General features: G+C 60.3%; 174 protein-coding genes (1 of these 174 running past the window's edge). 84 read left to right on the top strand and 90 right to left on the bottom strand.

Annotated elements, in window-relative coordinates:
• Window positions 1-177 precede the first annotated feature (177 nt).
• Both rhtA and ACTJK9_RS08725 read left to right on the top strand, forming a co-directional pair.
• The gene (gene rhtA / locus ACTJK9_RS08730) at window positions 178-1,065 is read left to right on the top strand and encodes a threonine/homoserine exporter RhtA (protein WP_064598184.1); all 888 of its coding nucleotides are present in this window, start codon (window positions 178-180) and stop codon (window positions 1,063-1,065) included.
• A 168-nt stretch (window positions 1,066-1,233) separates the two neighbouring features.
• Window positions 1,234-1,515: a hypothetical protein gene (locus tag ACTJK9_RS08725; protein ID WP_064598185.1), complete on the top strand. Its 282-nt coding sequence runs from the start codon at window positions 1,234-1,236 to the stop codon at window positions 1,513-1,515.
• Window positions 1,516-1,525: 10 nt separating this feature from the next.
• Here ACTJK9_RS08725 and ACTJK9_RS08720 read toward each other — a convergent pair whose 3' ends face one another.
• The gene (locus ACTJK9_RS08720; RefSeq protein WP_064598187.1) at window positions 1,526-2,095 is read right to left on the bottom strand and encodes a TetR/AcrR family transcriptional regulator; all 570 of its coding nucleotides are present in this window, start codon (window positions 2,093-2,095) and stop codon (window positions 1,526-1,528) included.
• Between the two features lie 90 nt (window positions 2,096-2,185).
• On the opposite strand from ACTJK9_RS08720, the gene ACTJK9_RS08715 reads away from it, so the two are divergent.
• Complete coding sequence (locus ACTJK9_RS08715) at window positions 2,186-2,914, top strand: SDR family oxidoreductase (RefSeq protein WP_064598189.1); 729 nt, start codon at window positions 2,186-2,188, stop codon at window positions 2,912-2,914.
• Window positions 2,915-2,947: 33 nt separating this feature from the next.
• Window positions 2,948-3,538: a 2-hydroxychromene-2-carboxylate isomerase gene (locus ACTJK9_RS08710; RefSeq protein WP_440813352.1), complete on the top strand. Its 591-nt coding sequence runs from the start codon at window positions 2,948-2,950 to the stop codon at window positions 3,536-3,538.
• An 89-nt stretch (window positions 3,539-3,627) separates the two neighbouring features.
• On the opposite strand, the gene ACTJK9_RS08705 is transcribed toward ACTJK9_RS08710, so the two are convergent.
• The 4 genes from ACTJK9_RS08705 to ACTJK9_RS08690 form a co-directional block, all read right to left on the bottom strand.
• The gene (locus ACTJK9_RS08705) at window positions 3,628-5,436 is read right to left on the bottom strand and encodes an aminopeptidase P family protein (RefSeq protein ID WP_440813349.1); all 1,809 of its coding nucleotides are present in this window, start codon (window positions 5,434-5,436) and stop codon (window positions 3,628-3,630) included.
• Between the two features lie 55 nt (window positions 5,437-5,491).
• Window positions 5,492-6,658 carry an aminotransferase class V-fold PLP-dependent enzyme gene (locus ACTJK9_RS08700; protein WP_440813347.1) on the bottom strand — a complete coding sequence of 389 codons (1,167 nt, stop codon included), beginning with the start codon at window positions 6,656-6,658 and terminating at the stop codon, window positions 5,492-5,494.
• Between the two features lie 206 nt (window positions 6,659-6,864).
• On the bottom strand, window positions 6,865-7,479 hold the full coding sequence (locus ACTJK9_RS08695; protein ID WP_039770336.1) for a LysE family translocator: 615 nt from the start codon (window positions 7,477-7,479) through the stop codon (window positions 6,865-6,867).
• Window positions 7,480-7,580: 101 nt separating this feature from the next.
• On the bottom strand, window positions 7,581-7,850 hold the full coding sequence (locus ACTJK9_RS08690; protein ID WP_064598197.1) for a hypothetical protein: 270 nt from the start codon (window positions 7,848-7,850) through the stop codon (window positions 7,581-7,583).
• Window positions 7,851-8,239: 389 nt separating this feature from the next.
• On the opposite strand from ACTJK9_RS08690, the gene msuE reads away from it, so the two are divergent.
• The 4 genes from msuE to ACTJK9_RS08670 are packed head-to-tail and all read left to right on the top strand — an operon-like array spanning window position 8,240 to window position 12,285.
• Entirely contained in the window at window positions 8,240-8,803 is a 564-nt protein-coding gene (gene msuE, locus ACTJK9_RS08685) for an FMN reductase (RefSeq protein WP_007955830.1), read from the top strand.
• A 10-nt stretch (window positions 8,804-8,813) separates the two neighbouring features.
• Window positions 8,814-9,959 carry an FMNH2-dependent alkanesulfonate monooxygenase gene (gene ssuD / locus ACTJK9_RS08680; RefSeq protein WP_007955828.1) on the top strand — a complete coding sequence of 382 codons (1,146 nt, stop codon included), beginning with the start codon at window positions 8,814-8,816 and terminating at the stop codon, window positions 9,957-9,959.
• A 10-nt stretch (window positions 9,960-9,969) separates the two neighbouring features.
• Entirely contained in the window at window positions 9,970-11,157 is a 1,188-nt protein-coding gene (locus ACTJK9_RS08675) for an acyl-CoA dehydrogenase family protein (RefSeq protein ID WP_007955826.1), read from the top strand.
• 24 nt (window positions 11,158-11,181) lie between these two features.
• Window positions 11,182-12,285, top strand: coding sequence for a sigma-54 interaction domain-containing protein (locus tag ACTJK9_RS08670; protein ID WP_007955824.1), 1,104 nt, complete (start codon window positions 11,182-11,184; stop codon window positions 12,283-12,285).
• Here ACTJK9_RS08670 and ACTJK9_RS08665 read toward each other — a convergent pair.
• Window positions 12,282-12,647, bottom strand: a complete 366-nt coding sequence (locus ACTJK9_RS08665; protein ID WP_440813344.1) for an antibiotic biosynthesis monooxygenase — start codon at window positions 12,645-12,647, stop codon at window positions 12,282-12,284. The genes ACTJK9_RS08670 and ACTJK9_RS08665 overlap by 4 nt on opposite strands.
• A gap of 90 nt (window positions 12,648-12,737) precedes the next feature.
• Between ACTJK9_RS08665 and soxR the strand changes: the two genes are divergently transcribed.
• Entirely contained in the window at window positions 12,738-13,196 is a 459-nt protein-coding gene (gene soxR / locus ACTJK9_RS08660; protein WP_236191421.1) for a redox-sensitive transcriptional activator SoxR, read from the top strand.
• A gap of 36 nt (window positions 13,197-13,232) precedes the next feature.
• Here soxR and ACTJK9_RS08655 read toward each other — a convergent pair whose 3' ends face one another.
• The 3 genes from ACTJK9_RS08655 to ACTJK9_RS08645 all read right to left on the bottom strand — a co-directional run bounded on the left by ACTJK9_RS08655 (window position 13,233) and on the right by ACTJK9_RS08645 (window position 15,959).
• Window positions 13,233-14,003: a MetQ/NlpA family ABC transporter substrate-binding protein gene (locus ACTJK9_RS08655; RefSeq protein WP_039770347.1), complete on the bottom strand. Its 771-nt coding sequence runs from the start codon at window positions 14,001-14,003 to the stop codon at window positions 13,233-13,235.
• 73 nt (window positions 14,004-14,076) lie between these two features.
• Window positions 14,077-14,742, bottom strand: a complete 666-nt coding sequence (locus tag ACTJK9_RS08650) for a methionine ABC transporter permease (RefSeq protein ID WP_064598205.1) — start codon at window positions 14,740-14,742, stop codon at window positions 14,077-14,079.
• 2 nt (window positions 14,743-14,744) lie between these two features.
• Window positions 14,745-15,959: an SfnB family sulfur acquisition oxidoreductase gene (locus tag ACTJK9_RS08645; protein ID WP_440813340.1), complete on the bottom strand. Its 1,215-nt coding sequence runs from the start codon at window positions 15,957-15,959 to the stop codon at window positions 14,745-14,747.
• 282 nt (window positions 15,960-16,241) lie between these two features.
• Between ACTJK9_RS08645 and ACTJK9_RS08640 the strand changes: the two genes are divergently transcribed.
• The 10 genes from ACTJK9_RS08640 to ACTJK9_RS08595 all read left to right on the top strand — a co-directional run bounded on the left by ACTJK9_RS08640 (window position 16,242) and on the right by ACTJK9_RS08595 (window position 24,112).
• A complete protein-coding gene (locus ACTJK9_RS08640) occupies window positions 16,242-16,700 on the top strand; it encodes a VOC family protein (RefSeq protein ID WP_440813338.1) in 459 nt (152 codons plus the stop codon).
• Window positions 16,701-16,841: 141 nt separating this feature from the next.
• Window positions 16,842-17,717 (top strand): alpha/beta fold hydrolase, encoded by an 876-nt coding sequence (locus tag ACTJK9_RS08635; RefSeq protein ID WP_440813335.1) that lies wholly within the window; start codon window positions 16,842-16,844, stop codon window positions 17,715-17,717.
• Between the two features lie 251 nt (window positions 17,718-17,968).
• The gene (locus ACTJK9_RS08630; protein WP_440813332.1) at window positions 17,969-19,168 is read left to right on the top strand and encodes a PepSY-associated TM helix domain-containing protein; all 1,200 of its coding nucleotides are present in this window, start codon (window positions 17,969-17,971) and stop codon (window positions 19,166-19,168) included.
• Complete coding sequence (locus ACTJK9_RS08625) at window positions 19,165-19,707, top strand: hypothetical protein (protein ID WP_064598215.1); 543 nt, start codon at window positions 19,165-19,167, stop codon at window positions 19,705-19,707. The genes ACTJK9_RS08630 and ACTJK9_RS08625 overlap by 4 nt, the downstream gene beginning before the upstream one ends.
• Window positions 19,704-20,045 carry a hypothetical protein gene (locus ACTJK9_RS08620; protein WP_064598217.1) on the top strand — a complete coding sequence of 114 codons (342 nt, stop codon included), beginning with the start codon at window positions 19,704-19,706 and terminating at the stop codon, window positions 20,043-20,045. The genes ACTJK9_RS08625 and ACTJK9_RS08620 overlap by 4 nt, the downstream gene beginning before the upstream one ends.
• Window positions 20,042-20,608 carry a DUF6162 family protein gene (locus ACTJK9_RS08615; RefSeq protein WP_064598218.1) on the top strand — a complete coding sequence of 189 codons (567 nt, stop codon included), beginning with the start codon at window positions 20,042-20,044 and terminating at the stop codon, window positions 20,606-20,608. Before ACTJK9_RS08620 ends, ACTJK9_RS08615 begins: the two co-directional genes overlap by 4 nt.
• 35 nt (window positions 20,609-20,643) lie before the next feature.
• On the top strand, window positions 20,644-21,573 hold the full coding sequence (locus ACTJK9_RS08610) for a metal ABC transporter substrate-binding protein (RefSeq protein ID WP_085612246.1): 930 nt from the start codon (window positions 20,644-20,646) through the stop codon (window positions 21,571-21,573).
• Window positions 21,570-22,313: a metal ABC transporter ATP-binding protein gene (locus ACTJK9_RS08605; RefSeq protein WP_064598222.1), complete on the top strand. Its 744-nt coding sequence runs from the start codon at window positions 21,570-21,572 to the stop codon at window positions 22,311-22,313. Before ACTJK9_RS08610 ends, ACTJK9_RS08605 begins: the two co-directional genes overlap by 4 nt.
• Window positions 22,313-23,212 carry a metal ABC transporter permease gene (locus tag ACTJK9_RS08600; RefSeq protein WP_064598224.1) on the top strand — a complete coding sequence of 300 codons (900 nt, stop codon included), beginning with the start codon at window positions 22,313-22,315 and terminating at the stop codon, window positions 23,210-23,212. The genes ACTJK9_RS08605 and ACTJK9_RS08600 overlap by 1 nt, the downstream gene beginning before the upstream one ends.
• A complete protein-coding gene (locus tag ACTJK9_RS08595) occupies window positions 23,213-24,112 on the top strand; it encodes a metal ABC transporter substrate-binding protein (protein WP_440813326.1) in 900 nt (299 codons plus the stop codon).
• Window positions 24,113-24,242: 130 nt separating this feature from the next.
• Here ACTJK9_RS08595 and ACTJK9_RS08590 read toward each other — a convergent pair whose 3' ends face one another.
• From ACTJK9_RS08590 to ACTJK9_RS08570, 5 genes are all read right to left on the bottom strand, one after another.
• Window positions 24,243-24,467, bottom strand: coding sequence for an MbtH family protein (locus ACTJK9_RS08590; RefSeq protein WP_007917715.1), 225 nt, complete (start codon window positions 24,465-24,467; stop codon window positions 24,243-24,245).
• Window positions 24,468-24,549: 82 nt separating this feature from the next.
• A complete protein-coding gene (locus ACTJK9_RS08585) occupies window positions 24,550-25,962 on the bottom strand; it encodes an aspartate aminotransferase family protein (protein WP_085612243.1) in 1,413 nt (470 codons plus the stop codon).
• Between the two features lie 142 nt (window positions 25,963-26,104).
• A complete protein-coding gene (locus ACTJK9_RS08580) occupies window positions 26,105-26,590 on the bottom strand; it encodes a GNAT family N-acetyltransferase (RefSeq protein WP_041475378.1) in 486 nt (161 codons plus the stop codon).
• Between the two features lie 106 nt (window positions 26,591-26,696).
• Entirely contained in the window at window positions 26,697-28,019 is a 1,323-nt protein-coding gene (locus ACTJK9_RS08575; RefSeq protein ID WP_440813322.1) for an ATP-binding protein, read from the bottom strand.
• Window positions 28,019-28,699 carry a response regulator gene (locus ACTJK9_RS08570; RefSeq protein ID WP_011335250.1) on the bottom strand — a complete coding sequence of 227 codons (681 nt, stop codon included), beginning with the start codon at window positions 28,697-28,699 and terminating at the stop codon, window positions 28,019-28,021. The genes ACTJK9_RS08575 and ACTJK9_RS08570 overlap by 1 nt, the downstream gene beginning before the upstream one ends.
• 153 nt (window positions 28,700-28,852) lie before the next feature.
• On the opposite strand from ACTJK9_RS08570, the gene dsbD reads away from it, so the two are divergent.
• From dsbD to dsbG, 3 genes are read left to right on the top strand one after another with little or no spacing between them, the layout of a single operon-like run.
• On the top strand, window positions 28,853-30,586 hold the full coding sequence (gene dsbD / locus ACTJK9_RS08565; protein ID WP_440813319.1) for a protein-disulfide reductase DsbD: 1,734 nt from the start codon (window positions 28,853-28,855) through the stop codon (window positions 30,584-30,586).
• A complete protein-coding gene (locus ACTJK9_RS08560) occupies window positions 30,586-31,458 on the top strand; it encodes a prolipoprotein diacylglyceryl transferase family protein (protein WP_440813316.1) in 873 nt (290 codons plus the stop codon). The genes dsbD and ACTJK9_RS08560 overlap by 1 nt, the downstream gene beginning before the upstream one ends.
• Window positions 31,434-32,204, top strand: a complete 771-nt coding sequence (gene dsbG / locus ACTJK9_RS08555; RefSeq protein ID WP_041475380.1) for a thiol:disulfide interchange protein DsbG — start codon at window positions 31,434-31,436, stop codon at window positions 32,202-32,204. The genes ACTJK9_RS08560 and dsbG overlap by 25 nt, the downstream gene beginning before the upstream one ends.
• Window positions 32,205-32,235: 31 nt before the next feature.
• Here dsbG and ACTJK9_RS08550 read toward each other — a convergent pair whose 3' ends face one another.
• Together ACTJK9_RS08550 and ACTJK9_RS08545 are read right to left on the bottom strand one after the other, a co-directional pair.
• Window positions 32,236-33,048, bottom strand: a complete 813-nt coding sequence (locus tag ACTJK9_RS08550; RefSeq protein WP_085612239.1) for an alpha/beta fold hydrolase — start codon at window positions 33,046-33,048, stop codon at window positions 32,236-32,238.
• Window positions 33,049-33,196: 148 nt separating this feature from the next.
• Entirely contained in the window at window positions 33,197-46,198 is a 13,002-nt protein-coding gene (locus ACTJK9_RS08545; RefSeq protein WP_440813312.1) for a non-ribosomal peptide synthetase, read from the bottom strand.
• Window positions 46,199-46,545: 347 nt separating this feature from the next.
• Between ACTJK9_RS08545 and ACTJK9_RS08540 the strand changes: the two genes are divergently transcribed.
• Entirely contained in the window at window positions 46,546-47,100 is a 555-nt protein-coding gene (locus ACTJK9_RS08540) for an RNA polymerase factor sigma-70 (RefSeq protein ID WP_011335256.1), read from the top strand.
• A 73-nt stretch (window positions 47,101-47,173) separates the two neighbouring features.
• Here ACTJK9_RS08540 and ACTJK9_RS08535 read toward each other — a convergent pair whose 3' ends face one another.
• From ACTJK9_RS08535 to ACTJK9_RS08525, 3 genes are all read right to left on the bottom strand, one after another.
• Entirely contained in the window at window positions 47,174-48,187 is a 1,014-nt protein-coding gene (locus ACTJK9_RS08535; RefSeq protein ID WP_440813310.1) for a GNAT family N-acetyltransferase, read from the bottom strand.
• A gap of 87 nt (window positions 48,188-48,274) precedes the next feature.
• A complete protein-coding gene (locus ACTJK9_RS08530) occupies window positions 48,275-49,072 on the bottom strand; it encodes a substrate-binding periplasmic protein (protein ID WP_064598245.1) in 798 nt (265 codons plus the stop codon).
• A 91-nt stretch (window positions 49,073-49,163) separates the two neighbouring features.
• Window positions 49,164-49,787 carry a TetR/AcrR family transcriptional regulator gene (locus tag ACTJK9_RS08525; RefSeq protein WP_007955773.1) on the bottom strand — a complete coding sequence of 208 codons (624 nt, stop codon included), beginning with the start codon at window positions 49,785-49,787 and terminating at the stop codon, window positions 49,164-49,166.
• A 194-nt stretch (window positions 49,788-49,981) separates the two neighbouring features.
• Between ACTJK9_RS08525 and ACTJK9_RS08520 the strand changes: the two genes are divergently transcribed.
• The 8 genes from ACTJK9_RS08520 (at window position 49,982) to ACTJK9_RS08485 (ending at window position 59,312) form a co-directional block, all read left to right on the top strand.
• Window positions 49,982-51,772 (top strand): acyclic terpene utilization AtuA family protein, encoded by a 1,791-nt coding sequence (locus ACTJK9_RS08520; RefSeq protein ID WP_440813307.1) that lies wholly within the window; start codon window positions 49,982-49,984, stop codon window positions 51,770-51,772.
• Between the two features lie 12 nt (window positions 51,773-51,784).
• Complete coding sequence (locus tag ACTJK9_RS08515) at window positions 51,785-52,654, top strand: SDR family oxidoreductase (RefSeq protein ID WP_440813304.1); 870 nt, start codon at window positions 51,785-51,787, stop codon at window positions 52,652-52,654.
• A 3-nt stretch (window positions 52,655-52,657) separates the two neighbouring features.
• Window positions 52,658-54,274 (top strand): geranyl-CoA carboxylase subunit beta, encoded by a 1,617-nt coding sequence (gene atuC, locus ACTJK9_RS08510; protein ID WP_085612234.1) that lies wholly within the window; start codon window positions 52,658-52,660, stop codon window positions 54,272-54,274.
• A 29-nt stretch (window positions 54,275-54,303) separates the two neighbouring features.
• Window positions 54,304-55,461: a citronellyl-CoA dehydrogenase gene (atuD, locus tag ACTJK9_RS08505; RefSeq protein ID WP_007908685.1), complete on the top strand. Its 1,158-nt coding sequence runs from the start codon at window positions 54,304-54,306 to the stop codon at window positions 55,459-55,461.
• Window positions 55,458-56,255: an enoyl-CoA hydratase/isomerase family protein gene (locus ACTJK9_RS08500; RefSeq protein ID WP_440813300.1), complete on the top strand. Its 798-nt coding sequence runs from the start codon at window positions 55,458-55,460 to the stop codon at window positions 56,253-56,255. The genes atuD and ACTJK9_RS08500 overlap by 4 nt, the downstream gene beginning before the upstream one ends.
• Before the next feature lie 116 nt (window positions 56,256-56,371).
• The gene (locus ACTJK9_RS08495) at window positions 56,372-58,333 is read left to right on the top strand and encodes an acetyl/propionyl/methylcrotonyl-CoA carboxylase subunit alpha (RefSeq protein ID WP_440813297.1); all 1,962 of its coding nucleotides are present in this window, start codon (window positions 56,372-56,374) and stop codon (window positions 58,331-58,333) included.
• 69 nt (window positions 58,334-58,402) lie between these two features.
• Complete coding sequence (locus tag ACTJK9_RS08490; protein WP_039770400.1) at window positions 58,403-58,945, top strand: exonuclease domain-containing protein; 543 nt, start codon at window positions 58,403-58,405, stop codon at window positions 58,943-58,945.
• 82 nt (window positions 58,946-59,027) lie between these two features.
• Window positions 59,028-59,312 carry a pyrimidine/purine nucleoside phosphorylase gene (locus tag ACTJK9_RS08485; protein WP_007940055.1) on the top strand — a complete coding sequence of 95 codons (285 nt, stop codon included), beginning with the start codon at window positions 59,028-59,030 and terminating at the stop codon, window positions 59,310-59,312.
• A 70-nt stretch (window positions 59,313-59,382) separates the two neighbouring features.
• On the opposite strand, the gene ACTJK9_RS08480 is transcribed toward ACTJK9_RS08485, so the two are convergent.
• Both ACTJK9_RS08480 and ACTJK9_RS08475 read right to left on the bottom strand, forming a co-directional pair.
• Window positions 59,383-60,189: an MOSC domain-containing protein gene (locus ACTJK9_RS08480; protein ID WP_221397847.1), complete on the bottom strand. Its 807-nt coding sequence runs from the start codon at window positions 60,187-60,189 to the stop codon at window positions 59,383-59,385.
• 90 nt (window positions 60,190-60,279) lie between these two features.
• Window positions 60,280-61,215, bottom strand: a complete 936-nt coding sequence (locus ACTJK9_RS08475) for a chemotaxis protein CheV (RefSeq protein WP_003226705.1) — start codon at window positions 61,213-61,215, stop codon at window positions 60,280-60,282.
• A 453-nt stretch (window positions 61,216-61,668) separates the two neighbouring features.
• Between ACTJK9_RS08475 and ACTJK9_RS08470 the strand changes: the two genes are divergently transcribed.
• The 3 genes from ACTJK9_RS08470 (at window position 61,669) to ACTJK9_RS08460 (ending at window position 64,168) form a co-directional block, all read left to right on the top strand.
• Window positions 61,669-62,139: a hypothetical protein gene (locus tag ACTJK9_RS08470; RefSeq protein ID WP_085612230.1), complete on the top strand. Its 471-nt coding sequence runs from the start codon at window positions 61,669-61,671 to the stop codon at window positions 62,137-62,139.
• 479 nt (window positions 62,140-62,618) lie between these two features.
• The gene (locus ACTJK9_RS08465) at window positions 62,619-63,512 is read left to right on the top strand and encodes a sensor histidine kinase (protein WP_440813361.1); all 894 of its coding nucleotides are present in this window, start codon (window positions 62,619-62,621) and stop codon (window positions 63,510-63,512) included.
• Window positions 63,509-64,168: a response regulator gene (locus ACTJK9_RS08460; protein ID WP_064598266.1), complete on the top strand. Its 660-nt coding sequence runs from the start codon at window positions 63,509-63,511 to the stop codon at window positions 64,166-64,168. The genes ACTJK9_RS08465 and ACTJK9_RS08460 overlap by 4 nt, the downstream gene beginning before the upstream one ends.
• Here ACTJK9_RS08460 and yegS read toward each other — a convergent pair.
• Window positions 64,152-65,069 (bottom strand): lipid kinase YegS, encoded by a 918-nt coding sequence (gene yegS, locus ACTJK9_RS08455; protein ID WP_440813291.1) that lies wholly within the window; start codon window positions 65,067-65,069, stop codon window positions 64,152-64,154. The genes ACTJK9_RS08460 and yegS overlap by 17 nt on opposite strands.
• Window positions 65,070-65,383: 314 nt before the next feature.
• Here yegS and ACTJK9_RS08450 point away from each other — a divergent pair, with 314 nt between their 5' ends.
• Window positions 65,384-65,692 (top strand): hypothetical protein, encoded by a 309-nt coding sequence (locus ACTJK9_RS08450; RefSeq protein WP_172829499.1) that lies wholly within the window; start codon window positions 65,384-65,386, stop codon window positions 65,690-65,692.
• A 56-nt stretch (window positions 65,693-65,748) separates the two neighbouring features.
• Here the strand turns inward: ACTJK9_RS08450 and ACTJK9_RS08445 are convergent, their stop codons facing one another.
• Window positions 65,749-66,975, bottom strand: coding sequence for a molybdopterin molybdotransferase MoeA (locus ACTJK9_RS08445; protein ID WP_221397849.1), 1,227 nt, complete (start codon window positions 66,973-66,975; stop codon window positions 65,749-65,751).
• Window positions 66,959-67,498: a molybdenum cofactor biosynthesis protein B gene (gene moaB / locus ACTJK9_RS08440; protein WP_085612227.1), complete on the bottom strand. Its 540-nt coding sequence runs from the start codon at window positions 67,496-67,498 to the stop codon at window positions 66,959-66,961. The genes ACTJK9_RS08445 and moaB overlap by 17 nt, the downstream gene beginning before the upstream one ends.
• 81 nt (window positions 67,499-67,579) lie before the next feature.
• Here moaB and mobA point away from each other — a divergent pair, with 81 nt between their 5' ends.
• Both mobA and ACTJK9_RS08430 read left to right on the top strand, forming a co-directional pair.
• A complete protein-coding gene (mobA, locus tag ACTJK9_RS08435) occupies window positions 67,580-68,182 on the top strand; it encodes a molybdenum cofactor guanylyltransferase MobA (RefSeq protein WP_440813286.1) in 603 nt (200 codons plus the stop codon).
• 78 nt (window positions 68,183-68,260) lie between these two features.
• Window positions 68,261-68,482: a YgdI/YgdR family lipoprotein gene (locus tag ACTJK9_RS08430; RefSeq protein WP_039770418.1), complete on the top strand. Its 222-nt coding sequence runs from the start codon at window positions 68,261-68,263 to the stop codon at window positions 68,480-68,482.
• Between the two features lie 82 nt (window positions 68,483-68,564).
• On the opposite strand, the gene ACTJK9_RS08425 is transcribed toward ACTJK9_RS08430, so the two are convergent.
• The 3 genes from ACTJK9_RS08425 to ACTJK9_RS08415 form a co-directional block, all read right to left on the bottom strand.
• Window positions 68,565-69,458, bottom strand: a complete 894-nt coding sequence (locus tag ACTJK9_RS08425) for a pseudouridine synthase (RefSeq protein ID WP_085612225.1) — start codon at window positions 69,456-69,458, stop codon at window positions 68,565-68,567.
• Window positions 69,459-69,527: 69 nt separating this feature from the next.
• A complete protein-coding gene (locus ACTJK9_RS08420) occupies window positions 69,528-69,845 on the bottom strand; it encodes a hypothetical protein (protein ID WP_064598282.1) in 318 nt (105 codons plus the stop codon).
• Window positions 69,846-70,010: 165 nt separating this feature from the next.
• Complete coding sequence (locus ACTJK9_RS08415; protein ID WP_064598283.1) at window positions 70,011-70,247, bottom strand: glutaredoxin family protein; 237 nt, start codon at window positions 70,245-70,247, stop codon at window positions 70,011-70,013.
• Window positions 70,248-70,437: 190 nt separating this feature from the next.
• On the opposite strand from ACTJK9_RS08415, the gene ACTJK9_RS08410 reads away from it, so the two are divergent.
• Window positions 70,438-72,150 carry a cation:proton antiporter gene (locus ACTJK9_RS08410; RefSeq protein ID WP_440813283.1) on the top strand — a complete coding sequence of 571 codons (1,713 nt, stop codon included), beginning with the start codon at window positions 70,438-70,440 and terminating at the stop codon, window positions 72,148-72,150.
• Here ACTJK9_RS08410 and ACTJK9_RS08405 read toward each other — a convergent pair.
• Window positions 72,147-73,355, bottom strand: coding sequence for an ammonium transporter (locus ACTJK9_RS08405; RefSeq protein ID WP_440813281.1), 1,209 nt, complete (start codon window positions 73,353-73,355; stop codon window positions 72,147-72,149). The two genes, ACTJK9_RS08410 and ACTJK9_RS08405, sit on opposite strands and share 4 nt — an antisense overlap.
• A gap of 318 nt (window positions 73,356-73,673) precedes the next feature.
• On the opposite strand from ACTJK9_RS08405, the gene ACTJK9_RS08400 reads away from it, so the two are divergent.
• The 8 genes from ACTJK9_RS08400 (at window position 73,674) to ACTJK9_RS08365 (ending at window position 85,016) form a co-directional block, all read left to right on the top strand.
• Window positions 73,674-73,988, top strand: coding sequence for a DUF883 family protein (locus ACTJK9_RS08400; protein ID WP_007955729.1), 315 nt, complete (start codon window positions 73,674-73,676; stop codon window positions 73,986-73,988).
• A gap of 2 nt (window positions 73,989-73,990) precedes the next feature.
• A complete protein-coding gene (locus ACTJK9_RS08395) occupies window positions 73,991-74,377 on the top strand; it encodes a phage holin family protein (protein WP_011335280.1) in 387 nt (128 codons plus the stop codon).
• The gene (locus ACTJK9_RS08390; protein WP_064598290.1) at window positions 74,374-74,712 is read left to right on the top strand and encodes a hypothetical protein; all 339 of its coding nucleotides are present in this window, start codon (window positions 74,374-74,376) and stop codon (window positions 74,710-74,712) included. Before ACTJK9_RS08395 ends, ACTJK9_RS08390 begins: the two co-directional genes overlap by 4 nt.
• Before the next feature lie 124 nt (window positions 74,713-74,836).
• On the top strand, window positions 74,837-76,000 hold the full coding sequence (locus tag ACTJK9_RS08385; RefSeq protein WP_039770425.1) for an EAL domain-containing protein: 1,164 nt from the start codon (window positions 74,837-74,839) through the stop codon (window positions 75,998-76,000).
• 68 nt (window positions 76,001-76,068) lie between these two features.
• Window positions 76,069-77,397 (top strand): deoxyguanosinetriphosphate triphosphohydrolase, encoded by a 1,329-nt coding sequence (locus tag ACTJK9_RS08380; RefSeq protein ID WP_085612222.1) that lies wholly within the window; start codon window positions 76,069-76,071, stop codon window positions 77,395-77,397.
• 347 nt (window positions 77,398-77,744) lie between these two features.
• On the top strand, window positions 77,745-78,371 hold the full coding sequence (locus tag ACTJK9_RS08375) for a response regulator transcription factor (RefSeq protein WP_039770429.1): 627 nt from the start codon (window positions 77,745-77,747) through the stop codon (window positions 78,369-78,371).
• Window positions 78,372-78,379: 8 nt separating this feature from the next.
• Window positions 78,380-82,024, top strand: a complete 3,645-nt coding sequence (locus tag ACTJK9_RS08370; RefSeq protein ID WP_440813278.1) for a transporter substrate-binding domain-containing protein — start codon at window positions 78,380-78,382, stop codon at window positions 82,022-82,024.
• A gap of 49 nt (window positions 82,025-82,073) precedes the next feature.
• Window positions 82,074-85,016 (top strand): HD domain-containing phosphohydrolase, encoded by a 2,943-nt coding sequence (locus tag ACTJK9_RS08365; RefSeq protein ID WP_440813275.1) that lies wholly within the window; start codon window positions 82,074-82,076, stop codon window positions 85,014-85,016.
• On the opposite strand, the gene ACTJK9_RS08360 is transcribed toward ACTJK9_RS08365, so the two are convergent.
• The gene (locus ACTJK9_RS08360) at window positions 85,017-85,499 is read right to left on the bottom strand and encodes a GAF domain-containing protein (protein WP_039770434.1); all 483 of its coding nucleotides are present in this window, start codon (window positions 85,497-85,499) and stop codon (window positions 85,017-85,019) included. It lies immediately after the preceding gene.
• Window positions 85,496-86,386, bottom strand: coding sequence for an ATP-binding protein (locus ACTJK9_RS08355; RefSeq protein ID WP_007955716.1), 891 nt, complete (start codon window positions 86,384-86,386; stop codon window positions 85,496-85,498). The genes ACTJK9_RS08360 and ACTJK9_RS08355 overlap by 4 nt, the downstream gene beginning before the upstream one ends.
• 124 nt (window positions 86,387-86,510) lie before the next feature.
• Between ACTJK9_RS08355 and ACTJK9_RS08350 the strand changes: the two genes are divergently transcribed.
• Window positions 86,511-88,874 carry a hybrid sensor histidine kinase/response regulator gene (locus ACTJK9_RS08350; RefSeq protein WP_371857727.1) on the top strand — a complete coding sequence of 788 codons (2,364 nt, stop codon included), beginning with the start codon at window positions 86,511-86,513 and terminating at the stop codon, window positions 88,872-88,874.
• Here ACTJK9_RS08350 and ACTJK9_RS08345 read toward each other — a convergent pair.
• The 3 genes from ACTJK9_RS08345 to msrB all read right to left on the bottom strand — a co-directional run bounded on the left by ACTJK9_RS08345 (window position 88,858) and on the right by msrB (window position 90,297).
• Complete coding sequence (locus tag ACTJK9_RS08345; RefSeq protein ID WP_085612218.1) at window positions 88,858-89,319, bottom strand: MarR family winged helix-turn-helix transcriptional regulator; 462 nt, start codon at window positions 89,317-89,319, stop codon at window positions 88,858-88,860. The two genes, ACTJK9_RS08350 and ACTJK9_RS08345, sit on opposite strands and share 17 nt — an antisense overlap.
• Entirely contained in the window at window positions 89,316-89,801 is a 486-nt protein-coding gene (locus ACTJK9_RS08340) for a glutathione peroxidase (RefSeq protein ID WP_011335290.1), read from the bottom strand. The genes ACTJK9_RS08345 and ACTJK9_RS08340 overlap by 4 nt, the downstream gene beginning before the upstream one ends.
• Window positions 89,802-89,901: 100 nt before the next feature.
• The gene (msrB, locus tag ACTJK9_RS08335; protein ID WP_064598308.1) at window positions 89,902-90,297 is read right to left on the bottom strand and encodes a peptide-methionine (R)-S-oxide reductase MsrB; all 396 of its coding nucleotides are present in this window, start codon (window positions 90,295-90,297) and stop codon (window positions 89,902-89,904) included.
• A 225-nt stretch (window positions 90,298-90,522) separates the two neighbouring features.
• Between msrB and ACTJK9_RS08330 the strand changes: the two genes are divergently transcribed.
• Window positions 90,523-91,734, top strand: coding sequence for a pyridoxal phosphate-dependent aminotransferase (locus ACTJK9_RS08330; protein WP_007955711.1), 1,212 nt, complete (start codon window positions 90,523-90,525; stop codon window positions 91,732-91,734).
• A 304-nt stretch (window positions 91,735-92,038) separates the two neighbouring features.
• Complete coding sequence (gene htpX / locus ACTJK9_RS08325) at window positions 92,039-92,926, top strand: protease HtpX (RefSeq protein WP_064598312.1); 888 nt, start codon at window positions 92,039-92,041, stop codon at window positions 92,924-92,926.
• Between the two features lie 59 nt (window positions 92,927-92,985).
• Here the strand turns inward: htpX and ACTJK9_RS08320 are convergent, their stop codons facing one another.
• On the bottom strand, window positions 92,986-93,639 hold the full coding sequence (locus ACTJK9_RS08320; protein ID WP_440813270.1) for a thiopurine S-methyltransferase: 654 nt from the start codon (window positions 93,637-93,639) through the stop codon (window positions 92,986-92,988).
• Between the two features lie 102 nt (window positions 93,640-93,741).
• Between ACTJK9_RS08320 and ACTJK9_RS08315 the strand changes: the two genes are divergently transcribed.
• Complete coding sequence (locus ACTJK9_RS08315) at window positions 93,742-94,509, top strand: DODA-type extradiol aromatic ring-opening family dioxygenase (RefSeq protein WP_085612216.1); 768 nt, start codon at window positions 93,742-93,744, stop codon at window positions 94,507-94,509.
• A 77-nt stretch (window positions 94,510-94,586) separates the two neighbouring features.
• Here ACTJK9_RS08315 and ACTJK9_RS08310 read toward each other — a convergent pair whose 3' ends face one another.
• Complete coding sequence (locus ACTJK9_RS08310; protein ID WP_007955707.1) at window positions 94,587-96,260, bottom strand: DEAD/DEAH box helicase; 1,674 nt, start codon at window positions 96,258-96,260, stop codon at window positions 94,587-94,589.
• Between the two features lie 422 nt (window positions 96,261-96,682).
• On the opposite strand from ACTJK9_RS08310, the gene ACTJK9_RS08305 reads away from it, so the two are divergent.
• Entirely contained in the window at window positions 96,683-97,474 is a 792-nt protein-coding gene (locus tag ACTJK9_RS08305; RefSeq protein WP_440813267.1) for a crotonase/enoyl-CoA hydratase family protein, read from the top strand.
• 3 nt (window positions 97,475-97,477) lie between these two features.
• Here ACTJK9_RS08305 and ACTJK9_RS08300 read toward each other — a convergent pair whose 3' ends face one another.
• Entirely contained in the window at window positions 97,478-98,233 is a 756-nt protein-coding gene (locus ACTJK9_RS08300; RefSeq protein WP_085612214.1) for a spermidine synthase, read from the bottom strand.
• A gap of 150 nt (window positions 98,234-98,383) precedes the next feature.
• Between ACTJK9_RS08300 and ACTJK9_RS08295 the strand changes: the two genes are divergently transcribed.
• Window positions 98,384-99,730 carry a class II 3-deoxy-7-phosphoheptulonate synthase gene (locus ACTJK9_RS08295; RefSeq protein ID WP_039770450.1) on the top strand — a complete coding sequence of 449 codons (1,347 nt, stop codon included), beginning with the start codon at window positions 98,384-98,386 and terminating at the stop codon, window positions 99,728-99,730.
• Window positions 99,731-99,861: 131 nt separating this feature from the next.
• Here ACTJK9_RS08295 and ACTJK9_RS08290 read toward each other — a convergent pair whose 3' ends face one another.
• Window positions 99,862-101,088, bottom strand: a complete 1,227-nt coding sequence (locus tag ACTJK9_RS08290) for a winged helix-turn-helix domain-containing protein (RefSeq protein ID WP_221397857.1) — start codon at window positions 101,086-101,088, stop codon at window positions 99,862-99,864.
• Window positions 101,089-101,152: 64 nt separating this feature from the next.
• A complete protein-coding gene (locus ACTJK9_RS08285; RefSeq protein WP_039770454.1) occupies window positions 101,153-101,368 on the bottom strand; it encodes a DUF1127 domain-containing protein in 216 nt (71 codons plus the stop codon).
• Window positions 101,369-101,465: 97 nt separating this feature from the next.
• Here ACTJK9_RS08285 and ACTJK9_RS08280 point away from each other — a divergent pair, with 97 nt between their 5' ends.
• Complete coding sequence (locus ACTJK9_RS08280; protein WP_007908606.1) at window positions 101,466-102,320, top strand: LysR substrate-binding domain-containing protein; 855 nt, start codon at window positions 101,466-101,468, stop codon at window positions 102,318-102,320.
• Here ACTJK9_RS08280 and ACTJK9_RS08275 read toward each other — a convergent pair.
• Window positions 102,310-103,044, bottom strand: coding sequence for a sulfite exporter TauE/SafE family protein (locus ACTJK9_RS08275; RefSeq protein WP_085612261.1), 735 nt, complete (start codon window positions 103,042-103,044; stop codon window positions 102,310-102,312). The two genes, ACTJK9_RS08280 and ACTJK9_RS08275, sit on opposite strands and share 11 nt — an antisense overlap.
• Window positions 103,045-103,171: 127 nt before the next feature.
• Here ACTJK9_RS08275 and ACTJK9_RS08270 point away from each other — a divergent pair, with 127 nt between their 5' ends.
• The 4 genes from ACTJK9_RS08270 to ACTJK9_RS08255 all read left to right on the top strand — a co-directional run bounded on the left by ACTJK9_RS08270 (window position 103,172) and on the right by ACTJK9_RS08255 (window position 106,417).
• A complete protein-coding gene (locus ACTJK9_RS08270) occupies window positions 103,172-104,128 on the top strand; it encodes a LysR family transcriptional regulator (protein ID WP_085612211.1) in 957 nt (318 codons plus the stop codon).
• Between the two features lie 83 nt (window positions 104,129-104,211).
• Window positions 104,212-104,676 (top strand): MarR family winged helix-turn-helix transcriptional regulator, encoded by a 465-nt coding sequence (locus ACTJK9_RS08265; RefSeq protein ID WP_440813262.1) that lies wholly within the window; start codon window positions 104,212-104,214, stop codon window positions 104,674-104,676.
• Between the two features lie 274 nt (window positions 104,677-104,950).
• The gene (locus ACTJK9_RS08260; protein ID WP_034155242.1) at window positions 104,951-105,370 is read left to right on the top strand and encodes an organic hydroperoxide resistance protein; all 420 of its coding nucleotides are present in this window, start codon (window positions 104,951-104,953) and stop codon (window positions 105,368-105,370) included.
• Between the two features lie 33 nt (window positions 105,371-105,403).
• A complete protein-coding gene (locus ACTJK9_RS08255) occupies window positions 105,404-106,417 on the top strand; it encodes an alpha/beta hydrolase (RefSeq protein ID WP_085612209.1) in 1,014 nt (337 codons plus the stop codon).
• 65 nt (window positions 106,418-106,482) lie between these two features.
• Here ACTJK9_RS08255 and ACTJK9_RS08250 read toward each other — a convergent pair whose 3' ends face one another.
• Both ACTJK9_RS08250 and earP read right to left on the bottom strand, forming a co-directional pair.
• Window positions 106,483-107,052, bottom strand: coding sequence for an elongation factor P (locus ACTJK9_RS08250; protein WP_007955690.1), 570 nt, complete (start codon window positions 107,050-107,052; stop codon window positions 106,483-106,485).
• Between the two features lie 48 nt (window positions 107,053-107,100).
• Window positions 107,101-108,243, bottom strand: a complete 1,143-nt coding sequence (gene earP, locus ACTJK9_RS08245; protein WP_085612208.1) for an elongation factor P maturation arginine rhamnosyltransferase EarP — start codon at window positions 108,241-108,243, stop codon at window positions 107,101-107,103.
• A gap of 124 nt (window positions 108,244-108,367) precedes the next feature.
• Between earP and ACTJK9_RS08240 the strand changes: the two genes are divergently transcribed.
• Both ACTJK9_RS08240 and ACTJK9_RS08235 read left to right on the top strand, forming a co-directional pair.
• Window positions 108,368-108,775, top strand: a complete 408-nt coding sequence (locus ACTJK9_RS08240) for a hypothetical protein (protein WP_039770468.1) — start codon at window positions 108,368-108,370, stop codon at window positions 108,773-108,775.
• Window positions 108,776-108,777: 2 nt separating this feature from the next.
• Window positions 108,778-109,260, top strand: coding sequence for a GreA/GreB family elongation factor (locus ACTJK9_RS08235; RefSeq protein WP_085612206.1), 483 nt, complete (start codon window positions 108,778-108,780; stop codon window positions 109,258-109,260).
• 22 nt (window positions 109,261-109,282) lie between these two features.
• Here the strand turns inward: ACTJK9_RS08235 and cysB are convergent, their stop codons facing one another.
• The 5 genes from cysB to ACTJK9_RS08210 form a co-directional block, all read right to left on the bottom strand.
• Window positions 109,283-110,257: an HTH-type transcriptional regulator CysB gene (cysB, locus tag ACTJK9_RS08230; RefSeq protein WP_003183769.1), complete on the bottom strand. Its 975-nt coding sequence runs from the start codon at window positions 110,255-110,257 to the stop codon at window positions 109,283-109,285.
• A 113-nt stretch (window positions 110,258-110,370) separates the two neighbouring features.
• Window positions 110,371-110,874 (bottom strand): universal stress protein, encoded by a 504-nt coding sequence (locus ACTJK9_RS08225; RefSeq protein ID WP_007955683.1) that lies wholly within the window; start codon window positions 110,872-110,874, stop codon window positions 110,371-110,373.
• Between the two features lie 98 nt (window positions 110,875-110,972).
• Complete coding sequence (locus ACTJK9_RS08220; protein ID WP_085612205.1) at window positions 110,973-111,878, bottom strand: 5'-nucleotidase; 906 nt, start codon at window positions 111,876-111,878, stop codon at window positions 110,973-110,975.
• A 23-nt stretch (window positions 111,879-111,901) separates the two neighbouring features.
• Window positions 111,902-112,858, bottom strand: coding sequence for a putative 2-dehydropantoate 2-reductase (locus ACTJK9_RS08215; protein ID WP_440813256.1), 957 nt, complete (start codon window positions 112,856-112,858; stop codon window positions 111,902-111,904).
• Complete coding sequence (locus ACTJK9_RS08210) at window positions 112,855-113,241, bottom strand: thioredoxin family protein (RefSeq protein WP_163976067.1); 387 nt, start codon at window positions 113,239-113,241, stop codon at window positions 112,855-112,857. The genes ACTJK9_RS08215 and ACTJK9_RS08210 overlap by 4 nt, the downstream gene beginning before the upstream one ends.
• On the opposite strand from ACTJK9_RS08210, the gene ACTJK9_RS08205 reads away from it, so the two are divergent.
• Window positions 113,240-113,683 carry a PilZ domain-containing protein gene (locus ACTJK9_RS08205; RefSeq protein WP_011335308.1) on the top strand — a complete coding sequence of 148 codons (444 nt, stop codon included), beginning with the start codon at window positions 113,240-113,242 and terminating at the stop codon, window positions 113,681-113,683. The genes ACTJK9_RS08210 and ACTJK9_RS08205 overlap by 2 nt on opposite strands.
• Window positions 113,684-113,813: 130 nt before the next feature.
• Window positions 113,814-114,890: a 3-deoxy-7-phosphoheptulonate synthase gene (locus ACTJK9_RS08200; RefSeq protein ID WP_007908583.1), complete on the top strand. Its 1,077-nt coding sequence runs from the start codon at window positions 113,814-113,816 to the stop codon at window positions 114,888-114,890.
• Between the two features lie 68 nt (window positions 114,891-114,958).
• Here the strand turns inward: ACTJK9_RS08200 and ACTJK9_RS08195 are convergent, their stop codons facing one another.
• Window positions 114,959-115,240 (bottom strand): GNAT family N-acetyltransferase, encoded by a 282-nt coding sequence (locus ACTJK9_RS08195; protein ID WP_007955658.1) that lies wholly within the window; start codon window positions 115,238-115,240, stop codon window positions 114,959-114,961.
• 637 nt (window positions 115,241-115,877) lie between these two features.
• Between ACTJK9_RS08195 and oprI the strand changes: the two genes are divergently transcribed.
• Window positions 115,878-116,129 carry an outer membrane lipoprotei OprI gene (gene oprI, locus ACTJK9_RS08190; RefSeq protein ID WP_025113130.1) on the top strand — a complete coding sequence of 84 codons (252 nt, stop codon included), beginning with the start codon at window positions 115,878-115,880 and terminating at the stop codon, window positions 116,127-116,129.
• A gap of 123 nt (window positions 116,130-116,252) precedes the next feature.
• Here oprI and ACTJK9_RS08185 read toward each other — a convergent pair whose 3' ends face one another.
• The 3 genes from ACTJK9_RS08185 to ACTJK9_RS08175 form a co-directional block, all read right to left on the bottom strand.
• Window positions 116,253-117,224, bottom strand: a complete 972-nt coding sequence (locus ACTJK9_RS08185) for a L,D-transpeptidase family protein (protein ID WP_039770479.1) — start codon at window positions 117,222-117,224, stop codon at window positions 116,253-116,255.
• 109 nt (window positions 117,225-117,333) lie between these two features.
• Window positions 117,334-117,627 (bottom strand): hypothetical protein, encoded by a 294-nt coding sequence (locus ACTJK9_RS08180; RefSeq protein ID WP_003226812.1) that lies wholly within the window; start codon window positions 117,625-117,627, stop codon window positions 117,334-117,336.
• 57 nt (window positions 117,628-117,684) lie between these two features.
• Window positions 117,685-118,290 carry an arylesterase gene (locus tag ACTJK9_RS08175; RefSeq protein ID WP_440813253.1) on the bottom strand — a complete coding sequence of 202 codons (606 nt, stop codon included), beginning with the start codon at window positions 118,288-118,290 and terminating at the stop codon, window positions 117,685-117,687.
• Between the two features lie 10 nt (window positions 118,291-118,300).
• Between ACTJK9_RS08175 and ACTJK9_RS08170 the strand changes: the two genes are divergently transcribed.
• Genes ACTJK9_RS08170 through greB form a run of 3 tightly spaced genes read left to right on the top strand, consistent with a single transcriptional unit; the run spans window position 118,301 to window position 122,020 of the window.
• Window positions 118,301-118,984 carry an ABC transporter ATP-binding protein gene (locus tag ACTJK9_RS08170; protein ID WP_007955651.1) on the top strand — a complete coding sequence of 228 codons (684 nt, stop codon included), beginning with the start codon at window positions 118,301-118,303 and terminating at the stop codon, window positions 118,982-118,984.
• The gene (locus ACTJK9_RS08165) at window positions 118,984-121,488 is read left to right on the top strand and encodes an ABC transporter permease (protein ID WP_440813250.1); all 2,505 of its coding nucleotides are present in this window, start codon (window positions 118,984-118,986) and stop codon (window positions 121,486-121,488) included. The genes ACTJK9_RS08170 and ACTJK9_RS08165 overlap by 1 nt, the downstream gene beginning before the upstream one ends.
• A 34-nt stretch (window positions 121,489-121,522) precedes the next feature.
• Window positions 121,523-122,020, top strand: coding sequence for a transcription elongation factor GreB (greB, locus tag ACTJK9_RS08160; RefSeq protein ID WP_039770483.1), 498 nt, complete (start codon window positions 121,523-121,525; stop codon window positions 122,018-122,020).
• A gap of 3 nt (window positions 122,021-122,023) precedes the next feature.
• Here greB and ACTJK9_RS08155 read toward each other — a convergent pair whose 3' ends face one another.
• From ACTJK9_RS08155 to ACTJK9_RS08145, 3 genes are all read right to left on the bottom strand, one after another.
• Complete coding sequence (locus ACTJK9_RS08155) at window positions 122,024-122,332, bottom strand: hypothetical protein (protein WP_085607170.1); 309 nt, start codon at window positions 122,330-122,332, stop codon at window positions 122,024-122,026.
• A gap of 250 nt (window positions 122,333-122,582) precedes the next feature.
• A complete protein-coding gene (locus ACTJK9_RS08150; protein WP_007950955.1) occupies window positions 122,583-123,017 on the bottom strand; it encodes a DoxX family protein in 435 nt (144 codons plus the stop codon).
• A gap of 107 nt (window positions 123,018-123,124) precedes the next feature.
• Window positions 123,125-124,546 carry a transglycosylase SLT domain-containing protein gene (locus tag ACTJK9_RS08145; RefSeq protein ID WP_440813246.1) on the bottom strand — a complete coding sequence of 474 codons (1,422 nt, stop codon included), beginning with the start codon at window positions 124,544-124,546 and terminating at the stop codon, window positions 123,125-123,127.
• Between the two features lie 236 nt (window positions 124,547-124,782).
• On the opposite strand from ACTJK9_RS08145, the gene ACTJK9_RS08140 reads away from it, so the two are divergent.
• The 3 genes from ACTJK9_RS08140 (at window position 124,783) to ACTJK9_RS08130 (ending at window position 127,747) form a co-directional block, all read left to right on the top strand.
• Complete coding sequence (locus tag ACTJK9_RS08140) at window positions 124,783-125,589, top strand: TatD family hydrolase (protein ID WP_064598360.1); 807 nt, start codon at window positions 124,783-124,785, stop codon at window positions 125,587-125,589.
• A 108-nt stretch (window positions 125,590-125,697) separates the two neighbouring features.
• On the top strand, window positions 125,698-127,179 hold the full coding sequence (locus ACTJK9_RS08135; RefSeq protein WP_197869115.1) for a methyl-accepting chemotaxis protein: 1,482 nt from the start codon (window positions 125,698-125,700) through the stop codon (window positions 127,177-127,179).
• 202 nt (window positions 127,180-127,381) lie between these two features.
• Window positions 127,382-127,747, top strand: a complete 366-nt coding sequence (locus ACTJK9_RS08130; RefSeq protein WP_085612198.1) for an Mpo1-like protein — start codon at window positions 127,382-127,384, stop codon at window positions 127,745-127,747.
• 1 nt (window position 127,748) lies between these two features.
• On the opposite strand, the gene ACTJK9_RS08125 is transcribed toward ACTJK9_RS08130, so the two are convergent.
• From ACTJK9_RS08125 to ACTJK9_RS08115, 3 genes are all read right to left on the bottom strand, one after another.
• Window positions 127,749-128,543, bottom strand: a complete 795-nt coding sequence (locus ACTJK9_RS08125; protein WP_440813241.1) for an acyl-CoA thioesterase — start codon at window positions 128,541-128,543, stop codon at window positions 127,749-127,751.
• A 121-nt stretch (window positions 128,544-128,664) separates the two neighbouring features.
• The gene (locus ACTJK9_RS08120) at window positions 128,665-129,432 is read right to left on the bottom strand and encodes a CHAD domain-containing protein (RefSeq protein ID WP_085612196.1); all 768 of its coding nucleotides are present in this window, start codon (window positions 129,430-129,432) and stop codon (window positions 128,665-128,667) included.
• Between the two features lie 77 nt (window positions 129,433-129,509).
• Window positions 129,510-129,788, bottom strand: coding sequence for a hypothetical protein (locus ACTJK9_RS08115; RefSeq protein ID WP_007950948.1), 279 nt, complete (start codon window positions 129,786-129,788; stop codon window positions 129,510-129,512).
• Window positions 129,789-130,004: 216 nt separating this feature from the next.
• On the opposite strand from ACTJK9_RS08115, the gene ACTJK9_RS08110 reads away from it, so the two are divergent.
• Window positions 130,005-131,042, top strand: a complete 1,038-nt coding sequence (locus tag ACTJK9_RS08110; protein ID WP_085612195.1) for a patatin-like phospholipase family protein — start codon at window positions 130,005-130,007, stop codon at window positions 131,040-131,042.
• Here ACTJK9_RS08110 and ACTJK9_RS08105 read toward each other — a convergent pair.
• Genes ACTJK9_RS08105 through kdpF form a run of 6 tightly spaced genes read right to left on the bottom strand, consistent with a single transcriptional unit; the run spans window position 131,039 to window position 138,935 of the window.
• On the bottom strand, window positions 131,039-131,737 hold the full coding sequence (locus ACTJK9_RS08105; RefSeq protein ID WP_039770498.1) for a response regulator: 699 nt from the start codon (window positions 131,735-131,737) through the stop codon (window positions 131,039-131,041). The genes ACTJK9_RS08110 and ACTJK9_RS08105 overlap by 4 nt on opposite strands.
• A gap of 48 nt (window positions 131,738-131,785) precedes the next feature.
• Window positions 131,786-134,437 (bottom strand): DUF4118 domain-containing protein, encoded by a 2,652-nt coding sequence (locus tag ACTJK9_RS08100; protein WP_440813238.1) that lies wholly within the window; start codon window positions 134,435-134,437, stop codon window positions 131,786-131,788.
• A gap of 34 nt (window positions 134,438-134,471) precedes the next feature.
• The gene (gene kdpC / locus ACTJK9_RS08095; protein ID WP_440813236.1) at window positions 134,472-135,017 is read right to left on the bottom strand and encodes a potassium-transporting ATPase subunit KdpC; all 546 of its coding nucleotides are present in this window, start codon (window positions 135,015-135,017) and stop codon (window positions 134,472-134,474) included.
• 57 nt (window positions 135,018-135,074) lie between these two features.
• Window positions 135,075-137,132 (bottom strand): potassium-transporting ATPase subunit KdpB, encoded by a 2,058-nt coding sequence (gene kdpB / locus ACTJK9_RS08090; protein WP_221397868.1) that lies wholly within the window; start codon window positions 137,130-137,132, stop codon window positions 135,075-135,077.
• Window positions 137,133-137,142: 10 nt separating this feature from the next.
• On the bottom strand, window positions 137,143-138,837 hold the full coding sequence (kdpA, locus tag ACTJK9_RS08085; RefSeq protein ID WP_039770510.1) for a potassium-transporting ATPase subunit KdpA: 1,695 nt from the start codon (window positions 138,835-138,837) through the stop codon (window positions 137,143-137,145).
• 8 nt (window positions 138,838-138,845) lie between these two features.
• Entirely contained in the window at window positions 138,846-138,935 is a 90-nt protein-coding gene (kdpF, locus tag ACTJK9_RS08080; protein ID WP_007950940.1) for a K(+)-transporting ATPase subunit F, read from the bottom strand.
• 432 nt (window positions 138,936-139,367) lie between these two features.
• On the opposite strand from kdpF, the gene eat reads away from it, so the two are divergent.
• Together eat and ACTJK9_RS08070 are read left to right on the top strand one after the other, a co-directional pair.
• Window positions 139,368-140,732 (top strand): ethanolamine permease, encoded by a 1,365-nt coding sequence (eat, locus tag ACTJK9_RS08075; protein ID WP_064598376.1) that lies wholly within the window; start codon window positions 139,368-139,370, stop codon window positions 140,730-140,732.
• A gap of 118 nt (window positions 140,733-140,850) precedes the next feature.
• Window positions 140,851-141,018 (top strand): DUF2897 family protein, encoded by a 168-nt coding sequence (locus ACTJK9_RS08070; RefSeq protein ID WP_007950938.1) that lies wholly within the window; start codon window positions 140,851-140,853, stop codon window positions 141,016-141,018.
• A 45-nt stretch (window positions 141,019-141,063) separates the two neighbouring features.
• Here ACTJK9_RS08070 and ACTJK9_RS08065 read toward each other — a convergent pair whose 3' ends face one another.
• Complete coding sequence (locus ACTJK9_RS08065; protein ID WP_064598380.1) at window positions 141,064-141,915, bottom strand: urea carboxylase-associated family protein; 852 nt, start codon at window positions 141,913-141,915, stop codon at window positions 141,064-141,066.
• 175 nt (window positions 141,916-142,090) lie between these two features.
• Between ACTJK9_RS08065 and ACTJK9_RS08060 the strand changes: the two genes are divergently transcribed.
• On the top strand, window positions 142,091-142,648 hold the full coding sequence (locus ACTJK9_RS08060; protein ID WP_440813232.1) for a TetR/AcrR family transcriptional regulator: 558 nt from the start codon (window positions 142,091-142,093) through the stop codon (window positions 142,646-142,648).
• Here the strand turns inward: ACTJK9_RS08060 and fabF are convergent.
• The 5 genes from fabF to ACTJK9_RS08035 all read right to left on the bottom strand — a co-directional run bounded on the left by fabF (window position 142,645) and on the right by ACTJK9_RS08035 (window position 148,513).
• Window positions 142,645-143,919, bottom strand: coding sequence for a beta-ketoacyl-ACP synthase II (gene fabF / locus ACTJK9_RS08055; RefSeq protein ID WP_085612189.1), 1,275 nt, complete (start codon window positions 143,917-143,919; stop codon window positions 142,645-142,647). The genes ACTJK9_RS08060 and fabF overlap by 4 nt on opposite strands.
• 26 nt (window positions 143,920-143,945) lie before the next feature.
• A complete protein-coding gene (locus ACTJK9_RS08050) occupies window positions 143,946-144,740 on the bottom strand; it encodes an SDR family NAD(P)-dependent oxidoreductase (protein WP_221397870.1) in 795 nt (264 codons plus the stop codon).
• Between the two features lie 214 nt (window positions 144,741-144,954).
• Entirely contained in the window at window positions 144,955-145,290 is a 336-nt protein-coding gene (locus tag ACTJK9_RS08045) for a ComEA family DNA-binding protein (protein ID WP_085612187.1), read from the bottom strand.
• A gap of 110 nt (window positions 145,291-145,400) precedes the next feature.
• Window positions 145,401-147,395, bottom strand: coding sequence for a polysaccharide biosynthesis protein (locus tag ACTJK9_RS08040; RefSeq protein WP_085612186.1), 1,995 nt, complete (start codon window positions 147,393-147,395; stop codon window positions 145,401-145,403).
• 80 nt (window positions 147,396-147,475) lie between these two features.
• A complete protein-coding gene (locus tag ACTJK9_RS08035; protein ID WP_440813229.1) occupies window positions 147,476-148,513 on the bottom strand; it encodes an MraY family glycosyltransferase in 1,038 nt (345 codons plus the stop codon).
• A 321-nt stretch (window positions 148,514-148,834) separates the two neighbouring features.
• Between ACTJK9_RS08035 and ACTJK9_RS08030 the strand changes: the two genes are divergently transcribed.
• Genes ACTJK9_RS08030 through ACTJK9_RS08000 form a run of 7 tightly spaced genes read left to right on the top strand, consistent with a single transcriptional unit; the run spans window position 148,835 to window position 154,847 of the window.
• The gene (locus ACTJK9_RS08030; protein WP_085612185.1) at window positions 148,835-149,854 is read left to right on the top strand and encodes a glycosyltransferase; all 1,020 of its coding nucleotides are present in this window, start codon (window positions 148,835-148,837) and stop codon (window positions 149,852-149,854) included.
• A complete protein-coding gene (locus ACTJK9_RS08025) occupies window positions 149,854-151,011 on the top strand; it encodes an NAD(P)/FAD-dependent oxidoreductase (protein WP_085612184.1) in 1,158 nt (385 codons plus the stop codon). Before ACTJK9_RS08030 ends, ACTJK9_RS08025 begins: the two co-directional genes overlap by 1 nt.
• Window positions 151,008-151,745: a glycosyltransferase gene (locus tag ACTJK9_RS08020; RefSeq protein ID WP_085612183.1), complete on the top strand. Its 738-nt coding sequence runs from the start codon at window positions 151,008-151,010 to the stop codon at window positions 151,743-151,745. The genes ACTJK9_RS08025 and ACTJK9_RS08020 overlap by 4 nt, the downstream gene beginning before the upstream one ends.
• Window positions 151,742-152,689, top strand: a complete 948-nt coding sequence (locus tag ACTJK9_RS08015; RefSeq protein ID WP_221397872.1) for an aldo/keto reductase — start codon at window positions 151,742-151,744, stop codon at window positions 152,687-152,689. The genes ACTJK9_RS08020 and ACTJK9_RS08015 overlap by 4 nt, the downstream gene beginning before the upstream one ends.
• A gap of 15 nt (window positions 152,690-152,704) precedes the next feature.
• On the top strand, window positions 152,705-153,085 hold the full coding sequence (locus tag ACTJK9_RS08010) for a GtrA family protein (RefSeq protein WP_085612181.1): 381 nt from the start codon (window positions 152,705-152,707) through the stop codon (window positions 153,083-153,085).
• A 27-nt stretch (window positions 153,086-153,112) separates the two neighbouring features.
• On the top strand, window positions 153,113-153,607 hold the full coding sequence (locus ACTJK9_RS08005) for a hypothetical protein (RefSeq protein WP_143492943.1): 495 nt from the start codon (window positions 153,113-153,115) through the stop codon (window positions 153,605-153,607).
• The gene (locus tag ACTJK9_RS08000; protein ID WP_085612180.1) at window positions 153,588-154,847 is read left to right on the top strand and encodes a hypothetical protein; all 1,260 of its coding nucleotides are present in this window, start codon (window positions 153,588-153,590) and stop codon (window positions 154,845-154,847) included. The genes ACTJK9_RS08005 and ACTJK9_RS08000 overlap by 20 nt, the downstream gene beginning before the upstream one ends.
• Window positions 154,848-154,965: 118 nt before the next feature.
• Here the strand turns inward: ACTJK9_RS08000 and ACTJK9_RS07995 are convergent, their stop codons facing one another.
• From ACTJK9_RS07995 to mtnA, 22 genes are all read right to left on the bottom strand, one after another.
• Window positions 154,966-156,351: an FAD/NAD(P)-binding protein gene (locus ACTJK9_RS07995; RefSeq protein ID WP_440813225.1), complete on the bottom strand. Its 1,386-nt coding sequence runs from the start codon at window positions 156,349-156,351 to the stop codon at window positions 154,966-154,968.
• The gene (gene cysC / locus ACTJK9_RS07990; protein ID WP_221397874.1) at window positions 156,348-156,941 is read right to left on the bottom strand and encodes an adenylyl-sulfate kinase; all 594 of its coding nucleotides are present in this window, start codon (window positions 156,939-156,941) and stop codon (window positions 156,348-156,350) included. Before cysC ends, ACTJK9_RS07995 begins: the two co-directional genes overlap by 4 nt.
• A gap of 60 nt (window positions 156,942-157,001) precedes the next feature.
• Window positions 157,002-161,879 (bottom strand): glycoside hydrolase family 99-like domain-containing protein, encoded by a 4,878-nt coding sequence (locus ACTJK9_RS07985; RefSeq protein WP_221397875.1) that lies wholly within the window; start codon window positions 161,877-161,879, stop codon window positions 157,002-157,004.
• A 4-nt stretch (window positions 161,880-161,883) separates the two neighbouring features.
• On the bottom strand, window positions 161,884-163,251 hold the full coding sequence (locus ACTJK9_RS07980) for an ABC transporter ATP-binding protein (protein WP_221397876.1): 1,368 nt from the start codon (window positions 163,249-163,251) through the stop codon (window positions 161,884-161,886).
• Window positions 163,241-164,059, bottom strand: a complete 819-nt coding sequence (locus ACTJK9_RS07975; RefSeq protein ID WP_085612176.1) for an ABC transporter permease — start codon at window positions 164,057-164,059, stop codon at window positions 163,241-163,243. Before ACTJK9_RS07975 ends, ACTJK9_RS07980 begins: the two co-directional genes overlap by 11 nt.
• A gap of 117 nt (window positions 164,060-164,176) precedes the next feature.
• Window positions 164,177-165,184, bottom strand: a complete 1,008-nt coding sequence (locus ACTJK9_RS07970; protein ID WP_085612175.1) for a glycosyltransferase family 2 protein — start codon at window positions 165,182-165,184, stop codon at window positions 164,177-164,179.
• 356 nt (window positions 165,185-165,540) lie between these two features.
• Window positions 165,541-166,503 (bottom strand): UDP-glucose 4-epimerase family protein, encoded by a 963-nt coding sequence (locus ACTJK9_RS07965; RefSeq protein WP_440813220.1) that lies wholly within the window; start codon window positions 166,501-166,503, stop codon window positions 165,541-165,543.
• The gene (locus tag ACTJK9_RS07960) at window positions 166,500-167,423 is read right to left on the bottom strand and encodes a glycosyltransferase (RefSeq protein WP_085612173.1); all 924 of its coding nucleotides are present in this window, start codon (window positions 167,421-167,423) and stop codon (window positions 166,500-166,502) included. The genes ACTJK9_RS07965 and ACTJK9_RS07960 overlap by 4 nt, the downstream gene beginning before the upstream one ends.
• Window positions 167,424-167,481: 58 nt before the next feature.
• Entirely contained in the window at window positions 167,482-168,372 is an 891-nt protein-coding gene (gene rfbA / locus ACTJK9_RS07955; protein WP_085612172.1) for a glucose-1-phosphate thymidylyltransferase RfbA, read from the bottom strand.
• On the bottom strand, window positions 168,369-169,262 hold the full coding sequence (gene rfbD / locus ACTJK9_RS07950; RefSeq protein ID WP_085612171.1) for a dTDP-4-dehydrorhamnose reductase: 894 nt from the start codon (window positions 169,260-169,262) through the stop codon (window positions 168,369-168,371). The genes rfbA and rfbD overlap by 4 nt, the downstream gene beginning before the upstream one ends.
• Window positions 169,259-170,335, bottom strand: coding sequence for a dTDP-glucose 4,6-dehydratase (rfbB, locus tag ACTJK9_RS07945; protein WP_007950922.1), 1,077 nt, complete (start codon window positions 170,333-170,335; stop codon window positions 169,259-169,261). Before rfbB ends, rfbD begins: the two co-directional genes overlap by 4 nt.
• A 231-nt stretch (window positions 170,336-170,566) precedes the next feature.
• Entirely contained in the window at window positions 170,567-170,806 is a 240-nt protein-coding gene (locus tag ACTJK9_RS07940) for a LapA family protein (RefSeq protein WP_085612170.1), read from the bottom strand.
• 27 nt (window positions 170,807-170,833) lie between these two features.
• Window positions 170,834-171,130 carry an integration host factor subunit beta gene (gene ihfB / locus ACTJK9_RS07935; RefSeq protein ID WP_007950920.1) on the bottom strand — a complete coding sequence of 99 codons (297 nt, stop codon included), beginning with the start codon at window positions 171,128-171,130 and terminating at the stop codon, window positions 170,834-170,836.
• A 147-nt stretch (window positions 171,131-171,277) separates the two neighbouring features.
• Complete coding sequence (locus ACTJK9_RS07930) at window positions 171,278-171,556, bottom strand: hypothetical protein (protein ID WP_085612169.1); 279 nt, start codon at window positions 171,554-171,556, stop codon at window positions 171,278-171,280.
• Window positions 171,557-171,759: 203 nt separating this feature from the next.
• Window positions 171,760-173,445, bottom strand: a complete 1,686-nt coding sequence (rpsA, locus tag ACTJK9_RS07925) for a 30S ribosomal protein S1 (RefSeq protein WP_039770554.1) — start codon at window positions 173,443-173,445, stop codon at window positions 171,760-171,762.
• A 119-nt stretch (window positions 173,446-173,564) separates the two neighbouring features.
• Window positions 173,565-174,254: a (d)CMP kinase gene (cmk, locus tag ACTJK9_RS07920; RefSeq protein WP_064598429.1), complete on the bottom strand. Its 690-nt coding sequence runs from the start codon at window positions 174,252-174,254 to the stop codon at window positions 173,565-173,567.
• Window positions 174,251-176,458, bottom strand: coding sequence for a bifunctional prephenate dehydrogenase/3-phosphoshikimate 1-carboxyvinyltransferase (locus ACTJK9_RS07915; RefSeq protein ID WP_440813357.1), 2,208 nt, complete (start codon window positions 176,456-176,458; stop codon window positions 174,251-174,253). The genes cmk and ACTJK9_RS07915 overlap by 4 nt, the downstream gene beginning before the upstream one ends.
• Before the next feature lie 28 nt (window positions 176,459-176,486).
• Window positions 176,487-177,599: a histidinol-phosphate transaminase gene (gene hisC, locus ACTJK9_RS07910; RefSeq protein ID WP_007950914.1), complete on the bottom strand. Its 1,113-nt coding sequence runs from the start codon at window positions 177,597-177,599 to the stop codon at window positions 176,487-176,489.
• 12 nt (window positions 177,600-177,611) lie between these two features.
• The gene (gene pheA / locus ACTJK9_RS07905) at window positions 177,612-178,706 is read right to left on the bottom strand and encodes a prephenate dehydratase (RefSeq protein ID WP_007950913.1); all 1,095 of its coding nucleotides are present in this window, start codon (window positions 178,704-178,706) and stop codon (window positions 177,612-177,614) included.
• Entirely contained in the window at window positions 178,706-179,791 is a 1,086-nt protein-coding gene (gene serC / locus ACTJK9_RS07900; RefSeq protein ID WP_221397881.1) for a 3-phosphoserine/phosphohydroxythreonine transaminase, read from the bottom strand. Before serC ends, pheA begins: the two co-directional genes overlap by 1 nt.
• Window positions 179,792-179,855: 64 nt before the next feature.
• A complete protein-coding gene (gene gyrA, locus ACTJK9_RS07895; protein ID WP_074688032.1) occupies window positions 179,856-182,519 on the bottom strand; it encodes a DNA gyrase subunit A in 2,664 nt (887 codons plus the stop codon).
• A gap of 424 nt (window positions 182,520-182,943) precedes the next feature.
• Window positions 182,944-184,020 carry an S-methyl-5-thioribose-1-phosphate isomerase gene (gene mtnA, locus ACTJK9_RS07890; protein ID WP_039770560.1) on the bottom strand — a complete coding sequence of 359 codons (1,077 nt, stop codon included), beginning with the start codon at window positions 184,018-184,020 and terminating at the stop codon, window positions 182,944-182,946.
• A 108-nt stretch (window positions 184,021-184,128) separates the two neighbouring features.
• Between mtnA and ACTJK9_RS07885 the strand changes: the two genes are divergently transcribed.
• From ACTJK9_RS07885 to ACTJK9_RS07865, 5 genes are all read left to right on the top strand, one after another.
• On the top strand, window positions 184,129-185,463 hold the full coding sequence (locus ACTJK9_RS07885; protein ID WP_440813211.1) for a TRZ/ATZ family hydrolase: 1,335 nt from the start codon (window positions 184,129-184,131) through the stop codon (window positions 185,461-185,463).
• A gap of 57 nt (window positions 185,464-185,520) precedes the next feature.
• Window positions 185,521-186,219 carry a bifunctional 2-polyprenyl-6-hydroxyphenol methylase/3-demethylubiquinol 3-O-methyltransferase UbiG gene (gene ubiG, locus ACTJK9_RS07880; protein ID WP_039770564.1) on the top strand — a complete coding sequence of 233 codons (699 nt, stop codon included), beginning with the start codon at window positions 185,521-185,523 and terminating at the stop codon, window positions 186,217-186,219.
• A 4-nt stretch (window positions 186,220-186,223) separates the two neighbouring features.
• Window positions 186,224-186,883, top strand: a complete 660-nt coding sequence (gene mupP / locus ACTJK9_RS07875; protein WP_440813207.1) for an N-acetylmuramic acid 6-phosphate phosphatase MupP — start codon at window positions 186,224-186,226, stop codon at window positions 186,881-186,883.
• A gap of 75 nt (window positions 186,884-186,958) precedes the next feature.
• Window positions 186,959-187,699, top strand: coding sequence for a YciK family oxidoreductase (locus ACTJK9_RS07870; RefSeq protein ID WP_039770568.1), 741 nt, complete (start codon window positions 186,959-186,961; stop codon window positions 187,697-187,699).
• Window positions 187,700-188,061: 362 nt separating this feature from the next.
• Window positions 188,062-188,602, top strand: partial view of a GGDEF domain-containing protein gene (locus ACTJK9_RS07865; protein WP_221397883.1) — the 5' portion only. The gene runs 386 nt beyond the window's last position; the window shows 541 of its 927 coding nt (coding positions 1-541); the start codon lies at window positions 188,062-188,064; its stop codon lies beyond the right edge, outside the window.

Below are 188,602 nucleotides of genomic sequence, written 5' to 3'. Positions count from 1 at the left end.
TCCGTTTCGACTGCGCCGGAAGTGGGGCGAATTATAGAGACTCAGAATCTGCCGTCAACCATTAATTTGAGTTTTCTATCAAGAGAAGGAAAAAGACCGCTTCTTTATAGACGGGGGCTTGGCGAGTGCGCAATATATTGCCCAATACAACAGCTACTCTTCGGATGATGCCACGCAATGAACGATCAACCTCGCAGCCTTGCCTCAACTCTGTTCCCGGTTGGCCTGCTATTAATAGCCATGGCATCAATCCAGTCCGGCGCTTCGCTGGCCAAAAGCATGTTCCCTATCGTTGGAGCCCAAGGTACTACTACCCTTCGCCTGATCTTCGCCAGCGTGATCATGCTGTTATTGCTCAAACCCTGGAGAGCGAAGCTGACAGCCAAATCACTGCGCACAGTGATTATCTACGGGATGGCACTAGGCGGCATGAACTTCCTTTTCTATATGTCGTTGCGCACCGTTCCGCTCGGCATCGCAGTCGCGCTGGAGTTCACGGGTCCGCTGGCAGTCGCTATCTATGCCTCGCGTCGCGCGATCGACTTTCTCTGGATTGCCCTGGCTGCCATCGGCTTGTTGCTGTTGATACCGACCGGCGCCACGGCAACGGGTATCGATCTGGTCGGTGCAGGTTATGCGCTGGGAGCCGGCGCGTGCTGGGCGTTGTATATCCTGTTTGGCCAGAAGGCCGGCGCAGATAACGGCGTGACCACTGCGGCACTTGGTGTGATGATCGCAGCCCTGTTCGTCGCCCCCATAGGCATCGTCCACGCCGGCAGCGCACTGCTGACACCCGCATTGATCCCCATCGCTATCGGGGTCGCGATCCTTTCCACAGCTCTCCCCTACACACTGGAAATGGTCGCCCTCACCCGCATGCCCGCCCGCACCTTTGGCACGCTTATGAGCATCGAACCGGCCTTCGGCGCACTCTCGGGTCTGCTTTTCCTTCAGGAATACCTCTCTTTGTCACAATGGATGGCGATCCTGTGCATTATTCTGGCCTCCGTAGGAGCAACCATGACGATGGGCAGCACCTCTAAACCCGCCATCGCGGCAGATTGAAAGAGGATTTTACGAAGGTCTGGCAATTGGCGTTCATTTAGGCCATGTTTAGCCTCGCAACCCAATGCCAGACATGGATTTTTTCGGATAGGGATATCGGAACGCTTCAAGCGAGAGCGCATACAGGCAGACCCGAGCGTCAGACTCGAGGCGGCCATAAGGACGGTAATGAAACGAATTTTGATACTGATCGCCATACTCGCCGTTGCGGGCTGCGCGGCGACGTCGAAGACCCACGTAAAACACGGCAAGAAAGGGCTGCACATCAACTGTTCGGGGTTGTCCTCCTCTTGGGACAAGTGCTACGCCAGCGCCGCGAACTCTTGCGCGCCGAAGGGCTACAAGGTCATTGCAAAATCTGGCGACACCGTGGAAGAGCCAGGTGATTATCCCTTTGGCCTCAACCCCGCCGGCTATACCAGCCGCAGCATGATCGTCATCTGCAAATAAATCATCGCCCCTACTGCGTTCGCGAAGCGGCGAGCTGGATCCCGATCTCTTCACGACAGGAATCCAGCACCCGCTGCTGAATTCTGGGCGACGCCAGCATACGCGCCACCACCAGTGCCCCGACGCATTGCGACAGAATTGCCCAGGCCAGGCTGTCACTTTCCAAAATTTGCGCCCAACTCTCCTGAAGCTTGCAAATCCATAGCTCAGCCTGTTCCCGCACAACGACGTCCGACCGCGCAATCTCGGCGCCCAGGGCCGGTAATGCACAGCCCAGTTCAGGCTGCTCGACATGAGCCATTTTCAGATACAGCTTCAGGCACCGCTCCAGCCGTTCGCGATCCTGCGCACCCTGCCCGCCCAACCGCTCCAGACTCTGGCATAACTCGCGCTCGACGATAGCCGCGAACAGAGCATCCTTGGACGAGAAGTGGCTGTAAAACGCCGCCCCACTCAGGCCGATCGCCTTCATCAGACCATCGACGCCCATTGATGAAAACCCATTTTTTTTCGCAGACAACGAGCTGCTTTGCAGGAGCTTTTCCTTGGTTTCCAGCTTGTGACCGGCGGAATACCGCATGTTCTGTCCTCACATTGAGTGCCTTGACGCTGAGCAAATCCTAGCATAACGTTCGTTCACTTAACGATCGTTTACTAAAGGGATCCACCCATGAATAACAAGAAGGTCGTGTTGGTTGTCGGCGCAGGTGACGCCACGGGCGGCGCCATTGCTAGGAGGTTTGCCAAAGAAGGTTTCATCGCTTGCGTCACGCGGCGCAGCGCCGACAAATTGCAGCCCTTGGTGGAAGCCATTCAGATGGACGGCGGTGAAGCCCACGGTTTTGCCTGCGATGCGCGCAAGGAAGAAGACGTAATTGCGCTGATTGAAGATATCGAAACCCGCCTCGGACCGATTGAAGCATTCGTTTTCAACATCGGTGCCAACGTGCCCTGCAGCATTCTTGAAGAAACCGCTCGCAAGTATTTCAAGATCTGGGAGATGGCCTGTTTCTCCGGGTTTCTCAATGCCCGGGAAGTCGCCAAACGGATGGTGACCCGCCGTCGCGGCACGATCCTGTTTACGGGTGCCACCGCTGGTCTGCGGGGCGCCTCGGGTTTTGCCGCATTCGCGGGAGCCAAGCACGGTATCCGGGCTCTGGCACAAAGCATGGCCAGAGAGCTTGGCCCGATGAACATTCATGTCGCCCACGTTGTGGTCGACGGTGCCATCGATACCGATTTCATCCGCGACAACTTCCCTGACAAATATGCCACCAAAGATCAGGACGGTATCCTCGACCCCGAACACATTGCCGAGAACTACTGGTATCTGCATAGCCAGCCACGGGACGCCTGGACGTTCGAGCTGGATCTGCGCCCGTGGAACGAACGCTGGTAATCCCACCAAGAACAAAAACAGAGTGCAGCGAACATGAGCAAAACCGTGGAGTTCTATTTTGATCTCGGCAGCCCCGCCACCTACCTGGCGTATACTCAACTGCCGAAAATCTGCGCTGAAACCGGCAGCCAGTTGATCTACATTCCGATATTGCTGGGCGGCGTCTTCAAAGCCACCGGCAACGCGTCGCCGGCAATGATCCCGGCCAAGGGTCGTTACATGTTTCAGGACCTGGACCGCTACGCCAAACGCTACGGCGTGCCCCTGAAATTCAACCCGCATTTCCCGATCAATACCCTGATGTTGATGCGCGCGGTCACCGGCATTCAACTGCGTTATCCGGATCGCTTCCCGGCATTCATCGATTGCCTGTTCAAAGCGCTGTGGGTTGAAGGCCGCCCCCTCGATGAGCCGGCAACAGTTACCGCCGTGCTGACCGAACATGGCTTCAATCCTGAAGAAGTACTGGCGTTGACCAACGATGAAGCGGTCAAGGCTGCGCTCAAGGACAACACCGAAACCGCCGTGAAGCGTGGCGTCTTCGGTGCGCCGAGCATGTTCATCGACAACCAGTTGTTCTTCGGTCAGGACCGGCTCGACTTCGTTGTGGAAGCCCTGCGTTAAATCTCCACAACCACACCAGTCCGCCTGGGTCAACGCGTTTGTCGACTTCATGACCCAGGCGCTGGCCGCAGCGCCCGAGCTTCAACCTGTTAAATAGCGGCAGTACGGGTGTTCAACCAATCCAGCGCCGCGCCATCAAGCAACGGGCTCAGGCGCTCGCGCACTTCGGCGTGATAGGCGTTGAACCACTGCTTCTCTTCCTGCGTCAGCAACGAGGGCTCCAGGCAGCGAGTGTCGATCGGGCACAGGGTCAGGGTTTCGAACTTGAGGAATTCGCCGAACTCACTGCGTCCCGCTTCAACGTTCATCGCCAGGTTCTCGATCCGCACACCCCAGCGGCCCGGACGATAAGTGCCCGGCTCGATGGAGGTGATCATTCCAGGCTGCATAGCGGTTTGTGGCGCCGACGCCGCCTGATAGGCGATCACCTGCGGACCTTCATGCACATTGAGGAAGTAGCCCACGCCGTGACCGGTGCCGTGACCGTAGTCCACGTTTTCGGCCCAGATCGGCGCACGGGCAATCGCATCCAGTAACGGCGACAGAATGCCTTTCGGGAAATGCGCGCGGGACAAGGCGATCACGCCCTTCAACACCCGAGTGCAGTCACGTTTCTGCTCTTCACTCGGCGTACCGACCGCCACCATCCGCGTAATGTCGGTGGTACCGCCCAGGTATTGGCCACCGGAATCAATCAGCAGCAAGCCGTCACCCTCGATCACCGCGTGTTCTTCCGGAGTGGCATGGTAGTGTGGCATCGCTCCATTGGCGTTGAACGCAGCGATGGTGTTGAAACTCAGCGACACATAATCCGGGCGACGCTCCCGGGCGGCGGTGAGTTTTTCGTCGATGGTCAGTTCGGTAATGCGCTCACGACCCCAGGCCGAATCCAGCCAGGTGAAAAACTCGCACAGCGCCGCGCCGTCCTGCTCCATCGCCTGACGGATGTGTGCGGCGTCCGCCAGGCTCTTCTGCGACTTGGCCAGTGTGGTCGGGTTCAGGCCTTCGACCAGTTTCACGCCAGTGTCGAGGTTATCCAGCAGACCGCTGGTGACCCGCGCCGGATCCACCAGCAGGCTCGCGCCACTCGGGATCGCACGCAAGGCGGCAGCGACTTCGCTGTAATCGCGCAGGGCCACGCCGTCTTTTTCCAGCACTGCGCGCAGCTCAGCATCGACCTTGCTCAGTGCCACAAAAAGCGTGGCTTGTTGCTGGCTGATCAGCGCGAATGAAACGAATACCGGGTTGAACGACACATCGCCGCCGCGCAGGTTGAACAGCCAGGCGATATCGTCGAGGGTGGCAATGAAGTGCCAGTCGGCATCGCGTTCCTGCAAAGTCTCGCGCAGTTTGCCGAGTTTCTCGCCACGGCTGACAGTCGCCTGCGGTGGCAGGTGCTGGTAGATTGGCGCGTTCGGCAGCGCCGGGCGATCACTCCAGACTTCCTTCAACAAGTCGATGTCGGTACGCAGACTGGCGCCCCGTGCTTCTAGTTTGCTGCCCAGCGTACGCGCCGACGCGACGGCCATCACCGCGCCGTCGACCGCAACCACGCCACCTTCCGGCGTCTGCTCAGCCAGCCAGTCCAGCGGGCTCGGCTGACCCGGTTGCAGTTTCACCAGTTCGATACCGCTGCCCTTGAGTTCCTTTGTCGCCTGTTCCCAGTAACGGCTGTCAGCCCAGACCCCGGCGAAATCGTTGGTGACAATCAACGTGCCGACCGAGCCATGGAAACCCGACAGCCATTGCCGGCCCTGCCAGTAACCCGGCAAGTATTCCGACAGGTGCGGGTCGGCGGACGGCACCAGCAACGCATGGATACCTTCGCGACGCATCAATTCACGGGTGTGCGCGAGGCGCTGGGGAACCGTTCCTTCGGTCAAAGTCTGGGTACTCATCATGTCTCCTGCCAATCACTGCATCGTTATTGTTCGTAGCCGTCAGGTCGGCTGGTTAAAGTCCTGTCGCCCAGAATGCCGGAGCACTGGCGCAGGCGGTCTTGATCAGATCTACAGCCTTGTCGATGTCTTCGGCGGTAGTGAAACGGCCGAGGCTCAGGCGAATCGTGCGTCCTGCCAGGTGCGCGTCGAGCCCCAATGCCAGCAAAACGTGGGACGGTGTGTTGCTCGCGGAATTGCAGGCCGAAGTCGCGGAAAACGCGATCGAATGGCTCAGCGCCACCGGGTTGAACTCGCTTTCGCTGAAGGTCAGGCTCAAGGTGTGCGGGATACGTTGGGTGCTGCTGCCGTTAAGGCGCACGCCGGGCAGGCTCAAGAGTTGTTCGAGCAGTCGCTCGCGCAGCGCGACGATGGTCTTTTTCTCGTCATCGAAAGCCTCGGCGGCCAGGGCAAACGCCGAGCCCATGGCAGCAATCTGGTGAGTCGCCAGCGTACCGGAACGCAAGCCGCCCTCGTGCCCGCCACCGTGAATCTGCGCCTGCAAACGCTGTTGCGCACGCGGGCCGACGTACAGCGCACCGATGCCTTTGGGCCCGTAGAGTTTGTGCGCCGAAAACGACATCAGATCGACCGGCCATTGCGCCAGATCGATCACGACCTTGCCGGCGCCCTGGGCCGCATCGACGTGGAACAACGCCCCGCGCCCACGCACCACTTCGCCGATGGCCGGGATGTCGTTGACGGTACCGAGTTCGTTGTTGACCAGCATCAGCGACACCAGAAAGGTGTCTTCACGCATCGCTTCGCTGACCGCTTGCGCGGTGATCAGGCCTTCGGCGTCGGGCACCAGATAGGTCACGGCGACACCGGCATCCTGCAATTGCCGGGCGGTATCGAGGATGGCCTTGTGTTCGATCTGACTGGTGATGATGTGCCCGCCGGACACACCACGGGCCTGGGCCACGCCTTTCAGTGCAAGGTTGTTGGATTCGGTGGCGCCGGAGGTCCAGACGATCTGCTGCGCCTGGGCGCCGACCAGTTCGGCGACTTGCCGGCGAGCGTTCTCGACCGTTTGCCGGGCCTGCTGGCCGAAGGCGTGGGAACTGGAAGCCGGGTTGCCGAAATTACCGTTGAAACCCAGACACTCGATCATCACCTGGATGACCCGCTCGTCCACCGGGGTGGTGGCGGCGTAATCGAAATACAGCGGACGTGTGTTCATAAAAAGACTCGCAGAGCGTGTTCCGGGATCAGGAGGCTCGTGTCTGCAAACGGCACGACGCAGCCTTGTGAGCTGCGTCCGGGTTCGAGAGCGTCATCAATACCTGATCGGATGCCGTTAAAGAAGAACAACTTCATTTAAAAGTGCGTAGGAACGCTCCTGAACGCGACTTTAACAGGCATCGGGCCGGCGGTTGTAGCACTGCGTCAGCTAAAGCTTTCAAGGAGTAACGGATACAGCGAAATCACCAGCAGCGCTGCCATGCCCCAGTTGAACAGCCGCAACCAGCGGCGATCCTTGAGCACGTTGCGCAGCAAGGTCCCGCACGCCGCCCAGACGCCGACGCTCGGCAGGTTGATGATGGCGAACACCGCCGCAATCACGATCACGTTGGTGAAATAGCCCTGCATCGGCGTGTAGGTGCTGATGGCACCAATGGCCATGATCCACGCCTTGGGGTTGACCCACTGGAAGGCTGCCGCGCCGAGATAGCTGATCGGCTTCGCCTCGCCCTGTTCGCTGTCGCCGACCGGGCCGGAGTGAGCGATTTTCCATGCCAGGTACAGCAAGTACGCCGCGCCGACATAACGCAGGATCGTATAAAGCAGCGGATAGGTCTGGAATACCGCGCCCAGGCCAAAACCCACCGCCACCACCAGCACGAAGAAGCCGCAGGTAATGCCAAGCATATGAGGGATGGTGCGGTTGAAACCGAAGTTCACGCCCGATGCCAGCAACATGGTGTTGTTCGGCCCCGGTGTGATCGAGGTGACAAGGGCAAACAGGGCGAAGCCCAGCAACAGGTCGAGCGAGAGGGTCATGGCAGGCAGTCCGTCAGGGTCATTCAGGTGTTGACCCTATCCCACGGCGCCGCGCAAACCCACGGACAGTTGGATAAAACTTCGAGCAGTACAGTTGCGGATCAGCTAGGACGACCGTGCAGCTGTACGGCCCGCTCGGCGCTCATCTCACCCTTGTTATCAAACCCGAAAGTCTTCTGTGGCTGGCCAAGCAGTTGGGCTTTCTTCGCGTGGTATTCCTCGAACGACAAGCCGCTGCGGTTCAAGTTTTCCAGCGCCAGTTCGCGGGTTTCTTCCGCCGTGTAAGGGCGCAGTTCCGGAGAAACGTGGCTCGCGCAACCAGCGAGAACGGAGACAGCGAGCATCAGGGAAACAGTCAGTAAACGATTCATGGGAGCGTCCTGGCGAGCAGTGTGGGTCGATGGAGAAAGGCTACGCCCGGGCACGCTTTGGCAGAAATCAACGCTCTCAATAGTGGCTATCAGAATTCAGTCAGGATTCGCCCTGCATATTCCCATAGGACCTATAAATATCAATTAACAGTCTTTTACGGAATAACAGTCAGCCTTTATAAATCCTTCATCGCGTTCGGCACTGTTGCTCCAGCAACTGTTTCCCAGGCAACAGCGGTTCAACAAACCGGCCTGAAAGTCACACGAGCACAGCCGCCGACAACGCTCAAAGCCCCGGAATACGGGCCTTACAGGAATTGGTACAGCGCTTGCTCTGCTCCAGTGACTACTCACTGCTCGTCGAGCAACTGTTGAAAAAGGAACTGACCATGTCGCGTCCACTGAAAGTCGTCGCCCTGTCCGGCGGAACCTGGCGTCCGTCCCGCACCCTGGTGCTGACCCAGGCCCTGCTGGCCGAATTGTCCGGGCACTTGCCGGTCGAGAGTCATCTGATCGAACTCGGCGACATCGCCCGCCCACTTGGCGCCGCGCTGTCGCGTCAGGAGTTGCCGGCCGAGATCGAAGCCGAGCTGCAAGCCATCGAACAGGCTGACCTGCTGATCGTCGCCGCGCCGGTCTATCGCGGTTCCTATCCTGGATTGCTCAAGCATCTGTTCGACCTGATCGACCTGAATGCGCTGATCGACACACCAGTGCTGCTCGCCGCCACCGGTGGCAGCGAACGCCATGCGCTGGTCCTCGATCACCAGTTGCGCCCACTGTTCAGTTTCTTCCAGGCCGTGACCCTGCCGATTGGCGTGTACGCCACCGAAGCCGATTTCGCCGACTACCAGATCACCAGCGAACCGCTCAAGGCACGTATCCGCCTGGCGGCTGAACGCGCCGCGCCGCTGTTTGGCACTCACATCAAACCGTTGCTGAAAATCGCCTGAGGAGCTGTTCATGGATGTTTTCTGGTTCCTGCCGACCCACGGCGACGGTCACTATCTGGGCACCACCCAAGGCGCGCGCCCGGTCACCCTCAATTACCTGAAACAAGTAGCGCAGGCCGCCGACAGCCTCGGCTACCACGGCGTGCTGATTCCCACCGGTCGTTCCTGCGAGGATTCGTGGGTGATCGCCTCGGCGCTGGTGCCGCTCACCGAACGCCTGCGTTATCTGGTGGCGATCCGTCCGGGAATCATCTCGCCGACCGTCTCGGCGCGCATGGCCGCGACCCTGGATCGACTGTCCAACGGCCGCTTGCTGATCAACGTCGTGACCGGCGGTGACCCGGACGAAAACCGTGGCGACGGCAGCTTCCTCAGCCACAGCGAACGCTACGAAGTCACCGATGAATTCCTCAAGATCTGGCGCCGGGTGCTGCAAGGCGAAGCGGTAGATTTCGAAGGTAAACACCTGAAGGTACAGAACGCCAAGGCGCTGTATCCGCCGGTGCAGAAACCCTATCCGCCGCTGTACTTCGGCGGGTCCTCCGACGCGGCCCACGATCTAGCCGCCGAGCAGGTCGACGTGTACCTGACCTGGGGTGAACCACCGGCCGCCGTCGCCGAGAAACTCGCCGATGTGCGCGAACGCGCCGCTCGCCACGGACGCAAAGTGAAGTTCGGCATTCGTCTGCACGTGATCGTACGCGAGACCGCCGAAGAGGCGTGGAAAGCCGCCGACAAACTGATCGAGCACATCAGCGACGAAACCATCGAGGCCGCGCAGAAATCCTTTTCGCGCTTCGACTCCGAAGGCCAGCGGCGCATGGCCGCCCTGCACGACGGGCGCCGCGACAACCTGGAAATCGCCCCCAACCTGTGGGCCGGCGTCGGACTGGTGCGCGGCGGTGCCGGTACCGCATTGGTCGGCGATCCGCAGCAAGTGGCAGCGCGAATCAAGGAGTACGCAGACCTCGGCATCGAGAGTTTCATCTTCTCCGGCTATCCGCATCTCGAAGAGGCCTACCGCTTTGCCGAGCTGGTCTTCCCGCTGTTGCCCGAGCCGTATGCAAGCCTGGCCGGACGCGGCGTGACCAATCTCACCGGGCCGTTCGGCGAAATGATCGCCAACGATGTACTGCCCGCCAAAGCCAACGCCTGAGGAAGACCGAGTGACTGCCAAACCGCAAAGCACCCTGCTCTCCCCGTTGCAGACCGCCCGCCAACTGGCCGCCGAATTTGCTCTCACCGCCGTCGAGCGCGACGAGCGTGGCGGCACACCGAAAGCCGAACGTGACGCCCTGCGCGACAGCGGTCTGCTGGCCCTGAGCATTCCCACCCGTTACGGCGGCCTCGGCGCGCGCTGGAGCGAAACGCTGGAAGTCGTGCGCGAGTTCGCCAAGGTCGACAGCTCGATCGCCCACGTCTTCGGCTTTCATCATTTGATGCTTGCCACCGTGCGCCTGTTTTCCCGCCCCGAACAATGGCAACCGTGGTTCGAACAGACCGCGCGACAGAACTGGTTCTGGGGCAACGCGCTCAACCCGCTGGACACCCGTACCGTGGTCAAGGATCTGGGTGGCTGGCGCGAGTTTTCCGGCAAGAAGAGCTTCTGCTCCGGCGCCAGCGATTCGCAGATGCTGATCGCCTCGGCGGTGGACGAAAGCAACGGCGGCAAACTGTTGATCGCGGCGATCCCGAGCGGGCGCAGCGGCATCACCCTGCACAACGACTGGAACAACATTGGCCAGCGCCAGACCGACAGCGGCAGCGCCACGTTCGAACGGGTGCGGGTCGAAGAGTCGGAACTGCTGCTGGATCCGGGCCCGCTGAGTACACCGTTCGCCTGTCTGCGCCCGTTGATCGCGCAACTGACGTTCACCCACATGTTTCTCGGCATTGCCGAAGGGGCCTTTGAAGAGGCGCGGCAATACACCCTCAGCGAAACCCGTGTCTGGCACAAATCCTCGGTGCGCGAGGTGCGTGAAGATCCTTATGTGCTGGCCCATTACGGCGAGTTCTGGGTCGCCCTCGAAGGCATCCGTCTGTTGGTGGAACGCGCCGCTGCATTGCTCGACGAGGCCTGGGCCAAAGGCCCGAACCTCAGTGCCGAAGAACGCGGTCACCTGGCCACGGCAATTGCCACGGCCAAGGTCGCCGCCAGCCGACAAGGCCTGGAGATTTGCAGCCGATTATTCGAAGTCACCGGCGCCCGCTCGACCCACGCATCGCTGCGCCTCGACCGACACTGGCGCAACCTGCGCACGCAAACCCTGCACGACCCGCTGGATTACAAGCTCCACGAGCTGGGCGACTGGGCGCTGAACCAGTCCCTTCCGGTGCCGACGTTCTATTCCTGATTTTCTTTCGTGGAGCGAGACCCCATGCAACTGCTGACCCTGCCGCCTTCACCCGCCCTGGCCACCTCAATCCGCGCCACCGCTCAGGTCTTCGAAGACCCGAAATCCCAGGCCCTGCTCGCGCATCTGCAACAGGTCGCACCGAGCGAAGCCAGCGTGCTGATCATCGGCGAAACCGGTACCGGCAAAGAGTTGGTAGCGCGGCACATCCACAACCTGAGCAACCGGCGCAACCGGCCGTTCATTGCGGTCAACTGCGGGGCGTTTTCCGAATCGCTGGTGGAAGCCGAACTGTTCGGCCACGAAAAAGGCGCCTTCACCGGCGCCCTCAGCGCCAAGGCCGGGTGGTTTGAAGAGGCGGATGGCGGCACCCTGTTCCTCGATGAAATCGGCGATCTGCCGATGGCGATCCAGGTCAAATTGCTGCGGGTGTTGCAGGAGCGTGAAGTGGTGCGCCTGGGTTCGCGCAAGAGCATTCCCATCGATGTGCGAGTGTTGGCAGCGACCAACGTGCAACTGGAGAAAGCCATCAACGCCGGGCATTTCCGCGAGGATCTGTATTACCGGCTGAACGTGGTCAATCTGGAGCTGAGCCCATTGCGCGACCGCCCCGGCGACATCCTGCCGCTGACCCGGCATTTCATCGAGGCCTACAGTCAGCGCCTGGGCTACGGACGCATCACCATCAGCCCCGGCGCCGAACACAAACTGCGCGGCTACAGTTGGCCGGGCAATATCCGCGAACTGGAAAACGTCATCCACCACACACTGCTGATCTGCCGTAACGGCGTGATCGAGCGCGACGATCTACGTCTATCCAACCTGCGCATCGACCGTCCGGACGATCAGCACGCGACCGCCGACGACTCACCGGAAGCGCTGCTGGAACGCGCCTTCCAGAAACTGTTCGAGCAACAGGCCGGCGCCCTGCATGAGAAGGTCGAGGACGCATTGCTGCGCGCGGCCTATCGCTTCTGCCATTACAACCAGGTGCACACCGCGTCCCTGTTAGGCCTGAGCCGTAATGTCACCCGCACGCGACTGATCAAAATCGGCGAACTGGCGGTGAACAAGCGGCGGCCCACGGAAAACCTGCAAGGCGAGCGCTTGATCCAGCTGTCGATCTAACCAACCAGTTGACAGTGCAAGCCGTCGTCATAGCTGCGGGCTATGCTGCTCAGCATCTGGAATGAACCGAAGGTCACGGTGCGCGCCTGATGGGTGCGGATCAGTTGCCAGAAATCCTGCTCGCCGGTCTCGAAACTCTGAAACGCCGCCTCCCCCGCCTCGCGGGACTGCCATTGCAGAAAGCTCAACACTCGCCGGCCATCGTCGCTGGCCTGGACGCTGGCGCTGACGAAGCCGGCGTAACGCTGGGCCAGACGTTCGGTCTGCACCGCCAGCGCCGAGACCAGCGCCGGTTGCTGGCCGGGTTCGATTTCAAATTCGATCAATTGCGTAAAGCTGCGGTTTTTCGCTGGTGCTTGCATGAGATCCCCACTCTGTCAGACGAATCTTGCGATTCGAAGGCCTGCAGGGTAAAACCTCGAGTTAACTAGAGGTCAAGGGGCAATTTGCAAATGATCACTGCGGAAAATCTGCACAAGCAACTGACCGTCGGCGAAGTCGCAGCTCGCAGCGGCGTGGCGGTCACCGCCCTGCACTTTTATGAATCCAAGGGTTTGATCAAAAGCCAGCGCAATGCCGGCAACCAGCGGCGCTATCCACGGGAAGTACTGCGGCGGGTGGCGTTGATCAAAGTGGCGCAACGCCTGGGCATTCCACTGGCGGAAATCGGCGAGGCGTTGAAGCAGTTGCCGGACAATCGTGCGCCAACGGCAGCGGACTGGAAAGTGCTGTCGGAGCAGTGGCGGCGGGAGCTGGACGAGCGGATCAATCAGTTGATGTTGCTGCGTGACCGGCTGACCGGTTGCATCGGTTGCGGATGCCTGTCGATGGAAGCCTGCCCGCTGCGCAATCAGGGCGATGTGCTGGGCGAGCAAGGGCCGGGGGCGCACTTTCTTGACGTACCCAAGTGAGGGTTCCCATGCCATGGGAACCCCCAATTCGATCCATCAGAAGCCCGGCGCAATCTGCCCTTTGTAGCGAGTCAGAATGAACTGGCGCACTTCATCGGAATTCAACGCCTTGGCCAGTTTCTGCAGGCCCGGGTCGTTGATGTTGTCGGGCCGTGCGACCAGAAACTCGATGTACAGGCTCTTGCCCTTCTCGACGATCAGTGCGCTGTTGGTGTCGATCCCGGCTTCCAGCGCGTAGTTGGCGAACACGAATGCCAGATCCACCTGACTCACTGAACGGGCCAGCAACGCGCCCTCCAGTTCACGGATTTTCAGGTGCTTGGGGTTTTCGACGATGTCGCGCTGGGTGGCCAGGGTGTTGCTCGGATCCTTGAGCTTGATCAGCCCCGCCTCGTGCAACAGCACCAGCGCGCGACCGGTGTTCACCGGGTCATTGGGGATCGACACACTGGCGCCGTCCTTCAGCTCCGAAATGTTCTTGATCTTGGTCGAGTAAGCCCCGAACGGTTCGATGTGCACGCCGACCACCGGCACCAGATCGGTGTGGCGAGTCTTGTTGAAATCATCGAGAAACGGCCGGTACTGGTAGTAGTTGGCGTCGAGGTTTTTCAGCGCCAGTTGCTGGTTGGGCTGGATGAAGTCGGTGAAGACCTTGATGTCCAGATCCACGCCTTCCTTGGCCAGGGTCGGCTTGACGAACTCGAGGATTTCCGCGTGTGGCACCGGGGTGGCGCCGACGATCAGTTTTTCGTTGGCATGGGCGCCGAACGACAGAACGGCAGCCAGTACGGCCAAGGTCTTTTTCATGCTGTGCTCCAAGGCAAATTTGAATGGCCGTCGTGAGGTGAACGTGGGGCCTTTATGGGTTGAAATGGTTTTGTCAGCGTCGGCTGTAGTGCGCCACCAGGCGGTCGCCGGTCATTTGCAGGGCCTGCACCAGAATCAGCAGCAACACCACGGTGACCACCATCACGTCGGTCTGAAAGCGCTGATAGCCGTAGCGGATCGCCAGATCGCCGAGCCCGCCGCCACCGATCACGCCGGCCATCGCCGTGTAATCCACCAGCACGATGGCGGTGACCGTCACCGCCGCCAGCAACCCGCCGCGGGCTTCCGGCAACAGGGTGTGGCGGATGATCTGCCAGGTGTTGGCACCCATGGCCTGGGTCGCCTCGACCACGCCGCGATCGACTTCGCGCAGAGCGGTTTCCACCAGCCGCGCGAAGAACGGTGTGCAACCGACGACCAGCGGCGGAATGGTTCCGGGCACGCCCAGTGACGTGCCCACCAGCAACGTGGTCAGCGGAATCAGCACGATCAGCAAAATGATGAATGGCAGCGAACGCAGCATGTTCACGATCACTGACAGCACCCGATACACGCCGACCGTTTCATGCAACTGGCGCTTGCCGGTGAGAAACAGCAGCAGCCCCAGCGGCAATCCCAGCAGCACCGTAAACAGCAGCGCCGCGCCGAGCATGCTGAGGGTGTCGAGACAGGCCTGGGCGATGTCGGCCCAGTAAATGTGTTTGAACCACTCGGCCATGGTCAGGACCAGTCGTGGCGCGGTGGTTTGACGCCGTTGAGCAGCCAGTTGCCGACCACGTGGTATTTCCAGCGCACCGGGTCATGCAGGGTGTGGACCCGGGCGTTGCGCCAGTGGCGGTCGAAGTTGTGCTTTTTCAGGGTCGAGCGGGTACCGCCGAGTTCGAACAGCTTGTTGCTGGCCTCGATGGCGATTTCGGTGGTCAGCACTTTAGCCTTGGCCACGGCCAGCGAGGCCAGCGCGACGTTGTCTTCATCAGGCGCCGGACGTGCGGCGTCGAGCGCCCAGCCGGCGCGTTCAAGCAAGGCTTCGGCGGCTTCCAGACGGATTTCCAGTGCGCCGATCTGAATGATTGTCAGCGGATCTTCGCTGGCCTTGTCCACACCCGCATCGATCCATGGCCGGGCGAACTGGCGGACGAACTCAACCGTGTCACGCAGCGCAGCTCGGGCAATGCCGGCGTCGATGGCAGCGGTGGTCAACTGGGCGAAAGGCCCGGCCAGGGTCGGGCTCTCGTAGGAACGGTACGTCGGAAACAGATTGAAGGGCGCCACTTGCAGATTTTCCGCCAGCACCGTGCCGCTGGAAGTAGTGCGCTGACCGATGCTGTCCCAGTCGTCGACGATCACCAGCCCTTTCGTACCGCGCTCGACGAAGGCCAACTGGCCCTTCTGCTCTTCATCCAGCGCCAGCACCGCCAGCCAGTGGGCGTAGAGCGAACCGGTGCAGTAGCCCTTGCGGCCGTTGATCACGAAGCCGTCGCCATAACGGCGCAGGGTCGCCTGAATGTCCTGCACGTTCTTGCCACCGGTTTCCGACAGCGCATTGGCGAAGCGATGACCTTGCAGCGCCAGCTCAAAGAAATGCGCTTGCTGGGCCGGGGTGCCTTGCAGGCGGATGTCTTCGAGCAGGCAGTAATGGTTTTGCGGGATCTGACCGAGGGACGGATCGGCGGCGGAAATGATCGCGATCACCTGCGCCAGCACCGCAAGGGACACCTGCGCGCCACCGTACTCCTTCGGCACGGTGATGCCCCACAGGCCACTGTTGGAAAACAGGTCGACGACCTCGGCGGGCACTTCGCGGTTGCGGTCACGCTCGGCGGCGTGTTCCTGCAAGACGGCGGCGACCTGCACAGCCACGCGCAAGGCTTCGGCGTCGTCGGCGATCCGGTGGGCGGCCGGCGGGTTGATCGGATAAACGGCAGATTCAGACATGGATGACTCTCGGTATCGGTGTTGTACCGGGTCATTGCAGCTTCTGTGCCTGACGCAAAGGCCTTGTTTTACGGGGGCTACAGCGGAACTTCAGGGCGTCTGGCGATGAAAACCCGCGCACTCTGTTGCTTCGCTGTCGATGGCTGAACAGTGGGAGGCCTGCTCGTCGGCTACTCGGTCACGACGGCGGCACGGATCTATAGTTGAGCGACCGGCAATCCCGGCGAAGGCACACCTCAATCTCTAATAAAAACCAGGCAACAAATAACAGGGAGTACCGCCATGAGCGTCAAACCCATTCCCGAGGGGTATCACAGCATTACCCCGTACCTCGGCATTCACAAAGCTGCCGAAGCCATCGACTTCTATAAAAAGGCGTTCGGTGCCACCGAAGTCATGCGCCTGAGCATGCCCGACGGCGGCATCGGCCACGCCGAACTGCGCATCGGCGACAGCGCGATCATGCTCGGCTCGCCGTGCGATCAAGGGCCGTTGAGCAATCCGGGCAACGCAGTGTCGGTCGGCCTGCATCTGTACGTGACCGATGTCGACAAATCCTTCCAACGCGCACTGGAGGCCGGCGCCACCTCGGTGTCCGAGGTCAAGGATCAGTTCTACGGCGACCGCAGCGGCACGTTGAAAGATCCGTACGGGCATCTGTGGTTCCTGGCTTCGCGCAAGGAGGACCTGACCCAGGCGCAGATCGAGCAGCGGGCGAAGGAAATGTTCCAGCAGAGCTAACTACGCCGAGTGCCCATTCCCGCGCGGCGCGCGGGGATGGGCGAACACGATTCATGAACCGTCGAATCACGCATCACGTCTTGTCATGAACGCCCGGCGATTTCAGGATGCAGGCCACTCGCCTGAATAAAGGATCACCCGATGTTTGCCGGATTCGTCAAAGACCAGCGCCACGTCAACGGTGTGGAGATCAGCTACCGCCTCAAAGGCAGCGGCCCCGGCCTGCTGCTGTTGCACGGGCACCCGCAGACCCACGTCATCTGGCACAAGATCGCCGAGCAACTGGCGGAGCACTTCACGGTGATCGCCGCCGACCTGCGCGGTTATGGCGACACCAGTCGCCCGCCGGCCGATGAGGCTCACCTCAATTACTCCAAGCGCGAGATGGCCCGCGATGGCGTGGAATTAATGAAGGCGTTGGGTTTCGAGCACTTCTCGATCCTTGCCCACGACCGTGGCGCGCGGGTTGCCCATCGCCTGGCGCTCGATCATCCCGAGGTTGTGCAGCGCATGGTCCTGCTCGACATCGCGCCAACGCTGGCGATGTACAGCCAGACAAATGAAGCCTTCGCCCGGGCCTACTGGCACTGGTTCTTCCTGATCCGCCCGGCACCGTTGCCGGAAACCCTGATCGAAACCGATCCCGAAGGTTATCTGCGCAGCGTCATGGGCAGTCGCAGCGCCGGGCTTGCACCCTTTACCGACGAGGCGTTCAGTGAGTACCGGCGTTGCCTGGAACGTCCCGGAAGTGCTCGGGGGATCTGCGAGGATTACCGCGCCAGTGCCGGCATCGACCTGGAACATGACCGCGCCGACATCACGGCTGGTCGTCACCTGACCCTGCCGTTGCTGGTGCTGTGGGGCGCCGAGGGCACCGTCGGTCGCTGCTTCGATCCGCTGAGGGAATGGCAACAGGTTGCTACCGACGTACGGGGCAAGGCCCTGCCGGCCGGGCATTACCTTGCCGAAGAAGTCCCTGAGCTGTTGCTGACCGAAGCGCTCGACTTTCTACGCTGATCCTTTCCTTCAATCCGGCGGCATGCGCCGTCGGACTGCTTCGCCTCCCCCGCAGAAATCCGCCCACGCGGCATCAAGATGTAATCGCGAAACATTTACTTTCATATCGTTCATCGGGAATTGCTTCGGTCATCCGTCTTATAGAGATGCGGGCCGGTCGCGTAGGCAAAAGCCACGACCGGCCTTTCAGGGACTCCCGTGCTGCGAAGCCCGTAGTACCGCTCCCTCTCACTGAATCAAGACCCGTCATCATGTCGAAGAAATCCCGCTCGAAACTGTGGTTCCTGGTACACAGCTGGCTGGCATTGCCGATCTGGTTTTTCGTTCTGATCGTCTGCGTCACCGGCACCCTGGCAGTGGTCAGCCAGGAAATCGTCTGGCTGGCCAACCCGCAAATGCGCGCCAGCGCGCCGTCCGACGACGCACCATTGCTCAGCTACGACCAGATCCTCGCCGAAATCAAAAAAGCCGAACCGCAGACAGTGGTGCAAAGCATCAACCGTCCGGACGAGTCGCACTTTGCTCTCGACGTCGACGTCAGCTATCCCGACGGCCGCTCGCTGACCGTCTACGTCAACCCGTACACCGGCGTGATTCAGGGCACGGCACCGAGCTTCAACTTCAAGGCGTTCACCCGCGCACTGCATGGCTGGTGGCTGGTGCCGTTCACCAACGGCTTCAGCTGGGGCTGGTATCTGGTGTCGTTCCTCGGCCTGCCGATGCTGGCTTCGCTGGTGACCGGGTTGGTGGTGTACAAGCGCTTCTGGAAGGGTTTTTTCCGCCCGACCCTGCGCTTCAATCACGGCGCACGGATCTTCTGGGGCGACTTCCACCGCTTGAGCGGCATCTGGTCGATCTGGTTCATCGCGGTGATTTCGATCACCGGCACCTGGTTCCTGATTCAGGCGCTGCTGTTTGACAACCAGATTTCCATTTCCAGCGAGCCGATCGTCCCGGCCATGTCCCGCGAAGCCGTGCCACAGTCCAACGATGGTTCGCCACCGCCGCGTATCAGCCTCGACCGCGCCATCGAAATCGCCCAGACGAAAATCCCCGGCTTCGAAGCCAGCTTCATCAGCCTGCCGGGCAATGCCTACGCGCACCTGGATATCGGCGGTCGCGGCTGGTACCCGCTGATGTACCGAACCGCCACGCTCAACCCATACAGCGGTGAAGTGGCGGCTTCGCGGCTGTTGTCCGATCGCACGTCGCTGGAGTTCGTCACCGAATCCATGCGCCCGCTGCACACCGGTGACTTCGGCGGTCTGTGGATCAAGCTGATCTGGTTCTTCTTCGGCCTGCTGCTGAGCATGATGGTCCTCAGTGGCCTGCTGATCTGGACCAAGCGCACCGCGCTGGCCACCGCCAACGCCCTCAAGCGCGAGCACAAGAAACAGCGCGTGCAGGCACAACCGGCCCTGCGCCGTGAAACCTCGGAGGCCAATCTGTGAGCAAATCCACTACCGTGGCTCAGCCTTCACGGCTGAGCGTGATCTGGCACAAATGGCGCTTCCACATCAACGTGCTGTTGCTGCTGATCCCCTTGGGCTTCATGCCCAAATACTTCGCCGATGCCTCGCTGTTTCGCGGTGACAGCGGACTGGGTGAACGGGAGATCGGCGAAATCCAGGTCGGTCCCTGGAGCCTGCGACTGGCCGAACTGCGTAATCAGGCACCGATCCTGACCGGCCCCGCCGGCTACATGAAAGATTTCAGCGCCGCCCTCTGCGACGCCTGCGTCGACCACGTCAAGGCGACGTATCTGCGCATCGGCAAACCTCGCAGCCTGCGCGCGGCCGGGGTGATTTTCTTCGGCACGCCGTACCGCATGGGCACCCAGTTGCCGGTTCCGGAAAAGACCGCTGCCGACGCCGAACTGTGGATCACCATGGAAGGCTGGGACGGCAGCATGCACCAAGCCTCGATTCCGCTGAGCCAGGCCTCGCCTGCCACCCTCGCCTGGCTGAACAAACAAGGAGCCAAACCATGAGCCACGCCCAACGCCCCTTCCGCTTGCTCCTGAGCAATGCCTTGCTGGTGCTGACTGCCGGTTTCAGCGCCGGCGTCCTGGCCCATAACCCGATGTGCGAGTGCAAGGCCATCGATGCCGAGCAGATCAAATGCACCGGCGGTTTCTCGGACGGCAGCGGCGCGCCGGGGGTGACCCTCGATGTGATCGGCTACGACGAAACCATCCTCGTGCCGGGCAAGCTCGGCGCCGACTCGACCCTGACCTTCAAGAAACCCGGCGCCGAGTTCTACGTGCTGTTCGACGCCGGCCCCGGCCACGTGGTCGAAATTGACCAAGCGGATATCGAAGCCCCATGACCACGCCGACTACCCAGGTTGTCCGCCCGGCTGGTGCCGGGCACGAAACCCTCAATGTGCTGCTGATGTGCCTGCTGATCCTCGCGATTGCCGGCTCGGTAGTGACATGGCGCGGCGTTTCCCACGAACCGGAGCCGGTCTCCAGCCATCAACTGGATGCCCGTCGCGACCTTGGCGCCAGCGAGCAGGGCATCTATGCCGATCTGCGCGTGACCCTCGACGAGATCCGCCTGCTGCGTGAAGAACAGCAAACGCTGCCAAGCCCGCAGAACCTGGCCGATGAAGGTTTTGCACCGTTCGCCCAGGACGCCAGCTCGGTCAGTCGTGGCGGCCATGCCTGGCAGTTGCTGGCCGACCGCGCCTACTTCGGCCACAGTCAGGCACCGGCCGTGGCCGGTTCGTTTCTGATGCGCCTGAACGACGCCGCGCCGGACATCTGGCTCAACCGCGCCACCGACCTGCAAGCGCCGAAAGACCTGTCAGACGCAGCGCTGACCGCTGCCGGATGGAAACAGATCGTCGCGCAATTCGATGCCGGGGTGACCCGCGAACATCGTCATTGAACCCTCGCCTTCATTCGAGAGAAGACCGCTTGCCCATGCCTAGTTCATCTCAACGCCGTCCTTTCCTGCGCCTGCTGCTGATCGGTCTGTGCGCCTGCCTGCTGAGTCCGCTGGCCAGCGCCGATCAGGCCAAGCGCCTGCGCATCGGCATCACCCTGCATCCGTATTACAGCTATGTGGCGAACATCGTAGGCGACAAGGCCGAGGTCGTGCCGCTGATTCCCGCCGGCTTCAACCCGCATGCCTACGAGCCGCGCGCCGAAGACATCAAGCGCATCAGCGGGCTGGATGTGATCGTGCTCAACGGCGTTGGCCATGACGACTTCGCCGACCGCATGATCGCCGCCAGCGAAACGCCGAACATCAAGACCATCGAAGCCAACGAAAACGTGCCGTTGCTGGCCGCCACCGGGGTTGCCGCGCGCGGTGCCGGCAAAGTGGTGAACCCGCACACCTTCCTGTCGATCAGCGCCTCGATTGCCCAGGTCAACAACATCGCCCGTGAGCTGGGCAAGCTCGACCCGGACAATGCCAAGACCTACACCCAGAACGCCCGCGCCTACGGCAAACGCCTGCGGCAGATGCGCGCCGACGCCCTGGCCAGGCTGACCCAGGCGCCGAACGCCGAACTGCGAGTAGCCACGGTGCACGCCGCTTATGACTACCTGCTGCGTGAATTCGGCCTGGAAGTGACGGCGGTGGTCGAGCCGGCCCACGGTATCGAGCCGAGCCCGAGCCAGTTGAAGAAAACCATCGACCAATTGCGTGAACTGGACGTGAAAGTGATCTTCTCCGAGATGGATTTCCCCTCCACCTACGTCGAAACCATCCAGCGTGAATCCGGCGTGAAACTTTACCCGCTGTCGCACATTTCCTACGGCGAATACACCGCCGACAAATACGAAAAGGAAATGACCGGCAACCTCAACACCGTGGTTCGAGCGATTCAGGAGTCCGGCGCATGACAGCTCAGGAAAACCTGTCGATAGCCAGCAGCGGCCCGACCCTGGATTTCGCTGACGTCAGCCTGACCCTCGGCCGCACGACGATTCTGGACAAGGTCACCTTCCAGGTGCAGCCCGGCAGCGTGCATGCGCTGGTCGGCCCCAACGGCGGCGGCAAGAGTTCGCTGATCAAGACCCTGCTCGGGCAGATGCCCCATCAGGGCCGGCTCAGCCTGCAATGGCCCGGCGAACCCGGCACCATTGGTTACGTGCCGCAGGCGCTGGAGTTTGATCGCGGCCTGCCCATGACCGTCGACGACTTCATGGCCGCCATGTGTCAGCGTCGCCCGGCCTTTCTCGGCTTGAGCAAACGCTACGCCGGCGCCATCGGTGATGCGCTGGAGCGGGTCGGCATGCAGGACAAACGCAAACGCCGAATGGGTGCGCTGTCCGGTGGCGAACGCCAGCGGGTATTGCTTGCCCAGGGCCTGATTCCGGCGCCGCAATTGCTGGTGCTGGATGAGCCGATGTCGGCCCTCGATGAAGCCGGGATCCAGGTGTTCGAGCGTTTGCTGGGCGACTGGCGCGCGGCGGGCATCACCGTGCTGTGGATCGAGCACGACCTGGAAGCGGTCGGGCGTCTGGCCAATCGCGTCACCGGCCTTAACCGCCGGGTGCTGTTCGACGCCACGCCGCAACAGGCCCTGACCCCGGAACGTCTGCTGACCCTGTTTTCGACCCATCCACGGAGCGCTGCCTGATGAGTTACGAAGCCTTTCGTTTGACGGTGCAAGGCTGGGCCTCTTCCGGTTACCTGCCGGAAGCCCTGGCCTATGGGTTTGTGGTCAATGCCTTGCTTGCCGGTCTGTTGATCGGCCCGGTACTGGGTGGCCTCGGCACGCTGGTGGTGGTCAAGCGCTTCGCGTTTTTCTCCGAAGCGGTGGGCCACGCGGCGTTGACCGGCGTGGCCATCGGCATCCTGCTCGGCGAGCCCTACACCGGGCCTTACGGCAGCCTGTTCGGTTACTGCCTGCTGTTTGGCATTCTGCTCAATTACCTGCGCAACCGTACCGGGCTGGCCCCGGACACATTGATCGGCGTGTTCCTGTCGGTGTCCCTCGCTTTGGGCGCCAGCCTGCTGCTGATTCTGGCGGGCAAGATCAACGTGCACATTCTGGAAAACGTGCTGTTCGGCTCGGTGCTGACGGTCAATGGCAACGACCTGCTGGTGCTGGCGATTGTCGGCTCGCTGGTCATGGCGCTGGCCCTGCCGCTGTACAACCGGATCATGCTCGCCAGCTTCAACCCGCAACTGGCGGCGGTGCGTGGCGTCGCGGTGAAGACCCTGGATTATCTGTTCGTGATTCTGGTGACACTGATTACGGTTGCCGCGGTGAAAGTCATCGGCGCGATTCTGGTCGGTGCACTGCTGGTGATTCCGGCGGCGGCTGCGCGCCTGCTCAGCCAGTCGCTCAAGGGCTTTTTCTGGTGTTCGGTGCTGATTGCCACGGTCAGTACGCTGTGCGGGATTCTCGCGCCGATCGTGTTCGACCTGCCGATTCCGTCCGGTGCCGCGATCATTCTGGTCGCCGGTATCGCCTTCGCCCTCGCCGCGATTGCCCGGGGCGTCGTCCCCAGTCTGAAAGGGAACCTTGGATAAATGGCTTTTTCATTGCGACAACTGACCCTGGCCATCGCCCTCAGCGGCGCGGTTTCGAGCCCTCTGCTGGCGGCCGAGAAACCGTTGCGGGTGCTGGCCTCGTTGCCGATCACTTATGGTCTGGGCGAAGTCCTGCTCAAGGGCACCGACATCAGCCTCGAACGCGCAGCACCGGCCAACCTGCCAGGCAGCCGCCAGACCGCCTACTTCACCGGTCGCGGCGCGCCCGTGCTGAGCAAACTGGCCACGGGCGCCGATGCAGTGATCGGCGTGCGCTCGCTGTGGGCCGATGATCCGCTGTACCCGATCGCCCGCCGCAGCAACATCCGCATCGTCGAAGTCGATGCTGCCCGCCCGGTGGACGGCGCCCTGCCCGGCATTGCCGTGCAACCGGGGCTCAAGGTCGACGGCCTGAACAGTCAGCCGTGGCTGGCCAGCAACAACATGGGGCGCATGGCCGATGTGATGGCGGCGGATCTGGTGCGCCTGGCACCGAAGGACAAATCGAAGATCGAGGCCAATCTGGCCGCACTGAAACAGCGTCTGCTGAAACTCAGTGCCGACAGCGAAGCGCGTCTGGCCAGTGCCGACAACCTGAGCTTGATGAGCCTGAGCGATCACTTCGGTTACCTGATCGGCAGCCTGAATCTGGAGTTGATCGGACAGGATGCGCGACCGGATGCCGAATGGACGCCGGAGGAGCTGAAAAAACTGACCGCGACTTTGAAAGACAACGACGTAGCAGTGGTGCTGCACCATCGCCAGCCTTCGGATGCGGTGAAAGCGGCGATTGCCGAATCGGGCAGTCAACTGCTGGTGCTGAGCACCGATGCAGTGGATCCGGTGGCAGAGCTGGAAGGGAATGTGGATGTGCTGCTCAAGGGCCTGGCCGGCGCGTAACGCCATTATGACCGCGTCATCGTCCATCGCTGGCTTGCCAGCGATGAGGCCTTCACAGGCAACAAAAATCCCGGACATGAAAAAACCCGCTGACTGATTCCAGTCCAGCGGGTTTCTTTTGGCTGATAACTTACTGGGCAGCCGCTTGCGCTTCCATCTTCTGGCGCAGGCTTAGCGGACGCATGTCGGTCCAGACTTCTTCGATGTAGGCCAGGCATTCCTTTTTCAGGCCACTCTTGCCCACAGTGCGCCAACCTTCCGGCACGGCCTTGTAGTCCGGCCAGATCGAGTACTGCTCTTCGTGGTTGACCACGACTTGAAAGAGGATGTCCTCGCGGTCGAATACTGACGTCATGCTGTGTCTCCATCGCTGTAAGGGTGGGCTGCACGACGGTGCAGCCGGGTATGTAGAAAGAACGTTCGACGCGGCGAAAAATTTACAGGCCGGCAGTCGCAGCGCTCAACGCACGGCCGAAGATCTCGGCGACGCGGTCGATTTCCGCAGCGGTGATCACCAGCGGCGGCAGGAACCGCACCACCGCACCGTGACGCCCGCCCAGCTCCAGAATCAGCCCGCGCTTGAGGCATTCGCGCTGAACCAGCGGCGCCAGACGTGCGAAGGCCGGTGGATGCCCCAGCGCATCCGGTGCACCGTTCGGATCGACCAGCTCGACACCGAGCATCAGGCCACGACCACGAATATCGCCCAGTTGCGGGAAATCGCGCTGCAGAATGCGCAGGTGTTCGCTCAGGCGATCGCCCATGGCGGCAGCGTGTTCGCAGACCTTGTGCTCGACCAGGTACCGCATCACGGCAGAACCGGCGGCCATCGCCATCTGGTTGCCACGGAACGTACCGGCGTGAGCGCCCGGCTGCCAGGTGTCGAGCCAGTCGCGATAGACCACCACCGCCAGCGGCAGGCTGCCGCCGATGGCTTTGGACAGCACCACCACATCCGGGGTGATGCCTGCGTGCTCAAAGGCAAACATCTTGCCGGTGCGGGCGAAACCGCTCTGGATTTCGTCGACGATCAGTGCAACACCGGCCTTTTCGGTGATGCGGCGCAGACCGCGCAGCCACTCGATGTCCGCCGGGATCACACCGCCCTCGCCCTGCACCGCTTCGACGATGACGGCGGCCGGCAATTGCACGCCAGCCTCGGGATCATTGAGCAGGTTTTCCAGGTAGCTCAGATTGGCCTTCACACCCGCCGCGCCACCGAGGCCGAACGGGCAACGGTAGTCGTAAGGGAACGGCATGAATTGCACGCCGTTGCTGAGCAACGCGCCCAGTGGTTTTTTCGGCCCCAGGCTGCCCATCAGGCTCAAGGCGCCTTGGCTCATGCCGTGGTAACCGCCGGAGAACGACAGCACGGTGCTGCGCCCGGTGGCGGTGCGCACCAGTTTCAGCGCGGCTTCCACGGCGTCGGTGCCGGTCGGGCCGCAGAACTGGATTTTCGCTTCCTTGGCCAATGCCGGAGGCAGCAGGCCGAACAGGTCCTGAACAAATTGATCCTTTACCGGCGTGGTCAGGTCCAGGGTGTGCAGTGGCAACTCATCGGCCAGCACCTGCTGAATGGCCTCGATCACTACCGGATGGTTATGCCCCAGCGCGAGGGTGCCAGCGCCGGCCAGGCAATCGATGAAGCTGCGGCCTTCGACGTCCTCGACGTACAGGCCCTTGGCGCGTTTAAGCGCCAGGGGAATGCGCCGCGGGTAGCTGCGGGCATTGGACTCCTGCTGGCTCTGACGGGCCAGCAACGGCGACTCATTGAACTGATACAGCGTTTCCGCCGGCGCGGAGGCGATCCGGGCCGACGACTCTTCGATAAGGCTGGTGGCGACTGACATCTCTCGACCCCTCAATACGCTATGGATAGTGACCAAAACTGCACACCGGGCAGGTGCGCGTTCCGGTCGCGGGGCGCACATGCAGGTTTTCCTGTTCTGGAAACGCACCAGCGTGTCGAGGATTTACACCCTTGATCGAATGTCAGGCCGACAATGCCAGCGGCTTGTGCATCGGCAGAGTCAAAACGCCGTGTTGCATGAAGGGAGACGCCGTTTCGCGATACCCCAGGCGCCGGTAGAACGCCGCGCCGGTTCGCGTGCTTGCAAGCGTGATGCATGGCCTGCCACGAATCCTCAGCCAACCCTCGAGATCGCCCATCAGCGCACGGCCCGCACCTCGGCGAAACCACTCCGGCTGCACGTGACAGAACATGACCTCGCCATGGGCTGCGGCCATGCCGACGCCGACGGGTTTGTCCTGCAGCAGCGCGATGTTCAGATAGTGATGGGGATCGGCGAGCCAGGCGCTGACGTGCTCCGCCGATTGTCGGCGGACCCAGCGGTCGACCAGTTGTGGGTCGTTGCGATGATCGAGCGCGCAACCGACGCGGATCGAACGCTCAAGGATCCTGCTGATGATGCCGGCGTCGGCGGGGGTGGCGGGACAGATATAGACGGGTGCTTCCATGGCGCTGTTTCCCTCAATCCATTGAGTCAAAGGCTGGGGCGACAATAACGTCGCGGCCGGCGGATGACTAATGGAGAGAGGTTACATTTGATGTGCCTGCAAACTGTCAGACCGGTTGCAGCGGCATGGTCAGCTCGACCCGCAAACCATCCGGACGGCTGTCGAAATGCAGGGTGCAGGCGCAGCGCTGAACGATCGCCTGGACAATCGCCAGCCCCAGTCCGCAGCCGGTGCTCTGGCCGTTGCGCCAGAAGCGCTGGGTCAGGTGTTGCAGATCGTCAGGGGCGATTCCCGGCCCATGGTCGCGCACCACAAAACGCACGCGATTGGCGCTAGTTTCCAGGCTCAGGTCCACCGCGCCGTCCGTCGGCGTGTGACGCAGAGCGTTGTCCAACAGATTGCGCAGGGCCGCGATCGACAGCACCGCCGGCATTTGCAGCGGCGCAGCGGACAAGTGTTCAGGCAGATGCAGCCTGATGCGCTGACGCTGGTCGCTGGCCGAGTCTTGGATCGCCAGTTTCGCTACCTGCTCGGCGCTGCACTGCACACCGTCGTCGAACGACAGACTGCCCTCGACCCGGGCCAGCAACAGCAACTGCTCAAGGGTCCGGTGCAAGCGGTCGGCGCCCTCTTCGGCCCGGGCCAGGGACTGATCGCGCGCACTGCCTTCGGTCATGCGTGCCACTTGCAGGTGAGTCTTGATCGCCGTCAGCGGGCTGCGCAGTTCGTGGGCGGCATCGCCGGTCAGGCGACGCTCGCGCTCGATGGTCTTGCCGATGCGCTGGAACAGCTGATTCTGGGTTTCGAGCAGCGGTTTCAGTTCGCTGGGGAATGACTGCAACTGCAGCGGCTCAAGCGAATCCGCGTTGCGGCGCATCAAGGCTTCACGCAAGCGGTTGAGCGGCGCCAACCCCTGGCCGATCCCCAGCCACAACAGACACAGGCAGCCAAGCAACGCCACGCCGACCGGCACCGAGGCCGCCAGCAGGATCGACATGTTCAGGGCTTCGCGCTCGATCACCCGGTCGGCGGTGGTAATACGCACATCGCCCCGGGCCAGGGTGAAGCTGCGCCATGGCGCACCGTCGATCATTTGATCGTGGAAGCCCATCTTCTGGGCTTCCAGCGCCTGTTCCGGATTGTTGTGGCTGCGAGCGAGGATTTCCCCGCGCAGCGAGCTGACCTGACAGGCCATGCCGCCGGGAATGTTCAACTGCTCGGCGCTGAAATGAGTGCCCTCGCCTTTGCTCGGGACAGCCGGCAATTGTTCCAGCAACCCGGCGACCATCCGCGCCGACGCCACCAGGCGCTGGTCGAGGGAAAACATCATCTGGTTGCGCAGGTCGCTGAGCATCCAGGCGGCCGCCAATGCCCAGATCAGCGCGAATGCGGCGCCGAGGGTCAGGCTCAGGCGCAGGCGCAGGCTCATCACTTGTCGGGTTCTCCGCCATCGGCCGGGCCCAGGCGATAACCCAGACCGCGCACGGTTTCGACGATGCCTTTGCCGAGTTTGCTGCGCAGGTGATGGATGTGCACATTGAGCGCGTTGCTTTCCAGTTCATCGTTGAAACCGTAGACGCTGTCCTTCAACTGCTCGGTGGACAGCACCCGGCCACGGTTGTGCAGCAAGGCTTGCAACAACGACTGCTCGCGCCGCGACAGATCCACCGGACGCCCCGCCAGGGTGGTTTCGCGACTGCTCGGATCGTAAGTCAGCGCGCCGTGTTCGATCAGATTGACGCTGCGTCCGGCCACCCGGCGCAGCAGGGTTTGCAGGCGGGCGAACAACTCGCGCAGGTCGAACGGCTTGAGCAGGTAGTCGTCGGCACCGGACTGCAGGCCGTCGACACGGTCGGTGACCGAATCCCGCGCAGTCAGGATCAGGACCGGAATCTCCAGGCCTTGCTGACGCAGTTGTTGCAGCAACTTGAGGCCATCTTCGTCCGGCAGGCCGAGATCGAGCACCATCACGTCGAATTCGGCAACCTTGAGAATCGCCCGCGCCTTGGAGGCGGTGTTGACGTGCTCGACGGTCAGGCCCTGCGCCGTCAGCCCGGCGACGATCCCGCTGGCGATCAACTCATCGTCTTCGCAAACCAGTACGTGCATGGTGAGTCCCGTGGAAAAGTGCTGATTAGGCCGCTGGCCGATTAAGCCGACATTATGCCCCGAACGCCACCGCGACAAGGGCGTCGCGGTTAATCATCGGTTAATCGCCGCCGCCCATTGTGCCCCTCAATTGCACAGGGACAAGGCTCCTCCATGCGTCATTTTTTTCTGTTTTTTGCACTGCTGATTTCGAGTCTGGCCCAGGCGGGGAATGATCCATTTGCGTCAAAACCGGAGTTCTTGCCGGTCGACAAGGCATTCGTGCTGACCTCGCAACGTCTGGATTCCGGTGAGACCCAGCTGTTCTGGCAAATCGCCGATGGCTATTACCTGTATCAGAAGCGTCTGAAGTTCGACGGGCTGACGACACAAAACATCCCGGCCCTGCCCGAAGGCGAGTCCCACAGCGACGAGTACTTCGGCGAACAACCGGTTTATCGCCAGGGTCTGGAACTGAAGATTCCGGCGGCCGCCACGGGCCAGATCAAGGTCAGTTATCAGGGCTGTGCCGACGCCGGTCTTTGCTATCCCCCACAGACCCGAGTGATCGACCTCGGCGGCAAAGCTGCCGCTGCGGCGGCAGATGAAGCGCCGGATCAGGCACTGGCCAGCGGCCTGCAACAGCACTCGCTGGGCTGGAGTCTGCTGGTGTTCTTCGGCCTGGGTCTGCTGCTGGCGTTTGCGCCGTGTTCGCTGCCGATGCTGCCGATTCTGGCGGGCATGGTGGTGGGCAGCGGTGCTACGCCGCGTCGCGGTTTCGCGCTGGCCGGCAGTTATGTGGTTTGCATGGCCCTGGTGTATGCGGCGATGGGCGTTATTGCCGCGCTGCTGGGGGCCAACCTGCAGGCGTGGTTGCAGAACCCGTGGCTGCTCGGGACGTTCGCGGCCGTATTTGTGGTTCTGGCGTTGCCGATGTTCGGCTTCTTCGAACTGCAATTGCCTGTGGCCCTGCGGGATCGACTGGAACACGCCTCGCGCAGCCAACGCGGCGGCAGCCTGATCGGCGCCGGCGTATTGGGCGCGCTGTCCGGTCTGCTGGTCGGCCCGTGCATGACCGCGCCGCTGGCCGGCGCTCTGCTCTACATCGCGCAAAGCGGCAACGCGCTGCACGGCGGCCTGATCCTGTTTGCTTTGGGCATCGGCATCGGCGTCCCGCTGCTGTTGCTGGTAACGGTCGGCAATCGCTTCCTGCCCAAGCCCGGCGCGTGGATGAATCTGCTCAAAGGCGTGTTCGGCTTCCTGTTCCTCGCCACCGCGCTGCTGATGCTGCGCCCGGTGCTGGAGCCGTCGCTGTGGTTGGGCCTGTGCGGCGCGCTGCTGTTGATCGCCGCTTACAGCGCCTGGAAACAGTCCGATGGCTTTGGTCGCGTGGCGCAGCTGTTCGGTGCCGGTTCGCTGTTGCTGGGCCTGTGGGGCAGTCTGCTGGTGGTCGGGGCGGCGGGTGGCAGTGACGATCCATATCAGCCGTTGCAGGTGTACAGCGCCGGACGCGTCGGATCTGCGGCGCCCAGCGGCCACGAAGCCTTCACGACGATCAAGGATCCCGCCGCCCTGCAACGCGAGTTAGACGCCGCCAAAGCCCAGGGCCAGTGGGTGCTGCTCGATTACTACGCCGATTGGTGCGTGTCGTGCAAAGTCATGGAGAAACAGGTGTTCGGCCAGGCGCGGGTGATGCAGGCCCTGAGTGATGTGCGCTTGCTCCAAATCGACGTCACCGCCGACAATGCCGCCAGCCGCGAACTGCTCGGTCGTTATAAAGTGCCTGGGCCACCGAGTTTCGTGTGGATCGGCGCCGACGGTGAAGAGCGCCGCAGCCAGCGCATCACCGGCGAGGTCGATGCCGATACTTTCCTGCAACGCTGGACCACCATCCGAGACGCCCGTTAATGCTGACCTTCACCCTCGGCACCTTTGCCATCGCACTCAATCACTTGTTGCTGATCAGCGCGCTGGCACTGGCGACCTTCGTCGGCTGGCGGGTGGCCAAGCGCGGCGGTGACAATCCCGAGTCGGCGCTGTTCAGCCTGTTTCTGCTCGGCATGCTGACGGCGCGCATTGCGTTCGTCGCCGTGTATTGGGGGCACTATCGCAACGACCTGTGGCAGATCATCGACCTGCGCGACGGCGGTTTTCTCGCCTGGCCGGGGGTGATCGTGCTGTTGCTCGCGGCGCTGTATCGCGGCTGGCGCCGGCCGGGTCTGCGTCGACCGCTGGGTTTCGGTGTGGTCAGCGGTGTGGTGTTCTGGGTGATGGCGACCCTGTCGCTGAACATCTACGAGCAAGGCACGCGCCTGCCGGACATCACTCTGCGCAACGCCGCCGGGGAAACCGTGAAACTCACCGACTATCAGGGCGGGCCGCTGGTGATCAACCTGTGGGCCACCTGGTGTCCGCCGTGCCGCCGGGAAATGCCGGTGCTGGAAAACGCCCAGCAACAACGCCCGGACCTGACGTTCCTGTTCGTCAACCAGGCCGAAAGCATGCAAAGCGTCGCCACGTTTCTCGAAACCCAGGGTTTGAGCCTGAACAACGTGCTGTTCGACCGCAGCGGACGCCTCGGCCAGGCCGTGGGCTCCATGGCCCTGCCGACTACCCTGTTCTATAGCCCGGACGGTCGCCTGCTGAGCAGCCATTTGGGCGAATTGTCCAACGCCAGCCTGGCCCGTGCCCTGGAAAGCTTCGACACCCCGGCCTCCAGCCCGAATCCGGCCACCTCTTCTTCAAGGAAACTGCCATGCCCCGCCTCCGCCACCTGCTGACGCTGACCCTGGGCGCCGCCCTGCTGCACTTGCCGTCGGTCCAGGCCGCTGAAGAACTGCCTGAAGCGATCAAGAAAATTGAAGCCAAGGGCGCCAAGATCGTCGGTCAGTTCGACGCGCCGGACGGCTTGCGCGGTTACGCCGCGCAATACCAGAACCGCGGCATGGCGCTGTACCTGACGCCGGACGGCAAGCACGTGCTGCTGGGCAACCTGTACGACGCCGACGGCAACGACCTGAGCAGCGCACCGCTGCAAAAACTGGTCTACGCGCCGATGGCCAAGGAAGTCTGGGCCAAGTTCGAGGCCAGCAACTGGATTCAGGACGGCAACAAGGATGCACCACGCACTGTGTACCTGTTCAGCGACCCGAACTGCCCGTATTGCAACATGTTCTGGGAACAAGCCCGTCCATGGGTCAAGGCCGGCAAGGTGCAGCTGCGACACATCATGGTCGGCATCATCCGCGAAGACAGCCCGGCCAAAGCCGCTGCCCTGCTCGCCGCCAAGGACCCGAGCAAAGCCCTGGAAGATCACGAGAAGGCCGGCAAGGCCAGCACCCTCAAGGCCTTGAAGGACATTCCGGTCGCCGTGCAGACCAAACTCGCGGCGAACATGCAGTTGATGGAAGACCTGGAGTTACAGGCCACCCCGGCGATCTTCTACATGGACGACAAGGGCGAACTGCAACAACAGCAAGGTGCACCGACGCCGGACAAGCTGGCGAAGATTCTCGGGCCGAAATAAAAAACGCCCACGCAATGCGTGGGCGTTTTCGTTACTTCAGCTCAGTCAGAAACTTCAGCAGCGTGTCGGTCACGAACGACGGATTCTCCAGATTGGAGATATGCCCCGCTTCCGGCACCAGCACACACGGGCAACCAATCAACTCGGCCATTTCCCGTGCTTCCGACGGCGGGCGTGGTTTGTCCTGATCGCCGCAGACCACCAGCGTGGTCGCCGCGTTCAGCTCGCCCAGACGCGGCAACAGGTCGTCACGGCCAAAGGTGATGCGTCCCATCGGCACGATGCTGTCGCGCAGGCGTTCGGCCGAATAGCCGGCGAGTTTTGCGCGGAAATCCTGATACAGCGCCGACGCCCGATCGATGCCCGGCCGGAAGAAGATCGGCACCACGATATCCAGCAGTTGCTCGGAGATCCCGCCGTTTTCCTCGATCTGTTTGAACAGCGAGAAATAGTACTGGCGGGTCGGCTCCGGCTCGACGCCGACGTAAGTGTCCATCAGCACCAGACCGTTGAGCCGCTGCGGCGCCGACAGTGCCAGGCGCACGCCCCACATGCCGCCGACCGACAACCCGACCAGGGTCACCCGGTCGATGTCCAGATGATCGAGCAACGCCTGTGCCTGACGGGCGATGTCGTCCAGCGAAGCGGTGCCTTGCGGCAAGCGCCCGGATTCGCCATGGCCCCACAGATCCAGGGCAATCACCCGGTAGTTCGCCGACAGCGCTGCGATTTGCGGGGCCCACATGGCCTGGTCCCACAGGTAGCTGCCGGCCAACAACACCGCCGGGCCCGTGCCTTGATCAATGTAGTGAAGCGCCTGTCCGTCAACCGTGAAAAAAGGCATGGATAACCCCCGTGGCAAAGAAACTGGAGCACGAAGACTGAGCGGGCGCGCCTCGGCCGTCAATGATATGAAAGGATTACAAAGCCCGATTTGCGACAACGGCCACAGCAAAACTCATGTTTCGGTAGCCATTGCCGCAGGCTGTGCTTTACAGCCCCTCCAGTTCCGCCATCAGGTCATTCAACCGATCAACCTTCTCCTCGGTAATGTCGCTGGCCGCCAGTCCTTCGATGTACCCGGCCAGTTCCTCCACCGTGCTGCATTCGAACATCGCTCGCAGCGGCACGTCCCGTTGCAGGGCTTTCTGCACCCGCGAGGCAATCTGCGTGGCGAGCAGCGAGTGGCCGCCCAGTTCGAAGAAGTTGTCGCGTACCCCGACCTTCTCGACCTTCAGCACCTCGGCCCAGATATCGGCCAGGGTCTGTTCCAGATGGCTGCGTGGCGCCAGGTAATCCTGGCTTTGCAACTGGCCGATCTCCAGCGCCGGCAAGGCCTTGCGATCGAGTTTGCCGTTGGCGTTCAGCGGCAACCGGTCGAGCCACAACCAGTGCAGCGGCACCATGTATTCCGGCAGTTCCGCGCGCAGGCGCTGCTTGATTCGCTCCAGCCGTTCGCTTTGGTTCAGTGCAGAATCGGAGGCGACCAGATAGCCGACCAGATGCTTGCCATTGACGCCTTCCTGCACGCCGACCGCGCCGTCACGGACTTCCGGTTGCTCGTGCAGACGCGCCTCGATTTCACCCAGTTCGATCCGGTAACCGCGGATCTTCACCTGATGGTCGACCCGGCCGACGTACTCCAGCACCCCGTCACTGCGGCGGCGCGCCAGGTCGCCGGTGCGGTACAGACGCTCGCCCGGCGCACCGAACGGATTCGGCACAAACACCGGCGCGGTGCGCAGCGGATCGCTGACATAACCGCGACCGACCCCGGTGCCCGCCACACACAACTCACCCACCGCACCCAGCGGCACCAGCTCCAGCGCGCCATCGAGCAGGTACAGCAAATTGTTGTCGGTCGGCGTACCGATCGGCAGGTAACTGCCGCGAGTCGAGGCCATATCGACACGGAAGAACGCCACGTCGTCCGAGCACTCCGCCGGGCCATAGGCGTTGACCAGACCGATGTCCGGGTAGCGCAGCAGCCATTGGTGCGCCAGCTCCGGCGGCATTGCTTCACCGGTCGGCAACATCCAGCGCAGACCGTCGAGGCTCAGGCGATCGGAAGCGAGCATGCCCTGGATCAGCGACGGCACACTTTCCAGCACGGTGATGCCCTGCTGTTGCACATGCACCAGCAAGCCTTGCGGATCGTGGGCGATGGTGTTCGGCACGATGTCCACCCGCGCCCCGAACAGCGGCGCGGCGAGGAATTGCCAGACCGAAATGTCGAAACTTTGCGAAGCGGTCTGGGCGATCACATCGGCGTCGCTCAGGTTCAGGTACGGCACCTTGCTCAACTGGTTGTTGAGCATGCCGCGCTGCTCGACCATCACGCCTTTCGGCAACCCGGTGGAGCCCGAGGTGTAGATCACGTAGGCCAGATTGTCCGGGCCGCTGAAGATGCCCGGATTCGCCGACGATACCGCGCCGGCCTGAACCTCCTCCCACACCAGCAAGCGTGGGCGGTTGGCGCAGCTGAACTCATCCAGCAAGGTCGTCGCCTGTTCACGGCAAGCCTCGGTGCACACCAGCACCGGCGTGCGGCTGAGCTCGATGATCCGTTGCAGACGCTGGCTCGGCAGGCCCGGATCCAGCGGCAGGTAACCGGCACCGGCCTTGAAGCTGCCGATGATCATGCCCAGCAGATCCAGATTCCGTTCACCCAGCAACGCCACCGGTTGATCCATCTGCACTTCGGCCGCGACCAGTGCATGACCGAGACGGTTGGCGTTCCGGTTCAGCTCGGCATAGCTCAGTTGCTGATCGAGGCAACTGGCGGCGATGCGTTGCGGATGTTGCGCGACCTGCGCTTCGAACAGTTCGACGTAGCTCTGCTCCAGCGGATAGTCGTGCTCACTCTGGTTGCAGCCGTGGAGCAGGAATTCCTGCTCATCAAAGCCCAGCAGCGGCAGGTCGGCCATGTCGCCATGGAAGCCCTCGACCAGTGCCAGCAGCAGACGCTTGAACTCGCCAAGCATGCGCTCGATGGTCGACTCGTCGAAGTAACGCTGGTCGTAGGACAGATGCAGACCGAGGTCATCACCCGGGTAGCACACCGCCGTCAACGGGAAGTTGGTGTGGGTACGGCCCGAGTCCGAGGTCGCATTGAGGCTCTGCGCACGGTCCAGTACCGACACTTCCACCGGGGCGTTTTCGAACACGAACAGGCTGTCGAACAGTGGTTGGCCTTTCGGCAGTTCGCTCTGCTCCTGAATGTTCACCAGCGGCAGGTATTCGTACTCGCGCAGTTGCATGTTGCTGTCGAGCAGACCGCTCAACCACTGGCGCACGCTGACACGCTGATCGTCCGCCGGGATCTGCACCCGCAGCGCGATGCTGTTGATGAACAGGCCGACGGTGCGTTGCATCTCTGGCATTTCCACCGGGCGCCCGGCCACGGTCACGCCGAACAGCACGTCGCGATCACCGCTCATGCGGCGCAGCACCAGCGCCCACGCCGCCTGGGCGAAGGTGTTGATGGTCAGTTGATGGGCCTGGGCCAGCTCACGCAGACGGGCGCCGTCCTCGACACTCAGTCGCGTGTAGCGGTCGCCGACGATCATGCCGCCGCTTTCGCCGGCGTGTTCACGCAGGAACGGACGGTCACTCGGGATCGGCGTGGTGCGCTCGAACCCTTGCAGGTTCTGCTGCCACCACTGACGCGCTTCGGCCAGGCTCTGGCGTTGCAGCCAGCCGATGTAATCGCGGTAGCGCGGCGGCACCGCCAGTTGCGCTTCGCGACCTTCGCCGAGGGCGGTGTAGATCTCGAAGAAATCGTTCATCAGCAGCGAGCGGCACCAGGCATCGATGAGGATGTGGTGGTTGCTCATCATGAACCAGTAACGCGCCGCGCCGACCTTGATCAGGCGCAGGTGAAACGGTGCCTGATTGAGCAGATCGAACCCGGCCTCGCGTTCGGTCTTGAGCAGCGCTTGCAGTTTCGGCTCCTGCTCGGCATCGGCGATGGCGCTCCAGTCCAGGTACTCGATCGGCGTGCGCCCCGGCGTATGAATCACTTGCAGCATGTCTTCGCCGACGTTCCAGCAGAACGAGGCACGCAGCGCTTCGTGACGGGCGACCACCGCTTGCCACGCCTGGGCGAAACGCTCGGGGTCGAGTTCGCTGTTGATGCGGTAGCGATCCTGCATGTAGTACAGACCGGTGCCCGGTTCGAGCAAGGTGTGCAGCAGCATGCCTTCCTGCATCGGCGTCAGCGGGTACACGTCCTCAATGTGCGCCGCCGGCACCGGCAGTGCGTCGAGCTGCGCCTGGGTCAGTTTTGCCAGCGGGAAGTCCGACGGCGTCAGGCCACCGGCCTCGTCCTGCAGGCAATGTTCGATCAGGCTCTGCAACTCGCCGACGTAGGCATCGGCCAAGTCGTTGATGGTATGCGCGTCGTAGCGTTCGGCGCTGAAGGTCCAGCGCAGCAGCAGTTCCCCGCCATACACCTGACTGTCGACACTCAACTCGTTCGGCAACGGTGCGTGCGGATCGTGGGCGGCGCCGACCGATTCATCCAGCGGTCGGAACAGCGCGTCGCTGCCGAAGCTCTGGTCGAACTGGCCGAGGTAGTTAAACGTGATCGGCGCACTCGGCAACGTCGCCATGCTCTGACGGCTGGCGTCATCGGCCAGATAACGCAGCACGCCATAGCCCAGCCCCTTGTGCGGCACGGCGCGCAGTTGCTCCTTGATCGCCTTGATCGAAGCGCCCTGCCCCGCAGCCTCTTCGATATTGTGCGGGGTCAGGCGCAGCGGATAAGCGCTGGTGAACCAGCCGACGGTGCGGGTCAGGTCGATCTCGTCGAACAGGGTTTCGCGGCCGTGGCCTTCCAGTTGAATCAGCGCTGACGGCTGACCGCTCCAGCGGCACAGCACGCGGGCCAGCGCGGTCAGCAACAGGTCGTTGACCTGAGTGCGATAGGCGCTCGGTGCCTGTTGCAGCAGTTGCCTGGTGCGCTCGGCATCCAGTCGCACGCTGACGGTTTGCGCGTAACGATTCTCGCGACCGCCCTCAGGACGTTCGCACGGCAAGTCGGCATTCGGACCGGCGAGTTGCGCTTGCCACCAGCTCAGTTCTTCACGCAGGGATTCGCTGCCGGCGTAAGCCTGCAAGCGCGCCGCCCAGTCCTTGAAGGCGCTGGTTTTCGCCGGCAGTTTCAGCGACTGATCGGTATCGAGCTGGCGGTACACGGTTTGCAGATCATCGAGCAGAACACGCCACGACACACCGTCGACCACCAGGTGATGAATCGCGATGAACAGCCGTTGCTGGCCGTCCGGACCATCGACCAGCACCGCACGCAGCAGAGGCCCCTGTGCAAGGTCGAGACTGCGCTGGGCGTCGGCGAACAGCGCCGCGCACTTGTCCATTGACGGCACGCGAACCTGCCACAGCACGGCAGCATCGGACACCGGTTGATGCGCTGCTTGCCATGCGCCGTTGACCTCGGTGAAGCGCAGACGCAGGGCGTCATGCCGCTCGATCACCGCCAACAGCGCTTGCTCAAGACGATGCGGTTCCAGCGCCACAGTCGGCTCCAGCAGCAACGCCTGGTTCCAGTGCTGACGCTCGGGAATCTCGGTGTCGAAGAACCAGTGCTGGATCGGTGTCAGACGCGATTCACCCGTTACCAGACCTTGCTCAGCGGTCACGGTCTCACTGCGACTGGCGACAGCCGCCAGGGTCTGCACGGTCTGATGCTGGAACAGATCACGCGGGCTGAAATGAATGCCCTGCTGACGCGCCCGGCTGACCACTTGAATCGACAGGATCGAGTCGCCGCCCAGTTCGAAGAAGTTGTCGTTCAGACCGACCTGCTCGACGTTGAGCACTTCGCACCAGATCTGTGCCAGGGTTTGCTCAAGCTCGTTGCTTGGCGCCACGTAATCCTGACGATTGAGCTCCGGATCCGGCGCCGGCAAGGCGCGGCGGTCGAGCTTGCCGTTGGCGGTCAGCGGCATGCTCGCCAGCAGAATCAGATGGGTCGGCACCATGTAATCCGGCAATTGCGTCTTCAGGTGCGCCTTCAGCGCGTCGCGCAGTTCGGCCTGCTCGGCTTCGCTTCGCGAAGCGACCTCGGTCACGAGATAGCCGACCAGTTGCTTGCCGCTCGGCGCATCCAGCGCCAGCACCACGGCTTCGCGGATCGAGTCGTGATCAAGCAGGCGGGTTTCGATCTCGCCCAGTTCGATCCGGAAACCACGGATCTTCACCTGATGGTCGATCCGCCCCAAGTATTCCACCAGACCGTCGGCGCGCTGGCGCACCAGGTCGCCGGTGCGGTACATGCGCCCGCCAGCGGCGGCAAACGGGTCGGCGACGAAACGTTCGGCCGTGATGCCCGCACGCTCGTGATAGCCCACCGCCAGACCGGCGCCGCCGACGAACAATTCACCGGTCGCGCCTTGCGGCACCAGCGCCAGATCGGCGTCGAGAATGTAGGCCACGCGATCACCGATCACGCTGCCGATCGGCACACTGCCGGCGCCCTCTTCCAGCACTTCTGGCGCGAGGCTGGCCAGCGGCATGACCACGGTTTCGGTCGGGCCGTAAGCGTTGAAGAACAGGCTCGGCTTGAATGTCGCGCGAATCCGCTGCAGGTGTTCGCCGGTCAGCGCCTCGCCGCCGGTGATGATCATCCGCACCGGCAAAACCTCGTTTTGCGTCGCCAGGAACTGCGCCAACTGGCTGCCGTAGCTCGGGGTGAAGCCGAGAATATTGATCCGGTGTTCACGGATCAGGCCGCAGATTTGTTCCGCGTCCCACTGACCTTGCGCACGCAGCACCACCTGCGCACCGCTGAGCAGCGGCACCAACAGGCGCTCGGTGGCGGCGTCGAAGTTGATCGAATAGAAATGCAGTTCGCAGTCGTCCGGACGCATGCCGAAGCGTTCGATCACCGCCTGGCAATGCATGGCGATTTCACCGTGGGACACCACCACGCCTTTCGGCTTGCCGGTGGAACCCGAGGTGTAAATCAGGTACGCCTGATGCTGCGGCAGGCTGATGAATGGCAGCTCAGTGGCCGGGTAATCGGCCAGCGCGACGCTGTCGTCTTCCAGGCACCAGCGCGCCACGTTCGGCGGCAGTTCGCCGAGGGCCTTGAACATCGCGCGGTCGCTGAGCAGCAGGCCGACGCCGCTGTCTTCGATCATGTAATGCAGGCGGTCGAGCGGGTATTCCGGGTCCAGCGGCACGTAGGCGCCGCCGGCCTTGAGGATCGCCAGCAGGCCGACGACCATTTCCAGCGAACGCTCCAGCGCCAGACCGACCCGCACTTGCGGACCGACACCGCGCTCACGCAGGGCCCAGGCCAGACGATTGGCGCGGGCATCGAGTTCGGCGTAGCTCAGGGTCTGCCCGGCAAAGGTCAGGGCCGGCGCATCTTTACGCGCCAGCGCCTGCTCGGCGAACAGGTGATGAATGCACTGATCGAGACGACGCTCGCCCGGCTCGACGCCAAGGCTGTCGAGCAATTGCTGTTGCTCAGGCGCATCGAGCAGTGGCAATTCGCTGAGGCGTTGCTGCGGGTCGGCGATCAGCGCTTCCAGCAGGTTGCGCCAGTGCCTGGCCATGCGCGCAATCGTCGGCTCGTCGAACAGATCGGTGCTGTAGGTCAGGCAGCAACCGAGGCGATGGTCGAGGTCGGTGACTTCCAGGTTGAGGTCGAACTTTGTCGCCCGCGCATCGTTGGCCAGGTACTCAACGGTCATCCCGGCGAGCATGCGACTCTGCTGGAATTCCCAGCGCTGCACGTTGCACATCACTTGGAACAACGGGTTGTAGGCGGCACTGCGCGGTGGCTGCAACGCTTCAACCAGATGATCGAACGGCAGGTCCTGATGGGACTGACCTTCGATCACGGTGTGGCGCACCTGCTCGAACAATTCGCCGACCGACATCTGGCCGTCGAGCTGGCAACGCAGCACCTGGGTGTTGAGGAACGCACCGATCAGGCCTTCGCTTTCCGGGCGGATCCGGTTGGCCACCGGCGCGCCGATCCGCAGATCGGTCTGGCCGCTGTAGCGGTAAAGCAAGGTCGCGAGTGCAGCAGTCATGGTCATGAACAGGGTCAGACCGTTCTGCGCATTGAACGCCCGAACGCGCGCGGCGAGATCGTCGCTGAGGTCGAAACGGAACAGTTCACCCTGATGACTTTGCACCGGTGGGCGCGGACGGTCGCCCGGCAGTTCCAGCAGTGGATGTTCGCGGCCGAGTTGCGCGGTCCAGTAGTCGAGCTGACGCTGACGCTCGCCGGACTCCAGCCAGTTGCGCTGCCAGACGCTGTAGTCGAGGTACTGCACCGGCAACGGTTCCAGCGGCGATTCGCGATCATCGACGAACGCTTCGTACAGCGCGCTCAGTTCCCGGGCGAAGATGTCCATCGCCCAGCCTTCGGTGACGATGTGGTGCAGGGTCAGGACGAAGTAATGCTCGTGCTCGGCGGTCTTGACCAGGCAGGCGCGCAGCAGCGGGCCGGTCTCGAGATCGAACGGCAGGTGCGCTTCATCGTCGGCCAGTTGCTGGACCTTCTGCTCGCGCACATCGGCGGCGAGTTTCGAGAAATCCTTCCAGTCCATACGCACGGCGGTCTCGGCATGCACCTGCTGACGGGCCACGCCGTCGATGCTCGGGAACGTGGTACGCAGGGTTTCGTGACGCAGGATCAGCGCTTGCAGCGCAGCCTCGAAACGCCCGACATCCAGCACGCCACGCAGGCGCGCCATACCGCCGACGTTGTACGCCGGGCTGTCCGGCTCCATCTGCCAGAGGAACCACATGCGCTGCTGCGAATAGGACAGCGGCACCGGTTTGCTGCGATCAACCTTGTCGATCGGCGGCTGCTTGTTGGTGCGGCCGCTGGCCTGGATCTGAAGGATCTGCTCGGCGAAATCACCCAGTTCGCTGTGTTCGAACAAGGCACGCAACGGCAGCTCGACGTCACAGGCCTGACGGGTGCGGGAAATGATTTGCGTGGCCAGCAGCGAGTGACCGCCGAGGGCGAAGAAGTCGTCGCGCAGGCCGACCTGTTTCAGGCCCAGCACTTCGCGCCAGATCGCGGCGATCTGTTGTTCCAGCTCGGTGACCGGCTCGACGTGTTCGCGCACCTGCCATTGCGGTTCGGGCAAGGCGCGGCGGTCGAGTTTGCCGCTCGGGCTCAGGGGCATTGCGTCCAGGCGCATCAGTTGCGCGGGGACCATGTATTCGGGCAGCTCGGCGGCCAGTGCGGTCTTCAGGCGAACGATTTGCTGGTCCTGATCTTCATTGGCGTCGGTGGCGGTGAAGTAGCCGATCAGTTGCGGGCCGGCGACGGTGTCGCGCACCAGCACGGCGGCCTGAGCGACGCCATCCTGAGTGAGCAAACGGGCTTCGATTTCTTCCGGTTCGACGCGGAAACCACGCAGTTTGACCTGCTGATCGAGGCGGCCGAGGTATTCGATCACGCCATCGTGGGTCCAGCGTGCGCGGTCACCGGTGCGGTACAGACGCGCGCCCTGCTCGCCCAGCGGATCGACCACGAAACGCTCCGCCGTCAGCGCCGGACGGCCGAGGTAACCCCGGGCCAGGCCGATGCCGCTGATGCACAGTTCACCCGGCACACCGGCCGGCACAGGATTGAGATCGCTATCGAGCACCCGGCAGACCACGTTGCCCAGCGGACGACCAATCGGCGAACGCTCGCCATCCGCCACGCTGCAATGCCAGTGGGTGACATTGATCGCGGTTTCGGTCGGGCCGTAACGGTTGTGCAGTTGCACCGCCGGCAGTTGCGCCAACACGCGGTTGCGCAGTTCCGCCGGCAGCGCTTCACCGCCGGAGAAAACCCAGCGCAGGCTGGTGCATTCGCCGCTCAGTGGTTCATCGATAAACAGCGAAAGCAGCGGCGGCACGAAGTGCAGCGTGGTCACGCCGTATTGCTGAACCAACTGCGCGATGCGATGCGGATCGCGGTGTTCACCGGGGCCGGCGATCAGCAGGCGCGCGCCGGTGATCAGCGGCCAAAAGCACTCCCACACCGACACGTCGAAACTGATCGGCGCCTTTTGCATCAGCACATCGGTTTCATTCAGGCGATAAGTGTTCTGCATCCATTGCAGACGCTCGGCCAACGCCGCATGCGTGTTGCCCACACCTTTCGGCTGGCCGGTGGAGCCGGAGGTGTAAATCACGTAGGCGAGATTGTCGCCGTGCAGGTGCAGACCCGGTGCCTGGCTCGGCCAGTTTTCCAGGTGCAGGGTGTCCATGGCGATCACGCTGACGCCTTCGCTGGCCGGCAAGCGGTCGAGCAATGCCGTCTGGGTCAGCAGCAGTTCGACGCCGCTGTCGCTGAGCATGTAGGCCAGACGCTCGGCCGGGTAATCCGGGTCCAGCGGCACGTAGGCGCCACCGGCCTTGATGATCGCCAGCAGGCCGATCAGCAGTTGCGGCGAACGCTCGGCGGCGATAGCCACGCACACGTCCGGGCCGACGCCTTTGTCGCGCAGGTAATGGGCCAGACGGTTGGCCTGCGCGTGCAGTTCGGCGAAGTCGAGGCTGCCGCCGTCCCACACCAGTGCGGTGCGATCCGGGATCTGACGGGCCTGTTCGTTGAGCAATTCCGGCAGCCATTGTTGCGCCGGGGTGCACGGAGCGATGCTCCATTCGCTTTGCTGAGTATTTTCGGCGGCGGTCAGCAGTTGCAGATCGCCGATGGATTGTTGCGGACGTTCGCAGACAGCACGCAGCAGGTTGCTGAAATGCTCGGCGAGGCGCTCGATGGTTGCGGCGTCGAACAGCTCATCGGCATAGTCGAAGGACAGCGTCAGGCGACCGTTACGGTCTTCTTCACTGTGCAGTTGCAGATCGAACTTGGCCTCGCGGCTGTGCCACGGCAGTTCTTCGGCGAGCAGGCCCGGCAGGCGTTTGAGCGCACTCAGGTCGCGCTGCTGGTGGTTGAACATGACCTGGAACAGGCCTTGTTCGCGGGCCTGCGGGAAGGCTTCGAGCAGTTGTTCGAACGGCAGGTCCTGATTCGCCTGAGCACCGAGTGCCGCCTGACGGGTTTGCGCCAGCAGTTCGGTGAATGGCAGACGCGAATCGACGTCGGCGCGCAGCACCTGGGTGTTGATGAAGAAGCCGATCAGGCCCTGGGTTTCCAGGCGCGGACGGTTGGCGTTGGGCACACCGATGCGGATGTCGCGCTGGCCGCTGTAGCGATGCAACAGGCTCTGTAAGGCCGAGAGCAGCAGCATGAACGGGGTGGACTGATAAGCCTGGGCCGTCTGGCGAATGGCGTCGCTGAGGCTGATCCCCAGGCGAACGCTGTGGCGTGCGGCGCTGTGAATTTGTTTGGCAGAACGCGGATGGTCGGTCGCCAGTTCCAGAGTCGGATGCTCATCGCCCAACTGCGCTTTCCAGTACGCCAGTTGCCGCTCGCCCTCGCCCTGCGCCAACCATTGGCGCTGCCAGCTGCCGTAGTCGGCGTATTGGGTTGGCAGCGGCGCCAGTTCCGCGCGCTGGCCTTGGGACGCGGCGGCGTACAGGCGCGAGAACTCGTCGATCAACACGTTCAGCGACCAGCCGTCGGCGATGATGTGGTGCATTGTCACCAGCAGTTGGTGATCTTCGTCTTCGAGGCGCACCAGCGTCACCCACAGCAGCGGGCCTTTCTCCAGATCGAACCGGGTGCGGGCTTCGTCCTCGCGGATCTGTAGTGCGCGGGCTTCACGTTCGCTGGCCGGCAGGTCACTGATGTCGATCAGTTGCAGGTTGAACTCACCCGCCGCTTCGACCTGTTGCAGCGCTACGCCGTCGCACTCGAAGAAGCGCGTGCGCAGGGATTCGTGGCGCTCGATCAGTTGCTGGAAACTGGCGCGCAGGGCGTCTTCGTCCAGTTCGCCGCGCAGGCGCAGGGCACCGGGGATGTTGTAGGCGCTGCTTTGTGGGTCGAGCTGCCAGGTGATCCACAGTCGGTTTTGCGCCAGGGATTGCGGCAAGGCTTCGTTGCGCGACAGTGCGGTGATTTCGCCTTGGGCGCTGCCGCCGTCCTGTTGCTGTTGCGCCACGGCAGCGGCGAATGCGGACAGGGTCGGTGCTTCGAACAGCAGGCGCAGGTTCAGCTCCAGGCTCAGTTCTTCGCGGATCTTGGCGATCACCTGGGCGGCGGCGATCGAGTTGCCGCCGAGCAGGAAGAAATGATCGTCGGCCTTGACCTGTTTGACGTTGAGTTGCTCGGCCCAGACTTTGCCGATCAGCGCTTCCAGTTCAGAGGCGGATGGCGTCGAGTCCAGAGCGATTTCCGCAGTGGCCGACGGGAACACCGCGTAGCTGTCGAGGCTGCGGTCGGCCAGGCGATTGCGGCAGGCCGAACGTTGCAGCTTGCCGCTGGAAGTCTTCGGCAATGCGCCCGGATTGAGCAGCACCACCACGCTCGGTGCTTCCTGATACGCCTCGGCCACCGCTTGGCGAATGGCTTTGATCAGCGCTTCGGGCGGCAGGATTTTCTGCACGCTGCGGCTGATTTCCGCCGCGATGCCGATGCCCTCCTCGCCATTCTGATTGACCGCAAACGCCGCAACGCGGCCCTTTCGCACCACTTCCACTTCGTTCTCGACGGTCTTTTCGAGATCCTGCGGATAGAGGTTGTGACCGCGCACGATCAGCATGTCTTTCAGGCGACCGGTGATGAACAGTTCACCTTCGCGGATGAAACCCAGGTCACCGGTGCGCAGCCAGGTCTGGCCGGCGTGCTGGACGAAAGTCTTGGCGCTGGCCTCGGGGTTGCGCCAGTAGCCGAGGGCGATGCTCGGGCCGGCGGCCCAGACTTCACCCACGGCGTTGTCGGCCAGTTCTTCGAGGGTGTTAGGTTCGACGATCAGCACCGCATGTTCCGGCTGACTGATGCCGCAGCTCATGATCGGGCTGCCCTCGCCCGCTTCGGCGCGGTTCTGTGCGAGGGCTTGATCGTCGACGCGCAGTGCTGGAATCCCTGTGCCGCGCGGTGTGCCGGCGACGAACAGGGTCGCTTCGGCCAGACCGTAGGACGCCATGAAGCTGCTTTCGCTGAAACCGCATGCGGTGAATTTCTCGGCGAAGCGTTCGAGGGTGTCGAGACGGATCGGCTCGGAGCCGGAATAGGCCACGCGCCAACGGCTCAGGTCGAGACGCTCCAGCGCCGATTCACTGACTCGTTCGCTGCACAAACGGTAGGCGAAGTCAGGCCCGCCGCTGATGGTGCCGCCGTACTGGCTGATCGCTTCAAGCCAGCGCAACGGCCGGCCGAGGAAATACGCCGGCGACATCAGGATGCACGGCACGCCACTGAAGATCGGTTGCAGCAGACCGCCGATCAGGCCCATGTCGTGGTACAGCGGCAGCCAGCTGACGATCACGTCATCGGGGTTTACGTCGATACCGAAACCGTGGCGGATCAGCAGTTCGTTGGCCACCAGATTGCCGTGGCTGACCTGCACACCTTTGGGCAGCGCGGTGGAGCCGGACGTGTATTGCAGGAAGGCGATATGGTCTGTCGGCAGGGCCGGCTCGACCCAGCGTTCGGCCAGCGAAGCATCGAGGGTGTCAACGCACAACAGCGGCGGCGCGCCTTCGATTTGCTGCAGGGCGTCGCGCAGGTCGGCGCTGGTCAGCAGCAGGCGCGGCTCGGCGTCGGCGATGATCGACAGCAGGCGTTCCTGATGGTGACGCTTGGCCGATTCCGGCGGATAGGCTGGCACCGCGATCACCCCCGCATACAGGCAACCGAAGAACGCCGCGACGTAATCCGGGCCGCTGGGAAACAGCAACACCGCGCGATCACCGAATCCGGCCTCGGCCTGCAACGCGGCGGCGATGGTGCGCGCACGCTGATCGAGTTCGCGATAACTGAGCACCACAGCCTGCTCCTCGGTTTCGGCGAGAAAGCGCAAGGCCAGCCGATCCGGCGTCAGGGCCGAACGGCGCTGAAGGGCTTGGACCAGGGTGCTGGGGAGTTCGAACGCGTCGGTCATGAGGTTTCCTGCCTGAATTCGGCTTGCTGGTGGAATCGGGTTGGCTGCGGCATGCCCATGCAAGGCATGCGGGACACGGTCTTCGCCGACCGTGCAAGGCACTGGAATGCGGTAGGTCCGGGGCTGCGCACCCGGATCCATTCACCAATGAGAACGGATGACGTCTTGAAATAATTAGTCGGCAGGCTGGATCGCCAACGCGGCTGGGCGCTTGGGCGAGTGCGATGGATCATTAGTTCTCTTTCTCAATTGACAATCATTATCATTCAACATAATTTGTCGCTCGATGTGTAGGACGGCCCCGCCCCCAGGCGTCCCACTAACCTATTGGCAGCAAGGTGATTTCCATGACGGAACAAGTATCCACAAGCAGGTGCGATTCACCGCTACTTCAGGCATTCGTCGACAATCGACTGATTCTGGTCAAGATTGCAGCCCGCATTACCGGCTGCCGGTCACGCGCCGAAGATGTGGTGCAGGATGCGTTCTTCCGACTGCAATCGGCACCGCCGATCACGTCGTCGATCAAGGCCCAGCTGAGTTATCTGTTCCAGATCGTGCGCAACCTGGCGATCGATCACTACCGCAAACAGGCGCTGGAGCAGAAGTACGCCGGCCCCGAGGAGGAAGGGTTGAACGTGGTCATTCAGGGCGCTTCGCCGGAAACCTCACACATCAACTTTTCGACCCTGGAACACATTGCCGACGCGCTGACCGAGCTGCCAGTTCGCACCCGCTACGCCTTCGAGATGTACCGCCTGCACGGCGTGCCGCAGAAGGACATTGCCAAGGAACTCGGCGTTTCGCCGACCCTGGTCAACTTCATGATTCGCGATGCGCTGGTGCATTGCCGCAAGGTGTCGAGCAGTCGCGCTGATGCAGTGACCGCAAACCGTCGCTGATAAAAATCGGCCGCAAAAAAAAGATCGCAGCCTTCGTTGAAGGGCTGCGATCTTTTTTGTTTTCAGCGCAATGTCACGCCAGTGTGCAGCGGTCGAAGAACCGTTCGCGCCCGAGAATCATCAGCGCCGCGCGTTTGTGCGGGAAGTCGAATTCCTTCTCGCAGTGGAAGCACTGGTTGTGCATGTGGCCAATCATTTTCGCGTTGTCGGCACGGGGTTCGGCGACCACCCGCTGCGTGCGCGGATCATCCAGAAACAGGTAGTGCACCAGCGCCGACAGCCAACTCGCCACCTTGTGCGGGCCGCGATGATCTTCTTCCCCGACCAGCATGTGAATGCCGCGATCGTAATTGTCGGCATCGTAGAACGGCGCAATGCGATCTTCCTTGGCCCAGTAGGCTTCGAAATAGGCAAACGGCTGATCATCGAAACAACCGATCAGGGTCAGCGTGTGCGGATCGGCGTCGAGTTTGCTCAGGTATTCGCGATGCTGTTCGAGGCTACCCTCCTCCTGCCAGAAGCTGGCGACGCGCGGGCTGTTCTGCCAACGATTGAAGCGCGCCAGATCCTGTTCGATCTCTACCGTTCGCAGGGAAATCCAGGCACCGAGACGCGCATCGAAACGCCGATAGACTTCCCCACGCGGTTTGACCGGTCGCAGCGGATGACGCTTGCCGTTGCTGATGACCATTTGCTGCGGATAACTGCCCGTCAGCGAATTGCCCAGCCACGGTTGCGGCAGTTGCCAGAACAGCGTGCGCTCGCAGCGATATTCGCCTGCCACTTCAGTGCTCACCAGCAAGCCGCTGAGCAAGGCTTCGGTCGGCGCCTGGTCCAGTTGCCAGATCAGTTGCTGACGCGCCGGCTCCCGGGCAAACAGCCAATAACAGGCTGCCCACAGCGCCTGGCCGGGTGGCAGCGCGTAGCGTTCATCGATCTGGATCGGCCCCTGACCTTCACGATCGAGGCGCAGGCGAATCAGCGGTTGCCCGTCCAGGCTCAGGCTCAGACGGCTTTCGGTGGCATCGGCTACCAGTTGGCTGCCCGAAGGCAAGGCCAAGGCAGTCAGGTCATTCAGATTGGACATGGGTCGGGCTCACGATAATCGTCGACAGTTCAACGATGGGACGTGAGCCGGGGCGGGAAATTTAGGCCGGACGCGAAAAACCGCAGCTCATTGATGCGGCACCGGCACCACCGCAATCTTGTACGGATCGAAGATCTTCAGCATCTGCCCGTTGTCGCGCAGGCCTTGCAGCAGCTTGCCGAAGGCTTCACCGGTGATCGGAGCCTTCGGACTGAGAATCGCGTAATGGTGGTAGATCTGGTCGATGCGCTGGGACACCAGCAACTCGTCGCGCACTTTTTCGTTGCGCAGCAGGTAATCGAACAGGTACGAGCGGGTCACCAGCGCAATGTCTGCGCGCCCGCGCAAGACCATCAGCAGGTTGCTGTCGTGGGAATAGGTCAGCGTGGCGCTGTAAGTTTCGGCGAGGTACTTGGGATCGGCATTGAAGTTGGCAAATTCGTAGTGATAGCCGCTGTACAGCGCCAGCCGTTTGCCCTTGAGATCGGCGAAGTAATTCTGCTGGCGACCGGGCTTGTTCTGCGCGACGAAAATCTCTGCGTCCTCAAGCCCCATGTCGACGGTGATGTGGGGAATGTCTTTCCAGCCCCACTCAGGGTTTTCGAAGATCGCCATGTCAGTGCGGCTGTCCTTGAAATCGCCGAACCGGCGAGGAATCGAGGTGGGCACCAGTTCGAAGCGATAGTCGCTCTGGGCGCTGTTCAAAGCCGCGACCAGTTCGGGCAGCAGGCCGGTGTCGGCGCCATTTTCCGGGCGAATGGTATAGGGCGGAAAATGCGCCGCGCCCACTCGAACCACCTGCGCCGCCGGAGCGGGCAATACCCATAGTGCAGCCAGCGCTGCGAGCATCAGCCCGGCGGCCGTCCGAATTGGCGAAGACTTCAAAACACCCCACTCCCCGAAAAAGTACCGATCATTGCATTCAAGCTAGGCGGTTTCGCCAAGTTAGCCAGTTTCCCGGCCCGATAGAAAGCGCCTAGCGCTCTTCGAGCACCAGAATCAGCGCTTCTTCGGCCAGTTGATCCAGGCTCAGGCTGCCGCCGGCACGGAACCAGGTGGTGGTCCAGGACAGCGCACCCGTGAGAAAACGTCGGGTAATGAACACGTCACCACGGATGAACCCCGCCTCCTTGGCCTCGCCCAGCACTTGCAGCCAGAGGTCTTCGTAGATGTCGCGCAGCGCCAGCACTTTGGCCTGACCGTCCTCGGACAGCGAGCGCCATTCATACACCAGCACCGCCATCGCCTCGCCGCTGCCGCCCATGATCGACTGCAATTCGCAGCGGATCAGCGCCAGCACCCGCTCGCGCACATCGGCGGCATCGGCAAGGGCTGCGCGCATCAGCGCGGTGTTGTAGCGGATGGTTTCCTCCATCACCGCCCGCAGGATTTCATCCTTGCTCTTGAAGTGATGAAAGATACTGCCGGACTGGATCCCCACGGCACCGGCCAGATCGCGCACGGTGGTGCGCTCGTAGCCTTTGTTGCGGAACAGGTGGGCCGCCACTTGCAGCAATTTGCCGCGAGCGCTGTCCGGATCGGTCAGCTGGCCGGCGTCGACCAGTTCACGCATGACCCTCAGGGCTTTTTGCTCGTCCACCCGTTCTCTCCTACAGTCGATCAGTCAAATGCGCCGCACGCCGCAGAAACGGCGGGGTTGCGCGGGCAATTTAAGCCGCCGGCGGTGACCAAGCAAGCGCTTGGGCAGAAGATAATTTCAAGCGTTTACAAACCAAGCGCTTGCTTGGTAGTCTCGATGCACTTCTGTCACAGGTTCCTGAGTCGGAGATCAAAATGCCCACCACGGTTCGCATCGGATGCGCCAGCGCATTCTGGGGAGACACCTCCACCGCTGCCGCGCAGCTCGTGGCCGGAGGACAGCTGGATTATCTGGTCTTCGACTACCTCGCCGAAATCACCATGTCGATCATGGCCGGCGCCCGCATGAAGGATCCGCAGGCCGGGTTCGCCGGCGATTTCATCGAAGTCCTCGCGCCCCTGCTGCCGCAACTGGCCGAACAGAACATTCGCGTCATCAGCAATGCCGGCGGGGTCAATCCAAAGGCCTGCGCCGCCGCGCTGCAAGCGGCCTGCGACAAGGCTGGCGTGGTGCTGAAGATCGCCGTGCTTCTAGGCGATGACCTGCAACCCCAGTTCAAACAACTCGCCACCCAAGGCATCACGGAAATGTTCAGCGGCGCCCCGCTGCCGCCGATGTGCGTGTCGACCAACGCCTACCTCGGCGCACCGGGCATTGTCGAAGCGCTGCGTCTGGGCGCCGACATCGTCATCACCGGCCGGGTGGTCGACAGCGCCGTGGTCAGCGCCGCGCTGGTGCATGAATTCGACTGGTCGTGGCACGACTACGACAAACTCGCGCAAGCCGCCTTGGCCGGGCACATCATCGAATGTGGCGCGCAGTGCACCGGCGGCAACTTCACCGACTGGCGCGACGTGCCGGACTACGAACACATCGGTTTCCCGATCGTCGAGGTCAGCGCCGATGGCCAGTTCATCGTCAGCAAACCCGAGGGCTCCGGCGGGCTGGTCACGCCGCTGACTGTCGGCGAGCAGATGCTCTACGAAATCGGCGATCCGCAGGCCTATCTGTTGCCCGATGTGGTCTGCGATTTCAGCCAGGTCAAACTTCAGCAACAAGGCAAGAACGCCGTCCGGGTCCACGGTGCCAAAGGCCTGCCGCCCAGCGACCAATACAAGGTCAGCGCAACGTATCCGGACGGTTTCCGTTGCACCGCCAGTTGCCTGATCGCCGGCATCGATGCCGTGGAGAAAGCCCGGCGCGTCAGCCAGGCGATTCTCGACAAGACCTCGGAAATGCTCGACCAGAAAGGCTTGGGGCCCTACACCGAAACCCACGTCGAACTGCTCGGCAGCGAAGCCACCTACGGTCCTCACGGTCAGCGCCGGGACAGTCGTGAAGTGGTGATCAAACTCGCCGTGCGTCACCCGAACAAACAAGCCTTGATCCTGTTCTCCCGGGAGATCGCACAGGCCGCCACCGGCATGGCGCCGGGCCTGACCGGTATCGTCGGCGGGCGGCCGACGGTGTATCCGCTGATCCGGCTGTTCTCGTTCCTGATCGACAAAAGCGCCTGCACATTGCAAATCGACATCGCCGGCGAATCTCACCCGTTCGCCCTCCCCGCCCCCACCGCCCTCGACAGTCAGGATCTGCCCCTGCCCCATGAAACGCCCAAACCCCAGGGCCGCGCCGACGCGAGCGTGCCATTGGTGAAACTGGCCGTGGCGCGCTCCGGCGACAAGGGCAATCACAGCAACATCGGCGTCATGCCGCGCCGTCCCGAATACCTGCCGTGGATCGCCGAGGCGCTGACCCCGGCGGTGGTCGTCGACTGGATGAACCATGTCCTCGATCCGATTCACGGCCGGGTCGAACGCTGGTATCTGCCGGGCACCCACAGCCTCAACTTCCTGCTGGAAAACGCCCTTGGTGGCGGCGGCGTGGCGAGCCTGCGCATCGACCCGCAAGGCAAGGCCTTCGCCCAACAACTACTGGAAATCCAGATCCCGGTGCCGCAGAGCATCGCCGAACAGTTCGACTAGAGGATTGGCAGCATGGCGTTCGAATCGATTTTCAGGGCTGACCTGTTCAGCGGCCGGACCGTCATCGTCACCGGGGGCGGCAGTGGCATCGGGCGTTGCACCGCCCATGAACTGGCGGCGCTCGGGGCCAACGTGGTTCTGGTCGGACGCAAGCCGGAAAAGCTGCAGACCGTCGCCGCCGAAATCGCCGAGGATGGCGGTCGCGCCCACTGGAAGGCCTGCGATATCCGTGACGAAGAAGCGGTGAAGGCGCTGGTCAGCGAACTGATCCGTGAACACGGGCCGATCCACGGGCTGGTCAACAATGCCGGCGGCCAGTACCCCTCGCCCCTGGCCTCGATCAATCAGAAAGGTTTCGAAACCGTGCTGCGGACCAATCTGGTCGGCGGTTTCCTGATGGCCCGCGAAGTGTTCAACCAGTCGATGAGCAAACACGGCGGCAGCATCGTCAACATGCTCGCCGACATGTGGGGCGGCATGCCCGGCATGGGCCACTCCGGCGCCGCGCGCTCGGGCATGGACAACTTCACCAAGACGGCGGCGTTCGAATGGGGTTATGCCGGCGTTCGAGTGAATGCGGTAGCCCCGGGGTGGATCGCTTCCAGCGGCATGGACACTTACGAAGGCGCGTTCAAGGCCGTGATCCCGACCTTGCGCGAACACGTGCCGCTCAAGCGCATCGGCACCGAATCGGAGGTCAGCGCGGCGATCGTGTTTCTGCTCAGCCCGGCTGCCGCGTTCATCAGCGGCAGCACCTTGCGCATCGACGGCGCGGCCAGTCTGGGCAGTCGCGCCTGGCCTTTGCACAAGGCGACCCACAGCGAATCGTTCAACGGTTTTCACCGGGCCTATATGCCGGATGTCTTGAAGGACAAGGAGTAAGCCATGCCGCAGATCCAGTCCCAGCTCGACTCGCACAGCGAAGCCTTCGCCCGCAACCGCGCAGCGATGCTCGCCGCCATCGAGCAAGTCCAGCAGCTCGAACAGAACCTGCTGAACAAGGCTGCCGAGGCCAAACCGAAATTCGACAAACGCGGACAATTGCTGCCCCGTGAACGTCTGAATCTGTTGCTCGACCCCGGCGCGCCATTCCTCGAACTGGCGAGCCTGGCCGGCTACAAACTGCACGACGACAAGGACGGCAGTTCGGCCGGTGGCGGCTTGATCGCCGGCATCGGTTACGTGTCCGGCGTGCGCGCCTTGATCGTGGCGAACAACAGCGCGATCAAGGGCGGAACGATTTCCCCGTCAGGCCTGAAAAAATCCCTGCGCCTGCAACAGATCGCCCAGGAAAACAAACTGCCGGTCATCACCCTCGCCGAAAGCGGCGGCGCCAACCTCAATTACGCGGCGGAAATTTTCGTCGAAGGCGCACGCAGCTTTGCCAATCAGGCGCGGATGTCGGCCATGGGTTTGCCGCAGATCACCGTGGTGCACGGTTCGGCCACCGCTGGCGGTGCCTATCAGCCGGGGCTGTCGGATTATGTGGTGGTGGTGCGCGGCAAGGCCAAGCTGTTTCTCGCCGGTCCCCCATTGCTTAAAGCGGCGACCGGTGAAGTCGCCACCGACGAAGAACTGGGCGGCGCCGAGATGCACGCGCAAGTCGCCGGCACCGCGGAATACCTGGCCGAAAACGATGCCGACGGCATACGTCAGGTGCGAGAAATCGTCAGCCTGCTGAACTGGAACGAGCAACTGCCGTGGCTGCCTGAGCCGCCATTCAAGGAGCCGTTGTACCCCATCGACGAACTGCTCGGGCTGATCCCGGACGACCCGAAAAAACCCTACGACGTGCGCGAAATCATTGCGCGGATCGCCGACGAATCGCGCTTTCTGGAGTTCAAGGGCGAGTTCGATCAGCAGACCGTCTGTGGCCACCTGAAGATTCAGGGTCGCGCCTGCGGCTTCATCGGCAACAACGGCCCGATCACGCCCAATGGTGCGAGCAAGGCGGCGCAGTTCATTCAGCTCTGCGACCAGAGCCAGACGCCGCTGCTGTTTTTCCACAACACCACCGGGTTCATGGTCGGCACCGAATCGGAACAGCACGGCGTGATCAAGCACGGTTCGAAACTGATCCAGGCCGTGGCCAATGCGCGGGTGCCAAAACTGACGATCGTGGTCGGCGGCTCCTACGGCGCGGGCAACTATGCGATGTGCGGACGCGGGCTCGATCCGCGCTTCATCTTCGCCTGGCCCAACAGCCGCACGGCGGTGATGGGCGGCGCCCAGGCCGGCAAGGTGCTGCGCATCGTCACTGAAGCCAAGCAGCTCAAGGACGGTCTGGTGCCCGATCCGAAAATGCTCGACATGCTGGAGCAGGTCACCGCGCAGAAACTCGACAGCCAGTCCACCGCCCTCTACGGCAGCGCCAACCTGTGGGACGACGGGCTGATCGATCCACGCGACACCCGCACCCTGCTCGGTTACCTGCTGGACATCTGCCACGAAGCCGACATCCGCACGTTGCAACCCAACAGCTTCGGCGTCAGCCGGTTCTGATCGCCACGGATTAAAGGAGAACAATAACAATGATCTTCACCCCGGAACACGAAGCACTGCGCCGTACCGTCCGCCAGTTCGTCGAGCACGAGATCAACCCCCACGTCGATGAATGGGAAAAGGCCGGGCGCTTTCCGATCCACGAGATTTTCCGCAAGGCCGGCGACCTCGGTCTGCTGGGGATTTCCAAACCGGAAAAATTCGGCGGCATGGGCCTGGATTACAGCTATTCGATCGTCGCGGCCGAAGAGTTCGGCACCATCCATTGCGGCGGCATCCCGATGTCGATTGGCGTGCAGACCGACATGTGCACCCCCGCCCTCGCCCGTTTCGGTTCCGATGAGTTGCGCGAAGAATTCCTGCGTCCGGCGATCACCGGCGAGCAGGTCGGCTGCATCGGCGTCTCGGAAGTCGGCGCCGGCTCCGATGTCGCCGGGCTCAAGACCACAGCGCGCAAGGATGGCGACGACTATGTGATCAACGGCAGCAAGATGTGGATCACCAACTCGCCGAGTGCCGACTTCATCTGCCTGCTGGCCAACACCTCGGACGACAAGCCGCATATCAACAAATCGCTGATCATGGTGCCGATGAACACACCGGGCATCAGCCTCAGTTCGCATTTGGACAAGCTCGGCATGCGCAGTTCGGAAACCGCCCAGGTGTTTTTCGACAACGTGCGCGTGCCCCAGCGCAATCGCATCGGCCATGAAGGCGCCGGGTTCATGATGCAGATGCTGCAGTTCCAGGAGGAACGTCTGTTCGGCGCGGCCAACATGATCAAGGGCCTGGAATACTGCGTCGACAGCACCATCGAGTACTGCAAGGAACGTAAAACCTTCGGCAACGCGCTGATCGACAACCAGGTGATCCACTTCCGCCTCGCCGAATTGCAGACCGAAATCGAATGCCTGCGGGCGCTGGTCTATCAGGCCACCGAGCAATACGTCAAAGGCCAGGACGTCACCCGACTGGCCTCGATGGCCAAGCTCAAGGCCGGGCGCCTCGGTCGTGAAGTCAGCGACAGTTGCCTGCAATATTGGGGTGGCATGGGCTTCATGTGGGACAACCCGGTAGCCCGCGCCTACCGCGACGTGCGGCTGGTGTCGATTGGCGGCGGCGCCGACGAAATCATGCTGGGGATCATCTGCAAACTGATGGGCATCCTGCCGGGGAAAAAGAAATGAGCGCCCTGCCCGATTGCCAGACGCTGCTGCTGGAGCGGCACAACGGCGTGTTGCACATCACCCTCAATCGCCCGGACAGCCGCAACACCATGAGCCTGCAAATGGTCGCCGAGTTGCGCGCCGTGCTGGCCAGCGTGTGCGATGACCGCAGCGTCCGCGCACTGGTGCTCAACGGTGCCGGCGGGCATTTCTGCGCCGGCGGCGACATCAAGGACATGGCCAACGCCCGCGCTCAGGGCAGTGATGCCTATCGCGACCTGAACCGAGCGTTCGGGTCGTTGCTGGAAGAAGCGCAGCACGCACCGCAAGTGCTGATCACCGTGCTGCAAGGCGCAGTGCTCGGGGGTGGCTTCGGGCTGGCCTGTGTCAGCGATATCGCGATAGCCGATCACCAGGCGCAATTCGGTTTGCCGGAAACCAGCCTCGGCCTGCTGCCGGCGCAGATCGCGCCGTTTGTGGTGCAGCGCATCGGCCTGACCGAGACCCGACGCCTGGCCCTGACCGCCGCCCGTTTCGACGGCCATCAGGCCCGGCGTCTGGGGCTGGTGCATTTTGTCGAGCAGGACCCGCAGGCGCTCGCCGAGCGGCTGGATGAAGTGCTCGATCATGTCTTGTGTTGCGCCCCGGAAGCGAATGCCGTGACGAAAAAACTGCTGCTGGCCAGCGCCGGCCAACCGTCGAGTGAATTGCTGGACGAAGCCGCGCAGTGGTTCAACGCCGCGGTGACCGGTGCCGAAGGCATCGAAGGCACGATGGCGTTTGTGCAAAAGCGCAAACCGAGGTGGGCCCCTTAAAAACATCGCGGGCAAGCCCGCTCCCACAGTTTTTGTGAGCAACACTGAATCCTGTGGGAGCGAACCTGCTCGCGATGAGGCCCTTCATTCCATCGCCAACATTCAGGAAAACCACCATGCCCGCCCTCCACAAAATCCTGATCGCCAACCGCGGTGAAATCGCCTGCCGCATCCAGCGCACCGCCCAGCCCCTCGGTTATCGCACCGTCGCCGTTTTCAGCGATGCCGACGCTGACGCACTGCATGTCCAAATGGCGGACGAGGCCGTGAACATCGGTCCGGCACCCGTGCAACAGTCCTACCTGAACATCCCGGCCATTCTCGACGCCGCCCGCCGCAGCGGCGCCGACGCCATCCATCCGGGCTACGGTTTTCTCTCGGAAAATGCCGATTTCGCCCGCGCCTGCAAACAGGCCGGCCTGACCTTCATCGGCCCCAGCGTCGAAGCCATCGAACTGATGGGCAGCAAACGCCAATCGAAAATCGCCATGCTCGCCGCCGGCGTCCCCTGCATCGCCGGCTATCAAGGCGCCGAGCAGGACGATGCGGCCCTGACTCGAGAAGCCGAGCGCATCGGTTACCCGCTGATGATCAAGGCCAGCGCCGGCGGTGGCGGGCGCGGCATGCGTCTGGTGCACAGCGCCGAGGAACTGCCGGCGCAATTGCGCACGGCGCGCTCCGAAGCCTTGAACGGTTTCGGCAGTGATGAACTGATCCTCGAACAGGCGTTGATCGAGCCGCGCCATGTCGAGGTGCAGCTATTCGGCGACCATCACGGCAACCTGATCTACCTCGGCGAGCGCGACTGTTCGATACAGCGTCGCCACCAGAAAGTCATCGAAGAAGCGCCGTGCCCGGTGATGACCGCAGAACTGCGCCAGGCGATGGGCGAAGCGGCACTCAAGGCAGGGCGTGCGGTGAACTACGTGGGTGCCGGCACCGTGGAATTTCTCCTCGACGCCAGCGGCCAGTTCTACTTTCTGGAGATGAACACCCGGTTGCAGGTCGAGCACCCGGTGACGGAGTTGATTACCGGGCTGGACCTAGTGGCGTGGCAACTGTCGGTCGCCGAGGGCCAACCGCTGCCGCTGACCCAGGCGCAGGTGAAACTCGATGGCCACGCGATGGAAGTGCGTCTCTACGCCGAAGATCCGGCCCAGGGTTTTCTGCCGCAGACCGGGCGTGTCGAAGCCTGGGCGCCGGCACTGGATCGCGGTGCGCGGATTGATCACGGGCTGATCGAAGGGCAGTCGATCTCACCGTTTTACGACCCGATGCTCGGCAAACTGATCGCTCATGGTGCGACCCGCGAAGAGGCACGGCGCAAACTGTTGTGTGCGGTGCAGGACAGCGTGTTGCTGGGCGTGCAGAGCAATCAGCGGTTGCTCGCCAGCCTGTTGCAGCATCCGCAGTTCATCAGCGGGGAGTTCGGCACTGGCTTCATCCCTCAACATTTCGCCGATCACGATTGCCTGCACACCTATTCGCCCAGTGCCGAAGAGCTGGCCATCGCGGCGGTGCTGTTTTACCAATCCGCCGCGCAGCAACATCGCGCCCCGTTGTCCGGATGGCGCAACAATGTCGGTGCACCGTTGCTTTATCGCATCGGCCTCGACGCCCGCGACTGGAATGTGCAACTGCGCACCAAGCCTGACAACGCTTTTGAAGTTCAGGTTGCGGAGCACGTCATCGAACTCAAATGGGTCGAGCACACCGCCGGGGACGTGACACTGGAGATCGACGGCCTGCGCCAGCGCCATGCCTGTCGCCTGCACAACGACCAGCTCTGGCTGTTCACCCACCCCGGCAGCCTGCATCTGGTGGACCGAACTCATGCGGTGATCGACAGTCAGACCAGCGTCAGTTCCGGCACGTTGAAAGCGCCGATGGATGGCGCCATCATCGATGTGCTCGTCAGCGAAGGCAGCCCGGTCAGCAAGGGCCAGCTGCTGGTGGTGCTGGAAGCGATGAAAATGGAGCACCCGCTCAAGGCAGGCATCGACGGCGTGCTCAAGCGGGTGCAGGTCAAGGTCGGCGATCAGGTAAAAAATCGTCAGGTTCTGTTGCAGGTCGAGTAGTCGCCGCGCGCATCCGCAAGGTTTGACTACGCTCTGAATAATCAGGACGCGGAAATCAGGAACCCTGCGATGCCCCATTGGCTGGTCATAGATCTGGAAGCCACCACCGATGAGGGTGGCTGGCCGGTTACGGAAATGGAGATCATCGAGATCGGCGCGACCCTGGTGGATCGCGCGGGTCGCGAGCAGGATCACTTTCAGCGCTTCGTCAAACCGACGCGGCGCCCCTTGTTGACGCCCTTTTGCCGCGAACTCACGCACATCACCCAGGCCAACATCGACGCGGCGCAGCCGTTGAGCGAGGTCTGGCCGGCCTTCGAGCGCTGGCTCGGTCAGCACCAGACGCGCCTTGAAGGCTGGGCCAGCTGGGGCGATTACGACCGCAAGCAGTTGCTTCAGGAATGGCAGCGCCTGCAACTCGACAGCGCCCTGAGCCGGGTGCCGCACATGAACCTGAAACAGCGCTTTGCCAAGGCCCGGCGCCTCGAACGGCCTCTGGGCCTCAATGGCGCGTTGCAACTGGCGGGGATGCAATTCAGCGGTCAACAACACCGGGCGCTGGAGGATGCGCGCAATACCGCCCGATTATTGCCGTTGGTGCTGCCGCTCTAGCGCAGGTGACGGCGCCATGAGCCTTGTGCATACTGGCCGACCCTTTTTGACCCTTTTAAGCTCTTTTCGAGAGGAATCGCCCATGTTTAAAGTCAACGAGTACTTCGACGGCACCGTCAAGTCGATCGCTTTTGGCACCGCTGAAGGCCCTGCGACCATCGGCGTCATGGCCCCGGGCGAATACGAATTCGGCACCAGCCAGCGTGAAATCATGCACGTGGTTTCGGGCGCCTTGACCGTCAAACTGCCGGACAGCAGCGACTGGGAAACCTTCGCCGCCGGCAGCCAGTTCAACGTGCCCGCCAACAGCAAGTTCCAGCTGAAAGTCGCCGTCGACACCGCTTACCTGTGCGAATACCGCGGCTGAAACTCCGGTTTCCTGCTGCCATAAAAATGCCCGTGTCCAAGGACACGGGCATTTTTCGTTTCAGGGCGGGTTATTCGAGGACTTCCACCGGCATGCCAACTTCGAGTCGACCGTTGCTGTCGTTGACCAGGTTTTGGCCGAACATCGCGCCATCGGCCTGGGCGCGGGTCTTCTGCAGGGTTGCCAGCGGTTCGCGGTCAGCGCTGCGCTCACCGGTCTGCGGATCGATCGTGGTGAGAATGCACCGCGAGCAGGACTTGACCACGCGGAACTCGACATCGCCGATACGAATCCGCTTCCAGCCATCCTCGGCGTAAGCATCACTGCCTTCGATCACCAGATTCGGCCGGAACCGCAGCATTTCCAAAGGTCGCCCGACTTCCTGCGACAGGTGTTGCAGCGAGGCCTCACCAATCAGCAACAGCGGGAAACCATCGGCGAATGCCACTTGGTCGTCGTCGTTGCCGTACCCGGCTTGGGTCGTCCGGGCGCGATCCAGCGGCACTTGCACCAGTCGGGTTGGCTTGCCGATGAAATCGCTGACCCAGCGGGCCGCCTCTTCACCGGCATCCGGCACACGCAGGGTGTCACGCCAGATGGTCACGCCACGCAGGTTGTCGTCGCTGCCGGGCAAGGCGACATCCATTGCCGAATGCCCCGGCGCGCTGAGCGTCAGCCCGCCGCTGGCATTCCACAACGCGGAGAGCTGGCTCATTTTCGCTTCGGCACGCTGGGTCAGGAACCGCCCGCTGGCCTCATCCACCAGCATCCAGCGTCGGTCACCCTCAAGCCCCAGTTTGTCCAGGCCGATCCCTTGCAGGACCTCACCCTTGGCGGATTTCAACGGGTAACGATAAAGCGCGCTCAGACGCAGCATGGCCAGCTCCCTGGTGGGTCAAAAACGCCACCCTATACGAGCTTTGTCAGCGAATCAAAGGCTGACGCAGGGTCAGCCTCGACCTGTAGATCAGGCCGGCACTTCGTCAAGCATCAGACGCTGGCGCACCACATCCACCAGTTTGTCCGGCTGGAACTTGGAGAGGAAATTGTCGCAGCCGACCTTTTTCACCATCGAGTCGTTGAAACTGCCGGACAGAGAAGTGTGCAACACCACGTACAGGCCACGCAGGCGCGGGTCGTTGCGGATTTCGGTGGTCAGGCGATAGCCGTCCATTTCCGGCATTTCGGCGTCGGTGAACACCATCAGCAGTTTGTCGGTCATGTTCACCCCGGTATCGGCCCAGGCCTTGAGCATGTTCAGGGCTTTCAGGCCGTCGCTGGCGATGTGCATCTTCACGCCCAACTGGCCGAGGGTGTCGCGCAATTGCGAGAGCGCCACGTTGGAGTCGTCCACCAGCAACACTTCGCGGCCACGGGCACGTTCCAGCACCGGGTCGTCCAGTTTGTCCCGGGAGACCTTGGCGTTGTACGGCACGATTTCGGCGAGGACTTTCTCGACGTCGATGATTTCCACCAGTTGATCGTCGACCTTGCTGATGGCAGTCAGGTAGTGCTGGCGACCGGCACTGGTCGGCGGCGGCAAAATGGCTTCCCAATTCATGTTGACGATGCGGTCCACGCCACCGACGAGGAACGCCTGCACCGAGCGGTTGTACTCGGTGACAATGATCGTGCTGTTCGGGCCCGGCACCAACGGTCGCATGCCGATCGCCTGGGACAGGTCGATCACCGGCAGCGTCTGGCCGCGCAGGTTGACCACACCGCAGACAAACGGGTGACGCTGGGGCATCAAAGTCAGCTTCGGCAATTGCAGGACTTCCTGCACCTTGAACACGTTGATCGCGAACAATTGGCGCCCGGCCAGTCGAAACATGAGAATTTCCAGGCGATTCTCACCCACCAGTTGCGTGCGTTGGTCTACCGTGTCGAGAATGCCGGCCATCAATGACTCCTGGGCTTGTTCTGATGAATTCACTATTGGGGGTTATCGGCTGAATCTGGCGGATCTTGATCCCGTCCAAAATCACCAACAAAAATGCCATTGGCAGGCATTGATGTCACATTAACATCATGCTTTACTGGCCCGGTGAAATCATCTGCTACATTCTTCTCGGCGCGACCCCGATTTGCGCCACAGGTTCCCGTGCCTAAGGGAATCCCCTAGGAACAATCAGGCCCAACCTGATGTTCGCGATATCCAATAGCCATTAATGTGACGCCATTCTCATTGCATGAACGGAGTCAGGCTATTGTGTGCGATCGCAGTTCAGTGGAAACACATCCTCTTGAAACCCCAGGTCTGTGCCAATGCACACCGGGGCGCGGTCTCGCGACGGTTCATGATCGTCGACACACACGGCATTCCCTCATCAGACATGACGTGGTGGAGATAAGCATGCCGAACGACCGTAGTGACTGGGCGCAGCGCTTCCCCGAATTCCTTGTCGAGGCTGAAACGCTCCTGGCCAAGTCCGAAGAATGCCTAAGCCATCTGCAGCTGATCAGCAATGACAAGGACGCCATCGACTGCATGCTCAGCACCCTCCTCAAGCTGGCGAACAAGGCCGATGCCCTGGGGCTGGAGGCGGTATCCGAATTCTCCCTGCACCTGCATGGCTTGCTCAACCAGGTGCAGGGTCACGTGGATTTGCATGCACAGGCCCTGGAAGCACTGAAGGATTGCTTCACCCTGATGGCCTGGCAACTGGAACTGATCGACCCAAGCACCGGCCAATTGGGCCTGGATGAAAGCGAACAGGTGACGCTGATCGAAGCCTTTGCCTGCCAGGTGGGGCAGACTCACTTCCAATTGCCGCTCAATGGCAAGCCGATGTCCCTCGTAACCTGGTCGGAGCGCCAAGCGTAATCGGGCATACCGTGGGCTGTTCGGGCCCGTCATTTCTCACAGACGAAAGTCGCAATTGAATAGTTCATGCCTGCCTGCGACATCCTCCAATAAATAATTACGCTTGATGAATGCTGGCTGCCTTCTGCTGATGTCAGGGTTTTCCTGTGCAAAAGTAACTTGCTGCTGCATCGATAATATCGAGTCGGATATTTCAACTTTTCCATTATGGAACTCTCGTCCAACATGGCCTGTTTCCTGACTCTTTGGACATATAGGCAAACGCGACCAACGGTATGTTAAGTGGTATTATGCAGCCCGTTAGTTGCTTCAATTAATGGCATTGTGACTTCAATGATGGGTTGCCACCGAAGTTGGCGCTCAATTATCGATCACTGAACCGTTTTGAAATCAACAACCTGAGCAAACGTTTTCCAGACAGAGACCGCCAGCCCTTCTGACGGTCTGCCCGCAGCGAACATCCATTGGCTCCATCCGCTATGTACGCCAGCCTCAAGTCGATCACCACATGGCCTCCCTCCCGAGAAAATGCCCGCAGGTTCACACTCCTGCTGTGCACGGTTTCAGCCTTGGGCAGTCTGTTGAGCTATGGCGTCTCCGCGCCACTGTCACTCGGCCTGTTGCTGATCAACGTGGCGGCTGCCGGCTGCGTCTGGACACAACATCGCCTGTCGCGCAAATCCATCAAATTCCAGCCTCAGGAACTGGCCGACCGTTTGCTGGAAGTCCAGGAAAACGAGCGCCATCGCCTGAGCCGCGAACTGCATGACGATATCGGCCAGTTGCTGACCGCCGCCAAGCTGCAAAGCGAATGGCTCAAGCGTCGCTTGCCCGCGGAGATGCAGGAACACTGTTCGGTACTTTGCGAGACGCTGGAGGAAACCCTCAACAAGGTGCGCGACGTTTCGGCCATTCTCAACCCGCGGCAACTGACCAGCCTGGGTCTGGAAGCGAGCCTGCGTGCACACCTGGTCAAGGTATTGGCCAATACTTCGGTGCACTGGAGTCTGGACTGCCAGCAGCGCCTGAATGGAATCCCCGAAGAGATGGCCGTCGCAGCCTTTCGCATCACTCAGGAAGCCGTGACCAACATCCTTCGTCACGCACAGGCCAAAAACCTGCTGATTCGCGTGCAACGCCTGCCACAGGGCTTGACCCTGCTTATCAGCGATGATGGCCTGGGCTTTTCCCCGGCGGCGAATCCCGGCCGCGAAGGACAGCGGGGCATGGCCGGGATGGCCGAGCGCATTGAGCAACTGGGCGGCACACTCAATGTGACCAGCGAGCCGGGCAAAGGCACTCAAATCGAAGCACTATTCCCCTGGGCGCCCCGGGCACTCGAGCGGGCCAGTACGAATAAGGTTATGCGTTGACTTGTAACTTACTTCTGGTGGATGACCACTCGCTGATCAGGGCCGGCGTGCGTGCCCTGGTGCTGGATATTCCCGGCTATGCAGTCATCGGCGAGGCCAATGATGGCTCGCAGCTGCTCGAGATGGTCGAGCTGCTGTCCCCCGATATCGTATTGCTGGACATTTCCATGAAAGAAACCGGCGGCCTGGAAGCCCTGCAGCGACTCAAACGAGTGCGTCCGCACGCCAAAGTGCTGATTCTTTCGATGCACACCGACCCCGCGCTGATCATGCAGGCGCTGGAGTCCGGTGCTCACGGTTATCTGCTCAAGGACACCACGGCCACCGAACTCGAACATGCGCTCGAAGCTCTGCGCAACAACGAGCGCTACTTGAGCCCCGCCATCGCCCATACCGTGATCAATCAGGCGCTGACCCGCAATCTGAAACAGCAGCCGGAAGTCGCCGAGTCGCACAACCTGACCGCACGCCAGCTGGAAATCCTGCGCCTGATCGTGCGTGGCAAGTCCACACGGGAAATCGCCAACGGCCTGGGCCTGAGCATCAAAACAGTCGAAACCCACCGCTCGCAGATCATGAAGCGCCTGCAGATCTACGATGTGGCAGGCCTGGTGCTGTTTGCCGTGCGGGAACAGATCATCAGTCTGGACGACTGAGCCGACGAGTTGCACTCAACAGCGGCGAGCCCTTCGGCAAATGCACACGCAACGCCCCGGGGCGCGCCGCAAACCGCAAACTTTCGCCCTCCAGGGGCTCGCCGTCGAGATTGATGTAAAGCCCTTCGGCGACCTTGATTTCAACCCATGGCAAACGGGCGCGCACAAACATGTTGTCAATGCCGAAGCCGTCGCTGAGCAGATTTTTCAGGGTGCCAACCAACTCCTGCGGCGCCGGCAGGATGCTGATATCCAAGAGACCATCGTCCACCAGCGCTTCGGGGCACAACACGTGTCCGCCGCCGGCCTGACGGCCATTGCCGATCCCGAGGGCCAGCAACTCGCCCTGCCAATGGAAATCCGGCCCCTGCAACTCACCGTACGCGGCATGCAGTTCACTGAACCGCGTCAAACCGGTGAACAGATAAGCTGCGCCACCCAATACCTTTTTCAGATCTTCCGACGTGTTGGCCGTTACCTGGCTGCCGAATCCTCCAGTCGCCATGTTCAGAAAAATCTGCCCACCGACTTCGCCCAGATCGATGTCGTGGGCGGGCGCTTCAAGCAACTCAAGCGCCTCGGCCGGCTCCATCGGAATACCTGCCGCGTGGGAAAAGTCGTTGGCAGTTCCCAGCGGTAAAAGCACCAGACTGGCTTTGCCTGGCTGCGCCGCCAGCGCTTCGGCGATATCACGCAGGGTGCCATCCCCACCGCCGGCGATGATCTGGCGGTATCCCGCCGCCAGCGCCTCCTCCACCAACCGCTGCGCATCGCCGGCCTCCCAGGTCAGACGTACAGCCAGCTCCCAGCCTTGCTCTCGCTTGTTCTCGACAGCGGCACGAACCGCCTCGTTGAGTGCCTGCTTGCCATGCAGAATCAACAATGCCTTGCGTTCACTCATTGCGGTCACTCCCGGAATCAAATTGGTACGCGACATCTTGACCCTCAAGATCGATAAAAAAGTCGTACTTCTTCTGATTAATTCGTGAAGCTCGCCCTCCTTGTCCTACATACCGGTACTTTTTCGTACAGAACGTAAGGAATCGGCTCAATTGACCCGGCCCGGCCATTGGTACAACGTGTGTCGGCGTTAGCGATCTTCAATTCAATTACACAAGGATGTGCATGTAATGAGTGGAAACAATTTCAGGACTTTCGATATTTTGCATTTCGGCATTTGCCAAGAGACCCCCACTGCAGCAGGTGGACGTTTCCATGCAAAGCCATGAAGCAGGACTAGCCGTGAGTCCGGTTGCCTCTCTCTCCGAAAGTCGCGCCAGCCTCAAAGACGAATTCAAATGCAGCGCCAGAAATACCGGAGAAAACAATATGGAACCGCGTATCACCGAGCTGGAAACTCACCTCAAGTACATTCGACGCGACATGGACGAAGTCAGAGGAGACGTCAAAGCCATCAAGCACCGCCTTGCCTACTCGGCAGGTGCGACAGCGATGGTGCTCGGACTGGTGGGCTGGATTGCCAATAGCCGGTTCGACCAGCTCGTTGCACTGATCAGTCGTTGACTGGCAGAAAGGCAGGCATCGTGTAACCACTGTGCCTGCGTTTCAAATTCCTGCGATCAACCGAGAAGCTCGCTGAGTGGAATGAATGGCACCAGGTCTCCTTCGGCCAGGACTCCTCCCTCCCGTACCTCCACCAGCCCCTCGGCCCAGGCAGCGCTGCGCAGAACGCCCGAACTCTGGTTACGGTAGATAATCGCTTGCCCCTGCTCCAGGCGCCCTCGCAGAAATTCACGGCGGTTACCGGCATGGGGCCAGACAAATCCTGCGGGTACCGAAAACTTCAGCGGCTCGACATCCTGCACGCCCTGGCGACGTAACAGATAGGGTCGGGTCAACAAGGCGAAAGTCACCAGTGTCGAGGCAGGATTACCCGGCAATCCAATCACCGGGACACCGCGAAAATGCCCGACCGTCAATGGCTTGCCAGGTTTGATTGCCAGCTTCCAGAGTGTCAGCTCGCCTTCTTCCCTCAATGCGATTCCGAGGAAATCCGCCTCTCCGACCGATACCCCACCGGTCGACAGAATCAGGTCTACATCCTGGAGCTCCCCGAGTTTCGCACGGGTAGTGGGCAGGTCATCAGGCAGAATACCGGCATCAACCACTTCACATCCCAGGCGCTGCAACCAGCTGCACAACAGCACCCGGTTGCTGTTGTAGATCTGTCCCGGCCCCAACGTCGTGCCCGGCTCGACCAACTCGTCTCCGGTGGACAAAACCGCCACACGAACCTGTCGAACGACCTCAAGCCCTGCACAACCCAGCGAGGCAGCCAGCCCCAGCTCGATCGGACCGAGCCGAGTTCCTGCGGACAAGACCAATTCACCGACGGTCGTTTCCTGGCCTTGTGGACGAATGTTCTGCCCGGCCACCATCGTTTCGATGAAACTCACGCGCTCATCGGCATGAATCTCGACGTTTTCCTGCATCTCGACACAGTCGGCCCCCGCAGGCACCGGCGCGCCGGTAAAGATCCGGGCACAGGTGCCCGGTTTCAAAGGTTCCGGTGCCTGACCGGCGAAAATCTTCTGACTGACCGGCAACGGCTCGCCGGTCCAGTCGTCCAGATTCAAGGCATATCCGTCCATGGCGCTGTTCGGCCATGGCGGCAGATCCAGCGTCGAAATCAGATCCTGCGCCAGCACCCGCCCGTGAATCTGCGCCAGTGGCAAAGACTCGCACTCGACAATCCGCGAGGTTTCGGCCATTTCCAGCAAACGCACCAATGCCTCTTCAACAGGCATGAGGCTGCCGGTCTTGCCCGGCTTACCCACGGGATTCACAAGGCGCTGCCTTTTTCAAATGAGTAACGAAATTGCAAGGGCGGTGACGTGAGTCCAGTTGCTCGGCCAGGATGCCATCCCAACCGGTGCGCACTGCATTGGTCGAACCTGGCAGGCAGCAGACCAGCGTGCCATTGGCCAATCCCGCCAGAGCTCGGGATTGCACGGTGGAGGTGCCGATGTCAGCCACCGATATCTGGCGAAACAGCTCACCAAAACCATCGACCTGTTTGTCCAGCAGGCAGGCAACGGCTTCTGGTGTACTGTCGCGACCGGTAAAACCGGTACCACCGGTAATCAGCACGACTTGCACGACGTCTTCGGCAATCCAGTGGGCGACTTGCGCACGGATCTTGTACAGGTCATCTTTGAGCAGCACTCGCTGCGCCAGATGGTGGCCGGCGGCCGTCAGACGGTCGACGAAGACCTGGCCGGAAGTATCGGTTTCCAGGGTTCGGGTGTCGCTGACCGTCAGTACCGCGATATTGAGCGGCACGAAAGGTACATCAGCCTTGGCTTTCATAGGCTCGTCCAGTTGTAGGAGAAACAGCCCGGTGTTATATCACAGCGCCCCCTTTTTTCGCCGCCCCTGCGGAGAGTTGCCATGACCTCGAACACGCCATTACCACCTTGCTCCATTCTGTTACTGGCAGGTGGGCGCGGCCAGCGCATGGGCGGCAAGGACAAGGGGCTCGTGGAATGGCACGGTGAACCGTTGATCGCGCATCTTCATCGTAAAGTTCGGTCGGTGACCGATGATCTGATCATCTCCTGCAACCGCAATCGTGAACGCTATGCGCCATTTGCCGACCAGTTGGTAGGCGATGACGAGGAAGATTTTCCCGGTCCGTTGGCCGGCATTCGTGCCGGCTTGAAAGCCGCGCGCCATACCCACCTGCTGGTACTGCCCTGCGATGTCCCGCGCATCGACCTAGCGTTGCTGCACAGCATGCGTGAAGCGGCCAATCTGAATTCTGAAAAACCTTTAATGTTGCGCCATGACGATCACTGGGAACCGCTGCTTTGCGTAATCCCCGTGGCACTCCTGCCCGCCTTCGAAAACGCCTGGAACGCTGGAGAACGCAGCCCCGGCCGGGTCATGCGCAATCTTGATGCCCAGGCCCTGGTTTGCCCTGACAACGACCCACGCCTGGCCAATCTCAACACCCCTGAACTGTTGAGTTCGCACAACACTGTGTCAGACTGACAGCACTCAAGGAACTTGCACGCCTTGTATACGTCTCAAGCTCAGTAACCAAAAGAATTTCCCTTCGGAGACACACTCATGACTCAACGGACCCTCGCCACTTTCATGCTCGCACTGGGCCTCGCCACCCTCGCCGGTTGCGCCTCGCCAACAGTGATCACCTTGAATGACGGTCGCGAAATCCAGGCTGTCGACGCCCCTAAATATGATGAAGATTCGGGCTTCTACGAGTTCGAACAACTGGACGGCAAGCACACTCGCATCAACAAGGATCAGGTTCGTACTGTCAAAGAGCTTTAATTCTTCAGTTCGACACCCGATACAGAAAAGCCCGCAATATGCGGGCTTTTTCGTGTCTGACCGAAAACAATCGATAGCGGGATCACCAGTCCAGCGTGATGCGGCTCTCGAACTCGCGGGGCTGCCCCGTAACCGGATCAATGAATCGCAGGCCTTGCGCCAGAAGTTTCAGCGGATTGGCGTAGTCATCCTCAACGTCTTTGAGCACTTCGGGATAAAACGGATCATTGCAGATGCTCGCCCCCAGCGCCGTCATGTGTACCCGTAGCTGATGCTTCTTGCCGGTCACTGGATACAGGCCGTAGCGCCAGAGATCACCATTCCTTTCACGCACCTCCACCGCCGTTTCGGTGTTACTTGCACCCGCCCCCTCCTTCATGCGGAAGAAAGGTTCGCCATCGACGAGACGACTTTTGTGTACCAACGGAAAGTCCAGCCCAGGTAACGCGGCCGCAATGGCTTCATAGCGTTTTTCAATCTGCCGGGTGGGGAACAGCGACTGATATGCCGAACGCGTCTGTGGGTTGGCCGAAAAAATCACCAGCCCGGCCGTGTGCCGGTCAATCCGATGCAGCGGCACCAGATGGGGATTGTTCAGGCGCCGGATCAATCGGCGAAGCAGCGTCTGTTCGACGTACTCGCCTGCCGGGGTCACCGGAAGGAAATGCGGCTTGTCGGCCACCACCAGATGATCGTCCGCATACAGAATCGACTCAACTACCGGAATCGGTTTTTCATCCGGCACTTCACGAAAGTAGTGAATGCGCAGCCCTTCCCTGTAGGGCAAATCCAGCGCGATCGGCCGCCCCTGACCATCCAGCACCCGGCCCCGGGCAATCCGATCCAGCCATTGATCGCGCCCGATGGCACTGAAATGCTCACACAGGCAGTCGAGCACTGTCCGCCAGTTGCCGGGGGGCAGATACAGCGTGCTGGCCTGATTCAGTGCGGCGGAAAACGTGGGTGTGCTGGACATACAGAGAACTCGAACCTTCAAAGCAGAGCGGCATTATCCAACACCGGGCGCAGCAGGCCTAGCGCAGAATCAGGCGGGGATCGATTTGAGCGCCGCCGCCTCGGTGAATTCCTTGAGCCAGCGCAGAACATCGACGGCCTCCCAGCGGCCTGGGTCGTACAAGGCGTACAACAGTCCCTGATAACCGACCACATCCAGTTGCTTGTGATAACCGGCGCGCTGAAACAAGGCCTCGATCTCGGCAAAGCACGTATTGAAATGCAGCTTGTTGAAGGGAGTCTTGCCTTCCGTGACCAGACCGTCCAGGCGCAATTCGTGGACGGCCTCGCGCACCACGTCAACCGACATCCCGTTCACGCTGCTTTTCAACTGTTCGACATTGACCACGGTGACTCCCTCTGACATCCGGCTTGCCCTGGCGAATGCCCGAAAACGGCATGGCAGGCCAACTCAATTACTGTATGCGCATACAGTAACCGAATAACCCGAAAAGTGCCAAGTCGTGATTGAGCGAAGGTGACGAGCGCCATCAGCGCAGAAGGGAAAAGACCATTAAAGCAGGAATGCCACCACCTGATCGGCACTGAACGGCCACCCCAGTTCCGCGCCGGTATCGACCCTGCGCAAGACCGGGATCCGCAGGCTGTAAGCCTCGAACCACGACTCATCGTCAGCAATATCCACCAGTTCCACCAGCAGGCCATGCTCGACAAAAGGCATCAGTTCAGCCTCGGCGACTGCACACAAATGGCACCCCAGGGTGCCGAACAACTGGCATTCAGGAAGCATGTGCGCTCAACCCCAGAAAACGAGTGCTCATTCTAGGCCTGCTCGCAAGGCCCGTCGACCTGCCCACCGGGCACAAATCCGCTCTTCGCAAAACCCTGATGTAAATCAGCCCACAAAATCGCCATTTACGCGATGCTCCGGTGTTTTTTACCTCTACGCTTGAAGAGCCTGACCTGTTCCGGAGTGTCTTGTGTTTGCCAATCTGCTGATCATTCTGGCGTCGTCCCTGGTGATGATTGCCCTGTTCCGTCGCCTGCGCCTGCCACCTGTGCTGGGCTACCTGTGCGTGGGATTGATGGTCGGGCCGAAGGCGTTCGACTGGATCAATGAAAGCGAACACTTGCCGGATCTTGCCGAACTGGGGGTGGTGTTTCTGCTGTTTTCCCTGGGGCTGGAATTCTCCCTGTCGAAAATGATTGCCCTGCGCAAGGTGGTTTTCCGCCTGGGCAGCCAACAGGTGCTGATCACTACACTGCTGCTGGGAAGCGTGCTGATGCTCTTGGGCATGCCCGCCACACCGGCCTTGCTGCTGGGCGCCGGCCTGTCGTTGTCATCCACGGCGATTGTGACCAAGGAACTGGGCAGTCTCGGCGAAATCTTCAGCAGCCATGGCCAGAACGCGGTAGGAGTCCTGTTGTTCCAAGACGTGGTGGCCGTATTGCTGCTGACGCTGGTGCCGGTGTTCGCCGGCAGCAGTGATCAGGCCTGGTACTGGGCGTTGCCCCTGACTTTGCTGAAGACCGTGTTGCTGTTTTTCGGTTTGTTGCTGGCCAGCCGCTGGCTGCTTCCCCGCCTGTTTCAGGAAGTCGCGGCGTCCCGCTCGGCGGAGCTGTTCGTACTGCTGGCACTGGTAATTGTGCTGCTGACGGCCTGGCTGACCCACCTGCTGGGCCTGTCCCCGGCCCTCGGCGCGTTCCTCGCGGGCATGCTGCTGGGCGAGAGCCATTACCGACATCAGATCGAGGCCGATATCCGGCCGTTTCGCGACATTCTGCTGGGATTGTTTTTCGTCAGCATCGGCATGCTGATCGACCTGCAACTGTTCGCCAGTCACAGCCTGCTGATTATCGGGATGATCCTGGGTTTAATGGTGATCAAAGGCCTGGTGGTGGCGCTGCTGGTGAAATGGCGCGGCAGCGACAGTGAAACGGCCTGGCGCAGCGGCCTCGCCCTCGCCCAGGGCGGTGAATTCTGCTTCGCCCTGATGGCACAGATGCAGCAAACCCGGTTGCTCCCCGCCGAACTCGGCGCGCTGCTGCTCGCCGCCACCTTCTGCTCGATGCTGCTGACGCCCCTGCTGTTACGCGCCGCACCGCGCATCGCCGCCGCCCTGCACCGCAAACCCAACCAGGAAGCGCAGATCGAAGAAATCAGCGCCCTCAATGCGGGGTTCGACGGGCATGTGGTGATTTGTGGCTACGGCCGTGTCGGTCAGTCGATCGGGCGTTTCATGCGCAATGCCGGGCAAACCTACGTCGCGCTGGACAACGATCCAGTGCGGATCCAGGAAGCCGCCACCGCCGAGCGCGACGTCCACTACGGCGATTCAACCCGCGGCGATCTGTTGACCGCCGTCGGTTTGCTGCGCGCCAGGTTGCTGGTGATTGCTGTGGATCAAGCCGACGTGGCTCTGCGGGTTCTCAAGGAGGCAAGACGCCTCAACCCGACAGTGCCGATCCTGGTGCGCACCCGGGACGACAGCCAGTCGGCCGAGCTGAAAGCAGCCGGCGCCAGTGAAGTGGTGCCGGAACTGCTGGAGTCGAGCCTGATGCTCGGTTCCCATGCCTTGATCCTGCTCGGATTTCCTGCACACCGGGTGCAGGAGAAAGTCGATCAGGTGCGCATCGATCGTTATCGCCTGCTTCACGGTTTTTACCCCGGAGCTGACGATGAGGAGAGCTAGTCCTGGCTTACCGCGCCGATCTTGTGCAACGACAGGTCGGCGCCGTAGTACTCCTGTTCCTGGCTCAGGCGCAGACCATGCAGCGCCTTGATCGAGCCATAGACGGCGAAACCGCCGATCAGCGCCACCGCCACACCGAGGGCAGTGCCGATCAACTGGCTGATCAGGCTGACGCCACCGAGCCCGCCCAACGCGGTCGACCCGAAGATCCCGCAGGCAATGCCGCCCCACACGCCACACAGACCGTGCAACGGCCAGACACCCAGCACGTCGTCGATGCGCCATTTGACCTGCGCCGCTGTGAAGCACCAGACAAACAGGGCACCGGCAACCGCGCCGGTTACCAGCGCACCGACCGGATGCATCAGGTCGGAACCGGCGCACACCGCCACCAACCCCGCCAACGGGCCGTTGTGCAGGAAGCCAGGGTCGTTGCGACCGACGATCAGCGCCGCCACCGTTCCGCCCACCATGGCCATCAGCGAGTTGACCGCCACCAGCCCGCTGACCCCTTGCAGGGTTTGCGCGCTCATCACGTTGAAGCCAAACCAGCCGACGATCAGAATCCACGACCCCAATGCCAGAAACGGAATGCTCGACGGCGCAAACGCCACCAGCTTGCCATCGCGATAGCGTCCGTTGCGCGGCCCGAGCAGCAGCACTGCCGCCAACGCCAGCCAGCCGCCCATGGCATGCACCACCACCGAACCTGCAAAGTCATGGAAGGCTGCACCGAATTGCGCGGTCAGCCAGGCTTGCACACCGTAGTTGCCGTTCCAGATCATGCCTTCGAAAAACGGGTAGATGAACGCAACGATCAGCGCCGTGGCGCACAGTTGCGGCACAAACCGCGCTCGCTCGGCGATGCCGCCGGAAATGATCGCCGGGATCGCCGCCGCAAAGGTCAGCAGGAAGAAAAACTTCACCAGTCCATAACCATGATCGGCACTGAGTACCGCCGCCGGTTGCAGGAAGGTCACTCCGTACGAAAGCCAATAGCCTATAAAGAAATAGGCCAGGGTCGACACCGCGAAGTCGCTGAGAATCTTCGACAGGGCATTCACCTGGTTTTTCTGGCGAACCGTTCCGACCTCCAGAAACGCGAAACCGGCGTGCATGGCCAGCACCATGACCGCACCGATCAGAATGAACAACGTGTTGGAACTGTGGACCAGCGTGTCCACAGCGCTTTGCAGATTTTCCATGAGGAGGCAGACCCGAGGCTAAAAAAGGCACCAAAGCGGTTCATGCGCACATTTCATGCACCAAGTTGCGACCACGCAGTCACTGATCCGCTAGGTCGGTGAACCGCTTTGGCGCACAAGGTCGATGGGCTGACATGAACCTTCATCATCCGGGCCAAGGTTTGCCCGGTTTTACGCCCGGCAACAGCGCACTGCCACCGATCGACGCACCACGACACAGCAAAGTTTGTACCAGTCATTTGTACTGAACCTTCACTCTTGACTCATACTCGAACGCTTCAGAACACCGCTTCAGAACGCCACTTACGGAGATCCCCCATGGCCAGCATCAAGGCAAAGACTGCTCAAGAAATCCTGATGAACGACTTCCAGACCCTGGTCAGCGACACTGAACGCTTGCTGGAGCACACCGCCACGCTGGCCGGTGATCAGGCCGATGAGTTGCGCGAACAGATCCACGAAAGCCTGCTGCGCGCGCGGGAAACCCTGAAGCTGACCGAAGACACCCTGCGCGAGCGCGGTCAGGCGGCGGTCACCGCCACCGAGGAATATGTGTCGGCCAACCCGTGGCAATCGGTGGGCATAGCCGCCGGCGTCGGCTTTCTGATTGGCCTGCTGGCCACGCGGCGCTGATCATGTCGATCGGTGAATCCGGCCCGAACTCGGGTACCGCCTCCTCCACGCGTCGTCTGGGTGCTGCCGTTCTCGGCCTGCTGCACAGCCACGTCGAACTGTTCGGCATCGAACTGCAGGAACAGAAAGCACGCACCGTCAGCCTGTTGCTGTTCGCCGGCCTGGCGCTGGTGTTTGCGCTGCTGTTGCTGGTCGGCCTGTCGACCCTCGTACTGATCGTGTTCTGGGACACCTATCGCCTCGCCGCAATAATTGGTCTGTGCGTGTTTTACACCCTGGCGGCAATTTTTTGCGCGCTGCGTCTCAAAGCCGCGATCTTCGATGAATCCTCGCCCTTCCACGGCACGCTGGAAGAACTGGCCAATGATCGGGAGCGCCTGCTGCCATGAGCCTGCCTGAACTTCCGCACAACAGCTCACGCCGGGAAATGCGCAAGGCACTGATCCGCCTGCGCATGGAAATGCATCGTCAGGAAATCCGCCATGAAACCGGCCAGGTCCTGCAACCACTGCAACGCATGCGTGGCATGACGCAAAACCTGCAGGGTGGTTTCGGCATCAAGCACGCGCCGTTGTGGGGCGTGGCGGCTGTGACGCTACTGGGTTTCATCACGGGTAAAGGGGCCAAGAGCGGTGGCGTCGGCGGTTTGACCCGACTGATCCGCCTGGGCACCAGCCTCGCTCCGCTGATCAAGCTGGTCATGCAGAGTTCGAGCAAGCGCTGATCCCCACGCATCTGGCTGCATTCTTGCAACACCGGCGGGATTGAATCTCTTATCCGGAGGTTCAATCCCGCTTGCCTGTCCGGCCGGCAGAATTCGACCAGAACAAGAACGACAAGGAGGCCCCGTGATCGACGGGCAACCGCTCGCCTGCTTTCAACCTTTCATCGATACCGCCACCGGACGCATTGCCGGGGTCGAGGCACTGGGCCGTCTGCGCCAGGCCGATGGCCAACTGGCGTCGGTCGGACCGCTGTTCGCCGACCCGCGCACCCCGGCCATCGCGCTGCGCCGAATGGACCGGCAGATCCGCGACAACGCGCTGAGTCGACTGCACGAAGCCCCGCCGGACTGGTTTCTCAGCCTGAACATGTCACCGCGCTGGATCAGCCGCTTGCGTGCCGATCAGGCACTGCCCAGCCTGAAGCAACTCGCGCGGCACGGTATCGACCCGCAACGGATTGTTTTCGAGATCACTGAACTGGGCGGTAACAGCCAGCGCCTGACCGAAGTCGTGGCGCGCTACCGCGATGCCGGCGCCCGGATCGCTATCGACGATTTCGGCGCCGGTTATTCGCAGCTCGATCGTGTGCTGGCGCTGCAACCGGACATTCTCAAACTCGACATGCGTCTGTTCCAGGCCGCCGCACTGGGCGGGCCGAGCAGTGACGTGGTCAAGGCCCTCGCGCAAATGGCCGAAAAAACCGGCTGCTGGATCATTGCCGAAGGCGTGGAAACTGCGGCGCAACTGAATTTCGCGCTGGAATGCGGATCGCGCTACGTGCAGGGTTTTCTGTTCGCCCGGGCGCAGGAGGCGCTTTTCGGTACGAATGACTTCGTGGAGCGCTTTGCCGAGCTGCGCCAGTCTTACGTGCGTCAGAAGCTGGCCGAGCGCAGCAAGCTGATGTTCATGCGCCAGCAGCTCAGCGAACTCATGACCATCCTCCAAACCTGGGCCCAGGCCCGCGCTCCGCTCAGCGCCCTGCCACAGCTCGACGCCTTCCCCTGGCTGCTGCGTTTTTATCAATGTGACCGCCACGGCACCCAACTGACGCCAAACCTGGAGTGGCGCCCCAGCGGCTGGGTCGCCGACAATCGCTATCTGGGTCACAACTGGTCGTGGCGCCCCTACTTCTATCACCTGCTGGCCGAAGGCTGGGAGGAACGGCGCCTGACCCTTTCCAACACCTACCGCGACGCCACCAGCAACCAGTATTGCCTGACCGCCGGACAGTTTTTCGATAACGGCGAGCGCCTGCTGTTGATCGACATCGATGCGGCGGGGCTGTAGTTGCGCTTGCAGATGCCAGCCTGAACCGGGAAGCTAGGGAATCAGTCACCAGACGGAGAGAATCAGCCTTGGATTGGCATACCCTGCTCAACCGCGAACGTCTCGGCAAACCGTTGCACAGCCCGCAGGAACTTGGCCGCAGCCCGTTCCATAAAGACCATGACCGTATCATCTTCTCCGGCGCCTTCCGCCGTCTGGGGCGCAAGACCCAGGTGCATCCGGTGTCGAGCAACGACCACATTCACACACGCCTGACCCACTCGCTGGAAGTCAGTTGCGTCGGCCGCTCGCTGGGCATGCGCGTCGGCGAAACCCTGCGCTCCGCCCTGCCCGAATGGTGCGAGCCGAGCGATCTGGGCATGGTGGTCCAGTCGGCCTGTCTGGCGCACGACATCGGCAACCCGCCGTTCGGCCACTCCGGCGAAGACGCGATCCGTCACTGGTTTCAGCAGGCTGCGGGGCGTGGCTGGCTGGACGCGATGAGCGACGCCGAGCGCGGCGACTTCCTGAACTTCGAAGGCAATGCCCAGGGTTTCCGGGTGCTGACGCAATTGGAGTATCACCAGTTCGACGGCGGTACCCGGCTGACCTACGCCACACTCGGGACCTATCTGAAATACCCTTGGACAGCCCGTCACGCCGACTCCCTCGGTTACAAGAAGCACAAGTTCGGCTGCTACCAGAGCGAGCTGCCGTTACTGGAGCAGATCGCCCACAAGCTGGGTCTGCCGCAACTCGAAGAACAGCGCTGGGCGCGCCATCCGCTGGTGTATCTGATGGAGGCGGCGGACGACATCTGTTACGCCTTGATCGATCTGGAGGATGGCCTGGAAATGGAGCTGCTCGATTACGCCGAAGTCGAGTCTCTGCTGCTCGGTCTGGTGGGCGATGACCTGCCGGAAACCTATCGCCAGCTCGGCCCGCAGGATTCGCGCCGGCGCAAACTGGCGATCCTGCGCGGCAAAGCCATTGAGCACCTGACCAACGCCGCCGCCCGGGCTTTCGTCGAACAACAGGACGCACTGCTGGCCGGTACGCTGCCGGGGGATCTGGTGGAACACATGCACGGTCCGGCCAAACGTTGCGTGTTGAACGCCAAGGACATCGCCCGCAAGAAAATTTTCCAGGACAAGCGCAAGACGTTGCATGAGATCGGCGCCTACACGACCCTGGAGATCCTGCTCAACGCCTTCTGCGGTGCCGCCCTGGAACAGCACAACGGCCGCACGCCGTCCTTCAAGAGCCGCCGGATCCTCGACCTGTTGGGCAACAACGCACCGGATCCGCACGGCCCCTTGCACGCGTCGTTCCTGCGCATGATCGACTTCATCGCCGGCATGACCGACAGCTACGCCAGTGACATGGCGCTGGAAATGACCGGACGTTCCAGCCATTGACGTCTGCTGCCCGACCGATCCGCAANGGATCGGTCGGGCGCCGACGACTGAACCTCTTCCAAAGTCTGTGCAGTCGGCAGGGCTGAAAATAAAACCTGAAATCAACTAACAACAATCATTGAAAGCCTTTACCCGATAAATTTTTCCGTGCGCCGTAAACTTCATCAAGTCCAGCCATCGAACATCTCACGGGCCTACCTACGCCAAACCTAGTTAACACGTAGTCTGATTCTTCTTTATTTGTAGGACTTATCCTAGATTGCTGCTAATACCCTGTCGGTTCATGCGAGTGTTCATGCAACTGAGCTAAGGTTCGCCCTTTATTTGCGCTCGTATGGGATTTGATTATGAACTCCGTTTTTATTGTCGACGATCACCCGGTCATCCGCCTCGCCGTTCGAATGCTGCTGGAGCATGAAGGTTATAAAGTCGTCGGAGAAACCGATAACGGTGTCGATGCCATGCAGATGATTCGCGAATGCATGCCCGACCTGATCATTCTCGACATCAGCATTCCCAAGCTCGATGGCCTGGAAGTCCTGGCCCGCTTCAACGCCATGAGCTCGCCATTCAAGACACTGGTACTGACTGCGCAATGCCCGACCCTGTTCGGCATTCGCTGTATGCAGTCGGGTGCATCGGGTTATGTGTGCAAGCAGGAAGACCTGAGTGAACTGGTCAGTGCGATCAAAGCGGTCCTTTCCGGTTACAACTACTTTCCCAGCCAGGCTTTGAACCCTGTTCGTCATGATGACGTGCGTTATGCCGAGCTGGAACTTTTCAAATCAGTCAATGATCGGGAACTCATGGTTTTGCAACTTTTCGCCCAAGGCCGCACAAACAAGGAAATTGCCAAAGGCATGTTTCTCAGCAACAAAACAGTAAGCACTTATAAAAAACGACTGATGCAAAAACTGAAGGCCAAGTCTCTCGTAGAACTTATCGAAATGGCCAAACGTAACGCACTCGTGTGAGAGCCAACATGCCCAGCCGTTTAGTGAGTCTCCTGATTGCATTGAGTGCATGCCTGGGTTTCTGCACCTCTGCAACAGCCGCATCACCCACCTCGCAAGATTTCACCCTGCTCGGTCGCTCGACCGAACCGACGGTGCAGGCCTTGTTCGATCCATCGCAAGTGGCGTGGCTGCACACTCGCAATGAGCTGGTTCTGGGGACTTCCGCGCCAGACTATCCTCCCTTCGACATGACGGCCAGCGGACAAGACTACGAAGGCTACACGGCGGATTACGCAGTACTGATTGGTCAGGCGACCGGTCTGCCGATCAGGGTCAAACGCTTCGCCACGCGGGAGGTCGCCATACGGGCATTGATCGACGGCCAGATCGACATGCTCGGCACTGCCAACGGATTCGAGGCAGGAAACGCCGAAATAGTACTGTCCAGGCCTTACGCCATCGATCAACCGGTCCTTGTGACACGTGAGGGCGAAACCCGCACGCTGACCGAAGGTCTGGCAGGCCTGCGACTCAGCATGCTGCATCACTACCTGCCGCTGGATGATGTCAAGGCCATGTATCCCAAGGCCCTCATCACCTCTTATCCGTCCTACCAGAACGCAATCAACGCAGTCGCGTTCGACCAGGCGGACGTGTTTCTCGGCGACACCATTTCCACCCACTACATGATCAACAAGGGTTACCTGAACAACATCCGCATGGCCAGTTTCGGCAAGCATGAGGCTCACGGTTTCAGCTTCGCCGTACATCGCAACAATCCACAGCTGCTCGCCATCATCAATACTGCGCTAAAGGCCGTGCCGGGCAGCGAGCGCGAAAATATCGCCAAACGGTGGAGCGTGGGCAGCGACGTACTTCTGACCGACCAGAGGCTGCAACTGACCAAACGTGAAGAGCAGTGGCTGAAAAAACATCCGGTGCTGAGCGTGGTCGTCAACGAGGCTTTCGCGCCCCTGACGTTTTTTGACAGTGACGGCAACTTTCGCGGCATCAGCGCCGACTTGCTGGAACTCATCCGTCTGCGCACCGGACTGCGCTTCGAAATCCGTCGCAGCCGCAGCGACGCCGAAATGGTCAAGCAGGTCGAACACCATCAGGCTGACCTGATCGCAGCCTTGCTCCCTACTGCCCAGCGCGAGGAAACCCTGAAGTTCAGTCGTCCCTACCTGGAAAATTCATACGTACTGCTGACCCGAAAAGCCGCCGACAGCCCTACTCACCTGGGTCAACTCAAACGCAAGCGCCTGGCGATTGCTCAGGGCAATCCGATGATCGAATACCTGCGCAGCGAGTTTCCACGCATCCATCTGATCGAAACGCCGGACACCTTCAGTGCAGTGGCGCTGCTCGACGCAGGTCAGGTCGAAGGCGCAGTGAATTCCCTCGTCATCGCAAACTACTTCATTGCCTCGCGAACCTTCGAACATCCCCTGCAGATCACCACCACCATCGGCACCCGGCAGGCAGCGTTCTCTCTGGCGACTGCCCGGGACAACACGGAACTGGGCTCGATCATCGACAAGACGCTGATGAGCATCACACCCGAAGAACTGGGCATCATCAATGGTCGCTGGCGGGGCTACTCAAACATTTCGCAAGGCACCTGGCATCAATACCAGCGTTTCTTCTTTCAGTTGATCGGCGGCGCCTGCCTGCTGTTGTTGCTGTCGTTGCTCTGGAATGCCTACATGCGGCGCCAGATCAAACAACGCAAATCGGCCGAACGGGCCTTGAACGACCAACTGGAGTTCATGGGTTCACTGGTCAACGGGACGCCCCACCCAATCTACGTGCGTGACCGACAGGGCCTGCTGCAAAGCTGCAATGACAGTTATCTTCAGGCCTTCAATGCCCGGCGCGAAGACGTCATCGGCAAAGATGTCATGCAGGGAGCACTGAACAACGCTTTCGAGGCACAGGCGTATCAGGCCGACTATCAGCGGGTAGTGACCGAAGGCAAACCACTGGTGCTCGACCGGCCGTTGCATATAGGCAACCGACGACTGACGATCTATCACTGGATCCTGCCGTACCGGGACTCCAGCGGCGAAGTCCAGGGGATCATCGGCGGCTGGATCGACATCAGTGAACGCCGCGAACTGCTCGATGAACTTCGCGCGGCCAAGGAACGGGCAGACGAAGCCAACCGGGCCAAGAGTACGTTTCTGGCAACCATGAGTCACGAGATCCGCACGCCGATGAACGCAGTGATCGGCATGCTCGAACTGACGCTCAAACGCATGGATCATACCCACCCGGACCGCTCCGGCATCGAAACGGCCTACCATTCGGCCAGGGATCTGCTGGGCCTGATCGGTGACATTCTGGACATTGCCCGCATCGAATCCGGGCGACTGAGCCTGAATCCCGAGCGAATCAACCTGATCGACACCGTGGGTTCGGTGGTGCGAATCTTCGAAGGGCTCGCCCGGCAGAAACAGCTGTCACTGACAGTGTCCGTCTCGCCTCCTGAACTGAATGTCGATGTGGAACTCGATCCTCTGCGCTTCAAACAGGTGCTGTCGAACCTGATCAGCAATGCGATCAAGTTCACCGAGGCAGGACAGGTCAGAATCACACTGGATGTTCTGCCCACGGATGATAGCGAAGGCTCGATGGTGCAGCTGACCGTACAGGACAGTGGCATCGGGATCACGACGCAGGATCAGTTGCGGTTGTTCGAACCTTTTGCCCAGGCCGGCCAGGATGGGCAACGAACCGTCAGCGGCGCGGGGCTCGGGCTGGTCATCAGCCGCAACCTGTGCGAAATGATGGGTGGAAAACTGCGATTGAGCAGCCTGCCCGGAATTGGCACCCAGGTTCGGGTATCGCTACCGGTGACCATTCTGCCTGCCCAAGTGGCGAGAGCTGAAGATGAACCACAGATTCAGACATCCCTGATTCCGTTGACGGTTCTGGTGGTCGATGACCATCCGGCCAATCGACTGCTGATGTGCCAGCAACTGGAATACCTCGGCCATCGATTCTGTATCGCCGAAGATGGCCAGCGCGGGCTGGAACAATGGAAGAACGGCGAATTCGATCTGGTCATCGCCGATTGCAACATGCCCGTCATGAACGGTTATGAGCTGACCCGGGCGATTCGTCAGCACGAAAAGCTTACCAGTCGCCCGGCCTGCACAGTGCTGGGATTCACCGCCAATGCCCAGCCGGAAGAGATCCTGCGCTGCAAACAGGCAGGCATGAACGAATGCCTGTTCAAACCCCTGAGCCTCAACAGCCTGAGCCAATGGGTCAACGGTGTTCAGCCGCTATTTCGTGCACCGGCGTTCAACTTGCAGGGGCTGGCGCAGCTGACCGGTGACAACCCCTCGCAAACCCACCGACTGCTGGCAGAACTGCTCAACAGCAGTCGCCTCGATCGGCAGGAGTTACAAGCACTGTCCCTCACCCGGGATCCCTCCGCGCTGGCCGTCATCGCACACAAGATCAAAGGTGCCGCACGCATTGCCCAGGCCTCGCGTCTGATCGACTGCTGCGATGCGCTTGAGCAGGCTTGTCTGCAAGCACTGCCGTGGGAAGAAATCGAGCGTCATTGCCAGGCCAGTCGCCTCGCTATCCTGGAACTGGAGCAGGCACTGGAACAGCAACTGGCGCGGATCGCCAAAAGCAAAATGGCCGGGGCTTAACTATGCTTGAAGGCTGAGCAGTGTGCTTAACCTACACGGAGAGTCTGCAATGCCCAGCCCACTGCGCCCGGAAAGACGCCGGTTTCCGCTACATGTACACATCAGCGTCATGTTCACCTTTCTGCTGTTGCTCACCGGGGTGGTGCTGGGCTTGTTCAACTACCACCAGACCACACACATCATTCTGTCGAGCAGTGAAAAGCTGTTCAGCCGGATCGAACAGGATGTACGTCTCGACCTGCAGGCCACTTATGCACCGATCCGGCACCTGCTGAGCCTGCTGGCAGAGACCCCCGCCGCCGGATCTTTCAACCTCGAATCGCGCATGGCGCTGCTCAAGCCGTTCAGTCAATCCCTGACGAACAACCCGGATCTGGCCTCGCTGTATCTGGGTTATGGCAATGGCGATTTTTTCATGGTTCGTCCGTTGCGCACGTCAGCGCTGAAAACCCTGCTCAAGGCACCGGACGCAGCAGCGTTTCAAGTCTGGAGCATCGAACATGACGCCAGCGGTCAGACACATTCACAATCACTGTTCTTCGACCAGGCCCTGTCCCCGGTCGGCCGACAGGACCACCCCGATGATCCTTATGATCCTCGCAGCCGGGCGTGGTACATCAACGCACGGCAGCAGGCCGAACAGATCACCACCGAACCCTACGTCTTTTTCTCCACCCACAACGTTGGCACGACGCTGGCCCGACGCAGCGGCGAGTACGCCGTGATCGGCGCCGACCTGACCCTTGATGCACTCTCCGCGACCCTGATCAAACACGTGGTGACACCGGCCACGGAAATCGTCCTGTTCGACGCCGACGGCAACGCCGTGGCTTACCCCGACAGCCGCCGGCTGATCGTCGATGACCGCACGGCGCGCCTGGCCAAGGCTGCCGATTTGAGCCCCGCCTTGCACACCTTGTTGTCCGGGCACCAGGGCAATCGGCTCGAAGTAGACGGCCGACAATGGATCGTCGCCCGCAGCCAGCTGCAGGAAGGCGGACCGAAAGGTTTACAGATGGCTTTACTGGTGCCCGAAGACGAACTGCTGGTCGATGCCTATCGCCTGCGCTGGCAAGGAGCGCTCATCACGCTGGCTACCTTGCTGCTATGTCTGCCGCTGGGCTGGCTGATCTCGCGGGTACTGGTGACGCCCTTGCATGCCTTGGTCAAGGAAGCCGATGCAATTCGCAGCTTCGACTTCAATTTCCCGGTGACCCGCCGATCGCTGGTGCTGGAGATTGACCAGTTGAGCCTGTCGATGGCTCGCATGAAAGACACCCTGGCCAGCTTCTTTCGCATCACTGACAGCCTGACCGCCGAAACCCGCTTCGACCCGCTGCTGCAACGGGTACTGTTCGAGACAGTGCAGATCGCCCAGGCCCAGGCGGGGCTGATTTATCTGCGTGAAAACGATGGCAATCGCATGGAGCCCTACGGCCTGGTGGTCGCAGACTCGTCTCAACCGTTGGCGACATTCGATCTGCAAAGCCGCAGTCTAGATGCCTCGCAAAGCCCCGAATGGTTCCGGCAACTGGCCAACGCCGACACGGTCGTGAGCAACCTGGGTTTCGAACAGGCCACCGACCTGCAGAAAGTGCTGCTGGCCATGGGTTCGCCGAGGGTGCATTTGATTGGAATCCGTTTGCATAACCGGCACAACGAAACCGTCGGCCTGCTGGTGCTGTTGATCAACGATGGCGGCACGCCGAGTGACCTGGAAAAACTCCGGCCAGATCGCATCGCCTTTCTGCAAGCGGTGTCCGGGGCGGCCGCGGTGAGTATCGAGAGTCAACGCCTGCAAGCCAGACAGAAACAACTGCTGGATGCGTTCATTCAACTGCTGGCCGGCGCCATTGATGCCAAGAGTCCTTATACCGGCGGGCATTGCCAGCGCGTGCCGGAACTGACCCTGATGCTCGCCCGTGCCGCTGCAGCCAGTCAGGCCCCGGCCTTCAGCGATTACCAGCCGAGCGAAGACGAATGGGAAGCCTTGCACATCGCTGCATGGCTGCACGACTGCGGCAAGGTCACGACCCCGGAATACGTGGTCGACAAAGCCACCAAGCTGGAGACCCTGAACGATCGCCTTCACGAAATCCGCACCCGCTTCGAAGTGCTCAAGCGCGACGCCTGGATCAACTATTGGCAAGCCCTGGCGTTGGGCGGTGAAGAACAGCAACTGGCCGGTCTACGCGAGGCCACCCTGAAAGCACTGGATGATGATTTTGCGTTCGTCGCCCGCTGCAATCTGGGCAGTGAAACCATGCTCGAGGTTGACCTGCAACGTCTGCAAGGCATCGCGCAACGCACCTGGACGCGCACGCTGGATGATCGCTTGGGCCTGTCATGGGAGGAGAACCGGCGTCAGGCACGCACCCCGGCACCGACCCTGCCGGTCACCGAACCGTTGCTGGCAGACAAGCCGGAACATCTGCTGGAGCGCGCCGAAAGCGAGCTGATCCCGGAAGACAATCCGTGGGGTTTCAAACTCGACGTGCCGCCCTACAAATACAATCGCGGCGAGCTGTACAACCTCTGCATCCCCCGGGGCACGCTGACCCGCGAAGAACGCTACATCATCAACCACCACATGGTGCAGACGATCCTGATGCTCAGCCACCTGCCCTTCCCCGGACACCTGAACAGCGTCGCGGAAATCGCCGGCGGGCATCACGAAAAGATGGATGGCACCGGTTATCCCAAGCGCCTGAAGCGCGAAGACATGAGCCTGCCGGCGCGCATGATGGCGATTGCCGATATTTTCGAAGCCCTGACCGCCGCCGATCGCCCGTACAAAAAGGCCAAGTCCCTGAGCGAAGCACTGGGGATCATGGCCACCATGTGCCGCGACGCGCACATCGATGCCGAGCTGTTCGAGCTGTTCATTCGCGATGGCGTGTATCTGCAATACGCCACGCGTTTTCTCGATCCACGGCAGATCGATGCCGTGGACCCGGCGGCCGTGCTGCTCAAGGCAGGCCTGACGACGTGATCAGCAATCGGTCAGACGCAGGAAGATCGCCGCCAGTTGTTCGATACCGGCCTGATCGTCCGTACCAAAACGCGCGAGCTTCGGGCTGTCGAGGTCGAGCACACCGATCAGGCGACCGTCCTTGACCAACGGGACCACCAGTTCGCTGTTCGACGCGCTGTCGCAGGCGATATGGCCGGGGAACGCATGAACGTCTTCGACCCGCTGCGTCTGCAGGCTGGCAGCCGCCGCGCCGCAAACGCCCCGACCGAACGGAATGCGCACGCAGGCGATCTGGCCCTGGAACGGGCCGAGCACCAGCTCTTCATTGCGATTGAGGTAGAAACCGGCCCAGTTCAGGTCATCGAGCTGGTTGAACAGGAACGCCGAAAACTGCGCGGCGTTGGCGATGAAATCGCGCTCGTCCGCCAGCAGCGACTCCAGTTGCGCGGCCAACATGCCATAGCCTTCGAGGCCCTGGCCGCTCTGCTGCAAATCAATCATGCCTTGTGCTCCAACAATTTCAGTCCCACCCAATAACGGGCGAATTGGTAGGCGCAACGTCCGTTGCGGTTGCCGCGGCCGGTTGCCCAGCGCACGGCGAGGATGTCCAGTTGTTCGTCGCGTTCCCAGCTCAGGCCGGCCTTGGCGGCCAACTGGCCGATCCAGTGCTCGACGACGTTGAGGAAATGTTCCTGGGTAAACGGATAGAACGACAGCCACAGGCCGAAGCGATCCGACAGCGCGATCTTGTCTTCCACCGCTTCGCTCGGATGCAGTTCGCCATCGACGCGCTTCCAGTTTTCGTTGTCGCTTTCCTTCTCCGGCACCAGATGGCGGCGGTTGGAGGTGGCGTACAACAACACGTTGTCCGGCGCCTGTTCGAGCGAGCCGTCCAGCACACTTTTCAGCACGCGATAGTCGCCTTCGCCGGACTCGAACGACAGGTCATCGCAGAACAGCACAAAGCGCTGCGGCAGCTTGGCGATCTGCTCCACCACCCGTGGCAGGTCTGCCAGGTGATCACGCTCGATTTCGATCAGGCGCAAACCGGCCTTGGCGTGTTCAGCCAGCAGCGCGCGCACCAGCGACGATTTACCGGTACCGCGCGAACCCCACAGCAGCGCATGGTTGGCCGGCATGCCGTCGAGAAATTGCTGAGTGTTGCGGCCCAGTTGCTCCAGCTGCCGGTCGACGCCGATCAGGTCCGACAGGCGCATGTCGAGGCTGACTTCCAGCGGCAGCAGATAACCGCTGCGACCGTCACGCTGCCAGCGTGCGGCCAGGCAAGTACCCCAGTCGATGACCGGGCGTGGAGCCGGCAGCAGTGGTTCGATTCGCGCCAGAACCGACTCGGCGCGTTCAAGAAAAGCATTCAATCGGGAATCCACGTCTTCTCCTCGGGCTCGTTCACAGTGATGATGGCGGTACAGCGACGACAGACAGCGTTCGAAACCTGTCCCGGGCCTTGTTACAAGGCGCTTCGGGAACCCCGGAATCCGTGCATGATCGACTATGCTTGAGCAGCGAAGGGAAACGGAAGTGGTTCAACACCCCATGGATATCAAATTCACCCACCGGCTGTCGTACAAACAGGCCCGGCTTACCGTGCTGGTCGGGTTCATTCTGGGCACGCTGCTCAGCCTGCTGCAAATCGGTATCGATTATGCCAGTGAAGACGCGTCCATCAACCGTGAAATCCTGTCGTTGCTGGAAATCAGCCATAACCCGGCGTCGCGCATCGCCTACAACATCGACGCCGAACTGGCGCAAGAACTGACCCTGGGCCTGCTGCGCTCGCCAGCGATCATCTCGGCGCAACTGACCGACAACAATCAGACGGTGCTGGCCAACGTCAAACGGCCGGAGCTGCAAAGCGGCTACCGGATGATCAGCGACTTCCTGTTCGGCGCCAAACGTCAGTTTGAAGACCGCCTCTATCTCGATCACTTGCCCAACGAATCCCTAGGCACCCTGAAACTGGAAGTCGACACCTACGCGTTCGGCAGCCGCTTCCTGCGCCGGGCCGAGGTCACGCTGCTGAACGGTTTCGCCCGCAGCCTGATCCTCACCGGAATTCTGCTCGCGCTGTTCTATGTGATGCTGACCAAACCGCTGGTACGGGTAATCCGCGAACTCAGCGGTCGCGACCCGCGCAGTGCCGAGCCGACCACCCTGGAATGTCCAGCCGGGCATGCCAATGACGAGATCGGCGTGCTGGTCAAGGTCGCCAACCAGCAGTTCGAGAACATCGCCACGGAAATCCAGCAGCGACGCAATGCGGAAAACCGCCTCACTGAATACCTCGCACAACTCGAAGACATCGTGTCTGCGCGTACCGCAGAGCTCAAGGCGATCAATGCACGACTCAGCCAGTCCAACCAGGAGCTGGAAGTGGCTCGCAGTACGGCGCTGGACATGGCCGAGGCACGCTCGGCATTTCTCGCCAACATGAGCCACGAGATCCGCACTCCGCTCAACGGCCTGCTGGGGATGATCGCCCTCTCGCTCGACGGCCCGCTGAATGCCGAACAGCAGCAGCAACTGTCCATCGCCCACGACTCGGGCAAAGTGCTGGTGGAGCTGCTCAACGACATTCTCGACCTGTCCAAATTCGATGCAGGGCAACTTGAGCTGGAACACATTCCCTTCGATCTCGGCTCACTGATCGAAGACACCGCCAACCTGCTGTCACAGAACGCGGCACCGAGCGTCGAGCTGACCTGCCTGATCGATCCTTACTTCCCGGCGCTGGTGCTCGGCGATCCTACCCGGGTCAGGCAGATCGTCAGCAACCTGCTGTCCAATGCGCTGAAATTCACCCGCTTCGGTCGGGTCGATGTGCGTCTGTCTACCTGGAAGGACGGCGTTCGAATCGAAGTCTGCGACACCGGCATCGGTATCGCCCAGGAAGCCCAGGTGAAGATTTTCCAGCCGTTCACCCAGGCGGGGGCCGGCATCACTCGTCAGTACGGCGGCACCGGGCTCGGTCTGGCGCTGACCTACAACCTGTGCGAAGCCATGCAGGGACGTCTGACGATCAGTTCCGAAGTGGGTTTCGGCAGCCAGTTCTGCGCCGAACTGCCACTGCCCTGCCACACCCGCGCGGTGATTCCGCCACCGTTGCACGGCAAGGTGCTGGCGATCACCAACGCGGTCAGCGGGCTGGCGGAACTGCTGGAAAGCCTGCTGCCGGTCTGGGGGATGACCTACGAGCAGCGAACCCTCGACGATCCGCTGCTCGGTCTGTCCCCCGACGTCATCATCACCGATTGCCCCGAATGCCTGTTCGGCCTGCGCCCGGTGATGACGGCGCCGATTCTGCTGGTGACCGCCTACGGCAGCTTCTTGCCGGGTGAAGAAGCCGCGGCCCTTGCCCCGTTGCAGCAGCAGGCCCGACCGCTGGCTCGCAACGCGCTGTATCAGAATCTGCGTCGGACGCTGTTGCCGGACCTCACCATCATCGACCGTGCACGCCTTGAGAGCGTGCCGTCGCAGCGGCGCGGTCGGGTGCTGCTGGTGGAAGACAACCCGGTCAACCAGTTGGTGGCCAAGGGCATGCTGGGCAAACTGGGGTGCGATGTCGTGGTTGCCGCCCATGGAGTGGAGGCACTGGATCAGCTGGAACACGACGAGTTCGATCTGGTGCTGATGGACTGCAACATGCCAGTGATGGACGGCTACGAAGCCAGCCGCCAGATCCGCCAGAGCGGTCGCTGGCCGCACTTGCCGATTGTCGCCCTGACCGCCAACGCGATGTCCGAGGAACGGGAGCGCTGCCGGGCGGCGGGCATGAGCGACTACCTGGCCAAGCCGTTTCGCCGTGAAGAGCTGGCGGCGCTGCTGGATCAGTGGATACCAACTACGACAACGCTTTGATCTGGCCCAGCAGGTGATCGAGTCCCTCACGCAACTCGTTGAGCCGGTCCAGATCCACCCCGCTCTCGCACAACAGCTGCGCCTTCAATGGCCCGACCTGTTCACGCAGCGCCTGCCCTTGTGGAGTAAGGCTCAGATGAACCTCGCGCTCGTCACGGGCCGAGCGTTGACGCTGAACCAGTTCAAGTTGCTCCAGACGCTTGAGCAGCGGCGTCAGCGTTCCTGAGTCCAGTGCCAACCGCTCACCCAGCGCCTTGACGGTCGGTTGCTCCGGCGCGGTTTGCTGCCATTCCCACAACACCAGCATCGCCAGGTATTGCGGGTAGGTCAGGCCAAGCCGATCAAGCATCGGCTTGTAGCCACGGATCACCGCCCGCGATGCGGCATACAACTTGAAGCACAGTTGGCTGTCGAGCCTCAGCGAATCGGCGGACAGGTTGTTCATTTGAGCAGGGCTTCGATCTCGCGGCTCAGATCCTGCGGTTTGGTGGCCGGGGCGAAGCGCTTGACCAACTGGCCGTCCTTGCCGATCAGGAATTTGGTGAAGTTCCACTTGATGCCCTGGGAGCCCAGCACGCCCGGCGCGCGTTTCTTCAATTGCACAAACAGCGGGTGCGCACCGGTCCCATTGACTTCGATCTTCTTGAACAGCGGGAAGCTGACGCCGTAGTTCAGTTCGCAGAACTCACTGATGGCGCCCTCGTTGCCCGGCTCCTGCTTGCCGAACTGGTTGCACGGGAAGCCCAGCACCACCAGGCCCTGATCCTTGTAGGTCTGCCACAGCTCCTCAAGGCCTTTGTACTGCGGCGTGAAACCGCATTTGCTGGCGGTATTGACCACCAGCACCGCCTTGCCGGCGAAATCGGCGAGGGTCTTTTGCTCGCCCTTGATGGTGGTGCACGGAATATTCAGCAGGTTATCGCTCATGGTGCGCACTCTTGAGAAATGTAGACGGCAAAAATAGCGAGCAATTGAATTGCGTGCAATTTAATTATCCGAAAGGCGACCCGAGGATCGCCCGTATCGGTTACTCGCGCGGCACCAGGTCCAGGCACACCGAGTTGATGCAGTAACGCAGGCCGGTCGGCGGCGGACCGTCCGGGAACACGTGGCCAAGGTGTGCATCGCACTTGGCGCATTTCACTTCGGTGCGGATCATGCCGTGGCTGGTGTCACGGATTTCGGTCATCGCGTTGTCGCCGATCGGCGCGTAGAAGCTTGGCCAGCCGCAACCGGAGTCGAATTTGGTCCTGGAGTCGAACAGCGGCTCATTGCAGCAGATGCAGTGGTAGACGCCATCGGTCTTGGTGGCGTTGTACTTGCCGGAGAACGGCCGCTCGGTGGCGCTCAGGCGGCACACATTGAACTGCTCGGGGTCGAGCATCGCCCGCCATTCTTCCAGGGTCTTTTCAATCTTTTCCATCATCACACCTCAGCGGCTGAAAAAGCCCGATCTGTACCTTTTCCACGGATCGGGCGGCACGTATGATTGCGCCTCGTCACACGCCAGTCTGGCAGCGGGTTCCTGCGCATTCAAACGGATTGTTGGAAACCGCCGCTCGAGACACTTGCCTGTGTGAAGACGCAGGATTCCCAGCACGGTTGTCCACCCGCCGCCTGGATCGTTCATTTTCGGGATCACATCGCCATGCAGTTCAGCAAATCGAACAAGCTCGCCAACGTCTGCTACGACATTCGCGGCCCGGTGCTCAAGCACGCCAAACGCCTGGAAGAGGAAGGCCATCGCATCCTCAAGCTGAACATCGGCAACCCGGCACCCTTTGGTTTCGAGGCGCCGGACGAAATTCTCCAGGATGTGATCCGCAACCTGCCGACCGCCCAGGGCTACAGCGATTCCAAAGGCCTGTTCAGCGCGCGCAAGGCGGTGATGCAGTACTACCAGCAGAAGCAGGTCGAAGGTGTCGGCATCGAAGACATCTACCTGGGCAACGGCGTGTCCGAGCTGATCGTAATGTCGTTGCAAGCGCTGCTCAACAACGGTGACGAAGTGCTGGTGCCGGCGCCGGACTACCCGCTGTGGACCGCTGCCGTGAGCCTGGCCGGTGGTAACGCGGTGCATTACCTGTGCGACGAAGGCGCCGACTGGTTCCCGGACCTGGCCGACATCAAGGCGAAAATCACCCCGAACACCAAGGCGATGGTGATCATCAACCCGAACAACCCGACTGGCGCGGTGTATTCGAAGGAAGTGCTGCTGGGCATGCTCGAGCTGGCCCGTCAGCACAACCTGGTGGTGTTCTCCGACGAGATCTACGACAAGATCCTCTACGACGACGCCGTGCACATCTGCACCGCATCCCTGGCCCCGGATCTGCTGTGCCTGACCTTCAACGGTCTGTCCAAATCATATCGCGTGGCCGGTTTCCGCTCCGGCTGGATCGCCATCTCCGGGCCGAAACACAACGCTCACAGCTACATCGAAGGCATCGACATGCTGGCCAATATGCGCCTGTGCGCCAACGTGCCAAGCCAGCATGCGATCCAGACCGCCTTGGGCGGCTATCAGAGCATCAACGATCTGGTACTGCCGCAAGGCCGTTTGCTGGAGCAACGTAACCGCACCTGGGAGTTGCTCAACGACATCCCCGGCGTGAGCTGCGTGAAGCCGATGGGCGCGCTGTACGCATTCCCGAAGATTGACCCGAAAGTCTGCCCGATCCATAACGACGAAAAATTCGTGCTCGATCTGCTGCTCTCCGAGAAGCTGCTGGTGGTGCAAGGTACGGCGTTCAATTGGCCGTGGCCTGACCACTTCCGTGTGGTGACCCTGCCGCGGGTCGATGACCTGGACATGGCCATCGGTCGCATCGGCAACTTCCTCAAGTCCTACCGCCAGTAACCGGCGCTCGGTGCGCAACGGCCCGAACGTTGCGCACTGTCTGATTCAGCAACACTTCTGCTGCGCCCCTCCTCCAGCACCTTCTACACTTGCGATTCATACCAATCATGCGTGCCTGACGCAATCAGGGCGGGTGGTGCGTGCCTGTCATCCATAGCGATTTCACCGGTGGGAAATGTCCCATGGCAGGACGAATCCGGTGTAGGACACAGTTTGAAATAGTCACTCGGTTGAATCGCCAGGTGCCGCACCTTATATACCCCGCAGTACGCTACATCTTTAGCTTGAGGAGATTTCTACAACCATGATGCGCATTCTGCTGTTTTTGGCCACTAACCTGGCGGTCGTGCTGATAGCCAGCATCACCTTGAGCCTTTTCGGGTTCAACGGGTTCATGGCGGCCAACGGGGTTGATCTCAACCTCAATCAGCTGCTGGTTTTCTGTGCAGTCTTTGGTTTCGCCGGTTCCCTGTTCTCGCTGTTCATCTCCAAGTGGATGGCGAAGATGAGCACCAGCACCCAGATCATCACCCAGCCACGTACTCGCCACGAACAATGGCTGCTGCAAACCGTCGAGCAACTGTCCCGGGAAGCCGGGATCAAGATGCCCGAAGTCGGGATTTTCCCGGCCTATGAAGCCAACGCCTTCGCCACCGGCTGGAACAAGAACGACGCACTGGTCGCGGTCAGCCAGGGCTTGCTCGAGCGTTTCAAGGAAGATGAAGTGCGGGCCGTGCTGGCCCACGAGATCGGCCACGTGGCCAACGGCGACATGGTCACCCTGGCGCTGATCCAGGGCGTGGTAAACACCTTCGTGATGTTCTTCGCGCGGATCATCGGCAACTTCGTCGACAAGGTGATTTTCAAGAACGAAGAAGGCCAGGGCATGGCCTACTACATCGCGACCATCTTCGCCGAGCTGGTGCTGGGCATTCTGGCCAGCGCAATCGTGATGTGGTTCTCGCGCAAACGCGAGTTCCGTGCCGACGATGCCGGCGCCCGCTTGGCCGGTACGGGGGCGATGATCAACGCCTTGCAACGCTTGCGCGCCGAACAGGGCCTGCCGGTGCACATGCCTGATACCCTGAACGCCTTCGGCATCAACGGCGGCATCAAACAAGGGTTCGCCCGCATGTTCATGAGCCACCCGCCGCTGGAAGAGCGTATCGACGCCCTGCGTCGTCGCGGCTGATCAAACTGGCGCACCAACCAAAAGGCCCGCAGTGATGCGGGCCTTTTTTTGCCTGTCGATTACTCCCCGCAAATCCGGTAAACCCGCTCTTCCAGCCGAGTTACGCCGGCTTGTACGAACTTCCAGCTGTCACCGAGCACATCCTGCTCCTCCAGCATCTCGACACGCCAGGTACTGCCCAGCAAACGCTGCACTTCGGCATCGTCTACGGAAAATGGCGGCCCTGGCATCTGCGACTGGTCGTAATCCAGCGTCACCAACAGCCCTCGGCATGTCGGCAAAAGACCCTGCAAGTGCGCCGCATAACGCTCGCGCATCGCTTGCGGCAAGGCAATCACTGCCGCACGGTCATACAGCGCGGTGCAACCCGCCACGTCAGCCGCAGTCAGCGAAAAAAAATCCCCGCACCACAACTCGATCGCCCCGGCCCGATAAACCTTGAAGCTGCCCTCTTCACTGATCTGCGGCTGCAATTGCTGCTCACGGAAGAAGTCTTCCACGGCCTTCTCCGACAGCTCGACGCCGAGCACCCGATGCCCACGCCCGGCAAGCCACAGCAGATCCAGACTTTTACCGCACAACGGCACCAACACACGCGCCTGCGCCGGGATGGCCAGATCGGGCCAGTGCCGCTGCAAATACGGGTTTACCTCCGGCTGGTGAAAGCCGATCTGGTTCGATTCCCACTTCTTGTGCCAAAACTCCGGCTGCATGCATCCTCCTAAGAATTCGATCAAAAGGCGTTAAAACTTATATTGGAATTAGATCAATGAACTGACTGAAGATGAACCATCTTAACGCTCAGGAACCCTTCCATGTTTCCCAGCCTGTTTATCTCCCACGGCTCGCCCATGCTGGCACTGGAGCCCGGCGCCAGCGGCCCGGCCCTGGCCCGGTTGGCGGCCGAACTGCCACGCCCGAAAGCCATCGTCATCGTTTCCGCCCACTGGGAAAGCCATGAGCTGCTGGTCAGCAGCCATCCGCAACCGGAAACCTGGCACGACTTCGGCGGTTTCCCCCGCGCGCTGTTTGAAGTGCAGTATCCGGCTCCGGGCGATCCGCAGTTGGCCCGTGAGGTTGCCGATCTGCTGACCGCCAACGACCTGCCGGCACGCCTCGATCCACAACGACCGTTCGATCACGGTGTGTGGGTGCCGCTGTCGCTGATGTACCCGCAGGCTGACATCCCGGTGGTACAGGTTTCCCTACCGAGTCGTGGCGGTCCGGCGCTACAGAACCGCGTCGGCCAGGCGCTGGCCAGGCTGCGCGAACAGGGCATTCTGTTGATCGGCTCCGGCAGCATCACCCACAACCTGCGAGAACTGGACTGGCACGCCGGCCCGGAAAGCGTCGAGCCGTGGGCCCGGGATTTCCGCGACTGGATAGTCGACAAACTGGCCGCCAACGACGAAGCCGCCCTGCACGATTACCGTCAGCAGGCACCGAACGCAGTACGCAACCATCCAAGCGACGAGCACCTGTTGCCGCTGTACTTCGCCCGCGGCGCTGGCGGTGATTTCAGCATTGCCCATCAAGGTTTCACCATGGGCGCACTGGGCATGGACATCTACCGCTTCGGCTGATGCCCAAATCGCAGGCAAAAAAAATCCCCGAACCAGTCGGGGATTTTTTATGTTCGATCAATCAGCCCAAGGGCGGATCAATCTTCGCGGTAGCGACGCAGCTTCAACTGCTTACCGGCAACGCGAGTGTCCTTCAGCTTGGTCAGGAGTTTGTCCAGACCATCTTCCGGCAGCTCGACGAGGCTGAAGCTGTCACGCACCTGAATGCGACCGATGGCTTCACGTGCCAGACCACCTTCGTTGAGGATGGCGCCCAGCAGGTTTTTCGCCGCGATACCGTCACGCGCGCCCAGCGCGGTACGGCAACGGGCACGGCCTTCGCCCAACGGCATTGGCGCACGACGCTCACGATCACCACGGTCCGGACGATCACCGGAACGCTCAGGACGGTCGCCACGCGGCGCGCTGTTCGGCACCAGTGGACGTTCCTTCTCGATCGCTGCCAGGTTCAACGCCTGACCATTGGTGGCCTTGCGCAGCAGTGCGGCAGCCAGTGCACGCGGGGTGCAACCGATGTCGGCGGTCAGGCGATCCAGCAGATCACCGTGGGTCGATTCGGCGTCAGCCACCAGCGGCGACAGGCTGTTGGTCAGTTTCTTGATGCGGGCATCGAGAACGGCCTGGGCGTCCGGCAGACGCACTTCGGCAACTTTCTGACCGGTCACACGCTCGATTACCTGCAGCATGCGGCGCTCACGCGGAGTCACCAGCAGCAGCGCGCGGCCTTCGCGACCGGCACGGCCGGTACGGCCGATACGGTGCACGTAGGATTCCGGATCGTACGGCATGTCCACGTTGAACACGTGGGTGATGCGCGGAACGTCCAGACCACGGGCGGCAACGTCGGTCGCTACAACGATGTCCAGACGGCCATCTTTCAGCGAGTCGATGACGCGCTCACGCTGGTTCTGAGCGATGTCGCCGTTCAACGCGGCGGCTTTGTAGCCTTTGGCGTCGAGGGCGCTGGCCAGATCCAGGGTCGCTTGCTTGGTGCGCACGAACATGATCAGAGCGTCGAAGTCTTCCACTTCCAGCAAGCTGAGAACGGCAGAGGTCTTCTGGTCAGCGTGAACCAACAGGTGAGCCTGTTCGATCGCGGTAACGGTCTGGGTCTTGCTCTGGATCTTCACGTGCTTTGGATCGCGCAGGTGACGCTCGGCGATGGCACGGATCGATTGCGGCAGGGTCGCCGAGAACAATACGGTCTGACGGGTTTCCGGCATGGCCTTGAAGATGACTTCGAGGTCGTCCATGAAACCCAGTTTGAGCATTTCGTCTGCTTCGTCGAGAACCAGGTGGTTCACGGTCTGCAGTACTTTTTCGTCGCGACGCAGGTGGTCGCACAGACGGCCCGGAGTGGCGACAACGATCTGTGCGCCATTACGGATTGCTTTCAATTGTGGGCCCATCGGCGCGCCGCCGTAGACAGCCACAACAGTCACGCCCGGCATTTGCTTGGCGTAGGTTTCGAAAGCGGTTGCAACTTGTAGCGCCAACTCACGAGTTGGGGCCAGGATCAGAGCTTGCGGCTCGCGCTTGGACGGATCAATGCGGTGCAGAATAGGCAGGGCAAAGGCAGCGGTTTTACCGGTACCGGTTTGCGCCTGACCAATCATATCGTGACCGGCGAGGATGATCGGGATCGACTGCTGCTGAATGGCCGAAGGCTCTTCATAGCCGGTAGCGACTACTGCAGCGACAATATTGGGATGAAGTTCAAGAGCGGCGAAGCCGCCGATTTCCTGGGTCATGGGTCTGCCTCTAAGTGCATCCGCAAAGACCCATGCTCCAAAGCTGCACATGCCGTGTTGAGACTCAAGAGTCGCCCTGGCAGCTTTGTCGGCGGGGATTTGCGAAAACGAATGAATGAAAAAGAATCGTCAAGGAAGAGCCCGCAGTGCGGACGTGCAGCCGAAGCTGACTTCGGGGAATTGCGCTACCTAAACGCGGCCCGGTTAAAGGCCGGCGCGCACTATACCGGAATTTGCCCAAAAAGGGAGCTTTTTTTATCGGCGAAATGCAGTTGTCACCGCTGTGTAACGGGGTTTTGCGGATAATCGGGCAAAGGTCTATTTTTCAAACACCCCGGCCCTGCGGGCGATGGCGCTTAAACGATTCACCGACGTGCGGCATCTGGTCGCTGCACCCTTTCTTCCCCTGCGAGGAAACACCCATGAATCAGCCCTGCCCCGGCCGCGTGAGCCGTGCGCGTCACGGCCACGTGCATTTGATCGGCCTGGACCGCGTCGCCAAGCGCAATGCCTTCGACCTCGACCTGCTCAACGACCTGGCCCTGGCCTACGGTGAATTCGAGGCCGACAGCGACGCACGGGTGGCGGTGGTGTTCGGGCATGGCGAGCATTTCACCGCCGGTCTCGATCTGGTGAATGCCAGTTCCGCCCTCGCCCAGGGCTGGCAGGTGCCTCCCGGCGGTTGCGACCCATGGGGCGTGTTCGTCGGGCCGCGGGTCAGCAAACCGGTGATTGTTGCCGCGCAGGGTTATTGCCTGACCATCGGCATCGAGCTGATGCTCGCCGCCGACATCAACCTGTGCGCGAGCAACACCCGCTTCGCGCAGATGGAAGTGCAGCGCGGGATCTTTCCGTTCGGCGGTGCGACGCTACGCTTTCATCAGATTGCCGGTTGGGGCAACGCAATGCGCTGGCTGCTGACCGGCGACGAGTTCGATGCCCACGATGCGCTACGCCTGGGGCTGGTGCAGGAAATCATGGCCACTGAAGATTTGCTTCCACGCGCCATCGAACTGGCCGAGCGCATTGCCCGGCAGGCGCCGCTGGGCGTGCAGGCGACGCTGATGTCGGCGCGTCAGGCACGCTATGAAGGCGAAACTGCGGCGGCTAATAGCTTGCCGCCGCTGGTGAAGAAGTTGCTGGCCACCGAAGATGCCAAGGAAGGTGTGCGCTCGCTGGTGGAGCGCAGACCAGGGGTTTTCAAAGGCCTTTGAAGATCAGGTCGCCGGACGGATGCAGTTGATCAACGACTGCAACGAGTAGCCCAGCTTCGGCGCCAGCGCTTCAGCCCGTGCAGTCAGCGCCTGCAGGTCCAGCACCTGATCGAGATCCGCCGGCACGATCAGAATCACGTTGCCCTCCTTCACCGGCAATTCCCAGTAATGCCGGTGATAGAGCCCACGCAGCAGCGCTGCGCCCAACGGTTTGCCGTCGTCGGTGGCCCATTGGTTGATCACCAGCCAGCCACCGGGATTCAGACGTTTCTGACAGTCACCGAGGAAATTCCACGCAAGGTGCCCGGCGCCAGGACCGACATCGGTGTACAGGTCGACGAAGATCAGATCCGCAGGTTCAGCGGTCGGCAGCAGTTCGAGAGCATCACCGACGCGGATGTACAGCCGTGGATCGTCATCCAGCCCGAGGTATTCGATGGCCAGACGCGGCACGTCCGGGCGCAACTCGATGGCTTCGACATCTTCCAGCGGCAGGAACTTGAGGCAGGCCTGGGTCAGCGTGCCCGCGCCCAGGCCGAGGAACAGCGCGCTCTCTGGCTGCTCATGGCACAACGCGCCGATCAGCATCGCCCGGGTGTAGTCGTACTCCAGCCAGCTCGGGTCGGCGGTAAACACGCAGCTTTGCTCGATCGCATCGCCGAACTCCAGAAAGCGGTAGTCGGCCACTTCCAGCACGCGAATCACGCCGAACTCATCCTGTACCTCGGCGAGCAACAGCTCGACGCGCTCCTCAGTCATTTCGTCTCCTGGTGGTCACCGGGCGCGGTGACGCGATGGCACCGCTGTGGTGCCGTGGCAAAGCGGCGATTGTCGGCGAAGCGGCGGGAGCAGGTCACGCACTAATTGCTGCTAACATGGCCGTCCGTGCGTAGAACCTTAGAGACCGTGATGAGCCAACCCTGGAGCCCTGACAGCTGGCGCGCCCTGCCGATCCAGCAACAACCCCAATACCCCGACGCTGCGCATCTGCGCCAGGTCGAGCAGACGTTGGCCAGCTACCCGCCGCTGGTGTTTGCCGGCGAAGCGCGTGAGCTGCGCCGCCAGTTTGCCGAAGTCACCCAGGGCCGGGCGTTCCTGCTGCAGGGCGGCGATTGCGCGGAAAGCTTCGCCGAGTTCTCCGCCGCGAAGATTCGCGACACCTTTAAAGTGTTGCTGCAGATGGCGATCGTCATGACCTTCGCCGCCGGTTGCCCGGTGGTCAAAGTCGGGCGCATGGCCGGCCAGTTCGCCAAGCCGCGCTCGGCCAACGACGAGACCATCGACGGCGTGACTCTGCCGGCCTACCGGGGCGACATCGTCAACGGCATCGGTTTCGACGCCGCCAGCCGCGTACCGGATCCGGAGCGTCTGCTGCAGTCCTACCACCAGTCCACCGCCACCCTCAACCTGCTGCGCGCCTTCGCCCAGGGCGGTTTTGCCGACCTCCATCAGGTGCACAAGTGGAACCTGGACTTCATCGCCAACTCGGCGCTGGCCGAAAAGTACAGCCATCTGGCCGACCGCATCGATGAAACCCTGGCCTTCATGCGCGCCTGCGGCATGGACAGCTCGCCGCAACTGCGCGAAACCAGTTTCTTCACCGCCCACGAAGCGCTGCTGCTGAACTACGAAGAAGCCTTCGTGCGCCGCGACAGCCTGACCAATGATTACTACGATTGCTCGGCGCACATGCTGTGGATCGGTGACCGCACCCGTCAGCTTGACGGTGCCCACGTCGAATTCCTGCGCGGGGTGAACAACCCGATCGGGGTGAAAGTCGGCCCGAGCATGAACCCCGACGACCTGATCCGTCTGATCGACGTGCTCAATCCGGACAACGATCCGGGCCGTCTGAACCTGATCGCGCGGATGGGCGCGAACAAGGTCGGCGATCACCTGCCGGCGCTGATCCGTGCGGTGCAGCGTGAAGGCAAGCAGGTGCTGTGGAGCTCCGACCCGATGCACGGCAACACCATCAAGGCCAGCAGCGGTTACAAGACTCGCGACTTCGCGCAGATTCTTGGTGAGGTGAAGCAGTTCTTCCAGGTTCATGAAGCGGAAGGCAGCTACGCCGGCGGCATCCACATCGAGATGACCGGGCAGAACGTCACCGAGTGCATCGGTGGCGCGCGGCCGATCACTGAAGATGGATTGTCGGATCGCTATCACACTCACTGCGACCCACGGATGAATGCCGATCAGTCGCTGGAATTGGCGTTCTTGATTGCTGAAACCCTGAAGCAGGTTCGTCGCTAAGGTTCGATATTTTTAGCGTCTGAGTTGGCCTCTTCGCGGGCAAGCCCGGCTCCCACAGGATCGATGTCGTACATTTGGTTTGTGAACGACTCGGTCACTGTGGGAGCTGGCTTGCCAGCGATGAGGCCGGTTCAGTCGCAGCCGATCTGAACCATAGCCATCCGGAGCCGACCGGCACTTTCCCGCTGACAATTGAGCTGCACCCGCGCGAGCCCCAACCAGTCCGCCATGCGCCGCAGGTTCAGCGCCAGGGCCAGCATTCCCGCCTCGTCCAGCCCCGTTTCTTCCTCGTGCACCGCATGCACCGCCAACCGCCCCGCCACCCGTTCGGCGCGCAGATCAACCCGCGCGGCAATCCGTTCGTTGTGCAGGAACGGCAGCACGTAATAACCGTAGACCCGCTTGTCCTGCGGTGTGTATATCTCCAGACGATAGCGAAAATCGAACAGCCGCTCGGTCCGGCTGCGCTCCCAGATCAGTGAATCGAAAGGTGACAGCAGCGCGCTGGCTTCGACTTTTCGAGGGATTTTCGGCTCGGGCAGGCAATAAGCGATCTGCCGCCACCCGGCGACTTCGCAAGTCAGCAGCTGCCCGTCCTCGACCAGTTCAGCCAGACGCGGGCGGGCATCGGAAGGCTTCAGACGGAAGTAATCACGCAGGTCTCTTTCCGTGCCGACACCAAGCGCTTGCGCTGCATGCAGCAGCAAACCGCGCTGCGCCTCAGCCTCATCGGGCAATGGCTGGTGCAGCACGGAAGCCGGAATGACGCGCTCCGGCAAGTCATATAACCGCTCGAAGCCACGGCGTCCGGCGACGGTGACTTCGCCAGCAGCAAACAGCCATTCCAACGCGTGCTTTTCCGCGCTCCAGTCCCACCACGGTCCGGCCTTTTCTTCGCGGGTCGAAAGGCTGCCGGCGCCCAATGCGCCCTGCTCTTGGACCGACGCCAGCACGCGGCGGATGGTGTCCTGTTGCTCGTGACCGAAGCGCGCCAATTGCTGATAGATGTCTTCACCGCGCCTGGCCCGCTGCATGCGCCAGCCCATCAACGGGTACATCGACAACGGCAGCAGCGACGCTTCATGGCCCCAGTATTCGAACAGCGAACGACGTCGCCCCGAACTCCAGGCAGCCTGGTCGAGCAAATCGGAAGAATAGGAACCGAGACGGGAGAACAGCGGCAGGTAATGCGAGCGCACAACGGCGTTGACGGAGTCGATCTGCAACAGGCCGAGGCGTTCGATTAGCCGGTTGAGGTGCATGGCCTTGACAGTCGGCGGCTGGCGCCCGTGAAACCCTTGGGCAGCCAGTGCCAGACGTCGAGCCTGTTTAAGGGAAAAGGACAGTGTCGCGGGCATGTGTACCTCCATGTCTGCTCGCAACCTACCTCACTGCAAGAGGGTTTGTGTAGCGATGGCCTCATCATTTATGCATCGGATCGTCCCAGAACGGCCGCACCGACTCGTGTTCGACATCGGCACGGCTGACCCCGATGTCCTTGAGCGCTTCGTCGCTCAGGCTGGCGAGCAGCTCGCGCTCACGGTGCAATTCGTACCACCGGCTAAACTTGTGCAACAGATCGGAAACGATATGGCCGGAAAATTTTTCTTCGCCTGCGTACTCTCTTTGACCTTTCATCGTGTTGCCTCCTTTTTGGGATGGCTCAAGTCTCCCGCCAGAGCTACGATCAATCCAACGAATGTTTCTGATGGCATGCATCACGGAGATTCATCAATTGTCGGCATATCCCAGTATCGATACCGATGTCCTGCGCACCTTTGTCGCGATTGCCGATCAGGGCGGTTTTACCCGTGCCGGCGAAATGGTCAACCGCACCCAATCGGCGGTGAGCATGCAAATGAAGCGTCTGGAAGAGGACGTGTTGCAGCGCCAGTTGTTCGAGCGCGACGGGCGTCAGGTGCGCCTGACCGCTGAAGGCCAAGTGTTGCTCGGCTATGCGCGGCGCATCCTTAAACTGCACAGTGAAGTGTTCAACACCCTGCGCGAACCACACATGGTTGGCACGGTCAGGATCGGCACGCCGGACGATTACGTGATGCGTTTTCTGCCGGGGATTCTGTCGCGTTTTGCGCAGTTCTATCCGCTGATCCAGATCGAAGTGCACTGCGAGTCCACCAAACAGCTGCTGCAGCGCACGGATCTGGATCTGTCGATCGTCACCCGCGAGCCGGGCAATGAAATCGGCCAACTGCTGCGCAAGGAGCGTTTCGTGTGGGCCGAGGCGCAGAATTTCAGCGCCCACGAGCAGACGCCGTTGCCGCTGGCGATGTTCAACAGTGATTGCTTCTGTCGCCTGTGGGCCTGCAATGCGCTGGACGCGATGGGCCGCGAATACCGGATCGCCTACAACAGCACCAGTCTGTCGGCGTTGATGGCGGTGGTGAGCGCGGGTCTGGCGATCACCGCGCAACTGGAAAGCCTGATCACTCCCGACATGCGGATTCTCGGGGCCGCCGAGGATCTGCCGCTGCTGCCCGAAGCCAGCATCATGCTGATACGCAACCTCAACAACCCCTCGCCGATCACCGAATGCCTGGCCGAGCACATCGTCGAAGGCTTCAAACTTTAAAGGCGAGCATCACCGCGCACAGCACCAGGAACCCGCAGAACAGCCCGCGCAGGAGTTTTTCCGGCATCGCGTGGGCGACTTTCACACCCCAACTGATGCTGGCCAGCCCGCCAATGGCCAGCGGCAGGCCGATCATCCAGTCCACTTCGTGGTGCACCGCGTACGTTACCAGCGTGACGCCGGTGCTCGGCAATGCCAGCGCCAGCGAAAGACCCTGAGCGACCACTTGAGTAGTGCCGAACAGACTGGTCAGTACCGGCGTCGCCACCACCGCCCCGCCGACACCAAACAAGCCACCCATGGCGCCTGACGCCGCGCCGAGCACGCCCAGCCACGGCCATGAATAACGCATCTCGGAGGTGGCCGCCGGGCGCGCACCAAACATGCGCACCAGGTTGTAGGCCGACAAAGCCACGAGGAACGCGACAAAACCGATGCGCATGGTTTGCGCGTCGATGCCCACGGCCCAGATCGAGCCGATCCACGCAAAGCAGAATCCCATCACTGCCAGCGGCAACGCATGGCGGAGTTCGATGCGGTTGCGCTGGTGATAACGCCACAGCGCCAACATTACGTTCGGCACCACCATCACCAGCGCCGTGCCTTGGGCGATCTGCTGATCGAGCCCGAACCAGACACCGAGCAAGGGAATGGCGATCAGCCCGCCGCCAATGCCGAAGATCCCACCCAGGGTGCCAAGGGCGGCGCCGAACAACAGGTACATCGAAAACTCGATCACAGCAGAATTCCTCAAACGTCAGGCGATTCATCCTACGCAGTCGGCGCTGGCACGGAAACGCACAGCAACGCACAATGGCTGTGCCAAATCCGCATAGGCACTGGACTGATTCATGAATCCCAATCAATTGACCGACCAACTCGGGCTGTTTCTCGATGTGCTGGAGAGTGGCAGTTTTTCCGCCGCCTCGCGCCGACATCCGCTAACGCCCTCCGCCGTTGCCCGGCGTATCGATAGTCTGGAAAGCGCGGTCGGCAGCCAGCTGTTCATCCGCAGCACCCACGCGGTGCGTGCCACACCGGCGGGTCTGGCATTTGCCGAACGGGCGCGGCGGATTGTGGCGGAGTTGCAATTGGCCCGGGCTGAAGCGGTATCCCTGAGCAGTGCGCCGGAGGGTCTGATTCGGGTGGATGCGCCGGCGGCGTTCGGACGGCGGCATCTGGCGCCGGTGATTGCCGATTTTCTGGTGCTGTACCCGGGGCTGGACGTACAACTGCATTTGATCGACAGCTTCGTCGACATGGACGGTTCAAACCTGGGCAAAGTCGATCTGGTGTTGCGCGCCGGGCAAATGGCTGACACCCGGCTGGTGGCCACCCCTCTGGCGAGCATGGTCCGCATCGCCTGCGCCAGCCCCGACTATCTCAAGCGCCGCGGCGTACCGAGCGAACCCGCGCAATTGAGCGAGCATGACGGCCTCGATTGGGACGGCCTCGCCCCGCCCTTCGCCTGGCGCTTCGAACAGGATGGACAAATGCAATTGCACCGCCCGGCGCGGGTGCGCATGAGCGCCAACAACGCCGAGGCGCTGGTGTGCGGCGCGCTGGCGGGACTCGGGATCGCGCATCTGCCAACCTGGTTGGCCAGCGAATACCTGTTGCGTGGCGAGTTGCTGCCGCTGTTTTGCGAACACGGTCTGCCAAAGCCGGAAAGCACCGGCATCTATGCACTGCGGCTGGAGCAACAGGCCAGCTCCCGCAGCCGTCTGCTGTTGGAATACCTGAAGACCCGGTTCAGCCCCGTGCCGCCTTGGGATCTGGCATTGCAACGGGAGCTGGGCCGGCACTGACCGATTCGCCACCGGGCACAATTGTCTGGCGCATTAAAGATTCGAGCGCTAGATTCATCTGCATCACCGTTCAAGGCACTGACATGACCACCGACCGCAACACCTCCGATCACTGCGAAGACCTGCTGCTCGACAATCAGGCCTGCTTCGCCCTGCATTCCACTTCGCTGATGATGACCAAGGTCTACAAGCCACTGCTGCAAGCGCTTCGCCTGACGTATCCGCAATACCTGGCGATGATGGTGCTGTGGGAGAAGGATGGTTTGACCGTCGGAGAAATCAGTACGCGCCTGCTGACCGACCCGGGTTCACTGACCCCGTTGCTCAAGCGGCTGGAAGGTGAAGGTTTGCTCAGCCGTACGCGAAGCCGTGAGGATGAGCGTGTGGTGATCGTTGAACTGACTGCCCAGGGACGCGCCTTGAAAGACAAGGCCCGGACCGTTCCACAATGCATCCTGGGGGCCAGTGGCTTCACGCTGGAGCGCCTGCAACACCTGCAAGCCGAGTTGCAGGCCTTGCGTGGTCATTTGCAGGACAGCCTCACTTAAAACTCCCCCTTTTCCTGTGGGCGCAGCCTTGCGCCTGCAGGCGCATCGCCCCTTCCCCGCTTATCACAGAAAAATTTTTTCATCTCGTTTTACATTCAAAAAATCCTTCAATATCAAAAGCTTGAGATCACGCCACTTCCCAATCCAAGCGCTAATTCCTGCTTTCTTCAAAAATTTATCTTGCGCGCTAAATATTAGAGAAGTACATTTACTTCGCACCTAGTTAGCGCGCAAACAATTAGCGCAACAAACCACACTTAATGAGGCTCACACCATGCAAACTCTCTACACCGCAATCGCAACCTCCACTGGCGGCCGTGACGGTCGTGCGATCTCCAGCGACAACATTCTCGACGTCAAACTCGCCACCCCGAAAGAACTCGGCGGTGCCGGCGGCGCAGCTACCAACCCTGAGCAACTGTTCGCCGCCGGCTACTCGGCCTGCTTCATCGGCGCCCTGAAATTCGTCGCCAGCCAGACCAAACGCAAAATCCCGGACGACGCCTCGATCACCGCTCACGTCGGCATCGGCCAGATCCCTGGCGGTTTCGGTCTGGACATCGACCTGCACATCAGTCTGCCGGGCCTGGAACAGGCTGACGCACAAAGTCTGGTTGACGCGGCTCACCAGGTCTGCCCGTACTCCAACGCCACTCGCGGCAACGTCGATGTGCGTCTGCACGTCACCGTGTAATCACTGACACTCAGGCCCGTACAGGAAATGAACATGAACACTTTCAGCAAAGTCTTGACCGGTACTCTTCTCGCCCTGTCCATCCACAGCGCATTCGCCGGGGAGGTTGAACACAACACCCAGGCGTTCCTTGATGTGCTGAATGCCGGCAACGGCAAACCGATGGAACAGATGACGCCCAAGGATGCCCGCGCCGTGCTGACGGGCGCGCAGTCCGGGGTCAAACTGACGCTGCCCAAAGCGGACGTCAGCGAGAAAACCATCCAGGTCGATGGCCAACCGTTGAGCCTGACCATCGTCCGGCCGGCCGGGGTCAAGGGCGAGCTGCCGGTGTTCATGTTCTTCCACGGCGGCGGCTGGGTGCTGGGGGATTTCCCGACCCACGAACGTCTGGTGCGGGATCTGGTGGTCGGCTCGGGTGCGGCGGCAGTGTTCGTCAATTACACCCCTTCGCCGGAAGCGCATTACCCGGTGGCGATCAACCAGGCTTACGCGGCAACCAAATGGGTAGCCGAACACGGCAAAGAGATCAACGTCGACGGCAAGCGTCTGGCGGTGGCGGGCAACAGCGTCGGCGGCAACATGGCGGCAGTCGTCGCCCTGATGGCCAAAGACAAAGGCACCCCGGCGATCAAATTCCAGGTGCTGCTGTGGCCGGTGACCGATGCCAATTTCGATACCGGTTCGTATAACCAGTACGCCGAGGGGCACTTCCTCACTCGCAACATGATGAAGTGGTTCTGGGACAACTACACCACTGACGCCAACCAGCGGAACGAGATCTATGCCTCGCCGCTGCGTGCAACCACCGCGCAATTGAAGGGTCTGCCGCCTGCGCTGGTGCAGACCGCCGGGGCCGACGTGCTGCGTGACGAAGGTGAAGCCTACGCCCGCAAACTCGACGAAGCCGGTGTGCCGGTGACCTCGGTGCGCTACAACGGCATGATCCACGACTACGGTTTGCTCAACGTGGTCAGCCAGGTGCCGGCAGTGCGTTCGGCGATGCTGCAGGCCTCGGAAGAACTGAAGCAGCACCTGAAAAAGTAATTTTCATCAGGCACAAAAAAGCCCGACTCAATGGTCGGGCTTTTTCTTTCCGCAAAAAGCAGTGCTTATTTGGCACGGCCTTTGTAGGAACCGCCTTCGCGGGTATCGATCTCGATCATGTCGCCGATTTCGATGAAGTCAGCAACCGACAGCTCGGTACCGTTCTTCAGTTTGGCAGGCTTCATCACCTTGCCGGAAGTGTCGCCGCGAGCGGAACCTTCGGTGTAGTCAACCTGACGCACGATGGTGGTCGGCAGCTCTACGGAAACCAGACGGCCTTCGAAGAATACGGCTTCGCAAACGTCGGTCATGCCTTCTTCCACGAATGGCAGAACGCTTTCGATGTCTTCGGCGTTCAGCTCGTACATGGTGTAGTCGGTGGTGTCCATGAACGTGTAGGAGTCACCGCTGATGAAGGACAGGGTCGCTTCTTTGCGGTCCAGAATCACGTCGTCCAGCTTGTCGTCCGCACCGTAAACGGTTTCGGTCTTGTAACCGGTCAGCAGGTTCTTCAGCTTGGTCTTCATGATCGCGCTGTTACGGCCCGACTTGGTGAATTCAGCTTTCTGAACCAGCCAAGGATCGTTGTCGATACGGATCACGGTACCGGGTTTGAGTTCTTTACCAGTTTTCATTGCGAATATCCGAATTTGGATGGGATTTACAAAAATCTAGGCCGCGTATCATATCCAATTTCGGTAAAACTGTACCAGCGCCGTCGCAAGATCGGCCTGCAAGGCTTGTTCCAGACACCACGCGCTGGCATTTTCCTGCAGTTCGGGCCAGTATTTACGGGCCTCAAGCCAGTGGTCGCCGATAGGCTGGCCGGCACTCCAGGCACGCCATAGACCGTTCATCGCCTCGGCGGCAGCGGGCGAAAGGCGTTTTGTGTAGAGCGCAAGGAAGGCGTCGAGCTTGTCGAGATGGATGTCTTCGTCCTGCTGATAGATGTGCCACAGCATCGGCCGCCCCGCCCATTGCGCTCGGACAAACGAGTCCTCGCCACGCACCGCGTTGAAATCACAGCACCAGAGCAATTGATCGTATTGATCCTGACGGACGAACGGCAGCACCTGCACTGTCAGCGACTGACGAACGTGCATTGCACCGACCGGCAGCGACTCGACTCCAAGCCAACGGGCGACATCGCCGAGAATCCGGCCTTCCGGCACCAGCAGATGGGTAGGCGTAGCGTCCGCCGCGAGCACATCCAGCCAACTGGCGAGTCCGGCATTCTCGTAGGCAAACAGCGAAATCAGCTGCGCACCGGATGCAGGAGCGATCCCCAGACCATGCAGGAATTGTCGCTGCGCCTCGGGGTCCTGTTGAAACTGCTGACGCCGCTCCAGTAAACCGCTCTCACGCAGCAAGCCGCCGGTCCCCGGCTGAAATCCCGGAAAGAAAAAGTACTTCTGCACCGACTTGTACTTCACCGACGGCAGACCGTGGCAGCCAGTCACCCAGTCTTCAGCGCTGAGATAGTCGAGGTTCATCCACAACGGCGGCTTCTCCCGTGCGGCCATGGCGTCCATGTAAATGCTCGGCAACTGGCAGGCAAAAGCCGCGATCACTACGTCGGCCGCTACTGATTCCTGCCACTCAGCCGGCCAATGCCGGACTTCGACGCCCTGCTGCCATTGCTGATCGAGGCCGATGTCGATTTCCGGGCAAATGCGTTCGAAAGCGCGCAGGTCATCGACCCACAATCGCACCGTCATTGCCTGCTCGCTGACCAGTTGCCGGGCCAGACGCCAGGTCACGCCGATGTCGCCGTAGTTATCGACGACCGTACAAAAAATGTCCCAGCGGGTGTTCAGTGGCGGCATTCAAGGCTCCCGTTGGCAAAAGCGCCGATTGTCCGCATAAATGTCTCCATGCAGAAGAGCCGACGGCAATTAATCTTCGTGCGACAATCGCCACTCGCCCGCATTCATCCGCCAGGAGGCAGCCATGCCCTATCGTCCCAACCCGCGTCGCCCCTTGCCTGTTCAGCTTAGCGCGCTGCAATTGACCGGCAGCATTGCCCTGGGTCTGTGGCTGGGTTTCCTGGCCATTGCGCTGACTTGCTGGCTCGCCTCGCTGCTGTTCAGCCGTCAATTGCAGCCGGTGGCGGAAGCGGTGCAACAACTGAGCAAGCCTCCGGTAGCCGCCCAGCCGCAGCCAGAACCTGAGCCACAAAACCGCCTGTTCGAGCAGTACGAAGAAAACCTGCGCAAGAACGAACAGCAGGCACGCCTGGACCAGGCCCGTGGCAGCACGCGCAATCTGTCGAACCCCAAATGCCAGTTCTGGCTGCAACAGGATCAGACGGCCCCGAGCGAAAAAAGCCGCGCCAACGTCCTGCAATTCTGCGATTGATCATGAATAAACAGATTGTTCACCAACTGATTCTCGACAAGCTGCGCGTTGATCTCGACATCGCCGAGCGCGCGGCGCAAACCGCTTACGAAACCGCGACCCACGAAGAGAACATCGCCGAAAACAAGTACGACACTCTGGGCCTCGAGGCGTCGTATCTGGCGGCGGGCCAGGCGAAACGGGTCGAGGAAATTCGTCAGTCACTGGCGCTGTGCCAGAACCTGACGCTGCGCGCGTATGACGATCAACGCGGGATTGAAATCGGCGCCCTGCTCGGTCTGGAAGACGAAAAGGGTCGCGAGCAATGGCTGTTTCTGGCGCCGGATGCGGCGGGTCTGAAAGTCGATGTGGTGGGTCAGCCGATTACCGTCATCACCCCGCGCTCGCCGCTGGGCAAAAGCCTGCTGGGCAAGTTCGCGGGTGACGAGGTGGAGATTCTGGTAGCAGGCACCCGGCAACAGTTTGCTGTCACCGAGGTGCTGTAGACAGGGGCTTAGTGACAGGGGCTTAGTGGACCGGCAGTTCGACACCATCGAAAAGCTCTTCCAGTTCCTGCTTGTTGTGGCACTGAATGGCCTTGGCCATGACTTCGCGGGTCAGGTGCGGTGCGAACTTCTCGATGAAGTCGCACATGAAGCCGCGCAGGAAGGTGCCGCGACGGAAACCGATCTTGGTCACGCTGGACTCGAACAGTTCGCTGGCATCGAGCACCACCAGATCGTTATCCAGTTTGGTGTCGACCGCCATTTTCGCCACGATGCCAACACCCAGGCCCAGACGTACGTAGGTTTTGATCACGTCGGCGTCGGCAGCGGTGAACACCACTTTCGGCGTCAGGCCGCGATGGCTGAAGGCTTCGTCGAGTTTCGAACGGCCGGTGAAACCGAACACGTAAGTCACGATCGGGTATTCGGCCAGCGCTTCAAGGGTCAGCTTCGGCAGTTTGGTCAGCGGGTGGCCCTGAGGCACGACCACGCAACGGTTCCAGCGATAGCACGGCATCATTACCAGATCACCGAACAGTTCCAGCGCTTCGGTGGCGATGGCGAAATCGACGGTGCCGTCAGCGGCCATCTCGGCGATCTGCATCGGCGAGCCCTGGTGCATGTGCAGCGCCACGTCCGGGTATTGCTTGATGAAATTGCTGATCACCGGCGGCAGCGCATAGCGTGCCTGGGTGTGAGTGGTGGCGATCGACAGGGTGCCCTTCTTCTCGTTGGAGAATTCCTGGGCGATCTGCTTGATGCTTTCGACCTTGCGCAGAATTTCACCGGCAGTGGTGATGATGCGCTCGCCGGCCGGCGTGACACGGGTCAGGTGCTTGCCGCTGCGGGCGAACACTTCGACGCCCAGTTCGTCTTCCAGCAGACGGATCTGTTTACTGATGCCCGGTTGCGAGGTGTAGAGGCTTTGGGCTGTAGCGGAAACGTTGAGGTCGTGGTGCGCCACTTCCCAGATGTAGCGCAGTTGTTGAAGCTTCATATGAATCCCTCAAAGCAGGTAGACGCCACGGGCATCAGCGACGGTATATAACTATATTAATGGTTTGAAGAATAAATCTAGAACTTTTTTATCAAAGTGCCATTATTCCTGCTTCAGCGATCCTCCCGACGCCGACGCTCCACCAGCGGCACCAGATAAACCGGCACCTTGGACAATTGCAGCAGCCGGGCCGCCGTTCGCCCCAAAGGTGTTTCCGCCCCGACCCCGTGGCTATGACTTCCTACGATCAGCAAATCGACAGAGAGTTTCTGCACCTGATCGAGAATCACCTGTGACGGATCGCCCTGCAGCACCCGTACCGCGCGTATCCGCTGCAGGTCCTGCTCGCCCTCGTCCCCCAGTTCTTCGCGAAAACTGTCGAGCACCCGCTGCTCGATATTGGCAATGACCGTTTTCAGACCCTGACTGTGAAATTCGTTCAATGCCTGTTCGTCGAGATAGCTCTGCAACACCGATTCGGCAAACAGCCCCATGGGCTCCACCGCGTGCACCACGTACAGATCGGCATTGAACGTTCGCGCCATCGCCAGGGCATGCTGCATCACTAACGGTGCGTACAGACCGAGGTCAGTGGCATACAGCATCGAACGAATCATATGACCTCCTCGCGTGCCAACATGGCGGAGATTTGATTCAGCTTAGCAGTGCCTTGGCGAGTACGACGTGCGACGCAACGTCTTGAACCACGAGGGCTTTAGACCGCCGGTTCGTTGCTGATGCCATGAGGCACGTGACCGGTCGCCACCACTTCCCGGGCCAGCTCGCAGTGGCCGGCCTGATCGTCGAAAAACACGTCGGCGGCGAAGGCTTCGAGGAACGCCGATTTGGTCAGGCCGCCGAGGAACAGCGACTCGTCCAGACGAATGTCCCACTCGCGCAAGGTACGGATCACCCGCTCGTGGGCCGGAGCCGAGCGCGCGGTGACCAGTGCGGTGCGGATCGGGCACTCCTCATCGGAGAACTCGCGCTGCAACAGATTGAGCGCCGCGAGAAAGCCCTTGAACGGCCCGCCGCGCAACGGTTCGCGAGCGGATTCACGCTCCTTGGCCTGGAAGGCTTCGAGGCCACCGGATTGATAGACGCGCTCCGACTCGTCGGAAAACAGCACCGCATCACCGTCGAAGGCGATGCGCAATTCGTCGCTGGCCGCACGGCTGGCGCCCCCGGACAGAATGGTCGCCGCCGCGAAACCGGCATCCAGCGCGGCGCGTACGTCTTCGGCATGGGTGGAGAGAAACAGGTCGCAACCGAAAGCCTTCAGATACGGATAAGGACTGCGGCCGCCAACGAACGCCGCACGGGAGATCGCCAGGCCGTAATGACCAATGGAGTTGAAAACGCGCAGGCCTGTGTCGGCGCTGTTGCGCGACACCAGAATCACCTCGACCCGGGCGCGACCGAGGCGACTGTTGAGATTGAGCAGTTTTTCCACCAGCGGAAAGGCATCACCCGGCGCGAGGATTTCGTCTTCGTGTTCGATCTGATATTGCCGATAGGCTTCGACGCCACTCGACTCATACACCTTGTGGCTTTCGCTCAGGTCGAACAGGGCACGGGACGAGATCGCCAGCACCAGTTTGTCATCGATGTTCTTGGCCATGCCTTTCCCCCAGTGCGACCGGTTTAAACGTTACGCCGGTCGATAAAGCTCAATGTGCGATACAACGATTCGATGCGCGGCAACTCGCAGCCTGCCGCTTTTGCTGCCGCCAAAGGACGAGCGTAGATCGCCTCCAGCTCCAGCGGTCGCTTGTGCAAAAAATCGTGGTACATGCTCGGCCAATAGTCGGGCATTTTCTCGGTCATCATGAACAGGTATTCGGCGTAACCGGGCGGCATGTCGTGACCGCAGGCCTTGGCGCCCTGCACCACTTCGGCCATCAGCGCCTGAATCAATGCGCGGCTGTCCGTGTCGGCCATCAACGGCGTGGTGCTGGCACCGAGCAACACCGAAAGTCCGTTGTAGGGAATGTTCCACACCAGTTTCTGCCAGCGCGCCTGATGCAGGTTCGGCATCGCCTGGGAGTCGAGGCCGGCGGCGCGGAACAGCCCGGCGCCCTCCTCGACGATTGCCATGCGCGCCGCGTCATCCGCTGCCGGGCCGCTGTGATAACCGACGTTCACCGCCCCCAGCGCCTGGTGGGTGACCTGGCCCGGCCCTTCGCGGTGGACGCAGATCAGGCACAAGCCGCCCAGCAAGTGCAGTGAATCGGGCAGCAACGCCCGCAAGCTGTCTTCGACGTCGAGGCCGTTTTGCAATACCAGCACTTTCGCGTCGGATTTCGCCGCCTGAATGATCGACGGCGCCAACCCGGCATTGCTGGTGGTCTTCGCGCCGACCAGCAGCCAGTCGCAGGGCGGCATGTCTTCAGCCGACGAATAGGCCTGCACCGGGTTCAGCGTCAACGCACCATGCACGGCACTGTCCACTTGCAAGCCGCGCTCGGCGACCGCGGAAAATTCACTACGCAACAGAAAGTGCACATCGAACCCGGCCCGGGCCAGCATCACCCCATAGAACCCGCCGATGGCGCCGGTGCCAATGATCCCCACCACCGGTTTGTTCACTGCTCCCATCACGGCAACTCCTCTGCAATTCGACCCAGCGCCTGCGCCACGGCTGCGTTCAGCTCATCGGCATTCAGGCGCGTGTGTACCGCCCCAAAGAACTCGCCGTCGCGCACCACAAACAGCGCCGGCAAATGAAAGACCTGATAACGCTCGACCAGTCCGCCGTTGTCACCGGCATCGATCCAGCACACGCGATCGACGACCAGATCGAGACCCGGCAACACTTCGCGGGCATAGCGGCAACTGGCGCAGCCGACGCTGGTGAAAATCACCAGCGAAACGCCGTTCATCGCCAGCAGCCGCTGGTCGGCGTCGAAATCGGTCAGCTGCGATTCGACCACTATACTGGGGGAAACAATGTCAAATGGCCGACACAGGGAGTCTGTGCTCATGGGACGGTTTATTCCTCATCCGGATGATGTGCCCGTTGAATTGACCTTGCTCACACCGGAGTGTATTTCGCGTCAACGGCTGCACACTATCAGCCTCGGCGGCATCGCTTGCAATTACCATCGTGCCTGGCGCCATGGCACCGCATTGCAGGTGCGCATGCCGACCCTCAACGCCGACATCTGTTATCCGGGCTACGTGGCCTGGTGCCTGCGACGTAAAAAAGGCTATCTGGTGGGCATCGCCTTCACCGACGAACAGACCCTGTTCAGCGCGCGAATGGGTGAGCAGGTGTGTCAGATCGAACGCTATTGCCGACTCAACGACGCCCACGACGACCTCCAGGATATTCAGGCCCTGGCCCTGCAATGGGTCGAACAACACGCCGACGAGTTCTCCCACGACACCGTTCGCAAGGCTTTCGCGCAGCCCGTGCTGGACTGAACAGTGACTTGCCCATTGTCTAGCAGGCGCCTAACGCGATAAGGTTCGGCTCCCCGACGCGCTTAAATCTGCTGTGCTCCGCCGCGCGGGGATCGCTGGCGGCCGGCACCCGTGACCTGACGAGTAAACGATGGCTGATTTACCGATCAACGACCTGAACGTCGCTTCCAACGAGACCCTGATCACTCCCGATCAGCTCAAGCGTGATATCCCTCTGAGCGACGCTGCCTTGCGCACTGTCACCAAGGGTCGCGAAGTCATCCGCAACATTCTCGATGGCACCGACCATCGTCTGTTCGTGGTGATCGGCCCCTGCTCGATCCACGACATCAAGGCTGCCCATGAATATGCCGATCGCCTGAAGGTGCTGGCGGCAGAAGTCTCGGACACCCTGTATCTGGTCATGCGCGTGTATTTCGAAAAGCCACGGACCACCGTCGGCTGGAAAGGCCTGATCAACGACCCGTACCTGGATGACTCGTTCAAGATCCAGGACGGTCTGCACATCGGTCGCCAGCTGCTGCTGGACCTGGCCGAGAAAGGCCTGCCGACCGCGACCGAAGCCCTCGACCCGATCTCCCCGCAGTATCTGCAGGACCTGATCAGCTGGTCGGCCATCGGCGCACGGACTACCGAATCCCAGACCCACCGCGAGATGGCTTCCGGCCTGTCCTCGGCGGTCGGCTTCAAGAACGGCACCGACGGCGGCCTGACCGTGGCGATCAACGCGTTGCAGTCGGTCTCCAGCCCGCACCGTTTCCTGGGCATCAACCAGGAGGGTGGCGTGTCGATCGTCACCACCAAGGGCAACGCCTACGGCCACGTGGTGCTGCGCGGCGGCAACGGCAAGCCGAACTACGATTCGGTCAGCGTCGCCCTGTGCGAGCAGGCGCTGAACAAGGCGAAGATCAAACCGAACATCATGGTCGACTGCAGCCACGCCAACTCCAACAAGGATCCGGCCCTGCAACCGCTGGTAATGGAGAACGTCGCCAACCAGATCCTCGAAGGCAATCAGTCGATCATCGGCCTGATGGTCGAGAGTCATCTGAACTGGGGCTGCCAGGCGATCCCGAAAGACCTCGCCGACCTGCAATATGGCGTGTCGATCACCGACGCCTGCATCGACTGGTCCGCTACCGAAAACACCTTGCGCAGCATGCACGCCAAGCTCAAGGATGTGCTGCCGAAACGTCAGCGCAGCTGACAGCCGTTTCGCAGGCATAAAAAAACGCCGGGCATTGCCCGGCGTTTTTGTGTATGCGGTGAGGTCAGTCAGATCTTGGCGGTGCGCCGCTGATGACGCTCCATGTAGCGCTCCACGTAGGAGCACGAAGGAATGACCGTGTAGCCCATTTCATCGGCGTATTGCAGCGCCCGCTCGGTCAGGGCTGCCGCAATGCCTCGGCCACGCAAAGCGTTGGGCACGAAGGTGCGGTAGATATCCAGGGTCTGTTTCCCCAGATCCATGTAGGTCAGGTAGGCACGATGACCGTCCACATTGGTCTCGAACTGATGACCAGCCTGGTCATGGTGGATGGACAACGCCTCGCTCATCACTACTCCTCGCGGGTCTCGAATTCTGACCCCTACCTTACCGATGTTTTCCCGGCGAAGGAACATCTACGCCACCCCGTGCCTGATGGGCATCGAGAAGAACTGCACCGATCTCGCGCAACCCGAGCACGTATCAAATAGTAGGCACCATTGGCGAAAATGCTCAAGGTACGCTCGTCATCGTGCGGATTGACGGGGCAGTTCCGGTGGACTCAGGGCCGGTTCGGGAGACGATCTTCCCGAGCCGAAAGGCTGAACATCGCCGGATGTTGAGACTTAAGACGAGCCGCCTGTTTTAAAGTCACCTCAACATGGACAAAGATATGCGAGGCGCTGCGCAAATTCGCAACAAAAGTGTGGACGAATCCATATAGACAGACTTTGGCCACTACCTGCAAAACAGCGCACGGCACCGGGAACTTTTTCTCATTAACTCGCTCATCTCGCGGCTTACAGCTGGATATTTTTTATACAGCGCAGTTAAAAGTTGCTCGAAAAAGAATCAACGCCTACAATTTTTTTTGCTTCTTGCCTTACGTCAGTTTACTTACTACAAGTAATGGGTAGTATGTACGCCGGCTATTTCCTCAATCGGAGGAGACAGCCACTTAATTGAAAGTCCTTGAAGGGGAACACGATGAACAACGTTCTGAAATTCTCTGCTCTGGCTCTGGCCGCAGTTCTGGCTACCGGTTGCAGCAGCGCATCGAAAGAAACCGAAGCACGTCTGACCGCTACTGAAGACGCAGCTGCTCGCGCCCAGGCTCGTGCAGACGAAGCTTACCGTAAAGCTGATGAAGCTCTGGCTGCTGCTCAAAAAGCACAACAGACTGCTGACGAAGCTAACGAGCGTGCTCTGCGCATGCTGGACAAAGCTAGCCGCAAGTAATAATCCTCCGGGATTGTTATCGAGCCGACCCATTTTTTGGGTCGGCTTTTTTGTGCCCGCTGTTTTCTACGGGCGACAAAAAACCCGCCGATGCAATAGCCTCGGCGGGTTCTGTCTTACAGCTTATTGCTGCAGGTCGATCGGTGCGCTGGAGACCATCGGCGCCGAAGTGTTCGGCGTGCCGATTTCAGTTGGCAGGCCATCTTCGGCCGCCACCACATCACGCACCACATCCCAGTTCATGCGCAGATTGTTGGTGATGTCTTCGCGCTTGAGCATCGCATTGATCACAGCGGTGTGCTTGTCGACTACCGACGGGTTGCCCTTGTCGTCAATCGGCGTGTGCGCTTCCAGATAGACCTTGCCGCCACTGCGACCGAACTTGTACGCATCGTTGATGATCCGCACCGACGTACCCACCGGCACCATGCTGGCCATTTCCAGCACGTTGTTGTTGAACATGCGGAAGCAACCGTGGCTGGTGCGCATGCCGATGCCGAACTTCTTGTTCGAACCGTGGATCAGGTAGCCTGGAGTCCCCAGGGTGAACTTGAACGGGCCCAGCGGGTTGTCGGGACCGGCGGGCACCACGTTCGGCAGCGGATCGCCATCGGCGGCGTGCTCGGCCTTGATCGAGGCAGGCGGCGTCCAGGTTGGGTTCGGAGTCTTGGCAGTGATTGAGGTGTGGGCAATCGGCGAACCCCAGCCCTCACGACCAATTCCCAATGGGAAGGTGTACACCACGTTCCGGCCTTTCGGGTAGTAGTAGAGACGGTATTCGGCGAGGTTGATCACGATGCCTTCACGCGGCCCCGGCGGCAGGATGAAACGCGTCGGCAGGACCACTTCGGTGCCGGCGCCCGGCAGCCACGCATCGACGCCCGGGTTGGCCGCGACCATTTCCGAATAACCCAGATCGTAGGTGGTGCCCAGATCGGCAAAAGTGTCTTCGTACTTGGCCTTGATCACCTGCACCTGGCCGATGATGTCCTCACCGGGTGGTGGCAGGGGAAACTCCAGTGCGGCAACGGGACCGGCCACACACAGGGCGGCAAGAGACAGGCAGCGGGTGACGGCAGGAAAACGCGGCAACATCCGGAGAATCCTTCGCAAGATCGACAAGGGTATAAGAGCGCGATTGTACACCGCGCCCAGGGAATTCGGGGAGATGCGCCGATAGACCGCGATATCGACGAAAAAGGACTCAGAGCTCGAAACGCAGCTCAGGCCAGATCGGCGAGGTGCCGCGCTTCTGCGATTCGAGGATTGCCCGGCACAGCGAGCACAGGCGCTGATCCTGGAACACCCGGCGATCCACGCTCGACCAGCGCGGTTGCGCCGGCAGCAGACTGCCGCACAGGGTGCGGTCCGCCGAACCACCGAGCTCCAGTTGACGGGTCACCAGATGCACCCGCACTTCCTGGCAGGCGAACAGATCCAGCTGTTCGTCAGGCTCGATCAGTTGGTAGGCGAACAGGGACCAGGCAGGACGCGGCATCGGGGGCTCCAAATAAGGGGGCGCCACATTAGCCGAAAGCCTGCCGCTAGAAAAGCCTCATAGCAGCGGTTTTAGCGTCGGCCAGACATTTTCCAGCAACTTGCCCTGAGCCCCGGCCGCCGGGTGCAGACCGTCGGCCTGCATCAGGTCCGGATGCCCGCCCACGCCGTCGAGGAAAAACGGCACCAGCGGGATTTTCTTCTCCTCGGCGAGTTTGCCGTAGACCTCGGCAAAGGCATCGGTATAGCGCTTGCCGTAGTTGGGTGGCAATTGCATGCCGAGCAACAGCACCTTGGCACCGCTTTGACGGGAGCTGTCGATCATCGACGCAAGATTTTGTTGCAATTGCGTCGGCGGCATTCCGCGCAGGCCATCGTTGCCGCCCAATTCGAGGATCACCAGTTCCGGCTTGTGCTCTGCAAGCAGCGCCGGCAGCCGCGCCTGGCCTCCGGCGCTGGTGTCGCCACTGATGGACGCATTGACCACCTTATCGTCAAAACCTTCGGCCTTGAGCCGCTGTTCGAGCAACGACACCCACCCCAGCCGGGTATCCAGTCCGAAACCCGCGCTGATACTATCGCCAACGATCAGGACTGTACCCGCCGCTGCGTTCTGGGCCATGCACATCAAGGCCAGGCCAGCACTCAAAAACCACACACGCATCGGATTCTCCATGGGCGCAAGCATTCTCACCGCGAAGAACCTTAGCAAAGTGGTTCCCAGCGCGGAAGGTGAACTGACCATCCTGCACGAACTCAGCCTGGAACTGAACAAGGGCGACAGCCTTGCCATCGTCGGCGCGTCCGGTTCCGGCAAATCCACCCTGCTGGGCCTGCTCGCCGGCCTTGATCTGCCGAGCAGCGGCGAAGTGACGCTCGCCGGGCAAGGCCTGAGTAATCTCGACGAAGACCAGCGCGCGCGCATTCGGGCCGAGCACGTGGGCTTCGTCTTTCAGTCGTTCCAATTGCTCGACAGTCTGAACGCGCTGGAAAACGTCATGTTGCCGCTGGAGCTCGACGGCCGCAAAGACGCCCGAAGCCGCGCCACCGAACTGCTGCAACGGGTCGGCCTCGGCCAGCGCCTGACTCACTCGCCGCGCCAGCTCTCCGGCGGCGAACAACAGCGCGTGGCGATTGCCCGGGCCTTCGCCGCCGAGCCGGACGTGCTGTTCGCCGACGAACCCACCGGTAATCTCGACAGCCACACCGGCGAGCGCATCAGCGACTTGCTGTTCGAATTGAACAAGGAACGCGGCACCACCCTGGTGCTGGTGACCCACGACGAACGCCTGGCCCATCGTTGCCGGCGTCTGATCCGTCTTGAAGCCGGCCTGTTGGTCGCCCCTCTGGAGCCTTGATGGCACGTCTGCCGCTGTTGCGTCTGTTCAGTCTCGCCCTGCGCCAACTGATGCGCGATGCCCGCGCCGGTGAACTGCGGGTGCTGTTTTTCGCCTTGGTGGTGGCGGTGGCGGCGAGTACCGCGATCGGCTATTTCGGCGCCCGCCTCAACGGCGCAATGATGCTGCGCGCTACCGAGTTTCTTGGCGCCGACCTGGCGCTCGAAGGCAGCTCGCCGGCTCGGCCGGAACAGATCCGGAGCGGCACCGAACTGCGTCTGGATCATGCGCAGGTGGTGGAATTTTCCAGCGTCATCGCCACGGACAACGGTATTCAGCTCTCCAGTATCAAAGCCGTCGACCGCGCCTATCCGCTGCGCGGCGAACTGAAAAGCGCTCCCGCCCCTTACGCGACAGAAGAAGCCGGAGGCGAGCCGCAGCCCGGTGAAGCCTGGGTCGAAGCGCGCCTGCTGACAGCGCTGGACCTGAAGATCGGCGACAGCATCGACGTCGGCATGAAGACGCTGAAACTGACGCGAGTGCTGACCTACGAACCGGATCGCGCCGGTAATTTCTACAGCCTGACGCCACGGGTGCTGATCAACCTCGACGACCTCGCCGCCACCGGCGTGGTGCAACCCGGCAGCCGGGTGAGTTACCGCGAACTGTGGCGCGGTGAGCCGCAAGCGCTGGAAACCTATCGCCAACTGATCAAACCGGGACTCGCCGCCAACCAGCGGATTCAGGATGCCCGCGATGGCAACCGGCAGATCGGCGGTGCACTGGGCAAGGCCGAACGCTATCTGAACATGGCCAGTCTGGTCGCCGTGCTTCTGGCCGGGGTGGCGGTGGCGTTGTCGGCCAACCGCTTCGCCAGTCGCCGCTTCGATGCCAGCGCCCTGCTGCGTTGTCTGGGTCTGTCACGCCGGGAAACCCTGGTGCTGTTCAGTCTGCAACTGACGGTGCTCGGCCTGTTCGCCAGCCTCGGCGGCGCCCTGCTCGGCTGGCTCGCGCAATTGGGATTGTTCGCGTTGCTGCATGATCTGCTGCCGACCGACGTTCCACCGGGTGGCTTGTTGCCGGCACTGGCCGGCATCGGCACCGGACTGGTGGCGCTGGCCGGTTTCGCCCTGCCACCGCTCGCCGCGCTGGGCCGCGTGCCGCCGCTGCGGGTATTGCGCCGGGACATGCTGCCGATTCCCTCCAGTACCTGGATGGTCTACGGCGCAGCACTCGGTGCACTCGGGCTGATCATGTGGCGCCTGAGCCTGGATCTGCTGCTGACGTTCGCCCTGCTCGGCGGTGGCGTGGTCGCCGCTCTGGTACTCGGCGGCTTGCTGCTTTTGCTGCTGCAGAGTCTGCGTCGCCTGCTCGCACGCGCGTCCCTGCCGTGGCGTCTCGGGCTGGGTCAGTTGTTGCGCCATCCTTTGGCGGCAGCCGGCCAGTCACTGGCCTTCGGGCTGATCCTGCTGTCCATGGCGCTGATCGCCTTGCTGCGCGGCGAATTGCTCGACACCTGGCAGAACCAGTTGCCGAAAAATGCACCCAACTACTTCGCCCTGAACATCCTGCCGGCCGACAAACAGGCCTTCACCGATCACCTGATCAATGTCTCGGCCCAGGCTGCGCCGTTGTACCCGGTGGTGCCGGGACGGCTGATCAGCATCAACGGCGAAGCGGTGCAGCAGATCGTCAGCAAGGATTCGGCCGGCGACCGCGCGATCCAGCGCGACCTGAGCCTGACCTGGGCGGCCGATCTGCCGGCGGGCAACAAAATCACCGCCGGTTCGTGGTGGACCGGCCAACCTTCGGACGATGTTCCGGGCGTCTCGGTGGAAGGCAAGGTGGCCGAAAGCCTCAAGCTCAAACTGGGCGATCACATGGTGTTCAGCGTCGGCGGGGTCAATCGTGAAGCGAAGGTCACCAGCCTGCGGGAGATCAACTGGGACAACTTCCAGCCGAACTTCTTCATGATCTTCCAGCCCGGCACCCTGAAGGATCTGCCGGCGACTTACCTGACCAGCTTCTATCTGGCGCCCGGTCACGATCAGCAGATCGTCGAGCTGTCGCGAACATTTCCGGCGGTGACTATCCTGCAAGTCGAAGCCTTGCTCGAACAGCTGCGCAGCATCCTCGCCCAGGTCACCCTGGCGGTGGAGTATGTGTTGTTGTTTGTATTGGCGGCGGGGATGGCAGTGCTGTTTTCCGGGTTGCAGGCAACGCTGGACGAACGCATTCGCCAGGGCGCACTGCTGCGTGCGCTGGGTGCCGAGCGCCAGTTGCTGATCAAGGCGCGACGAATCGAGTTCGGCTTGCTCGGCGCGGTCAGTGGATTGCTCGCGGCCATCGGTTCGGAAGTGGTGAGTCTGGTGCTGTATCGCTTCGCCTTCGACCTGCCATGGCATCCCCACCCGTGGTTGCTGCTGTTGCCATTGATCGGCGCGGCGCTGATCGGTGGCGCCGGCGTGTTCGGCACGCGACGTGCGCTCAACGCCAGCCCGCTGACAGTGTTGCGCGAGGGTTGATAGACTCCAGCCGTCTTAATCAAAAGAAGTTGCCATGAGCCGTTATCGCCCTCCCCGCACCGCCGGCACCGCACTGATCACCCCCGAGGGTGAAGCGCGGATGCGCGCCGAATTCCATGAGCTGTGGCATGTGCGCCGACCGCAGGTGACGCAGTCGGTCAGCGAAGCGGCGGCTCAGGGTGATCGTTCGGAAAATGCCGAGTACACCTACGGCAAGAAAATGCTGCGCGAGATCGACAGCCGCGTGCGCTTTCTCACCAAACGCCTTGAGGCGTTGAAAGTGGTCAGCGAAAAACCCAGTGATCCGAACAAGGTCTACTTCGGCGCGTGGGTGACCATCGAAGACGAAGACGGCAAACAGTCGCGCTATCGCATCGTCGGCCCGGACGAGCTGGACCTGAAACTCGGCCTGATCAGCATCGACTCACCGCTGGCCCGCGCCTTGATCGGCAAGGCGCTGGATGCCGAAGTTCGGGTACAGACGCCAACCGGCGAACAGTTCGTCTACATCGTGGCGATCGAATATCCCTGACGCTCAGCGCCGGGTGATCAGGCCCTGGCGTGCGACGCGGGTCAATTGGCGAATCATTTCCGGCGCCTCTTCAAGGCTCGGGGCCTGAATGACGGCCAGATCGAAACTGTCATCGGCAAAACGCGCCAGCGACTCACCGTCTTCAACGAACTGGATCAGGAATGCGGCAGGACCGCCGCTGCGACGTGGCCAGCCATCGAGATAACGCAACAGCGTCGGCTGATGTTTGCCGCCAAGCAGGATTTTCGGATTGCGCTGCGTGATGTGTGCCGTGATCGGCGCGGGACGTGCTGGAGGGCGTAGTGCATTCATCGTGTCGTGTCTCTGCCTCAAAAGTCTGCATGGCAGGTGAGAGGCAACACCGAACCAGCGCTTTAGCGGTATTTCGAAGCCCTGTTCCGGCTTCTGACGGCAACTGAAGAATAGTCACCTGGCGCCCCGCAAGTAGCTGTTTAAATCGGCGCATGGGCGGCATCCTAGAGAACGTGACCGGCCAGTGTCAAGAATCAGCCGCAACAAAAAAGGCCCGCAGAATGCGGGCCTTTTGCTTGAGCCAGAGCGGTCAACCGGCGATGGCGCGATCCACCGAGAGCTTGCCGGCGCCTTCGATCAGCACCGCGAGGCTACCGCCGAGCAGGGCCAGAGCGAACTCGTAACCGTTGTTGGCCATGAACAGACCGTTGCTGATGTGTACGGTGAAGATCGCCACCAGCGACAGGAAGGTCAGACCCAGCGCCGCCGGGCGAACCAGCAGGCCGATGATCAGCGCCAGACCGGCGAAGAACTCGGTACCGCCGGCCAGGGTGGCCATCAGGTAACCCGGGGTCAGGCCGATGCTTTCCATGTATTGCGCGGTGCCTGCCAGACCGTAGCCACCGAACAGACCGAAGAGTTTCTGCGAGCCGTGGGCAGCGAAGATCACGCCGACGGCAATGCGCAGAATGGTCAGACCGTAGCCGGCGCGGGTGAACAGAACCTTGTTGATCAGAGAGCTCATGTTGCGTTTCCTTGTTGTCAGAAGTGCTTGTTGGTTGGCCGCTATATTAATCAGTTATTTTCATGTTAAAAGCGCAAAAATTCCGCCATAACAATCAATTTATTTGATCATTTTCGTGAGACAACTTTCTGCCCCCCGGGCTCCAACGACTCCCGCTCCCGGTCGAACGCCAAGTAATACTTGTTCACGCTATTAACATAGCTGACGGCGCCCATTCCCACCTGCTCCATGGCGATGCGCTCGACCTGAAAGAACCACTGGTTGGGATTCAGGCCGCGACGCCGCGCCTCGGCGCGCATGCCTTGCACCCGTTCCGGGCCGATGTTGTAAGCCGCAAGAGTGAACGCCATGCGCTCGCGCTCATTGAGTTTCGGACTGTTGAAGAACTTGCGGCGGATCATCGCCAGGTACTTGGCACCGGCCTGCACATTCGCATCGAGATTCTGGATGTTGTTGACGCCAACCCGCTGTGCCGCCGACGGGGTGATCTGCATAAGCCCGGTCGGCCCGCTGCCGCTGCGCGCGTTGGGCTGCAGCGCCGATTCCTTGAAGGCCAGCGCCGCCAGGTTGAGCCAGTCCATGTTTTGCGCTTCGGCGTGCTTCTGCAGGGTCGGTCGCAGCTTTTCCAGCCGCTGGCGATCGGCCTTGGCCAACGGATAGTGCACTTGATAGAGACGGCGGTAGATCCGCAGGAAGGCCGCATCTTCGTTCGCCGGCTTCTTGTAGCCGGTGAGGAAGCGGTCGATGCTCGCCCGCAACATCGAGGCATCACGGCGCACGAACCAGTATTCCTCGCCCGGTTCGCTGATCATCACCTGACGGTCGAAACGCAGCTTGGGCAGGATCTTGCCCCAACGCTCGGCAATCGGTTGTTCGACGATGGTCAGGTGGAAGATCCCGCCCTGGACCATTTCCAGCACATCCTCGACCGCCAGCGTCGGATCGACCCATTCGATCTTGATCGGCGCCAGTTTGTGCAGCGCCTGCTTCTGGTTGAGCTGACTGACCGCCTCCCCCGCGGCACTGCCGGTGGGCAGCGCCAGGGTTTTGCCGGCCAGTTGTTCGACCTTGGTGTAGCGCTTTTCACCTTTGATGCCGACCAGCACCAGCGGCACGTTGCTTGCGATCGGCTCGCTGCTGGCGACGGCGTGGCCCGGTTGCAGCTCGAGCAGTTCGCCCGGCGCCACGAGATCGCCTTCGCCACGCTGCAACGCGCCGAGCAATTGATCCTTGGCTTTGGGAATGATCTTGAGGGTGATTTCCTGGCCGTCGCGGGCGTGGCCGTTGAGGTATTGCTCGAAGGCGCGCAGCCGGTGGTATTCGATGCCGATGGCCTGGCCCTGGACTTCGCCGGAGCTGTTGCGGCTCTGGTTGACCAGCACCCGCAAGACGCGGCTGCTGCGGATTTCGGTCAGGTCGCGAACCTTGGCGGCCGGCACGGCTTGCAGCGGCCCGGGCAGCCGCGCGACCGCCGTCATCGGCAACAGCAGCGAACCACACAGCAGGAGCAAAACCGAGGGACGAACCATCCACTCTCCGGAAAGAATACGGGGCGTTTTCACCGCTGAGCGGTCGTAAAACACCGACGAAAACAGAGCGCCTGGAGCGCTGATAAAGTGCGAGAGACTGGCACAGTGATGGCAATCCTGCCAACCCGGCCTGCTACGCGGCCTCAACAGACAGCCATAAGCCGTTGTAGTTCTTGGCTTTTCTTATAAATCTACAGCTCTGATATGCTTTCCGGCCTTCGGCCCGAGGTAGCACCATGCAACTCATCGATATCGGCGTCAACCTGACCAACCCCAGTTTCGCCGACAAACACCAGGCCGTGCTCGACCGCGCCTACGCTGCCGGGGTCTGCCAACTGGTGCTGACCGGCACCAGTGTCGAGGGCAGCGAACAGGCGCTGGAGCTCTGCCAGCAACTGGATCCGGACGGCCAGCGACTGTTTGCCACCGCCGGCATTCACCCGCATTCGGCCAGCGACTGGAACGCCGACAGCGCACGGCGTCTGCGCAGCCTGCTGCAGGAATCGAACGTAATGGCGGTGGGTGAATGCGGACTGGATTTCAACCGCGATTTCTCGCCGCGCCCGCAGCAGGAAAAAGTCCTCGAAGAACATCTGGCCCTGGCTGCCGAACTGCAATTGCCTGTGTTTCTGCATGAGCGTGATGCGAGCCAGCGCCTGCTGGAAATCCTCCGTGACTTCCGCGACCGATTGCCTGCCGCCGTGGTGCATTGCTTCACCGGCGAGCAGAAAGCCTTGTTCAGCTACCTCGATCTGGACCTGCACATCGGCATCACCGGCTGGATCTGTGACGAGCGTCGCGGCACGCATTTGCATCCGTTGGTGAAGGAGATCAAGCGCGGTCGCCTGATGCTGGAAAGCGATGCGCCGTATCTGCTGCCACGCACACTGCGGCCAAAGCCGAAGAACGGGCGCAACGAGCCGGCGTACCTGACCGAAGTGTTACGTGAGGTCGCGTTGCATCGAGGCGAAACCGAAGCAGACCTGGCGGCCCACACCACCGCCTGCGCGCGGGCGTTCTACGGTTTACCTACCCTGCCCTGAAAGAGGCAGATGCATCGGTTGTTGATGCACATCAAGAACCGGGCACCTGGGTAGCGGCACAATAATGGCACCTTGCCAAAACTGTTTCCGCTATCAGAGAAGACCTCCATGGGTGCCTGGCTTAGCAATATCTCGCTGAAATACAAATTCTGGGCGGTCAACGCGGTCGCCTTTGTCACCACCCTGTTGCTGGTGCTGTACGCCGTGCAGCTCGAACAACAGGCCCGCAGCCATGCCGCGCAAACCTCGGCCCAGGCCCAGGCGCAATTGCTCAAGGCTTGGCCGGTCGGGCAGGCGCTGCCCAAATCCGATCAGGTACTGACCTTCAAACGCGGTGAAGCGCCGCGCCTCAACGATCAACCGCTGCTGGAAATCACCGACAGCAGCGGCTGGATCGAGATCAGTCACTTGCCATTGTTTGGTGAAAACCCGCTGCTCGGAGCCGAGGTCTTCAGCCGCGCCGATGGCCAGCAAGTCGCCGTGATCGCCTACGCCCCCAGCCTCAGCCAGGTGTTCAGCGAGCGCTTCGCCAACTATGCGGTGGCAGTATTCATCCTGATGCTGGCGATGCTCGGTGCCTCGCAATTGCTGATCCGCTTTCTGCTCAGTCAGCTTAATACCCTCAAGGACGTGATGCTGCACGTGGAGAAAACCGGCGACCTCGCCGCCCGGGTGCCACTGGCCTGCAAGGACGAAGTCGGGCAGATGGCCAACGCGTTCAATGCGATGCAGGCCGGTTATCAGCGCGTGGTGACCACCGTGGCCAACACTGCGCGGCAACTGGACGTCGGCGCCGCGCGACTGGCGTCGAGCATGAACGAAGTCCGTCACGGCATGCTCGGCCAGCAGAGCGAAACCGATCAGGCCGCCACGGCGATCAACGAAATGACCGCCACCGTCTACCACATCGCCCAGCACGCCGGCGCCACACGCGACCTTTCGCAGACCGCCGATGGCCTGGCCGGCAGCGGCCAGCAAGTGGTGACCCGCGTCCAGCATTCGATTGCCGGTCTGTCCAGCGGCGTGCAGCAGACTGCCGAGATGATCCAGCGCCTGGCCGAGGACAGCCAGAAGATCAACGGCGTGGTCAGCGTGATCCACAGCATCGCCGAGCAGACCAATCTGCTGGCGCTCAATGCCGCGATCGAAGCGGCCCGTGCCGGGGAAATGGGTCGCGGGTTCGCGGTGGTCGCCGACGAGGTGCGCAACCTCGCCAAACGTGTGCAGACCTCCACCGATGAAATCACCACCATGGTCTCGGCGTTGCAGGCGGGCACCCGCGATGCGGTGGACTTCATGCAGGAGAGTTCGTACAAGGCCGACGACTGCGTGCAGCAGGCGCAAGAGGCGGGAGAAGCACTGGCGGAAATCACCGGTGCGGTGGCGCAGATGCGTGAGAGCAACACGCAGATTGCGGTGGCGGCGGAACAGCAAAGTCAGGTTGCCGAGGAGATGAACCGCGCGGTGGTGAGCATTCGCGACGTGACCGAAAACACCGTGCAACAGACCGTGGATTCGGCGACCACCAGTAACGAGTTAGCGACGCTGGCCGGGGAACTGAACAAGGCGATTGGGCAGTTGAAACTTTAAGGGCCTCATCGCGGGCAAGCCCGCTCCCACANGGCGTTCACAATCCCGTGTGGGAGCGGGCTTGCCCGCGATGGCGTCAGCAGAAACAGCATCAAATAAGACCATTGTCCCTATCACTTCAATAGCCAACCTTGATTCGCCGCCCTCGCTGCCCGGGCCTATTCTTCAACCATGTACTGAACATGGATCGAGGAGCAGCAACATGGGCAAACGTCACCCCAACCTTCCCGCGTGGCAATGGCGCGCGTACCCGAACAACCATCAGCACCCGACCAATCTGGTGCTGCACCTGATTGCCGTGCCGCTGTTCATCGTCGCGTTTCTGTTGATCGTCTCGGGTGTGTTCAGCCTGAGTCTGGCCAGCGTGGCGATCGGCGTGATCGGCGTGATCGCGGCGCTGGGTCTGCAGCGCCATGGTCACAGCCTGGAGGCGCAAGCCTCCGAGCCGTTCAGTGATCGCAAGGACGCCGTCTCGCGGCTGCTGGTCGAGCAGTTTCTGACGTTTCCGCGGTTCTTCCTCAGTGGCGGCTGGTTTCGCGCCTGGCGTGAACGCCATCGCCGGCATTGAGTCAGGCGAAGATCGTCACCGTCTGCCGACTCATGGCAATCAGTTCACCCTTCGCGCTCCACAGCTTGGCGGCGACGTGACCGTAACCGTCAGCCGCATACTCGATGTCCGCCAGATACTGGCACCAGTCCAGCGTGCTCAAATCCCGTAACGGCTGAACGAATTCGATGGTCCAGGTCAGGGTGCTGCCCGGTGCCGGTTTCTTCAGGTACGGCAACAGCGCGGGTGGCCAGGCATCGACCAGCGCCAGCAGATGCGCCTCGTTGACCGGCTCTTCCTTCACATCCCCACGCAAACGCACCCAGCCGCCCATCAGCCGCGATTGATTGCCGGTGAACGGCATGCCGCCGACACTCCAGCGCATCGCCAGATGACGCATGAACTCCGGGGTTACGCCTTTGATGTAAGGCAGTTCCTGGCAGTCGTCCCAGTGTTTCATCTCGGGTGCCGGATACGCTTCAACCGCCACTTCCGACGGACGCGAGGCCCCGAAGCTGCCTTGCACCATCGTCACTACCTGACCGTTCTGCACGGCGCGCCCCAGCACCTGGCTGACTGCCTTGCCTTCGCGCAGCACCTCGACTTCAAAGCTCACCGGCACTTCGGGCTCAACCGGGCCGACAAAGGTGATCGCCAGCGAACGCACCGGCCGATCGGCAGGCACCCTGGTACGCATCACTTCAAACTGCAGCGCGGCCACCAAGCCGCCGAAACTGGCCCGGCCCTGCCCCCACTCCGCCGGAATCGTGACCTCCGGTTGACGACGGACAGCATCGATCAGATCGCAAAAGCGCATGGAAACCTCGGACACGAAAAAGGGAATGACCGGATCTTAACCAGCACGGCAGAGCGGCGCAGCATCCATTCCGGTCAAAGAGACTGACAGATAAGACAGCGGTGCTGCGCGCCAGCGGGTTTCAGGACCTGAAGCAGGCCGCGCTGAGTTTTTCCAGCACCCGGTCGGCCTTGATTTCGGCCTTGGCCATGGTCGCCTGCCAGGTGGCGACGCAGGGTTGCAGATCCGGCTCCAGCTCGGCGCGGGCCAGCCATTGCCAGCAATCGTGCCAGTCACCGAGGGCACCTTGTGCGGATTTCAAACGGGACAATGCGGCTTCCGGCAGACGATCCAGTTCCGGGTAGGCCTCGATGCCGTAACGCACGCGCTTGATCAGCAGACGCAGGCGATGACGGTCGTGGGCCGGATCGTGCAGCGCCACGTCGAGGTTCTTCCATTGTTTGCCCAGACGTTTTTCAATGCGCTTGTCCAGGCGCTTGAGCAATCCCTGGCGCTGGGACGCGCGCAGGAAACGCGGAAAGGCATCGAGGATCATCAGCAGCGACGCCACTTCGGCGCTGGCCGCCAGCGTCGGGTACGCCTCGGTCATTTGCGCCATCCGGCGCTGTGCAGCTTCCGGCTGATCATGTTTGATCAGCCAGGCCGCCAGCACCTCGCGGTCGCGCCACGGCGTGGTCAGTTGCCCGACGCAGGCCGCCGCGCTTTCCAGCTGTTCGACACCGGGCAAGCCGCGCAACGGTCGCAACAGACTGCGCAAGCGCCGTACGGTGGTGCGCAGGTCGTGCAGCGCTTCAGGGTCGGTCCGCGCGGTCAGACGCGCCTGACAGGCCAGCAGCCGCACTTCCAGGCTCAGGACATGGGCCACCAGCCGATCAACCAACGCAGACATCGCTTGCTCCTGAATTCAATGACTTTGCACGAGTGTGCGCCGGCGCAAGCGACCTGCCCTTGCGCTACGTCAGCAGCTTAGCGCCCGGCGCGGGACTCGCGAATGTAGAAACGCGCTTTTTCGGCTTTCTTGGTGCAGCCTTCGAAGCCCTCGAATTGCTGCTGGGTTTTGGCGGCTGTCAGCAAAGACAACGCCTTGGAGTAACTGACCGTACCGGCGAAACCTTCGGCCTTGGCCAGATCCAGTTCATGCCACGCCGCGTCCAGTTGGCTGCCGCAGCTGTCGCGGTAAGCGGTCTTGCCGGCGCAACCGGCCAATGCCAAAGCCATCAACGGCACACAGATCCAGGCTTTCATCACTCACACCTCAAAGATAGGTCAACAGTCGTGCAGGTAAGACGGTGCGCCAGCGAAAAAGTGCCTTGTGTCCCGCCATTGCGCTGCACGGCCAAGATAACGCCGACGGGTCATGAAGTATCGAAAAAACGACGCCATCGCCGCCCCGAGCGACCCCGGCGATTGAAGCCCGGCCCTCGATGGGTGCATTGTGCAACCTTGTCGGGAGGAAGTTTGATGAAAAAGCGTGTCGCACTGGTGCTGGGCTCCGGTGGCGCCCGGGGCTATGCCCATATCGGGGTCATTGAAGAGATCGAACGACGGGGCTATGACATCAGTTGTATTGCCGGCTGTTCCATGGGGGCCGTGGTCGGCGGAATCTACGCCGCCGGCAAGCTCGACGAGTACCGCAACTGGATCGAAAGCCTGGATTACCTCGACGTGCTGCGCCTGGTGGACGTCAGCTTCCGCCTCGGTGCGATCCGCGGCGAAAAAGTCTTCGGCCAGATCCGCAAGATCGTCGGCGAGATAAACATCGAAGACCTGCGCATCCCCTACACGGCGGTGGCCGCCGACCTCACCAACCAACAGGAAATCTGGTTTCAGGAAGGCTGTCTGCATCAGGCCATGCGCGCCTCGGCGGCGATTCCCAGCCTGTTCACTCCGGTGATGCAGGGCAACCGGATGCTGGTGGACGGCGGCATTCTCAACCCGTTGCCGATCGTGCCGGTGGTGTCGAGCCACTGCGACCTGATCATCGCGGTCAACCTCAACTCGACCAACCAGCGCCATTACAAATTGCCGGTGATCCAGCGGCCCGCCGCGTTCCGCACGCGCTTCGACAGTCTGATCAGTTCACTGGGCTCGAAGATGCCGTTTCGCCGCAAACAGGCCGAGCAATTGCTGTTGCTGGAACAGGAAGCATTGCGTGCCGAAGCCGCGGACATCAATCCGTGGATCGAAAGCGCCGAGCCGGAAGCCCAGCAACCGGCCGCCGCGCCTGAACGCGACGGCGCACCGAAATCCGCCACCGGATCGTTCATCGTCGATAACGTCGGGCCGGCTTCTTTGCTCGATCTGATCAACCAGAGTTTCGAGGTGATGCAGACCTCGCTGGCGCAGTACAAGATCGCCGGGTATCCGCCGGACATCCTGATCAACGTGCCGAAGCGGGTATGCCGGTTCTTCGAGTTCTACAAGGCGCCCGAGTTGATCGCGCTGGGCCGGGAGATTGCCCGGGATACGCTGGATCGCTACGAGAGCGAGCAGAACTAAAGACTGCTCTCGCTCAACAACCGATAACCGACACCCGCCTCGGTCACGATAAAGCGTGGCCGGGTCGGATCGTCTGCCAGCTTCTGCCGCAAATGCCCGACCACGATCCGCAGGTAGTGGCTGTCCTCGGTGTGAGTCGGGCCCCAGATGTCCTTGAGCAATTGCTGCTGGGTGATTACCCGCCCCGGATGCCGCGCCAGTTGCGCCAGCACTGCGTATTCCTTGCGGGTCAGGGCAACTTCAACGCCGTCCAGCAGCACCCGGCGATACGCCAGGTCCACGGTCAGCGGGCCGAAATTCAACGCGGCCTGCTGCGCTTCCCCGGCCGGTGCCTGACGCAACAACGCGCGCACCCGGGCGAGAAACTCTTGAATGCCGAACGGCTTGGTCACGTAGTCATTGGCCCCGCCATCCAGCGCCTGGACCTTCTGTCCTTCGCTGGCGCGCACCGACAGCACCAACACCGGCGCCGTGGCCCATTCGCGAAACTCGCGCAGCACTTGCTGGCCGTCCATGTCCGGCAGGCCGAGGTCGAGCACCAGCAGATCCGGTTTGTTCAGCGCCGCCTGGGCCAGGCCCTCGGCGCCGGTGCCGGCCTCCAGCACTTTGTAGCCCTGGGAAGCGAGGCTGATACGCAGGAACTTGCGGATCTGCGGTTCGTCATCGATGACCAAAATGGTCGCGGTCTGGCTCATGAATTCACATCAACACAAAAGAGTGGCAAGAGAGTAGCGCAGCGCGGATCAGGCTTCACCGTCCATCCCCGGTTGCGTCTGCAACGGCAGGTGCAAAGTGATGCAGGTGCCGCGCCCGTCGATGCCGTCGCCGACACTGATCCGCCCGCCATGGGCGCCGACCATGCCCTGACAGATCGCCAACCCAAGGCCGGTGCCCTGACCACCACGATCACCTCGGGCAGCGGTGTAAAACATGTCGAAAATCTTCGCCCGCTCATCGACCGGAATCCCCGGCCCTTCATCGCTGACCGAGAAAAACACTTCGCTGTCATCCACCCCGGCGCGCAGTTGCAAACGACCGTGGGACGGCGAGAATCGGGCGGCGTTTTCCAGCACGTTCACCAGTGCCTGCTCGATCAACGCGGCATGCACGTACAACAGCGGCAACTCGGCCGGTACATCGGTGCTCACTTGCAACGACGACAGCACCGCCCGCAGACGATTGAGCGCACTGCCGACGATGTCCGCCGGCGACACCCAGTCCCGCGCCAGCTTCAGGGCGCCGTGGCCGAGACGGGTCATGTCCAGCAGGTTCTGGATGTAGCGGTCGAGGCGCTCGGCTTCATCGCGGGTGCCTTCCAGCAGCTCACGGCGATCCTCCAGCGGGATCGCTTCGCCGAGCGCCAGCAGGCTGTCGATGCTGCCGCGCATCGAGGTCAGCGGCGTGCGCAGATCGTGGGACACCGAGGCCAGCAAGGCACTGCGCAGTTGTTCGGTTTCGCCGTGCAGGCGCGCGGCTTCCAGGTCATCGGCCAGTTGCGCCCGGGCCAGTGCCTGCGCCAGCGGCTGACTCAATGCGGTCAACAAACGACGACGCTGACCGCTCAGGGTTTGGCCTTCCTTGGCGCATACACCGAGCAGCGCCAGCGGTCCGTCCTCCACTGACAGCGGCCACCACCACCAGCGCCCGAACGGCAGCGTGCCGGTGCCCATGCCCGCCGGTTGATCGTGTTGCCAGGCCCAATCGGCGGCGGCGCGTTCGGATTCAGTGAACTGCAATGGCCCGCCGGTTTCGACTTTCCATACGCCCTGCCCGTCGCGATTGAGCAGGCACAGCTGCAGATCGCTCCAGCCATTGAGGTGTTGGGCTGCGGCGCTGACCACGGCCTGACGGTCGGTGGCGGCGGTGAGTTTGCGCGACAGGTCGAGCAGTTCAGTGGTCTCTTCCTGGGTATCGCGCAGCGCCTGCAATTGCCGCCGCTGACGGGCTGCCAGGTTGCCGGTGAGCGCCGCCATCAGCAGGAAGAACAGCAAGGTCAGCACGTCTTCTTCGCGCTGGATGCTGAAGGAGAAATTCGGCGGAATGAACAGAAAGTCATACGTCAGAAACGACAGCGCCGCACAGGCCAGCGCCGGGCCGAGACTGCTGCGCACCGCCACCAGAAGCACCGCCGCAAGAAACACCAGCGAGATATTCGGCAACGGCAGCACGCTGGAGACCGCCCACGCCAGCGCACTGGCCAACAGCGTCGCGACCAGCGCCAGCGCGTAGTCGAACCACACCAGCGTCGGCGCGACACGCGGGCGCGGTTGATGCTGTTCCTGATCACTGTCCAGCACATTGATTTCCAGACCATGGGCCTGACGCAGCAAACGCGCCGCCAGCCCACCACCGAACAGACGCCTGCGCAGGCGCGGCCGCGACTGACCAACCAGCACCAGACTCGCCCGCCGTTCCGCCGCATGCTGGATCAGGGTTTTCGCCACCTCGCCGGCCCGCAGCAGCACCACTTCGCCGCCGAGGCGTTCCGCCAGTTGCTGGGCGCTTTGCAGGCGCAGGCGCGATTGCTCGTCACGCACACTGCCGTTGTCGACGTGCACCAGACTCCACGGCAAATGCCGACGCTGGGCAACCCGACTGGCATGACGCACCAGCCGTTCGGCCTGGGCATCGCCATCGACGCCGACCAGCAAGCGCCCGCGCACCGCCGGCGCGGCCTGGCCGAGCTGGCGATATCCCTGAGCGAGATCGTTATCGACCTGCGCGGCAGCGGTCTGCATCGCCAGTTCGCGCAGCGCGGTGAGGTTGGTCTGGGTAAAAAATGCATCGATCGCGGCGCGTGCCTGCTCCGGCACGTAGACCTTGCCTTCGCGTAAGCGCTCGAGCAGTTCGCGGGGCGGCAGGTCGATCAGCAGCAGTTCGTAGGCCTCTTGCAGCACCCAGTCCGGCAGGGTTTCGCGTACCTGCACACCGGTGATGCCACGCACCTGATCGTTGAGGCTTTCCAGGTGCTGGACGTTGACCGTGGTGTACACGTCGATGCCGGCGGCGAGCAGTTCCTGAATGTCCTGCCAGCGTTTGGCGTGACGACTGCCGGGAGCGTTGCTGTGGGCGAGTTCATCCACCAGCACAAGCTTCGGCTTGGCGGCGAGCAGGCCATCGAGGTCCATTTCTTCGAGCGTCACACCGCGGTATTCCGAGCGCACCAGCGGCAATTGCGGCAAGCCGCCAAGCAGCGCTTCGGTTTCGGCGCGGCCGTGGGTTTCGACCACGCCGGCAATGACTTTCACACCTTGGCGCAACTGGGTATGGGCCGCCTGCAGCATTGCGTAAGTCTTGCCTACACCCGGCGCAGCGCCGAGGAAAACCTTGAGCCGGCCGCGTCCGTCGCGGGGCAAGTCTGCTAACAGCGCGTCGGCGCGGCCGGAATCACTCATGCTTGAAGCTCTCTCTTCCTGATGTCATCGCGATTTACAGCTTTTCGAGCGCCATGTTCAGCGCCAGCACATTCACCACCGGCGGGCCCACCAACGGCTGTTCGATGTGCGCGTCGAGCAGTTGCTGCAAAGTCGCTACCGGCACATTACGCGCGGCCGCAACACGCGTCAGTTGATAGGCAATCGCCTGCGGTGGCAAGTGCGGATCGAGACCGCTGCCGGAGGTAGTCAGCAGCGCCAACGGCACCGGGCCCTGACCGGGCACCTGCAGCTTGTTGGCGTCATCGATCACTCGAGTGGCCAACGCCGGATTGCTTGGCGACAGGTTGCTCGCGCTGCTCGACACGGTGGCAAAGGCACCGGCCGATGGACGCGGATGGAACCAGGCATCGCCGACAAAATCCTGAGCGATCAGCGACGAGCCACGCACCTTGCCTTCGGCGTCGCGCACCAGACTGCCGTTGGCCTGCTCGGGGAAGGCAACCTGGGCAACGCCGGTCACCACCAGTGGATAGGCAACGCCGGTGACCAGGGTCATCAGCACCAGCAGGCTCAGGGCCGGACGTAACATTGTGGACATTTCAAAATCCTCGAATTCGTGCTTGAAGCGGTGTGCCCGGCACACCGCTGTTCAGGTTCAAACCAGATGCAACGCCGTCAACAGCATGTCGATCGCCTTGATCCCCACGAACGGCACCAGAATCCCGCCCAGACCATAGATCAGCAAATTGCGCCGCAGCAGCGCCGCCGCACTCGCCGCCTGCACCCGCACACCGCGCAGGGCCAGCGGAATCAGCACGACGATAATCAAGGCGTTAAAGACGATGGCCGACAGAATCGCGCTCTGCGGGCTGGTCAAATGCATGATGTTCAGCACGCCGAGTTGCGGGTAGATCGCGGCAAACAGCGCCGGCAGGATCGCGAAGTACTTGGCCACGTCGTTGGCGATGGAAAAGGTCGTCAGCGCACCACGGGTCACCAGCAATTCCTTGCCGATCTGCACCACGTCCAGCAGCTTGGTCGGGTCGCTGTCGAGGTCGACCATGTTGGCCGCTTCGCGCGCCGCTTGCGTGCCGTCGTTCATCGCCATGCCGACGTCAGCCTGGGCCAGCGCCGGTGCGTCGTTGGCGCCATCGCCGCACATCGCGACCAGCCGACCGTCGTTCTGCTCGTGACGGATGCGCGCCAGTTTCTTCTCAGGTGTCGCTTCGGCCAGCACGTCGTCGACGCCTGCTTCAGCAGCAATCGCGGCAGCAGTCAGCGGGTTGTCGCCGGTGACCATCACCGTGCGAATTCCCAGCTTGCGCAGCTCGGCGAAACGCTCGCGGATACCCGGCTTGACCACGTCTTTCAGGTGGATCGCACCAAGCAGCTTGCCGTCGGCGCAGACCAGCAACGGGGTGCCGCCGCTCTGGGCGATTTTGTCGATTTCCCGGGACAGCGCCGGGGCCAGATCCTTGCGTTGTTGACCGAGGAAGGCCAGCAGCGAATCCACCGCGCCCTTGCGGAACACACGGCCCTGGTAGTCGACACCGGACAAACGGGTTTCCGCACTGAACGGCACGGCAGTCAGGGTTTCCGGCGCCGGTTCCGGCTGCGGATTGGAGCCGCGCAGGTACTCGACGATGGACTTGCCTTCGGCAGTTTCGTCGGCCAGCGAGGCGAATAGCGCGCCTTCGGCCAGCTCACGGGCATTCACACCCGGCGCCGCATACACCGCGCTGCAACGACGGTTGCCGAAAGTGATGGTGCCGGTCTTGTCCAGCAGCAACACATGCACGTCACCCGCCGCTTCCACCGCACGACCGGATTTGGCAATCACGTTCAGGCGCACCAGACGATCCATCCCGGCGATACCGATGGCCGACAGCAGCCCGCCAATGGTGGTCGGAATCAGCGTGACCAATAACGCCACCAGGAACACCAGCGGCAGGCTGCCATTGGCGAAGTGGGCAAATGGCTGGAGGGTCACGACCACCAGCAGGAAGATCAGGGTCAGGCCGATCAGCAGGATGTCCAGCGCCACTTCGTTCGGGGTCTTCTGGCGTTTGGCACCTTCGACCAGCGCGATCATGCGGTCGAGGGTCGATTCACCGGGGTTGGCAGTGATCTTCACCAGCAGCCAGTCGGACACCAGCCGGGTGTTGCCGGTGACGGCGGAACGGTCGCCGCCGGACTCACGAATCACCGGCGCCGATTCACCGGTGATCGCGGCTTCGTTGACCGCCGCAATACCTTCGATGACCTCGCCGTCACCCGGGATCATTTCCCCGGCTTCGACGCGCACCACATCACCTTTGCGCAGGCTGGTGGCCGGCACGACTTGGAAGCTGCCGTTGGCCAGTTTGCGTCGGGCGCTGAGGCCTTCGCTGCCAGCCTTGAGGCTGTCGGCGCGGGCCTTGCCGCGACCTTCGGCGAGCGCTTCGGCGAAGTTGGCGAACAGCACGGTGAACCACAGCCACAGCGCAATTTGTGCGGCGACGAAAGTCGGCACGCTGCTGTCGGGAATGAAGCACAGCACGGTGGTCAGGATCGCCGTCAGTTCGACCACCAGCATCACCGGCGAGCGCTGCAACTGGCGCGGGTCGAGCTTGACGAACGCTTGCACCAGCGCCGGACGCCAAAGGGCGCTGATCGCGGTTTTCGCTTGTTCCGGCGCCTTGACGGCGGCGGGTTTGATTGCGGGCATATTCATCATTGACTCCTTAGAAGCCCATGCTCAGATGTTCGGCGATTGGGCCCAGTGCGAGGGTCGGCAAAAAGGTCAGGCCGCCCACCAGCAAAATGGTCACGGTCAACAGGGTCACGAACAGCGGGCCGTGGGTCGGGAAGCTGTTCTGGCCGATCGGTGCGGTTTTCTTCATCGCCAGGCTGCCGGCCAGGGCCAGTACCGGGAGGATGTAACCGAAGCGGCCGATCAACATGCCCAGGCCGAGCATCAGGTTGTGGAACGCGGTGTTGGCGCCGAAGCCGCCGAATGCCGAACCGTTGTTGGCACTGGCCGAGGTGTAGGCGTAGAGCAACTGGCTGAAACCGTGCGGGCCGGGGTTGCTCACCGCCGCCACCGGGCCCGGCAGGCTCGCGGCAATCGCGCCCAGCACCAGCACGCCGACCGGCATGACCAGCAGGGTGACGACCAGCAGTTGCACTTCACGGGCCTGGAGTTTCTTGCCGAGGTATTCCGGGGTGCGGCCGATCATCAGGCCGGCGAGGAACACCGCGATCAGCACGTTCAGCAACATGCCGTAGAGCCCCGCGCCGACGCCGCCGAAGATCACTTCGCCGACCATCATGTTCACCAGCGCGACCATGCCGCTGAGCGGGTTGAGGCTGTCATGCATGCCGTTGACCGAACCGTTCGACGCTGCGGTGGTGGTCACCGACCAAAGAACAGTGGCAGTGGTGCCGAAGCGCGCTTCCTTGCCTTCCAGCGGGGCGGTTTGTTCGACGGCGACGTTGTTCAGCGCCGGGTTCGGCTGATATTCGGCCCACAGCGAAGTGGCGCCGCCGATGATGAACAGCGCGAGCATGCAGCCGATGATGGCGCGGCTCTGACGCAGATCCTTCACGTAGTGGCCGAAGGTGAACACCAGCGCCACCGGGATCAGGATGATCGACGCAACTTCGAACAGGTTGCTCCAGGCGGTCGGGTTCTCGAACGGATGCGCCGAGTTGACGCCGAAGAAACCACCGCCGTTGGTGCCCAGTTGCTTGATCGCAATCTGGCTGGCGGCCGGGCCGAGCGGGATCACCTGATCAACGCCCTGCATCGTCACTGCATTCACATATTGGGCGAAGGTTTGCGGCACGCCCTGCCACACCAGGTACAGCGCCAGCAGCAGGCACAGCGGCAGCAAGCCGTAGAGGGTGGCGCGGGTCATGTCTACCCAGAAGTTGCCGAGGGTTTTGGTGGACTTGCGCCCGATGCCACGGCACAGCGCAACCAGTACAGCGAGGCCGGTGGCGGCGCTGACGAAGTTCTGCACGGTGAGGCCGACCATCTGGCTCAGGTAGCTGAGCGACGCTTCGCCGCTGTAGGCCTGCCAGTTGGTGTTGGTCATGAAACTGACGGCGGTGTTGAACGCGAGTGTCCACTCCTGGCCCGGCAGGTTTTGCGGGTTCAGCGGCAGGTGATCCTGAAACAGCAGGATCGCGAACAGCAGCAGGAAACCGGCAAGGTTGAACGCCAGCAGCGCCAGCGTGTACTTCTGCCAGCTCTGTTCGTCCTGCGGATTGACCCCGGCGATGCGGTAACAGCCACGTTCGACTGGGCCGAGAATCGGCGTCAGCCAGGTACGCTGGCCCTCCATCACCTTGTAGTAGAAGCGCCCGAGGAACGGCGCCGGCAGCAAGACCACCGCGAAGAATGCGAGGATCAGCCAATAGTCATAACTGTGCATAGCCGCTCCTAAGTCCGATCCGCGCGCAACAGCGCAACCAACAGATAAATGAACAGCCCCACTGCCAGCAGCAGTGACACCCCGTCCAGAACGCTCATGGAAGATCTCCGTGTTACGGCGTATTGCCGCGTGTGGAGGCATTGTCGGAAAGGAGGCTGTAAAGGAACGAGAGCGAGGGTGTGGGCGGGGCATAAAGAAAGCGTAAAGAGTGGGTTTACGCGGGCGTTACAGCAAAGTTTTGCGTCGTGCGGGCGGGACTCTTCGTCGGATCGCCGCCCGGACCAAGCCCGCTCTCACAGGGGTATGCGTTGTTTGGACGAGCGCATTTCAGAATGTGGGAGCGGGCTTGCCCGCGAAGACGGCAGCACAAACAACATCGCACCCAACTGGCGCACAATTTTGTGGGCATTGCGCCGCGAACATCCCCGATACGACAGCTTTCAGCCTATTACGACCCGCCAATACAAAATGGCACGGCCACTGCACACGCCCTTCCCCGAGCTTTCCAAACCGTTCAGGGAGCAAAACACATGAACACACAACTCAAACCCACGCTGGGCACCTTGCACCTGTGGGGCATTGCGGTGGGGCTGGTGATTTCCGGGGAGTATTTCGGCTGGAGTTATGGCTGGGGCGTAGCGGGAACCCTGGGTTTCCTGGTGACTTCGTTCATGGTCGCGACCATGTACACCTGTTTCATCTTCAGCTTCACCGAACTGACCACGGCGATCCCCCACGCGGGCGGGCCGTTTGCCTACAGTCGCCGCGCCTTCGGTGAAAAAGGCGGATTGATCGCCGGACTGGCGACGCTGATCGAATTCGTCTTCGCCCCGCCGGCGATTGCCTTGGCGATTGGCGCGTACCTGAACGTGCAGTTTCCGGCGCTCGATCCGAAACACGCGGCGGTCGGCGCGTACATCGTCTTCATGGGTCTGAATATTCTCGGGGTGAAACTGGCCGCGACCTTCGAGTTGATCGTCTGCGTCCTGGCCGTCGCCGAGCTATTGGTGTTCATGGGCGTGGTCGCCCCGGCGTTCAGTTTCAGCAACTTTGCGCTCAATGGCTGGGCCGGCTCGGACATCTTCGGTGCTCCGGCGATTGCCGGGATGTTCGCGGCAATTCCGTTTGCGATCTGGTTTTTCCTCGCCATCGAAGGCGCAGCCATGGCGGCCGAAGAAGCCAAGGACCCGAAACGCACGATTCCCAAGGCCTACATCAGCGGCATTCTGACCTTGGTGTTGCTGGCCATGGGCGTGATGTTCTTCGCCGGTGGCGTCGGTGACTGGCGCACCCTGTCGAACATCAACGACCCGCTGCCTCAGGCAATGAAAGCGGTGGTCGGCGACAACTCCGGCTGGCTGCACATGCTGGTGTGGATCGGTCTGTTCGGGCTGGTGGCGAGTTTCCACGGCATCATTCTTGGCTACTCACGGCAGTTCTTCGCCCTCGCCCGCGCCGGTTATCTGCCCGCCTCGCTGGCGAAACTGTCGCGCTTCCAGACCCCGCACCGCGCCATCATCGCCGGCGGCGTGATCGGCATCGCGGCGATCTACAGCGACGGCCTGATCAATCTGGGCGGCATGACCCTCACTGCCGCGATGATCACCATGGCGGTGTTCGGCGCGATCGTGATGTACATCATGAGCATGCTCAGCCTGTTCAAACTGCGTAAATCCGAACCGAATCTGGAGCGCACCTTCCGTGCGCCGTGCTATCCGCTGATTCCATTGATTGCACTGGTGCTGGCCGTGGTGTGTCTGGTGGCGATGGCCTGGTTCAATGCGTTGATCGGACTGATCTTCCTCGGTTTCATGGCCGTCGGTTTCGGCTACTTCCTGTTGACCGGCCAGTTGCGCGCCAACGCCCCGGCAGACGCCATGCTCACCGGACTGTAAACCACGACGGGCATAACCGGCCTAGAATGGAACCACTGCGAATGCACTTCGCTCAAAGTGGTATGCAGCGTTGCACGGCGAAACCCTCGCCCGTCGACCTGCCTTAAGGAGAGCCGTTATGCCCTGGTATGCCTGGTTGATTCTGGTCGTTGCAATCGGCTCGATCGTCGGCGGTCTGATGATGTTGCGTGACACCGCCAACAAGGTCGAACTGACCGATGAACAACGCAAGCGCGTCGCTGAACGCAATGCCGAAGCGGACATCAAGGACGCGCAGGACCGCTGAACGAAAAACCCCGCCTGAATCGGCGGGGTTTGTTTTTTGTCGCGGTTACTTTTCCCACTCGGCCTTGGCAATGTGCAAGCCATGCAGGCCTTTGTAAGCTGCACGCTCCGGCTGGCTCCAGCCTTCCAGCAGCGCGTCGTCCAGACGATAGATTTCCACCCCGAGCGGGCGGCACACGGTCAGCGGATCCTGCGCATCCGGCCCCCACATCGCCAGTGACAGATCACCACCGGGACAGGTCGACAACGCGCACAGCAAGTCGATTTCGGCGAAGAACTCCAGGTAATCGCCCTTCTGCGCCGGGCAGGCCTTCATGAAATACAGGTCATCGTGATTCAGGCCGGTGCACTGGAAGATGTTCAGCACGTCATGCACATCGAACTCGGTCAGGCCATGCGGAAGTACGGCGCGAGTCAGATTGGAATGGCAGTGATGATGGAAATCCTCGCCGGTGAGCATTTTGTTCACATAGGGATCGCAGCGCGTGCCGAGCAAATCGTGCAGGCGCCCGCCGTGCTCGTCGATGCCATAGTCGGCCAGGCTGTCATCGGTGATGGTCACCAGAGGTCGCAGGAAAGGCAGGTTCGACCAGAGGCGATCGTGGGTGCTGACATGCGCGCCCTGCAATTGCCGGGTGCGCGCCGCCCACATCCGTTCGCGCGGATCATGTGCGTTCCACACATTGAAATCGCCCACCTGGGGCCCGACCGGTGTGGTGACGCGAAACACATGCCCCGCCGGCACGTGCCAGGCGCGGCCGGTGCGGATCGGCACCTCGAATTGCTCGATCAGCGTGCGCCCGTCCTTGCGGTCGCGAATCCGTTCGTAGAAAGGTGTATCGACCTGCAACGCCGAGCCTTTGCTGACCTGATAGGCGGCCGGGTAGTCTTTGTACATGATTCTCCTGCTCCTCAAGTGATGGCAACTTTGCAAGCTGCAACCACTATCCGTGCCAACCGTTGATGGCTGTTACGAACATGTCGGAGTGACCGGGCGTTTTTTTAGAAGTAGAAGTACAGTCACCATCCAATTCCCATTGGTTAAGATGGCGATCTTGTTGCGGAGAGTTTAAATGCGTTACTCGCAGGATCATAAAGCCCAGACCCATCAGCGCATTATCAAGGAAGCTTCCGAGCGTTTTCGCAAGGACGGCATCGGTGCGACCGGACTGCAGCCATTGATGAAAGCGCTGGGCCTGACGCACGGCGGTTTCTACTCGCACTTCAAGTCCAAGGACGAACTCGTTGAAAAAGCCCTGCAAGCGGCCGGAGATCAAGTGGCTGGCTTGTGTGCGGAGATCTTCGCCCAGGAAAACCCGCTTGAGCTGTTCATCGACACCTACCTGTCCGAATGGCACCAGACCACGCCGCATGAAGGCTGCCCACTGCTGACCATTTCATCGGAGTTGGGATTGCGCGGCCAGCCGAGCCCGACCAGCGATGAAGTGCTCAAGGCTCGCCTGGACCAGATCGAAGGCACCCTTGAAGGCGAGAACGCCACCGAGCGCAGCATCGTCATCATGGCGACACTGGCCGGGGCGCTCCTGCTGTCACGCAGTGTCGCGGATCCTGAATTTGCGCAGCAAATCCTCGACGTCACCCGCGAACACCTCAAACGCTCCGAAGACTAAGCCTGCCAGCGCTTGAACAGCACGCTGGCATTGACCCCGCCGAAACCGAACCCGTTGGACAACGCATACTCGATCGGCATCGACCGCGCCTGACCGTGGACGATGTCTACGCCTTCGCTTGCCGGATCGGGATTTTCCAGATTAAGGGTGGGCGGAACGATCTGATCGCGGATCGCCAACAGCGTGAAGATCGCTTCCAGACCTCCCGCCGCACCGAGCAAATGCCCCGTCGCGGATTTGGTCGAGGTCACGGCAATTGAGTTTTGTGCGCCAAAAACCGACTTGATCGCCGCCAGCTCACCGAGGTCGCCCACCGGTGTCGAGGTCGCATGCGCATTCAGATGCTGCACCTGATCCGGCGCTATACCGGCCTGGGCCAGCGCCACTGTCATCGCCCGCCGTGCACCGCTGCCGTCTTCCGGCCCGGCGGTCAGGTGATAGGCGTCGGCGCTGGTGCCATAACCGACCAGTTCGGCCAGCGGCTGTGCGCCGCGCGCCAGTGCGTGCTCCAGCGACTCGATCACCAGCAGACCGGCGCCCTCGCCCATCACGAAACCGTCACGTCCGCTGTCGAACGGACGCGAGGCGCGCTCAGGCGTGTCGTTGTAGCCACTGGACAAAGCCCGCGCTGCCGCAAAACCGGCAAGACTGACGCGATCGATGCAGGCTTCCGCACCGCCGCACACCGCGATGTCGGCCTCACCGGCACGAATCAGCCGGGCCGCATCACCGATCGCCTGCACCCCGGCGGCACACGCGGTGACCGGCGCACCGAGCGGGCCCTTGAGACCGTGCTGGATCGAGACATGCCCTGCGGCGAGATTGACCAGAAACGAGGGAATGGTGAACGGCGACAACCGTCGCGGACCACGGCTGTCGGTGGTGCGTACCGCATCGGCGATAGCGCCGAAGCCGCCGACACCGGAGCCGATGATCGTGGCGGTGCGTTCCTGAGCGCCGGATTCGGTCGGGTGCCAGCCGGCCTGTTCAAGCGCCTGCCGTGCAGCCTCCATCGCGAACAGAATGAAACGATCCATTTTCTTCTGTTCTTTGGGCGGCGTGGCACGGTCAGGATCGAAACCCGCTTCGGCGTCCTCCTCCATCGTCGGCACCGCACCGCCAACCCGGGTCGGTAGATCGGCAATCACCGCTTCCGGCAAGTTTCGCAATCCCGAACGCCCGGCCAGCAAGCGCTGCCAGACCACTTCGACGCCGCTTCCCAAGGGCGATACCAGGCCCATACCCGTGACAACTACTCGACGCTGATCCATATCGGGTTGACCTCTCTCGACTTGATTTACTTGTAACGACTGGCTGCCGAGCTGTGGGACAGGTTGGGCGCCATCACATGACGGGCAGCGACGAAGGCTTGCCATTCCCCGGCATCGGGCAGCGAAGGAATCGTGACGAGCTCGCCCTGATCCAGACCGGACAGCGCGGCATCGACCATCTCGCCCGCTTCCATGACCATTTCCGCCGGAATATTGGTGGCATCCAGACCCGAACGCTCCCAGATTTCGGTGCGCGTCACTCCAGGCAGAACCGCTTGCACCTTGACACCTGTGCCTTCGAGTTCCGCATTCAGCGTTTGGGAGAGGCTCAACACGTAAGCCTTGCTGGCGCTGTAGGTGGCGTTGAAGCGCTCGGGGAACAAGGCGACCACGGATGCAATGTTGATGATCGTGCCACGCCCGGCGTTGGTGAATGCCGCGGCAGCGGCCGAGGCCAGTCGGGTGAGCGTCGTGACGTTCAACTGAATCAGTTTCTCCAGCTCGTCCGGGTCGGCGTTGGCCAGCAATCCGTTGACCGCTACTCCCGCATTGTTGACCAGCAGGCTGATACTGGAATCGCTGCGCAGACGCTGCTCAAGCTTGATCACTTCCTCCTTCTGCGTCAGATCGGCCTTGAGCACTTCAACCTGAACGCCATGGACGTCTCGCAGTTTGCTCGCAGCCGATTCCAGACGCGCCTTGTCACGAGCGACCAGCAGCAGATCGAAACCACGCGCCGCCAATCGCTCGGCATACACGGCACCGATGCCGGAAGAAGCGCCCGTGACCAGCGCCGTGCCTTGGGATTTCGGTGAATTCATGACGATACTCCTGGGATGCGTTAGGAATGAACGACCGCTAAAAAGCAGAACGCTTCAGTGGCGACTGAAATTATTATAGGCATAATCTCAAGACAATATGATAGCCATAATTTTCCATTTCCCGACGGAAAGGCTGTCGCCCTCCTGTGCTGTGCTCAACCTGGAAGCAAAAAGGGCCGGTCAATGACCGGCCCCTTGGCGTTGAACAATCAGCTTAGTTCACTTCCAGCTTGTCGCGATTGCGATCCAGGATCGCCTTGCCGATCCCCTTCACTTCCAGCAGCTCATCCACGGACGCAAACGGCCCGTTTGTTTCACGATAAGCAACAATCGCTTTCGCCTTGGCCTCGCCCACGCCTGCCAATTCCTTTTGCAGAGTGGCCGCGTCGGCACCGTTCAGATCGACCTTCTGATTTTCAGAAGTGGCTGACGCGTCCATCACCACGGGTGCCTTGTTCGCTTCTGAAGAACCCAGAGGCGCAGCAATGGCAGCAATAGAGGCGCTGGTCAGCAGGGCAAAAATCAGGGAGTAGAAATATCCGGTACGCATAAGTGACGCTCCTTCATCAATTGAGAAAGCAGCTTTTCCGAAGCTGCTCTCAAAACTTAGGCGATGATCGGGACAAGTCAAAAATGCGTCCGTTACAGGATGTGAAACAATCAGGGTTCGAGACGGCGCTGCTGATAAATCCAGTCGACGATCTCGCCGTCGGGGGTATAACCACTGACGGTTTCGCGCAGGAGTTGGCGGACTCGGGAGTAATCATCTGCATCGACAGCAGCGAGCAGCTCTCCCAACCGGGATTTAAGAACATCCCAAGGCAAGTGGTCCTCATTGGCCGTCATGATCATCGGATGCGGCGTCGCGGCAACATTGTCGCCAATCAGCAGTTCTTCATAGAGCTTTTCACCGGGACGCAACCCCGTGAACTCGATGGAAATATCTCCCTGCGGATTGCGTTCGGAACGTATGCTCAAACCGGACAAATGAATCATTTTCTCGGCCAGTTCCACGATTCTTACCGGCTCGCCCATATCCAGCACGAACACATCGCCGCCCTGCCCCATGGAGCCCGCCTGAATCACCAGTTGGGCGGCTTCCGGGATCGTCATGAAGTAGCGGGTGATTTTCGGGTGGGTGACCGTCAGAGGGCCGCCGGACTTGATTTGACTGTGAAACAGTGGGATCACCGAACCGGACGAGCCCAGTACGTTGCCGAAGCGGACCATGGTGAAGCGGGTTTTGTTGACGCGTGAAACGTTGGCCTTGTCGCCGAACAACACTGGCGCAACTTCTCGACTCAATGCCTGAAGCGTGAGCTCCGCCAGACGCTTGGTACTGCCCATGACGTTGGTCGGACGAACGGCCTTGTCGGTCGAGATCAGCACGAAATTCGAAACGCCCGACTGCAACGCCGCCTGTGCCGTATTGAGCGTACCGATCACGTTATTCAACACGCCTTCGGCGATATTGTGCTCGACCATCGGCACATGCTTGTAGGCCGCCGCGTGGTAAACGGTGTCGACCTTCCAGGTTTTCATCACATCCAGCAGTTTGTCCTGATGGCGGATCGAGCCGAGAATTGGCAGCAAACGAACGGGCGTCGACTCACGACTGCCACGCTGCTCGAGCTCCGAGAGAATGCTGTAGAGGTTGAATTCGCTATGTTCGAACAGCAGAAGCGTCGTCGGCTGCAACGAAAATATCTGCCGGCACAGTTCAGAACCGATGGATCCCCCTGCGCCGGTGACCATCACCGTCTTGCCCTTGATGCAGCGTTCGAGCAAATCCGGCTGAGCCGGCACTGAGTCACGCCCCAGCAGGTCGGCAATATCGACTTCTTGAATGTCTTCGACTTTTACCCGGCCACTGGCCAGGTCAGTAAAGTTGGGAACGCTGCGAACGTGCAGCGGAAAACCTTCCAGCAGGTTGAGAATTTCCCGACGACGGGCACGAGTCGAGGAAGGCAGTGCCAGAAGAATTTCCTGGGCACCGGTCACGTCGATCATTTGCTGGATATGTTTGGGCTTGTAGACCTGCAGCCCGGAAATCGAGCGGTCCGAGATACCCGGATCATCATCGATGAACGCCACGGGACGCAGCACCCGGCCCATGCGCAGTGCCGCAACCAGTTGATTGCCCGCCACGCCGGCACCGTACACTGCCACTTTGGTCAGCCCGTCGTCGCGGTTGGTGAAGGGCACGTGCTGGGCTGCGGTAAACCAGTCGCCCATGAAGTATTGGCGCATGCACAGGCGCAAACCGCCTATGATGACGAGACTGAGCCACCAATAGTTGAAAATGATGGAGCGGGGAACCACGGCCTCGTGGTTGCTGTACCAATAAACCACCAGCGCCAGGATCAGCGATGAAAGACTGACGGCCTTGACGATCGCGATCAGCGCATCGTTACCGAAGTAACGCATGACTGCACGGTACATTCCGAAGCGAATGAAAAGCGGGATTGCAACGATCGGGGCACTGACGAACAACCAGAAATGTACTTTAAGCGGGTTGTACATATCGTCGATGCCGAGCCGGACGATGAACGCAAGCCAAAGAGACCCCCAGACCAGAAACACATCTGTGGCAACTTGAATCAGTCGTTTTTGCCTGCGTGGCAAACCTAACAAAAAGGCGCGTAATTTATCCATAAACCTCAACCGACCAGGCACGTTGGCCTACTTAATCCGCCTTCATTGTACGTAATAATTAGAGGCCAGACGGATTTTGTCTAACGATCCTTGCCCCGCACAGTTTTGACTTCGTACTCACCCGCATGAAACTTCACCGCCAGAACCAGCAATGGCACATAGGCAATTATCAGGCCTGTCGCTCCATCCAGCCCCGTCACTACCACGGCGATGGCAACCGGCAGTAGCCACAGCACATTGATCAACGCCACGGCAATAGTCACCGGCAAATGCCTTCCATAAGCCCGCGAGGCGTACTGGTAGGCATGACTTCGATGAGCTTCATACACCTTCTCGCCTCGCAGCAAACGCCTGAGCAACGTAAACGTCGCATCGACGATAAACACGCCCGGCAGGATCAGCCATGCCCACAAGAGATCCGGGTTGAGCGATGCCGCCTGTAATGCAAGGACCCCCAAAATGACTCCCAGAAATCCGCTTCCGGCATCACCCATAAAAATTTTTGCCGGTGGAAAATTCCAGACCAGAAACCCCAGGACCGACATTGCCAACAGCAATGGTGCCCAGATAAAGCCCTCATGACCGGTGATCCAATAGAGAAGGCAGGCTGAACCACAGACACTGATTGCCTCGACGCTGGCCAGGCCGTCGATTCCGTCCATGAAATTGTAAAGGTTCAACATCCATACCAGATAAAAAAGTGCGAAGACATTGCTGACCCAGCCCGGATCCAAGGTCATACCAAACACTTCCACCGGTGCCAGTCCGCCGGTCCACCACAACACCCAGGCCGCCGCAGCAAAATGGCCGAGCAGACGCCAGCGAGCCGCAATATGGCCATGATCATCCATGAATCCGATCACAGCCACCAAGGCGCCCGCACCGGCAGCGCCCAGAAAAAAGCCGGAATCGATCAACCCTGCTGACCATATTGCCACCAGGCCAGACAAAAAGGTCACGACGATCGATACCCCACCGCCACGCGGAGTGGGAACGGCGTGAGAGCTGCGATCATTCGGCACGTCGAGCATGCTGCGGGCCAACGCATATCGGCGAAGGCCGGCAGTCAATGCAAACGAAAGGCCGCAGATAGCAGGTATGAGCCACCAGAAAATCATCGAGTACATCACTCCAAAAGGTAAAACGTGTCACACGTGATGCCCCACGCTCTCTTTGAGAAAACAAGTGAGCTGGCAAATGAGGGGAGACGGCGGCAGGCCGCGCCCGGTGCACCAAAACGGCTAAGGATACACGACGGATTGCACCTCGGATGGCCGACAGCAATCGTCGTGAGTGGCGGATGGGCTGTATTTTGCAAGTTTTCGTGCAAAAGGCCATGAATGAAAAGGATGACGCGACCTACCTTGCAGATTAAGATTACGGGCTTTTTTTCGAAATGATGGACGACAGCCGATGGCTGACGTCTCGAGGGACTGTAAATGGTATTTTTTCCGGTATTTCTTTCGGTTGTCTTTGTAGTGCGCAACCAATCTAACCATATTGGAAGTATCCTGGCAGACGCAGTTGAACGGATGTCCACGCTCGTTAGCGACTATGAACTTATTGTTGTCGATAACGCTTCGGATGACGACAGCATATCGATACTAAAAAGCCTGACCGGCGAAAACGGTCTGCCCAACTTGCAAGTCTATGCACTGACCAAAGAAGTCGATGCCGATACCGCATCGTGGGCTGGCCTGGAAAACGCTCTGGGCGATTTCGTCGCAGTGATCGATCCGCTAGTCGATGACATCGCTTTCTTGCCTGAGATGCTCGACAAGGCAGTCAGCGGCGCCGACGTGGTTTTCGCCAAGAACAAACAGAAACCCGCACAAAGTCTCGCTTACGAAGTCGCCTATTCGGTCTTCAACAAAGTATACAAATCGTTCAACGGCATACATCTTGCCACCGAGGCCCCGCAATATCGGGTGCTCAGCAAGCGCGTCATCAATTTCATCCTGCAGCACCCTCAACCTTCGGTAACCTATCGCCACCTCCCGGCGACAGGCGGTTTTGCCCGTGCCAATCTGAACTACAGTTCCAGCCCTCGAGTAACACAGAAGAAACGTCTGCGCGAAAGTATTGATCGGGGCATGCTCCTGTTGGTGTCGACCACTCGGGCGCCCATGCGGCTGGTTACTTCCCTTTCGCTGTTTGGCGCAGTCGCGAATCTCATTTACAGCTTCTATGTGGTCGCCAGCGGCTTTCTCAAAACAGACATTGCACCGGGCTGGATCAGTCTCTCCTTACAACAATCCGGCATGTTTTTCCTGATTTCGCTGGTGCTCCTGGTACTGGGCGAATACATCCTGCACATGACCAGCCTGACCAATGAAGGTCCGCTCTATCATATTGCCCAGGAGTTCACCAGCGCGCGCATAACCCGCCGGGAAAAACTGAATATCGAAGAGGTCGCATCGCCCGAGACGCCTCAATCCTCCTCAGGCCGAGTGGCGTGATGTCGACGACTAATATGCAGGATGCGGTCGTTGTAGGAGGGGGGTTCTACGGCGCAGCGATCGCGGTTTACCTTGCCAGACAACGCGGCATGAAACAGGTCATGCTTATCGAGCGTGAATCTTCGCTGTTGAGCCGGGCCTCTTATAACAATCAGGCTCGCGTACACAATGGCTACCACTACCCGCGCAGTTTCACCACGGCATACCGCAGCCGGGTCAACCTTCCGAAATTCGTTCAAGACTGGCCTGAAGCCGTAAAACAGGACTTCACCAAGCTGTATGCAATCGCACGACGCAATTCGAAGGTTACTGCCAACCAGTTCGAACGCTTTTACAGGGAAATTGGGGCAAAAATCGAGCTGGCCAGCCCTGCGCTTCGATCACTATTCGAGCCAAGGCTGATCGAAGAGGTTTTTCTGGTTGAAGAGTACGCATTCGACTCGACTCAACTGGCGAGATGGGCAATACGTGAACTGCAGGAGAGCGGTGTGCGCATTCGCCTGAATACCCAGGCCGTGGCCATTGCCAACAGCCCGAACCAATCGCTGAACATTACCCTGGCCCCCGACGGCAAAGATCGGGAACAGATCAGCGCTCGATACGTCTTCAACTGCACCTACAGTGGTCTGAACCAGTTTGGCGGCGACTTTCCTGGCACTCGCACTGCGTTGAAACAGGAAATTACCGAAATGGCGCTCATGCGAATGCCGCCAGCACTCAGCGATCTGGGTATCACCGTAATGGATGGACCGTTCTTTTCCGTTATGCCCTTTCCAGCTCGTGGCTTGCATACGGTTTCGCATGTTCGCTACACGCCCCACCTGCATTGGGCCGACGACCCTAATACAAATCCCTACCAAAAGCTGGACACCTATCAAAGGGATACACGCGTGGATCGGATGATTCGCGATATTGGGCGCTACTTGCCTTCAGTACTGGGCTCCGAATACGTCGACTCACTCTTCGAGGTCAAAACCATTCTCAGCAAAAATGAAGGCGACGACGGCCGACCTATTTTGTTCGAGAAACACGAAACCCTCCCGGGCTGTTATTCCATCCTGGGTGGCAAGATCGACAATATTTATGACGTGCTGGAAAAGCTCGAGACTGAAAACCTGTCCGGCACGCAAACCACCTCTTCCGAGCAAGCACAATGAATTCGCTGATTGAAATTACTATTCCGGTCCTGAACGAAGAGTCAACGCTCGCGGAACAGGTTCGTAAAACCCACGATTATATTCAAACCAACCTGAGCGATATCGGCATCATCCGCATTGTCCTCGCGGATAATGGATCCACCGACCGAACTCAAGAAATTGCTCTGGAGCTGCAAAAAAGCCTGTCCGACGTTCGCTACCTGCGCCTTGAACAGCGCGGAGTCGGTCGTGCGCTAAAAGCGTCCTGGACACAATCGAGCGCCGACATCGTCGGCTACATGGATCTCGACCTGGCCACCGACTTGAGCCACCTGCGCCCGGCGCTCGAAGCGCTGAAAGCCAACAAGGCAGATATTGTGACTGGCTCGCGCCTGGCCAAAGGCGCCAAGGTCATCGGACGCAAACCCCTCAGAAACGTTACCAGCTTTGGCTTTAACCTCATCGTCAAACTGATTTTCCGAACGTCATTCAGCGATGGGATGTGCGGGTTCAAATTTCTCCAGCGCAGTGTTCTCGCCCCTTTGATGCAGACAGGCGCCAACAGTGACGGATGGTTTTTTGCAACCGAGTTGCTGATCACCGGGGAACACTTGAAATACCGCGTGATGGACTTGCCGGTCACCTGGACTGATGATCCGAACTCGAAGGTGAAAGTGCTCAAACTGACCATCGAGTACCTCAAAGCGATGTTTTCCCTGCGCCAACGCCTGAACAACTCAAAGCGTGAAGCATGAAGAACACGAGTCTTTCGCCAGACCATAAACAGTTGATATTGGGTACCGCCCTCTGGGGCTGGGGTATTGAACGTGCCCAGGCATATGAGTTGCTTGAGCAGTTTTTGCTCAGCGGCGGAACAATGGTCGACACCGCGACGAACTACCCTATCAACAAGCGTCAGGAGGACTTCGGTCTCGCTGTTCGCTGGATTGCTGACTGGGTCAGGCAAAACACCAGCTCCAAACTCGCACTGACTGTCAAAATCGGCTCGAAGGACAATATGGGCTCGCCTGAAGTCAGTCTGAGCCCGGATGATATAGATCGCGCATCGAGTACCCTGCACAGTCAATTTGGTTCGGCACTTTCCTGCGTTTCGATCCACTGGGACAATCGCGCAGAGGACGACATCGACGGCGCGACCATTGCAGATACCGTCGAGGCCATGTCCAGACTTGAACAGCAGGGTCTCGGTATCGGTCTTTCGGGTATCAGACATCCCGAGCTTTATTACAAGGCCGATCCGTCGCTCTCTCGCAAGTGGGCCATTCAGGTCAAAGAGAACCTCAAGACCCATGCTGCTCGCGCAGCCTACGAAGCCTGGTTTCCCGATGCGAAGTATCTGGCCTACGGTATCAATCTTGGCGGCCTGAAGACCGAAGCGGCCAAGACAAACAGTTCGATGGAATTGCGCAACATCAATATTCCTCAGGCGTTTACACAGAAGCTCGTCGACTTCCTCAACGAGCCGCACGCATTCGAACCAAGACCCACAACGCTCAACGAACTGGCCCTCGCCGCTTCCTTTGTAAACCCGTCGCTGTCCGGGATCGTCATTGGCCCCAGAAACACCGACCAATTGGACAATACCCTCAACTATTGGAAATCGCTGCAAGCACAAGCAGACACAAGTACAGGGCAGAAAGTCTTCACTCGACTGTTCGAAGAATTACCGTCCGACTAGGAAGACTCGCTGACAATGCAACCGCTCAAATTCATATTTGCAGGCGTCGCCAATACGGCCATCGGCTATGGCGTTTTCCTGCTACTTGTCACATTGCTGGACATGAACCCTTCCTATGCGAACGCCATTGGCTATGTCATTGCCTTGATAGCCGCGTTCATCCTCAACAAGACTTTTGTGTTCAACCAATCCACCACTGATCGAAGCACGATACCGAAGTTCATTGTTGCTTTCGGCATTGCTTTTGGAATCAACCAGCTGGTGTTGATCTCCGGGTATCGCCTGGCGGGCCTGGATCCGAAAATCGCGCAAGTATTTGCCATGATTTCTTACACCATCAGCTTTTACGCTCTGAACAAAAAATTTGTATTCAACAAAAAAACAGATATCGATTAAAAAAGACACTACACAAGGACACAAAAAGTGCCGACCACCCCCATCAACAAGCGCGTCACAAACGCCTTGTTCTCACCGCTTAGTTATGGCTTAGCTCTTCTGCTCTCCATGGCAGTTGGTGTTATTTTTTTTATTGCCAACAACACAACTATCCCTGCACCACTCCCACCAGAAGAAAATTATATTCCCGCACTGAAGGTTAACTTTGATCAGTGCACAACTGGAAAATACTGGATAACTGTAAATGGCTGGGCACTATTGGACCGGCCTGACAGCGCGACAAAAATCCACCTATTTGCCACCGGGCCAGGCGGCTCTATAAAACTGACAACACGGCGCCTGCAAAGAAAAGATGTCAGTGACTTTCTAAAAATTCACAGTGATTTCCACTTGCACGGTTTTTACGCATCAGCAATAGGGCGCAACCTGAGCCAGCGGTATGGTGAAAAAGTAAAAATCTTCATTGAAGACTCGAAGGGCTTAATTCACTACGGAGGCGAAAATGTCTGCACAGCAAATTGATTCCAACACCCAAAAGACACTGGCCTTTGTGTTATTTATTGCCTTGTTCTACTTGTACTTCTTTCTAACTCTGGAACTCAAACCTTTTTCCGACGATGTAACTTTTCTATCAGTTGCCACATCAGGCGAATCACCGCTCCATTATTTAGCCAGGCGCTACAACGTCTGGACAGGTAGGATCGTTATTGAAGCAGTCATGTACACCACGATCGCCTATTCTGCGTTCTGGAAACTGGCAATACCTACTTTATTGCTACTTAGCATCTACGCCACCTGGAGAGTTTTCTTTTCCAAGACAATCGACTTCCGCTATGGCATTCCGATCTGCATGGCTTTAATGCTGTTAACAGGCCACAACATCCTCGACACCACCATATATTACGTGACCGGATTTTATAACTACTTGCTGCCGATTTCAGCAGCAGTTTTTGTATGCGCAACATTCATGCGCCCCTCGTTATTCTCTACCCCCGAGAAATTTCTCGCCATTCCTCTCGCACTGATCGCATCACAGTCCGAGCAGGCCGGCATATCAACACTCGCACTGTTTACCGTTTCTTTATTATGGGACAAAAAGAGTTCATTAGCATATAGAAGCACACTACTGGTAATCGTTGCCATTGGATTTGCGTTTCTTATCACCGCCCCAGGGAACTACCTGCGCCTCGTCTCCGAATTGCGCTACATGCCAGAATTCAATGACTACAATATAATAAAGAAAATCTCGACTGGCTTTGATGTTTTCAACGCCCACTACACCGACACAAGAAATCTATACCCAAAAGCGATCGGAATACTAATAACGATGCTTGCCTTTCAAAAACAATTCAAATTCAAAAAAATTGCCTTTGTATTGATGGCGATCGGAGTATTCCAAGGAAGTATTTTTTCTAACATCTTCAACATAGGAACAAATGAGTATTACTCCCTGCGCTACGCAAGCACAGGACTCGGCCTGGAGTACTTTTTGTCCTACACGCTTAGTATTCTTTCCCTTGTCAGCATGATCTACATCATGAAACAACTGTTAGAAAATGACGCGAGCTTCTATCTCGCCACTTTCTTCCTGCTCCTGCATACCGCAGTTACGACTCTGGTAGGTCTTTCTCCGACAGCATATGAATCGGGCTACAGGGTTCTATTGGCAGGTGACATGATAAGCCTAATGTTGATTTGCCTGCTCATTAAAGAACTCATTGATCAGCGCAGTCATTGCGTGCTGCCTACCCCTTCGAAATAACCCCTTGATCAAGAGTTTCATGTACCGAACACTTGATTAACAGGTGTTCGGTACATATAAAGGGATAAACGGAGGGGATGGGGAGGGGGCGATGGGTATCTATAAGCAAACCATCCAGTCAAGAGCCCAGCTCAAAATCCACAATCAGTTTTAACGCCAATACTTTTCCATACTGACGCAACTCTGGTACAGCGGTAGCCTCCCAATAGTCCGCCTTTAACATAGGCCCTATATAGAACAACCAATCGGACGCCTTTCCCTGCTGACTTAGCACGGCCAATTCACTGCTAACACACAACCCAAGGTTTAACGCATCGACCTTCAAAAGACCATCGCGCTCCAGCTGTCGGATCAAACGATCCTCAACCCGCCTAAGATTGGTGTTAGGTCCTGTACAATTTACGACTTTGGCAACTTTCAAGCTTGTAACGGATTGCTCGCCTCTTGCTTGAATATCAATATTCATGCCTTCTGCACAAGTTGTTACAGCCTTGATCCGTCCCGCTATTGAGCGAATTTGCCCGCGCGACTGAGCCCTCTCGAAGCGGCTGTACGCCTCCGGGGCCACTCGATGGCGATGAACATCCCAATAAGGCTGGAGGTGCCGCAGAAACCGTTGACGCTCGATGTTGGGCAGATGTTTCCACAACGTAGGAGTAATGGGCCGCAATGCACCCAGAACATCTCGCCAGTCAACACCCCGCTGCTCACACAAATCGACTTCAGTACGAATTACCCGCATGTAACTACGTACGGTTGACGCAGTGCTCATTAACTTAGCAACGATGTCCGTAGACAGCAGCTCAGCGTTACGGCTTGCACGATGAGGAGCAGGGCACAAACCGCGACGCGAGAGCATATGAATTGGGCCCCGATGCCCTTCATGTATCAGTCCGAGCGCAACGTCGAGCGCGGTTAGCCCGGCCCCCACAAGCAGAATCGGTAAGTCGACATCTGGAGTGGCTGCTTTACTGATCGCCCAAGGGTCAGATTCATAAAGATCAGATTCAACGTGAGATGTAAAACAATCCAGATCAACAGGTGAAAAGTTACCAAACGCGAGCACCACTCGATCCGCGATAACTTTTTCACCGCCGGCCAACTCAACAACGCCTTGCGCACCTTGTGCCTTTATTGAATGCACTTCGGAAACTAGTCGTTCCAACCGCACGCTCTTCGAGCAATGCTTTTCGGCATCATCCAGAACCGACGTCAGATACTCTCCATAAATCTTGCGCGGAATGAATGACGATGCCGTGCAGGCAGGATCCCTCGCCTGGCAGAAGCGCAGAAAGTGCTCAGGATCATCGACGTCCGCACTCATATTCCCCGCAGGCACATTGAGCAGGTGTAACGGGCTGTTGGTGCCGTACGCCAATCCTCGCGCCATGGTCCCGGAGCGGTTGATGAGTACGACTCGGACATCGGAGAGGCTGCGACGCAAGAATTGTGCTGCCGTTACTGCACCGCTGAAACCAGCGCCAATGATGACGAGGGTTTTCATTGATCAAACCTTTTATCCAGGTATTCCAGTACTCTTGCGATGGATTCGGACAGTTCTTCGGCAACAGTGTTGATGCGAATATCCGGATTGACCGGTGCCTCATAGGCAGAGTCGATCCCGGTGAAGTTCTTGATCTGGCCCGCTCTTGCCTTGCTGTAGAGTCCTTTCGGATCGCGTCGCTCACACTCTTCCAGCGAGGTGTCGATAAAGACTTCGACAAATGCTTCATTGCCGATGACGTCACGCGCCATGGCGCGATCACGATGAAACGGGGAAATGAACGCGGTAATCACGATCAACCCGGCGTCGATGAGTAACTTCGACACTTCTGCAACACGTCGAATATTCTCGACCCGATCAGCATCGGTAAAACCCAGATCCTTGCACAAACCCATGCGCAAGTTGTCGCCATCCAACAGAAATGTGTGCCGGGCCTTGGCCACGAGTGCCTGCTCCAGAGCATTGGCGATCGTCGACTTGCCCGAGCCACTCAAACCCGTCAGCCAGATAACAGCCGGTTTTTGCCCCTTTACCTGAGCTCTTGCCGACGCACTGATGGCGGTAGCGTGAAAAACCAGATCCTTGCTCATACGATTAACCTTATTCGAATCAGACTACAAGACCCGCCAGCAACTGGCGGGCCTTCTGCTCTAAGCGTGGGGCAACAGGCGATCACGCAGGGCCTTGATGCGAGCCTCGCAGATCCGGTAAGACTCACTAGCCAGCAAGTCAGCACGCTGTTGCTCATCGGTCAGCGCAAGCGTATGGGTATCGCAACCGATCCGGTGAATGTAATCACCGATAAAATCACAGGTACGCAGTGATGCCCAATCCGTCCCGTCGCGCGTGAACAACTGCAGGGTCAGATAATAGTCTTCCATGTACTTCATATCATCAAAGTACGTGACGGCTTCCAGATCGCACTTGTTCAGATCGAGGAGGAAACTGTGCAGCGGCGCGTGGTTATGTTCGACGAAATCACGGTAGTTATCGCCGTAATCGAAAATCTTTTCACGCTTGACGATGCAACCAGTCGCCGAATCCACCATGGTGGAGTAGACACGTGCAAAGGTTGCATTTTTGCCACTCGACTTGATCTGTTCCAGTTGTGAGCTGTAAGCCCACGGAAACAGCATGTCGTCATAATCAAGAAATGCTGCGTAACCACTACCGACTGCTTTAAGCGCGTCATTGAGCATCAACGAACGCAGGTCCGGCGTTTGCTCCGTCGAGAAGTAACGACGAATCACCGGAGCACAATGTTCACTCCACGGCAATTGAGCGAGTTGCGTTTCAAGTGTTGCAATTTCCTCGTCATCCATGTCCTGGATAGCCAGAACAGGCAACACCTGACTACCGGACTGAGCGATCAACGAAAGAAGTGCATTGATCAGCGATGCCCGGTCACCACGACGGTGGTAGCGCACAATTGTCGATACGGTATCGAGCGCAGAACCGTGGACACCGTCCTCCGGCAACAGTCGGAAACATGAGGCTTCGCAGCATATCTTGTAGCCGATCGCCGGAGCATTCGGGCGCAATTCCATGCAGGCAACTTGATCAGCCTCGATACTGAAGTTGGCAGTGCCTTCGCCCTGCACGAACGACGGATCGTTTCGCAAACTGGCCGACACGGAATAACCCTCGTGCCGCTTCGCCATTTTCAGCAACGACTCGACGGCCGTTGCAGGGAACAGGCAAATATCACTGAAGCGCAGCGTGAAGTCAGATTCGGCAGGCACATGACCGGAGATTTTCACACCTTGTCCCTGCAACGCCTGGTGAAGCTCTGCGTTTTCGACAGAAACCGAGCAAGCCTTGAACGCCCCTGAATTGGCAAGGCATGTCAGGAACTTGCGGCGCAACTCAGGTTCAGCCTCCAGGCGTGCCACGGCTTCAGGTGTCAGCACGACATTCAGCTTCAATTCTGCTGGCAGGACACAATTGGTGGTCGCCGAAAATGACTGGCCGGACAATGCACGTCCGATGGAGTTGAGGTAGCCGTAACCAAAGCGGGTATCGGGCTCAAGGTGCGCCCCCTCAGCCCATTCGTTCCAGGCGTTTACCACTACGTAGCGGCGATCTTCCGGCAGGTTCTGCTCGGAGTAATCCACCAGATACTCCATCCAGCTCTGGAATTTTTCCGTAGTGAAGTGGTTAAGCACGTACGCCCGGTTACCGTAACGAGCAGTGTTATCCCAGGTTGGAACCAGCGACCGGAACAGCGTGAAATCCTTGCCCAGATCCTGCCCCATGTAGTGATCGGCAACTTCGCTGTAGTTAATGACGTTACCTTCCAGAGGCCAGTAAGGGCGCAACTGGCTGCGAGTGTCCTGAACCGCGTCGGCAGTCCAGTCATGCAGTACCCGTTCGACGGCAGAGTCCATGCCATGGTCTTGCGGATTTGTCGCACCGCGCGTCAGCGTCGCCACCATGTATGGTGCCTTGAGGCCCTCGCGCTCGCACTCTTCGCGCCACACAGCCAAGTATTCGTCGATATGCTCGATCGAGGATGGACGATACACGTGCAACATCGGACGCCCATCTACTTTGATATAGCGCTCGTCCTTGAAGAACGGGATGAGATAGCGAATAAAACCACGGGCATCTTCTTTCGAATAGACCTGTCCCAGCAGAATTTCCGCCTCATTACCATCCCAGCGGCGAGTCCAGTTCTCGTTCGCCCAACAGAAACAGAACGGCATATCGATCTGCTGATTATCCAGCAGCATCTGTGCCGGCTTCTCGAGGATCATTCTGCCGGTAAACCAGTAATGATAGAAAATCAGGCCGTGAACACCTGACTTCTTCATCATTTCAGCCTGCTGTTCCAACCTGGCCGGGCCGTCAAGATGGTAGTAACCGATGTCCTCGTGCGGGACATGTTGCTGATAATGACCATAGAACAACGGATTGGCCGAACGGACTTTGTACCACTCGGTAAATCCGGTGCCGTGCCATTCATCATTCTCGGGTGTCGGATGAAACTGCGGCAGGTAGTACGCCAGCACCTTGATGGTGTCGTGTGTGATGCTCGCAGAGTAATCAACCTGTGGCTCGTAATATTCCCGAGGCTCATGCGAAATCTGCGGAGCTTCCAACTGATAGTTACGTCCCTCACTGGTGGTCGTATTGACCAGTATCAGGCGTTCCAGCGAACGGCTCAGCAGATCGCCGGCAACGGCGTCTTCGCTGCTCGCGAAGTGCTCGAATTGCAATGGCAACTGCAGCAGGTCACTGATAGTGCCAACCCGTGCCCAGAACAGCCCGACTCGAGGGAATTGCGCACTAGGGAAAGTAGTCGCATCGATCTCGCGGTACTTTTCCAGAGCCGTGGCAATCACGTTTCCGGCATCAGTCCAGCCAGCCTGGTGGTAGATGGCAGACTCAGGTCGGGTGTCGACGGGATATACAACCTTCGCGTCCCCATCGAGCAATTGAAGAATCTGCCCGACATTGGCAGGGGAACCGCATAGTAGCTCCAGGCGCTCTTTCAACCCCGAACCATCATCGTTATCGGCGCTGCCGGCTTCGTCATGGAAGTGCGCTATTACGTCGTAAGCTTTCAATCGACTGCCGAACTGGACAATCAGCGCAGCAATCGCTCCAACCTGCCCAGGGACAACCTCAACGACCAACTTGCGCAACAGAGGCACTGCTGCACGTAACGCTCTGTCGTCAAACTTCGAGCTATCGCCGCTGCTGCGAGAAATGAACAGATCGAATTCGACCGGGACATTTTTGAGGTAGCTGAGCCAATGGCCCGACAATTGCTCACCGCTCAAATGAAGATGAACGGCAACCATTCCAGGCGCTGTTGTTGGTGCCTCTGGCAGGTAAGGATCCAGGTAGTAAGGCACCACTTTGAGTACTTCGTACTCAGTCAATGCGGCGTCGCCAAGCGGTTTTGAAACCTGATTCAACGCCAGTCGCTTCTGGCTGAGCTTGAGCTTGCGGACTGCAATAGCCAGTGCATGACGCAAACCGCCACGGCGAGCTTCGCGTACAAAACGGCTGAGCAGCTGCGGCTGTTGCGCAAGCAGATTCAACAGTTGTATGGCGACGCGATGGCGGCCGACCTTGCGGGATAGATGGTAGTTACGACCTTTGGTGTCGTGGATCGACCGGCCTTCGTAGTACCCGTGGCGCAAATAATGGATCAGCGGATTGATACGGCGTAACCGCACGTCCGGATAGTTGTCGAGATAGGATTTGGTGGAAAATCCTGCCGACGGGTCACGCCCCTCACGCCAGCCCTGCTCAAGATAGTGCTGCAACGGGTCGACACCCGCCGCCCGAACATCTTTGTAGGTACTGAGGTAGTAAGCGGCATCGAACAGCTCGCTCTGAGCCGGATGATCATCTCGATAGCGAAGACCGAACCGCTCTGCAATGCGCGAGACAAGGGATTTCAGCAAAAAGCGTCCAGAAGAATAACGACGCAGGTCAGCCTCAAGGCTCTCAATTGATAGCTCCGCGTCTGAAAGAGACGTCTTGAAAACACCATACTCAGTCTCGAGCCAACGACGGTGTCCGTCGAGGTTTGAGTAATCGGCCTTCAACGCTTCGTGTCGTTTATCAAGTTCGCCGTAGTCGGCGGCAAGCGTCGTGATGTTTTGTTCTTTCAGCCTCAGTTGCACATTCAGATCAGCGTTGTTTTCATCGAAACGACGCATGAGTCGATAGGCAGGCAAACGTTCGTTCATCGCCTCGCAAAGGCTGTTGACAGTGCTGACGACCGCCTGGTCATCTGCACGCTCATCACGCGAGAGTTCCAATAGCAGAAGGCTGAGGTTCAAGACATCGGCCGGTACTGCGGAATCCTTTTTGAGCTCGTCCAGCGTAAAGCTGTTGTGCTGCAGCGACCGCTGGAGAAAGTTGCTCTGATATTCCAGGAACTCGGAGCCCTGCGGGTCAAACGGCAACCCCAGCGACTCAGACATGCGTCGCAGCTGCTTCTCGGGTTCCTGAAGCATCAACTCGTAATTTACAAAAACGCGCGATGCTCCCTGGCTGTATTTCAAGCTGAACAGCATGTGCTCAAGCCAGAGAAAGTAGCCTTTCTCAACTTCAAACTCGTTCCGTTTGACCAATGAATGCGCAACGTTTATCGGATTACGGAAAGCAATGACATAGCTGACCTGCAGACCCAGTTCGGCAAAGATCTCCTGCCAAAATGGCAGCAGTCGGGACATCCGCGGGTCTTTTACACCAAAACACTTGATCTCATTGAGCTTATCGCGCAGATGCTCGATTGCTCGCGCCTTGTGGCTCTGCGCGACCGGCGAGTCCAGCTCTTCCCGGCGAATGGGAAGCAGACTGTCCCAGGCGTGCCCCAGATCCGCCAGCAACTCTTCGTTGTAAGCGGTAATCGTTGCGTCTTCAAAAAAGCCTTTTTCGTTATTGCCCGACTCGGCAGGCAACAGGTTATCGCCCAGATCGACACCAAGGACTTTCAAACCACGCGTAATGGCACTCGTACCGCTTCGGTGCATGCCCAGAACTACGACTATTTGTTTATGATCCATAAGATTAATTATGCTCAACACTTGAAATGGTAAAAGCTGGGATACATTTGAAATCTACTGTCCCGGTTGCTGTGATCGCAGTCTCCGGCAGAACGCGAAACAGGCAGGCATCGATCAAACGATGCAGATAGGTCTCCGCTTCCCCTACGACACCGACCACTCCTGAGTTGAGGAAATACGTTCCGGGGTTCAAATTGCACTCGAACTCGAATTCAACATCGACTTCAGCTTCAGCTGCCACGTAGGCGATGGCGTCCTGAGCGCTCGCCGCGCTCGCCGCGCCACCGATCTCGATACCGGCGAGCGTTTTGATCATCATGCCAAAGCGAACAGCCCCCGCCCCCGTCGAAAAAGCTACGCGATAGGTATAACGGTAGCTGTCACCGCGCTTGAGACAGTTAACCTGTTTGCCGGCCGCATTGAGGATGCGCGGCTCGCTGATCAGCACGCCGTGAGATTCGTAGGACATCACACTTTTGGAAACGATATGAGGATCGAAGTACTCCTCAAGTCCGTTGTCCTTCGCCTGTGACGCCTCGACTGCCACCTCGGTGCGCTTGGCCTCGCGCTGGAGTTCAAGGCGCTCGAGCACACCGGTCTTAATCGATTCGCGGATTTCCGCAACTTTGTCCGCAGGCGCGTACAGCAGCTTCTGGTACTGGCCGACAATGACCTTGGGCACACCTTCGGCGAGCTTCTCGCCCTTATCCAGCAGAATCGCCCGCGTACACAGTTCGATGACGGCACTCCCGGAATGCGACACAAACAGGATGGTCGCGCCACTCGCCTTGATCGCCTCGATCCGCGCGAAGCATTTACGCTGGAACAATTCATCGCCGACCGACAGCGCTTCATCAACAATCAGGATTTGCGGGTCAACATTGATCGCCACGGCAAAAGCCAGGCGCACCATCATGCCACTGGAGTAGGTCTTGACCGGCTGATCGATGAATTCGCCGATTTCCGCAAAGGCTTCGATCTCGGCAAAACGGGCTTCAGTCTCGTCTCGTGTCAGGCCAAGTACGGCAGCATTCATGTACACGTTTTCGCGACCACTGAATTCAGGGTTGAATCCGGAACCCAGCTCCAGCAAGGCTGCGACACGACCATGAGTCATGATGTCGCCGTGTGTCTGATTGAGCGTGCCGCAAATCATCTGCAAAAGTGTCGATTTACCGCTACCGTTTCGCCCGAGGATACCAACCGTTTCGCCTCGGTTGATGGTGAACGAAACATCCTGCAGGGCCCAGAATTCACGAAAATATTGCTTGCGTCCGCGTGCGAACATCTGCATCAGCCGATCTCTCGGCTTGTCGTAAATATGGAAACACTTACTCAGGTTGTTGACGGCAATGGCGGTATTAGAGGACATCGGCGAACCCTTTACGCGTTTTTTGGAACCACGCAAATCCTAGCCAAAAGACAAGAGCTGCAGCGATATAGTAGAAACCCAAGTGAATCAGACTCGGCAGTTCACCCCTGAAGAGCAGAGCCCGGGTATCTTCAATTGCCGGGGTCAGGGGGTTCAAAAAGAGCAGATGCCGGTATTCTTCAGGCAGCGCCGTGATCGGATAAAAAATCGGTGAAAGAAACATCAGGACGGAAGTGCAGACACCGATGATCTGACTGACATCTCGCAGGTACACGCCCATTGAGGCGAGAAACCAGACCAGGCCGACAACAAAAATGATCAGAGGAGCCAGAAATACCGGGAGCAACAGAATGGTGTACTGAAGCTTTCCGAAGAAAATCAGATAAGCAATCAGCCAGACACTGAGGCTGACGAGAAAGTGAAACATGGCCGCGCCCAGCGTAACCCATGGAAGTATTTCCAGCGGAAACACCACTTTCTTCACGTAGTTGACGTTGCCGATAATCAGACCCGGGGCTCTGTTTATGCACTCGGCAAACAGATTGAAAACGATCAGGCCCGCAAACAACATGAGCGCAAACTCGGTTTTCGAACTGCTATCGACGCTCCATCGGGCTTTGAACACGACGCTGAATACGAATGTGTAAATCACCAGCATCACAATCGGATTGAACAGTGACCACAGCATGCCCATGATCGACCCGCGGTAACGCCCAACGATCTCCCGCTGCACCAGCGCCCGGATGAGACCTTTGTTGCGCCAGATGCTATTGAGCATCTCCTTTGGCGAAGCAGAAAAGTTCAGCATTGTCTCAAAACCTCAATAAATCCGAGGGAGTTTAAATTCCTCAGCAAACTCTCTCGTCCTGCCATCACTTGAATTACCACAACACTCTTCCTGAAAAAGGCCAAGTCCGACTGCGTATCAGATTCCATTGAATACCGCCGCCAAAAGCAGCCCAAGGTTGCCCCATAAGGATTGCCGGTAGACGCCAGATCGCCGTAACCAGATGATCCGCGCCAATCCGCGAGAATTTCGCGCCCGCTGAAACAGATCCAGCCTCATCCGGCTTTCTTCATTCAACTGGAATCTGGTCGACTCCAGCGCCGCAATATTCTTTTGATTCCACCCACGGAAACGACCGCGGAACTGCATCCGTACTCTGTTCAATTGCGCCATCAGGCCCGATGTAGAGCCGATGAGGTTTGCTCCGTGCTGCCTGTAGAGAATGGTTGGACAAACGTCGTAAGTGACTCGCCCTCCAGCACCTGAGACGAGGAGATACGCCCACCAGTCATGCGAAACGATGTCCAGACTGGAGCCTGCCTGCAGGAACAGCATACGGGCAGCCTGATTGAAGACCATTGTGTTGCCCCCTCCCACGCTTTGCACTAGCGCATTGGCAAATCCGACGGGACGCTCAAACAGAGGAGACAAACCTATTGGTGCCCCTTCCTCATCGATCAATTCGGTCCTGCCACAGTAAAGAGCCGGCTCCTGTGGGGAGGTGCCCTGAAGCTCGCACAGAGCACGCTCCAGCTTGTTTTCTTGCCAGATATCATCCTGATCGGCCCAGGCATAGAAATCGGACTCGATGGATTGGTCACAGGTCAGCGAAAGGAAGTTGGCGGCGTATCCACGTCCCGGTCCCTGGCGAATCGACAGTTTGCCCTCTCCCCAGCGCTCGGCGTATTCGCGTAATAATTCCAGGGTAGAGTCGTCAGAACTATCATCTGACACCACGACAAACCAGTGGGGATAGCTTTGTCGCGCAATGGACTCCAGCTGCTGTGCCAAAAAACGCTCGCCATTGAAGGTGCACAACAGAACGGCGACGCGTCCGGAAGGACCACCTGGTTCCTGCTGAAGCCGGTCGACAATGCGGTGATCCGGACTGCTGTTTTGAACATCCGGGAAAAGAGGGGCTACCACCGAGCACTCCGTTGCTTAAAGGAGAAAATTTCACCTGTGCCGATTCGTTCAACACGAGCGAGCATTCGACGGGCAAGGAGCGCGCCCTCGGAACGGCTCATGCGCCACTTCCAGCTGCGCAAAATTTGCAATTATAACGACGAAACATTGCCATTTGATAGCCCAGTGACATTATCGCTTTGCAAACGCTGGAAGCAGGACCGTCAGCCCCGACAAGACATGGATAACGTGAATATTGCAGATGAGCGCCGCGGTGGCGGCGCGTAGGGTATCAAGCCACCATCGTTAGAAAAAGGGTGGCAGTTTGCCAATGCCGATGTAGCAGGCAAAGGCCATCAACGGTCACACGTCTCCACTCAAGTACGCTGCCGCGATTGATACTGGTACGCCGTTCGCTTCAACGCATCGTCGACGCCAATGACAGGCGACCATCCCAGCCTATCGATGGTTTTACTGATATCGACCTGCAATGACCCACACAATCGCTGCGCGAGATCAGCACGACCGATCAGCGATGCGCCCGTCTTCAATACCCAGGAAGGAATCGACAGCAAGCGAGGCTTTACACCCAGGGCACTCGCCATGCGTCTGAGCAATTGAGTGGTGGACAAGTCTTCTCCATCACTGACCAGAAAGGTGTTTCCCGCCGCCTCTGGATGACTGATGCAGACATTGAGCAAATCCACCAGATTCTCAAGCGCAACAAGGCTGCGATGGTTATGTATCGCCCCAAGCGGCAGCGGAGCACCTCGTTCAAGCCAGCGCATCATGCTCAGGAAATTGGCCCCGACACCGGGGCCGTAGACCAATGGCGGCCGGATGACGACGACCTCCATACCCGTTTCGACGCTGATTGCTCGCAAGGCGTCCTCTGCTTCGCGTTTTGATAGGCCGTAAGGATCGAGCGGCGCCGGTAGATCGTCCGCCTTGAAGACAACTCCCGGCAGGGTCATTTCACCGTTGACCTTGATCGAACTGACGAAAATGAATCTTTTAACGCCAGCTTCAGCTGCACTGCGTGCCAGACGAACAGTCCCTTCGACATTGATTTTGCGAAACCGCTCAAGAGCCCCCTCTGCCAAATCATTCATCACATGCACTCGCGCGGCACAATGAACAACCACGTCAATGCCAGCCAGAGGAGGCAGCAGGGCCCTGTCACCCATGTCAAATGCCACAACCCGGCACAGACCACTCAACCTGGTTTCGCCGCGCACAGCAGCAACAGGGCTGAATACCTTGTCGCGCAGCAGTCGAAACACGAGTGCCTCTCCGACAAACCCGGTCGCGCCGGTCACCAAAACTTGAGTACCGATCATTTAGCCTTGCTTCCAACCAGCGCTGTAGCCCAACAGATGCAAAAGAAAAACAGCTTGTCTCGTGCCCTGCGCCGACAGTCTCTGGCACTGAACGAGAGCTTTATCAGCTGCCGGCGTCCCAAAGGCAGCCAAGGCTCGACAAATGAATTCCGCTCAAGCCCCACCAGCCGAACGATCTGCCTGACCTGAGAAAACCACCACCCGTCATGAATGGTCTTGTAACGCATGATCAGAGAACCGATGCCGGCGTTTGCGCCTACCTGATTACTTTCATGCTGGCGATAATCCATGGAGGGACGCGCGTCGATGAACCAGAGAAATCCACGGCTACGTGCGAAAGAGTAAAAATACCAATCGTGGAGACTGACATTCTGCAAGTCGCTCCAGCTGCCCAGCATGGCGGCCTTGAGTGAATGCATCAGCTCACGAGTGAAGACGTATGTACATCCCGGCCCAGCGGCCTCGAACAGGAAATCCCAGGAGGTTTGGGGCTGAGCCTTGTCCAGCAGTTGTGTGCGGCCATCCGGCCAGAACGCGACAACATTGCTGGAGTAGGCATCCACGCCTCGCGCCTGAATTTCGCCGATCGCCCTCTCGAGCTTGTCCCGATACCAGACATCATCCTGATCGGAGAACGCGATGTAGTCGTATTCTTCGAGGGATACATCACGGATCAATCTGAAAAAGTTGCGTGCGGCACCACCGAACGCACCGACGCCAGGGAGCACATGAACACTCTGGCACCTGGCCGCATAGGCTAGGCACCAGGCCTCGGTACCATCAGTCGAGGGATCAACACTGATATAGACGCTCAGGTCTACACCGGACTGTCGAAGAATCGAATCGAGTTGCTCTTCGATCCACTGCATTCCATTGAAGGCCGCCAGCAAAACCGCAACCTTGGGATGTTTTACTGGCATAGCCTTCCTGCTTGCACCGATTTTAACTTTCTCACCCGAAAACGCTTTGTTATTCGAATCAGTGAGAAGGCGAGTCCAGCAACTTCTGCAGGTATTGACCGTAGCCCGTCTTCTTCAATGCATCAGCTTGCTCAGCCAGCTGATCGGCGGTGATCCAGCCATGGTGGTACGCAATTTCTTCCAGGCAGGCCACTTTCAAACCCTGACGCTGCTCAATGGTATGAACGAAGTGACTGGCTTCAAGCAAAGAGTCGTGAGTACCCGTGTCCAGCCAGGCAAAGCCGCGACCGAGCATCTCGACATTCAGGGATTTTTGCTCCAGGTAGGCGCGGTTCACATCAGTGATTTCCAGCTCTCCCCGCTCGGAAGGCTTGATGTTCTTCGCAATCTCCACGACTTGATTGTCATAGAAATAAAGACCTGTAACCGCATAGCTGGATTTTGGCTTCAGTGGCTTCTCTTCAATACTCAACGCGCGACCGGACGCATCAAATTCCACAACACCAAAACGCTCGGGATCAGAGACGTGATAACCAAATACAGTCGCGCCGTGCTGTTGAGAGCTGGCCGAACGCAAGTTGTCAGAGAAGTGCTGACCATAAAAGATGTTATCGCCCAGGATCAGACAGCAAGGATCCTTTCCGATGAATTCTTCACCAATGATGAAGGCCTGCGCCAGACCGTCCGGACTTGGCTGCTCGGCATAAGTCAGCTTGATTCCGTAACGACTCCCATCGCCCAATAGTTTACGGAAACAAGGCAAATCTTCCGGGGTTGAAATAATCAGAATTTCACGCATCCCGGCAAGCATCAGCACTGACAGCGGATAAAAGATCATCGGCTTGTCGTAGATCGGCAGCATCTGCTTGGAAACACCAAGGGTCAACGGGTGCAGGCGCGTACCCGAACCACCGGCGAGAATGATGCCTTTACGATTTGTCGTGGTCATTTATTAAGAACTTCCCTAAGCATTCGGGTTACACCACTTTGCCAATCCGGCAAGTGTAGAGAAAAATTATCGCGCAGCTTCTGAGTATTCAAACGTGAATTCAGAGGCCGACGAGCGGGTGTCGGATATGCAGTCGTATCGATCGGATTGATCGCAGTAACTGCAAGCTGCTCGCCATTGTCCCGAGCGAACGCGATGACATGGCTTGCATAGCCGTACCACGATACTTCGCCGCTCGCTGCGAGGTGATACACACCCGCCAGCTCCGGCTGCTGAAGCACCTTGTGAATCGCGATTGCCGTGACATCGGCGATCAGGTCAGCCCCTGTAGGAGCCCCTATCTGATCGGCAATCACACTGAGTGTTTCGCGATCTTTTGCCAGTCGAAGCATGGTCTTGGCGAAGTTATTGCCGCGAGCACCATAGACCCAACTGGTTCGAAAGATCAGATGCTTGCAGCCCGACGCAGCGATTGCCTGCTCACCGGCGAGCTTGCTTGCACCGTAATGATTGACCGGTGCGACCGCATCGGTCTCCTGCCATGACGCAGAACCCTCACCACTGAACACGTAATCGGTTGAGTAATGAATCAGCCAGGCATCCAGCAAAGCCGCCTCTTCAGCCATGACTTGACTGGCATGGCCGTTGACGCGATCAGCCAGCTCGACTTCGGATTCGGCCTTGTCGACTGCGGTGTAGGCAGCTGCGTTGACAATGACATCAGGTTTGAGCGTGCGGATTGTCGCACGCAAGGTGTCCAGATCCGACAAGTCACCACACAGACCATCGACAGCATGACGATCCAGCGCGACCAACTCACCAAGCGGCGAGAGGGAGCGTTGCAGCTCCCACCCTACCTGACCATTTTTACCCAGTAAGAGAATTTTCATGCTTGGTTCGAGCGATCTGCGTAGTTCTGATCGATCCACTGCTGGTAGCTTCCGCTTTTGACGTGAGCGACCCATTCAGTGTTATTCAGGTACCACTCGACAGTCTTGCGAATCCCGGTTTCAAAGGTTTCTTCCGGTGTCCAGCCCAGTTCACGCTGGATTTTACTGGCATCGATGGCATAGCGCTGATCATGACCTGGACGATCCTGAACGTAAGTGATCAAGCTCGCATGCGGACGATGCGCAGAGTCGGGACGTAATTCGTCGAGAAGAGCACAGAGAGTGTTCACAACTTCAATATTCTGCTTCTCGTTGTGACCGCCAATGTTATACGTCTCGCCAATGACGCCTTCGGTCACGACCTTGTAAAGCGCACGCGCGTGATCTTCGACATAAAGCCAGTCACGTACCTGGTTTCCTTTGCCATAGACCGGCAACGGCTTGCCTTCCAGCGCATTGAGAATGATCAACGGGATCAACTTTTCAGGGAAGTGGCAAGGACCGTAGTTGTTCGAGCAGTTGGTCACAAGCGTCGGCAAACCATAAGTACGAGCCCAGGCACGGACCAGATGGTCGGAGCTGGCCTTGCTTGCCGAATACGGCGAACTTGGCTGATAGGGAGTCGTTTCAGTGAAGAGATCTTCCGGACCTTCGAGGTCGCCGTAAACTTCGTCCGTCGAGATATGGTGAAAGCGGAAAGCGGCCTTGCGCGCATCATCCAGCGCAGTCCAATAATGGCGTGCCGCTTCCAACAGCGTGTAAGTACCAATGATATTGGTCTGAATGAACTCGGAAGGACCCGAGATGGAGCGATCGACGTGAGACTCTGCGGCCAGATGCATGATCGCATCCGGTTGATGCTCACGCAGGACACGGTCGATCTGCTCACGATCGCAGATATCGACGCGCTCGAACGTGTAACGCGAGTTTCCGCTGACTTCGGCCAACGACTCTAGGTTACCGGCATACGTCAGCTTGTCGACGTTTACCACTGCGTCGGTAGTGTTGGAAATGATATGACGGATAACAGCTGAGCCGATAAACCCGGCGCCGCCGGTTACTAGAATTTTCACGCGAAACCATACCCTTGAGTTGCTGACAGGGCTGCCAACCGAGCACTGTCTAATCCATAAATGCAAAAGCCATCAATTCAGCCGGGGCTTCTGACAGAGCCAGTCTGCACCGACGTGGGAATATGCCACTATCGGACAGGCGCTGCATTTTACAGCTTAATGAACGTTTTACTAATGGATATAGACAAGCTGTGGCTAAAGTTTTAGTTCGCCTTTCGTTCCATGTCGCAATCAGACAAGACGCTTGCGTGAAGCCCTGGACGCACGTCCCAGGAACCAGCCAAAAACAGGCCCGATCAGCATACCCGCCAGCAATGCACCAACCGTGATCACTGATACCGGAAGTTGCGGCCCCGCCCAGCCAAGAAACAACAGGGAAACCGATTGCTGATTTTCGAGAACGAACGCAAGGATCGCCAATACAAGCAATAGAATTAAAACGGAAAACAAAATGCGCTTGAGATTACTCATGAGCAACTCCTTGCGTAACGGTGACCGTCAAGCCCCCTCCTCCTCTTCTTCATTCACGCGATCGCGCAGCTCTTTGCCTGGCTTGAAATGCGGAACGAATTTACCGTCCAGACTGACGGACTGACCGGTCTTTGGATTACGACCGACGCGCGGCGCACGATAGTGCAAGGAAAAGCTGCCAAAACCACGGATCTCGATACGATCTCCAGTAGCCAGGCATTGGGACATTTGCTCAAGCATGGTCTTGATGGCCAACTCCACATCTTTGGATGAGAGCAGCCCTTGATGGGTGACAATTCGTTCGATCAACTCCGACTTCGTCATATTTTTCCCTTCTTTTTCAAGCAGCTAGGTCAGCGCTTGAAAGGTTTTAGCACGCCCGGAAGATTTTGAACAGCCCAGGACTTGACATATCTTTCAACTCGCTACAACGCCCGGTTTCAGGGCATCGAATTGCAGCCTGAGCGACACTCACCGACAAATCACCAACATGGTGCGAGTGACGTAGCCGGCAGGATTGAAGCCGAAGGGAAACCCATCTTCATCCCGAGCATCATCAGAACGCGTGATCACCTTGTAACCTGCCCCCTTGCATTCCTTGGCAGCGCGCTTCTGACACCTTTCCCAGCCTGAACCCAAGCCGGAGCAGTCAACCTCGATGCCACTCACTCCACGCACCGCATGGGTCTTGGCGCTGGTAGTACAGCCTGCCAACACCAGCAAACCCAACAGAACTATAAGCTTGTTCATTAACTTCCTTATGCCAGGCGCCTGCCCGACTACTGCGATCTTCAGCCTAAGCCTAGACGCGAATAGACGATTGATCCGATTAAAGAAACAGACCTCCCGGCGAAGGGAATGGTTTCACCGATTGACCGGAAAGCAGTCCCCCACTAAATCGCAGGCACAAAAAAGGGCGACCGAAGTCGCCCTTTTTGATGATCAGACAGAACTCAGTTCTGTTTGGCCATTGCTTGACGCAGCAGTGCCGCCATAGTGGTGTCAGCTGCTTCGCCTTCCGGAGCTGCTTTCAGGCTCTGGATGGCTTCTTTCTCTTCAGCATCGTCTTTCGATTTGATCGACAGCTGGATTACGCGGCTCTTACGATCAACGCTGATGATCTTGGCTTCTACTTGCTGGCCTTCTTTCAGAACGTTGCGCGCGTCTTCAACGCGGTCACGGCTGATTTCGGAGGCTTTCAGAGTCGCTTCGATATCGTCGGCCAGAACGATGATGGCGCCTTTGGCGTCAACTTCTTTCACGGTGCCAGTCACGATTGCGCCTTTGTCGTTAACCGAGACGTACTCGGAGAACGGATCGCTTTCCAGTTGTTTGATACCCAGGGAGATACGCTCACGCTCCGGGTCAACCGACAGGATAACGGTGTCCAGCTCGTCGCCCTTCTTGAAACGACGCACGGCTTCTTCGCCCACTTCGTTCCAGGAGATGTCGGACAGGTGAACCAGACCGTCGATGCCGCCGTCCAGACCAATGAAGATACCGAAATCGGTGATCGACTTGATGGTGCCGGAGATTTTGTCGCCCTTGTTGAACTGGCCAGAGAAGTCTTCCCATGGGTTCGACTTGCACTGCTTGATGCCCAGGGAGATACGACGACGCTCTTCGTCGATGTCCAGAACCATGACTTCCACTTCGTCGCCGACTTGTACGACTTTCGAAGGGTGGATGTTCTTGTTGGTCCAGTCCATTTCCGAAACGTGTACCAGACCTTCAACGCCTTCTTCCAGCTCAGCGAAGCAGCCGTAGTCGGTCAGGTTGGTTACACGAGCGGTAACGCGAGTGCCTTCTGGGTAACGGGCTTTGATAGCAACCCATGGATCTTCGCCCAGTTGTTTCAGGCCCAGGGAAACACGGTTGCGTTCGCGATCGTATTTCAGAACCTTGACGTCGATTTCGTCACCAACGTTGACGATCTCGGAAGGATGCTTGATGCGCTTCCAGGCCATGTCGGTGATGTGCAGCAGGCCGTCCACGCCACCCAGATCGACGAATGCGCCGTAATCGGTGAGGTTTTTGACGATACCTTTGACTTGCTGGCCTTCCTGCAGGGATTCCAGCAGAGCTTCACGCTCGGCGGAGTTCTCGGCTTCCAGGACGCTGCGACGGGAAACGACAACGTTGTTGCGCTTCTGGTCCAGCTTGATGACCTTGAATTCCAGCTCTTTGCCTTCCAGGTGCGTGGTGTCGCGCACTGGACGGACGTCAACCAGGGAACCTGGCAGGAACGCACGGATGCCGTTAACGTCGACAGTGAAGCCGCCTTTAACCTTACCGTTGATAACGCCCTTGACCACTTCCTCAGCTGCGAAGGCTGCTTCCAGAACGATCCAGCATTCAGCGCGCTTGGCTTTTTCACGGGACAGCTTGGTTTCACCGAAACCGTCTTCAACCGAGTCCAGCGCAACGTGAACTTCGTCACCGACGTTGATGTTCAGTTCGCCAGCGTCGTTGTAGAACTGCTCCAGCGGGATCAGTGCTTCGGACTTCAAGCCAGCGTGAACGGTTACCCAGCGAGCCTGGTAATCGATATCAACGATAACACCGGTGATGATGGAGCCTGCCTGAAGGTTCAGGGTCTTTAGGCTTTCTTCAAAGAGTTCCGCAAAGCTTTCGCTCATTTTAATTCCTGTTGATTAGGGCGAAAAATACGCCCATCTCCACATCCCAGACAATGTGGGTTAGTTTCATTTAAAAGAAGCGCCACAGGACTATGACTGGTCCCCTGCAACCTTCTTGGTCACCCGGCGATATCGCGAATGGCGATCTCGCTCATGATGCGTTCAAGCACCTGATCGATGGACAACTCCGTGGAATCCAGCTGTATGGCGTCAGCCGCCGGCTTGAGCGGGGCCACCGCTCGCTGGGTATCACGCTCGTCGCGCGCACGGATCTCATCTAGCAGACTCGACAGACTAACACCCTCGACTTTGCCCTTCAACTGCAAATATCGGCGGCGCGCCCGCTCCTCGGCGCTGGCGGTCAGGAAAATCTTCAATGGCGCGTTCGGAAATACCACCGTACCCATGTCGCGACCGTCAGCCACCAGACCCGGGAATTCCTGGAAAGCACGCTGGCGCTGCAGCAGCGCCTCGCGGACGGCGGGTAACGCTGCCACCTGGGAAGCGCCGGATCCGACGCTTTCAGTGCGGATGACATCGCTGACTTCGTCACCTTCCAGAATGATGCGTTGCAGCTGACCGTCGGTCGCCGCGATGAACTGCACATCCAGATGAGCCGCCAGTTTCTTCAGCAGCTCTTCATTGGTCAGGTCGACACCATGGTTGTGCGCAGCAAATGCCAGCAGGCGATACAGCGCACCGGAGTCCAGCAGGTTCCAGCCCAGACGCTTGGCCAGAATCCCGGCTACGGTGCCTTTGCCCGAGCCGCTTGGCCCGTCGATGGTGATGACCGGTGCAATGTTGTTCACGACTGAGCCTCTTGCGCCACACGAATGCCGACCTGCGCGCACAGCGCCAGGAAGTTCGGGAACGATGTCGCGACGTTGGCGCAGTCATGGATGCGGATCGGTGCAGTGGCGCGCAGTGAGGCCACGCTAAATGCCATCGCGATGCGGTGATCGCCATGACCATGCACTTCGCCGCCGCCGATCTGGCCGCCGTCGATGATGATGCCGTCCGGGGTCGGTTCGCACTTGACGCCCAGCGCCAGCAAACCGTCCGCCATGACCTGGATACGGTCCGATTCCTTGACCCGCAGCTCTTCGGCGCCGGTCAGTACGGTGCGCCCTTCGGCACAGGCCGCGGCCACGAACAGCACCGGGAATTCGTCGATGGCCAGTGGAACCAGCGCTTCCGGAATCTCGATACCCTTGAGTTTAGCTGCTCGCACACGCAGGTCGGCAACCGGCTCGCCGCCCACTTCACGCTGGTTTTCCAGAGTGATGTCGGCGCCCATCAGACGCAGGATGTCGATCACGCCGGTGCGGGTCGGGTTGATGCCGACGTGCTCGAGCACCAGCTCCGAGCCTTCAGCGATCGATGCGGCCACCAGGAAGAACGCCGACGACGAGATGTCGCCAGGCACTTCGATGTGGGTCGCGGTCAGCTTGCCACCAGACTCAACCGATGCCGTGGCACCGTTGACGCTCACCGGATAGCCAAAGCCGCGCAGCATACGCTCGGTGTGATCACGGGTCGGTGCCGGCTCGGTCACGGTGGTCTTGCCTTCGGCGTACAGACCCGCCAGCAGCAGGCAGGACTTAACCTGAGCACTGGCCATCGGCATCGTGTAGGTCAGGCCTTTGAGCTTGTGACCGCCACGAATGGTCATCGGCGGACGACCGTCGGCAGCGGTTTCGATCACGGCGCCCATTTCCCGCAGCGGGTTGGCGACGCGATTCATCGGACGCTTGGACAGCGAAGCGTCACCGGTCAGGGTGCTGTCGAAATCCTGCGCGGCCAGCAGGCCGGACAGCAGGCGCATCGAAGTGCCGGAGTTACCCAGATAGATCGGGCCCGGCGCAGGTTTCAGGCCGTGCAGGCCGACACCGTGGATGGTCACGCGGCCATGATGCGGGCCTTCGATGACCACGCCCATGTCGCGGAACGCCTGCAGGGTCGCCAGAGCGTCTTCGCCCTCGAGGAAGCCTTCGACTTCAGTGACGCCTTCAGCCAGGGAACCGAGCATGATCGAACGGTGGGAAATCGATTTGTCACCCGGTACGCGAATCCGACCGGACAGGCGGCCACCAGGTTGAGCCAGGAAAATCAGATCGTTGGAATTCATAGCGTCCACATAGGCCCTGCGGGCCAGGATTTTACTGAAATGCTCGCGGGCAACCCGGGCGCGCGTGAAGACGCCCAACAATTGGTGCCCATCCCCTGCATCGACCGCGTCGCGCAAGGCGTCGAGGTCGCTGCGAAATGTATCGAGAGTGCGCAGGACAGCCTCGCGGTTGGCGAGAAAGATGTCATGCCACATGACCGGGTCGCTTCCGGCGATTCTTGTGAAATCACGGAAACCGCCCGCAGCGTAACGGAAGATCTCAAGGTTTTCATTGCGCTTGGCCAGCGAATCGACCAGACCGAAGGCCAGCAGGTGCGGCAAATGACTGGTCGCGGCCAGCACTTCATCGTGACGCTCGACCTGCATGTGCTCGACGTCGGCGCCCAGCTCGCGCCACAAACGATCAACCATCGCCAGGGCAGCCGGATCGGTCTGCTCCAGCGGGGTCAGAATCACTTTATGACGGCGGAACAGCTCTGAGTTGGAGGCTTCCACCCCGCTCTGCTCGGAGCCGGCAATCGGATGCCCCGGCACGAAACGCGCCGGCATGCCGCCGAACGCCTCGGTCGCCGCACGCACCACATTGCCCTTGGCGCTGCCGACATCCGTGAGAATCGCCTGCCCCAGGTCCATGCCGGCCAGACGGGCCAGCACTTTTTCCATGGCCAGGATCGGCACCGCCAACTGGATCACGTCCGCGCCCTGGCAAGCCTTGACCAGATCGTCTTCGCAGCGATCCACCACACCCAACTCGACCGCCAGCTTGCGCGATTGCGGGTCGAGGTCGACCCCGACCACTTCGCGGCACACGCCACTTTCACGCAAGCCTTTGGCAAATGAACCACCGATCAACCCCAGACCGACCACCACCAGGCGCCCGATCATAGGTGCAGCAGATTGCAGCGCAGTGACATCACCCACGAGCCAGAACCTTGCGCAGCGCTTCGAGGAAGCGGCTGTTTTCCGCCGGCAGACCGATGGTCACCCGCAGATGGTTCGGCATGCCGTAGTTGGCCACCGGACGCACGATCACACCTTCGCGCAGCAGGCCCTGGAACACCGGAGCCGCCACCTGACCGAGGTCGACGCAGATAAAGTTGCCCTTGGACGGAATCCAGCTCAGACCCAGCTCACGAAAACCTGCTTCCAGCTGTTGCATGCCGGACTCGTTGAGCTGCCGGCTCTGCGCCAGATATTCCTCGTCCTTCAGCGCCGCACACGCCGCCGCCAAGGCCAGGCTGTTGACGTTGAATGGCTGACGTACCCGGTTCAGCACGTCCGCCACCACCGGGGTAGACAGACCATAGCCAACGCGCAGCGCCGCCAGACCGTAAGCCTTGGAGAACGTGCGCGAGACCAGCAGATTCGGGTAAGCGGCGAGGAAATCCAGACCATCCGGCAGATCGCTGCCTTCGGCATATTCGATGTAGGCCTCGTCCAGCACCACCAGCACATGCTCCGGCACATCCTGCAGGAACTCGTCCAGCGCTTCGGCGCCGAACCAGGTACCGGTCGGGTTGTTCGGGTTGGCGATGAACACCACGCGAGTGTTGGCGTCGATCGCGGCCAGCATGGCCGGCAGATCATGCCCCCAATCCTTGGCCGGAACGACCTTGGCCTGAGCGCCGACTGCCTGGGTCGCGATCGGGTACACCGCGAACGCGTGCTCGCTGAACACCGCATTCAGGCCCGGCGCCAGATAGGCGCGCGCCACCAGTTCGAGAATATCGTTGGAGCCGTTGCCCAGGGTCACCTGGTTCAGCTCGACACGGCACTGCTCGGCCAGCAGGGATTTCAGGGCAAAACCGTTGCCGTCCGGATAACGGGTCAGTTCGTCCAGCGCTTCGCGGATCGCGGCCAGCGCTTTCGGGCTCGCACCCAACGGATTTTCGTTGCTCGCCAGTTTGACAATGCTCGCCGGATCCAGGTCCAGCTCGCGCGCCAGTTCGTCCACGGGCTTGCCCGGCACGTATGGCGAAAGTTGTTGCACGCCCGGCTGTGCCAGAGCGAGGAAGTTGCCACTCATTGCTACCACCCCTTAAAGAACTGCTTTCGGGTAGGAACCCAGCACCTTGAGTGCTACTGCTTCCTGACTGATCTTTTCCAGTACACCTTTGATCAGCGGATCACGGTGATGACCGACGAAGTCGATGAAGAACACGTAGGTCCATTTGCCGCTGCGCGACGGACGGGTTTCGATCCGGGTCAGGTCGATCCCGTTGTCATGGAACGGCACCAGCAGCTCGTGGAGCGCGCCGGGCTTGTTGCTCATGGACACGATGATCGATGTTTTGTCGTCGCCGGTCGGCGGCACTTCCTGGTTACCGATCATCAGGAAGCGCGTGGAGTTGTCCGGGCGATCCTCGATCTTCTCGGCCAGACGAGTCAGGCCGTACAACCCGGCCGCCATGTCACCGGCGATCGCTGCCGAATTCCACTCACCCTTGACCCGCTTGGCCGCTTCGGCGTTGCTGGACACCGCCACGCGCTCGACATTCGGGTAATGGGCGTCCAGCCACTTGCGGCACTGCGCCAACGACTGGGCATGGGAATAGATGCGGCTGATGCTGTCGGTCTTGGTGTTTTCACCGACCAGCAGGTGGTGGTGAATCCGCAGCTCGACTTCGCCGCAGATCACCATGTCGTGCTCGAGGAAGCTGTCGAGGGTGTGGTTGACCGCGCCTTCGGTGGAGTTTTCCACCGGCACCACGCCAAAATTCACCGCACCGGCCGCCACTTCACGGAACACTTCGTCGATCGCCGCCATCGGCTTGCTGATCACCGCATGACCGAAGTGCTTCATGGCCGCCGCTTGGGTGAAGGTGCCTTCCGGACCGAGATAAGCCACTTTCAGCGGGTTCTCGAGGGCCAGGCACGAAGACATGATTTCGCGGAACAAGCGCGCCATCTCTTCGTTGCCCAGCGGCCCCTTGTTGCGCTCCATCACGCGTTTGAGGACCTGCGCCTCACGCTCGGGACGGTAGAACACCGGCTGCTCGCCTTCGGCCAGACTGGCCATCTTGACCCGAGCAACTTCTTCTGCGCAGCGCGCGCGATCACTGATCAGCTGGAGAATCTTCTCATCCAGATTATCGATGCGAACGCGCAGCGCCTTGAGCTCCTGCTCGGACATCAGGAATGCTCCTTCTCGAATTCGGCCATGTAGCCGACCAGCGCCTCGACAGCGTCCAGACCCAGGGCGTTGTAGATCGAGGCACGCATGCCGCCAACCGAACGATGGCCCTTGAGGTTGAGCAGGCCACGGGCGTCGGCGCCGGCCAGGAACGCCTTGTCCAGACGCTCGTCAGCCAGGCGGAACGGCACGTTCATCCACGAGCGGGCGTTGGTGCTGATCGGGTTGGTATAGAAGTCGCTGTTGTCGATGAAGCCGTACAGGCGATCTTTCTTTGCCTTGTTGCGCTGCTCCATCGCGGCGACGCCGCCCTGCTCCTTCAGCCACTCGAAAACCAGGCCCGAGAGGTACCAGGAATAGGTGGCCGGGGTGTTGTACATCGAGCCGTTATCGGCGGAGATCTTGTAGTCGAGCATGGTCGGGCATGAACTGCGAGCGCGGCCCAACAGGTCTTCACGGACGATCACCACGACCAGACCGCTCGGGCCGATGTTCTTCTGCGCGCCGGCGTAGATCAGGCCGTACTGCGACACATCGATCGGACGCGAGAGGATATCGGAGGACATGTCGACCACCAGCGGAACGTCACCGGCTTCGGGAACCCAGTCGAACTGCAGGCCGCCGATGGTTTCGTTGGACGCATAGTGCAGATAGGCCGCACCCGGGGTCAGCTTCCACTCGTTCTGGCCAGGGATGGTCAGGTAATCATAAGGCTTGGCGCTGGCAGCAACGTTGATGTTGCCGAAGCGACGCGCTTCCTCGATGGCTTTCTTCGACCAGATGCCGGTTTCGACATAGTCGGCAGTACCGTTCTCGGGCAGCAGGTTCAGCGGAATCTCGGCGAACTGTTGGCTCGCACCGCCCTGCAGGAACAGCACTTTGTAATTGGAGGGGATGGACAGCAGGTCGCGCAGGTCTTGTTCGGCCTTCTCGGCGATGGCCACGTAGTCATCGCTGCGATGGCTCATTTCCATGACCGACAGACCCTTGCCGTGCCAGTCGAGCATCTCGGACTGGGCACGCAACAGGACAGCTTCAGGCAGCGCAGCGGGACCTGCGCAGAAGTTAAAGGCTCGTTTGCTCACATCCACTCTCGCTATGCAATCACGGTAGCGGACAGAGCAAACACTCTGCCCTGCTACGATTTGGTTAGTCTTGCGACTCTTCTTCGTCTGCGGCGTCCGCCTGCAGGTTGTCGACCGCATCGTCCGGTTCGGCGCCGATCACGCCTTCTTCCAGCTCGACACCTTCTTCGCCTTCAAGCTCGTCACCTTCCACTTCCGAAGGCTCCTGAACCCGCTCCAGACCGACCAGGGTTTCATCCTTGGCCAGCTTGATCAGGGTCACGCCCTGGGTGTTGCGACCCAGGCTGGAGACTTCATCGACACGGGTACGCACCAGCGTGCCCTGGTCGGAAATCAGCATGATCTCCTCGCCGTCGAGCACCTGAACCGCACCGACCAGACGGCCGTTACGCTCGTTGCTGACCATGGCGATCACGCCCTGGCCACCACGCTTGTACTCAGGGAACTCGGTGATCGCGGTGCGCTTGCCGTAGCCACGCTCGGAAGCGGTGAGGATCTGGCTGCCTTCTTCCGGGATCAGCATCGAAATCAGCTTCTGCCCTTCCGGCAGACGCATGCCGCGCACACCGCGGGCGGTACGGCCCATGGCACGAACATCGGATTCCTTGAAGCGGGTCACCTTGCCGCCGTCGGAGAACAACATCACTTCTCGCTCGCCATCGGTGATGGCTGCAGAGATCAGCACGTCGCCTTCATCCAGCTCCAGCGCGATCAGACCGACGCTGCGCTGACGGCTGAAGGATTCCAGCGGGGTCTTCTTCACGGTGCCGTTGGCGGTCGCCATGAAGATGTAGTGACCCTCGGTGTATTCCTCGACCGGCAGCATGGTGGTGATGTATTCACCGTCATCCAGCGGCAGCAGGTTGACCAGCGGACGACCACGGGCGGCGCGGGATGCTTCCGGAATTTCGTAGGTCTTCAGCCAGTACACCTTGCCCTTGCTGGAGAACAGCAGCAGCGTGGTGTGGCTGTTGGCGACCAGCAGGTGAGCGATGTAGTCCTCATCCTTCACGCCGGTCGCCGATTTGCCTTTACCGCCACGACGCTGGGCCTGGTACGCAGCCAGCGGCTGGGTCTTGGCATAGCCACCGTGGGAGATGGTCACGACGCGCTCTTCTTCCGGGATCATGTCGCCCAGGGTCAGGTCGAGACGAGCATCGAGGATTTCGGTGCGGCGCACATCGCCGTATTCGGCGCGGATAACTTCCAGCTCTTCGCGGATCACTTCCATCAGGCGCACGGCGCTGTTGAGGATGCGGATCAGCTCGCCGATCTGGTTGAGGATCTCTTGATACTCGGCCAGCAGCTTTTCGTGTTCCAGACCGGTCAGGCGGTGCAGACGCAGTTCCAGAATGGCTTGCGCCTGCTCTGGCGACAGGAAGTACTTGCCGTCGCGCAGACCGTATTGCGGATCGAGGTTTTCCGGACGGCACGAATCGGCACCGGCACGCTCAACCATCGCGACCACAGCCGAGGATTCCCACGGCGTGCTGACCAGCGCTTCCTTGGCTTCCGACGGAGTCGGCGAAGCCTTGATCAGGGCAATGACCGGGTCGATGTTCGACAGGGCAACGGCCTGACCTTCGAGGATGTGACCACGCTCGCGCGCCTTGCGCAGTTCGAACACGGTACGGCGGGTAACCACTTCGCGGCGGTGACGGACGAAGGCTTCCAGCAGGTCCTTGAGGTTGAGGATCCGTGGACGGCCGTCGATCAGGGCAACGATGTTGATGCCGAATACCGATTGCAGCTGGGTCTGGGCGTAGAGGTTGTTGAGGATCACCTCTGGCACTTCGCCGCGACGCAGTTCGATCACGACGCGCATACCGTCCTTGTCGGACTCGTCGCGCAGTTCAGTGATGCCTTCGAGTTTCTTCTCTTTTACCAGCTCGGCGATCTTCTCGATCAGACGTGCCTTGTTCAACTGGTAAGGGAGTTCGGTGATGACGATCTGCTGACGGCCACCGACCTTGTCGATGTCTTCGATGATCGAACGGGCGCGCATGTAAATGCGGCCACGGCCGGTGCGGTAGGCTTCGATGATGCCGGCGCGGCCGTTGATGATCGCGGCAGTCGGGAAGTCCGGGCCGGGGATGTATTGCATCAGCTCATCGACCGTCAGCTCGGGGTTGTCGATGAGGGCCAGGCAACCGTCGATGACTTCACCGAGGTTGTGCGGCGGAATGTTGGTCGCCATGCCCACGGCGATGCCGCTGGAACCGTTGACCAGCAGGTTCGGCACGCGGGTCGGCATGACCGCCGGGATCAGTTCGGTGCCGTCGTAGTTCGGCACCCAGTCCACGGTTTCCTTGTGCAGGTCGGCCAGCAGCTCGTGCGCCAGCTTGGTCATGCGCACTTCGGTGTATCGCATGGCCGCGGCGTTGTCGCCGTCCACCGAACCGAAGTTGCCCTGGCCGTCGACCAGCAGGTAACGCAGGGAGAATGGCTGCGCCATGCGGACGATGGTGTCGTACACCGCGGTATCACCGTGCGGGTGATACTTACCGATCACGTCACCGACGACACGGGCAGATTTCTTGTACGGCTTGTTGAAGTCGTTGCCCAGCTCGCTCATCGCGAACAGCACGCGACGGTGCACGGGCTTCAAGCCATCGCGCGCATCCGGCAGTGCACGGCCGACGATCACGCTCATCGCGTAGTCGAGATAGGACTGTTTCAGCTCGTCTTCGATATTGACCGGGAGGATTTCTTTGGCCAGTTCGCCCATGAGAAGCCTGATTCCTTTTTCTGGTGAAACTTCGCCATATCCATAGGGGACGCACGAAGCTCGTCGATGCAGGCCGAGTGCCATGCACCGACTTACGACAAATCGACAAGTTGACCCTGGATTTGCGCAGTGAAGACAACCCCGTGGGGCCGCCTCGGAAAACGCCGGATGTTATCACAAGAGCCGCCACGCACCTATCCCCCAGATGCGCATGGAGCATAGTTAGATGACCGATGACAGGCTTAACGGGGACGAGAGAGGCTCAGAGCTTCCCTGAATGCAAATTTCGGGGCGAAATTGCGGATGTTTATTGACTTTCAAGGCCCCATCGCGAGCAGGCTCGCTCCCACAAGGTTCTGTGGCGATCACAAAACCTGTGGGAGCGAGCCTGCTCGCGAAGAGGACAACGCAGACATCAAGCCAATCAATGCAAGCGCTTGCGGCACATCAACTGCGCCATTTTCGCGGTGTCCGGGCGCTCGACGATGCCTTTTTCGGTGACGATCGCATCGATCAGGTCCGCCGGGGTGACGTCAAACACCGGGTTGAACGCCTCAACGTCAGCCCCGACACGTTTGCCGCCAACCTCCAGCAACTCGGCGCCGTCGCGTTCTTCGATCGGAATGTCATCACCGCTCGCCAGATTCATGTCGATGGTCGAGCTCGGCGCCACCACCATGAAACGCACGCCGTGGTGCATGGCGTTGACCGCCAGTTGATAGGTGCCGATCTTGTTCGCCACGTCGCCGTTGGCGGTGATCCGGTCAGCGCCGACGATCACCCAGGTCACGCCTTTGGTCTTCATGATGTGCGCAGCGGCGGAGTCGGCGTTCAGGGTCACCGGAATGCCTTCGTTGGCCAGTTCCCACGCGGTCAGGCGCGAGCCTTGCAGCCACGGCCGGGTCTCGTCGGCGTAGACGCGCTCGACCATGCCCTCGATGAACGCTGCGCGAATCACCCCGAGCGCCGTGCCGAAACCGCCGGTAGCCAGGGCGCCGGTGTTGCAGTGCGTCAGAATCGCCTGGGCATTGCCCTGATGCTTGCGGATCAGGTCGACGCCGAGCTGAGCCATGGTCAGGTTGGCCTCGCGATCGCTTTCATGAATGGCGATGGCCTCGGCTTCCAGCGCCACCAGTGGATCGGCGTTTTCCTTCAAACGGTCCAGCCGGTCATGCATGCGGTTCAACGCCCAGAACAGGTTGACCGCTGTCGGCCGGGAATCGGCCAGCAGCATGAAATCCTCTTCCAGCGCCGCGTACCAGTCGCCCCCCTCGGCAATCCGGGCACGGGCCGCCAGTACGATGCCGTAGGCGGCACTGATGCCGATGGCCGGCGCACCGCGCACCACCATCGAACGAATCGCTTCGGCCACGCCGGCGGCGCTGGTGTAGGCGATCCAGTTTTCCTCGAACGGCAAAACGCGCTGATCCAGCAGGTGGAGCGCGCCATCACGCCAATCGATGGCCTTTACTTTCTCCGCAGCCAACAGTCGATCGCGCATCCCTCACCCCGCACTCATGAACAAAAGCCGCCGATTATAGCGATCCCCCCGCGAAGACGCTCGGGTATACTTCGCCATCCTTTACAAAAGCACTGGAACCGACCCTCGATGCCGAAACCTGCCATTGCGCTCGACTTATTATTGCTGCCGACCTGGCTGGTACCCGTCGAACCCGCAGGCGTTGTGCTCAAGGAGCACGGCCTGGGCATCCGCGACGGCCGCATCGTGTTCATCGGCCCGCGTGCCGAAGCGCTGAAGTGTAACGCCGCCGAAGTCCGCGATCTGCCGGACGTGCTGCTCAGCCCCGGCCTGATCAACGCCCACGGCCACGCCGCGATGACGCTGTTCCGTGGTCTGGCCGACGATTTGCCGCTGATGACCTGGCTGGAAAACCACATCTGGCCGGCCGAGGGCAAATGGGTCGATGAAGATTTTGTGCGTGACGGCACCGATCTGGCCATCGCCGAGCAGATAAAAGGTGGCATCACCTGTTTCTCGGACATGTACTTCTTCCCCAAGGTTGCCAGCGAGCGCGTGCACAACAGCGGAATCCGTGCGCAGATCGCGATTCCGATCCTCGACTTCCCGATTCCGGGTGCCGCCAGCGCCGATGAAGCCATTCGTCAGGGCGTCGAACTGTTCGGCGACCTGAAGCATCACGAGCGCATCAAGATCACCTTCGGCCCTCATGCACCCTACACCGTGGGCGACGAGAACCTGGAAAAAATCCGCGTGATCGCCGAAGAACTGGACGCCTCGATCCACATGCACGTCCACGAAACCGCTTTCGAAGTGCAGCAAGCGCTCGAACAGCACGGCGAACGCCCGCTGGCCCGCCTCGGTCGTCTCGGCCTGCTCGGCCCGCGCTTCCAGGCCGTGCACATGACCCAGATCAGCGATGACGACCTGGCGTTGCTGGTAGAAAGCAACACCAGCGTGATCCACTGCCCGGAGTCGAACCTGAAACTGGCCAGCGGCTTCTGCCCGGTGGAGCGTCTGTGGCAAGCCGGGGTCAACGTCGCGGTCGGCACCGATGGCGCGGCGAGCAACAATGACCTGGACCTGCTGGGTGAAACCCGCACCGCCGCCCTGCTGGCCAAAGCCGTCGCCGGCTCGGCCACCGCGCTGGACGCCCACCGGGCCCTGCGCATGGCCACGTTGAACGGCGCGCGAGCCCTGGGAATCGAAGCCGAGACCGGCTCGCTGGAGCTCGGCAAGGCCGCAGACATCGTCGCTTTCGATCTGTCCGGTCTGGCGCAACAACCGGTCTATGACCCGGTCTCGCAACTGATATATGCCACCGATCGCGACTGCGTGAAACACCTGTGGGTCGCCGGCAAGCAGTTGCTTGACGACCGGCGTCTGACCCGACTGGACGAACAACAGCTCGGCGAAACCGCCCGGGCCTGGGGCCGACGCATCAGCGGCCACACCGAATCGTAAACACCTCGGGGCACACTCCGGGGCTACAGCCTTTTTCAAGTTTTAGAGGATTGAATCATGAGCAACGTCGACCACGCCGAAATCGCCAAATTCGAAGCCCTGGCCCATCGCTGGTGGGACCGCGAAAGCGAGTTCAAACCGCTGCACGACATCAACCCGCTGCGGGTCAACTGGATTGACGAGCGTGTCAATCTGGCCGGCAAGAAGGTCCTCGACGTCGGTTGCGGTGGCGGCATTCTCAGCGAAGCCATGGCCCAGCGCGGCGCGACCGTGACCGGCATCGACATGGGCGAAGCGCCGCTGGCGGTCGCGCAACTGCATCAGCTGGAATCCGGCGTGAACGTCGAATACCGGCAGATCACCGCCGAAGCCCTGGCCGAAGAAATGCCCGAGCAGTTCGACGTGGTCACCTGCCTGGAAATGCTCGAGCACGTACCGGACCCGTCCTCGGTGATCCGCGCCTGCTTCCGCATGGTCAAGCCCGGCGGCCAGGTGTTCTTCTCCACCATCAACCGCAACCCGAAGGCCTACCTGTTCGCCATCATCGGTGCCGAATACATCATGAAGCTGCTGCCGCGCGGCACTCACGATTTCAAGAAATTCATTCGCCCGTCCGAGCTCGGCGCCTGGAGCCGCATGGCCGGCCTGACCGTCAAGGACATCATCGGTCTGACCTACAACCCGCTGACCAAGCACTACAAGCTGGCGGCGGACGTTGACGTCAACTACATGATCCAGACCCTGCGCGAGGAATAAGCCGATGGCCATCAGAGCAGTCCTTTTCGACATGGACGGCACGCTGCTCGACACCGCGCCGGACTTCATCGCCATTTGCCAGGCGATGCGTGCGGATCGCGGTTTGCCGCCTATGAACGACAAACACATCCGCGACGAAATTTCCGGCGGCGCCAAGGCCATGGTCGCGGTGACGTTCTCGATGGATCCGGAGTCGCCGGGCTTCGAGGAGTTGCGCCTGGAGTTCCTCGAGCGCTATCTGGTGGGCTGCGCCGTGCACAGCAAGCTGTTCGACGGCATGGGCGAATTGCTGGCCGACATCGAGAAAGCCAATCTGGTCTGGGGCGTGGTCACCAACAAGCCGCTGCGCTTCGCCGAGCCGATCATGCAGCAGCTGGGGCNGGCCCTGCTGATCTGCCCGGATCACGTGAAGAACAGCAAGCCGGATCCCGAGATGCTGACCCTGGCCTGCAAGATGCTTGATCTGGATCCGTCGACCGTCCTGTTCATCGGCGATGATTTGCGCGATATCGAATCCGGCCGTGACGCCGGCACCAAAACCGCTGCCGTGACCTATGGCTACATCCACCCGGACGACAACCCTCGGCACTGGGGCGCGGACGTGGTGGTGGATCATCCGCTGGAATTGCGCAAGGTGCTGGATAACGCACTCTGCAGCTGCTGAGACCTGACGCGGAGCGTCGTTGGCTGCATTCCTTTGCTGCGCAGGGGAACGATCTGACTCTTGATGAGGTTTTTTATGTTTGATTACACCGCTCGCCCCGAATTGCTCAAGGATCGGGTCATTCTGGTCACCGGTGCCGGTCGTGGCATCGGTGCGGCGGCCGCCAGGACATACGCCGCCCACGGCGCGACCGTGCTGCTGCTGGGCAAGACCGAAGCCAATCTGACCCAGGTCTATGACGAGATCGAAGCAGCCGGGCATCCACAGCCCGCCGTGATCCCGTTCAACCTCGAAACCGCCCTGCCCCATCAATACGATGAGCTGGCGGCGATGATCGAGACCGAGTTCGGCCACCTCGACGGCCTGCTGCACAACGCCTCGATCATTGGCCCGCGCACGCCGATCGAGCAGTTGTCCGGTGAAAACTTCATGCGCGTCATGCAGGTCAACGTCAACGCGATGTTCATGCTGACCAGCACCCTGCTGCCGCTGCTCAAGCTTTCACAGGATGCTTCGGTGGTGTTCACCTCCAGCAGCGTCGGGCGCAAGGGCCGTGCTTACTGGGGCGCCTATGGCGTGTCGAAGTTCGCCACTGAAGGGCTGATGCAGACTCTGGCCGATGAAATCGACGGCGTGGCGCCGGTACGCTCAAACAGCATCAATCCGGGCGGCACCCGCACGAGCATGCGCGCACAGGCGTACCCCGGTGAGAACCCGCTGAACAACCCGACACCGGAAGAGATCATGCCGGTCTATTTGTACCTGATGGGCCCGGATAGCACGGGTATCAATGGCCAGGCCTTCAACGCCCAGTAATGCCATACGTCGCAATTGTTGCCGTGGCGGAATCCCGTCGCGGCAGGCAATTGCCGCCTTCAGTACCTCCAACTCTGTCAAACAACCACCACCTACTCCGCTCTAAAAAATCCAAGTTATTGATTCTCATCGGTTTTCAAAAAATATGAACCGTATGGCATGACTTTCGCTCTACATCTCCTCAAAGCACGCCGAGTGAAGGCAGCCGGGCAGGGCCTGATGCGATAGCTGACTAATCGTCATCGGGCAGACTAAACTTACCCCAAATGTCCTACGGGACTGATGGATCAGTATGACGCGCAGCCCATAGCCGCTCTCACCCAGCCTGTAAGACAGACTTACTGCTTAGGGGCTCACGCCATATGAAATCACCCTCCCAGACCACTGCAATTGACTTCGACAGTGCCAAATTGCAACGCCTGGGCTTTGGTCAGCAGCCTCCCCTGCTGGCGCGACCTGTCAGCCTGGCGCAATTGCGCCAGCACATGAGCCTGCAACTGCAAACCAGCCTTGAGCCTCAACGCATCCTCGGTCTGTTTTTCCGCGAAGTTCAGCGCCTGGTGCCGCTGGACGCCCTGACCTACGTGCACGACGGCAGCGACTTGCGCCTGGAGTTCGGTGCTCGCGGGCACCATTCGGCCAGCTATAGTCTCAGCCACGAAGGCGAGCATATGGGTGAGTTGGTGTTCCGCCGCAACCAGCGCTTCAACGAACAGGAACTGGGTTATCTCGAGTCACTGCTGTCGGCCCTGCTGTACCCGATGCGCAATGCATTGCTTTACCGCGCCGCCACTCAGAGTGCCCTGCGTGATCCGTTGACCGGAGCCGGTAACCGCATTGCGATGGAGCAGACGTTGCTGCGAGAAATCGAAATGTCGCGCCGGCACCTGCAACCACTGTCGG

The sequence above is a fragment of the Pseudomonas sp. 22082 genome (assembly GCF_052046055.1).
Taxonomy (GTDB): domain Bacteria; phylum Pseudomonadota; class Gammaproteobacteria; order Pseudomonadales; family Pseudomonadaceae; genus Aquipseudomonas; species Aquipseudomonas pharyngis.
Note: the sequence above shows the minus strand (reverse complement) of the source record. Positions and strands in the feature narration are given on the sequence as shown.

What these genes read in the sequence shown, in the direction of transcription:
- rhtA (WP_064598184.1), top strand. Translation starts at nt 178, where the DNA reads ATGAACGATCAACCTCGCAGCCTTGCCTCAACTCTGTTCCCGGTTGGC.
- ACTJK9_RS08725 (WP_064598185.1), top strand. Translation starts at nt 1,234, where the DNA reads ATGAAACGAATTTTGATACTGATCGCCATACTCGCCGTTGCGGGCTGC.
- ACTJK9_RS08720 (WP_064598187.1), bottom strand. Translation starts at nt 2,095, where the DNA reads ATGCGGTATTCCGCCGGTCACAAGCTGGAAACCAAGGAAAAGCTCCTG.
- ACTJK9_RS08715 (WP_064598189.1), top strand. Translation starts at nt 2,186, where the DNA reads ATGAATAACAAGAAGGTCGTGTTGGTTGTCGGCGCAGGTGACGCCACG.
- ACTJK9_RS08710 (WP_440813352.1), top strand. Translation starts at nt 2,948, where the DNA reads ATGAGCAAAACCGTGGAGTTCTATTTTGATCTCGGCAGCCCCGCCACC.
- ACTJK9_RS08705 (WP_440813349.1), bottom strand. Translation starts at nt 5,436, where the DNA reads ATGAGTACCCAGACTTTGACCGAAGGAACGGTTCCCCAGCGCCTCGCG.
- ACTJK9_RS08700 (WP_440813347.1), bottom strand. Translation starts at nt 6,658, where the DNA reads ATGAACACACGTCCGCTGTATTTCGATTACGCCGCCACCACCCCGGTG.
- ACTJK9_RS08695 (WP_039770336.1), bottom strand. Translation starts at nt 7,479, where the DNA reads ATGACCCTCTCGCTCGACCTGTTGCTGGGCTTCGCCCTGTTTGCCCTT.
- ACTJK9_RS08690 (WP_064598197.1), bottom strand. Translation starts at nt 7,850, where the DNA reads ATGAATCGTTTACTGACTGTTTCCCTGATGCTCGCTGTCTCCGTTCTC.
- msuE (WP_007955830.1), top strand. Translation starts at nt 8,240, where the DNA reads ATGTCGCGTCCACTGAAAGTCGTCGCCCTGTCCGGCGGAACCTGGCGT.
- ssuD (WP_007955828.1), top strand. Translation starts at nt 8,814, where the DNA reads ATGGATGTTTTCTGGTTCCTGCCGACCCACGGCGACGGTCACTATCTG.
- ACTJK9_RS08670 (WP_007955824.1), top strand. Translation starts at nt 11,182, where the DNA reads ATGCAACTGCTGACCCTGCCGCCTTCACCCGCCCTGGCCACCTCAATC.
- ACTJK9_RS08665 (WP_440813344.1), bottom strand. Translation starts at nt 12,647, where the DNA reads ATGCAAGCACCAGCGAAAAACCGCAGCTTTACGCAATTGATCGAATTT.
- soxR (WP_236191421.1), top strand. Translation starts at nt 12,738, where the DNA reads ATGATCACTGCGGAAAATCTGCACAAGCAACTGACCGTCGGCGAAGTC.
- ACTJK9_RS08655 (WP_039770347.1), bottom strand. Translation starts at nt 14,003, where the DNA reads ATGAAAAAGACCTTGGCCGTACTGGCTGCCGTTCTGTCGTTCGGCGCC.
- ACTJK9_RS08650 (WP_064598205.1), bottom strand. Translation starts at nt 14,742, where the DNA reads ATGGCCGAGTGGTTCAAACACATTTACTGGGCCGACATCGCCCAGGCC.
- ACTJK9_RS08645 (WP_440813340.1), bottom strand. Translation starts at nt 15,959, where the DNA reads ATGTCTGAATCTGCCGTTTATCCGATCAACCCGCCGGCCGCCCACCGG.
- ACTJK9_RS08640 (WP_440813338.1), top strand. Translation starts at nt 16,242, where the DNA reads ATGAGCGTCAAACCCATTCCCGAGGGGTATCACAGCATTACCCCGTAC.
- ACTJK9_RS08635 (WP_440813335.1), top strand. Translation starts at nt 16,842, where the DNA reads ATGTTTGCCGGATTCGTCAAAGACCAGCGCCACGTCAACGGTGTGGAG.
- ACTJK9_RS08630 (WP_440813332.1), top strand. Translation starts at nt 17,969, where the DNA reads ATGTCGAAGAAATCCCGCTCGAAACTGTGGTTCCTGGTACACAGCTGG.
- ACTJK9_RS08620 (WP_064598217.1), top strand. Translation starts at nt 19,704, where the DNA reads ATGAGCCACGCCCAACGCCCCTTCCGCTTGCTCCTGAGCAATGCCTTG.
- ACTJK9_RS08615 (WP_064598218.1), top strand. Translation starts at nt 20,042, where the DNA reads ATGACCACGCCGACTACCCAGGTTGTCCGCCCGGCTGGTGCCGGGCAC.
- ACTJK9_RS08610 (WP_085612246.1), top strand. Translation starts at nt 20,644, where the DNA reads ATGCCTAGTTCATCTCAACGCCGTCCTTTCCTGCGCCTGCTGCTGATC.
- ACTJK9_RS08605 (WP_064598222.1), top strand. Translation starts at nt 21,570, where the DNA reads ATGACAGCTCAGGAAAACCTGTCGATAGCCAGCAGCGGCCCGACCCTG.
- ACTJK9_RS08600 (WP_064598224.1), top strand. Translation starts at nt 22,313, where the DNA reads ATGAGTTACGAAGCCTTTCGTTTGACGGTGCAAGGCTGGGCCTCTTCC.
- ACTJK9_RS08595 (WP_440813326.1), top strand. Translation starts at nt 23,213, where the DNA reads ATGGCTTTTTCATTGCGACAACTGACCCTGGCCATCGCCCTCAGCGGC.
- ACTJK9_RS08590 (WP_007917715.1), bottom strand. Translation starts at nt 24,467, where the DNA reads ATGACGTCAGTATTCGACCGCGAGGACATCCTCTTTCAAGTCGTGGTC.
- ACTJK9_RS08585 (WP_085612243.1), bottom strand. Translation starts at nt 25,962, where the DNA reads ATGTCAGTCGCCACCAGCCTTATCGAAGAGTCGTCGGCCCGGATCGCC.
- ACTJK9_RS08580 (WP_041475378.1), bottom strand. Translation starts at nt 26,590, where the DNA reads ATGGAAGCACCCGTCTATATCTGTCCCGCCACCCCCGCCGACGCCGGC.
- ACTJK9_RS08575 (WP_440813322.1), bottom strand. Translation starts at nt 28,019, where the DNA reads ATGAGCCTGCGCCTGCGCCTGAGCCTGACCCTCGGCGCCGCATTCGCG.
- ACTJK9_RS08570 (WP_011335250.1), bottom strand. Translation starts at nt 28,699, where the DNA reads ATGCACGTACTGGTTTGCGAAGACGATGAGTTGATCGCCAGCGGGATC.
- dsbD (WP_440813319.1), top strand. Translation starts at nt 28,853, where the DNA reads ATGCGTCATTTTTTTCTGTTTTTTGCACTGCTGATTTCGAGTCTGGCC.
- ACTJK9_RS08560 (WP_440813316.1), top strand. Translation starts at nt 30,586, where the DNA reads ATGCTGACCTTCACCCTCGGCACCTTTGCCATCGCACTCAATCACTTG.
- dsbG (WP_041475380.1), top strand. Translation starts at nt 31,434, where the DNA reads ATGCCCCGCCTCCGCCACCTGCTGACGCTGACCCTGGGCGCCGCCCTG.
- ACTJK9_RS08550 (WP_085612239.1), bottom strand. Translation starts at nt 33,048, where the DNA reads ATGCCTTTTTTCACGGTTGACGGACAGGCGCTTCACTACATTGATCAA.
- ACTJK9_RS08545 (WP_440813312.1), bottom strand. Translation starts at nt 46,198, where the DNA reads ATGACCGACGCGTTCGAACTCCCCAGCACCCTGGTCCAAGCCCTTCAG.
- ACTJK9_RS08540 (WP_011335256.1), top strand. Translation starts at nt 46,546, where the DNA reads ATGACGGAACAAGTATCCACAAGCAGGTGCGATTCACCGCTACTTCAG.
- ACTJK9_RS08535 (WP_440813310.1), bottom strand. Translation starts at nt 48,187, where the DNA reads ATGTCCAATCTGAATGACCTGACTGCCTTGGCCTTGCCTTCGGGCAGC.
- ACTJK9_RS08520 (WP_440813307.1), top strand. Translation starts at nt 49,982, where the DNA reads ATGCCCACCACGGTTCGCATCGGATGCGCCAGCGCATTCTGGGGAGAC.
- ACTJK9_RS08515 (WP_440813304.1), top strand. Translation starts at nt 51,785, where the DNA reads ATGGCGTTCGAATCGATTTTCAGGGCTGACCTGTTCAGCGGCCGGACC.
- atuC (WP_085612234.1), top strand. Translation starts at nt 52,658, where the DNA reads ATGCCGCAGATCCAGTCCCAGCTCGACTCGCACAGCGAAGCCTTCGCC.
- atuD (WP_007908685.1), top strand. Translation starts at nt 54,304, where the DNA reads ATGATCTTCACCCCGGAACACGAAGCACTGCGCCGTACCGTCCGCCAG.
- ACTJK9_RS08500 (WP_440813300.1), top strand. Translation starts at nt 55,458, where the DNA reads ATGAGCGCCCTGCCCGATTGCCAGACGCTGCTGCTGGAGCGGCACAAC.
- ACTJK9_RS08495 (WP_440813297.1), top strand. Translation starts at nt 56,372, where the DNA reads ATGCCCGCCCTCCACAAAATCCTGATCGCCAACCGCGGTGAAATCGCC.
- ACTJK9_RS08490 (WP_039770400.1), top strand. Translation starts at nt 58,403, where the DNA reads ATGCCCCATTGGCTGGTCATAGATCTGGAAGCCACCACCGATGAGGGT.
- ACTJK9_RS08485 (WP_007940055.1), top strand. Translation starts at nt 59,028, where the DNA reads ATGTTTAAAGTCAACGAGTACTTCGACGGCACCGTCAAGTCGATCGCT.
- ACTJK9_RS08480 (WP_221397847.1), bottom strand. Translation starts at nt 60,189, where the DNA reads ATGCTGCGTCTGAGCGCGCTTTATCGTTACCCGTTGAAATCCGCCAAG.
- ACTJK9_RS08475 (WP_003226705.1), bottom strand. Translation starts at nt 61,215, where the DNA reads ATGGCCGGCATTCTCGACACGGTAGACCAACGCACGCAACTGGTGGGT.
- ACTJK9_RS08470 (WP_085612230.1), top strand. Translation starts at nt 61,669, where the DNA reads ATGCCGAACGACCGTAGTGACTGGGCGCAGCGCTTCCCCGAATTCCTT.
- ACTJK9_RS08465 (WP_440813361.1), top strand. Translation starts at nt 62,619, where the DNA reads ATGTACGCCAGCCTCAAGTCGATCACCACATGGCCTCCCTCCCGAGAA.
- yegS (WP_440813291.1), bottom strand. Translation starts at nt 65,069, where the DNA reads ATGAGTGAACGCAAGGCATTGTTGATTCTGCATGGCAAGCAGGCACTC.
- ACTJK9_RS08450 (WP_172829499.1), top strand. Translation starts at nt 65,384, where the DNA reads ATGCAAAGCCATGAAGCAGGACTAGCCGTGAGTCCGGTTGCCTCTCTC.
- moaB (WP_085612227.1), bottom strand. Translation starts at nt 67,498, where the DNA reads ATGAAAGCCAAGGCTGATGTACCTTTCGTGCCGCTCAATATCGCGGTA.
- mobA (WP_440813286.1), top strand. Translation starts at nt 67,580, where the DNA reads ATGACCTCGAACACGCCATTACCACCTTGCTCCATTCTGTTACTGGCA.
- ACTJK9_RS08430 (WP_039770418.1), top strand. Translation starts at nt 68,261, where the DNA reads ATGACTCAACGGACCCTCGCCACTTTCATGCTCGCACTGGGCCTCGCC.
- ACTJK9_RS08425 (WP_085612225.1), bottom strand. Translation starts at nt 69,458, where the DNA reads ATGTCCAGCACACCCACGTTTTCCGCCGCACTGAATCAGGCCAGCACG.
- ACTJK9_RS08415 (WP_064598283.1), bottom strand. Translation starts at nt 70,247, where the DNA reads ATGCTTCCTGAATGCCAGTTGTTCGGCACCCTGGGGTGCCATTTGTGT.
- ACTJK9_RS08405 (WP_440813281.1), bottom strand. Translation starts at nt 73,355, where the DNA reads ATGGAAAATCTGCAAAGCGCTGTGGACACGCTGGTCCACAGTTCCAAC.
- ACTJK9_RS08400 (WP_007955729.1), top strand. Translation starts at nt 73,674, where the DNA reads ATGGCCAGCATCAAGGCAAAGACTGCTCAAGAAATCCTGATGAACGAC.
- ACTJK9_RS08395 (WP_011335280.1), top strand. Translation starts at nt 73,991, where the DNA reads ATGTCGATCGGTGAATCCGGCCCGAACTCGGGTACCGCCTCCTCCACG.
- ACTJK9_RS08390 (WP_064598290.1), top strand. Translation starts at nt 74,374, where the DNA reads ATGAGCCTGCCTGAACTTCCGCACAACAGCTCACGCCGGGAAATGCGC.
- ACTJK9_RS08375 (WP_039770429.1), top strand. Translation starts at nt 77,745, where the DNA reads ATGAACTCCGTTTTTATTGTCGACGATCACCCGGTCATCCGCCTCGCC.
- ACTJK9_RS08370 (WP_440813278.1), top strand. Translation starts at nt 78,380, where the DNA reads ATGCCCAGCCGTTTAGTGAGTCTCCTGATTGCATTGAGTGCATGCCTG.
- ACTJK9_RS08365 (WP_440813275.1), top strand. Translation starts at nt 82,074, where the DNA reads ATGCCCAGCCCACTGCGCCCGGAAAGACGCCGGTTTCCGCTACATGTA.
- ACTJK9_RS08360 (WP_039770434.1), bottom strand. Translation starts at nt 85,499, where the DNA reads ATGATTGATTTGCAGCAGAGCGGCCAGGGCCTCGAAGGCTATGGCATG.
- ACTJK9_RS08350 (WP_371857727.1), top strand. Translation starts at nt 86,511, where the DNA reads ATGCTTGAGCAGCGAAGGGAAACGGAAGTGGTTCAACACCCCATGGAT.
- ACTJK9_RS08345 (WP_085612218.1), bottom strand. Translation starts at nt 89,319, where the DNA reads ATGAACAACCTGTCCGCCGATTCGCTGAGGCTCGACAGCCAACTGTGC.
- ACTJK9_RS08340 (WP_011335290.1), bottom strand. Translation starts at nt 89,801, where the DNA reads ATGAGCGATAACCTGCTGAATATTCCGTGCACCACCATCAAGGGCGAG.
- msrB (WP_064598308.1), bottom strand. Translation starts at nt 90,297, where the DNA reads ATGGAAAAGATTGAAAAGACCCTGGAAGAATGGCGGGCGATGCTCGAC.
- ACTJK9_RS08330 (WP_007955711.1), top strand. Translation starts at nt 90,523, where the DNA reads ATGCAGTTCAGCAAATCGAACAAGCTCGCCAACGTCTGCTACGACATT.
- htpX (WP_064598312.1), top strand. Translation starts at nt 92,039, where the DNA reads ATGATGCGCATTCTGCTGTTTTTGGCCACTAACCTGGCGGTCGTGCTG.
- ACTJK9_RS08320 (WP_440813270.1), bottom strand. Translation starts at nt 93,639, where the DNA reads ATGCAGCCGGAGTTTTGGCACAAGAAGTGGGAATCGAACCAGATCGGC.
- ACTJK9_RS08315 (WP_085612216.1), top strand. Translation starts at nt 93,742, where the DNA reads ATGTTTCCCAGCCTGTTTATCTCCCACGGCTCGCCCATGCTGGCACTG.
- ACTJK9_RS08310 (WP_007955707.1), bottom strand. Translation starts at nt 96,260, where the DNA reads ATGACCCAGGAAATCGGCGGCTTCGCCGCTCTTGAACTTCATCCCAAT.
- ACTJK9_RS08305 (WP_440813267.1), top strand. Translation starts at nt 96,683, where the DNA reads ATGAATCAGCCCTGCCCCGGCCGCGTGAGCCGTGCGCGTCACGGCCAC.
- ACTJK9_RS08300 (WP_085612214.1), bottom strand. Translation starts at nt 98,233, where the DNA reads ATGACTGAGGAGCGCGTCGAGCTGTTGCTCGCCGAGGTACAGGATGAG.
- ACTJK9_RS08295 (WP_039770450.1), top strand. Translation starts at nt 98,384, where the DNA reads ATGAGCCAACCCTGGAGCCCTGACAGCTGGCGCGCCCTGCCGATCCAG.
- ACTJK9_RS08290 (WP_221397857.1), bottom strand. Translation starts at nt 101,088, where the DNA reads ATGCCCGCGACACTGTCCTTTTCCCTTAAACAGGCTCGACGTCTGGCA.
- ACTJK9_RS08285 (WP_039770454.1), bottom strand. Translation starts at nt 101,368, where the DNA reads ATGAAAGGTCAAAGAGAGTACGCAGGCGAAGAAAAATTTTCCGGCCAT.
- ACTJK9_RS08275 (WP_085612261.1), bottom strand. Translation starts at nt 103,044, where the DNA reads ATGTACCTGTTGTTCGGCGCCGCCCTTGGCACCCTGGGTGGGATCTTC.
- ACTJK9_RS08270 (WP_085612211.1), top strand. Translation starts at nt 103,172, where the DNA reads ATGAATCCCAATCAATTGACCGACCAACTCGGGCTGTTTCTCGATGTG.
- ACTJK9_RS08265 (WP_440813262.1), top strand. Translation starts at nt 104,212, where the DNA reads ATGACCACCGACCGCAACACCTCCGATCACTGCGAAGACCTGCTGCTC.
- ACTJK9_RS08260 (WP_034155242.1), top strand. Translation starts at nt 104,951, where the DNA reads ATGCAAACTCTCTACACCGCAATCGCAACCTCCACTGGCGGCCGTGAC.
- ACTJK9_RS08255 (WP_085612209.1), top strand. Translation starts at nt 105,404, where the DNA reads ATGAACACTTTCAGCAAAGTCTTGACCGGTACTCTTCTCGCCCTGTCC.
- ACTJK9_RS08250 (WP_007955690.1), bottom strand. Translation starts at nt 107,052, where the DNA reads ATGAAAACTGGTAAAGAACTCAAACCCGGTACCGTGATCCGTATCGAC.
- earP (WP_085612208.1), bottom strand. Translation starts at nt 108,243, where the DNA reads ATGCCGCCACTGAACACCCGCTGGGACATTTTTTGTACGGTCGTCGAT.
- ACTJK9_RS08240 (WP_039770468.1), top strand. Translation starts at nt 108,368, where the DNA reads ATGCCCTATCGTCCCAACCCGCGTCGCCCCTTGCCTGTTCAGCTTAGC.
- ACTJK9_RS08235 (WP_085612206.1), top strand. Translation starts at nt 108,778, where the DNA reads ATGAATAAACAGATTGTTCACCAACTGATTCTCGACAAGCTGCGCGTT.
- cysB (WP_003183769.1), bottom strand. Translation starts at nt 110,257, where the DNA reads ATGAAGCTTCAACAACTGCGCTACATCTGGGAAGTGGCGCACCACGAC.
- ACTJK9_RS08225 (WP_007955683.1), bottom strand. Translation starts at nt 110,874, where the DNA reads ATGATTCGTTCGATGCTGTATGCCACTGACCTCGGTCTGTACGCACCG.
- ACTJK9_RS08220 (WP_085612205.1), bottom strand. Translation starts at nt 111,878, where the DNA reads ATGGCCAAGAACATCGATGACAAACTGGTGCTGGCGATCTCGTCCCGT.
- ACTJK9_RS08205 (WP_011335308.1), top strand. Translation starts at nt 113,240, where the DNA reads ATGGGACGGTTTATTCCTCATCCGGATGATGTGCCCGTTGAATTGACC.
- ACTJK9_RS08210 (WP_163976067.1), bottom strand. Translation starts at nt 113,241, where the DNA reads ATGAGCACAGACTCCCTGTGTCGGCCATTTGACATTGTTTCCCCCAGT.
- ACTJK9_RS08200 (WP_007908583.1), top strand. Translation starts at nt 113,814, where the DNA reads ATGGCTGATTTACCGATCAACGACCTGAACGTCGCTTCCAACGAGACC.
- ACTJK9_RS08195 (WP_007955658.1), bottom strand. Translation starts at nt 115,240, where the DNA reads ATGAGCGAGGCGTTGTCCATCCACCATGACCAGGCTGGTCATCAGTTC.
- oprI (WP_025113130.1), top strand. Translation starts at nt 115,878, where the DNA reads ATGAACAACGTTCTGAAATTCTCTGCTCTGGCTCTGGCCGCAGTTCTG.
- ACTJK9_RS08185 (WP_039770479.1), bottom strand. Translation starts at nt 117,224, where the DNA reads ATGTTGCCGCGTTTTCCTGCCGTCACCCGCTGCCTGTCTCTTGCCGCC.
- ACTJK9_RS08180 (WP_003226812.1), bottom strand. Translation starts at nt 117,627, where the DNA reads ATGCCGCGTCCTGCCTGGTCCCTGTTCGCCTACCAACTGATCGAGCCT.
- ACTJK9_RS08175 (WP_440813253.1), bottom strand. Translation starts at nt 118,290, where the DNA reads ATGCGTGTGTGGTTTTTGAGTGCTGGCCTGGCCTTGATGTGCATGGCC.
- ACTJK9_RS08170 (WP_007955651.1), top strand. Translation starts at nt 118,301, where the DNA reads ATGGGCGCAAGCATTCTCACCGCGAAGAACCTTAGCAAAGTGGTTCCC.
- ACTJK9_RS08165 (WP_440813250.1), top strand. Translation starts at nt 118,984, where the DNA reads ATGGCACGTCTGCCGCTGTTGCGTCTGTTCAGTCTCGCCCTGCGCCAA.
- greB (WP_039770483.1), top strand. Translation starts at nt 121,523, where the DNA reads ATGAGCCGTTATCGCCCTCCCCGCACCGCCGGCACCGCACTGATCACC.
- ACTJK9_RS08155 (WP_085607170.1), bottom strand. Translation starts at nt 122,332, where the DNA reads ATGAATGCACTACGCCCTCCAGCACGTCCCGCGCCGATCACGGCACAC.
- ACTJK9_RS08150 (WP_007950955.1), bottom strand. Translation starts at nt 123,017, where the DNA reads ATGAGCTCTCTGATCAACAAGGTTCTGTTCACCCGCGCCGGCTACGGT.
- ACTJK9_RS08145 (WP_440813246.1), bottom strand. Translation starts at nt 124,546, where the DNA reads ATGGTTCGTCCCTCGGTTTTGCTCCTGCTGTGTGGTTCGCTGCTGTTG.
- ACTJK9_RS08140 (WP_064598360.1), top strand. Translation starts at nt 124,783, where the DNA reads ATGCAACTCATCGATATCGGCGTCAACCTGACCAACCCCAGTTTCGCC.
- ACTJK9_RS08135 (WP_197869115.1), top strand. Translation starts at nt 125,698, where the DNA reads ATGGGTGCCTGGCTTAGCAATATCTCGCTGAAATACAAATTCTGGGCG.
- ACTJK9_RS08130 (WP_085612198.1), top strand. Translation starts at nt 127,382, where the DNA reads ATGGGCAAACGTCACCCCAACCTTCCCGCGTGGCAATGGCGCGCGTAC.
- ACTJK9_RS08125 (WP_440813241.1), bottom strand. Translation starts at nt 128,543, where the DNA reads ATGCGCTTTTGCGATCTGATCGATGCTGTCCGTCGTCAACCGGAGGTC.
- ACTJK9_RS08120 (WP_085612196.1), bottom strand. Translation starts at nt 129,432, where the DNA reads ATGTCTGCGTTGGTTGATCGGCTGGTGGCCCATGTCCTGAGCCTGGAA.
- ACTJK9_RS08115 (WP_007950948.1), bottom strand. Translation starts at nt 129,788, where the DNA reads ATGAAAGCCTGGATCTGTGTGCCGTTGATGGCTTTGGCATTGGCCGGT.
- ACTJK9_RS08110 (WP_085612195.1), top strand. Translation starts at nt 130,005, where the DNA reads ATGAAAAAGCGTGTCGCACTGGTGCTGGGCTCCGGTGGCGCCCGGGGC.
- ACTJK9_RS08105 (WP_039770498.1), bottom strand. Translation starts at nt 131,737, where the DNA reads ATGAGCCAGACCGCGACCATTTTGGTCATCGATGACGAACCGCAGATC.
- ACTJK9_RS08100 (WP_440813238.1), bottom strand. Translation starts at nt 134,437, where the DNA reads ATGAGTGATTCCGGCCGCGCCGACGCGCTGTTAGCAGACTTGCCCCGC.
- kdpC (WP_440813236.1), bottom strand. Translation starts at nt 135,017, where the DNA reads ATGTCCACAATGTTACGTCCGGCCCTGAGCCTGCTGGTGCTGATGACC.
- kdpB (WP_221397868.1), bottom strand. Translation starts at nt 137,132, where the DNA reads ATGAATATGCCCGCAATCAAACCCGCCGCCGTCAAGGCGCCGGAACAA.
- kdpA (WP_039770510.1), bottom strand. Translation starts at nt 138,837, where the DNA reads ATGCACAGTTATGACTATTGGCTGATCCTCGCATTCTTCGCGGTGGTC.
- kdpF (WP_007950940.1), bottom strand. Translation starts at nt 138,935, where the DNA reads ATGAGCGTTCTGGACGGGGTGTCACTGCTGCTGGCAGTGGGGCTGTTC.
- eat (WP_064598376.1), top strand. Translation starts at nt 139,368, where the DNA reads ATGAACACACAACTCAAACCCACGCTGGGCACCTTGCACCTGTGGGGC.
- ACTJK9_RS08070 (WP_007950938.1), top strand. Translation starts at nt 140,851, where the DNA reads ATGCCCTGGTATGCCTGGTTGATTCTGGTCGTTGCAATCGGCTCGATC.
- ACTJK9_RS08065 (WP_064598380.1), bottom strand. Translation starts at nt 141,915, where the DNA reads ATGTACAAAGACTACCCGGCCGCCTATCAGGTCAGCAAAGGCTCGGCG.
- ACTJK9_RS08060 (WP_440813232.1), top strand. Translation starts at nt 142,091, where the DNA reads ATGCGTTACTCGCAGGATCATAAAGCCCAGACCCATCAGCGCATTATC.
- fabF (WP_085612189.1), bottom strand. Translation starts at nt 143,919, where the DNA reads ATGGATCAGCGTCGAGTAGTTGTCACGGGTATGGGCCTGGTATCGCCC.
- ACTJK9_RS08050 (WP_221397870.1), bottom strand. Translation starts at nt 144,740, where the DNA reads ATGAATTCACCGAAATCCCAAGGCACGGCGCTGGTCACGGGCGCTTCT.
- ACTJK9_RS08045 (WP_085612187.1), bottom strand. Translation starts at nt 145,290, where the DNA reads ATGCGTACCGGATATTTCTACTCCCTGATTTTTGCCCTGCTGACCAGC.
- ACTJK9_RS08040 (WP_085612186.1), bottom strand. Translation starts at nt 147,395, where the DNA reads ATGGATAAATTACGCGCCTTTTTGTTAGGTTTGCCACGCAGGCAAAAA.
- ACTJK9_RS08035 (WP_440813229.1), bottom strand. Translation starts at nt 148,513, where the DNA reads ATGATTTTCTGGTGGCTCATACCTGCTATCTGCGGCCTTTCGTTTGCA.
- ACTJK9_RS08030 (WP_085612185.1), top strand. Translation starts at nt 148,835, where the DNA reads ATGGTATTTTTTCCGGTATTTCTTTCGGTTGTCTTTGTAGTGCGCAAC.
- ACTJK9_RS08025 (WP_085612184.1), top strand. Translation starts at nt 149,854, where the DNA reads ATGTCGACGACTAATATGCAGGATGCGGTCGTTGTAGGAGGGGGGTTC.
- ACTJK9_RS08020 (WP_085612183.1), top strand. Translation starts at nt 151,008, where the DNA reads ATGAATTCGCTGATTGAAATTACTATTCCGGTCCTGAACGAAGAGTCA.
- ACTJK9_RS08015 (WP_221397872.1), top strand. Translation starts at nt 151,742, where the DNA reads ATGAAGAACACGAGTCTTTCGCCAGACCATAAACAGTTGATATTGGGT.
- ACTJK9_RS08010 (WP_085612181.1), top strand. Translation starts at nt 152,705, where the DNA reads ATGCAACCGCTCAAATTCATATTTGCAGGCGTCGCCAATACGGCCATC.
- ACTJK9_RS08000 (WP_085612180.1), top strand. Translation starts at nt 153,588, where the DNA reads ATGTCTGCACAGCAAATTGATTCCAACACCCAAAAGACACTGGCCTTT.
- ACTJK9_RS07995 (WP_440813225.1), bottom strand. Translation starts at nt 156,351, where the DNA reads ATGAAAACCCTCGTCATCATTGGCGCTGGTTTCAGCGGTGCAGTAACG.
- cysC (WP_221397874.1), bottom strand. Translation starts at nt 156,941, where the DNA reads ATGAGCAAGGATCTGGTTTTTCACGCTACCGCCATCAGTGCGTCGGCA.
- ACTJK9_RS07985 (WP_221397875.1), bottom strand. Translation starts at nt 161,879, where the DNA reads ATGGATCATAAACAAATAGTCGTAGTTCTGGGCATGCACCGAAGCGGT.
- ACTJK9_RS07980 (WP_221397876.1), bottom strand. Translation starts at nt 163,251, where the DNA reads ATGTCCTCTAATACCGCCATTGCCGTCAACAACCTGAGTAAGTGTTTC.
- ACTJK9_RS07975 (WP_085612176.1), bottom strand. Translation starts at nt 164,059, where the DNA reads ATGCTGAACTTTTCTGCTTCGCCAAAGGAGATGCTCAATAGCATCTGG.
- ACTJK9_RS07965 (WP_440813220.1), bottom strand. Translation starts at nt 166,503, where the DNA reads ATGATCGGTACTCAAGTTTTGGTGACCGGCGCGACCGGGTTTGTCGGA.
- ACTJK9_RS07960 (WP_085612173.1), bottom strand. Translation starts at nt 167,423, where the DNA reads ATGCCAGTAAAACATCCCAAGGTTGCGGTTTTGCTGGCGGCCTTCAAT.
- rfbA (WP_085612172.1), bottom strand. Translation starts at nt 168,372, where the DNA reads ATGACCACGACAAATCGTAAAGGCATCATTCTCGCCGGTGGTTCGGGT.
- rfbD (WP_085612171.1), bottom strand. Translation starts at nt 169,262, where the DNA reads ATGAAAATTCTCTTACTGGGTAAAAATGGTCAGGTAGGGTGGGAGCTG.
- ACTJK9_RS07940 (WP_085612170.1), bottom strand. Translation starts at nt 170,806, where the DNA reads ATGAGTAATCTCAAGCGCATTTTGTTTTCCGTTTTAATTCTATTGCTT.
- ihfB (WP_007950920.1), bottom strand. Translation starts at nt 171,130, where the DNA reads ATGACGAAGTCGGAGTTGATCGAACGAATTGTCACCCATCAAGGGCTG.
- ACTJK9_RS07930 (WP_085612169.1), bottom strand. Translation starts at nt 171,556, where the DNA reads ATGAACAAGCTTATAGTTCTGTTGGGTTTGCTGGTGTTGGCAGGCTGT.
- rpsA (WP_039770554.1), bottom strand. Translation starts at nt 173,445, where the DNA reads ATGAGCGAAAGCTTTGCGGAACTCTTTGAAGAAAGCCTAAAGACCCTG.
- ACTJK9_RS07915 (WP_440813357.1), bottom strand. Translation starts at nt 176,458, where the DNA reads ATGATCGGGCGCCTGGTGGTGGTCGGTCTGGGGTTGATCGGTGGTTCA.
- hisC (WP_007950914.1), bottom strand. Translation starts at nt 177,599, where the DNA reads ATGAGTGGCAACTTCCTCGCTCTGGCACAGCCGGGCGTGCAACAACTT.
- pheA (WP_007950913.1), bottom strand. Translation starts at nt 178,706, where the DNA reads ATGTCCGAGCAGGAGCTCAAGGCGCTGCGCGTTCGCATCGATAATCTG.
- gyrA (WP_074688032.1), bottom strand. Translation starts at nt 182,519, where the DNA reads ATGGGCGAACTGGCCAAAGAAATCCTCCCGGTCAATATCGAAGACGAG.
- mtnA (WP_039770560.1), bottom strand. Translation starts at nt 184,020, where the DNA reads ATGCGCGATCGACTGTTGGCTGCGGAGAAAGTAAAGGCCATCGATTGG.
- ACTJK9_RS07885 (WP_440813211.1), top strand. Translation starts at nt 184,129, where the DNA reads ATGCCGAAACCTGCCATTGCGCTCGACTTATTATTGCTGCCGACCTGG.
- ubiG (WP_039770564.1), top strand. Translation starts at nt 185,521, where the DNA reads ATGAGCAACGTCGACCACGCCGAAATCGCCAAATTCGAAGCCCTGGCC.
- ACTJK9_RS07870 (WP_039770568.1), top strand. Translation starts at nt 186,959, where the DNA reads ATGTTTGATTACACCGCTCGCCCCGAATTGCTCAAGGATCGGGTCATT.